This window comes from Rhodococcus koreensis (assembly GCF_017068375.1).
Taxonomy (GTDB): Bacteria; Actinomycetota; Actinomycetes; order Mycobacteriales; family Mycobacteriaceae; genus Rhodococcus_F; species Rhodococcus_F koreensis.
In genome coordinates this window covers 8,376,005-8,606,690 of sequence record NZ_CP070609.1, presented here as the reverse complement: position 1 = coordinate 8,606,690, position 230,686 = coordinate 8,376,005, and the positions used below count along the sequence as shown (strand labels likewise).

The 230,686-nt window shown below is 65.6% G+C and carries 206 protein-coding genes, 1 tRNA gene and 16 pseudogenes (2 of these 223 cut by a window edge); 95 read left to right on the top strand and 128 right to left on the bottom strand.

The features are described 5' to 3' along the window. The 4 genes and pseudogenes from JWS14_RS39190 to JWS14_RS39175 form a co-directional block, all read left to right on the top strand. Positions 1 to 332 carry the 3' portion of a ScbR family autoregulator-binding transcription factor gene (locus JWS14_RS39190; RefSeq protein ID WP_206015595.1) on the top strand. It extends 316 nt beyond the left edge of the window, so only the last 332 of its 648 coding nucleotides appear in the window; its start codon lies beyond the left edge, outside the window; its stop codon occupies positions 330 to 332. A gap of 1,486 nt (positions 333 to 1,818) precedes the next feature. Next, complete coding sequence (locus JWS14_RS39185; protein ID WP_206015594.1) at positions 1,819 to 3,288, top strand: nitrate/nitrite transporter; 1,470 nt, start codon at positions 1,819 to 1,821, stop codon at positions 3,286 to 3,288. Positions 3,289 to 3,538: 250 nt separating this feature from the next. Further along, positions 3,539 to 4,207 carry a DUF8020 domain-containing protein gene (locus JWS14_RS39180; protein WP_206015593.1) on the top strand — a complete coding sequence of 223 codons (669 nt, stop codon included), beginning with the start codon at positions 3,539 to 3,541 and terminating at the stop codon, positions 4,205 to 4,207. A 460-nt stretch (positions 4,208 to 4,667) separates the two neighbouring features. Beyond that, a pseudogene (locus tag JWS14_RS39175) lies at positions 4,668 to 5,113 on the top strand (acyltransferase family protein); the annotation flags it as partial. Positions 5,114 to 5,462: 349 nt separating this feature from the next. On the opposite strand, the gene JWS14_RS39170 reads toward JWS14_RS39175, so the two are convergent. Together JWS14_RS39170 and JWS14_RS39165 are read right to left on the bottom strand one after the other, a co-directional pair. Then, on the bottom strand, positions 5,463 to 5,669 hold the full coding sequence (locus tag JWS14_RS39170; RefSeq protein ID WP_206015592.1) for a hypothetical protein: 207 nt from the start codon (positions 5,667 to 5,669) through the stop codon (positions 5,463 to 5,465). After that, entirely contained in the window at positions 5,666 to 5,920 is a 255-nt protein-coding gene (locus JWS14_RS39165) for a hypothetical protein (protein WP_206015591.1), read from the bottom strand. Before JWS14_RS39165 ends, JWS14_RS39170 begins: the two co-directional genes overlap by 4 nt. Positions 5,921 to 6,275: 355 nt before the next feature. Between JWS14_RS39165 and JWS14_RS39160 the strand changes: the two genes are divergently transcribed. The 3 genes and pseudogenes from JWS14_RS39160 to JWS14_RS39150 all read left to right on the top strand — a co-directional run. After that, positions 6,276 to 7,757: a WS/DGAT/MGAT family O-acyltransferase gene (locus JWS14_RS39160; RefSeq protein WP_206015590.1), complete on the top strand. Its 1,482-nt coding sequence runs from the start codon at positions 6,276 to 6,278 to the stop codon at positions 7,755 to 7,757. 399 nt (positions 7,758 to 8,156) lie between these two features. Beyond that, complete coding sequence (locus JWS14_RS52250; RefSeq protein ID WP_476748562.1) at positions 8,157 to 9,044, top strand: Rv1733c family protein; 888 nt, start codon at positions 8,157 to 8,159, stop codon at positions 9,042 to 9,044. Then, a pseudogene (locus tag JWS14_RS39150) lies at positions 9,041 to 9,454 on the top strand (pyridoxamine 5'-phosphate oxidase family protein); the annotation flags it as partial. The gene JWS14_RS52250 and the pseudogene JWS14_RS39150, both read left to right, overlap by 4 nt. 256 nt (positions 9,455 to 9,710) lie before the next feature. Here the strand turns inward: JWS14_RS39150 and JWS14_RS39145 are convergent. After that, complete coding sequence (locus JWS14_RS39145; protein WP_206015587.1) at positions 9,711 to 9,902, bottom strand: hypothetical protein; 192 nt, start codon at positions 9,900 to 9,902, stop codon at positions 9,711 to 9,713. 460 nt (positions 9,903 to 10,362) lie between these two features. Then, complete coding sequence (locus JWS14_RS39140; RefSeq protein WP_206015586.1) at positions 10,363 to 12,717, bottom strand: helicase-associated domain-containing protein; 2,355 nt, start codon at positions 12,715 to 12,717, stop codon at positions 10,363 to 10,365. Between the two features lie 566 nt (positions 12,718 to 13,283). On the opposite strand from JWS14_RS39140, the gene JWS14_RS39135 reads away from it, so the two are divergent. After that, complete coding sequence (locus tag JWS14_RS39135) at positions 13,284 to 13,583, top strand: hypothetical protein (RefSeq protein WP_206015585.1); 300 nt, start codon at positions 13,284 to 13,286, stop codon at positions 13,581 to 13,583. Positions 13,584 to 14,347: 764 nt separating this feature from the next. Here JWS14_RS39135 and JWS14_RS39130 read toward each other — a convergent pair. The 3 genes and pseudogenes from JWS14_RS39130 to JWS14_RS39120 form a co-directional block, all read right to left on the bottom strand. Then, positions 14,348 to 14,842 carry an SRPBCC family protein gene (locus JWS14_RS39130; protein WP_206015584.1) on the bottom strand — a complete coding sequence of 165 codons (495 nt, stop codon included), beginning with the start codon at positions 14,840 to 14,842 and terminating at the stop codon, positions 14,348 to 14,350. A 566-nt stretch (positions 14,843 to 15,408) separates the two neighbouring features. Continuing rightward, positions 15,409 to 15,906 (bottom strand): NAD(P)H-binding protein, encoded by a 498-nt coding sequence (locus tag JWS14_RS50435; RefSeq protein WP_241031594.1) that lies wholly within the window; start codon positions 15,904 to 15,906, stop codon positions 15,409 to 15,411. 309 nt (positions 15,907 to 16,215) lie between these two features. After that, positions 16,216 to 16,506, bottom strand: a pseudogene (locus tag JWS14_RS39120) (DDE-type integrase/transposase/recombinase); the annotation flags it as partial. A gap of 372 nt (positions 16,507 to 16,878) precedes the next feature. Between JWS14_RS39120 and JWS14_RS39115 the strand changes: the two are divergent. Beyond that, positions 16,879 to 17,532, top strand: a complete 654-nt coding sequence (locus tag JWS14_RS39115; RefSeq protein ID WP_206015583.1) for a chymotrypsin family serine protease — start codon at positions 16,879 to 16,881, stop codon at positions 17,530 to 17,532. A gap of 367 nt (positions 17,533 to 17,899) precedes the next feature. After that, positions 17,900 to 18,307, top strand: a complete 408-nt coding sequence (locus JWS14_RS39110; protein ID WP_206015582.1) for a cupredoxin domain-containing protein — start codon at positions 17,900 to 17,902, stop codon at positions 18,305 to 18,307. A 101-nt stretch (positions 18,308 to 18,408) separates the two neighbouring features. Here JWS14_RS39110 and JWS14_RS39105 read toward each other — a convergent pair whose 3' ends face one another. After that, entirely contained in the window at positions 18,409 to 19,731 is a 1,323-nt protein-coding gene (locus JWS14_RS39105; RefSeq protein WP_206015581.1) for an ABC transporter substrate-binding protein, read from the bottom strand. Positions 19,732 to 20,331: 600 nt separating this feature from the next. Beyond that, positions 20,332 to 20,613: a hypothetical protein gene (locus tag JWS14_RS39100; RefSeq protein WP_206015580.1), complete on the bottom strand. Its 282-nt coding sequence runs from the start codon at positions 20,611 to 20,613 to the stop codon at positions 20,332 to 20,334. Positions 20,614 to 20,834: 221 nt separating this feature from the next. On the opposite strand from JWS14_RS39100, the gene JWS14_RS39095 reads away from it, so the two are divergent. Then, positions 20,835 to 22,313, top strand: a complete 1,479-nt coding sequence (locus JWS14_RS39095; protein ID WP_206015579.1) for a wax ester/triacylglycerol synthase family O-acyltransferase — start codon at positions 20,835 to 20,837, stop codon at positions 22,311 to 22,313. Between the two features lie 56 nt (positions 22,314 to 22,369). Here the strand turns inward: JWS14_RS39095 and JWS14_RS39090 are convergent, their stop codons facing one another. After that, on the bottom strand, positions 22,370 to 22,573 hold the full coding sequence (locus JWS14_RS39090; protein WP_206015578.1) for a hypothetical protein: 204 nt from the start codon (positions 22,571 to 22,573) through the stop codon (positions 22,370 to 22,372). A 511-nt stretch (positions 22,574 to 23,084) separates the two neighbouring features. Here JWS14_RS39090 and JWS14_RS39085 point away from each other — a divergent pair. The 4 genes and pseudogenes from JWS14_RS39085 to JWS14_RS50430 form a co-directional block, all read left to right on the top strand. Further along, positions 23,085 to 23,829 (top strand): annotated as a pseudogene (locus JWS14_RS39085) (DUF3109 family protein). A 293-nt stretch (positions 23,830 to 24,122) separates the two neighbouring features. Then, entirely contained in the window at positions 24,123 to 24,698 is a 576-nt protein-coding gene (locus JWS14_RS39080; RefSeq protein WP_206015577.1) for a hypothetical protein, read from the top strand. Continuing rightward, complete coding sequence (locus JWS14_RS39075; RefSeq protein WP_206015576.1) at positions 24,698 to 24,964, top strand: hypothetical protein; 267 nt, start codon at positions 24,698 to 24,700, stop codon at positions 24,962 to 24,964. Before JWS14_RS39080 ends, JWS14_RS39075 begins: the two co-directional genes overlap by 1 nt. A 312-nt stretch (positions 24,965 to 25,276) precedes the next feature. Beyond that, positions 25,277 to 25,493: pseudogene (locus JWS14_RS50430) on the top strand (hypothetical protein); the annotation flags it as partial. Positions 25,494 to 25,512: 19 nt separating this feature from the next. On the opposite strand, the gene JWS14_RS39070 reads toward JWS14_RS50430, so the two are convergent. Continuing rightward, positions 25,513 to 25,713 (bottom strand): GreA/GreB family elongation factor, encoded by a 201-nt coding sequence (locus JWS14_RS39070; RefSeq protein ID WP_206015575.1) that lies wholly within the window; start codon positions 25,711 to 25,713, stop codon positions 25,513 to 25,515. A gap of 4 nt (positions 25,714 to 25,717) precedes the next feature. Between JWS14_RS39070 and JWS14_RS39065 the strand changes: the two genes are divergently transcribed. Beyond that, positions 25,718 to 26,038: a hypothetical protein gene (locus JWS14_RS39065; protein WP_206015574.1), complete on the top strand. Its 321-nt coding sequence runs from the start codon at positions 25,718 to 25,720 to the stop codon at positions 26,036 to 26,038. A 133-nt stretch (positions 26,039 to 26,171) separates the two neighbouring features. Here the strand turns inward: JWS14_RS39065 and JWS14_RS51880 are convergent, their stop codons facing one another. The 6 genes from JWS14_RS51880 to JWS14_RS39035 all read right to left on the bottom strand — a co-directional run bounded on the left by JWS14_RS51880 (position 26,172) and on the right by JWS14_RS39035 (position 30,733). Beyond that, on the bottom strand, positions 26,172 to 26,585 hold the full coding sequence (locus tag JWS14_RS51880) for a hypothetical protein (protein WP_206015573.1): 414 nt from the start codon (positions 26,583 to 26,585) through the stop codon (positions 26,172 to 26,174). Between the two features lie 292 nt (positions 26,586 to 26,877). Then, positions 26,878 to 27,318, bottom strand: a complete 441-nt coding sequence (locus tag JWS14_RS39055) for a DDE-type integrase/transposase/recombinase (protein ID WP_206015572.1) — start codon at positions 27,316 to 27,318, stop codon at positions 26,878 to 26,880. Positions 27,319 to 27,364: 46 nt separating this feature from the next. Further along, positions 27,365 to 28,588, bottom strand: a complete 1,224-nt coding sequence (locus JWS14_RS39050; RefSeq protein ID WP_206015571.1) for an IS110 family RNA-guided transposase — start codon at positions 28,586 to 28,588, stop codon at positions 27,365 to 27,367. A gap of 284 nt (positions 28,589 to 28,872) precedes the next feature. Then, positions 28,873 to 29,328 (bottom strand): IS3 family transposase, encoded by a 456-nt coding sequence (locus JWS14_RS39045; RefSeq protein WP_206015570.1) that lies wholly within the window; start codon positions 29,326 to 29,328, stop codon positions 28,873 to 28,875. After that, positions 29,328 to 29,651 carry a transposase gene (locus JWS14_RS39040; protein ID WP_072951788.1) on the bottom strand — a complete coding sequence of 108 codons (324 nt, stop codon included), beginning with the start codon at positions 29,649 to 29,651 and terminating at the stop codon, positions 29,328 to 29,330. Before JWS14_RS39040 ends, JWS14_RS39045 begins: the two co-directional genes overlap by 1 nt. Before the next feature lie 776 nt (positions 29,652 to 30,427). Next, positions 30,428 to 30,733 (bottom strand): hypothetical protein, encoded by a 306-nt coding sequence (locus JWS14_RS39035; protein ID WP_206015569.1) that lies wholly within the window; start codon positions 30,731 to 30,733, stop codon positions 30,428 to 30,430. A 483-nt stretch (positions 30,734 to 31,216) separates the two neighbouring features. Here JWS14_RS39035 and JWS14_RS39030 point away from each other — a divergent pair, with 483 nt between their 5' ends. From JWS14_RS39030 to mihF, 3 genes are all read left to right on the top strand, one after another. Next, positions 31,217 to 31,363, top strand: a complete 147-nt coding sequence (locus tag JWS14_RS39030; protein ID WP_206015568.1) for a hypothetical protein — start codon at positions 31,217 to 31,219, stop codon at positions 31,361 to 31,363. Between the two features lie 583 nt (positions 31,364 to 31,946). After that, on the top strand, positions 31,947 to 32,459 hold the full coding sequence (locus JWS14_RS39025; RefSeq protein ID WP_206015567.1) for a helicase associated domain-containing protein: 513 nt from the start codon (positions 31,947 to 31,949) through the stop codon (positions 32,457 to 32,459). Positions 32,460 to 32,831: 372 nt separating this feature from the next. Beyond that, entirely contained in the window at positions 32,832 to 33,146 is a 315-nt protein-coding gene (gene mihF, locus JWS14_RS39020; RefSeq protein WP_206015566.1) for an integration host factor, actinobacterial type, read from the top strand. Between the two features lie 29 nt (positions 33,147 to 33,175). On the opposite strand, the gene JWS14_RS39015 is transcribed toward mihF, so the two are convergent. After that, positions 33,176 to 33,541 carry a histone-like nucleoid-structuring protein Lsr2 gene (locus JWS14_RS39015; RefSeq protein WP_206015565.1) on the bottom strand — a complete coding sequence of 122 codons (366 nt, stop codon included), beginning with the start codon at positions 33,539 to 33,541 and terminating at the stop codon, positions 33,176 to 33,178. Between the two features lie 2,374 nt (positions 33,542 to 35,915). Here JWS14_RS39015 and istA point away from each other — a divergent pair. The 4 genes from istA (at position 35,916) to JWS14_RS38995 (ending at position 39,951) form a co-directional block, all read left to right on the top strand. Continuing rightward, positions 35,916 to 37,652, top strand: a complete 1,737-nt coding sequence (gene istA, locus JWS14_RS39010; RefSeq protein WP_206015564.1) for an IS21 family transposase — start codon at positions 35,916 to 35,918, stop codon at positions 37,650 to 37,652. Then, entirely contained in the window at positions 37,649 to 38,464 is an 816-nt protein-coding gene (locus JWS14_RS39005) for an ATP-binding protein (RefSeq protein WP_206015563.1), read from the top strand. Before istA ends, JWS14_RS39005 begins: the two co-directional genes overlap by 4 nt. A gap of 464 nt (positions 38,465 to 38,928) precedes the next feature. Next, on the top strand, positions 38,929 to 39,351 hold the full coding sequence (locus JWS14_RS39000) for a hypothetical protein (RefSeq protein ID WP_206015562.1): 423 nt from the start codon (positions 38,929 to 38,931) through the stop codon (positions 39,349 to 39,351). Positions 39,352 to 39,660: 309 nt separating this feature from the next. Then, entirely contained in the window at positions 39,661 to 39,951 is a 291-nt protein-coding gene (locus tag JWS14_RS38995) for a DUF4193 domain-containing protein (RefSeq protein ID WP_206016276.1), read from the top strand. A 117-nt stretch (positions 39,952 to 40,068) separates the two neighbouring features. Here JWS14_RS38995 and JWS14_RS38990 read toward each other — a convergent pair whose 3' ends face one another. The 4 genes from JWS14_RS38990 to JWS14_RS38980 all read right to left on the bottom strand — a co-directional run bounded on the left by JWS14_RS38990 (position 40,069) and on the right by JWS14_RS38980 (position 43,322). Beyond that, positions 40,069 to 40,380 carry a hypothetical protein gene (locus JWS14_RS38990; protein ID WP_206015561.1) on the bottom strand — a complete coding sequence of 104 codons (312 nt, stop codon included), beginning with the start codon at positions 40,378 to 40,380 and terminating at the stop codon, positions 40,069 to 40,071. Positions 40,381 to 41,733: 1,353 nt separating this feature from the next. Further along, the gene (locus tag JWS14_RS50410) at positions 41,734 to 42,015 is read right to left on the bottom strand and encodes a hypothetical protein (protein ID WP_241031713.1); all 282 of its coding nucleotides are present in this window, start codon (positions 42,013 to 42,015) and stop codon (positions 41,734 to 41,736) included. Positions 42,016 to 42,182: 167 nt separating this feature from the next. After that, complete coding sequence (locus JWS14_RS38985) at positions 42,183 to 42,323, bottom strand: hypothetical protein (protein WP_179377708.1); 141 nt, start codon at positions 42,321 to 42,323, stop codon at positions 42,183 to 42,185. Between the two features lie 804 nt (positions 42,324 to 43,127). Beyond that, positions 43,128 to 43,322, bottom strand: a complete 195-nt coding sequence (locus JWS14_RS38980) for a hypothetical protein (protein WP_206015560.1) — start codon at positions 43,320 to 43,322, stop codon at positions 43,128 to 43,130. 675 nt (positions 43,323 to 43,997) lie between these two features. On the opposite strand from JWS14_RS38980, the gene JWS14_RS38975 reads away from it, so the two are divergent. After that, a complete protein-coding gene (locus JWS14_RS38975) occupies positions 43,998 to 47,288 on the top strand; it encodes a protein kinase domain-containing protein (protein WP_206015559.1) in 3,291 nt (1,096 codons plus the stop codon). A 121-nt stretch (positions 47,289 to 47,409) separates the two neighbouring features. Here JWS14_RS38975 and JWS14_RS50405 read toward each other — a convergent pair. The 30 genes and pseudogenes from JWS14_RS50405 to JWS14_RS38830 all read right to left on the bottom strand — a co-directional run. Then, positions 47,410 to 47,706, bottom strand: a pseudogene (locus JWS14_RS50405) (IS110 family transposase); the annotation flags it as partial. A 382-nt stretch (positions 47,707 to 48,088) separates the two neighbouring features. Further along, positions 48,089 to 49,468, bottom strand: coding sequence for an ammonium transporter (locus tag JWS14_RS38970; RefSeq protein WP_241031592.1), 1,380 nt, complete (start codon positions 49,466 to 49,468; stop codon positions 48,089 to 48,091). Between the two features lie 348 nt (positions 49,469 to 49,816). Beyond that, on the bottom strand, positions 49,817 to 51,229 hold the full coding sequence (locus JWS14_RS38965) for an aldehyde dehydrogenase family protein (RefSeq protein WP_259376112.1): 1,413 nt from the start codon (positions 51,227 to 51,229) through the stop codon (positions 49,817 to 49,819). Positions 51,230 to 51,434: 205 nt separating this feature from the next. Next, positions 51,435 to 52,928 (bottom strand): aldehyde dehydrogenase family protein, encoded by a 1,494-nt coding sequence (locus tag JWS14_RS38960; protein ID WP_206015557.1) that lies wholly within the window; start codon positions 52,926 to 52,928, stop codon positions 51,435 to 51,437. Positions 52,929 to 53,063: 135 nt separating this feature from the next. Continuing rightward, positions 53,064 to 54,143, bottom strand: coding sequence for an LLM class flavin-dependent oxidoreductase (locus JWS14_RS38955; protein WP_206015556.1), 1,080 nt, complete (start codon positions 54,141 to 54,143; stop codon positions 53,064 to 53,066). A 390-nt stretch (positions 54,144 to 54,533) separates the two neighbouring features. Beyond that, entirely contained in the window at positions 54,534 to 54,869 is a 336-nt protein-coding gene (locus JWS14_RS38950; protein ID WP_241031590.1) for a RidA family protein, read from the bottom strand. An 89-nt stretch (positions 54,870 to 54,958) separates the two neighbouring features. Further along, a complete protein-coding gene (locus JWS14_RS38945; protein WP_206015554.1) occupies positions 54,959 to 56,131 on the bottom strand; it encodes an LLM class flavin-dependent oxidoreductase in 1,173 nt (390 codons plus the stop codon). Positions 56,132 to 57,308: 1,177 nt separating this feature from the next. Further along, positions 57,309 to 59,666, bottom strand: coding sequence for an ATP-binding protein (locus JWS14_RS38940; protein WP_206015553.1), 2,358 nt, complete (start codon positions 59,664 to 59,666; stop codon positions 57,309 to 57,311). Between the two features lie 414 nt (positions 59,667 to 60,080). Then, positions 60,081 to 61,346: a bifunctional 3,4-dihydroxy-2-butanone-4-phosphate synthase/GTP cyclohydrolase II gene (locus tag JWS14_RS38935; RefSeq protein ID WP_206015552.1), complete on the bottom strand. Its 1,266-nt coding sequence runs from the start codon at positions 61,344 to 61,346 to the stop codon at positions 60,081 to 60,083. Between the two features lie 63 nt (positions 61,347 to 61,409). After that, on the bottom strand, positions 61,410 to 62,594 hold the full coding sequence (locus JWS14_RS38930; protein WP_206015551.1) for a thiolase family protein: 1,185 nt from the start codon (positions 62,592 to 62,594) through the stop codon (positions 61,410 to 61,412). Positions 62,595 to 62,625: 31 nt separating this feature from the next. After that, positions 62,626 to 64,038: an aldehyde dehydrogenase family protein gene (locus JWS14_RS38925; RefSeq protein WP_259376111.1), complete on the bottom strand. Its 1,413-nt coding sequence runs from the start codon at positions 64,036 to 64,038 to the stop codon at positions 62,626 to 62,628. Positions 64,039 to 64,185: 147 nt separating this feature from the next. Further along, entirely contained in the window at positions 64,186 to 65,307 is a 1,122-nt protein-coding gene (locus tag JWS14_RS38920) for an LLM class flavin-dependent oxidoreductase (RefSeq protein WP_206015550.1), read from the bottom strand. A gap of 129 nt (positions 65,308 to 65,436) precedes the next feature. Next, complete coding sequence (locus tag JWS14_RS38915; RefSeq protein WP_206015549.1) at positions 65,437 to 66,957, bottom strand: GMC family oxidoreductase; 1,521 nt, start codon at positions 66,955 to 66,957, stop codon at positions 65,437 to 65,439. 498 nt (positions 66,958 to 67,455) lie between these two features. Further along, positions 67,456 to 68,100 carry a TetR/AcrR family transcriptional regulator gene (locus tag JWS14_RS38910; RefSeq protein ID WP_241031588.1) on the bottom strand — a complete coding sequence of 215 codons (645 nt, stop codon included), beginning with the start codon at positions 68,098 to 68,100 and terminating at the stop codon, positions 67,456 to 67,458. Between the two features lie 188 nt (positions 68,101 to 68,288). After that, positions 68,289 to 69,314 (bottom strand): TniQ family protein, encoded by a 1,026-nt coding sequence (locus JWS14_RS38905; RefSeq protein ID WP_206015547.1) that lies wholly within the window; start codon positions 69,312 to 69,314, stop codon positions 68,289 to 68,291. Then, positions 69,311 to 70,312: a TniB family NTP-binding protein gene (locus JWS14_RS38900; protein ID WP_241031587.1), complete on the bottom strand. Its 1,002-nt coding sequence runs from the start codon at positions 70,310 to 70,312 to the stop codon at positions 69,311 to 69,313. Before JWS14_RS38900 ends, JWS14_RS38905 begins: the two co-directional genes overlap by 4 nt. A gap of 35 nt (positions 70,313 to 70,347) precedes the next feature. Then, a complete protein-coding gene (locus JWS14_RS38895; protein ID WP_206015545.1) occupies positions 70,348 to 72,447 on the bottom strand; it encodes a Mu transposase C-terminal domain-containing protein in 2,100 nt (699 codons plus the stop codon). Further along, on the bottom strand, positions 72,444 to 73,247 hold the full coding sequence (locus tag JWS14_RS38890; protein WP_241031586.1) for a TnsA-like heteromeric transposase endonuclease subunit: 804 nt from the start codon (positions 73,245 to 73,247) through the stop codon (positions 72,444 to 72,446). The genes JWS14_RS38895 and JWS14_RS38890 overlap by 4 nt, the downstream gene beginning before the upstream one ends. 172 nt (positions 73,248 to 73,419) lie before the next feature. Next, complete coding sequence (locus JWS14_RS38885; protein ID WP_206015544.1) at positions 73,420 to 73,749, bottom strand: carboxymuconolactone decarboxylase family protein; 330 nt, start codon at positions 73,747 to 73,749, stop codon at positions 73,420 to 73,422. After that, positions 73,638 to 74,339 carry an NADPH-dependent FMN reductase gene (locus JWS14_RS38880; RefSeq protein WP_241031585.1) on the bottom strand — a complete coding sequence of 234 codons (702 nt, stop codon included), beginning with the start codon at positions 74,337 to 74,339 and terminating at the stop codon, positions 73,638 to 73,640. The genes JWS14_RS38885 and JWS14_RS38880 overlap by 112 nt, the downstream gene beginning before the upstream one ends. A gap of 35 nt (positions 74,340 to 74,374) precedes the next feature. Next, positions 74,375 to 74,869 carry a flavin reductase family protein gene (locus JWS14_RS38875; RefSeq protein WP_009475734.1) on the bottom strand — a complete coding sequence of 165 codons (495 nt, stop codon included), beginning with the start codon at positions 74,867 to 74,869 and terminating at the stop codon, positions 74,375 to 74,377. A 12-nt stretch (positions 74,870 to 74,881) separates the two neighbouring features. Next, positions 74,882 to 75,664 carry an enoyl-CoA hydratase-related protein gene (locus JWS14_RS38870; protein ID WP_206015543.1) on the bottom strand — a complete coding sequence of 261 codons (783 nt, stop codon included), beginning with the start codon at positions 75,662 to 75,664 and terminating at the stop codon, positions 74,882 to 74,884. 71 nt (positions 75,665 to 75,735) lie between these two features. Beyond that, positions 75,736 to 76,131: a RidA family protein gene (locus JWS14_RS38865; RefSeq protein ID WP_206015542.1), complete on the bottom strand. Its 396-nt coding sequence runs from the start codon at positions 76,129 to 76,131 to the stop codon at positions 75,736 to 75,738. Between the two features lie 109 nt (positions 76,132 to 76,240). Beyond that, complete coding sequence (locus JWS14_RS38860; protein ID WP_206015541.1) at positions 76,241 to 77,587, bottom strand: MFS transporter; 1,347 nt, start codon at positions 77,585 to 77,587, stop codon at positions 76,241 to 76,243. A 65-nt stretch (positions 77,588 to 77,652) separates the two neighbouring features. Then, complete coding sequence (locus JWS14_RS38855; RefSeq protein WP_206015540.1) at positions 77,653 to 78,501, bottom strand: amidohydrolase family protein; 849 nt, start codon at positions 78,499 to 78,501, stop codon at positions 77,653 to 77,655. A gap of 5 nt (positions 78,502 to 78,506) precedes the next feature. After that, positions 78,507 to 78,902: a RidA family protein gene (locus tag JWS14_RS38850; RefSeq protein WP_206015539.1), complete on the bottom strand. Its 396-nt coding sequence runs from the start codon at positions 78,900 to 78,902 to the stop codon at positions 78,507 to 78,509. A gap of 24 nt (positions 78,903 to 78,926) precedes the next feature. After that, entirely contained in the window at positions 78,927 to 80,099 is a 1,173-nt protein-coding gene (locus JWS14_RS38845) for an LLM class flavin-dependent oxidoreductase (protein ID WP_206015538.1), read from the bottom strand. Between the two features lie 200 nt (positions 80,100 to 80,299). Next, positions 80,300 to 81,001 carry an SDR family oxidoreductase gene (locus JWS14_RS38840; RefSeq protein ID WP_206015537.1) on the bottom strand — a complete coding sequence of 234 codons (702 nt, stop codon included), beginning with the start codon at positions 80,999 to 81,001 and terminating at the stop codon, positions 80,300 to 80,302. Then, positions 80,998 to 81,447 carry a hypothetical protein gene (locus JWS14_RS38835; protein WP_206015536.1) on the bottom strand — a complete coding sequence of 150 codons (450 nt, stop codon included), beginning with the start codon at positions 81,445 to 81,447 and terminating at the stop codon, positions 80,998 to 81,000. The genes JWS14_RS38840 and JWS14_RS38835 overlap by 4 nt, the downstream gene beginning before the upstream one ends. Further along, on the bottom strand, positions 81,444 to 81,860 hold the full coding sequence (locus JWS14_RS38830; RefSeq protein WP_259376110.1) for a MaoC/PaaZ C-terminal domain-containing protein: 417 nt from the start codon (positions 81,858 to 81,860) through the stop codon (positions 81,444 to 81,446). The genes JWS14_RS38835 and JWS14_RS38830 overlap by 4 nt, the downstream gene beginning before the upstream one ends. A 354-nt stretch (positions 81,861 to 82,214) precedes the next feature. Here JWS14_RS38830 and JWS14_RS38825 point away from each other — a divergent pair, with 354 nt between their 5' ends. The 4 genes from JWS14_RS38825 (at position 82,215) to JWS14_RS38810 (ending at position 86,613) form a co-directional block, all read left to right on the top strand. Then, on the top strand, positions 82,215 to 83,366 hold the full coding sequence (locus tag JWS14_RS38825; RefSeq protein ID WP_206015535.1) for an acyl-CoA dehydrogenase family protein: 1,152 nt from the start codon (positions 82,215 to 82,217) through the stop codon (positions 83,364 to 83,366). Next, positions 83,366 to 84,391, top strand: coding sequence for an acyl-CoA dehydrogenase family protein (locus JWS14_RS38820; protein ID WP_206015534.1), 1,026 nt, complete (start codon positions 83,366 to 83,368; stop codon positions 84,389 to 84,391). The genes JWS14_RS38825 and JWS14_RS38820 overlap by 1 nt, the downstream gene beginning before the upstream one ends. A gap of 635 nt (positions 84,392 to 85,026) precedes the next feature. Then, positions 85,027 to 85,623: a helix-turn-helix domain-containing protein gene (locus tag JWS14_RS52245; RefSeq protein WP_206015533.1), complete on the top strand. Its 597-nt coding sequence runs from the start codon at positions 85,027 to 85,029 to the stop codon at positions 85,621 to 85,623. Between the two features lie 438 nt (positions 85,624 to 86,061). Beyond that, positions 86,062 to 86,613 (top strand): TIGR03086 family metal-binding protein, encoded by a 552-nt coding sequence (locus tag JWS14_RS38810; RefSeq protein WP_241031583.1) that lies wholly within the window; start codon positions 86,062 to 86,064, stop codon positions 86,611 to 86,613. Positions 86,614 to 87,081: 468 nt separating this feature from the next. On the opposite strand, the gene JWS14_RS50390 is transcribed toward JWS14_RS38810, so the two are convergent. Next, positions 87,082 to 87,405, bottom strand: a complete 324-nt coding sequence (locus tag JWS14_RS50390) for an aminopeptidase P family protein (protein WP_259376028.1) — start codon at positions 87,403 to 87,405, stop codon at positions 87,082 to 87,084. 333 nt (positions 87,406 to 87,738) lie between these two features. Here JWS14_RS50390 and JWS14_RS38800 point away from each other — a divergent pair, with 333 nt between their 5' ends. Continuing rightward, positions 87,739 to 88,389 (top strand): pyridoxamine 5'-phosphate oxidase family protein, encoded by a 651-nt coding sequence (locus JWS14_RS38800; RefSeq protein WP_206015532.1) that lies wholly within the window; start codon positions 87,739 to 87,741, stop codon positions 88,387 to 88,389. A 140-nt stretch (positions 88,390 to 88,529) separates the two neighbouring features. After that, a pseudogene (locus tag JWS14_RS38795) lies at positions 88,530 to 88,926 on the top strand (class I SAM-dependent methyltransferase); the annotation flags it as partial. Between the two features lie 87 nt (positions 88,927 to 89,013). Here the strand turns inward: JWS14_RS38795 and JWS14_RS38790 are convergent. The 6 genes from JWS14_RS38790 to JWS14_RS38765 all read right to left on the bottom strand — a co-directional run bounded on the left by JWS14_RS38790 (position 89,014) and on the right by JWS14_RS38765 (position 94,761). Further along, positions 89,014 to 89,796, bottom strand: a complete 783-nt coding sequence (locus JWS14_RS38790; RefSeq protein ID WP_206015531.1) for an IS630 family transposase — start codon at positions 89,794 to 89,796, stop codon at positions 89,014 to 89,016. After that, complete coding sequence (locus JWS14_RS38785) at positions 89,685 to 90,155, bottom strand: helix-turn-helix domain-containing protein (RefSeq protein WP_241031581.1); 471 nt, start codon at positions 90,153 to 90,155, stop codon at positions 89,685 to 89,687. Before JWS14_RS38785 ends, JWS14_RS38790 begins: the two co-directional genes overlap by 112 nt. A gap of 107 nt (positions 90,156 to 90,262) precedes the next feature. Then, positions 90,263 to 90,424 carry a hypothetical protein gene (locus JWS14_RS38780; protein ID WP_005569480.1) on the bottom strand — a complete coding sequence of 54 codons (162 nt, stop codon included), beginning with the start codon at positions 90,422 to 90,424 and terminating at the stop codon, positions 90,263 to 90,265. Continuing rightward, positions 90,421 to 91,554 carry an IS701-like element ISRhosp4 family transposase gene (locus JWS14_RS38775; RefSeq protein WP_206015530.1) on the bottom strand — a complete coding sequence of 378 codons (1,134 nt, stop codon included), beginning with the start codon at positions 91,552 to 91,554 and terminating at the stop codon, positions 90,421 to 90,423. The genes JWS14_RS38780 and JWS14_RS38775 overlap by 4 nt, the downstream gene beginning before the upstream one ends. A 121-nt stretch (positions 91,555 to 91,675) precedes the next feature. Further along, positions 91,676 to 93,292, bottom strand: coding sequence for a hypothetical protein (locus JWS14_RS38770; protein ID WP_206012473.1), 1,617 nt, complete (start codon positions 93,290 to 93,292; stop codon positions 91,676 to 91,678). A gap of 335 nt (positions 93,293 to 93,627) precedes the next feature. Further along, complete coding sequence (locus JWS14_RS38765) at positions 93,628 to 94,761, bottom strand: IS701 family transposase (protein WP_206015529.1); 1,134 nt, start codon at positions 94,759 to 94,761, stop codon at positions 93,628 to 93,630. Between the two features lie 94 nt (positions 94,762 to 94,855). Here JWS14_RS38765 and JWS14_RS38760 point away from each other — a divergent pair. The 7 genes from JWS14_RS38760 (at position 94,856) to JWS14_RS38735 (ending at position 99,139) form a co-directional block, all read left to right on the top strand. Then, a protein-coding gene (locus JWS14_RS38760) for an IS5 family transposase (protein ID WP_259376026.1) occupies positions 94,856 to 95,765 on the top strand; the annotation gives its coding sequence in 2 pieces (ribosomal slippage) (positions 94,856 to 95,206 and positions 95,208 to 95,765; 909 coding nt in all). Then, entirely contained in the window at positions 95,765 to 96,109 is a 345-nt protein-coding gene (locus tag JWS14_RS38755; protein WP_241031580.1) for a hypothetical protein, read from the top strand. Before JWS14_RS38760 ends, JWS14_RS38755 begins: the two co-directional genes overlap by 1 nt. Positions 96,110 to 96,314: 205 nt before the next feature. Continuing rightward, positions 96,315 to 96,623, top strand: coding sequence for a cupredoxin domain-containing protein (locus tag JWS14_RS38750; RefSeq protein ID WP_206015528.1), 309 nt, complete (start codon positions 96,315 to 96,317; stop codon positions 96,621 to 96,623). 63 nt (positions 96,624 to 96,686) lie between these two features. Further along, positions 96,687 to 97,010: a transposase gene (locus JWS14_RS38745; protein WP_072951788.1), complete on the top strand. Its 324-nt coding sequence runs from the start codon at positions 96,687 to 96,689 to the stop codon at positions 97,008 to 97,010. Then, positions 97,010 to 97,927, top strand: coding sequence for an IS3 family transposase (locus JWS14_RS50385; RefSeq protein WP_095860366.1), 918 nt, complete (start codon positions 97,010 to 97,012; stop codon positions 97,925 to 97,927). The genes JWS14_RS38745 and JWS14_RS50385 overlap by 1 nt, the downstream gene beginning before the upstream one ends. Then, entirely contained in the window at positions 97,815 to 98,069 is a 255-nt protein-coding gene (locus tag JWS14_RS51260) for a cupredoxin domain-containing protein (RefSeq protein ID WP_259376023.1), read from the top strand. Before JWS14_RS50385 ends, JWS14_RS51260 begins: the two co-directional genes overlap by 113 nt. A 275-nt stretch (positions 98,070 to 98,344) precedes the next feature. Next, a complete protein-coding gene (locus tag JWS14_RS38735) occupies positions 98,345 to 99,139 on the top strand; it encodes a class I SAM-dependent methyltransferase (RefSeq protein ID WP_241031579.1) in 795 nt (264 codons plus the stop codon). Positions 99,140 to 99,850: 711 nt separating this feature from the next. Here JWS14_RS38735 and JWS14_RS38730 read toward each other — a convergent pair. From JWS14_RS38730 to JWS14_RS38710, 5 genes and pseudogenes are all read right to left on the bottom strand, one after another. After that, positions 99,851 to 100,423 carry a PIN domain-containing protein gene (locus tag JWS14_RS38730; RefSeq protein ID WP_072949434.1) on the bottom strand — a complete coding sequence of 191 codons (573 nt, stop codon included), beginning with the start codon at positions 100,421 to 100,423 and terminating at the stop codon, positions 99,851 to 99,853. A gap of 9 nt (positions 100,424 to 100,432) precedes the next feature. Continuing rightward, positions 100,433 to 100,993 (bottom strand): helix-turn-helix domain-containing protein, encoded by a 561-nt coding sequence (locus JWS14_RS38725; RefSeq protein ID WP_072949467.1) that lies wholly within the window; start codon positions 100,991 to 100,993, stop codon positions 100,433 to 100,435. Between the two features lie 349 nt (positions 100,994 to 101,342). After that, positions 101,343 to 102,125, bottom strand: a complete 783-nt coding sequence (locus tag JWS14_RS38720; protein ID WP_206016270.1) for a DUF3109 family protein — start codon at positions 102,123 to 102,125, stop codon at positions 101,343 to 101,345. A gap of 228 nt (positions 102,126 to 102,353) precedes the next feature. Beyond that, a pseudogene (locus tag JWS14_RS38715) lies at positions 102,354 to 103,647 on the bottom strand (FtsK/SpoIIIE domain-containing protein); the annotation flags it as partial. Positions 103,648 to 103,963: 316 nt separating this feature from the next. Next, positions 103,964 to 105,417 (bottom strand): IS3 family transposase gene (locus JWS14_RS38710; protein ID WP_241031578.1). Its coding sequence is split into 2 segments (ribosomal slippage): positions 103,964 to 105,045 and positions 105,045 to 105,417, totalling 1,455 coding nucleotides; the frame shifts between segments, so codons are not numbered across the junction. Positions 105,418 to 106,451: 1,034 nt separating this feature from the next. On the opposite strand from JWS14_RS38710, the gene JWS14_RS38705 reads away from it, so the two are divergent. The 8 genes and pseudogenes from JWS14_RS38705 (at position 106,452) to JWS14_RS38670 (ending at position 113,990) form a co-directional block, all read left to right on the top strand. Beyond that, positions 106,452 to 106,769, top strand: a complete 318-nt coding sequence (locus JWS14_RS38705) for a hypothetical protein (protein WP_206015526.1) — start codon at positions 106,452 to 106,454, stop codon at positions 106,767 to 106,769. 40 nt (positions 106,770 to 106,809) lie between these two features. Next, positions 106,810 to 107,208 (top strand): hypothetical protein, encoded by a 399-nt coding sequence (locus JWS14_RS38700; protein WP_206015525.1) that lies wholly within the window; start codon positions 106,810 to 106,812, stop codon positions 107,206 to 107,208. Next, positions 107,205 to 108,536 (top strand): annotated as a pseudogene (locus JWS14_RS38695) (ATP-binding protein); the annotation flags it as partial. The gene JWS14_RS38700 and the pseudogene JWS14_RS38695, both read left to right, overlap by 4 nt. Positions 108,537 to 108,750: 214 nt before the next feature. Then, complete coding sequence (locus JWS14_RS38690) at positions 108,751 to 110,457, top strand: DEAD/DEAH box helicase (protein ID WP_206015524.1); 1,707 nt, start codon at positions 108,751 to 108,753, stop codon at positions 110,455 to 110,457. A 119-nt stretch (positions 110,458 to 110,576) separates the two neighbouring features. Beyond that, positions 110,577 to 110,647, top strand: a tRNA-Gly gene (locus tag JWS14_RS38685). Between the two features lie 527 nt (positions 110,648 to 111,174). Beyond that, complete coding sequence (locus JWS14_RS51875) at positions 111,175 to 111,606, top strand: tetratricopeptide repeat protein (protein ID WP_083395526.1); 432 nt, start codon at positions 111,175 to 111,177, stop codon at positions 111,604 to 111,606. Then, positions 111,564 to 112,013 (top strand): response regulator transcription factor, encoded by a 450-nt coding sequence (locus JWS14_RS38675; protein WP_074933704.1) that lies wholly within the window; start codon positions 111,564 to 111,566, stop codon positions 112,011 to 112,013. The genes JWS14_RS51875 and JWS14_RS38675 overlap by 43 nt, the downstream gene beginning before the upstream one ends. Positions 112,014 to 112,685: 672 nt before the next feature. Beyond that, the gene (locus tag JWS14_RS38670) at positions 112,686 to 113,990 is read left to right on the top strand and encodes an MFS transporter (protein WP_241031577.1); all 1,305 of its coding nucleotides are present in this window, start codon (positions 112,686 to 112,688) and stop codon (positions 113,988 to 113,990) included. A gap of 71 nt (positions 113,991 to 114,061) precedes the next feature. Here JWS14_RS38670 and JWS14_RS38665 read toward each other — a convergent pair whose 3' ends face one another. Then, a complete protein-coding gene (locus JWS14_RS38665) occupies positions 114,062 to 114,568 on the bottom strand; it encodes an FCD domain-containing protein (protein ID WP_259376022.1) in 507 nt (168 codons plus the stop codon). 17 nt (positions 114,569 to 114,585) lie between these two features. Here JWS14_RS38665 and JWS14_RS38660 point away from each other — a divergent pair, with 17 nt between their 5' ends. The 3 genes from JWS14_RS38660 (at position 114,586) to JWS14_RS38650 (ending at position 116,810) form a co-directional block, all read left to right on the top strand. Further along, entirely contained in the window at positions 114,586 to 114,909 is a 324-nt protein-coding gene (locus JWS14_RS38660) for a 2Fe-2S iron-sulfur cluster-binding protein (protein ID WP_206015522.1), read from the top strand. Further along, on the top strand, positions 114,906 to 116,129 hold the full coding sequence (locus JWS14_RS38655) for an NAD(P)/FAD-dependent oxidoreductase (protein WP_206015521.1): 1,224 nt from the start codon (positions 114,906 to 114,908) through the stop codon (positions 116,127 to 116,129). The genes JWS14_RS38660 and JWS14_RS38655 overlap by 4 nt, the downstream gene beginning before the upstream one ends. Before the next feature lie 69 nt (positions 116,130 to 116,198). Next, entirely contained in the window at positions 116,199 to 116,810 is a 612-nt protein-coding gene (locus JWS14_RS38650; protein ID WP_206015520.1) for a nuclear transport factor 2 family protein, read from the top strand. Between the two features lie 132 nt (positions 116,811 to 116,942). On the opposite strand, the gene hisC is transcribed toward JWS14_RS38650, so the two are convergent. From hisC to JWS14_RS38620, 6 genes are all read right to left on the bottom strand, one after another. Further along, positions 116,943 to 118,100 carry a histidinol-phosphate transaminase gene (gene hisC, locus JWS14_RS38645; protein ID WP_206015519.1) on the bottom strand — a complete coding sequence of 386 codons (1,158 nt, stop codon included), beginning with the start codon at positions 118,098 to 118,100 and terminating at the stop codon, positions 116,943 to 116,945. 125 nt (positions 118,101 to 118,225) lie between these two features. Further along, positions 118,226 to 118,510: a hypothetical protein gene (locus tag JWS14_RS38640; RefSeq protein WP_206015518.1), complete on the bottom strand. Its 285-nt coding sequence runs from the start codon at positions 118,508 to 118,510 to the stop codon at positions 118,226 to 118,228. 159 nt (positions 118,511 to 118,669) lie between these two features. Then, positions 118,670 to 119,938, bottom strand: a complete 1,269-nt coding sequence (locus JWS14_RS38635; protein WP_420855153.1) for an amidohydrolase — start codon at positions 119,936 to 119,938, stop codon at positions 118,670 to 118,672. 74 nt (positions 119,939 to 120,012) lie between these two features. After that, positions 120,013 to 121,359 carry an amidohydrolase gene (locus JWS14_RS38630; protein WP_206015517.1) on the bottom strand — a complete coding sequence of 449 codons (1,347 nt, stop codon included), beginning with the start codon at positions 121,357 to 121,359 and terminating at the stop codon, positions 120,013 to 120,015. A gap of 8 nt (positions 121,360 to 121,367) precedes the next feature. Continuing rightward, the gene (locus tag JWS14_RS38625) at positions 121,368 to 122,720 is read right to left on the bottom strand and encodes an MFS transporter (protein ID WP_083395529.1); all 1,353 of its coding nucleotides are present in this window, start codon (positions 122,718 to 122,720) and stop codon (positions 121,368 to 121,370) included. A 406-nt stretch (positions 122,721 to 123,126) separates the two neighbouring features. After that, positions 123,127 to 124,557 carry an IS1380 family transposase gene (locus JWS14_RS38620; RefSeq protein WP_206013571.1) on the bottom strand — a complete coding sequence of 477 codons (1,431 nt, stop codon included), beginning with the start codon at positions 124,555 to 124,557 and terminating at the stop codon, positions 123,127 to 123,129. Between the two features lie 186 nt (positions 124,558 to 124,743). Here JWS14_RS38620 and JWS14_RS38615 point away from each other — a divergent pair, with 186 nt between their 5' ends. Beyond that, the gene (locus tag JWS14_RS38615; protein WP_206015516.1) at positions 124,744 to 125,595 is read left to right on the top strand and encodes an Lrp/AsnC ligand binding domain-containing protein; all 852 of its coding nucleotides are present in this window, start codon (positions 124,744 to 124,746) and stop codon (positions 125,593 to 125,595) included. 608 nt (positions 125,596 to 126,203) lie between these two features. Here the strand turns inward: JWS14_RS38615 and JWS14_RS38610 are convergent. The 3 genes from JWS14_RS38610 to JWS14_RS38600 form a co-directional block, all read right to left on the bottom strand. After that, positions 126,204 to 126,416, bottom strand: a complete 213-nt coding sequence (locus JWS14_RS38610; RefSeq protein ID WP_241031575.1) for a hypothetical protein — start codon at positions 126,414 to 126,416, stop codon at positions 126,204 to 126,206. Positions 126,417 to 126,481: 65 nt separating this feature from the next. Next, a complete protein-coding gene (locus JWS14_RS38605; RefSeq protein WP_206015514.1) occupies positions 126,482 to 127,591 on the bottom strand; it encodes a 2-oxo acid dehydrogenase subunit E2 in 1,110 nt (369 codons plus the stop codon). Positions 127,592 to 127,607: 16 nt separating this feature from the next. After that, a complete protein-coding gene (locus JWS14_RS38600) occupies positions 127,608 to 129,944 on the bottom strand; it encodes a transketolase-like TK C-terminal-containing protein (RefSeq protein WP_206015513.1) in 2,337 nt (778 codons plus the stop codon). Between the two features lie 473 nt (positions 129,945 to 130,417). On the opposite strand from JWS14_RS38600, the gene JWS14_RS38595 reads away from it, so the two are divergent. Then, on the top strand, positions 130,418 to 130,900 hold the full coding sequence (locus JWS14_RS38595; RefSeq protein ID WP_206015512.1) for an Lrp/AsnC family transcriptional regulator: 483 nt from the start codon (positions 130,418 to 130,420) through the stop codon (positions 130,898 to 130,900). Positions 130,901 to 131,168: 268 nt separating this feature from the next. Continuing rightward, positions 131,169 to 133,016: an acetolactate synthase large subunit gene (locus tag JWS14_RS38590; RefSeq protein WP_420855129.1), complete on the top strand. Its 1,848-nt coding sequence runs from the start codon at positions 131,169 to 131,171 to the stop codon at positions 133,014 to 133,016. A 222-nt stretch (positions 133,017 to 133,238) separates the two neighbouring features. Here JWS14_RS38590 and JWS14_RS38585 read toward each other — a convergent pair whose 3' ends face one another. Next, on the bottom strand, positions 133,239 to 134,114 hold the full coding sequence (locus JWS14_RS38585; RefSeq protein WP_206015510.1) for a fumarylacetoacetate hydrolase family protein: 876 nt from the start codon (positions 134,112 to 134,114) through the stop codon (positions 133,239 to 133,241). Positions 134,115 to 134,354: 240 nt separating this feature from the next. On the opposite strand from JWS14_RS38585, the gene JWS14_RS38580 reads away from it, so the two are divergent. From JWS14_RS38580 to JWS14_RS38545, 8 genes are all read left to right on the top strand, one after another. Then, positions 134,355 to 135,377: an AraC family transcriptional regulator gene (locus tag JWS14_RS38580; RefSeq protein ID WP_206015509.1), complete on the top strand. Its 1,023-nt coding sequence runs from the start codon at positions 134,355 to 134,357 to the stop codon at positions 135,375 to 135,377. 285 nt (positions 135,378 to 135,662) lie between these two features. After that, a complete protein-coding gene (locus tag JWS14_RS38575) occupies positions 135,663 to 136,235 on the top strand; it encodes a VOC family protein (protein ID WP_206015508.1) in 573 nt (190 codons plus the stop codon). 36 nt (positions 136,236 to 136,271) lie between these two features. Next, positions 136,272 to 136,841 carry a flavin reductase family protein gene (locus JWS14_RS38570; RefSeq protein ID WP_206015507.1) on the top strand — a complete coding sequence of 190 codons (570 nt, stop codon included), beginning with the start codon at positions 136,272 to 136,274 and terminating at the stop codon, positions 136,839 to 136,841. Positions 136,842 to 136,904: 63 nt separating this feature from the next. Continuing rightward, positions 136,905 to 138,110, top strand: a complete 1,206-nt coding sequence (locus JWS14_RS38565; RefSeq protein ID WP_206015506.1) for an acyl-CoA dehydrogenase family protein — start codon at positions 136,905 to 136,907, stop codon at positions 138,108 to 138,110. Between the two features lie 71 nt (positions 138,111 to 138,181). Then, positions 138,182 to 139,096, top strand: a complete 915-nt coding sequence (locus tag JWS14_RS38560) for an alpha/beta hydrolase (protein ID WP_083395532.1) — start codon at positions 138,182 to 138,184, stop codon at positions 139,094 to 139,096. A gap of 27 nt (positions 139,097 to 139,123) precedes the next feature. Then, complete coding sequence (locus tag JWS14_RS38555; RefSeq protein ID WP_072951570.1) at positions 139,124 to 139,621, top strand: hypothetical protein; 498 nt, start codon at positions 139,124 to 139,126, stop codon at positions 139,619 to 139,621. Between the two features lie 5 nt (positions 139,622 to 139,626). Further along, on the top strand, positions 139,627 to 139,905 hold the full coding sequence (locus JWS14_RS38550; RefSeq protein WP_072951586.1) for a hypothetical protein: 279 nt from the start codon (positions 139,627 to 139,629) through the stop codon (positions 139,903 to 139,905). Then, positions 139,902 to 140,309: a nuclear transport factor 2 family protein gene (locus JWS14_RS38545; RefSeq protein WP_072951572.1), complete on the top strand. Its 408-nt coding sequence runs from the start codon at positions 139,902 to 139,904 to the stop codon at positions 140,307 to 140,309. The genes JWS14_RS38550 and JWS14_RS38545 overlap by 4 nt, the downstream gene beginning before the upstream one ends. 55 nt (positions 140,310 to 140,364) lie before the next feature. Here the strand turns inward: JWS14_RS38545 and JWS14_RS38540 are convergent, their stop codons facing one another. Then, positions 140,365 to 141,252: a LysR substrate-binding domain-containing protein gene (locus JWS14_RS38540; protein WP_206015505.1), complete on the bottom strand. Its 888-nt coding sequence runs from the start codon at positions 141,250 to 141,252 to the stop codon at positions 140,365 to 140,367. 139 nt (positions 141,253 to 141,391) lie between these two features. Between JWS14_RS38540 and JWS14_RS38535 the strand changes: the two genes are divergently transcribed. The 4 genes from JWS14_RS38535 to JWS14_RS38520 all read left to right on the top strand — a co-directional run bounded on the left by JWS14_RS38535 (position 141,392) and on the right by JWS14_RS38520 (position 144,607). Beyond that, positions 141,392 to 141,973: a nuclear transport factor 2 family protein gene (locus JWS14_RS38535; RefSeq protein WP_206015504.1), complete on the top strand. Its 582-nt coding sequence runs from the start codon at positions 141,392 to 141,394 to the stop codon at positions 141,971 to 141,973. Further along, positions 141,970 to 143,073 carry an amidohydrolase family protein gene (locus tag JWS14_RS38530; RefSeq protein WP_206015503.1) on the top strand — a complete coding sequence of 368 codons (1,104 nt, stop codon included), beginning with the start codon at positions 141,970 to 141,972 and terminating at the stop codon, positions 143,071 to 143,073. The genes JWS14_RS38535 and JWS14_RS38530 overlap by 4 nt, the downstream gene beginning before the upstream one ends. A 9-nt stretch (positions 143,074 to 143,082) precedes the next feature. Then, positions 143,083 to 144,075, top strand: a complete 993-nt coding sequence (locus JWS14_RS38525) for an amidohydrolase family protein (protein ID WP_206015502.1) — start codon at positions 143,083 to 143,085, stop codon at positions 144,073 to 144,075. Between the two features lie 88 nt (positions 144,076 to 144,163). Beyond that, positions 144,164 to 144,607, top strand: coding sequence for a DoxX family protein (locus tag JWS14_RS38520; protein WP_072951584.1), 444 nt, complete (start codon positions 144,164 to 144,166; stop codon positions 144,605 to 144,607). Between the two features lie 381 nt (positions 144,608 to 144,988). Here JWS14_RS38520 and JWS14_RS38515 read toward each other — a convergent pair whose 3' ends face one another. From JWS14_RS38515 to JWS14_RS38500, 4 genes are all read right to left on the bottom strand, one after another. Further along, positions 144,989 to 145,504: a hypothetical protein gene (locus tag JWS14_RS38515; RefSeq protein ID WP_206015501.1), complete on the bottom strand. Its 516-nt coding sequence runs from the start codon at positions 145,502 to 145,504 to the stop codon at positions 144,989 to 144,991. A gap of 346 nt (positions 145,505 to 145,850) precedes the next feature. After that, positions 145,851 to 146,996, bottom strand: coding sequence for an acyl-CoA dehydrogenase family protein (locus JWS14_RS38510; RefSeq protein ID WP_206015500.1), 1,146 nt, complete (start codon positions 146,994 to 146,996; stop codon positions 145,851 to 145,853). 158 nt (positions 146,997 to 147,154) lie between these two features. After that, the gene (locus JWS14_RS38505; protein ID WP_206015499.1) at positions 147,155 to 148,597 is read right to left on the bottom strand and encodes an APC family permease; all 1,443 of its coding nucleotides are present in this window, start codon (positions 148,595 to 148,597) and stop codon (positions 147,155 to 147,157) included. Between the two features lie 292 nt (positions 148,598 to 148,889). Then, on the bottom strand, positions 148,890 to 150,101 hold the full coding sequence (locus tag JWS14_RS38500; protein ID WP_206015498.1) for a cytochrome P450: 1,212 nt from the start codon (positions 150,099 to 150,101) through the stop codon (positions 148,890 to 148,892). A 77-nt stretch (positions 150,102 to 150,178) separates the two neighbouring features. On the opposite strand from JWS14_RS38500, the gene JWS14_RS38495 reads away from it, so the two are divergent. Continuing rightward, positions 150,179 to 150,967: a FadR/GntR family transcriptional regulator gene (locus JWS14_RS38495; RefSeq protein ID WP_072951238.1), complete on the top strand. Its 789-nt coding sequence runs from the start codon at positions 150,179 to 150,181 to the stop codon at positions 150,965 to 150,967. A 277-nt stretch (positions 150,968 to 151,244) separates the two neighbouring features. Here JWS14_RS38495 and JWS14_RS38490 read toward each other — a convergent pair whose 3' ends face one another. Genes JWS14_RS38490 through JWS14_RS38475 form a run of 4 tightly spaced genes read right to left on the bottom strand, consistent with a single transcriptional unit; the run spans position 151,245 to position 155,408 of the window. Continuing rightward, positions 151,245 to 152,219 (bottom strand): acyl-CoA dehydrogenase family protein, encoded by a 975-nt coding sequence (locus tag JWS14_RS38490; RefSeq protein WP_072951241.1) that lies wholly within the window; start codon positions 152,217 to 152,219, stop codon positions 151,245 to 151,247. Continuing rightward, entirely contained in the window at positions 152,216 to 153,295 is a 1,080-nt protein-coding gene (locus tag JWS14_RS38485) for an acyl-CoA dehydrogenase family protein (protein WP_206015497.1), read from the bottom strand. The genes JWS14_RS38490 and JWS14_RS38485 overlap by 4 nt, the downstream gene beginning before the upstream one ends. A 14-nt stretch (positions 153,296 to 153,309) precedes the next feature. Further along, the gene (locus tag JWS14_RS38480; protein WP_206015496.1) at positions 153,310 to 154,104 is read right to left on the bottom strand and encodes an enoyl-CoA hydratase/isomerase family protein; all 795 of its coding nucleotides are present in this window, start codon (positions 154,102 to 154,104) and stop codon (positions 153,310 to 153,312) included. Next, positions 154,101 to 155,408 (bottom strand): CaiB/BaiF CoA transferase family protein, encoded by a 1,308-nt coding sequence (locus JWS14_RS38475; RefSeq protein ID WP_259376020.1) that lies wholly within the window; start codon positions 155,406 to 155,408, stop codon positions 154,101 to 154,103. Before JWS14_RS38475 ends, JWS14_RS38480 begins: the two co-directional genes overlap by 4 nt. 70 nt (positions 155,409 to 155,478) lie before the next feature. Here JWS14_RS38475 and JWS14_RS38470 point away from each other — a divergent pair, with 70 nt between their 5' ends. Further along, positions 155,479 to 156,366 carry a LysR family transcriptional regulator gene (locus JWS14_RS38470; RefSeq protein WP_072951245.1) on the top strand — a complete coding sequence of 296 codons (888 nt, stop codon included), beginning with the start codon at positions 155,479 to 155,481 and terminating at the stop codon, positions 156,364 to 156,366. 30 nt (positions 156,367 to 156,396) lie between these two features. Here JWS14_RS38470 and JWS14_RS38465 read toward each other — a convergent pair whose 3' ends face one another. The 4 genes from JWS14_RS38465 to JWS14_RS51870 all read right to left on the bottom strand — a co-directional run bounded on the left by JWS14_RS38465 (position 156,397) and on the right by JWS14_RS51870 (position 159,702). Continuing rightward, positions 156,397 to 157,137 carry a DUF8020 domain-containing protein gene (locus JWS14_RS38465; protein WP_072951247.1) on the bottom strand — a complete coding sequence of 247 codons (741 nt, stop codon included), beginning with the start codon at positions 157,135 to 157,137 and terminating at the stop codon, positions 156,397 to 156,399. A gap of 145 nt (positions 157,138 to 157,282) precedes the next feature. Beyond that, entirely contained in the window at positions 157,283 to 157,702 is a 420-nt protein-coding gene (locus tag JWS14_RS38460) for an ester cyclase (RefSeq protein ID WP_206015495.1), read from the bottom strand. A gap of 103 nt (positions 157,703 to 157,805) precedes the next feature. After that, on the bottom strand, positions 157,806 to 159,110 hold the full coding sequence (locus JWS14_RS38455) for a flavin monoamine oxidase family protein (RefSeq protein ID WP_206015494.1): 1,305 nt from the start codon (positions 159,108 to 159,110) through the stop codon (positions 157,806 to 157,808). A 46-nt stretch (positions 159,111 to 159,156) separates the two neighbouring features. Further along, entirely contained in the window at positions 159,157 to 159,702 is a 546-nt protein-coding gene (locus JWS14_RS51870; protein ID WP_420855128.1) for a hypothetical protein, read from the bottom strand. 74 nt (positions 159,703 to 159,776) lie between these two features. On the opposite strand from JWS14_RS51870, the pseudogene tnpA reads away from it, so the two are divergent. Then, a pseudogene (gene tnpA, locus JWS14_RS38445) lies at positions 159,777 to 160,100 on the top strand (IS200/IS605 family transposase); the annotation flags it as partial. 1 nt (position 160,101) lies between these two features. Here tnpA and JWS14_RS38440 read toward each other — a convergent pair. The 6 genes and pseudogenes from JWS14_RS38440 to JWS14_RS38415 form a co-directional block, all read right to left on the bottom strand. Further along, a pseudogene (locus tag JWS14_RS38440) lies at positions 160,102 to 160,386 on the bottom strand (alanine dehydrogenase); the annotation flags it as partial. A gap of 100 nt (positions 160,387 to 160,486) precedes the next feature. Then, on the bottom strand, positions 160,487 to 161,734 hold the full coding sequence (locus JWS14_RS38435; RefSeq protein WP_206015493.1) for an NAD(P)/FAD-dependent oxidoreductase: 1,248 nt from the start codon (positions 161,732 to 161,734) through the stop codon (positions 160,487 to 160,489). Between the two features lie 3 nt (positions 161,735 to 161,737). Continuing rightward, positions 161,738 to 161,926 (bottom strand): ferredoxin, encoded by a 189-nt coding sequence (locus JWS14_RS38430; RefSeq protein ID WP_072948743.1) that lies wholly within the window; start codon positions 161,924 to 161,926, stop codon positions 161,738 to 161,740. 83 nt (positions 161,927 to 162,009) lie between these two features. Continuing rightward, positions 162,010 to 162,765, bottom strand: coding sequence for a gamma-glutamyl-gamma-aminobutyrate hydrolase family protein (locus JWS14_RS38425; protein WP_206015492.1), 756 nt, complete (start codon positions 162,763 to 162,765; stop codon positions 162,010 to 162,012). A 10-nt stretch (positions 162,766 to 162,775) separates the two neighbouring features. Next, on the bottom strand, positions 162,776 to 164,269 hold the full coding sequence (locus JWS14_RS38420) for an aldehyde dehydrogenase (RefSeq protein ID WP_206015491.1): 1,494 nt from the start codon (positions 164,267 to 164,269) through the stop codon (positions 162,776 to 162,778). Positions 164,270 to 164,284: 15 nt separating this feature from the next. Continuing rightward, entirely contained in the window at positions 164,285 to 165,667 is a 1,383-nt protein-coding gene (locus JWS14_RS38415) for an aspartate aminotransferase family protein (RefSeq protein ID WP_206015490.1), read from the bottom strand. 83 nt (positions 165,668 to 165,750) lie between these two features. Here JWS14_RS38415 and JWS14_RS38410 point away from each other — a divergent pair, with 83 nt between their 5' ends. From JWS14_RS38410 to JWS14_RS38400, 3 genes are all read left to right on the top strand, one after another. Further along, positions 165,751 to 167,181 (top strand): aldehyde dehydrogenase family protein, encoded by a 1,431-nt coding sequence (locus JWS14_RS38410; protein WP_206015489.1) that lies wholly within the window; start codon positions 165,751 to 165,753, stop codon positions 167,179 to 167,181. Positions 167,182 to 167,429: 248 nt separating this feature from the next. Further along, positions 167,430 to 168,845 carry a glutamine synthetase family protein gene (locus tag JWS14_RS38405; RefSeq protein WP_072948739.1) on the top strand — a complete coding sequence of 472 codons (1,416 nt, stop codon included), beginning with the start codon at positions 167,430 to 167,432 and terminating at the stop codon, positions 168,843 to 168,845. Between the two features lie 75 nt (positions 168,846 to 168,920). Then, the gene (locus JWS14_RS38400; RefSeq protein WP_206015488.1) at positions 168,921 to 169,631 is read left to right on the top strand and encodes a substrate-binding periplasmic protein; all 711 of its coding nucleotides are present in this window, start codon (positions 168,921 to 168,923) and stop codon (positions 169,629 to 169,631) included. A 1,353-nt stretch (positions 169,632 to 170,984) separates the two neighbouring features. On the opposite strand, the gene JWS14_RS38395 is transcribed toward JWS14_RS38400, so the two are convergent. Continuing rightward, on the bottom strand, positions 170,985 to 171,185 hold the full coding sequence (locus tag JWS14_RS38395; protein ID WP_143051384.1) for a hypothetical protein: 201 nt from the start codon (positions 171,183 to 171,185) through the stop codon (positions 170,985 to 170,987). A gap of 632 nt (positions 171,186 to 171,817) precedes the next feature. On the opposite strand from JWS14_RS38395, the gene JWS14_RS38390 reads away from it, so the two are divergent. Further along, the gene (locus JWS14_RS38390) at positions 171,818 to 172,603 is read left to right on the top strand and encodes an SDR family NAD(P)-dependent oxidoreductase (protein ID WP_206015487.1); all 786 of its coding nucleotides are present in this window, start codon (positions 171,818 to 171,820) and stop codon (positions 172,601 to 172,603) included. Positions 172,604 to 172,679: 76 nt separating this feature from the next. Here the strand turns inward: JWS14_RS38390 and JWS14_RS38385 are convergent, their stop codons facing one another. Further along, a complete protein-coding gene (locus tag JWS14_RS38385; RefSeq protein WP_072948734.1) occupies positions 172,680 to 173,096 on the bottom strand; it encodes a pyridoxamine 5'-phosphate oxidase family protein in 417 nt (138 codons plus the stop codon). 59 nt (positions 173,097 to 173,155) lie between these two features. Between JWS14_RS38385 and JWS14_RS38380 the strand changes: the two genes are divergently transcribed. From JWS14_RS38380 to JWS14_RS38345, 8 genes are all read left to right on the top strand, one after another. Beyond that, the gene (locus tag JWS14_RS38380; protein WP_083395535.1) at positions 173,156 to 173,428 is read left to right on the top strand and encodes a hypothetical protein; all 273 of its coding nucleotides are present in this window, start codon (positions 173,156 to 173,158) and stop codon (positions 173,426 to 173,428) included. Between the two features lie 155 nt (positions 173,429 to 173,583). Beyond that, on the top strand, positions 173,584 to 174,288 hold the full coding sequence (locus JWS14_RS38375; protein WP_241031573.1) for a FadR/GntR family transcriptional regulator: 705 nt from the start codon (positions 173,584 to 173,586) through the stop codon (positions 174,286 to 174,288). A gap of 212 nt (positions 174,289 to 174,500) precedes the next feature. Continuing rightward, positions 174,501 to 176,141, top strand: coding sequence for a GMC family oxidoreductase (locus JWS14_RS38370; RefSeq protein ID WP_072948733.1), 1,641 nt, complete (start codon positions 174,501 to 174,503; stop codon positions 176,139 to 176,141). After that, complete coding sequence (locus JWS14_RS38365) at positions 176,138 to 176,563, top strand: hypothetical protein (protein WP_072948731.1); 426 nt, start codon at positions 176,138 to 176,140, stop codon at positions 176,561 to 176,563. The genes JWS14_RS38370 and JWS14_RS38365 overlap by 4 nt, the downstream gene beginning before the upstream one ends. Positions 176,564 to 176,606: 43 nt before the next feature. Further along, entirely contained in the window at positions 176,607 to 178,088 is a 1,482-nt protein-coding gene (locus tag JWS14_RS38360; RefSeq protein WP_083395536.1) for an aldehyde dehydrogenase family protein, read from the top strand. Between the two features lie 59 nt (positions 178,089 to 178,147). Continuing rightward, complete coding sequence (locus tag JWS14_RS38355) at positions 178,148 to 179,644, top strand: gamma-aminobutyraldehyde dehydrogenase (protein WP_072948729.1); 1,497 nt, start codon at positions 178,148 to 178,150, stop codon at positions 179,642 to 179,644. A gap of 72 nt (positions 179,645 to 179,716) precedes the next feature. After that, entirely contained in the window at positions 179,717 to 180,763 is a 1,047-nt protein-coding gene (locus JWS14_RS38350; protein WP_206015486.1) for a proline racemase family protein, read from the top strand. 241 nt (positions 180,764 to 181,004) lie between these two features. Next, complete coding sequence (locus JWS14_RS38345; RefSeq protein ID WP_072948724.1) at positions 181,005 to 182,540, top strand: APC family permease; 1,536 nt, start codon at positions 181,005 to 181,007, stop codon at positions 182,538 to 182,540. Between the two features lie 467 nt (positions 182,541 to 183,007). Here the strand turns inward: JWS14_RS38345 and JWS14_RS38340 are convergent, their stop codons facing one another. After that, entirely contained in the window at positions 183,008 to 183,886 is an 879-nt protein-coding gene (locus tag JWS14_RS38340) for a dihydrodipicolinate synthase family protein (protein ID WP_206015485.1), read from the bottom strand. Between the two features lie 297 nt (positions 183,887 to 184,183). Here JWS14_RS38340 and JWS14_RS38335 point away from each other — a divergent pair, with 297 nt between their 5' ends. Further along, positions 184,184 to 184,879 (top strand): response regulator transcription factor, encoded by a 696-nt coding sequence (locus JWS14_RS38335; protein WP_241031572.1) that lies wholly within the window; start codon positions 184,184 to 184,186, stop codon positions 184,877 to 184,879. 13 nt (positions 184,880 to 184,892) lie between these two features. Here the strand turns inward: JWS14_RS38335 and JWS14_RS38330 are convergent, their stop codons facing one another. The 5 genes and pseudogenes from JWS14_RS38330 to JWS14_RS51865 form a co-directional block, all read right to left on the bottom strand. Then, on the bottom strand, positions 184,893 to 185,582 hold the full coding sequence (locus JWS14_RS38330; protein WP_206015484.1) for a GntR family transcriptional regulator: 690 nt from the start codon (positions 185,580 to 185,582) through the stop codon (positions 184,893 to 184,895). Positions 185,583 to 185,634: 52 nt separating this feature from the next. After that, positions 185,635 to 185,934, bottom strand: coding sequence for a WhiB family transcriptional regulator (locus JWS14_RS38325; protein ID WP_072948719.1), 300 nt, complete (start codon positions 185,932 to 185,934; stop codon positions 185,635 to 185,637). A 121-nt stretch (positions 185,935 to 186,055) separates the two neighbouring features. Further along, positions 186,056 to 186,250, bottom strand: coding sequence for a Rossmann-fold NAD(P)-binding domain-containing protein (locus tag JWS14_RS50370; protein ID WP_241031722.1), 195 nt, complete (start codon positions 186,248 to 186,250; stop codon positions 186,056 to 186,058). A 280-nt stretch (positions 186,251 to 186,530) separates the two neighbouring features. Then, positions 186,531 to 186,653: pseudogene (locus JWS14_RS50365) on the bottom strand (short chain dehydrogenase); the annotation flags it as partial. Positions 186,654 to 186,917: 264 nt separating this feature from the next. Then, a complete protein-coding gene (locus tag JWS14_RS51865; protein ID WP_143051385.1) occupies positions 186,918 to 187,490 on the bottom strand; it encodes a hypothetical protein in 573 nt (190 codons plus the stop codon). 207 nt (positions 187,491 to 187,697) lie between these two features. Between JWS14_RS51865 and JWS14_RS51860 the strand changes: the two are divergent. After that, a pseudogene (locus JWS14_RS51860) lies at positions 187,698 to 187,961 on the top strand (DUF202 domain-containing protein); the annotation flags it as partial. 205 nt (positions 187,962 to 188,166) lie between these two features. Here the strand turns inward: JWS14_RS51860 and JWS14_RS38305 are convergent. Both JWS14_RS38305 and JWS14_RS38300 read right to left on the bottom strand, forming a co-directional pair. After that, positions 188,167 to 191,454, bottom strand: coding sequence for a protein kinase domain-containing protein (locus JWS14_RS38305; protein ID WP_206015483.1), 3,288 nt, complete (start codon positions 191,452 to 191,454; stop codon positions 188,167 to 188,169). 216 nt (positions 191,455 to 191,670) lie between these two features. Then, a complete protein-coding gene (locus JWS14_RS38300; protein WP_206015482.1) occupies positions 191,671 to 192,249 on the bottom strand; it encodes a TetR/AcrR family transcriptional regulator in 579 nt (192 codons plus the stop codon). Positions 192,250 to 192,503: 254 nt separating this feature from the next. Here JWS14_RS38300 and JWS14_RS38295 point away from each other — a divergent pair, with 254 nt between their 5' ends. The 6 genes from JWS14_RS38295 to JWS14_RS51410 are packed head-to-tail and all read left to right on the top strand — an operon-like array spanning position 192,504 to position 197,287. Then, positions 192,504 to 193,016 carry a hotdog fold domain-containing protein gene (locus tag JWS14_RS38295; protein WP_241031571.1) on the top strand — a complete coding sequence of 171 codons (513 nt, stop codon included), beginning with the start codon at positions 192,504 to 192,506 and terminating at the stop codon, positions 193,014 to 193,016. 27 nt (positions 193,017 to 193,043) lie between these two features. Beyond that, on the top strand, positions 193,044 to 193,520 hold the full coding sequence (locus JWS14_RS38290; RefSeq protein WP_072948704.1) for a nitroreductase family deazaflavin-dependent oxidoreductase: 477 nt from the start codon (positions 193,044 to 193,046) through the stop codon (positions 193,518 to 193,520). Continuing rightward, positions 193,517 to 194,305 (top strand): crotonase/enoyl-CoA hydratase family protein, encoded by a 789-nt coding sequence (locus JWS14_RS38285; RefSeq protein ID WP_072948702.1) that lies wholly within the window; start codon positions 193,517 to 193,519, stop codon positions 194,303 to 194,305. Before JWS14_RS38290 ends, JWS14_RS38285 begins: the two co-directional genes overlap by 4 nt. Positions 194,306 to 194,347: 42 nt before the next feature. After that, positions 194,348 to 195,307: an alpha/beta fold hydrolase gene (locus JWS14_RS38280; RefSeq protein WP_241031570.1), complete on the top strand. Its 960-nt coding sequence runs from the start codon at positions 194,348 to 194,350 to the stop codon at positions 195,305 to 195,307. Further along, complete coding sequence (locus tag JWS14_RS38275) at positions 195,304 to 196,176, top strand: metal-dependent hydrolase (RefSeq protein WP_206015481.1); 873 nt, start codon at positions 195,304 to 195,306, stop codon at positions 196,174 to 196,176. Before JWS14_RS38280 ends, JWS14_RS38275 begins: the two co-directional genes overlap by 4 nt. 28 nt (positions 196,177 to 196,204) lie before the next feature. Continuing rightward, positions 196,205 to 197,287: a PDR/VanB family oxidoreductase gene (locus tag JWS14_RS51410; protein ID WP_206015480.1), complete on the top strand. Its 1,083-nt coding sequence runs from the start codon at positions 196,205 to 196,207 to the stop codon at positions 197,285 to 197,287. 326 nt (positions 197,288 to 197,613) lie between these two features. Here JWS14_RS51410 and JWS14_RS38265 read toward each other — a convergent pair. Together JWS14_RS38265 and nrdF are read right to left on the bottom strand one after the other, a co-directional pair. Continuing rightward, positions 197,614 to 198,312: pseudogene (locus JWS14_RS38265) on the bottom strand (MFS transporter); the annotation flags it as partial. A 321-nt stretch (positions 198,313 to 198,633) separates the two neighbouring features. Then, on the bottom strand, positions 198,634 to 199,614 hold the full coding sequence (nrdF, locus tag JWS14_RS38260) for a class 1b ribonucleoside-diphosphate reductase subunit beta (protein WP_206015479.1): 981 nt from the start codon (positions 199,612 to 199,614) through the stop codon (positions 198,634 to 198,636). Between the two features lie 74 nt (positions 199,615 to 199,688). Here nrdF and JWS14_RS38255 point away from each other — a divergent pair. Next, positions 199,689 to 199,841: pseudogene (locus tag JWS14_RS38255) on the top strand (ParA family protein); the annotation flags it as partial. A gap of 77 nt (positions 199,842 to 199,918) precedes the next feature. Here JWS14_RS38255 and dnaJ read toward each other — a convergent pair. From dnaJ to JWS14_RS50350, 4 genes and pseudogenes are all read right to left on the bottom strand, one after another. Next, positions 199,919 to 201,115, bottom strand: a complete 1,197-nt coding sequence (gene dnaJ, locus JWS14_RS38250) for a molecular chaperone DnaJ (protein ID WP_206015478.1) — start codon at positions 201,113 to 201,115, stop codon at positions 199,919 to 199,921. Positions 201,116 to 201,198: 83 nt separating this feature from the next. After that, positions 201,199 to 201,870, bottom strand: coding sequence for a nucleotide exchange factor GrpE (gene grpE / locus JWS14_RS38245; protein WP_072948693.1), 672 nt, complete (start codon positions 201,868 to 201,870; stop codon positions 201,199 to 201,201). Further along, entirely contained in the window at positions 201,867 to 203,714 is a 1,848-nt protein-coding gene (dnaK, locus tag JWS14_RS38240) for a molecular chaperone DnaK (RefSeq protein WP_206015477.1), read from the bottom strand. Before dnaK ends, grpE begins: the two co-directional genes overlap by 4 nt. 499 nt (positions 203,715 to 204,213) lie before the next feature. Continuing rightward, positions 204,214 to 204,366: pseudogene (locus JWS14_RS50350) on the bottom strand (serine protease); the annotation flags it as partial. Positions 204,367 to 204,581: 215 nt separating this feature from the next. Here JWS14_RS50350 and JWS14_RS38235 point away from each other — a divergent pair. Next, on the top strand, positions 204,582 to 204,905 hold the full coding sequence (locus tag JWS14_RS38235; protein ID WP_072948690.1) for a hypothetical protein: 324 nt from the start codon (positions 204,582 to 204,584) through the stop codon (positions 204,903 to 204,905). 229 nt (positions 204,906 to 205,134) lie between these two features. Here the strand turns inward: JWS14_RS38235 and JWS14_RS38230 are convergent, their stop codons facing one another. Beyond that, the gene (locus JWS14_RS38230; RefSeq protein ID WP_072948689.1) at positions 205,135 to 206,502 is read right to left on the bottom strand and encodes an MFS transporter; all 1,368 of its coding nucleotides are present in this window, start codon (positions 206,500 to 206,502) and stop codon (positions 205,135 to 205,137) included. A gap of 187 nt (positions 206,503 to 206,689) precedes the next feature. On the opposite strand from JWS14_RS38230, the gene JWS14_RS38225 reads away from it, so the two are divergent. Then, positions 206,690 to 207,166, top strand: coding sequence for a MarR family winged helix-turn-helix transcriptional regulator (locus JWS14_RS38225; protein ID WP_072948687.1), 477 nt, complete (start codon positions 206,690 to 206,692; stop codon positions 207,164 to 207,166). A gap of 33 nt (positions 207,167 to 207,199) precedes the next feature. After that, on the top strand, positions 207,200 to 207,895 hold the full coding sequence (locus JWS14_RS38220) for a type 1 glutamine amidotransferase domain-containing protein (protein WP_206015476.1): 696 nt from the start codon (positions 207,200 to 207,202) through the stop codon (positions 207,893 to 207,895). A 67-nt stretch (positions 207,896 to 207,962) separates the two neighbouring features. Here the strand turns inward: JWS14_RS38220 and JWS14_RS38215 are convergent, their stop codons facing one another. The 3 genes from JWS14_RS38215 to JWS14_RS38205 form a co-directional block, all read right to left on the bottom strand. Beyond that, on the bottom strand, positions 207,963 to 208,661 hold the full coding sequence (locus JWS14_RS38215) for a type 1 glutamine amidotransferase domain-containing protein (protein WP_072948683.1): 699 nt from the start codon (positions 208,659 to 208,661) through the stop codon (positions 207,963 to 207,965). Positions 208,662 to 208,727: 66 nt separating this feature from the next. After that, positions 208,728 to 209,294 carry a GMC oxidoreductase gene (locus JWS14_RS38210; protein WP_206015475.1) on the bottom strand — a complete coding sequence of 189 codons (567 nt, stop codon included), beginning with the start codon at positions 209,292 to 209,294 and terminating at the stop codon, positions 208,728 to 208,730. Positions 209,295 to 209,453: 159 nt separating this feature from the next. Then, on the bottom strand, positions 209,454 to 209,792 hold the full coding sequence (locus tag JWS14_RS38205) for a GMC family oxidoreductase N-terminal domain-containing protein (RefSeq protein WP_259376107.1): 339 nt from the start codon (positions 209,790 to 209,792) through the stop codon (positions 209,454 to 209,456). Between the two features lie 165 nt (positions 209,793 to 209,957). Between JWS14_RS38205 and JWS14_RS38200 the strand changes: the two genes are divergently transcribed. Then, complete coding sequence (locus JWS14_RS38200) at positions 209,958 to 210,773, top strand: IS5 family transposase (RefSeq protein WP_206016266.1); 816 nt, start codon at positions 209,958 to 209,960, stop codon at positions 210,771 to 210,773. A 15-nt stretch (positions 210,774 to 210,788) separates the two neighbouring features. Here the strand turns inward: JWS14_RS38200 and JWS14_RS38195 are convergent, their stop codons facing one another. Then, positions 210,789 to 211,565 (bottom strand): GMC family oxidoreductase N-terminal domain-containing protein, encoded by a 777-nt coding sequence (locus JWS14_RS38195; RefSeq protein ID WP_206015473.1) that lies wholly within the window; start codon positions 211,563 to 211,565, stop codon positions 210,789 to 210,791. 123 nt (positions 211,566 to 211,688) lie between these two features. Further along, entirely contained in the window at positions 211,689 to 211,985 is a 297-nt protein-coding gene (locus tag JWS14_RS38190) for an antibiotic biosynthesis monooxygenase family protein (RefSeq protein ID WP_072948680.1), read from the bottom strand. A 351-nt stretch (positions 211,986 to 212,336) separates the two neighbouring features. Between JWS14_RS38190 and JWS14_RS38185 the strand changes: the two genes are divergently transcribed. Then, positions 212,337 to 213,614, top strand: coding sequence for a PucR family transcriptional regulator (locus tag JWS14_RS38185; RefSeq protein ID WP_206015472.1), 1,278 nt, complete (start codon positions 212,337 to 212,339; stop codon positions 213,612 to 213,614). A gap of 111 nt (positions 213,615 to 213,725) precedes the next feature. Here JWS14_RS38185 and JWS14_RS38180 read toward each other — a convergent pair whose 3' ends face one another. Next, a complete protein-coding gene (locus JWS14_RS38180; protein WP_072948679.1) occupies positions 213,726 to 214,295 on the bottom strand; it encodes a TetR/AcrR family transcriptional regulator in 570 nt (189 codons plus the stop codon). A gap of 91 nt (positions 214,296 to 214,386) precedes the next feature. Between JWS14_RS38180 and JWS14_RS38175 the strand changes: the two genes are divergently transcribed. Together JWS14_RS38175 and JWS14_RS38170 are read left to right on the top strand one after the other, a co-directional pair. Then, positions 214,387 to 215,604: an MFS transporter gene (locus JWS14_RS38175; protein WP_206015471.1), complete on the top strand. Its 1,218-nt coding sequence runs from the start codon at positions 214,387 to 214,389 to the stop codon at positions 215,602 to 215,604. A gap of 616 nt (positions 215,605 to 216,220) precedes the next feature. Then, on the top strand, positions 216,221 to 216,724 hold the full coding sequence (locus JWS14_RS38170; RefSeq protein ID WP_072948677.1) for a DinB family protein: 504 nt from the start codon (positions 216,221 to 216,223) through the stop codon (positions 216,722 to 216,724). Positions 216,725 to 216,950: 226 nt separating this feature from the next. Here JWS14_RS38170 and JWS14_RS38165 read toward each other — a convergent pair whose 3' ends face one another. From JWS14_RS38165 to JWS14_RS38130, 8 genes are all read right to left on the bottom strand, one after another. Continuing rightward, positions 216,951 to 218,060 (bottom strand): tartrate dehydrogenase, encoded by a 1,110-nt coding sequence (locus JWS14_RS38165; protein ID WP_241031569.1) that lies wholly within the window; start codon positions 218,058 to 218,060, stop codon positions 216,951 to 216,953. Between the two features lie 73 nt (positions 218,061 to 218,133). After that, complete coding sequence (locus JWS14_RS38160; protein ID WP_206015470.1) at positions 218,134 to 219,003, bottom strand: enoyl-CoA hydratase; 870 nt, start codon at positions 219,001 to 219,003, stop codon at positions 218,134 to 218,136. Further along, on the bottom strand, positions 219,000 to 220,196 hold the full coding sequence (locus JWS14_RS38155) for a CaiB/BaiF CoA transferase family protein (protein WP_206015469.1): 1,197 nt from the start codon (positions 220,194 to 220,196) through the stop codon (positions 219,000 to 219,002). Before JWS14_RS38155 ends, JWS14_RS38160 begins: the two co-directional genes overlap by 4 nt. A 3-nt stretch (positions 220,197 to 220,199) precedes the next feature. Further along, complete coding sequence (locus JWS14_RS38150) at positions 220,200 to 220,922, bottom strand: enoyl-CoA hydratase/isomerase family protein (RefSeq protein ID WP_206015468.1); 723 nt, start codon at positions 220,920 to 220,922, stop codon at positions 220,200 to 220,202. After that, positions 220,915 to 221,961, bottom strand: coding sequence for an NADP-dependent oxidoreductase (locus JWS14_RS38145; RefSeq protein WP_072948669.1), 1,047 nt, complete (start codon positions 221,959 to 221,961; stop codon positions 220,915 to 220,917). The genes JWS14_RS38150 and JWS14_RS38145 overlap by 8 nt, the downstream gene beginning before the upstream one ends. A gap of 29 nt (positions 221,962 to 221,990) precedes the next feature. Then, positions 221,991 to 223,106 carry an NDMA-dependent alcohol dehydrogenase gene (locus tag JWS14_RS38140; protein WP_072948667.1) on the bottom strand — a complete coding sequence of 372 codons (1,116 nt, stop codon included), beginning with the start codon at positions 223,104 to 223,106 and terminating at the stop codon, positions 221,991 to 221,993. 19 nt (positions 223,107 to 223,125) lie between these two features. Beyond that, positions 223,126 to 224,622 (bottom strand): aldehyde dehydrogenase family protein, encoded by a 1,497-nt coding sequence (locus JWS14_RS38135; protein ID WP_241031708.1) that lies wholly within the window; start codon positions 224,620 to 224,622, stop codon positions 223,126 to 223,128. Positions 224,623 to 224,636: 14 nt separating this feature from the next. Beyond that, positions 224,637 to 226,553 carry an AMP-binding protein gene (locus tag JWS14_RS38130; RefSeq protein WP_206015467.1) on the bottom strand — a complete coding sequence of 639 codons (1,917 nt, stop codon included), beginning with the start codon at positions 226,551 to 226,553 and terminating at the stop codon, positions 224,637 to 224,639. 77 nt (positions 226,554 to 226,630) lie between these two features. On the opposite strand from JWS14_RS38130, the gene JWS14_RS38125 reads away from it, so the two are divergent. Continuing rightward, on the top strand, positions 226,631 to 227,323 hold the full coding sequence (locus JWS14_RS38125; protein WP_072948661.1) for a GntR family transcriptional regulator: 693 nt from the start codon (positions 226,631 to 226,633) through the stop codon (positions 227,321 to 227,323). A 34-nt stretch (positions 227,324 to 227,357) separates the two neighbouring features. Here the strand turns inward: JWS14_RS38125 and JWS14_RS38120 are convergent, their stop codons facing one another. The 3 genes from JWS14_RS38120 to JWS14_RS38110 all read right to left on the bottom strand — a co-directional run. Next, positions 227,358 to 229,010, bottom strand: coding sequence for a flavin-containing monooxygenase (locus tag JWS14_RS38120; protein ID WP_206015466.1), 1,653 nt, complete (start codon positions 229,008 to 229,010; stop codon positions 227,358 to 227,360). Beyond that, positions 229,007 to 229,969: an alpha/beta hydrolase gene (locus tag JWS14_RS38115; RefSeq protein WP_206015465.1), complete on the bottom strand. Its 963-nt coding sequence runs from the start codon at positions 229,967 to 229,969 to the stop codon at positions 229,007 to 229,009. The genes JWS14_RS38120 and JWS14_RS38115 overlap by 4 nt, the downstream gene beginning before the upstream one ends. An 82-nt stretch (positions 229,970 to 230,051) precedes the next feature. Next, positions 230,052 to 230,686, bottom strand: partial view of an MFS transporter gene (locus JWS14_RS38110; protein ID WP_083395542.1) — the 3' portion only. It continues 742 nt past the right edge of the window; the window shows 635 of its 1,377 coding nt (coding positions 743–1,377); its start codon lies beyond the right edge, outside the window; its stop codon occupies positions 230,052 to 230,054.

Sequence of the window (230,686 nt, the reverse complement as noted above, 5' to 3'; positions counted from 1 at the left end):
CGTTCCGCCTCATCACCGAAATGGGCGACTACCGCAGTCCGGAGACGGACACCTTCGCGACCTGGATATCCACCTACCAACTCCTGGCCCGCCGAGCAATCGACGAGGGTGACCTGCGCGAGGACACCGATCCGGACGCTGTCGGGCAGCTCCTGGTGGAACTCTTCGCCGGGGCACGCCTGCTGGCGACGGCCACCGACAACCCCGCCACCCTGCCGACGCGTACCGCGATGGCGTGGGAGCTGCTGCTCCCGGTGCTGGTGACCACACCGAAGATCGACTACTTCCGACAATTCGTCACCCGCAGGTTGCCCACGGTGCGGCTGCCGTGAAGGGTGCTGTGTCAGGAAGCTCCGTCTGGAGCGCGGCCGGACCGCCACCGAACGCAGCCACGGCAACCGCAGACCGGACTTCGCGCTGGGGTCCGCGCCAACCGACGCGGGGGTCAGCGGCCGCGTTCGCGTCGAACCCGATTTCCTCCCCTCCGCGGTCACCCGGATGCGCCTGTGGCACACCACCGTCTAACAACCCGGCGCCAACGTGCGAGGGCGTACGCGATGACCAGCGGCGGACCAGGAGTGGCCTCCACACCGGCGTGCACCCCTCCCCCCGCGTGGCTGCTGCGACATACCAAATGGAATGACTGCGGCTCCGACCAACCCGGTGGCCGCTTGCAGCGGCGTGAGGCGATCATCCAGGTGACTGACGACAACGCGTAAATCTTCCCGCCCGCGGTCGTGGACTCCGAGGCCATCGCCATTCCCCATACCCGCCGCGCGGTCGCCCCTCTCCTGTGCACCCGAATCGACCTGGATCATTCCGGTGCGGGACACCGAGAACATTCTCGCCGACCTCGGACACCCCAACCCACGGCCGGGAACCGACCACCAAATCGTCTCCCCCAGCCTGCGTGCCGCACTGCTCCGACTCGGGAACCTGTGACACCGGCGTCTCACTCGCGGTCAGTCCAGACCCAACGCGGGCCCGGCACCGGCAACGCCGTCCCGCCCGCAAGGCTGTCGGTCCTACATCTCCGCCGATCCGTTCCGCAACCCGCACGACGCCAACGACATTCATCTGAGAGTCCGGGGCGTTGACCACGACGGCGCACTCCGGCCGACAGGTGGCCAACCGCTCGCTTGGAGCCTGCACGACTGCCTCACACCGCACCCGCCACGTCGCGGCGAGTTGCGTGGCCGCGGTATGTGACGAATCATCCTCCACAGCTTGACATCACAGCTAACTTCGATGTCTGTCCGATGCGTTAGTCCACGTCCAATTGTCGGCCACCGGAACCGGTGTCGCACGCCGGCGCACATACTGTTGGGCACGGCCGAGAAGGTCGGACTGACCGTGGGACCGTAGAGCGCTGCCGATCCGTGGCGCAGGCCCTGACCAGGCATGATCGGCGACGTCCTGCCCTACCTTGCTATAACGCTCACCCTCAGTGGGGCATGCCTGGTCGACCTCGCCCCACTCCGGGCAATCCTGAAGCGTTCGGGCATATCGCCTCCGGTCCCGCACTGCCCCCATGATCACCACACCCGCCCCCGCCGACACCCACAAGAGGATCGCGACGATCGACACCGCCCGCGCTGCGACGGAAGACCGCATCGCCTCCGTCGGAGAACATGACCCCGACCAGGGCATATGCATGTGTAGAGCGTGTTGCCCGATGGTCACGGTGTCGTTTCGGGGTGCTGTCTTCGGTGCATGTGCCCGGGTGAGCGAAGTGTAAGCGCACCGACACCACACGCCATCGAGCGGACACATTCCGCCCCTATGGTTCTGCGAATCTTCAACCTCAGGAGCTAAGCCGTGACAACACTATCTCAGCGACCTTCGAACTCATCCCATTCCCCCGTATCGGTCCGGCATCGGATCGACAACTGGGACCCCGAGGACGTGGCCGCGTGGGAGGCGGGCGGAAAGAACATCGCCCGCCGCAACCTCGCCGGCTCCATCCTGGCCGAGCACATCGGGTTTTCGGTGTGGTCGGTGTGGTCGGTGATGGTGCTGTTCATGCCCGCCGCGGTCTACCACATCGACGCCGCCGGAAAGTTCTTCCTCGTCGCCGTACCCACCCTGGTCGGCGCGGTTCTCCGCCTGCCCTACACCTTCGCCACGGCCACGTTCGGTGGCCGCAACTGGACCATCATCAGTGCACTGGCCCTGGCGGTGCCGATGACCTTGACCTTGTACTTCATCTCGCGGCCCGAGACCTCCTACACCACGTTCATGATCGTCGCCGCGTTCGCCGGACTCGGCGGCGGGAACTTCGCGTCCTCGATGACCAACATCAACGCGTTCTACCCGCAACGACTCAAAGGCTGGGCCCTGGGGTTGAACGCGGGCGGCGGGAACATCGGCGTCCCGGCCATCCAGTTGATCGGCCTGCTCGTCATCGCCACCTGGGGCAACCGCAGCCCACAGATCGTCTGCGCGGTGTACCTGGTGCTCATCGGCATCGCCGCCGTCATCGCGGCCCTGCACATGGACAACCTCACCGACCAGAAGACCGGCGCACGATCGTTGCTCGAGGTGCTCGCCTTCCGCGACTCCTGGATCATCTCGTTCCTCTACATCGGCACCTTCGGATCCTTCATCGGATTCAGCTTCGCCTTCGGCCAGATCCTGCAACTCAACTTCCTCGCCGGACTGACCAACGGCGCTCCGGCGACCCCCGCCATGCAGGCCACCGCCGCCCTGCACGCCGCCCAGATCGCCTTCATCGGACCGCTCCTCGGGTCACTGTCCCGCCCACTCGGTGGACGCCTCGCCGACAAGATCGGTGGCGGCAAGATCACCCTCTACAGCTTCGTGGCGATGGTGGCAGCCGCCGGTATCCTCGTCGTCGCCGGCACCGTCGACGACGCCACCCCCGGGGCCGCGAACACGACCATCATGACCGCCTACGTCCTCGGATTCATCCTGCTGTTCGTCATCTCCGGCATCGGCAACGGGTCTGTCTACAAAATGATCCCGGCCATCTTCGCGGCGAAAGCCGAGGCGCTGCACCCCCTCGATCCGCACTCCGCCGCCGCGTGGTCACGCACCATGTCCGGGGCACTGATCGGAATCGCCGGCGCCGTCGGCGCACTCGGCGGAGTCGGCATCAACCTCGTCCTGCGCGCGTCCTACCTCGGGGTACACAAGTCGGCCACGACAGCATTCTGGGTGTTCGCCGCGTTCTACATCATCTGTGCGGTGATCACCTGGACGATGTACCTGCGGCGACCGACTGCATCGACACCCTCACCGGCCGGCACCCTCACCCCTGCCGCCTGAACAACAACCTACGAAACGTACGGAAACGTACGGAAACGTACGGGTCGCCGATCCCACCCGCGGAATCGATTTCAGCAGAGCACCATCCCCGCCTTGCTGCTGCACAGCCAGTGTGCGGCGTCAACACCCTCACGACAATGACTCAGCTCTTCGGCCGCGTCGACCGACGCTGCCGTCATCCGCCGGCTTCATCCAGCACAGCAGGGACCATTCGGTCCCCGACACAATATCGAGAAGGAAATCCACGAGCATGAGAATGTCCACACTGATGGCCGTCGCCGCCATGACCATCGCGTCGATGGGAATCGCCGCCGGCACCGCCCACGCGGAACCCACCCCCGCCCCCTCCGCTCCCGGGGTCGGGTGGAACCTCACCCGCACCGGTGACCAGGTCATCGTCAACACCACGGCCGGGTCACTGAGCAACGAGAACAACCACCTGATCGTCCGCGACGCCTCGGGTGCCACCGTCGAGTCGGTACCACTGGCGATCGCTATCGACGGCTTCGCGCACCCCGTCGCCGCACAGATCAACGGCCGCACCGCAACCCTGACCACCGACACCAACCCGGCCACCGCCACCCCCGTCACCCTGCCGTTGCGGCAGGTCGACCTGCCCGCCGCAACCGCCGGAGTCAAGGACAACATCACCCTCACCGCAGCCGTCGGCGGCTTCCTCGGCGCCGCAACCGGTCTGGTCGGCGGCTGCCTCCTCGGCGCCGTCGCCGGGGCCGTCATCTCCGCACCGGCCGCACTGCTGCTCGGCGCCGGCCCAGTGGCCGGATGCATCGGCGGCGCACTACTGGTCGGCGCCGGCGCCTCCCTCGCCGGCACCGCCATCGGCGGCCTCGGCGCCATGGCAGCCAACGCGCAGCCGTTCATCACGCTACTGAACGCACCCCCGGCCCCGAAGAAATAACACCGCCCGCAGCGCCATCGCTGGACTACGTCCCCCGGTGCGGCCCGCGCTGGCGGGCCGCACCGCGGACCCTCCCATCACAGTCCACGCAGCATGACCAGTTGGATGAACACCACTGGGGCAGGCGTCGCACACCGCGCGAGGCCGGCGCACTGATGAGCCGGCGCACTGATGAAAGGGGACAAGGTGTCGAAGTCGCCTCACTGGCTGACAATGGGGCCGGACGGAGAGGGACGAGGACGCGGGCTCCTTGGCGAAGGGGCTGACGACCGGGTCGAGAAACTGGGCAGGAGGACCAGCATCTACTCGGCGTCCAGTTCCCCCCGCAACACGTCGAGATGGCACCGGCCGTCTCACGTTGAGCGTCACGCCGATGTGTCCTTCTGATTCGTTCGGTTCGGTGGCTCTGGCGGCCCAGGAAAATGAGGGGCTGCTTCGTGCGGAGATCGCTGGTGGTCGAGTGAATATCGTTGCTGTTCCGGAGCGGCCGCGGCGATTTGGCCGCCGCCGCCTGGACTGCGCGGCGTGGGACGGGGACGCTGGTTCCGGCGGTGTGCGGCCGCGGCCGCCTGAATCCGGCTTTCGCGCGGACATCGAGGGTCTGCGCGTTGTCGCGTGCTGGCCGTGGTCCTCTTCCACGTCGGCGTGCCCGGGATCGACGGCGGCTTCGCCGGCGTCGACATCTTCTTCGTCGTCTCGGGGTTTCTCATCACCGGGCTGCTGTGGCGGGATGTGGCGTCCGCCGGCTCACCCGCTTCTATGGTGCGCGGGCCCGCCGACTGCTGCCCGCCGGGTGTGTCGTGCTGGTGGCCACCGCAATCGGTGCCGCGATCCTGTTACCCCGCACTCCAGGCCCGCCAGGTCCTCAGCGACGGGATCGCCAGCGCGCGGTGTGCCGGGCGTTGGACGACAGGGATGTCCACTGCTACCCGCATCACCCTGCGGTGGTGTGAGTTTTGACGGTGTCCCACAACGGCGCTCGGCTTCGCGAGCTCGAACCGGTCGCCGCGGAGCATGACGCAAGGCGCGGTAGCGCGCACGCATGGCGTTCTGAGGAGGATTCGGCATGACCGGACCCGATCAGCGGTGCGGTGCGCAAACATGTTCCGGCGACTGCGAATGGGATGCCACGTGCCACCGCGAAAGCGGGGTGCACCCGCGACGGATGGGGACAGGGACACCGCATCGGGGCCGATGAGGGCGGCGGGAATACCGCCGCCGCGGCGAGCACGGACCGGGGGTCGGTCCGGTTATCTCACATGCTGTCGAAGATGAGATGTTCGGGGACACCCACCGTCTCCGCCGCGGTGACAGCGTCGAGGAGGTCGTCGGCGAGCTGCCGGAACGTCGCGGATCGGACCCGTTCCCGGGGCGGATCACCCGGGTCGGTGTTCATGAAACTGTGCAGCACGGCGCAGGTGTCGCGCACCCGCTCCAGCGCCCGGCGCTGATCCTGGTTCATCGGCCGCCGGGCCGGCGCCTCACCGTCGACATCGGCCTCTCGCGCGGAGCCGAAGGCGGGCAGGCGTGACCGACTGCCAGTAGCAAGTCGCGGCGGAGCCGCTGATAGGTGATCAGCCACCGGTCGTCGACAGGTTCGTCGCGAAGATACGCGTTCAGGGCCGCACCGTTGCCACCGGTATCCAACCATCGGCGCAGATCGGTCGTGCGGTCCTGCACATGCTGCAACAACGTGTGCGACGAAACGGGCATCGGGTCTCCTACCTCTCGAATTTCCCTGCAGTGAGAATGGATTCGACATGTGTTGCGACTCGGGCCTTTTCGGTGGCCATTGTGAAGCATGCGGGGGCCTGGCGCGAGCGTTTCCCCGGGAATGCGTCCGCCGACCCATCACCGCAGGCGACTACAAGAGCGGTGGACAGGCGTCCAGTAGCCGCGGGCGCCGGAATGCGATACAACTCCACCGAGAGATATCGGTTTGTTATATAAACCACACCTCAACGTGACTTAAAGAACGTCATTACCTTTCCTAAACACCAGGCCCGGAAGGAGCGGGACCGGCGCGCTCCGCCGGTCCTCTCCCCCCGGAAAGAGAAGGGGATGTGCAGTGCTGCTGCCCATGGCGCCGACCGATTCACTGTTCCTGCTGGGAGAATCCCCCGGCCATCCGATGCACGTCGGCGGCTTGGCCCTGTTCACCCCACCCGAGGGGGCATCCGCGGCGGACATGCGGGCACTGTTCGAGACCGCCCTCACCGACCACCGGGTGGCGCCGCTGCTGCGCAGACGGGCCCGCCGCTCACTCACCTCACTCTGCCAATGGGGTTGGGACACCCTGCCGGAGCAGCACGTGGATCTGGAACATCACGTACGCCGCGACGCCCTGCCCACCCCGGGCGGAATGGACCAGCTGATGACCCTCGTCTCCCGGCTGCACGCCACCCTGCTCGACCGCAGCCGCCCGCTGTGGGAGATACACCTGATCGAGGGCCTCACCGGCGGCCGCTACGCCGTCTACACCAAGATCCACCACGCCCTCGCCGACGGCACGTCGGCGATGCGTCTGCTGCAGCAGACGCTGAGCGAGGACCCGCACCGCCGGCACATGCCCGCCCCCTGGCAACCGATACCCCGACTCACCCCGGTCCATTCGCACCAGGGGAGGCGGCCCTCGGCCACGCCCGGTGGTCCACCGACGGCGGCCGGTGGTCTGTCGACGGCGGCGGGTGGTCTGTCGACGGCGGCCGGTCTGACCGGAACAGCGTTCCGCGCCGGCCGCACCGTGGCCGGCGAGGTCGCCGGACTGGTCCCCGCGGCGATCGGCACCCTGGACCGCGCCGCCCACGGCCGCGGCGGGGCGATGTCACTGACCGCCCCACACACCCTGCTGAACGTGCCGATCGGCGGCGCCCGCCACGTCGCCGCCCGCACCTTCCCGCTCGAGCGGATCCGGCTGCTGGCCAAGCACGCCCAGGCCACCGTCAACGACATCGTCCTGACTCTGTGCTCCGGAACCCTGCGCGCCTACCTGTCCGCCCGCGGCGCCCTCCCCGACCAGCCGCTGATCGCGATGGTCCCGGTCTCGCTGCGCCCCACCGACACCGACACCACACCGGACTCCGGACCCGGGGGCAACCGGGTGGGGGTGCTGATGTGCAACCTGGCCACCCACCTCCCCGAACCGGCCTCCCGGCTCGACACCGTCCGCACCTGCATGCACGAGGGCAAGGCGGCGCTGCGGGCGATGAGCCCGGCACAGGCACTGGCCATGTCCGCGCTCGGTGCGGCACCGCTGGGAGTGGAGATGCTGATCGGACGCCGCGGCCCGTGGCGTCCCCCGTTCAACCTGGTCATCTCCAACCTCGCCGGGCCGCGAACGCCGTTGTTCTGGAACGGCGCCCGCCTCGACGCCCTGTACCCGGTGTCCATCCCCACCACCGGGCAGGCGTTGAACATCACCTGCATCAGCAGCGACGACCAGATCGTCGTCACGCTCACCGGCTGCCGCCGCGCCCTGCCCGACCTGAATCCCATGCTCGATTCCCTCGACAGCGAACTCGACCTCCTCGACACCGCCGTCGGCCTCTGACACAACACACGCCGCACGAGGCCGGGTCCGGCACACCGCACCACGTCGACGCCGGGGTCCTGTCCCTCGCCGAACCTGCGTCCCACCGTCATCACCACCCACCGAACCACGGTCAACGGCTCCGCGAACGCCTCCCCCAGCTCTCACGCTGACCACTGCGGCGATCACCGCCACCCGGTCCACCCCTCTTGTCTGAGGTCCTCCGAAGAACAGCGCGCGGGAATGCACCGCCTCCGATTCCGCCGCACAATCGAGGGAGACGAAGCGGAATCCTGCGGGAGGTGGGTGATGCGCCCCGACGAACCGGCACCGGCGCCCACACCGATCCGGTGGTGGCGACTCGGCCCCTGGAGCCGCAACCGCCTGATGCGCCGAAGCGACCGCTAGGAGGCCACACTTGTGCTGCTCACCGCGGTGCTGGTACTGCTGCTGATCCCGTTCGCCGCCGCATTCGGCACCGCGACCCATACCCGGCTGCAGCACCAAACCCAGGCAATGCGCGCCGGCGTCCACCAAATACCGGCAGTCCTTCTCGAGGACACCCACCCGGCACCCGAGACCACCGAATACTCGCCGCGCGCCACCGGCAACCGGGACAGTGCCCGAGTCCGCTGGTCGACACCCGACGGGCAGCGCACCGCGGCTGTACCCACCGACGCGCCGGCGAAGGCCGGCCAGGCGATCACCATCAGCGTCGGCGCCGACGGCAACCTCACCGGTCCCATCCCCAGCAACCGGGAGAACACAATCGTGGCCGCGACCACCGCGTGCGGGGCATGGGCACTCGCAGCCGGCGCACTCCTACTCCCACGGCACTCGCACACGCGATCCTCGACCGAAACCGCATGCGGCACTGGGCCCGCGAATGGAATCAATTCGACCTACCACTGCGACGACCCCCGCACCGGGTCCGCTGATCCCGTCCTGCCGGCGGCCCGGGCGCACCCGACCCCAGCAACCACCATCACTGCCCCGCGAAGGACGCTCCCCCCGCCGACAGTGAGTGGACGATCACCGGCGTGGGTGGTCATCGTGTCAGCGCGAGAGCCGAGGCCCGCGGCGGCACAGCACGACGTCGCAGTGCTCCGTCTGATGGGGCGGGTTCGACGTCACCCTCGTCGGCGAAGACCAGACGCCCCTCGCCGACCGCGGAACCCCCGGCGCACCCGGCCCCAGTCGGGACTCGGGGACTGGCGCGTCGGGGTGACCTTGTCGCCTGTTGCCACACCCGGGGGTGAGTTGATTGTTGTAGTGGTCGGACCCTTCGAGCGGAGGAGACCGTCATGACCACGACCGCCCCGGACGCGGTGCTCCCCGTGGCCGAATGCATACGCCTGCTGCGGTCGGTTCCGGTGCGGCGAATGGTCTTCACCGAGAACGCGGTCCCGGCGTTGCGTCCCGTGACTTTCGCCGCCGTCGGCGGCGAAGTCGTCATCCCCACCGATGCCGAGTGGTTCGAACGCTTCGACGGGGAGTTTCTCGCATTCGAAGCGGAGGGCATCGATCCGATCACCCGCATCGGATGGAGTGTCATTGCCATGGGCCACGCCACCCACGTGTCCTTCGCGGACGCCGCGGCCCGATTTCACGGTCGGCGCGCTGTCCCGTGGTCGATCAATCCCGGCGACTGCCACCTCGTCATCGACATGGAATACGGGACCGGCCGATACGTCACACTGACACGCCGCCACGGTGACGGATTGACTTCTATGAGAAGGCGATCCGCCGCATGTACCGACGGGCGAGAACCCGCCTATGGGCGGGTCCGGTCGGGCGCGCCGAACCCGTGGGGCCCCGCTGACGATCTCGACCGGTGGGTTCAGTCACGACGCACCGAGGCAGTGTCCACATGATCCTCTACGAGTACAGCCGTCGCGGTGTCGACATCGGCGGCCCCGAGCCGAACGACGCCGACGAGGCGCTGACCGAGCGAGCCTGGCAGTTCTGCCGACCTCACTCGATGAGGGTGACCGGTACCCCGGGGGTGATGAAGAGGTGGTGCCAGGAACCGTCGTGGGTGAGGGACATGGCCACGCCCATGGACTGTCCCTCGACGAGCTTCCGGAGCACGTCCCGGGTGGCCCCGAATCGGGTTTGGCTGACGTCATAGGTGACGCCGTTGAAGATGAGCCTGGGCACGAGCATTCTCCTGATAGTGGCGTGAACGCGGGCGAGCGGGCGGAGCCGAGTTCCCTCATCCGCGACGACATGCGGGCCATCGTGCGTGAGGCATCGCTCAGCTTCGGCTGGGCACCAGCTGCGGATGAGACTGGGGTTCGGCTCATTGCTGCCACGAATAGCGAGCGGAGTCGCCGGCGTAACGAGGAGGCGAATCGTCGAATTCTGGCTGACGAAGTTTGGTCTACTACCGCCACAACAACGGAAGAAAAATCGTGAGTGACGAGGCGAGCTATCGAGGCGCCGTGTACCCGCTCGCTGATGCCACCGCTACCAGTGCCCTCAAGGACGCCGTGAGCAGCGTCTTCTCCGATGGTGGACGCGGAGGATTTGTCGGCTTGTCGGCCGTGCGGCGTTCACCTCACCGCATCCGCGTGCCGCCGAGCAGTCGGATCGCGCTGCCTCGCTGTTTCCCGAACGCGTGATCTCAGAGCCCGGCCCCGGGTGGTCCGGAAATCGAGATCTGCGCCACCGGAAAGTCCTCGTACCGTTCGGTCGTGGCACTCCACGCGGTCAGAGTGTCCCCCCGCAACTTCGCACTGTGGACCAGTTGCGTGCGCCCCTCATGGGTGATGTGCGCGGGCCGGCCCGCCACCAGCTCCCAGATCGCCTCGGCCTCCCCACAGCCGCGCAGCGCGGCGAAGGAGGGAAACCGTCCGGCGGGGTCGAGCGGTGCGCGGTCCGCCGTGGCGGCGAGGTGGCGGGCATGTCGGTCGGGATCGGCGGCCGCGATCCCGATAGCGTCGAGCTCGCGGCCGCCGGCGGCGGACTCGGTGGTCGGCGGCGCCGAGATCAGCACGCTGCCGTCGACCTCGCGGACAACGGGCGCGTAGCCGGCCGCGCGCAGCGCGGACAGCATCGTGCCGGCGTCGCTACGCGAGGCCAGCACCGTCGGGGCCAGCGTGGCCAGTCCCAGCTTGCCGAGTTTCCGGTTGCCCACCAGCTCGCGCAGCAGCGTCGGGTCGTCGGCGACGACGGCGCAGCCGAGCTCCACCACGCCCACCTGCCCATGGGTGCGGGCCACATCGCCGATCAGGTACTCCAACGCCTGGGGTAGGCCCGCGGGTGCGATGGACGTCAGCTCACCGATCAGGTCCGAAGCGGTTGTTCCCCGATCGAACGCGGCCCGGATGCTGTCCGGCGTGAACCGCCAGGTCGTGGCCGCCCCGCGGGACTCCCGGGCGGCGACACCGTCCAGGAATCGCGACAGGTCGATGGCCGGCGGGCCGAGGACCACCGCGGTGAGATCGGCACCGATCACCGCGGACGTGTGGGCGCCGGAGGTCAGCTCCGCGGTCGCGGCCGCGAGGGTGCCGGTGTGCAGGGCCCGGCACAGCGCGGTAGCGGCGCCCAGCGCCAGTAGACCGAGCAGCTCGGCCTCGCGGACGGCCGCGGTGAGAACGTCCCCGACGATGTCCTCCCCGATCAGCGGGGCCCGCCAGCCCAGCAGACCGGCCAGTTCCGCGATGTCCGACACTCCCCGCCCGGGCCCCAAGGTGGCATACACGTCGACCAGTTCGTGACGCAGGTGCCGGTACACGGCGCTCTCGCCCAGCTCGGCGGCCACCGTCGAATCCATCAGCACCGACCGGTCCGACTGCCACCAGGTGTCGAGGAGGGCGCGTCCCCGCGTCGCGGCGTCGGCGGATCGCCACGCCGACACCGCGGGACCGGGGATCAGGCCGGGCGAGGGTTGCGGCGGCGGCCGCTTGCGCCCACGGCTCCTCGGGGACTCCGGTGGCGGTGCCGGCGCGAGCACCGCGGTGGCCAGGGCCAGCTCCACGGCGAGCCGCACCTCCTCCACCTCGACGGCCCAGTTCTTCGCGAACGTGCGCAGCGTCCGCAGTCCCACCGCGCCGGACTTGATGAGTGGAATCGGCTCGGTCGTCGCCGTATCCACCAGCGCGGTAACCCGCTCGATCATGCGCAGCAGGCGCGCCGCGGCCTCGGCGTCCACGTGCTCGGTCGGCACCGGGTGGTGCGCGAGAGGCGGCGGTTCGGGATGGAACGGGAGCCGCCACCGCTCCCCGCGCAGCGCCAGCGCCACCTCCAGCGGCAGGTCGGCCGCGCCGTCGTGGCTCGGCCACAGCACCCCGCGCGCCACAGCCCAGTCCCCGGGCTGCTCCCGCGCGGTCGCGGGGTAGGACCCGAAGTACGTCGGGAAGTATTCCAGCGCGGCCCCCTGCTCGGCGCACTGGAGGAGCAGATCACGCTCACGGGGCGGCGCGGCGTCGACGAGGGTGCGGACCGCATCGGGGTCGCAGAAATAGGTGGCGAGGCGATCGACCACGACTTTCTTGGAACCGTCGCCCCTGATCTTCAGTTTCGCGGCCAGCGCGCGCAGCCTCTCCAGCGTGGTGTCCGCGAGCAGCACGCGTACGGGCCGGCCCAGCCCCGCGCCGACCGCCGGGAACTGGGCGGGTGTCGTGAGCTCGCCGTCGGCGGTGACCAGGGTCAGGGCGCGCTCGTGCAGGTCGTCGAGGAACGCCTGGACCACCCCGGGGTCGCTGCCCAGCCACGTCGACACACCGGCGGCGGTGACCGGGAGCCCCAGCTGCTCGACAAGGGTGAGGGCGCCGAGCACCTCGGTGTGCGGCTGCGGCAGGCGCATGTAGGCGGTCACGATCGATTCCCGGCTGTGCAGTCGCTCGGCCAGATCGGCGACGTCCGCGGGCCACGGCAACGACAAGGCGTCCGGGCGCCGACGCAGGACCGTGGCAAGTCGATTCTCGTCGAGTGACCTCAAATGGGCGAGCAACGCGTCGACGTCATGAACGGGCACCGGCCCGAGACTAGTGGCTGCCGCCGTTCGTCGGCGGGTTGCCGGGCGGCGGCGTCGAGGGATGGTCGCCGATCCCATGCGGAACCCGCGGTCGGGCGGAGCGGTGCTGTACTTGCTCCGCATCCGCACCGACCTGCCCCTACTCCCCCCGGCCGACGCCGAGAAGGTACTCGCCGACCTCGGGCGCCGGCCACGGCTGCGGACCGATCGCTACGCCCGCTCCCCACCCTCCGGGCCGCACGGCTGGGGCAGTGGGACCTCTGACCACCTGCGGACATATCGGACCCCGCTCATAACGGACGTTCGGGTGCCTCCTCGGTTGTCCGGTGACCACCCGTCAGTCGGACACTGTGGAGGTGGCCTCGAATGATCGCCGGGAGCAGCACCAGCGCGCCCGGGCGTCGACGCTCCCCACCAGGGGCGAACCGGATTTCCTGGAATGGCCCGTCCAGTTTCGCCCCGCGAGCTGGCGGTCGATTCGCTTGCTGCTGTGGTGGGTAAGCCGGGAAGGAATCCACCCCGACAACACCCTGCCACGGGTGACGCGACCCCCAGGAACCGATCCGATGACCATGCAGACTTCACACCGGCACATCACCACAGATCATGACGAGATCCGCCGTTGGGTCGAGGCGCACCACGGCGCACCGGCGCGCATGGCGAACACGGCGACCGCCGGTGTCCTGCGCATCGACGTCCCCGGTCACGGCACCTCGGGACTCGAGCCTATTTCCTGGCATGAATGGTTCACCGTATTCGACGGGCAACGTCTGGCCCTGTGCTACCCGGATCCGCACATTCACGGCGGCACCAGTGCCTGGTTCGAACTCGTGCACCGCGATATCGGGGACGGAGTCTTCTCCTGACGTAGTGCCACTCCGGGAGGCGGTTCGCGGGGAACCACACGCACCGGAGCGCGCCGTCGATCCCGGCGAGCGCTACGCATCCGTTCCGAATCTGTGCAGCGGCCGGAATTCGGCATACGACCCGCCATAGGGCGCAGGAGTTCCACGCGCAGTCACGATACGTGTCGGGAAACGATCGTTATCCTTCCTCGACACGCTGCGTGTCGATGAGGTTCGGTGGCACGTCGATCCACGATCGGATGCCGACGGTGACATGCCCCCACGGCGAGAGTCCTGCTCGGTCACGCTGGGTGAACGTGCAGATCCCGGCTGTAGGCGACGGTGACTCGAGACCCTCCGATGCCGGGGTGTCCGGTTTACTGCCTCGAGATGCGAGGTCGATTCGATCATCCGCCGGATCGAGTGAGGCATGCGGCGTCGTCGCGGGGGCGGACCCGAGCTGGAGCCGGTTCGCCAGCGCCGGGAAGCGAGAGCATCCGCCGGCGGCGCACGCCGATCGTGCGGTGTGCGTGGGGAGGATCAACGTCGCCGCGGATGCGCGATTTCGGCGACCCGGGAGTCCTGCGCGGCGGGCGGGACGCAGCGGTACGCGTGGAGAAGTCGCTGGGGACCCGCCTCGATTCGCCGGGTACGCTTCAGCGCCCCCGTGGCGGTCGAGGCTGGCTCGCCGCCGCGGCGCGGGGACAGGTGTCGGGCGGGATGCTGGGGCCGCAGTTGATCAAGGTCGCGGGGGTGTTGTGTGCTGAAGTGCGTCGGCGGTGCGTTCATCCGGTCGCCGCGCTTCCCGGATCCCAGGGGTGGGTCGCACGGATGTCGGCATTGAAGTCCTCGATCCGGCGCCGCAGGTTCAATTCGGTGTAGCCGATGGCTTGGGCGGCGAAGGGTTCGAGGAGTCGACCGAGGGCCTTTCCGGTCAGTCCGCTGGGGAGTTGGTAGCTGAAGTCCACGGTCAGTTGGGTCTCGCCGACCCCGGTGGCGGTGAAGCGCCAGATCGAGGTGTTCCTGAAGCCGTCGATCGAGTCGAGGGCGATCAGTCGGTTTCTTTCCCAGGCGGTGATCGTGAGGATCGAATGGAGGGTTTTGAAGCCGACCTGCATGGCGGCGTCGAAGGTGGCGCCGAGGCCGTGGTCGAGGGTGCCCGTGGGATCGAATCGCGAGATGCCGAACACCCAGGTGGGGACGTTGCGGTAGTTGCCGATGAAGTCGAACGCGACGTCGATCGGCACGGTGGCGACCGCGCTGTGCTGTGTGTGCATCATCTTGTTCGCCTTTCGGTGTTGTTGCACCGAAACCGGGGCTTACAACGACCCGCGGATCGACTGTTCGATCGTGCGGCCGTCTCCTGAACACCTCGTCCGGGCACAGCACCACAAGGAGCGTGGTCTACCGGATCGGCACATCCAACGTCAGCGACCAGTTCGCCGCACAGTGTGGGCCCGCCCGAAACCGCGTCCCAGCTGTCGCTGGGCACGCCCCGCGCTCGCACATGGTCGGCCCACCCGTGGTCGGAGCCAGCCCCGACACCGTTCCGTCGGTGCGGCGAACTTGCCAACATCAAACATACTTGTGGTATGTTATTGGCGCAATACAGTACTTGAAGTTTCCCAATTCTCCAGACACAGATCTCTCGCTTCCGTTGACCGCGGCGCCGCGTTCGCCGGATTCGGTATCGAGTGGTCGTCACCTGTTGTGGTTGCCGCAGACGAGCTCTGGGTTGTCGTCCACCCGTGGCCTTCGAGCCAGGTAAGGATTGGTTGTGGCAGTTCGACGCTGGCCTCGTCGGTGCCGGTGACCAGGGGGCCGTCGCCACATCGGCTACAGCTGATCACCAGGACGTGGCCGTCGGGCTGGCAGCGGGCGCAGTGGTGTCGCTCGCGGACCCGGTGGCGGCCGTCGAGGTGCAGGCACCGCAACGTCTGGGTCTCCGGCAAGGCCGCTGTCGACCTCGAGGGCGACGGGGTGCAGTCCGCCTACATCTACCCGGGTACGTATTGGCTTGCCAGGGCAGACCGGACCAGTTCACGAGGTGCTCGGCGAGCCAGTGCAGTCGTTGGTGCCGGGACTCCTCGGTGCTCGTCGATGTCATCTGCGACACCGTCATCTGCGACATGTTCACCACCTCGAGATCGCCCCGCTCGTCGGCGATCTCGCAGACAACCGCGGCGGCCTCCAGGTAGTCCGCGGAGACACTCATATTGAAGAACACCCGCGTCACGCCGCGTAGCGCCGCAGCAACCTCGGCAGGGCGAGTCAGATCGCCCACCACGATGTCCGCTCCCCACTCCCGCAGGGCGTCGACACGGCCGTCGTCGCGATGAACCATCGCCCGCACGGGTGCGCCGCGACCCAGAAGCAGCTCGGCGACCAGCCAGCTGATACTGCTGTAGCCGCCCCCACCCCGGTCAACAGATACGGTGGCCGTTCATTCATGATTGACTCCCGTTATCTGCGTGACGCACTCAAACCCCGTCCCGCCTCGCTGATAACCGACGCAGTTGTGGGGATGAGCGTGCACACCGGCCAGTCCCGCTCCCCTACAACGCTACGACCGGACGACACGCGTTGACCACCGAAGCAGTCGCCTCTGCAGTTTCTCGCACACCGGTGTGCAGGCGCTGAGATCGTGGCAGCATTCCCGACCAGATTGATGGGAGTTCTCCGCCGGATTGTTCGAACATTTCGACTGCCGATGCTCCACCGACGACATCATGTTCCGGTGCTCGACCTGGTAGGAGCCGAGTTTGTCGGTGACTGGTACCCGCGGCCGACACCCTTGCTTCTTCAACAGTTTCCGGAAGAACCGAGTCGCAGCCCTACCGTCCCTGCGAGCCTGCACCAGGATATCGAGGACGGCCCCATGCGGGTCGACGGCCCTCCACAAGTACCGGCGTGCCCCGTTGATCGTCAGGAAAACCTCGTCCAGGCCCCTCCTACATATCCCAGTGCCGTACGGGTTCCATCGTCACCGTCCGCGCCGGTCTGGTGGGATCGATGCTGATCGGAGGACACTTACAGGGTGTGTTCCGGTCGACCCCGACCCCCTGTGTGCCGGCGAGCCCGTGGGTTGCTTCGGTGGGTGGCGGGCGGGTCGTCGATCCGGTATCCATCCCGAGCTTCCGGAACATGCACCCACACAAGCGAATGCGAATCGGGCCCAGCCCGGGAACGGTGGTCGGTGATGGATGTGGAGCACCCGCGGTGCGCGGGAATCGATCTCCGAGACCGGCCAGGTGTATGGGTCGATCCTGGTCGAGGCAGATGCGACCGTCGGGGTCGTACCGGGAGGGCTCGAGCAATGTTGACACGATTCGCGGCGGTGGTCGCGGCGACGATCGGCCTTCTGGGGACCGTGGCGGTGGGTGTCGCGACGGCGGCGCCGCCGGTGGTGATGGGCGGTGGGACGGGGATTATCGTCAACGACGAATTGGTTTGCTCGCTCACGACGATCGGTCACGACAATTCGGGCCGGCTGGTCGGGTTGACGGCGGGGCACTGCGGTGCCGTCGGTGCGTCCGTGGTGGCGGAGACCTCGCAGGACAGTGGTGTGGTCGGCCGTTTCGTGGTGTCGAATCCGGCTCTCGACTACGCGGTGATCCAGTTCGATCCCGGGAAGGTGACTCCCGTGAACCGGGTCGGCAGCGTCACCATCACGGGGATCGGTGCACCGGCCGGGTTCCCGCAGGTGGCGTGCAAGGAGGGCCGCACAACCGGCAACACCTGCGGCATCGTGTACGGGGACCTGCTCGGTACCGGGGAGACCTGGACGCAGGCGTGCGTCGTCGAAGGTGATTCGGGCGCACCGGTGGTCGTCGGCACCACGCTGGTGGCGATGGTCAACGCCTACCTCGTCGCGTCGTGCGTGGGCCCGGAGGTCGGCACCAACATCAGTTCGATCGTCGCCGACATGAACGCCACGGGCGGGTACGGCGCCGGCTACCGGCCCATTTGAGCCTGAATCCGTTGATGAGTGATCTCGGCAGCTCAGAAGGCCCCTGCCAGCAGCGACGAGGGGTTCAGGTCACCCGGTCCGGGTTCGTGGTGAAGAGCCGCGACAGCACCGGCGCAGCGGTACAAGGAGTCGGCTCGGGTGGCCTCGGCAGATCGGGGTGGCCGAGACCGAATGTGGCGGTGCTCTCCGGGTCCTATGCTCAACGGCGGAAGACTGTCCTGCCTTGTCGGGTTCACATTGTCCGGTTCATTTCGATTGTCTTGGGCGGCTCACCGTGACGGTGCACCGATCGCGTGGTCGACGGGTGCTGCATGCCAATGCGGCACCGGTAGCGTGCGCGCACGAGCGTCGGGGCGGATGCGGCGCGATGATGGTCTGCGCGCTCGCCGTCGGGTTGGCCGCGGCCTGCAGCTCATCGGCGAACCACACACCGGCCACGTCGGTGGCCACCGATTCCTCGACGCCGTCGGCAGCCGCCGAATCCGGCACCACACCGGGCCCCGACGCGGCGGCGGCGATCACCATCGAGGGCTACCGCTTCGCCACCCCCATAGGGGTCGGGCCCGGCGCGCAGGTCACCGTCAAGAACGAGGACACCGTCGAGCACAGCGTCACCGCCGACCGGGGCGACGCCTTCGGTCGGGACGTCGACGGCGGCGGCACCGCCGTGTTCACGGCCCCCACACGGTCGGGGGCCTACCCGTTCCACTGCACGTACCATCCTCACATGCAGGGTGTACTCGTGGTCGTGGCGTTACACCGTGGACAAAAGTGAGAGCACGACGGCCGGTCCTCGGGGTGGACCCGGTGCTGTTCGTGGCCGCGAACGAGCGTCGAGAGCACCACCCGGTCGCAGCCGTTGTGCGGGATGGGCGATCACCCGCCGACGACGATGTATCCCTCGGTGGTCAGCTTGTTGTCGGCGCCGAACTTCAGCTTGCCGTACGAACCGATGGACGGCTCACCCGCGGCGGTGAAGTCGAGCTTGCCGGTGATGCCGTTGTAGTCGATATCCGTGCCGGCCGCCGCGAGCGGCAGGCACTCCTGGTACGACGTGCACGCGGTGCCGCCCTCGGTGACGGCGTTGATGTTCGCGGCGATGTCGCGACCGGCCGTCGACTTGGCCTGCTCGGCGGCGAGCGCGGAAATGACGACGGCGTCGTACGCCTCGCCGGCGTAGTTGAAGTCGATCAACCCCGGGTTGATGGCCTTGAGGCGATCCTGGAAGGCCGGGCCGACGTCGGTGAGGGGCGTGGTGCCCTGCATCCCGTCGAGCAACGGCACGGCGACCGACTCGCCGAGTGCGTTACCCATGTTGCCGTCCACGCCGTAGACCTTCATGCCGTCGGACGGGCCGATGCCGACCTCGTGCATACGGGTGATGATCTTCGCCGACTCCTCGAACCCGACCACCGCAATGGCGTCCGGGGCAAAGTCCTTGACCTGATCGATCTCCGAGTTGAACGACTGCGCGTTGGGGTCGTAGATGATCTTCTGGATCTGGTCCTCGGGGATGCCCGCGTCGACGAGGTTCTTGACGATGTTGTCGGCGAGCCCGGTTCCGTACGGGTCGTTGAGGGCCAGGATGGACACGCGCTGGCCGCCGTCGTCCGAGATGAGTTGCGACACAGCCTGAGCCTGCAACACGTCGGTGGGGGCGGTGCGGAAGTACTGCCCCTTGTCCGGGTAGCAGACGAACTGGTCGGACGTGTTGGCCGGGGAGAACATCACGACGCCGGCGCTGGACACCTTGTCGATGACCTTCAGCGACACCGACGACGACGCCGCACCGATGATCACCTGGGTGCCCGCGGCCAGTTCCCGGTCCACCGTGGTGTTCGCCGTATCGGTGGTGGTGTCGCCGGAGTCGCCGGGAATCAGCTGGACCGGCTGGCCGAGGACCCCACCGGCGGCGTTGACGTCGTTGACGGCGAGCTGGGTGCCCGCCACCATCGGCGGTCCGAGGAAGGCGAGGCTTCCCGTGTCGGGGAGCAGGGTGCCGATCTTCAGCGGCGCCGTGGACGGGGCACCCGCTGCCGCCGCTTCTTCGGGGGTGCAGTCGGTGGAAACAGTGGTGGCCGAGGCAGAGCTGTCGCTCCCGTCCGCGGAGTCGTCGCCACTGTCCGAACTACAACCTGCCAGTGCGAGTGATGCCGCGCCGAGCACCGCGGCCGCCCGCACGAAGGTCCGTTTAGCCATCCAAACTCTCCTTCGATCACCTGAGTGCGGGCGCGACCCGAATCGGCGTTCGCTGTGGGTCTCAACACGCTACGCCGATTCCGGGCCTCGACTCCGGAGAGCGCCCCGGGGTTTGTGTTCGGTGCGACACCCGTCGGGACGTCGAAAATTGAATCGACCGCCCGGTGGGGCCGTCATTGCCGCGCGCGGCTCGAGTTCGACGTAGATGAGTGTTGCGTTGTACGTCGCGAAATGGGATCTGACCAGCCCAACCCGGCTCGGTCATCGAGCATGGTCGGGCCCCTGGGACACCGTCATCAGATCGCGGAGCCCCACACCGGCGCTGGACTTGCTCGTCATGACGACGGAGAACCTGTCCGCGTCGTTGCGTGCCCGGTATTTGCTACCGAGAACCCCTCGGTCCCGTCGAGGATGGATGCTGCCCAGTCCCGGGTGAACCGGTAGCCGACGGGGCCGCATTTCGTCCGCTGCCGTCGGTGTCGTTGCGGTGTCACCGCTCGGGCGATCGGTGATCCGACGTGCGGCGCCCTGGGCGTCTTGTGTGAGAGTGCCCGCGGCGCGGTCGAGTCCGATGCGTTCGGGGCGGGAGAGTCGGGTTGATCACCCGAGGACTGGGGCAGCTCCGTAGTTGCAACGGTCCGCGAGGGCGCTGCAGACGTGGTGTGTCCACCGCCGGCGGTCTGCGGCGCCGCTCTGATGGGTGATCGTGATCCGTCGCGGCCACAGGTCGGGCGCCTTGCGGGCGGTGTCGTCGATCGGCCCGAACTCGAGGGAGACGTGAAGATCGCGATCGGCCGTCGGGGTGACGATGATGCGGCCGGGTTCGCCGCCCATCTCGGTCCCCGCGCCCAGTATCACGTCGATGTAGTCCTGCCCGCACATCTCGGGTCCTCCGTCTCCTCGCGGACCGCGGGAGGTCTCCACCGCATCGCTGACGGCGGGGAAGCGCCGCACCGCGTGCCGTTCACCCCCACTGTCGGCTCATTGTGAGGATTGGGTTAACTCGTTGTTGGGAGGCACCGGAGGTCAGATCCGCGCGGTAGCGTGAGCTGTACGCCCTGTGAGCTGCGGGCGCCGTGGCTCACGCAATCCCGATACCGCTCATGCACCAGCTCAGTTCCCTCGATGCGCAGTTACTCGACGCCGAGACCTCGACGACCTTCACCCATGTCGGGGCCCTGAGTGTCCTCGGCCCCACGACGCCGGGCCGCGGGCTCGCGGCCCCGGATCTGCGGGCGCTGGTCGGTAGCCGATTGCACCTGGTGGGGCCGCTGCGGTGGCGGCTGCAGGAAGTACCCCTCGGCCTCGACCTGCCTTACTGGGTGGACTCGGAGTCCCTCGATCTCGGCTACCACGTCCGGGAGGCCACCCTGCCCGGCCCGGGCACCGACGAACAGCTCGCCGATCAGATCGCCCGTCTCGCAGCACGCCCCCTCAACCGCAACAAGCCCCTGTGGGAGTGCTGGCTGGTCCACGGTCTCACCGGCGGCCGGCAGGCGATCTACACCAAGGTGCACCCCGCGGTGATCGACGGTCTGACCGCGGCGCAGGCCCTCGCAGTGCTGATGGACACCAGCCCGCGACCCCACGTAGTGCCGCACCGCTTCAGCGACGAGCAGTACCAGGCTGCGGGCGTCCTGGGAATGGTCGGCAAGAGCGTATGGCACCTGGGAACCCTGCCCGCCCAGCTGCTGTGGTCCTCGCTCGAGATGGCCCCGCACCTGCCCGAACTCGCCGGCACCAGCACCGTTCCCGGCGCGGGCATGCTCACTCGAAGGTTGGCCCGGTTCGCGCAACGGTGGTTGCCCCCGGCGCCACCGCCCGCGTCGCCGACCCCGCCCGAGACCCCGTTCAACGGCCCGGTCACGGCCAACCGGCGTTTCGCGTTCACCTCACTGCCGCTCGGCGAGGTCGAGGCGGTGGGGGCCGCGTTGGGGTTCACCGCCGACGACGTGGTGACGGCGCTGTGCACCAGCGTGTTGCGCCGCTGGCTGATCGACCACGACGCCCTGCCCGGCACAGCGCTGGCCGCGGCCATGCCGGTCTCGGTGCGCACCGAGACCGGACCGTTCGCGACCGCCCGCACCCGGCTCTCCCTGGTCCCCGTCGCGCTGCCCACCGATGACGACGACCCGGCCCGGCGCCTGCAGAGGGTGCACACCTCGCTGACCGCGGCGCCCCGGCGTTTCCGCTCGGCACCCGCCACGCTCGTGCGTGACTTCGGCGCCCGGCTGCCGCAGGCGGTGCGCGGTCTGATCTCGCGCACACCGCTGCGGGCGCTGACCACGCCCACACCACCGGTCAACCTGGTCATCTCCCACGCCGTCGGCCCCACGCGGCCGGTGTACGCCGCGGGCGCCGAGGTGACCGGGAACTTTCCCATCTCCGCGGTCACCGACCACGCCGGCATCACCATCGCCGCGATGTCCTACGACCGGCACCTCGATGTCGGAATCCTCGCCTGCCGCGAACTGGTTCCCGACGTGTGGGACGTGACCGGGCACCTGCACGAGGCCCTCGCCGAACTGACCGCATGCACACGCAACGTCCGACACCTGCGCCCCCGCCGCCCCCCACCGTGACAGGCGGCGAGGTCGGCAGCGCGTCATCACACACCCATCCCGCACGGTGACACCCATCACTCGCTCCCACTCCCGCGATCCGCTGGGGCGATCAAATCGCGGGCGGCGCCCTGGGCGCCCAGCCGGCGGGCGGTGTGCTTGACATGGGTGCGTTTGGTCTCCCCCACCACACGAGCGCGGCAGTTGCGGTTCGCGCCGAGCGCCGCCTGCTGATCCGGGGTATACGTGGGCCGGGTGCGCTCGAGGTGGGCGAACACCACCCGCTGGGTTGATCAGATCCGCCACCCGCCGCAACGATGACTGTCCTTCACAACTTCCACCGGGTGTTCGCTGTGGCCCCACCAATGGACCAGCGCGTGTTGCCCCAACCACTCCCGACGTCCAGTTGTCAGGGTCATCCCGTCCGCCCGCCTCAGCACGGCCCGCCCGCATCGCGCTGTTCCCGAGGAAATGCCCAGGAAAGTGGAGACAGATCGCGGTGGTAATACCGTGAGACACATGAGAAACGCGCAGGTCGCAGCGTCTCAAAGTCACCGGCAGCGAGACCCTACCGCCCCGTTCAGGGGACACCCGCACGGTGACCTCGCCCCGGGCCGACGACCAGGCACGGTCAGCACCAGCCCATGGACGGTATTGCCTCCGACGTCGAGTAACCCCTAGTCGCACATGACTGGTACCGGGTCTACCGTCGGGACTTGTGACAGCACGTAAAGCAGGGCGTGCACACACGATCACGCCCAGCCCCGAGGTTCCGCTCGACTTCGCTCGGGAATGGTCGAGTTCCTCGATCCCGACAACTCCGAGCACCTCATCGCCGCGGACATGACGTGGCTGCTCTCGCACTGGACCTGCGTGTTCGGCACCCCGGCCTGCCGGGGCATCATCGCCGGCCGACCCGACGACGGCTGCTGCTCGCACGGCGCCTTCCTCTCCGACCAGGAGGACCTCGAGCGACTGAACGCATCGGTGAAGCTGCTCACACCCGAGGACTGGCAGTTCATGGACACGGGCCTCGGCGAGAAGGGCTACATCGAGGAGGACGACCTGGACGACGAGCCCGCGCTGCGCACCCGCCGCTACCAGGGCGCGTGCATCTTCCTCAACCGGCTTCGAGGGCGGCATCGGCTGCGCGCTGCACTCGATGGCGCTCAAACGCGGCATCGAACCCCTCGAGGTGAAGCCCGACGTGTGCTGGCAGCTCCCGATCCGGCGCACCCAGGAATGGGTCGAACGCCCCGACGGCGAACAGATCCTCAAGACCACTATCACCGAGTACGACCGCCGCGACTGGGGCGAAGGCGGCGCCGACCTGGATTGGTACTGCTCCGGCTCCCCCGACGCCCACGTCGGCAGCAAGGCCGTCTGGCAGTCATACGCGCCGGAGCTGACGGAACTGCTCGGCACGGCCGCGTACGCCGAACTGGCGAAGCTCTGCAAACGCCGGGCCGGGCTCGGTCTGATCGCCGTACACCCGGCCACCGCGGCCGCCGCGGCCGCCGAGCAGAAGCCCAGGTAACGGAGCGGACCCCGCGGTCGATCTCCCAGGCACCGCCTTCCTCGGTCCGGCCATGATGGGAGAGATCGACCGCAGCCGTCGCCTTCGCACCGCGAACCCGCCTGTGCCGGAACATTGCCGCTCATCGGCCGCCCCCTTCGGGATCGACCACCGGTAATCCGCCCCAGGTGAGGTGGGGCGTCGCCGTGTCGTGCCACCGGGCGTCCCGTCAGATCGTCGAGGTGGGGCGACGGCGGACCTCGGCAAGTTCCGCGCGGAGTTCCTCGCCCCGCTCCCGGACGGCCACTGCTTGGGTGCGCGAGGCAGCAAGATCGGCACGGGCGGTGCCGAGTTCGCCGCGGATCTCGTCGGTGCGGGTCCGCTCCGCCGAGTGGCGGCCCGGGCGTCGTCGAGGTGGGGCGACGGCGGACCTCGGCAAGTTCCGCGCGGAGTTCCTCGCCCCGCTCCCAGACGGCCACTGTTTGGGTGCGCGAGGCAGCGAAATCGGCACGGGCGGTGCCGAGTTCGCCCCGGATCTCGTCGGTGCGGGTCCGCTCGGCCCGACTGGCGGCCCGGGCGTCGTCGAGGTCCGACTCGAGCCGGTCGATCGTCGCGGCGGCGGCCGCGGAACCGCGGTCCGCCCCACCCCGGACCCGGGCGACCTCGTCGGCGAGTTCGGTGGCGCGGGTGCGCCGGGATTCGACGAGGTGACGCTGCTCGGCATCTCCTCGTCGGCCGCCGCCAGGGGCGCGCACCTGCTCGGCTTGCTCGGCGGTCAGGCGCTGTCCATCACCCTCACCAGCCGAGCCGGCCAGCTCGATGTCGATGTCGTCAGCGGCAGCATCTCCCGGTATGTGCGGGTGGTGCCGGCGAGGCCGATAATCCGATGATGACCAGCGGGCACGGCGCCGGTGCGGGCGAGCCACTCGATGTCGGCGACCGAGTGCTCGCGGCAGCAGATCTCGGCGGTTTCCTCCGCCCCCGCATCCGGCGCGGAACGCCGGGTGTGGTCATCGGGTGCGGGTTCGACGGATTACTGGCCGTGTATTTCGCCAACGGCCGCGTCCAGCACGCCAGCCCGGACGAACTCCAACTTGCCGCCACCCCACCACCGGCGTACCGCGAGGTCGATGATCCGCCCAGTGACCGCGGCTGACCACGATCGCCGTGAGCTCGGTCGGCACCGTCGGCGCCGCGGTGTCACACTTTTGGGGTCCGGCGGGTGCTCGGTGGCCTGAACGGGGGGCGGCACCTGTCGGCGAGGGGGTTCCGCCGGAGATCCTTCATATCCGCAGGTCAGGACCTTGTAGGGGTTGTCGAAGAGCGGGTACCGTGATGTGTGCGGATCAGGGAAACCGCGGGTCTCGGTGACCTTGTGAAGCAGAGATCCGGCCGAGAATGTGACAGCATTCCCGGCCGAACCCCTGTCCGGGACATGCCCCGTGACTGCCCCTCGGCCGGGTCCGCGCAAACCCCTGGACCCCGCCACGGCACCCAGATCACCGCGGCCCTGGTTGCTGGATCCGCTCGCGGGGTCGCGTTCCTGTCGTTCGTCGGAGTGCTGCGTGACCGGCTCGGCGGACTCGCGGGACCGGTTCTTCGCGACCGTGTTCCTGGGCAGCGGGCTGCTGTTTCTGGCCATGCCGTTCGTGTCGATGTCGATCGCCGGCGGGATCCTCACCGTCTAATAACGCGACATTGAGGTTAACGGTCCGCGGGACCCTCAGGGGTTCCAGCGGGCAGGGTCAGCGAGAGCAGCTGGACCCGTTGGGGTCCCCGCGGCGTGGTGTAGATGACGGTGTCGCCGGGCCGATGCCCGGCGAGGGCCAGGCCCAGCGGGCTGTCGGCGGTCACGGTGGTCTCGTCGCCGCCGGCAATCTCCTCGGTGATCGATACGATCCTCACCCCGGTGACCGTGGTGTCGGCGAACCGCAGGGACAACTCGGTTCCCCACAGGGAGCGTGTCCGCGGTGCCCGTCGTCGAGCGATCACCCTCGAGCCAGGCGCCCAGTTCCGCGATCCGATCGTCGACCTCCGCCAGTGCATCACCGCGCTCCAATGCGTCGGCGTCATCGGCGCTGTCACCAACCCGGTCACGCTCGGCGAGCTCGGCCGCCATCCGCTCCCGACGCGCGCGAAGCTCTTCCATCTGGTCGGCGACGCGGTCACGCGCCAGCGCCGGTTCGCCCTCATCGCGGCTGTTCAATCTTGCCCCTGCCGTCGGCCGTAATTGGCTGTGACCTTGTGGATGACATGTACTCCAGTCATTGGCTGTCCTCTGCCCCGAACCTACCGGGGTCAACGCGGTCGGATCAACGCTGCACGGCCTCGGTGGAGGGCAACGGCGACGTAGGCGCCGAGGATCAACGCCTCAACCGACCGGCTCGAGTGGCGGTTTCGATGGCACGCGAGAGCTCGAGTTGCAGCGCGATGCCGAGGTCGCTACCGGTCTCCGCGACGGCGGTATTGCACAGGCACGGTGTCCCGGTTCCGGACTCGTCGAGGAGGAACTCCTCCTCAACACCGACCGTCGGAAGGGCGTCCGCCGCGCTGCCGCAGGAAATACAGGAAATACCCGGGTTCGTCGACACCGTGGATGCCATCGTGCGCTCCGGCAGCGCCCGGCCCGGGTAGAAGCTGAACGGGCCGTACATCTCCCGTGGCGAAGGCGCATGCGGGAGCGAGCGATGAGCGGACAGCGGGTCACCGGTGGTGATCACCAACCGGCGGGTAACGATCCGTCCCCGCGAGGACGCCGGGCCAGGGTCCTCGATCACGCTATGGACCCGCCCGTATCGTTCGTGCCGACGGGTCATGCCGGCGAGGTGACTCGGCGGCATGGGTCGGGTCTTCGAAAGGGCGCACGGGCACTGACGGGGCGGGCGGGCGGGCGGGCGGGCGGAGTTGTTGCCCCGAGGGCGGGGCACCGGTCCCCCGGCCACGGCGCCTCCTGATAACTCGGATCCTTCGAGCGGCGGGGCACCCACACGGAAGAAGTGGGCAGCCCGGATCCAGCTCGCGGTGCTCGCTGAGGTTCCCCCCGAACGGTGGACAAGGGGGTTGCGTGCCTCAGGCGACTCCCACCTGAAGCAACTTCTCGTAGCTGTCGGGACTGTGCATCCCCACCGTAGAGTTCCGTCGAACAGTGTTGTAGAAGACAATCCAGTTGTCAACGCCAGCAACGAGATCAGCCTTCGTTGCATAGACGTGCCGATAGTATTCTTCATGCTTGAAGATCGACCAAAACGATTCGGATGGACTGTTGTCCCAACAAATCCCGGTCGCACCCATCGACCGACGCAACCCGTGCTGCACACACGACGCCGCGGTCAGGTGGGCAGTGTATTCCCCACCCCGGTCCGAATGCAGGATCGTCTCGCGACACCGCCCACCGCGCGTGGCCACGGCTCGATCGATGGCGGTGGTGACCATCTCGGCGCTGATGTGATTAGCAATGCTGTATCCCAACACCTTCCGTGAATGACCGTCCCGGATCGCACACAAGAACATGTCCCCCTCACCGCACGTGAGGTAGACATCCCACGCGGGTCAGGTGTCAAGCAGCCGCCGGCTTCGGCCCAGAATTGAGGTCGGGCCAGGCGGCGTGGTCGTCCCAGGGTTCGTTGTGTTGCAGGCACCACCACATGCGCCCGAGGAGCTTGTTGGCGAGGTTGCGCAGCGCGGCGTTGTGATGGTCGCCGGCGGCTCGTCGCTTGTCGTAGTGGGCACGTGCACCCGCTGATTTGGTGAGGGTGACGAACGCCCACCAGTGGCAGGCGTCCCCGAGTCGCTTGTTGCGGACCTTGCGCGCCTTGACGTAGTGCGATCGGCCCGAGGCTCGGGTGATCGGCGCGGTACCGGCGAACGCGCGCAACCCGTTTGCCGTCGCGAACCGTTCAGGATCGTCGCCGATCTCGGCCAGGACCCGGGCGGCGAGAATCGGACCAAGTCCCGGAGCCGACCGCAGGATCGGCGCGAGGGGGTGGCTGTCGAATTCGCGACCCAGCGCGTCCTCGAGGCTGTCCACGGACTGCTGCATCGAGGCGATGACGGCGAGCAGACCGGTGACCGCGTGACCGAGTGCCTCCTCGACCTGCGGCGGCTGCCCGAGCGCGGGCGTCTTCAGCTCCTGCAGGATCCGCTCGACCAGGTTCGGGTCGTTGCGCCGGCCACAGCGTTGCAGCACCGTCACAACTTTGCGGCGGGTCAGGGCGCGACCCGATGCCGGGGTGGGCGCCGCGGAGAGCGTCGCGACCGCGGCGCGGTGCTTCAAATTCGGAAATGCTTGCAGTGCAGCAGGATAAAACTCCAGCAACACAGAGCGTAGTCGGCTGATGGTCTGATGCAGCGCCCAGATCGCCTCCTGGTGCTGACGTGCGAGGGCCTTGATCGCCCGGCCGTGTTCGCTGATCGCCGGCATCGGACGGTGCATCGCTCGGTCGGTGCGCAGAATGTTCGCCAGGATCGCGGCGTCACCCGGATCGGACTTGCCGCCGGCCTGTCCGTGGCGTTCGCGGTAGCGGGCCACCGCACGGGGGTTGATCGGGTAGACGGTGAATCCTGCTTCCATCAGCGCCACGACGAGCAGATTCTTGTCGGTCTCGATCGCGATAGGGGTGGTGCCCGGTGCGCCTCCGCTCTCGGCGATTACCTCCAGCAGTGCGGTCAATCCCGCTGTGCCGGTGTCGATGCGTTTCCGGGCGATGACGGTGCCGTTCTCGTCGACCAGGGCGACATCGTGATGCACTTCGGCCCAATCGATCCCGCAGTTGATGCTCATGTGCGACCTCCTGTCCAGCGGCGTATTCTGTTGTGAGCTCCGGGGGTTGTGCGGCGACCTAATGGAAAGCGCTCTTTGGCGCGGCATCTCACAAGCCGATCACGTGCCCCCAGCGACTGGCAGGGTCACCGTCTACCTTGAGACCTCTCACACAGTCGGATGCCCTCACAGCAGTGATCACCTCCCAGCGGCTCACTGCTCAGACTGCGCCCGGATCGGTAATATCTCAGGGACCTCCCGCCAGTCGCCTTGTGCGTGTCGGATCGTTTGGTCCGACTCACCCATTAGGTGATGTCGGTAAACCAGACCGCATCGAGCCGGCCCCGATCGAAGTGTCGCTCGATCAGATCCGGCGGGAACGACGCCTGCGGATCGACCACCGTGGTCTTGACCTTGAACGTGCGCGGGCTGATGCCCTCCACACCGAGCGAGGCCATGATCTTGGCCACGGTCTTGGCGTTCACCACCTCACCACGCGCCCGCAACTCGGCCGTGACCCGCGGCGACCCGTAGGTACCCTTCGATTCCCGGTGGATCTCGACGATCTTGACTTCGAGGTCGGCGCGACGCTGTTGCCTCGGCGTCAACACCGTGGCGACTCTGCGCTTGACGTACTGGTAGTAGCCCGATGTGGACACCTCCAGCAGTCTCGCCATCCGCAGGATCGAGAACCGTTCACCTTCCGGCGCGGCGGTGCCGGCGGTCTCTTCGATGTTGTCGGGGCCGGCGTACTTGGCCATCAGATCGAACCGGGTCGGTTCTTCTGCATCGCGGCAAAGTACGCCGAAGCTTTTACCAGGAAAGCGTTGTCCTTCTCGAGTTCGCTTACCTGCCTTCGCAATCGGAGTAGCTCGGCGTGTTCGGCCGCGTCCAAAGGCTTCTCTCCGTGGGACTCTGCGGCGGCGATTCTGCGCCGCTCAAGTTTGACCCATTCACCCAACAGACTCTCGTTGAGGCCGAGTTCTCGGGCGACCTCTGCGATGGTGCGACCGGAGTCGATCACCCGGTGGGCAGCCTCGACCTTGTACTCGGTCGTGAACGACCGACGCTTGCGAGGGGGCATACGGACATCCTTCCAGCGGGACCGGTGTCCCGCCAAGTCGGTGTCCACTTTCCGGGGGGAACCTCACGCGGGCACGTTCATCGCGCTGAAGGTGGTCGCGTACTGGTAGGACGGATGGAAGGTGAGTGATACGCAGGCATGCCGACCGGTGAACAGCCCAGCCTTGGTATTCCCAGCTCAGCTGTCCATCGTTGACGGCCGGGGTCCGTCGATCGTCGAACACGCGCCGGTGTGCAGGCTGTTCGCCAGATCGGTGAGCATCACACTCAGACAGGACCATCGAGGACCGGCCTCGCCGGCACCGACCTTGTCGAACTCGGTGGCGCAGCCGTGCAGCAGGCCGGGTCGGGTCTCGACGCACTGCCGGTGCGGCCGGCGACGGGCAGAAAATCCGGCAGAAACTGCCCGCCGGGTCCCCCGCAGCCCCGACGGTGGCCGGTTCGGCGCCCATCTCCTCACCGATCTCACCCCAGACGTCGATGTCCGTCTGCCGTTCCTCAACGACCCGGTCCAGGTCGAACAACTCGCGCACCACGGCAACAGTTGCACCCCGTTGACGACGCCGAACCCGCCGACCAGCCAACAGTGCGGTCAGCTTCCAGTGCTGCTCGGTGGCGGTGACCGCGACGGCGATCGGCTCCTCACAGGTGGGGTGATCTGCGCGGACGGGATGTGGGTTTCCAGCCAGTGCGCGACGCGTTCCCACCGATCGGCCACCGATCCGGGCGCGGTCAGGTACCTCGTCGGGTCGGTGGGCCGGTACGGACCGGGGCCGACTACTCGATCGACGTTTGTTGCTGCACGGTGCGGGCGTGTTCCTTCGTCGCGGCGATCGCCGCCTCGATACGGCTCCGCAGCACTTCATCGCTCAGGCTGGGACTATCGAACCCGCCCACCACGGCCAGATCGTCCCCGACGCGGAGGTGGGCGACCTCGTTGACCACCGACCCGTCCTCGCGGCGCGCCAACTCGCCTCCGGCGGAGACGATCTGCGTCAGTGCGTCGCCGCGGTCGGGCGCCTCCCCCGCCCGCACCGACGTTCGCTGGGTCTCCCGATCCCAGAACGATACGAACCACTCCATAACCGCTCCCTCAATTCACATCTCGCCAAGCGAACTGTATGGGTCACCGCTGTCCACGCGGGCAGACGGTCGGTGCGATCACACAGGGACATCGATTCCACACGAACGTTACGACGGCCACTGCCGCGAGAACATTCGCTGGAATCTACTGCAACGCGGACCCCTACCTTGCGAACAGGGCTCGACAAGTGCGGTGGCCCAGTCGTTCTTCGCCCTCGCCTTCAATGCTGCCTCCGCGGCGGCGGTGCGGCCGTCGAAACTCACCGATCGCCTTGACCTCGATGTCGCGGGTCAGGACGAAGCCTGCTCGACGGTGGCGTCCGGAGTGCCGTACGTGCGGGCCGGGCGAATGAGCAACTCGAGTGCCGCAAGCGCGAGTAGCGCACCACACGATCCGCAACACGACCAGCCTTGTCGCGTAGCGCCAGAACATCAGCAACAGAAAGCGACACCAATGATGCTGCACCAAAGATGAACTCGCAGATGATCGGCCTAAAGTTCCACAAGTCTTGCCCGGCGAAGGCGAAGGTCAGCCTCGTCGCGGCCAAGGACAAACTCGCCCAAGTCGACACACGATCCCGCAACACCGCGACCGATCTCGGACCTCCGTCCGTCCCGACCGGCTCCTGACCGCCAACAACGGATCGGCGAGCACCCGAATCGAGTGCACAGAATGCGGCGTCCCGGTGGCGATCTGTCCACCCCGGTCCGGGAACCGCGCAGGAGTGGTGGATGGCTAATCACACTGCTGCCCAGTACTGGTGGCGCGCCCTGTCCGACGATCTCACCGCAAAACGAGCCCAGCAGGAGTTGGATGAGTTCTCTCGTGTGCGGGGCGACACCCGGCTGCCACCCCACCGCAGAGGGAAGGGCGTCGGCGGCGACGGTGGCCGCGTGAGACCAGTTGACGACGCCGCAGCGCACCAGGATCCGAGCACGCGGAGGTGGTATCGCCGATCCGACACCCCATGGTGCACCTCCTCCTCAACCTCCGATTTCCGGCTCAGTCCGGTTGCGGGAGCGAACGACTCCTAACTCACTTCCACGGCAGGTCTACGGAATAGTTTCCGGCGCGGTCGTGGTGCACACCACGTCGCGAGGAATGTCTGTCCTCCGGGGCAGGCACTGCATCGTGATTGCGAGGGCGGGGTGCTGTTATATATGCGATGTGGTGGACATACTTGAATGCACGACGATTGGACAACCGGACCTGATGATGGACGCGGAAGGATCGATGTCGATGCGACCAGCGCTCGCCCGAGATTCACTGTCGCCGCTGCGGATGTACGCAGCGTTCTGTCGCACGCACCCGCACTCTCCGGTCCCGGACGACCACGTCACCGAGAACGGATACCGTCTCGGGCGGTGGCAGACCCGTCAGCGTGTCGCCCGGATGCTCGGAACACTGCCGGCCAGCCGGATCAGCGAGCTCGACGCGATCGGTTTCGTGTGGGCCGAGAACGGGCAGCCCCTCCCGGCGGTCGCGAGGACGGATTCGAAGCGTCGGCGCATGTTGACGGCGATCGCCGCCTACCGCGAGGAGCACGGTGACGCCCTGGTGCCCGTCAACTACCTCACCGACGATGGCGAGCAGGTGGGGCAGTGGCTGTATCGGGCGGTGAAGAAATGGCGCGCGCACACCCTGCCGGACGAGGAACGTGCACCGCTCGCAGTGCTAGGGGTGTCACCGGCGGCCCGGCCGCGGGGTCCTCGCACGGCGGCATAGCTTCCCGGGTGGTGCCGGTCCGGTGCCGATCACAACGGTCGCAGTCACCCGCACGGGGTGAGAACCTACCGGGTGTCGCGGTGTCGCGGTGTCGATCTCGGCGATGGTGCCGCGCGGTGGCTTTCGCCCGATCGGCTGCCCTCCCCCAATCCCGATCCCGATCCCGGATATCGACTCACTCGTGCCATATCCCACGGTGATCGAAACCCAAATTTGGTCGGGCGACAGTTTCCGATTTCGGTGCGATCCGCTGTAGTGCGTTTCCGTGGATTGTTACGATCGATGCAGCAATGGGCGTTGCTGATGCCGTTACTGCACACGCAATCCCATCCGGCAGCAGCAATTTTGTCGCGGATACTCGGAGGAGTTCTCATGGCATTGCCCACTTTGACACCGGAACAGCGAGCGGCAGCCTTGGCGAAGGCAACTCGGGCACGGAAGCTGCGCAGCGAACTTCTCTCGGCTGTGAAGTCGGGTGACCTCACCGTGAGCGCGGTGTTCGAAAAGGCCGAATCCGACGACATCGTGAAGCAAACGAAGGTGTCCGCCCTCGTCAAGTCACTCCCCGGCGTGGGTCCGATCAAGGCCGCTCAACTGCTCGAGGAGCTGTCGATCTCCGATACGCGCCGGATCGGTGGTCTGGGGCCGAATCAGCGGAAGGCACTCGTCGACGCCGCCGCGAGGTGACCGGTGCGCTGCACGGACATCGCAGCGGGTCAGTGAGCCGCGTTGTACGCCTCCACGATATCGGTGGGCATCCGCCCCCGGACCCCCACCTCGTAGCCCTGCTCGCGCGCCCATTCACGGACCGCTCGCACGTGCTCGCGGTCTCGCCGGGCCGGCGTCGCCGGGCCACCGCCGGAGTGGATGGTGCCTGCGGTCCGGTGCCTGCGGCCACCCACCCTTGTCGCATGCTCAATGTAGTAATCGAGCGTCTTGCGGAACTCTGCCGCATTCTTCGCCGACAGATCAATCTCGTAATCGATGCCGTCGACGGAGAAGGCGATCGTCTCACCTTTTCCGGCGTCGATGGAAGTTCCGTCGATATCGTCGACGTGTTCGACCACTATTCGGCGCGCCATGCCCACTCCCTCATTTTCTTTACCGGTCGACTGTACTGCCCACGCGAGAGGACGGCATCCTCGCGATATCCGCCCGACCGACCGACGAAATTGAACGCGGCAATTGAGACAGCACAATTCTCGATTAATGTCTCTCACATCGGCGTCCACGACCCGAACAGCGCGCCCCGCACAAACGACCAGCGCCACCGCCACCGCCACCGCCGGGCACCCTCCCCCAGTGTGACGCATTCGTGCCTCCGACCCCGACGAAACCCTTGCGGTGCCACCGCGGGCGTGGTGATCTGTTCTCGCCTCCCCAGCCGGCGGTTTCGCAATCGGTGACCGACAAGGGGGACGCTCCCTGGCACCGGGGAGCACGGCTCCGCCAGTCTGATCACGATTCGCGTCGCCGCCTGGGCGAGGCTTTGCACTCTCACGGCACGCTGGATTTGTTTCGCTCCTCACTGAGTGAGCATCGAAGGACGGGTGAACGATGGCGTTCAGGTATCGGGCGACGAGTTTCGCGTGCGGCCTGTTGGTTTTCTCCTCCTTCGGAGTCTTCTCCTGCGTGATCGAGGATTCTCTTGACGGTGCGGTGTTCTACTCCGTCACGCTCATTCCACCGGGCGACCTTCTCCTACGGCGGCTACGCGAAATGCACCGCATGCGGAGGCAGGTGCCAAGTGCGGACCATAGACCCACACCGGAGGGACTCCCGCACATGCACACAGACGCGGCACTGCTCAAAAAGTAGCTGGTACGACCGCCTATACCTTCTCCCGCGCCGGATGGTGGCGGCGAGCCTCGACGATCCCGCGCAGGGCGCTGGCGACCAGGTTCCCCGCCGGCTGTCGAGGTGTGACTTCGCCACCAGCCGAGGACGCCGCCGACGCCACACCGGAACCACAAACCGAACGTCCCCGAGGGCCAATTCGTGACGAATGACGTTCCGCGTGTCGCCCGGGCCTGACGCCCTCGCCGATGTCAGGGCGATGCAGCACCGACGTTCGCGGACTCCGGCCCATTCCGATCCCCCGCACCAGGAAACCCTGGCGTACCTGCGCACCCGGATCGACCCAGACCCCAGCTGCAGGAGTATGCCGAACAGCCGGCCGCCGCCAACCACACCGAGCGCAGGATTGATCGTGAGCGAGGTGGTTTCACCGTCACGGTCTGTGCCCGGCCTCCGGGTCGTCGATGCACCGGGCGAACACCACCCGACCAGATCCCTTGCGTCCCGCCGGGGACGCGCCGGCAGAAATATGCGTGTGGCGTAGCTCACATTTCTGCGATACGCGGTCGGGTGGGCCTACCATTTCCCTCGCACCGGTACACACTGAGTGCAGGTTGCCGATGCCGTCTCCGCCAGTCAAACCCCCAGTGACTGGCGGAGATTCGGCACACACTCGGTGCACCGGCATCTGCCGAGCCAGTTGAGGATTGCATACGCAATCAACGCCTAAGGAGACGCTGGAGGGGCAACCACCCAATCCCCCGACGCAGAACCACCGCACCGGTCGCGGAGCCAAGGAGTTCCTGATTAGCGCCTCGGGGCGTCGATCCGAAGAAGCGGCAATGCTGCATCATTGCCGGAAAGTACCGGCAGCTGATCGAATTCTCGGATAGGTCGTGGCTCCTGTATTGCGACCGCCCTCACCGTCACCACAGCCGCACTCAACGGCCCGCACCCGGCCGCGGTCGGACAAGACCTCTGGCTCACCAAATGCGAAGCCCGGCAATTTTGTACACCACCCGCCGGTGGGCCCACGCCATCCGCGCCGCCGACCCCGACCTCGACCTCGACGGACTCGCCTGCCGGCCCCGGCGCAACGACGACACCCTCGCCTTGGGTCCTCACCACCGACCCCGCGATCACACCCCACCCCGACCTGACCGTCCACCCCACCACCACACCCCGGCCCCTCGACCACGGCCCCGGCCGCGACCTCGTCGCCCGCATCATCGCCGACCACAGCGCCATCCTCTCCCCCACCCGAACCGCACCAACGTCAACGCCCTCCGACACACGGCACCGACATCAATGCGTACCGACCTCGACGAGCGGCTGTCGCCCTTGTCTCTGTGAATGATCCGTCGGTGCGAGCGACCACCCGGAAAGTGCGTGCGCACAAACCACGAAGGATGGTTCACCCACCTGACCCCAGGGATGTCGCGCACACTGCTCACCGGTCTTCCGGAGGAGCAAAGTCAAAGCGGAAATGCTCACTGTCGCCTGCCATGAGCATGGGACCGGTCTGACCTGATTTCTGCCACCCTCATGGGACCACTCGGATTGCCAGTCATGGGACCACCCGGCGCGTCGCGCCGAAGTCCCGCCGGATGACTCGTTTGATCGTCGTGTCGGTATCCCCGGTCACGAAGGCGGACGGGCATGGCTTTTCGGGAGGTCAACGTGAACGAAGTCAAGGAAGTGCTCCGGGTCTGGCTCGGGGTGCCCGGGTCCCGGCCACCGGGGCTGCGCACGATCGCCGCGCACTGCGGGGTGGACCGCAAGACCGCGCGGCGGTACATCGAGGCCGCGCAGGCCGCGGGCCTGCAGCGCAGCGACGGCGCCTGGGCCCTCGACGACGGGCTGATCGGGACGGTGATCGAGGCGGTGCGCCCGGCCCGCCCGAGCGGACACGGGCCCGCATGGGACCGGCTGCTGGGGTTCGAGGACCAGATCACCGCGTGGGTCGCCGGCGACGGGAACCATCCACCGCTGACGATCACCAAGATCGAAACGCTGCTGGCCCGCCAGGGCTGCGTGGTGCCGTATCGGACGTTGCACCGATTCGCCACCGAGCGGTGCGGTTTCGGCCGCAGGGACACCACCGTCCGGATCGTCGACGGCGATCCCGGCAGCGAATGCCAGATCGACTTCGGCTACCTGGGCTATCTGACCGACCCGGAGACCGGGCGGCGCCGCAAGGTGCACGCACTGATCTTCACCGCCGTGTACTCGCGGCACATGTTCGTGTGGCTGACCTACTCGCAGACCCTGGCGGCGGTGATCGCCGGCTGCGAGGCGGCGTGGACCTTCTTCGGCGGTGTCTTCAAGGTCCTCATCCCGGACAACCTCAAGCCGGTGGTGACCGAGGCGGACGCGGTCAATCCGCGGCTGTCGCAGGGCTGGCTGGACTACGCCCAGCACGCCGGGTTCGTCACGGACCCGGCCCGGATCCGGTCCCCGAAGGACAAACCTAGGGTCGAGCGCGCAGTTCAATATGTGCGCGGGAACTACTGGGCCGGTGAGGAATTCGCGGATCTAGCGGAGGCGCAACGCCACGCCGAGGCGTGGTGCCGTGACACCGCCGGGATGCGGACGCACGGCACCACCGCCGCCCGCCCGCTCGAGGTGTTCGACGAGGACGAGGCGCCGATGGTGCTGCCGGTTCCGCCGGTTTACGACGTGCCGATCTTCAAACAGGTCAAGGTGCACCGCGACTTTCATGCCGAGGTGGCCAAGGCGTTGTATTCGATACCGGGACAGTGGATCGGGTCCACCCTCGAGGTGCGGGCGGACAGTGCGCTGGTGAAGTTCTACGCCCGCGGAACCCTGGTGAAGGTGCACCCGCGCCAGCCCGCCGGTGGGCGCAGCACCGACCCGGAGGATCTGCCCACCGAGAAGGTCGGATACGCGATGCGGGATCTGGACCGGCTGATCGGCACCTGCGCCGGGCACGGCCGCTGCGTCGGCATCTACGCCGAACGACTGCTCGACGATCCGCTGCCCTGGATCCGGATGCGGGCGGTCTACCGGCTGCTCGGGTTGGTCCGCCGCTACGGGCCCGGCCCGGTCGAAGCGGCGTGCAGCACGGCACTGGATCTGGATGTGGTGTCGGTGAGCAAGATCGCCTCGATGCTCGAACGCGCCACCGAGACCACCGCACCGCTGCTGCCGGCCGCCGGGTCGGCGGCCCCGTCCCGCTTCACCCGCGACCCCGCCGAGTTCGCCACCTCTGGGACCACCCCTTCCACCTCTGGGACCACCCCTGCCACCTCTGGGACCACCTCCGCCACCGAGAGGACCACCCCTGCCACTGCCGGGACCGGCGTCGCCACCGAGAGGACCGGGCATCTGACGGTGATCGCCGGCGGCAACACCGACACGAAGGAGCCACGATGACCACCCCGCCCGCACCCATTTCCGGCCCGGTCGATCCGATCGGCGCCGACCTGATCGCCCTTCTCAAAACACTCAAACTCGGCGCCCTCAAGGACACCCTGCCCGAGCGACTCGCCCTGGCCCGCCAGCACCAGCTCAGCCACGTCGCATTCCTGGAGCTGCTCCTCGCCGACGAGGTATCCCGGCGGGAATCACGCTCGGCCACTTTGCGGTCGGCGAAGGCCGGTCTGGATCAGTCGATGCGGATCGACACCTGGAACGCCCTCGACGACCTCCGCTACGACCGATCCCTGCTCTCGGATCTGGTCTCACTGCGGTTCGCCGAGGCCGGCCACTCGGTCCTGGTTCTGGGACCGGTCGGGGTCGGCAAGACGCACCTGGCGACCGCCCTCGGGCACGTCGCGATCCGGCGCCGGATGACGGTGCTCTGCGCCCGCGCCGACAAACTGTTCGCCCGGCTGCGCGCCGCCCGGCTCGACAACTCGGTCGAGGCGGAGATGCGGCGCATCGCCACCGTCGATCTGCTGGTCCTCGATGATTTTGCGTTGCGGCCCCTGGACGCGACCGAGACCAACGACTTCTACGAGTTGGTCGTGGAGCGCCACCGCCGCAAGCCGACGATCGTCTCCTCGAACAGGGCCCCTGATGAGTGGCTGTCGATGACCACCGATGCCCTGCTCGCGCAGTCGGCGATCGACCGGCTCACCTCCTCGGCACACACCCTCGTCATCGAGGGCCCGTCCTACCGGCAACGCACCCGTCTGGGGCATGGCGTGGTTGACAGTTCAGAAGGCGAGGTCGATGCTCGATGACACCTTCGGGTGGTCCCATGCTCGTGGCAACGAGGTGGTCCCATCACCCTGGCAAGCGACACTCACCGACCGACTACGGACGATAGCGAATAGCTCTACTTCACAACAAATCTCAGCGACTACGACCCGATACTCACGCAGGAGCTGCGCGTTGAACTCGAGCACATCGTTCACGGGCGCGACTGGAAGGCAACCGGCGGATCCCCGGACCACACTCAGCGCCGCGACAACGACGCCCAAATCCCGACAGACCCGCGGCGGTGCCAGCGGACCCGAGTGGGCACCTACCGAGCCGATCCCCCGACCTGCGCGCGGGCACCAAAACAGGCACCCCACCCCGCCGGATGGCCGGTCCGGATCCGTGGGTGATCGCGAACTATGAAAGAACCCGATCAGTTCTTCACCCGCCAGAGGCATCCATGCTCGAAAACCCCGCCCCACCGCCGAGGACGTCACCGGCAACCTTGACGCCATCCGCTGCAGAAGCCGGCGTCCCGTGCCGGGCTCACCCCGAGCGCACCCGGATCGGCAACCGCGGCGCCCGTCGGCGGCGCGCCGCCCGCATCGGCGTTCCCACCGGCTCTCCCGAGCTCGACTGGCTACGGCAATCCCTGCGTGTCTGCGACCTACTCGCCAGCGTGCACTCCATCAGCCCCGCGGACCGGGCGCTCGTTGCCTTCGCCATCGAATGGGCACCCTACGGCGGAGCCGACGCCGAGGACTTATTCGTCACATTCGGCGTACAACGCAACAGGTTCCTCCACCTACTCCAAACCGCGATGACCCCGCGACCATCGGACCTGGGGCACCTACGCAACGTCAAGGCAACCCTCTGCACCGACCTCCTCCGCGCATGGCACGACACCCCACCACACAATCGGAAGTAGTGCCACAGGTTATCGGCACACGAGTATCCGAGGGCAACACAGAATCGTGGGCGACCGCGAACTGAGCCGACAGCCCTCCGGGGGATTCGGTGACCGGACCAACTTCCCTGGTCGGTGGACACGACTTTTCTGTCGACGCCGATCCGAAGGACAGCTCCTGCCGATCGCCTCGTCGCACCGGCGAGACCGGTGAAGCGGCCTGATCGGTGACGGCGAGCGGCCATGGCACCCGTAACCCCGGATGTGTGTCGCGGCGCCGGACCCTCTAACCTGGCGGATCCGAACACCCAGAGCATGAGGTACACAGTCATGGCCACCGACTACGACGCACCGCGAGTCACCGAATCCGACGAGACGGACACGTCCCTCGAACAGCTGACCGCCAGCCGAAAAGACACCCAGTCACCCGTCGTGGACGTCGAGGACACCGACACCGCCGAGTCCTTCGAACTGCCCGGCGCCGACCTGTCCGGTGAAGAATTCACCGTCCGCATCATCCCCAAGCAGTCGGACGAATTCACCTGCACCAGTTGCTTTTTGGTCCACCACCGCAGCCGCCTCGCCGACGCTCAGCAGTTGATCTGCCGGGACTGCGCCTAAAGACCATCGATACATCCGAGCGCCTCGGGTGCCTCCGGACTCCGCACTGCACGGGACGCCCGCATCCCGAAATTCTGAGACCGGGCCGCGTCCGCGGCCGGCGCGGTCCGCCGCCGATCACTCTCCCCGGTGTCGGCCGGGTGTGCGCACCACCGAATTCGGGTCCGGGGCCGGGGCGGAGCGGTAAGAGCCCGGATCGATGGTCAGGTCTTCGGTGTCGGCAAAGACCAGCCGACCGTCGTCGAGCGCGACCGCCCACCGATGCACCGGCGCCCACTCGTGCCCACCACCGCCCGGGTCGGTCACCGCCGCATAATCCTCGACCACCTCACCGGTGAGATCGGCCCCGGCGCTCCTGCGGACCAGCACCCGGACACCGACCGTCAACTCCGGACCATCGACCGGCCCGTTGCCGCTGCTTCGCGCCATGCTGATGCACCCCTTCGCTCGGCGAAACTCCCGGGATCGAGCATAAGCACCGCCCGGCCCAGTACGCGACCCGACCTGCACGAACACCATCCACGATCGGGAACACCACCACCGCCGAAGCAGTCGGCGGTGGTGTTGTCGGCGGCCGCTACCTGTGCCCCAGTTCCCACTTCGACGCGACGACCGCGAAGGTGCCGCCACCAATCGCAGTCCGAGCACGACATGGCTCCTCGGATGGACTCGGCCACCGTCATGCACGGCAACGACGCCGTGCGGCGGGCCGAGACCTGCACGAGAGGGCTGGCGCCGGCCGTCCGTCCTGCCGCAGGAGCCGGGCGTCAGTGGCGCCACCCAAACGGCAAATCCGACTTCCACTGCCGCTGGCCGCTGGCCGCTGAGCAACAAGCTCGACGAGCTCACGCAGCGCCAGCACCGCAAGCCCCGCGAACTCATGCACGAGCCAGTCGAGGAGGACAGCCAGAGCACTCCGGCTGAAACACCTCGGGTGAACATGTCCCGACGCTCACGAAGCAACGTGCGGAAACACCGCCTCGGACTCCGTCGCACAATCGAAGGAAGTGATCCTGCGGAAGGTGACCATGCGTCGGGAGGAACCGCCACCAGCACCGGTGACTGCACCGATTCGGTGGTGGCGGCTGCGCCCGTGGAGCCGCAACCACCTGATGCGCGCCAGCGACCGCGTCGAGGCCACCCTCATGCTGCTGACCGCGGCCGCGGTTCTGCTGCTGATCCCCGTCGCCGCCGCGTTCGGCACCGCGACGCACACCCGGCTCGAGCGACAAGCCCAGACACTGGCCGCCGGCGTGCACTACGTACCCGCAGTGCTGCTCGAGGACACCTACCTCGCCGCCGACACCCCCCGACTATGCGATTCGACTCGTCGGCACCGAGAACACCGCCCGCGCCCGCTGGACCACACCCCACGGGGATCACGTCGCCGCCGTGCCCACCGACACGCCCGCGAAGGGGGGTCAGACCATCACCATCAGCGTCGACGCCGCCGGCAACCTCACCTGCCCCATCCCGAGCGGCCGGGAAAACACCGTGGTCGCGGTGACCGCCGCCTGCGGGGTCTGGGCACTCACCGTCGGCGCCGTCCTGCTGTATGTCCCGGCGAGGTCCGGCCGGAGCCGACAACGCTCCGACCGGGCCGCTTCGGCTCACCTGGGCGTCCACCGCAGTTCTGGCGGCCTTCGGCATGTATGCCATTGGAGACTCTATGGTTTCAGATTCCGGGGATACTCCCTAGGCGGGCGCGATGTCGATGGTTCAGCCCGACCCGCCGACAGGTGCAACCGCCAAATTGCGCACTTTCGGCACATGCCGTCACCGTCACCCGACACAGATCAGTACACCCACGACCGCTACTGCGACCAGCGAGGCGCCGCCGCAGATCAGCCACGCTCGGGTTGCCAACTGCCGCCATCGATCACACCGCACATTTACATCCGCAACAGCGACCGCGCCCACCGGATTCGGATACGATGCCCGGGACTCCGCAGGGCGGCGGACCTTCGCGTCCGCTCGTGCCGCCACACCAAACGAGACGGGCACCACCAGAAGCGCCACCACCAGCAGACCAACCATGAGAGCTACGCCCGTCCCGAACAACATCGTCCCTTCCACAGCATCAGGGCCCGTCACGGGTATCGCGCGCTGATTTGCCGGCCACGCTGAGCCACGGGCAGAACCACGCCCCTGTCAGCTCTATCGCCGAACTGCCACCACGTGTTTCACTCTGCAACGCCAGGCGCCGGCGCAGGACCACAGACGCCGCGGGCCTACACGCCGGGCATCGGGAACTTCCACACCGCCACCACAACCACGCCCATGATCAGACCGGCGTACAGAACAGTGCCAACCACACCGACCCGCAACGTATTCAGCACACTTGCACCCATGCTCTCGGTATTTCGTGCCATGACAACTCTTCTCTCACGTGCAGATATTCTCGGCTGCCACGTCGACGGCGGCGTACCAGCTACCTTGGACCGACGTCGACACCTGCACATCGGCCGAACTACCTACACCCATACCCGAAATCGGGTCCGAAGGATTGGGTCTGGACACAGCACAAGACCACTCGAGATCACACTCACTGGTCGGCTATTGAGTGATGCGAAAATAGTGCAATGGCGTGAATCACACTCCCTGGACTTCCAGGCTCCGGCTCACGAAGATCAGTGATGCGCTGCTCGTTACGACGTGCAGGTTGTCCTGATGTGCATCGTTGGCGAGGGCTGCGCTTGGCCGCTAAACCACACATCAACCGGTGCCGCCGCCCCTGTGGGCACCTTCGACGCGGCGACCCTCGGCTGACGTGTCACCCGCGAAGCGAGTCACTCCTCACCCCATCTCCTTCGTCCACTATGCATGCCCATTCTCGGCGCCGCCTCTTTCGCCGCCCGGACATGACACAGACAATCGCTACCCGAACCGGGCAGGGGCTTCCGACTCGTGCACGAACACCATTGTTCACCAGTCAAAGTCGTTCGCTTCGGACCGTTACGCCGCAGATCCAACTCGAACGGGATCTGTCGGTCGTTCTCACCGTGGGTGATCGATATCGGAACGCTGATCTTCTCGATCACACCGTCGAGGTTCACCCCGTCGGGGTAGGCGAGAAATTCGCCGAGGTCGTCGTGCCCCCACACCCACATGACATGCTTCCAGTAGTGCGGCACAGGGCGCTCGCCTTCGTTCCGGACGCGGCGTTGGACTTTGCCTCAGTCGCGGTTGGCGCCCCACGCGACGCACGCCGCCGCCCACTGTTCGGTCTCGATCTGGGCGGTCAGCCCTGCGTGCAGCGCTTCGCCGCTGCAGGGGGCAGTCGACCATGCGGGTCGCGATGCCGCGGTCGGAGAGATCGTGGCAGAACCGGACAGGTACTGGTGTTCTTTGGTGCTGTCGGCCCGTTCCACATGATCATGCAGGGAACCGGGCCGTCGACGTGGTCGGGTCGGGTGAAGTGCGCGGGCAAGGTCGTCTCGCGGAATGGGAGGGTGATCTTCCGGGTCAGCGGGTCGGCCAGGGCGAAGGAGCGTTCCATCAGTTCGAGGACGCGCCGGTAGGGTTGTACCAACGTGCCGTGGTTGTGCCCAGACAAACGCCGTCGACAGGCACCCGCTCACCAGGATCTCGCCGACATCCGAGAGGGCTGTGACCGGACTGTCGGTGGCGAAGGCCAGCCCGTAGAAGCCTCGGCTGCGCAAGGCCTCGAAGTGTGACTGCGGGATCTTGCCGTCGAGGTCGACGCTTGCTGCGGCCGGTCGCAGCACCTCCTCGAAGAGAGCGTGCGCTTGCGGTCCCGACATTTGGTCTGTTCTTCACCGATGGCGGGTTCCACGGAGGGCGTACAGCGCGGGCGAGCGGCCACGGCGGCAGGTCGCCGCAGGTGGCCGCGGATGACCCGTTGTCGGTTTGCCCCGACGATCACCGCGAGCTGCGTTCCACCGAACGCTCCGGTCAGGTACGCCGGTGATTGTTCGCTCAAAGGCTTCCGATCATGCGCGATATCCTTGGAGGACTCGACAGAGGTGATTGAGGTGGCAGGTACGTTCCGGTGTTACGTGATGGATAAGCCGACGGAGTGAGCCATGCCGCCGGCTGAGTACGATCCCTTATCGACCCAACGCGACGAAGTACACGCCGTCGCTACGGAACTTCGAGACGCCGGATTCGACGACCCTCGAGAGATCGGCCGCGGCGGGTTCGGTGTCGTGTTCCGGTGCCGCCAACGTTCCCTCGATCGCACGATTGCCGTGAAGGTCATGACCTCGGAGCTCGACGACGAGAACCGCGCCCGGTTTTTCCGGGAACAGCGGGCGATGGGGCGACTCACCGGCAACCCCAACATCGTGAACGTGCTGCAGGTGGGCACCACGGGAAGTGGGCGGCCGTACCTGGTGATGCAATTCCATGCCCAGGGCTCACTGCAAGCATGGATTGGCCGTCAGGGTTCACTTCCACTGGACGAGGCTCTCCGGATCGGGATACGTATCGCCGGAGCATTGGAGAGCGCCCACCACCTCGGGATCATTCACCGTGACGTCAAACCTGCGAACATTCTGCTCACCGACTATGCCGAGCCTGCCTTGACTGATTTCGGAATCGCACATATACCTGGCGGATTCACCACCACCAAGCGAGTAATCACCGGATCGCCCGCCTTCACCGCACCTGAAGTGTTGCGAGGGGACGAGCCGAGCGCGGCGTCCGACATCTACGGTCTCGGCGCCACAGTATTCTGCGCCCTCACTGGTCATGCCGCGTTCGAACGTCGCAGCGGAGAGAACATGATCGCGCAGTTTCTGCGGGTCACGACCGACCCGGTCCCCGACCCACGGATCGCCGGAATCCCCGATGACGTCAGCACCGTTATCGAACGTGCAATGGCTGCCGAGCCACACCAGCGCCAGCCCACTGCTGCTGCGTTCGGTGACGAACTTCGGGGCATCCAGGCACGCTACGGATTTCCAATGGATGTGATGGCGGTCCGCGTCGAACCGGGAGGCGGGCCCGCCGGGTCGCACGCCGGCACGAGAGAGCATCGATCGCACTCCATGCCCCGTGCTGGCAAGTCCGCGCAGGGTGATCTTCCTCTTGAGTTGACCAGCTTCGTCGGTCGTCGTCACGAACTCGCTCAGGCACGACGACTGCTCGGGGTTTCGCGGCTTGTCACCCTCACCGGTATCGGTGGGGTCGGCAAGACTCGGCTGGCGCTGCGTGTGGCGGCGAAGGTACAGGCAGCGTTCACTGACGGTGTGCGGATAGTCAAGCTCGGCGCCGTCGAGGACGACTCGCTCGTCGTGGTCGTCGTCGCATCCGAACTCGGGCTACGCAATCAGACGGCGCGACCGCTCATCGACATTCTGCAAGAGTTCCTAGGCTCGCAGAAGCTTCTTTTGGTGCTCGATAATTGCGAGCAAGTGCTGGAGAAAACAGCAGAAGTCGTCGACCAACTTCTGCACTTCTGCCCCAACCTCTACATCCTCGCCACCAGCCGCGAACCACTGGGAATCAGCGGGGAAGCCGTTCTGCGCGTTCCACCACTCAGCGTCCCCACCGACAGCCACCCGACGACACCGGGAGGCCTTCCCCAGTTCGACGCCGTAAGACTGTTCGCCGACCGGGCCGCTGCTGCCGTCCCCACCTTCGCTCTCACCGAAGACAACACGAGCACGGTCGCGCAGATCTGCCGGCAGCTAGACGGTCTGCCCCTGCCGATCGAGTTGGCGGCCGCACGATTGCGGGCGATGTCCCCCGAGCAGATTCGGGATCGGCTGAAGGATCGCTACGAAGTGTTGTCCCGCGGGCACTGGGCCGGACCGCCGAGACAGAGAACGATGCGATTGTGTATCGACTGGAGCTACGAGCTGTGCTCACCGCAGGAACGAATCGTGTGGTCCCGGTTGTCGGTGTTCGCGGGTCACTTCGAACTCACCGCGGCAGAGACTATCTGCGGCCGCGACATCTCGTCCGACGAGTTCCTGGACACGCTTACCTCTCTGGTGGACAAGTCGATCCTGATGCGGGAAGAGGTCGGCCGGGATGTGCGATTCCGGATGCTCGAGATCCTACGCGTCTACGGCAAAGAGAAGGCGCAGGCGTCGGGCGAACTTCAGCAACTGCGCCATGAGCATCGAGAATGGTGTCGGCAGCTGTCCGCTGGCGCGGCAGCCGATTGGATCAGCCCCCGCCAACTCGAGTGGATCACGCAACTGACCCGTGAGCAGTCGAACCTACGTGAGGCAATGGAGTTTTCCGTGGGCGACGCCCCCGAAAAGGGTCTCGATATCGCTGCATCTTTATTCGCGTTCTGGTTCTCCCACAGCCTGTTCAACGAGGGCAGATACTGGCTCGACCGCCTACTGGCGTGCGAGACAGGGCAGCATCCCGCCACCAGGATCAAAGCGCTCTACGCTGCGAGCTCGCTTGCCGCGGTACAGCGAGACTTCGACACTGCGTCGACCCTAATGGAGGAGGCACGCACGCTGACCGAGGACGCAACAAACCCCGTTGTCCGCATTTTTCTCTCCCGTGCCGAGGGCGTGGTCGGAGTCTACAAGGGCGACCTCACTCCCGCGTGCGCCGAACTCGAAAAGGCGCGCGCCGCCTTGCCCATCGATCACGATCTCACACAACATGTTTGGATACTCGTGATGCTAGGTGTGGGTTACGATCTGCTCGGAGAGTCGAATCAGGCGATCACGTGTTTCAACGATGCCCTTTCCATTACGGAAGCTCACGACGAGATCATGTACCGGTCGTACACCCTGTGGGCGATGGGCGTGGCCATCATGCGCCGAGGCGAGTTGGAACGGGCGAGCAGGCTTCTGAAAGAAGCGTTGGTACTGATTCGACGTGTGGACGACCGCTTGGCCGCGGCGGTGTGCCTCGAGGCGCTCGCGTGGACAGCGGGCGAGAAGCGACAGTTTCAACGATCCGCCACACTTTTGGGCGCCGCGGCGAACTTCGCGCATTCCGTCGGGAGTAGCCCACTGCTGTTCACCGCCCTCAACGAGCAACACGATCGATGTGTGACCGACGCCTCTCGCGAACTCGGCACCAGCACCTTCAGCGCGGCTCGTAGCAAGGGCAGCCAGTTCGGCACGGACGACGCAATCACCTACGCGCTCGAGGGGGAGGCTGTGGAATCCTCGCAACGACCGCACTCGTCACAATCCGGCCAGCCGTCTGTCCGGTTGACCAAACGTGAACGCGAAGTCGCTGCGCTGGTCGCCGAAGGGCTAACCAATCGTCAGATCGCGACCAGACTGACCATATCGCCGCGGACCGCACAGGGTCATGTGGAACACCTCCTCACCAAACTCGGATTCAACTCCCGAGCCCAGATTGCGGCATGGTTCGTAACCGAGAACGCGTGACCGTGTAGTAACGGGGAAGGTTCGGTCTCCGTCCTCGAGGTCGCGCCCGTGACGACGAGGCTGGCACCGGAAGCGTTCCTCGTCGCAGCATCACGCGGATGGTGCACGAACTGGATCCAAGTCTCACCAGCGCGTCGTCGACCACGAAGGCGGCCATCGCGTGACTCTTCGAGAGACCGTCTCGAGTCACTCGACGAGGGACCGCGAGGGGGTTGACCGCGTACACCTGGTACCCGGCCGCCGTCAGCGCCTGCACCCACAGGTCGCGGTCGCTTTCGATGCCGACCACGACCTGCCCTGGCTCTTCGGCGTGGGCGGCTACCAGTTCGTGCAGTTCACGGATGCCGGCCGCCGGCCGGTTTCACCATCAGGTCCACGTCGTGATGGTCTTCGCCCAGTTGTCTCCGATGAGGATCATCGATCGCCCCTTTCGGTTCTCTTCTTCTGGGTGAACCCTGTTCGAGCCCAATGGCACCCGGCGACAACCTGATGGATCAGTGCTCGCACGGCACGACACCCCATCAGCGCTACAGGCGACCTCACCGGCCAGGGCACGGTCTCACCCTAGGATTCGACGCTTACTGCGGGCGCGAACAGTGCTCACCGGCCGGCGGCTCAGTAATCAGCTTCCCCCGGACGATCCGCGACCTGTCGAAGGCTCGCTGATCGACTCCCATCAGGCGCGCAACAGTACCGGAGCCGGGATGAACGCGTCGTGCTGGCGATCTGTTGGCGATCCCAACTCGCATTCTGGTGACGCGTTCATTCTGCTCAGGCGAACGAATAGTTCTCGCGTGCCGTCAAGGCACTAAGCTGACCTCGGCAGCCGGTTGGTCGGATACGTCCTCTTGTTGTAGCCCTGCAGGTGTCCGGTCAGGATATGCGACCTCGCCAAGGACTGCGCGATCCAGTTTCGCCTCCAGGCCTTCATCGACTCGCCCGTCACGCAGCCCGATCGTCTTCTCGACCACGAAGACCACGACAAGTGCCGACGCGAGACCGAGCGCCAGGAAAACGATAACTCCGTACAATTGGTGCCCGATGTTGATCGAGGCGTGCTGGAAGGCATACTCACCCTGCGCAATTCCAAAGTATCCACCCTGCTTGACGCCACCTGCCAACACCGCGGCCATCAAAGCGCTGTAGATTCCCGGGCCCAGCGTAAGTGGTACAACTTTGACGTCGTCCAGCCGGAGCCTGATCATCAGCTTGTAACCGCCGAGCAGGATAAAGGGCGCAAACACGGCGGTCAGACCTGCCTGCCAGGGCTTGACGACGTCGATCAGCCCCGACACCGAGATCCAGCCGGCCACCGGTGACACCAAGAAGAAGTACGGGTGTTTCCCTACCTTCCAGACCAGCAGGCCGCCGATCGCCGAGGCCGCGAAGGCCATCATAAGATTCGTGACAATCAGCCCCATGCCGCTCTCGTTGAGGGTGATCCCGAAGTATCCGGATCCGGGTACCAGATAACCGTTGGTAAGCGCGTAGCCGCAGATTCCGGCAAGGAAGAGGACCATTCCGACCACTACATACAACATGTTGTGCGGGATGGCAGGCTCGGTCGCGGTGCCGTCGAAAACACCCACCCTTGGCTTGGCTCGCCACACCAATACGAGCGCCCAACACCCAAGCAAGATATAGAAGAATGCACCGCCGAAGTCGTGGGTGCCGGCGTTGGACAGCGGCCCGACAGAGCCGTAGACCAGGTACCCAGCGACCGGGATGACTACGGCCCCGAAGAGTAATGCGATCAACGCCAAGGAACTCGTTTTGACCCGTTCGATCACAGACCCGGCCAACAGCGCCGCGAAGAAGGCGGCGAAGAGAATGAAGAGCGCGTAAAAGGCCTGGAAGGAGTCAGCATTCGGCACGGCCGCTGGATCGAGATCCTGGGGTAGGGTGTTGATGCCCGTTCCTCCGAGCCACCACGACTTGATCGCCTGGCCGAGCGGATTAGCAACACCGAAAGCCTGGTTGAACTGCGTGACCCAGATGGCGAATCCGATCAGTGACATGCCCGCCGCAGCAACGAATGCGGCGACAAGCTTTTGCGTCAACGTGTGCATCACGTTTCCTGCGCGACTGAGGCCGGCGTCGAATAAAAGTATCCCGGCTATGGCCAGCAAGATGGCGATCAGCCCGATAATGTAGACCACCGTCGGAAACTGCGCCGCCATAGAAACTTGATCAAGGTACATGGCATCCTTCTATCTGAGAGTGGAGTGGTAAGACGCGGTTGCCTCTTGATTCCATAAGAGGTTCCTTGTCAAAAGGAACCATCTATACGAATCAGGCCAGCCGCTGTATGGCGTGCCGCCGTCAAATTTCTCACGATGTGTGAGACGTTTCTGAGTCTGGTCCCCCACCGGATGCGCGGCGACCTTAACTGCAAAGATTGCCGCGCAACTTCGTTTGATCCTGGATAGAGCGATTTTTCGAGTGAGTCTCGTCGTCGATCCTAGAGATCTGTTTCGATGACGACCGCGGAGTTCATGTCGCGCTCCCACCGGTGCGCCGCATGGTGCTCACCATCGGGTAACGACCAACTTCTGATCGGTGAAGAAATCCAACGGCGCCGCACCACACACATGCAGGTCACCGTAGAACGAGGCACCGTACCCTCCCATCGTCACATTCGCCGGCGGCGCCGGAAACGCATTGATCCCGACATTGCCGGCCCGGACACCACGCTCGAACTCCGCCGCCACCGCACCCGACCGGGTGAACACCGCTGCAGCGTTACCGAACTCGGTGTCATTCGACAACGCGATCGCCTCCGCGAGCGTGTCCACCCGATGCACATTGATCACCGGACCGAACAACTCCCGACCCTCCACCCCGTGCCGCGGATCCAAATCGGCAACGATGGTCGGCCCGATGAAATAGCCGTTCTCCGACCCCGCCCCACCCACCGGCTTCACGTTCCGACCATCGAGAACGAACGTCGCACCCAGATCCTGCGCCTCCCCCAACGCCGCCAGAATCCGCTCCTTGCTCTCGGCGCTGACGACCGGGCCCATCGTCACACCCTCGTCCATACCGTCGCCGACCACCAACTGATCGGCCAACGCCACCACACGGTCCATCAGATCGCCGTAGACGTCACCGACCACCACCACCCGACTCCCCGCCAGGCAACGCTGACCCGCCATCCCATAGGACGAGGACACGATCCCGGCCGCCGCCTTGTCGAGATCCGCATCCGGGGCCACCACGATCGGATTCTTCGCACCACCGTTGGCCTGCACCCGCTTCCCGGCCGCTGCCGCCGCCCCGTAGATCGCCCGCGCCGTCGGCGATGACGTGATGCACGACACCGCCGCCACCGACGGGTGGGCGATCAGGTGCTTGACCACATCCGCCCGGCCGTGCACCAAGTTCAGCACCCCATCCGGCAGACCCGCCTGCTGCAGCAACCGAATCGCCGCGGTGGACGCGAGCGGATCCTGCTCGGACGCCTTGATGATCAACGCATTACCGGTGACCAGAGCCCACGCCGAGAACTGCACCGTGTTCATCACCGGGAAGTTCGACGGCGTCACCGCCACACACACCCCCAACGGCTCCCGCACCCGCCGCGCATCCACACCAGTGGTGACGTTCACCGCGTCGCTGTGATACAGCATCGGAGCGGCAATCGCCGTCTCCAAGAAATCAACAGCCCGCCCCACCTCACCGCGCGCCTCATCCAACGTCTTACCCTGATCGATCGTGATCGTGCGCGCCAACGACTCGACATTGTCCTCGAGGATCACCTTCATCCGATACAAGAACCGCACCCGCTCCGACAACGGCCGCGAACCCCACTCGGCGAACGCGCGAGACGCAGCCACCACGGCCGCCTCCGCATCCTCGATCGTCGCCGGCACCAACTCCGTAATCACCTGCCCCGTCGCAGGATTGAACACATCGATGGCATCCGTCCCCGACCCCGGCACCCACCGACCACCAATCAAACACGCAGCCGTCAAATCCACATCGGTGATTGTCACTATTCAAACCCTCACTACTCGAAAATCGTTGGTAGGTGCCGCCGACGACCGCGACCGGTAAGACGACACCTGAAGGTCCTCGGTCAGACGTGACCGGCTACGCCCCCGCACCGGCGCCACCGACCACCATGGAGCCATATGTGCCCGTGGTCTACGACAGATCGACGACGACTGTCTTGAGCTCGAGATACTCGTCGAGACTCTCCTTGCAGGTCTCCCGACCCAACCCCGACTGCTTATGCCCACCGAAAGGCAACGCCGCATCCACCGTCTGATAGCAGTTCACCCAAACCTGACCCGCTTCGATTCCCGCGGCCACGCGGTGCGCGCGGCCGAGGTCCCGGGTCCACACCCCCGCACCGAGTCCGTAGTGCGAATCGTTCGCCAGCGCGAGCACCTCGTCCTCGGTGTCGAATGGCACAATCGTCAGAACCGGACCGAAGATTTCCTCCCGCAGGACTTTCGAGTCCGAGCCGACGTTCGCCAAGACGGTCGGCTCGACGAAATAGCCTTCGCTCCCCCACGCAGAGCCGCCGGTGACGATCTCGGCTCCTTCGCTGCGGGCGAGTTCGATGAAACCGAGCACCCGGTTCCGGTGCTCCGCCGAAATCAGCGGACCCATCTGCGACGCCGCATCCAAGCCGCGGCCCAACCGGATGCTGTCAGCCGCCTCGACCAGCCCGTTGACCACATCCTGGAACACCGAGCGGTGCGCGTACAGACGCGACCCGGCGACACAACTCTCACCCTGGCAGGCGAAGATCGCCAGCGCGGCCGATGGAATCGCCTTCCCCAGATCGGCGTCGCCGAAGATGATATTCGGTGACTTCCCGCCCAACTCGAGGGAGACGCGCTTGAGGTTTCCTGTGGCCGCCTTGATGATCGCCTTCCCCGTCGGACCCGAGCCGGTGAAACTGATCTTGTTCACGTCTGGATGCTCGACCAGGGCGGCCCCCACCGTCTCCCCGTATCCGGTGACGTAGTTGAAGACACCCTCGGGGAAACCGGCCTCCAGCACCAACTCCCCCAATAGTGCGATCGACAGCGGAGTCTGCTCGGCCGGCTTGACAACCACCGTATTTCCCGTCGCGAGCGCCGGCGCAATCTTTTTGACCGCCATCATCAAAGGGAGATTCCACGGCACGATGCACCCCACCACGCCGAGGGGCTCGCGCAGCGTGTACGCGTGATAGGGCCCGCCGAAGTTCGTCGGAAACGACACCGGGATCGTGTCCCCGGTGATCTTGGTCGGCCATCCCGCGTAATACCGCAACACATCGACCGAGAACGCCACATCGACGTATCTGGCCTCGCCGATGGTCATCCCCACATCGAGCGACTCCAACTCTGCGAACTCCGGCGCACGGTCCTCGATCAGATCCGCCAGCTTCCATAGCAGTTGGCCACGTTCCTGCGGAGTCAGCCGGCGCCAGGGGCCGCGGAATGCTGCGCACGCAGCCGAGACCGCGCGGTCGACATCCTGGGCGTTACCGGCCGGGACATGGGCAACGACCTCGCCGGTCGCGGGATCCTCCACCGCGATCGTTTCGGCAGTGGATGCGTCGACCCACTCGAAGCCGATCAGCATCCTCTCGGCCTTCTTGATGTTCGTCCTCAGTTCTTCACTGAGCAGCGTTGTGGGCATGGTTCCATCCTCATCTTCATCGCATTAATCAGGTTCTCGGCACTCTCACGAGGGAAGGTGCCGTCCTAAGCCGCCACACAGCCTGGCCAGTGCATGTGGCGGCCCGTATTTGGGAGCTCGAGGCGCGGGTAAGGCTCAGGCGTTCTGCAGCGCCTGCACCGCCGTAAAGTTCTTCATCAGCGGGAACACCTCACGACCCATCCGCTTGATGTCCTCCACGTAGTCCGGGAAGATCAGCATGTATCCAGCGACGTCGAGTTCGGCCCACTCGTCGAGCTGGCGCGCGATGCTCTCCGGGGAGCCGGTGATGAAATCTGTCGAAAACTGTACGAATCCCTTGGCGTCCACCCCGGCGAGGATCTCTGAGGTGCCGCCCTTGGCGGAATCGGTGGATGCCTGCCCGATCATGTACTCCATCACACCCCGATCCGGGCTGTCGATGTAGCTCTGCAGTTTTGCTTCCGCTTCCTCGTCGGTGTCAGCGAGGACAACACCCAATGCCACAAACGGCCGGATGGTCCGCCCCGCGTTCTCCATCTGCTCGTTGAACCTGCCCACGACCTCCTCGAGGGCGTCTACGCCTCCCCAGGCCAGGCGGAACGAGTAGTCGGCGTACTTCGTGGTGAATGCGATGGCGTCGTCCGAGGCGCCGGCGCACACGATGTTCACGTGATTGTCTGGCTTCGGGCCCATCCGCAGATCGTCATACTGGAAGTGCTTGCCCTTGAAGTTTGAGACGCCGTTCTCCCAGAGCTCGCGCACCACCTGGCAGTACTCACCCGCGTACTCCCAGCGGTAGTTGTTGTACTCATAGCCGGGCCACACTTTCATGACCTCGAGCTCGCGGGGGTGCCAGCCGCCGGGAACGATGTTGAGTGAGAAACGTCCCTCGCTGATCTGGTCGATCGTCACCGCCATCCGCGCCGCGATCGCCGGATGGATCGCCAGAATATTCACAGAGCCAATCAGCTTCATCGTCGTCGTGTCCCGGGCAAGGGCAGCCATCTGTGTCATCGACTCCAGTGCGTCGTCCCAAAACCCCGTCGTACCCCCGTGCCCGCGCAGCGCCGACAACGACAGGGCAAACGAGAACCCGTTTTCCTCACCCGCCTGGATGATCTCCCTCATGTGCGAGTACGTCGGCGAATACTGTGGAGCAGCCTCAGAAATGATGTAGCCATTCCGAGCACTGGGAATGAAAATACCGAACTCCATCGCAGGTGTTCCTCTCTTTGGCGACCCGCCTTCTCACGGATCGGTCGAATAATGCGCGGAGCCTCTGATTCGAGGGCAATCCGACTAGGACAAGACTTCGGATTCGGGCGTCCTGGGCAGGACGGTGTTAGTGGGGACGGGGAGCTGTTGTCGCCGTCATGTCGCGCCGTGGTCGTCGCAGAACCCTGCAGGAAGCATGTACAGCTTCAGCGTGCAGTTTGGGCACCGTGCTGACTTCGGCGGCGGCTCTCTTTCGGCGCGGGCTCTTCCTGTGCTTGTGCAGATTTTGTCTGTTCCGGTCGAGCGGTCTCACCGATGACTTCACGGTCGAGTCGTGCGTCGGGTCGACGACGTGTCGGTCGCACAGCCCGACATTTTCTTCGCGCGGTTCTACCGCTGGTTCCGTGAACGGATCGCGACGGCGTCGATCTCGACGCGGCAGTCGCCGGCGATACCGACGACGAGCGTCGTGCGCGCCGGGTACGGGCCTTCCCCGAAGACCTCGGTGTACGCGGTCCAGAACTCCTTGCGGTACGAATCGTCGGCCAGGTAACAGGTCGTCTTCACCACGTCCCGCAGCGTGCAGCCGCCAGTCTCGAGGATCCCCTGGATCTCTTCCAGCGCGATCTTCGTCTCGTTCGCGATGGTGTCGGCCTCCGGCTTACGGCGCAGCGTCTCCAGATCCAGTGCCATGCCGCCGCAGAACACGTAGTCCTTGGTCGCCACACCCGGATTCATTCCGAACCGAGGGTAAGAAAGGTCTCCGGGGTTGAGGTATTCCGTCATTGTTGTTCCTTCCGTGAGGGCTTCGTCGATCACTGCGCAGTCGCGAGCGTGGAGTCGAGCTTGCGCACCTCAGGCATGACGTCGGCCGCGAACAACTCTAGGGAACGATCAACCTCGTCATGTGCCACACCGGGAAAGCCCATCTGCAGCAACCAATTCTGAATTCCATGCGACCTGGTCAGCCGGGTCATCTTCTCGGTCACACTCGCCGCGGACCCGATCATCAGGTGATCGCGCTCCATCAGCAGATCGAACGGATCCATCTCTTTGAACCGCGGATCCTCCGGATCTTCGTCGGCGTCGAGCCACACCCCGATGCCACGGACCCGGCACACGAACTCGAAGAACTCCACCACACTCGCCTCGGTGACCCGGCGCGCCTGCTCATCGGTCTCGGCGACGTAGCACAGTCGCAGCACCCCGACATCCTCCCCCAGGTCCGGCGTCGTGCCCGTGACCGCCGCCTTCTCGTCCCGATAGAGGTCGAGCAGATTGCGCAGCACCTGACCGGTCGGATACCAGGTAATCGGCTTGAGACCCTTCTGCGCCGCACCACGGAACCCCTCCACCGACTCGGTCACGGCGAACAGCGGCGGCATCGGCTGTTGGAACGGCTGCGGCGTCATCCCGAACGCCTTCAGGTAGCCCTGCTCGTCGACCCAGCCCTCCGGCATCGGCGCCCCTGGCGAGTGAATGAACTTCGTCCGCGGCTCCGGGAACGTGTACCGCTCTCCCGACCAACTGAACAGATCCTCCGTCCAGATCCTGCGGACGATCTCCAGGTTCTCCTCGAAGATCGCCCGGCTGTTGTCCGAACCATTCCACCGACTCGCCGCAGGATTGAGGTTCATCACCTCGATCGGCAGAATTCCCCGACCGAACGCCACATCCAACCGGCCCTCGCTGAAGTGATCGAGCAGCGCAAGATCCTCCGCCACCCTCAGCGGATGCCACAACGTCAGCGACACCGCAGCCATCCCGAACCGGATCCGGTTCGTCCGAGCGGCCAGATCAGTCGCCAGCATGATCGGATTCGGGCTCGCATCCGTTCCATCGGTGTCGAAATGATGCTCGCCCAACCAAATCCGGTCGAACCCCAACTCGTCCGCCATCACGGCATGACGCCGCGTCGCCTCCAGCACCTCATGCCAGGACAACTCGCCCGAACGGTTTGTCAACGCATACAGCAGATCGATTTTCATTTCACTCCAAGTTCATTGGCTCTCGCCGATATTTCAGGCAAGGACCGTGTTGCATTTCCAAGCCCGTACCCGAAGGCTGACCTCGGGGCCCAACCATTCAGGTGATGCCCATCACATGAGAATCGCTGCAGCCACGCCTTGGTGCCAGCGGGAAATTACCTATCCGCTACCTATTGGCCGTACCCACGTACTACGTAGGTGGAGATGGTGAGGGTGGGTGCCCTGGTATGCCCAGGTCGCCGGCTGGTCGGCAGCGGCCACCCGCCCATGTCAGTTCTATGGTCCCCTTCCTGGGACGCGGGCGCATGCGGGAAGATCGGGTGCGGTCTCTCACCGAGGTCGATCATTCTTGGCGCCGGTGAGCCCGAATATCGGTTTGATCCGGGGAGCCGATGGTGGGGCCGCGTTGTTGCCATGACCACGAGGGTCCACCTATTGTCTGTACCTGTTCGGTTCCTGCGGGCGGCCGCGTTCATGCAATCGGTTTTGTGGGAACGATTTTCGTCATCGATGGGTCGCCGATGTCGAACTGTTCGTGGAACGGGTCGCGGCGCTGGATCTCGGCAAGGCCGTTCTCGAGGCGTGTGTGCGGGTGCCGCACCCACAAGCGGCCCGGTAGGCGAATGCCGGAGCTGCGCGGTTACCGCACGGCCACCGCACGTTGTTGGTGATGGTGGCCTGGTTGCGGCACTGGCACGTGCGGCGGGTGGTGATGGAATCCACCTGCACCTACTGGAAGGGCGTGTACTAACTTGCCGAAGCCGAGTGCTTTGACTGCTGGCTGGTCAACGACAGTCGACGGCAAGCCCGGACGGACCCTCGGGGCGACTCTCACGTCCTGCGCGGCCGGCTGGCACCCCGCACACCGGCACTTCGGACCAGCCACTTCCCTCGGACCAGCCACGGGCCACTTTGCCGCCGGACATGCGCCCTCACTTGACCAGAGAGACGCCGTCTAGATCGCGGGCCTCTGGATCTGGACAGCCATTCGAGTAGGTGCACGAAAGCCGGCGACCGGCACGCGGACAGTTTCCTATGTCCACGAGTGACCTCTGTGGTCGCACAGGGTGCGGACATGGTGCCGCTGTCAGCGCGTCAATTGGGATCACCAAAGACGCGCACTCGCCGTGCGGACGGTCCGTTCTCGGATCAGCCCCAGCTCGGACGAGAACGTGGCTCAGCGGCCGGGTTTCTGTTCGTGGACCCACGCGGCAAGTTGCGTACGCGAGGTGAAGCCGAGTTTGACGAGAGAGTGCTCGACGTGACCTTCGACGGTGCGTTGGGAAATTACAAGCCGGTCGGCAATTGCCCTGTTACTCAGTCCTTCGGCGACCAGCTCAGCCACTTGTTGCTCGCGTCGGGTGAGGCTGAGGGCCTCGCCACTCGTCGCGGGCACCTCGGTCCGCGTTTCTTCACCCAAGGCGTAGGCAACCGCCGCGTCCGCGCTCAGCGCTGCGCCTCGCTTCATTGCGGCCTCAAATGCTCTTTCACCGAGAGAGGTTCGAGCGTGCTGCCGAGACTTCTCGTGCAAAGTGGCAGTGTTTGTCAGAGCGGGTGCGCGACCACCGGTAGCGCTGAACAGCACGTCCGCAGCGCCCAGCAGCACCGTGGACCGTTCCGGCCTCTGTTCGACGTCGGTCCACGCAAATTGCTCGAGCGCCCAGGCGTAGCTCAGCTGACTTCCCACCATCCGGGACAGCCGCAGACCGTCCTCGAGGAGCGCGGTTCCACGCTCACGTTCTCCGTGCTGCCACATCGCGAAACCATAGTCACACAGCGCCATTGCTCGCCATATTCTTTCTTCCCGCGACTCGGTGAGCGCGATGAGCTCCTCGTAGCTCTCTGTAGCTCGCTGGATGTCGCCGGTCATCTCGAAGGCGAGCGCCAGCCAGACCAGTGCCGGCACCAGCTGGTTGAGATCGTCTTCGGGACGGAAGACGTTGATCGCGTTCTCGAGGCTGGCGATACCTGTCCGAAGCTCTCCGTTGGAGACGGCGAGGCACCCCTCCGCGAAGGCGACCAACGCATCGAGGTCGGCATCCCCGACCCGGGCAGCCAGCAGTCGTGCCTGGTCCGTCGATACGGTGCCGGCGGCAACGTCGCCCTGCAACGCGGCCAGCATGCTGCTGGTGCACAAAGCCTCGATCCGGTCGAAGGGTTGCTGATCTTCCTGACTCGTGAGTGCACGATCGAGCCAGTGACGGCCTTCGCTGAACAACCCTCGCACGAACCAGAATTGATACATCGCGGTGACGATGCGCATGCCCGCTTCTGCCTCGCCGTCCTCGCTGAGGCAGAACTCTATCGCGTCGCGCAGATTCGGCTGCTCACGCTCCAGTCTGGCGATCCACTCCACCTGCAGTGGACCGATCCATTCGGTCTTCGCGCGGAGCACGAGTTGCTCGTACCAATCTCTATGCCTTTTTCGAAGCTCCCAGTATCCGCCGGCTTCGTGTAGTTTCTCTCGTCCGTATTCACGAATCGTGTCCAGCAGTCGATACCGCACCACCGAGCCGACCTCGTCGCGGATCAAGACCGACTTATCGATCAGAGACGTGAGCAGATCGAGTAACTCTCCGTCAGGCGGGTCCGCGGCGAGGACCCCCTCGGCAGCGTCGAGCTCAAAACCACCGGCGAACACCGCCAGCCGAGCCCATAACCACTGTTCCTGCGACGAGCACAGGTCATAGCTCCAGTCGATGCACAACCTCAAGGTCTGCTGCCTCGTCGGTGTTCCTCTGCCGCCTAGAGTGAGAAGTCGGAGTCTGTCGCCGAGGCGCTCCCTTATCTGCTCGACCGACATCGCCCGCAATCGTGCCGCCGCCAGTTCGATCGGCAAGGGCAGGCCTTCCAGACGCCGGCAGATTTCAGCCACCGTGCCCATGTTGTCCTCGGTGAGCCTGAAACCCGGCACTGCGGCACCCGCACGCTGCTCGAACAGGGTCACCGCGTCATATCGGGAAATCTCGCGTAGCGTCGCCGTCGATCGCGTCAGCTCCGGCAGCGACAGCGGGGGTACTCGAACCACCACTTCCCCACGAATGTCGAGAGACGCACGGCTCGTGGCGAGGATTTGGACACCCGGGCACGTCCGCAGTACGACCTGTGCAACACCTGCAACTGCCTCGACTAGATGCTCGCAATTGTCCAGGACTAACAGGATCCTTTTTTCCGCCAGCTGTTCGGTGAGCACAGTCATGGGCGGCCGGACGGAGTGATCCTGTAAACCCAGCGCACCCGACACAGCCTGTCCGAGCAGGTCCCCGTCGTGTAGTTCACCCAGTTCGACGAACCAGACACCGTCGTCGTATGTCCTGCGCGAGACGTCGCCGATCCGCAGGGCGAGCCGGGTCTTGCCCACGCCGCCGGCGCCGATGAGAGTTACCAGCCGCGATCCGGACAGCAGTTGGCGGGTGTCTGCCAGCTCATGCCGACGGCCGACGAAGCTGGTCAGGTCCAGTGGAAGATTTCCGGATTTGCCTCGCCTCGACTTGGCATGCACTCCGATGTGCGCGGGGGGCTCATTTTCGGGCATGGCCGCATCCATTATCGAACCGGCACATTACGGAGGAGGCTGAATTGACGGGCGCGTCCGATGCGCCGAGCCGATCAGCCAATCCGAAAGAAGTCGGCCGTACAGTCATGCGCCACCTCTTGACAAATCGTGCCCGCTATACGATGTACGTTCTACAGCCTGGTGACGGCGAGTTCAACTCCACTGGCCCGCTCGACTGCGGGCGTCACCGCGGTGATGGCCAGTCCCGCGAGATTCACGCGTCGCCCCGGTCGTCGGATGCAGCGAGGGAGTTCCCTCGTGAACGGACTATCCGTTCCGATTCCAACGGTCGGCTAGCAGTCCGATTTCACGGCGGGCGTTCCGACCCGATCGAGCAAGCACGCAGCGCACCCGGCCGACGTTTTCCTTTGCTGTGACGAGCCGGGCTATTGCTCAGCCGAAGGCGGTGATGCTGTGCTCCCACGCAGGTGTCGCCGGCGGGCACAGGTCGGGGAGGTCGTGCCCCATCCGGTCCCGTTTGGTCTGCAGGTAGCCCAGATTGTGGCCGTTCGGCCGCGGCATCAGCGGTACACGTGCGACCACCTCGATGCCCGCATCCTGCAGACACGTCACCTTCTGCGGATTGTTCGTCAGCAATCGCACAGACCCGATACCCAGGTCCCGCACGATCTGCGCAGCCGTACCGTAGTGCCGGGCGTCGACGGGCAGACCGAGATCCAGATTTGCATCGACGGTGTCCCGGCCGAAGTCCTGCAGACTGTAGGCCTGCAGCTTCGCCGCCAACCCGATGCCGCGCCCCTCGTGCCCGCGCAGATAGATCACCACACCGCGGCCCTCGCACCGGATCCGCTCCATCGCCTCGGTCAGTTGCGGCCCACAATCGCAGCGACACGATCCGAAGACGTCACCGGTCAGGCACTCCGAATGCACTCTTGTCAGCACCGGGCCGGCATCGGAGATGTCGCCGTGCACCAGCGCGATGTGCTCGGTGCCGTCGGTTTCCACGCGATATCCGAAGGCAGTGAAGTCGCCGTGCCGTGTCGGCAGCCGGGTCGCGGCGACTCTCTCCACGAGTAACTCGTGCCGGCGCCGGTATCCCACCAGGCTGTCGATGGAGATCATCGCCAGACCGTGGGTGTCGGCGAAGTCCCGTAGGTCAGGAGCCCGTTTCATGGTGCCGTCGTCGTTGACGACTTCCACCAGCACACCGGCCGGGGCCAACCCCGCCATCGTGGCCAGATCCACTGCGGCCTCGGTATGGCCGCGCCGCACCAACACCCCGCCCTCGCGGTAGCGGAGCGGGAATACGTGACCGGGCCGCGTCAGGTCCGAGGGCACCGAGCCCGCATCGGAAAGGACCCGAGCCGTCCGTGCCCGATCGGCCGCAGAGATCCCCGTGCTCACACCGTCGGCCGCGTCCACTGACACCGTGTACGCCGTGCGCATTCGGTCCTGGTTGTGCGGTGTCATCAACGGAATGTCCAGCCGGTCGAGCATCTGAGGCGCCATCGGCACACAGATCACCCCACTGGAATACCGAATGGTGAACGCCATCAGCTCCGGTGTGGCCTTCTCCGCGGCGAAGATGATGTCACCCTCGTTCTCCCGGTCCTCGTCGTCGACGACCACGACCGCCTTACCGGCCGCGATGTCGGCGATCGCCCGCTCCACACTGTCCAGACGGACTCTGTCGCTCATGGGAGTGCTCCTGCCTTCTCAATGGGAGGGGCGGGACGCTCTAAGAAGGGCGTCCCGCACCCGTCAATCTCTTTCCAGAATGAGTGCGTTTGCCATGCCGCCCGCCTCGCATACCGTCTGCAACCCGCGTCGCTGGTCGGCGTCCTCCATCGCGTGCAACATCGTTGTCAGCAACCGGCAACCAGTCGCTCCGAGCGGATGACCGAGCGCGATCGCTCCCCCTCGCGGATTCAGGCGGTCGATGTCGACCTCGAGATCCGACTGCCACGCCAGCGGCACCGAGGCGAAGGCCTCGTTGACCTCGAAGTGATCGATCTGATCGATGCCCAGACCGGTCCGGGCCAGAATCTCCCGTGTCGCCGCGATCGGCGCCGTCAGCATCATCAACGGATCGTCACCGCAGGCGTAGAAGGACCGGAGTCGGGCTCGGGGATGCCAGCCCATTCGTCTGGCTGCCCGTTCGCTGGCGATCAGCACCGCGCTGGCACCGTCGGTCAATTGGGACGAGTTCGCCGGTGTGACGTGCCATCGCAATTCCGGGAACCGGTCGGCGTGCGCCTCGGTGCGGAAGGATGGTGTCAGCGCCCCGATCGAGTCGAGGGTGGTACCGGGACGAATGGTCTCGTCCCGGTTCACCGTCTCATCCGTGGCCGGCACGCGAATGGGCACGATCTCGCGCACGAAAGCACCTGAGGAGTCCGCCCGTGTTGCGAGTTGATGTGAACGCGCGGCGAACTCGTCGAGTTGTTTCCGGTCGAGATTCCACCGGTGCGCGATGAGTTCGGCTGCGACACCCTGGGGTAGCAGTCCCGGAGCGTACCGCTCGTTCACCGAGGGACCGTAGATGTCAGCACCCTGACGATTCGATCCCATCGGCACACGGCTCATCGACTCGACGCCGGCCGCGATCACGATGTCGTAGGACCCCGCCATCACGCCTTGCGCCGCGAACTGCAACGCCTGCTGACCGGAGCCGCACTTGCGCTCGATGGTCACGGACGGCACCTGTTCCGGCAGCCCCGCCGCCAGCCACGCCATCCGCCCGATGTTGCCGGACTGCTCGGACGACTGCGTGACACACCCGACCAGAAGATCGTCGACCTCGCCGGGATCCACCGCCGTTCGCTCCACCAGCGCGGAAACCACCTGCGCCAGCAACTCGACCGGATGAACACCGGCCAGTGCGCCAGCCGGGCGGGCTCGGCCCATCGGCGACCGGACCGCGTCGATGACGACCGCGGAGTTCATGTCGCGCTCCCACCGGTGCGCCGCATGGTGCTCACCATCGGGTAACGACCAACTTCTGATCGGTGAAGAAATCCAACGGCGCCGCACCACACACATGCAGGTCACCGTAGAACGAGGCACCGTACCCTCCCATCGTCACATTCGCCGGCGGCGCCGGAAACGCATTGATCCCGACATTGCCGGCCCGGACACCACGCTCGAACTCCGCCGCCACCGCACCAGAGCTGGTGAACACCGCTGCAGCGTTACCGAACTCGGTGTCATTCGACAACGCGATCGCCTCCGCGAGCGTGTCCACCCGATGCACATTGATCACCGGACCGAACAACTCCCGACCCTCCACCCCGTGCCGCGGATCCAAATCGGCAACGATGGTCGGCCCGATGAAATAGCCGTTCTCCGACCCCGCCCCACCCACCGGCTTCACGTTCCGACCATCGAGAACGAACGTCGCACCCAGATCCTGCGCCTCCCCCAACGCCGCCAGAATCCGCTCCTTGCTCTCGGCGCTGACGACCGGGCCCATCGTCACACCCTCGTCCATACCGTCGCCGACCACCAACTGATCGGCCAACGCCACCACACGGTCCATCAGATCGCCGTAGACGTCACCGACCACCACCACCCGACTCCCCGCCAGGCAACGCTGACCCGCCATCCCATAGGACGAGGACACGATCCCGGCCGCCGCCTTGTCGAGATCCGCATCCGGGGCCACCACGATCGGATTCTTCGCACCACCGTTGGCCTGCACCCGCTTCCCGGCCGCTGCCGCCGCCCCGTAGATCGCCCGCGCCGTCGGCGATGACGTGATGCACGACACCGCCGCCACCGACGGGTGGGCGATCAGGTGCTTGACCACATCCGCCCGGCCGTGCACCAAGTTCAGCACCCCATCCGGCAGACCCGCCTGCTGCAGCAACCGAATCGCCGCGGTGGACGCGAGCGGATCCTGCTCGGACGCCTTGATGATCAACGCATTACCGGTGACCAGAGCCCACGCCGAGAACTGCACCGTGTTCATCACCGGGAAGTTCGACGGCGTCACCGCCACACACACCCCCAACGGCTCCCGCACCCGCCGCGCATCCACACCAGTGGTGACGTTCACCGCGTCGCTGTGATACAGCATCGGAGCGGCAATCGCCGTCTCCAAGAAATCAACAGCCCGCCCCACCTCACCGCGCGCCTCATCCAACGTCTTACCCTGATCGATCGTGATCGTGCGCGCCAACGACTCGACATTGTCCTCGAGGATCACCTTCATCCGATACAAGAACCGCACCCGCTCCGACAACGGCCGCGAACCCCACTCGGCGAACGCGCGAGACGCAGCCACCACGGCCGCCTCCGCATCCTCGATCGTCGCCGGCACCAACTCCGTAATCACCTGCCCCGTCGCAGGATTGAACACATCGATGGCATCCGTCCCCGACCCCGGCACCCACCGACCACCAATCAAACACGCAGCCGTCAAATCCACATCGGTGATTGTCACTATTCAAACCCTCACTACTCGAAAATCGTTGGTAGGTGCCGCCGACTCGACGAACACGTATGGACGGTTCGGCCCCGAGAAGCCGATGAGTTGCTATGACGTCGGCGTCAGTGTTCGGTCGACACCGTAGGTAACACCGAGTTCGCCGCCCACATCGTGGGCTTTGAGGCGCGGAAGCACCTCGGAGGCGAGCAGTTCGAAGTTTCGGGATGACACTTCGGGCGCCATGCCGCCGAAGGACGGTGCGATCAGGACCCCGCCCGCGTCCAGTCGATCGACATACTCGAGAATCCGGTCGACGACCTGATCCGGCGTTCCCCACACCTGGAGATCGGCGAGGAAGTCACAGAAGCCGTCGACTCCGTGCTTCTCGATGTTGCGGCTCAGCCCGGCGTAGTACTCGTAACCCTCAATTTTCGCGAAGCCGACGTTGTCGAATTCGTAGTGCTCGACGGTCGACTCGGCGTATCGCCGGAGGTAGACATCTCGCATCTGCCGGGCCTCGGCTTCTGTCTCTCCTACTCCGACGAAGACGCAGATAATCGGCTTGGCCGGCTCCTCGCCGTTGATCTCGAGGTAGCGGGCGCGGTAGTCGCGCATCTCGGCTTCGGCTTTGTGCCAGGGCTTCTGTGCGATGACCATGAGTCCGACCTGCAGACTTGCCATGAGGTCGATTGATTGCGGAGACACCGCCGATGCGAAGGTGCGACCGCGGAACGACGCGTACGGCGCGGGGCGCAGGTCCATGGCCGGCTGTTTGTACAGTTCGCCGTCGGCCTCGATGACTCCGGACTCGAGACCGTTCAGGATCGCTTCGGCATACTCCGCGAAGAGCCTGCGAGACTTGCCCATCTCCACCCGGAAGCCGTCGAACTCCACCCGGCCGAGACCTCGGCCTATGCCGAGCATCGAGCGGCCGCCCGAGAGATGGTCGAGCAGGATGAAGTTCTCAGCGGTTCGAACCGGGTCTTGCCAGGGAAGAACGGACACCATCGTCCCCAGCTTGACCGTCGACGTCTTGGCCGCGAGCCACGAGAGGAACTGCGGGACATCGGGCGTCATGCCGTAAGCAGTGAAGTGATGTTCCGGCGTCCATACCGAATCGAATCCGGCGGACTCTGCCCGCACCGCGAGATCCAGCTCGTTGCGGTAGGTCTCCGCGTCCGAGACGTTTCCGTCGATGTTCTGAAATACGAGAGTGATGCCGGTGTGCATCTCTCCTCCTTCGTCGAGTAGTGCGATCGGTCCTACCGACCGGTTGGTACGTAGTGTAGCGACCGAAACCTCGGGGCGCCAGAGGCAAATCACCGTCGAATCAGCTGATTCGTGGGACCGCGCCCGGAATCACCCCGCGGGTCTGCCGCACAGCAGATCGGCGGCCTTCTCACCGATCATCACGGTCGCAGCATTCGTGTTGCACGAGACGATGCTCGGCATGACCGACGCATCTGCGACGCGCAACCCGTCGACGCCGCGCACCCGAAGGTGCGGATCGACCACCGCCGTCGCGTCAGTGCCCATGCGACAGGTTCCCGAAAGGTGAAAGAAGCTGCTGATACTGTCGTGTATCGCCTTCTCCAACTCCGGGCGGTCGAGGCGAAGTAGTGCGGGGGCGTCGGAAGTGCCACCCCATTCGTCGAATGCGCTCGTCTCGGCGAGTGTGTTCACCACCTCGATTCCGGCGATGAGCTGTTCGATGTCGTACGGGTCGCTGAGGTATTTCGGATCGATCAGCAGCGGCGCCTCCGGGTCGGACGACGCCAGGCGAATGCTTCCGCGGCTTCGCGGGCGCATGTGCCCGATCCCGAAGGTGAAACTGTTCGCGGCTGGCCGTTGCCACGGCGTGTGGTAATCGACCTGGATCTGCACGATTTGCAGCTCCGGCCGGGTCTGAGACGGGTTCGTCTTCGCGAACAGCGTCGACTCGGCGTAGTTGCCACTCGGTGGGGGCAGCTGTCGATCCGCGCGCATCCGGACTCCCGCCAGCAGGATGTGGTCCTGCAGGTTCAGGCCGACCTCCGGCGAATCGATCACCGGTTGCACGCCGACCGACTCGAGGTCTCGGACCGGTCCGACGCCCGAATGCAGCAGCAGCCGCACGGAATCGACTGCACCGGCGCACAAGACAACCTCGCCCGCCGCCGCGGGCCGGATCGAGTGACCGTCCCAGGCGTACTCCACCCCGCGACAGCGATCGCCCACGATGACGAGGCGTCGACAGATCGCCCCAGTGCGAACTGTCAGATTTGTCCGGCCGAGCGCCGGCCTGAGGTAGGCGCTCGCGGTGCTCTGTCGCCGGTTCCCACTGATCAGCAGCTCATGGCACGCTGCCCCGAGTAACTCGCCACTGTTGAGGTCTGCTGCGACGGCGTGCTGCGCCTGCCGCGCGGCCTCGACGTGGGCGAGTGACAACGGGTGGGGCGAGTCGATCGGCCGCGGCGCCAGTGGTCCGCCCCGACCCCGGAATCGGGGGTCGCCATCGGGGACGTCCTCGGAGCGCATGAAGTAGGGCAACACCGAGTCGTAGTCCCAACCCTCAGCGCCCTCCGCAGCCCACGAGTCGTAGTCGACTCGGTGTCCCCGCAGGTGCGCCATGACGTTGATCGAGCCCGAGCCGCCCAGGACCTTGCCGCGGGTCGCGGGGACCGTCCGCCCGAGAGCCTTCTGCGGAACCGTCGCGTAGTTCCAATCCAGCTCGCTGCCAGCCAAACTCGGCCAGGCACCTGGGTTCTCGATGTCTGGTCGTCGCTCGGAGCCGCCGGCCTCCAGGAGCAGGACCCGGACCTCGGGATCCTCGGTGAGTCGCGCAGCAATGATGCACCCGGCGGTTCCGCCGCCGACGACGATGTAGTCGTAGGTGTCCATGATGCTCTACCGCCCGACCCCGACCGGCTGCACCGCGCCCGCCATCACGGTATTCGCGTTCGGAACTTCACCGAGTAGTGTTGCTGGCATGATCCAATCCTCAATGTCGTACGGATAGAAAGGTTCTCATCGTTCTCAAGAACGGAGCACCGATCTCGGATATCTCGCGGAACGACCGCCTGAAGTCACTGATTCAGGCTGGAGCGCGTCCGGTGCGTGAGGCTTCTCGACAACAGTGGAACGCCTTCCAGCCAGGAAGCGTGCCGCCGGCTCAACAGATAAACGAAGTTCATCTGCGCTTACATACTAACCGGGCGGTACGTAACGTTGTGAGATGACGTTACCGCACTACGCGTCAGGGGGTCAAGAGATCGTGACCGTATTACTGGGACCGCGGTTCACCCGGATACCGCGAACCCGCCGCATCACGGTAGGCGCTAACGAGTACGGCCTCCACGAAGGGACAATCGTGGAGGCCGGGTGGTCGAAGAGTGCAGCTCAGGCGTCCGCTGGTCGCTCGATCAGTCCGTCGATGAGGATGTCGGCGTAGATGGTGCCGATTTCGCGGGGGGTTACCGAGCCCTTCAGGTCCAGCCAGACGTGTGTCCACGCCCCCATGCCGATGATCCCGAATGCCACCAGTCGTGCCGGGCCCTTTTTTCGGAACACACCCTCCTGCATCCCGCGCTCGATCACGTCGACGAAGAAGCGCTCGAACTCGTCACGCTTCTGCTGGATCTCGGCGAAGACGTCAGTGGGCAGGAACTTCCGTTCCTGCATGAACACCGTGATCTCCGCCTTGTAGATCGACATCGGTTCGAGTAACGCCTCGGTGATCAGTCGTCGCAGGATCTGATCCGGACTCTGTTCCTTGTCCGCCATGACACTGCGCGCACGCCCGAGCTGATAATTGATGAACTCGTCGTGCACCCGGTATAGCAGGTCTTCTTTGCTCTCGAAATGGTGATAGAAGGCGCCCTTGGTCAGCTCCGCTGCATCGACGATGCTCTGGACAGACGTTGCCGCGTATCCGTTCCGCTCGAAAAGTTCGACCGCGTTCTCGAGCAGGGCACGCCGAGCTCCCTCGGGGTCGCGGACCCTACGGCCGCTCGTCTTGCCACTCGAAACCTTCGGCCTCGCCATGAAACTTCCTCCCTGGCTGTTCAGCCCGCCGTCCATCGCCGAGTGCGCCTTCCATCTCGAACACTCTGCGCGGAGCGGGTAGGCGCGATGCTACGGCACGTGTCCCTTCTCGTTTGTTCTGGCGAGGTTGATGTCGGTTGACCTGGGGTTCGCCAGTTGGGGGTGGTGTCGTCATTGGTCATCGTTTCTCACTTGAAGTGGCGAATTGATGGGTAGATGGCTTGGTTCATGTATGGGTTGAAGGGGTAGTGGGTGCGGACCCGTCTCCAGAACTCATCGCGGGTCTTCTGGTGGTTGCGCCGGTGTTGGATGACCCAGCTCTTGAGCGGATCGATGTAGACCGTCCAGGCGATCCGGTCGCCGAAGTTCGGTGACTGTCCGAGTTGGCGGCCGACTCGGCTGTAGAACCGGGCGAGTTCGGTGTTCGTGTCGACCATCGCGACGTGGCGACGCCATTCGAGGTCGCAGAGCACTTCGGCGAGCGCGACGGCCTCCGGCAGCACGAGCAGGCCCGTCTCCGGTCCGGAGACGGATTGCATCGCCGTCTCCCGCTGGTCCCACCGCGCGTGCAGGTGTTTGTGGACATGGTTTGGGCGGCTCCTGGACCATTCCCGAACGATGTAGTCGGCGTGCTGAAGCTGCCCCTGTGTCCAGTCGCCGTCACCGGTTCTCGAGCACAGCCGGTCGAAACGGCGATGCGCCCTGATGATTCCGGCCGTATTGGACAGGTCGACCTGGTGGGGCCGGTGTGGGGTCGTGTTCACCCATCGGCGGTGCCGTCGGCATATCTGTGGTGCGACCTTGGCGCGGACTCTGATGCGCGGGTGTCCGGGTAGTCGTGCGATGCACTCGTCACAGTGCTCACGCAGCTGGACCGACCGGTGGCCCCGGATCATCGGCTTTCCTCTGCCGGGGTCGGCCCGGATTGTGGTGTGCGCCAGGGTGGGCAGTACCTTGCGCAGTCGTGGGGCGGGGATGCCGGTGAAGGTTTCCAGTCTGTGCAGCGCGGCCGGGTTGAGCGTGATGTCATGTTTGTCGATCCATGATCGGGTCGGGGGCGCGCCGGCCGGTTCTCCCAGGGCCCGCAGCAGTGTGGTGGGGTGGGTGAGCGCGTTCGCGTCGGCGAGCCGAAAGGCGAAGGACACCACGGTCTCGCCGGCGACCGGGCGGACGCGGACGGGAAGGATCTGGGCGGGCTGTTCCCACATCCTCATCTGCCCCTCCTGCGGCCGCGGGGCGGCTCGAACTGGGCCATCGCGGCGCCGTCGAGCAGTACCGCGTCCAGGTGGGTTTTGGTGATCTTCTCGGTGCCGTCGCTGATGGCGTCGTTGGCGGCTTCGTAGATGAGCTGGTCGAGGCTGCCGATCATGCCGCCGGTGCGGGCATGCAGATAGGGTGCCTGCTCGATCAGGGTTCCCGGTTTGTGCCGGTGCAGCCGCAGCGTCTGTTCCATCGCGGCGACGAGCTTGGCCCAGTCCCGTTGGTCTTCGGCGCTGCGGTGGGTGAACGGCCCGGTCGTGACCGGGATGAACCGGCCGAGGATCTGACGGCCCCGGACCCCGGAGAACAGGCTGCTTTCCTCGAGGTCGAGTCCGGCGTATACGAAAGTGGCCGAGATGGTATCGAAGAAGTATTTGAGCTGGTCGGAGGCGTCCTTGCCCTTGCGGGTGGTCAGATCCAGTCGGTGGATCTCGTCGACCAGGACCATGCCGGTGCCGACCCGGCGCATCACCTCGACGACACTGTGGGCGACCGACTGCGGGCTGTCGTGGTGGCCGACCGGCAGGCCGAGGAAGCCTGCCATCTCGGTGGCCAGCGCTTTCGGACCCGCATCGGGCGGGACCACGATGTAGACGACGGGGATGCGGTCGGTGATTCCCGGGCTTCGCCGCTGCAGGTCGATCTGGAACTTCTTGCCCAGCTGCGTGATCGAGGTGGACTTGCCGGTGCCGCTGGCACCGGACACGAGCAACCCTCGGCGGCCCAGCTGTTTGCCGCGGTTGTTGATCACCAGCTTCGTTCCGGTGTGGATGATCGTGCGGATGTCCGGGGTGGCGACCAGCAGCAGCGCCGAGTGGTAGTCCTGGCGGGCCTCGTCGTAGAGCTCACGCTCCAACGGGTCCAACCGCTTCCAGTCCTCGCCGGGCAGCAGCCGCGGCGGCTCGGGGGTGGTTTGGGCGGCGAACGACGCCCAGCCCTGCTTGGTCGCCAACGAGTGGCGAACCTCCAGATCCGTCGACGTCAAGGTCACCGGCGGGCCCCCAGGTCGTCGGCGAACGGATCGAACATCCCGAACGGCACCACCTCACCGACCACCACCTCCACCGCGCCGGACTCCTCACCGGCGCTCTCCTCACCGGTTCCCGCCCCGGCGGGCAACGCCGGGACGGTGGCCGCCGCCGGCGGAGCGGTCAGTTCGGTGGGCAGGTGGTTGGTCATCTCGCGGGCAGTTCGGGTGCGCGCCAACACCCGATCGGCACCGGGGCCGGTTTCTGCGCGACGCAGCAGCGCGGCGAGGATCACCGCGACGGCCATCTCGTTGGTGTCGTCGACGCCGCGCTGCGCGGCGATGTTGCGGGAGGCCCGCCAGGTGAAGTCGGCGAACGGCTGGCCCACCACCGTGTGATGGGTCCACGGCGCGGTGATCCAGCCGTGGCCGTGGTGGTTGCGCACCCAGACCCGTGACACGTCGTAGGGGTCGTAGTGAACTTCCCACCGGCCGCCCTTGGCGGTCACCCCGGAGCTCTGGTGCGCGTGGACACGCAGTTCCGGGCTGTTGTAGGTGCGGTACTCGATCTGGATGCCCGTGTCGGTGATCGCCCGCCAGTCCGCGGGCAACAACTCGATGTAGTCCTCGCCGGTCAGCGCGACCGGGACGTAGCCGGCGGCCGCGACCAGCGCGGCATAGGCATCGTTGGGCGAGGTCGCCTGATCGGGGTTGAACGGGTGTCGCAGCCCCTCATGGGGACGGGTCTGCCACCCGCAGATGACCCACTCGTCGAACAGCTCCTGAAGCTCGGGCAGCGACCAGACGGCGCGCTCGGCGACATCGGCGCCCCGGCGGGTGACGTCACGGCCGGTGTAGCCGGCGACGTGCTGACAGAACAGGGTGTTGATCGAGGCGAAGGTGCGCTCGACGATCGACTTGTCGGTGGCCGTCTGCTGGTGGGCCGGCTGCACCGAAATGCCCAGGGTGTCCGCCGCCCGCAGGAACACCTCCGAGAGGAACACCTTGCCGTGGTCGATGACCACGGTGTCGGGCACGATCACCGGCTTGGCGGCCGCCATCGCCATCCGCGCGTCCAACGCGACCAAACGTTGGTGCGGGATCCGCGACGCCGCCATCGCCAAGGCCTGGTCCCACCCCGGTCGCATCGGCTCCGGGACCGTCGCCCGCGCCAGCAGCAGCGCCGCGTCGACCGCCTTCGCCCCGACCGGCCGCAGCACCCCCGAACAGATCGTGCGGGTCGCGATGTCGATCGACAGCACGAGCTCCGCGCGTCCGATCACCCCGTCGTCCATCACCGCCATCACGTCCAGCGGAGTGGCATCGAGCTGCACCTGCTCGCCCGGCCGCGCCGCCGTCGTCGCGGTGTAGGGCCGGGGCGGCTTGTTCGCGGTCTGGCGACGCGTCACCGCCGACCCGAACGTGTGCCGCCCCTTCGACAACACCTCGAGCAGCCGGTAACACGTCGCCTGCGACGGCAGCTCCACCACACCCGGACCGTGCTCGTCGTCGAGCAATTCACGGATCTGACGGATCGCCCGCGACCTGGTGCCCGTCGAGGTGCCGGTCTGTGACCCGATCACCCTGACCGCCGCCGCGACCACCCGCTCGTCGACATGCCCGGTCGGCTTCGCGGCCCGGGCCGAGCGGGTGTCGACCAACCCCCACAGCCCCTGGTCGCGGTAGCGGGCGCGCATCCGCTGCACGGTGCGGACGCCGGTCCTGGACCCCGCCGCGGTCAACTCGGCGGCCTTGGCCTTATCCCTCGCCGCCATCGTCTGGGTCATCGGGTCGTATTCCGGGCGTGGCCGCGCATCCGCCGCCGCGCCCGGCGGCAACCCGGTCTCGATCTCGACCAGATGCCGTTCCCACTCCCGCGCGGCCGCCACCACATGCTCGGGCATCGCCTCGAGCAGCCTGACCGACTCCACCCTCGGCGCCGGGGCCGCGCCGATCAGCTCGAAATCCTCGGCCGCCAGCAGATACGACAACGCGACCACCGTGGTAGCGCCCGCATCCGACAACAACCGGATCGTCGTGCCCGAGAACGCGACCACCGTGTGGGCTTGCCCGGCAAAGATCACCCGGTCCTCGACCCGCAGAGCGCTCGGCCGGATCATGCCCTGCCCCCCGCCGCCGCCAACTCGTCCGCCAGATTCGCCACTCTCGCCAGATTCGCCACCTGCGGCGCACAGCGCACGACGGTGCGGTGCGACAGCACCAGCGACAGATCCGCGACCAGCAGCTGCCTCCACATCAGGTGGTACAGCACCGGCAACGTGCCCAGCGGGTCGCCCACGATCTCGGCGCCCTCCACCAACGGCCGCGGCCGCTCGAACACCTCCAGCAGCTTCGCCGCCACCGGCTCGTCGAAACACCGCGGATGCCGGTATCCCGCCAACCACCGCTGGTTGTTCACCACCACGCCGTCCAGCCGGTCCCACACCGCGTACCGCCAGTCCAGCGCCGCGCACGCCCGGCCGGTCGCCTCGAACGCCTCGCGGTCGGTCTCACCGATCAGCTCCCACGGACGCGAGTCCAGCACCAGCACACTCCCATCGGCCGAGGACACCAGAAAGTCGGGAGCGTGTCGCCGCTGCTTGCCGCCGTGCGGCCACAGCAGCCAGAACGGCTGGGACACGATCCTCACCACCGAGGCGTCGAAATCCAACGCCACCAGGTGATCTCGCTCCACCCACGACTCGAACCCGATCCGGCGGGCCATCGTGCTCGCCCAATACCAGCCCGGAAAATTCCGCTGACCTCGATACGACGGGAACGACCGCGCCGGCCGTCCCAGCTCAGCCACCACCTCAGGCAGCCACTCCCACGGCACCCGCCGCTCTTCGCCGCCCTCGGTGAGGAACACCGCCTCGAAGTCCCCGGCAGACCCCGCCTGTCCTATCTGTCCATCCAGCACCGGGACATCATCCTCGCCACATTCGATGAGAACTCGCCACCACGCCGACAGATCGCCTGATAACTCGCCATATCGGCTGAGAACCGACAGCACGTCCAGTACACCCACGGCTTGTCGGCGTACCGATCAATTATACATTCGTACCAGTCGGCATACTATGCGCCCGGCCGACCTATCGAGAGGCTTCGGGGCCGGGGAGGTCCCGAAGGATCTGGACTGCCGTCATCGCGGTGGGCCAGCCGGAGTAGAACGCGAGGTGAGTGGCGACTTCCACGAGTTCGTCGACGGTGAGGCCGTTGTCCAGTGCCGTCCGCAGATGGAAGGGCAGCTGCTCGGAGCGGTAGAGAGCAACCAAGGCAGCGACGGTGATGAGGCTTCGGTCTCGAGGTGTCAGTTCACGACGTTTCCAGATGTCGCCGAACAAGGTGTCGTCGGTGAGTTCGGCCAGCTTCGGAGCGAACGAACCGAGTGCCCGTCGGGCGGGGCCGGGCATATCGGGCATGATTGTTCCTTCGAGGTACTTGGGGCCGCGGCGTCGCCGGGTGTCCCGCGTTCATTTACGCCGGCGCAGTGCGCAGTGCGCGGTGCGTTCGTCAGCGAGGCACCTTCCCTGGACAGCCAGGTGCTGACCGTGTCCGTGAGGTGGTCGAGTTCGGAGTCCACGACGTAGAGACTCCGAGTGGGCACGACGGCACCCAGTTCGACCAGCAGCGGACGGAGGTGGACCTCGCCGGCCATGGCATGGTGTGGGGCACCGCCCACCATCACAGGCACCGCTACGACGCCGTCGAGTGAGACGGAGCCGAAACGGTCGAAGAAGGATTTGAGCAGGCCCGTGTAGGTCGCCTTGTAGGTCGGCGACGCGACGACGAGAGTGTCGACTCCGCTGACGAGCTCCATGTCCCGTTGCACCGTCGCGGAGTCGGGGTCCAGAACGTCCCCGCCGTGCATCGCCAGATCGACGACAGGGCCGACCCTGCCTCCGACCGCATCGGCAACTTGACGGCCCACCTCCAGTGCGACGGTTGCCGTCCGCGATGCCGGCCGCGGGTTTCCGACCAGAACGCCGACTGTGATGTCGCTGTGCGACATGGACTCTCCTCGATTGATCGTCAACGAGTATCGGTTCATACCTGCGATCCGACGGCCGTGAAGAATTCCCGGCGCGCATAGGCCAAGGCATGGCAATCCTCGCGCACTCCCCCGTCGACCACGGCACCGACCACGATCGTGTGATCGCCGGCCTCGACCATCTGCTCGACCCGGCACACTGCGAACGCCGCGGTGTTCTCCGCGAGCACCGGCCCGCCCAGTCCTCCGTCCGGGGCCGACCATGCATGTCCGTCGAACTTCGAGTCCGACTTGACCGCGAAGGCCAGCGCGACGCTCTCGTGGCCGTCGGCGATGTAGTTGACGGTGAAGGATCCCGACGAACGCACCGCCTGCAGGGTGTTCGACCCGTGGTCGAGGCATGCGAGGACGAGCGGGGGATCCAGCGAGACGGAGCACACCGCGGACATCGTCAGACCCTGGTGCCTGCCGTCGTCACCGGTGGCAGTGACGACTGTGGCGGGGCCTGGTGCATACGCCATGATGTCTTTGAACTTGCCCAGGTCGATCATTGTTCGTTTCTCCTAGCTGGATCGGGATGACGTGGTGCGGCCCGCGGCGCGAATCGCGTCCTGGACACCGGGGTTGTACGCACTGGCTGCCTGAGCCCAGGACTCGAATCCCAGCGTCACGTCGAAGGAATTCTCGGCGGCGAGATTCACGGCTTGTTTCATGTCGCGAGCGAGCGACGGCTGCAGATCCGCGACCGAATGTGCGAGAGTCAACGCTTCTCCGAGCGGGTCCTCGGCGTAGACGTCTGCGAGTCCCTCGTCATGGGCTTGCACGCCGTCGAGTGTGCGGCCGAGGAGAACCGTGCGCAGTGCACGTCCCCGCCCCAGCTTCTGCGTCAGGAAATAGGTGCATCCGCCTCCCTGATGCAAGCCCAATTTAGCAAAGGTGGCGCCGAATCTGGCGTTCGGCCCCGCGATGGTGATGTCGCAGGCCAACGCGAGATTCAACCCGGCACCGATCGCATGACCGTTGACGGCGGAAACCGTGGGGTATGGAAGCTCCCGCAGCCACAGGAAGCTCTTGTAGTACGACAGTTGACGGGCCCGCATGCTCGACGGGGTCGCGCCGTTCACGCCGAAGATCGCCATGAGATCCGCCCCGGCACAGAAGGAGGTCCCGGATCCGGTCACCACCAGGCACCGCGTTTCAGTGTCGGTCGACAGCTGGTCCGCTGCGTCGAGTAGCTCGAGGCGCATGGCGGGGCCGATGGCGTTCCGCTTCTCCGGGTCGTCGAGTACGAGAACCCGGACGCCGTCGTCGTGGCGCTCGATGCGAATTTTATCGAATTCTGTCATTTCTCAGTCCTTCTGCGAGGTTCCGGTCGACACCGATGAACGTGGTCCGACCGTCGGCGTTCGTTACCGACTCAGCCTGCGTCGGGACGTACCGCGACGGCCTCGATCTGAACACGCAGGTTCGAGGCGATACCGAGGACGAACGTCGACCGTGCCGGGTACGGTCCCTCACCGAAAGCGCCCTTGTATGCATCGAGGAACTCGAAGCGATATGCCTCGTCCTGCAGGTAGCAGGTGGTCTTGACGACGTCTCGCAGTGTGAGGCCTGCGTCCGCCAAGATCCTGGAGACGTTCTCGAGGCAGATCCGGGTCTCGTCGGCGATCGATTCCGCCTCCTTACGCCTCGCCATCGTCTCGGGGTCGATCGCCAGACCCGCGGCATAGACGAACACGTCGGTCGCGGTACCGGACGACAGGCCCTGCGGGCTGAAATCTCCCAGGTCGGCTGGATTCAAGTAGTCGATCATTTCGACCTCGTCTTTCGTTTGTACGATCTGGTTGGGATCTGTCTTTCTCGGGTTCAGCCCTGTCTTTGGCCGTCCCAGTCGCGAGGACCGCCTGTTTCCTTTGCGGCGCTCACGCCGTGCGTAGGTCGACGGTCCGGGTCTCACCGAGTGCGCTGACGGACAGCGCAGCCACGATGCACAGCGCGGAGATCATCACGGAAACCGCGATGCTGCCCGGGCCTCCCGGCGCGATGAAGGTTGCAGCGAGGAGCGGGCCGAGGCCGCCACCGATCATGCCGGCAAATTGGTAGCACAGGGATACGCCCGTGTAGCGGGACGCCGTCGGGAACAGCTCCGCGAGCAGTGCAGGGACCGGGCCGTTCGCCGCCGCGTTGAGCACGGTCATGCTGATGACATACGAGAGCAGGATCAGTGGGAAGCTTCCCGACGTCACCAATGGGAACATCGCGAACGCGTGGATCGCCGTGAGCAGGGCTGCGGTGACGTAGACCGGTCGCCGGCCGTATCGGTCGGAGAGCCACGCGAACAACGGGACAGTGAGAAGCATGCCAGCCGTACCGATCATCATCGCGTTGAGCAGCGTCTGGCGCGGGATCCCGAAGTCCTTGTGCGCGTATGTCACCAGCAGTGACGTCGCCACTGCGTACGCCATGAACGGTCCGGCGTAGACGCCGATTCCGAGTAGCACGCGACCCCGGCGTTCCCGAAGTAGCGCGAACAGCGGCGCGCGGCGCGGCTCCTCTTCGTTACGCTCCTTCTTCTCGGCCAGCAGGACGGGACTCTCGCGTACGCCGACCCGGATGTACATGCCGATTCCGACGAGGACGACCGTCACGAGGAAGGGTAGACGCCAACCCCAGGACAGGAACTGGTCCTCGGAGAGCCCGCCGAGCGCCGCGAAGGCCGCGAAGGACAGTAGGAGTCCGGCCGAGGCTCCCATCTGGGTTGCGCTGCCGTAGAATCCGCGGGACTTCGTGTTCGCATGTTCGACAGCCATCAAGACGGCGCCGCCCCATTCACCGCCGACGGCGATTCCCTGTATGAGACGGAGCGCCACGAGCAGGATCGGGGCGAGCACGCCGATCTTGTCGGGTGTCGGCAGCAATCCGATCGATACGGTTGCCACCCCCATGATGCTCAGGGTCCAGATGAGCGAGGATTTCCTGCCGAACCGGTCGCCGAAGTGGCCGAAGATGATTCCACCGAGCGGGCGGGCGAGGTATCCGACGGCGAGCGTGCCGAACGAGGCGATGAGCGCCACGGCGGGCGATGATCCCGCGAAGAACACCGGGGCGAACACCAGGCTCGCCGCGGTCGCATAGATGAGGAAGTCGTAGTACTCGATCGTGCTGCCGATCGCGCTGGCGATATAGACGCGGCGCCGTTGGCGAACAAGATCGTCGTTGGGCCTGTCCGTAGTTGCCCTTGGGGAGGAAGTGCCGTCGAGAGTACTCATTGCGGTCTCCGGATTCGGGGCGGGGGTGGATCGCTGGTGATCACAGCGGCCCGCTGAGTGGGGGGCTATTTCGGGAGGATGAGGTCGAGTGGCCGGTTGTAGAGGATATCCTCGACCACGTCGTGTGGGATCGGGAGTGGCATGTCGAGTTCCGAGATCGCCAGGAACTGATCGGCGGACTCTTCCGGGCAGAATGACGGGAAGTCGGAGCCGAACACCAGGCGGTCGGTGACATGGCCCTCGATGGCGAGTCGGAGCCCGTTGTAGAGCTGCCAGGTCTTCACCGGTAGCGTCGACACGTCGGCGAAGACGTTGCGGTTCTTCATCATCAGTTCGACCGTCTCGTTCATCCACGGCTTCCCGAAGTGGGCAACGAGGATGTTCGTGTCCCGGAACTCGCGGGCGACCTTGTCGAGGAACATGGGGTACGCGTATTCGTTGCACCCGTCGGGCGCGAACACGCTCGCCTGGTGGAACATGAGGAAGATACCGAGATCAGCGGCAGCACGATAGACCTCGTAGGCCTCGTCGCAGTGCGGATGGAAACCCTGATACGGCGGTGAGAGTTTCACCCCGTGAAGGCCGTATTCGCGCACGGCGCGGCGGAGTTCGTCCGCCGCGCCGGGCTGGGTCGGGTCGACGCTGCCGACCCCGATCGCCCGTTCCCGGTTGGCGTCGAGGTACTCGCCGACATAGTCGTTCGGCACCTTCATCCCGATCCGGGCCACCTGCAGGCCCAAAACCAGGAACCTCTCGACACCGGACTCCGCCATCACCCGGGTGTGCTCGGCGAGGTCCGCGCGGCCGAAGCCTGGCCGCCCGACGAGCTCGGTTCCTCGGTCGGTCCATACCGGGCCCAGATGTTCGGGCAGATAGATGTGCGTGTGCCAGTCGGTGAACGGGCGGTCGGGCATCGCGGCTATCCCTTTCTCTTCGGCCGGAGCGCGACGGCGTCGATCTCGACGCGGCAGTCGCCGGCAATGCCCACGACGAGCGTGGTGCGCGCCGGGTACGGGCCTTCCCCGAAGACCTCGGTGTACGCGGTCCAGAACTCCTTGCGATACGAATCGTCGGCCAGGTAACACGTCGTCTTCACCACGTCCCGCAGCGTGCAGCCGACAGTCTCGAGGATCCCCTGGATCTCCTCCAGCGCAATCTTCGTCTCGTTCGCGATGGTGTCGGCCTCCGGCCTACGCGCCAGCGTCTCCAGATCCAGCGCCATGCCGCCGCAGAACACGTAGTCCTTGGTCGCCACACCCGGATTCATTCCGAACCAAGGGTAGGAAAGGTCTCCGGGGTTGAGGTATTCCGTCATGAGTATTCCTTCGGATCCGGTGGATCAGTTCGCGGCGACAGCCGTGGAATCGAGTGTGCGGAGTTCCGGCATGCACTCGCTGGCGAAGAGTTTCAGGGATCTGTCGATGTCGTCGTGTGCGATGCCCGGCACGCCCATCTGCAACAGCCAGTTCTGAATGCCGTGCGACTTCGTCATCCGCGTCATCTTCTCGAGCACGGTGTCCGGCGAACCGATGAAGAGGTGATCACGATCGAACATGAGATCCCAGGGGGCCATCGCCTTGTACTTGGGATCGCTCGGGTCCTCGTCGGCGTCGAGGAAGACCCCGATACCGCGAACCCGGCAGATAAGCTCGAAGAACTCCACCACCGCCGGCTCGGCGATGCGACGCGCCTCCTCGTCCGTATCCGCGACGTACGCCATGCGCAGCACACCCACATCCTCGCCGAGTGCCGGGGTGACGCCGCTGACCTTGGCCCGCTCGTCGCGGTAGAGCTCGCAGAGGTTGTGGAGAACCTGACCGGTGGGGTACCAGGTGATCGGCTTCATACCCTTCTGAGCGGCGCGCCGGAAGCCCTCGACAGTCTCGGTGACCGCGAACAACGGCGGCATCGGCTGCTGGTACGGCTGCGGAGTGATCCCGAACGCTTGAAGCAGGCCATCCTCGCCGACCCAGCCTTCCGGATCGGGCGCACCGGGCGAGTGGATGAACTTCGTCCCCGGCTCCGGGAATGTGTAGCGCGGCCCCTTCCAACTGAACTGGCGGTCGGTCCAGATCCCCTTCACGATCGCCAGGTTTTCGTCGAAGATCCCGTAACTGTTCTCGCTGCCGTTCCAGCGGTTCGCCTCGGGATTGAGGTTCATCACCTCGATCGGCAGAATTCCCCGACCGAACGCCACATCGAGGCGGCCGTCACTGAAGTGGTCCAGGATGGCAAGATCCTCCGCCACCCTCAGCGGATGCCACAGGGTCAGCGATACCGCCGCCATCCCGAACCGGATGCGGCTCGTCCGAGCGGCCAGATCCGTCGCCAGCATGATCGGATTCGGGCTCGCATCGGTCCCGTCGACATCGAAGTGATGCTCCCCCAACCAAATACGGTCATATCCGAGCTCGTCCGCCATTACGGCATGTCGCCGCGTCGCCTCCAGCACCTCATGCCAGGACAACTCGCCCGAACGATTCGTCAACGCATACAGCAAATCCAGTTTCATACTTCACTCCAAGTCTCTGTGGCCGACCGCCGCTTCCCGACGAGAACGACCGTCGTTTCTTCAACCGGTTTTCGAGGGCTGACATCACACCGCACCCTTTCGTGACGACCATCACACGAGGGTCCCTGCGGACCAGCCCCGATGCCAGCGGGAAACTACCTATCCACTACCTGTGCACTACGTATCTGCCATGACCGCCTTCAGCCATGACTGCGACCTCCGCAGCACGGCAATACCTGTCCCGTGACATATGCCGCCTGGTCGGAGCCCAACCAAGCGACGGCTTCGGCGATATCGATGGGTTTGCCCGGGCGTTGCAGCGGAATGCGCGAGATGATGCGGTCACGCACCCTCGCGGGTACCGCATCGGTCATGTCGGTGGCGATGAAGCCCGGTGCCACGGCGTTGACGCGCAAGCGCGGCGCGTGGCTCAACGCCAGTGACCGGGTCAGACCGACTACGCCGCCCTTGGAGATGGCGTAGTTGAACTGGCCGACGTTGCCGAGGTATGCGCGTGAGCTGATATTGACCACCGCGCCACCATCGACGATCTCGTCGGCCAGTTCGGACGTCAACTCGAAGGTCGCGCCCAGGTTGATTCGATTGACGAGTCGGAAGTTCGGTTCGGTCATGTCGCCGATCAGAGCATCGCGCGTGATACCGGCGTTGTTCACCAACAAGGTCGGCTGCCCCTCTTCGGACCGTATTGCGGAGCGAATCTGCGCACGGCCCTCCGGATCGGCGATGTCGGCCTTCACTGGCGTGGCATCGATCGATGCTGCGCTGTCCCCGACCCTCGGATCCACGTCTACCAGGACCAGGCGATAGCCGTCCTTCGTCAGACGCCGGGCAATTTCGAAGCCGATACCCCGGGCCGCGCCTGTGACCACTGCAATCTTCATGGCAGAGCTGCTCCTAAATGTTCCTCGCCGAGTACGAAGGCTTGACCGTTGGCCCCGCGAGTGGCAACGAGGAGATCCACCGCGTCGGCAACCGACTTCGGTTCCACATCGTCGGCCACGGCGACGACCGTCGAGTAGCCGTTGTGTTTTCGGCGCTCGAGCGCGAGTGCGCGTGCGCCGCTGAGTAGGCCGGCTGCGACAGCCGCGTCCAGCGGTTCGGTTCGTCCCAGCAGTGCGGCCGAGCGCACGACGTAGACCACTGCACCACCGGCCGCGACTGCCTCCCGGGTCATGTCGAACGCCTGAGCCAGTTCGTCCTCGGTCTCCGCCCATTCACGAAGACCAGTCCGTGCGACGAATACGAGACCGTCACGGGGGTCTTTTCCCGCAGTCCCCGCGCCGGTCAACACCTCATTGAGTTGCGGATCGTCCGCGCGGACCCTCATACCTTCGCCTCCCGCTTCACCAATGCCACCATCTCTCCTTCTTGTACGACGACATCGTGCTGGTTGAGTACCTGCACGTGCTGGACCATGACGCCACGGTCGGGCTTCGACGTAGGAGTCAGCTCCACGACCTCGTTGGCCGCGCGAATCGTGTCGCCGATGAGCACCGGACGCACGAAGCGCCAGCGACGAATCTCGGCGAACGCCACCAGGGTGTCGTCGAAGATTCCGAGCCGGCCCCGAAGGCCTGTCACGATCGACAGAACGAGCGCTCCGTGAGCGATCCGTTCGCCGAACTGACTCTCGCGCATAGTCTGCGCATCAGTGTGCAGCGTATGAAAATCACCGGACACTCCGGCGAAGTTGACCACGTCCGCCTCCGTCACAGTGCGACGCGGAGTCTCGAACGTCATTCCGATTTCCACGTCGTCGAACCACAGTCCGGCCATGGGACACCTTTCGAGAATTCATTGCGGAACTCCGACTCGAAGCAATTTGCCGATCGGCTACCGTTCACGGAACCTTAGTACCGCCCGGTCGGTACGTCAAGCAAAAGGATGCACTCACGTGGCAGATCTCGGTACCTGCGCCGAATTAGCCACCAGCATTGCGTATATCGCCCACTTTTGCCATAGTGCGTAATCAAGACACGCGGCGTTCAACATCGACCAACATTCCAACCGGTTTGCAGACGGACATGCAGGCGCCGGGACCCAACGTGACGCAACACCCGAAACCGACTCAGCCACAACCGAAGGGATTCTCCAATGAGAGATCCGCGACTGGTTCCGCCCATAGCGTCGGACCCCCACGACATGGACGACTTACGCGCCGAAGTCCGGCAATTCGTCGACGCTCAGTTCGCTGATGGGCGCATCACTCCGCGGATCGACAGCTGGCTCACCGGCTGGCACGAGGACTTCTCGCGCGCACTCGCCGACCGGGGATGGGTCGGCATGACGATCCCAATCGAGTACGGTGGCCGCGGTCGCAGCCACCTCGAACGTTTCGTCGTCACCGAGGAACTCCTCGCTGCAGGCGCCCCGGTCGCCGCGCACTGGATCGCCGACCGCCAGATTGCACCGTCACTCCTTCTGTACGGCACCGAATTTCAAAAACAGAAGTACCTACCCGAGATCGCCCATGGCGAGTGCTACTTCGCCATCGGCATGAGTGAACCCGACACCGGATCCGACCTCGCCAGCGTCCGCACCAAAGCCACCCGCGTCGACGACGGCTGGGTCCTCAGCGGCACCAAGGTCTGGACGTCCGGCGCCCACCATGCCCATGCATTCATCTGCCTCGCCCGCACGACCCCCGTCGACCCCGCACATCGGCACGACGGACTGAGCCAGTTCATCGTCGACCTGCGCTCCCCCCGCGTCGACATCCGGCCCATCGTCTCGATGCACGGTGGGCACCATTTCAACGAAGTCATCCTCAACGACGTCTTCGTCGCCGACGACATGGTCTTCGGCACCATCGGCAGCGGCTGGCAGCAGGTCACCTCGGAACTGAGCTTCGAACGCAGCGGACCCGAACGCTTCCTGTCCACATTCCCCCTCCTCGCCGACACCGCCGAACAGATGCGGACAGGGGCAGTACCCCGACACCCCGACCTAGGCCGGTATCTCGCCCGAACAATGGGGCTGCACCAGATGTCCACCGCGGTCGCCGGAGCCCTCGGACGCCACGAATCCGCCGACGTCGCCGCGGCCGTCGTCAAAGTCCTCGGAACCACCACCGAAGGCGACATCGCCGATTTTGCCGACGTCATCACCGGTGACACCGGTCCGACCCCCCGCCGCTACCGGGCAATGATCGAGGACGCCGCCGCCCAACGCCCCGGATTCACCCTTCGCGGCGGCACCAACGAAGTTCTGCGCGGCGTGATCGCGCGGGGATTGGGAATGCGCTGATGACGACACCGACCACTGTCGACCCCGATCTTGTGGAAATGATGTCTGCGGTCTTCGCCGCTTACCGCGACCAGAATGAACCTGACGCCGGTACCGCCACGTGGGACCCAATCCTCTGGTCCCACCTCACCGATCTCGGCCTAACCCGCCTCACCGGACCAGAGGAATCCGGCGGCAGCGGAGCCGGATGGCTCGAAGCCGCGGAACTGCTCCGCGCCGCCGCAGCCAACGGCGTCCGAATCCCGCTGGCCGAACACGACCTGCTCGCCGGCTGGCTGCTCGATACCGCCGGGCTTCCCGCAGACGACGCCCGCCGCACCGTCTGCCTGCTCGATCACGCCGGAACTGCCCACCGGGTGCCCTGGGCCGCCCAATCCGACAAGATCGTCACGGTCTGGCGCGACACCCACACGTACGTTGTCGCCGACATCGAGACGAACATGCTCACCATCACGCCGGAGGCCAACATCGCCGGCGAACCCAGGGACACCGTCACCATCGACAGCGCCCACTCGGGCACTCCGGTAGCTGACGCGGTCGTCGACCAACTACTCCTGCGCGGCGCACTGATCCGATCCGTGCAGACGAGCGCCGCCCTCGATCGCATCCTCGACCTGTCAATCACGCACGCCACCGAACGCACCCAGTTCGGGCGACCGCTCGCGAAGTTTCAGGCCATACAAAACCTCGTCGCCGATATCGCCGCCGAAGCCGCACTCACCCGGGCCGCCACCGAAGCCGCCCTGAACGAAGCCGTCCGCACCGACTGGTCCGCACCGAACCTCGACGTCCTTGTCGCTGTTGCCCGTTCCTGCGCCGGGCACGCCGCCTCCATCGTCGTCCGTAATGCCCACCAGGTGCACGGAGCGATCGGCACCACCCGCGAGCACCGCCTGCACGAGTTCACCCAACCTGCCCTCGCGTGGCGCTCCGAATTCGGCTCCCTCCTCCACTGGGACGACATGCTCACCACCGCATCCATCACGGCAGGCCGACAGAACCTGTGGTGCCTCGTCACCGCATAATCGTCCGGCCGCCAATGACCAATGAATTGAGTAGTGCCGAATGACATTCGCTCTTGCACAGAGAATTACGGAATCCTTTCGCGTTCTCGCGCACACTCGTGTGGCCGCGCGAGAGTTCGAGTTCTGGACTGCCATGACCAGCCCGGCTTCCACACCTGATCCGAGAAGACCGGTCGACGCCTTTGGCGGCCTCGACACGAGCGACAGCGACGGCTCCAGGGAAGACGCCCGATGAGTGACTGCCAGGACTTACCCCGCGAAGCACGCGAACTCATCACCCTCGCTCGGCAATGGATTCCTTACGGCGGGGTTCCCGCAGAGCTTGTCTTCCAGACATTCGGAATCACCGAGCACCAGTTCATCGACAGGCTATGGACAGTAGTGCAGGATACTCGCTGCGATCCGCATCTCGTCCGTGCGCTTTCCTCCACCTATCCGTGCCGGCGGTCGCACTGGGGAGTATCCACGACGCGAGGACGCTCACCCGACTGACCAGCCGACCGCGCCGGCGAAACCACGCGTGCGGCAGTTGTTCGGACGCCACCGTGAACCCACTCGTTAGTTAGTTAAAGATGTTTCGGTAATAGGGTGTGTCGTTGCGCGTGATTCGCACCGTGCTGCTTGATCATTGATGAATGGCAGGGAAGGAAACCGGTTCCGGCGTTGGGTCCGACGCCCGGAAAGTCAAGCGGCGCGGCGGTCGCCGTGACCTCGGGGCGTTGCGTGACCGGCGGATGCAGGCCGCGGAGATGTTCGCCGCAGGGCGGCGGCAGGTGGATGTCGCGGTCGAGTTGGAGGTCTCCCAGCAGACCGCCTCACGCTGGCATCGACAGTGGATCGAAGGAGGCAACGAGGCATTGGAAGGTGCCGGTCGCGCGGGACGTCGGCCCCGGCCGAACCCCGAGGTGCTCGACTCCCGCGACGGCCAGCCACCCTGCACAGGCCTCTTCGGCACCCTCGGGCGACTTGTGGCAGGCGAACATCGCACCCCCGACCTCCACCTCGCGACCGGGACCACCGGACGTGGCGGCGAGCGCGTCAAACCTCTCGCGGCCGAACCTTCCGGGCGCCACGTCGCGCCGCCACGGGCACCGTCAGCGTCGGTGGTTTTTCGTCCGTCGACCGCCATGAGCGCGAGTTCAGTGCATCCGTGCCGGCACTCGTCATGCAGCCCCGGCGCGACGATCGTGTGGGCCAGAATGTCGGTCGCGGTTCGGCGGGTCTGCGCGTAGTCCCACCCACGTGCACACCGTCAGCGAGGCGTCCCGGCCGAGCCTGATGATGTTCGCCGGCCACCCCCAGGACCTCCACCTCGACATCCTCGTCGAGCAACCAGTTCCGTCAACGACTTGTCGGCCCACGGTCGCGTGCGGATGATCCGGTCCGGTGCGATGTCCTGGCCGCGCAGTATTCCCCTCGGCAACCACGGCGCCGACGGACAGACCGAGATACACCGCGGTCAGCCCCCCTCATCGCAGCTGTTCCCTTCAGCGCTGACAGGTCTCGGGGCCCATCGTCACGGCTCGGCATCGGGCCCCGGAGCCCCCGTGTCGGGGGCGGAAGATCTCCCGGTTCAGGCTGAGCGGCGGCCGGTGTGGGCCGCTGCGTGCGCAAAAACTGCCCTCTACCAGCACAGATTCGGTGAGGCGCGGTTGACGTACGGTGTGGGGATGGGATCGCCCATCACCAGTCTGTACGCGCGCGTGGCGCAGGACTTCACCGATCGTCTCCTGGGCTGCCCGCAGGACCGCTGGAACTCGGCCTCCCCCTGCCCGGGCTGGACCGCCTGGGACGTCGCCGCCCATGTGGTGGGTAACCACCGACGGGCCTGCGCAGGGCTCAGGGGACACGACTACCGGGTGCCGACCGCCGGGGAGGACGTGGTGGCCGCATGGCTGGATGCGACGGCCGGGGTACAGGCCGCCCTCAAGTCGGAGGCGACCGCCCAGCAGGTACTGGGTGCCGAGTTCGGCAACCTGCCTTTCGAGCAATTCGTCCGGCGGATGGCGTGCGCCGACACGCTGATTCATACCTGGGATTTCGCGCACGCCACCGGGCAGGACGAACACCTCGATCCCGAGGCAGTCGAGCTGGCCCGAACCTTTCTGATCGCAGAAGACGACCAGATCCGGCTCCCCCACGCCTTCGGGGCCAAGGTGGCGCCCACAGACAACGCCGACGCCCAGACCCAGCTGTTGAACTTCCTGGGCCGCACCACCTAACAGAACGAACTACGTGACGCACAGAGTCCGCCGCACGGCCCTATTCCCGGTGACCAGAATCCGGCAGCCGTCGCACCATCCTCTCCGCGCGGCGAGATCGGCTGTGCTGACGGAGAACACCGCACCCTCAATCCACGACCAGGAACCGGCGGACGAGGGGAACGGATGCCGATCACCGCCGCTGCGGACGATCACCACCGGATCGGTGATCACAACCTCCCCAAGCCGGCACCCGGCGATCTTTACCGTCCCCGGCAGCCCACTCCCGCCCAAACATCGCCACCTGCACCTCCCGCACACGCAGGGTGCCGTACGAGAACAACTGTCCCCGGCGACCTTCTCGTGCGGGAACTCCCCGACCAGATGACCAGCAATCGGAGATCGGAGAACCGAACTCGAACCCCGCCTCACCAGCCAGTTCGACCATCAGCGCCACACAATTGCGCACCCGTGATGTCCGGATGCGCATCAAAACAATCGCGACCCCGCTGCCACACCGGCTCCACAGCGTCGCGCAGCGCGATCTTCGCCCAGCACATAGGCGCGTCCGAAACCGGCCTCCCACCCCCCGAAGATCGGCCCGAAATCGAGGAAGACGACGTCATCGTCAGCGATCCTCAGATCCGGCGGGTTCGACCGGTACGGCTCGAGCGTGTTGACCCCGGAACGGACGATCCGCTTGTGCCAGAACCGGCGCGTGCCGAACATCTCGTCCGCCAGGTCCCGAACCCCGTCCCTGACCTGAGATTCGGAAGCGCCAGGGGCGATAGACCCCGCACGAGGCGTGCACAAACCGTCGGCATCAGAACTGGGAGACGGTCATCGTCACATGTGGGACGACCGCGACAGTGTGCGGTACGTCGTCGCCGAACGATGCCGCGTTCTTTGCAGCATTCGACGGCGTCACCGAGATCGGCGGACTCGACCTCTCTGGGGATGTACTGGCCGTGCCGGACGGAGGTCGAGGGGACTGGACGGCGGTCGAGGACATCGCCCGGGGCGAACTTTTCACACCTTGGTGAGGCGTTTTCACCCCTGGGGTGGCTGTTCGCGCCGGGCGCCCGGCGCGATGCTGATACGGCTGTTACACAGCAACACGTTTCTCGACAGATCAGGGAGACGCAGATGTCCGGCGCCGATCACACCGTGCTCGAGGGCGCCGAGGTCGACACCCCGGCGCGAGGAACCCGTGGCGAACAGGTCATGCAAGCGGAGCTGGGAACCGAGTGCCGCGCGGAGCGGTTCTACGCCCACCAAATGTGCCGGGTTCTGCATCCGGCGATGATCGAGTTCATCGACAGGATGGAACTGCTCTTCATCGGGACTGCGGCAGCAGACGGTTCGTGTGACGTCTCGCTGCGGGCGGGACCGCCCGGCTTCATCCATGTCTTCTCCCCCGACCTGCTCGGATACCCCGAATACCGGGGCAACGGGGTGATGGCCAGCCTGGGCAATATCGTCGAGAACCCGCACATCGGATTGTTCATGGCCGACTTCGCCGACGACCTGATCGGCCTGCACGTCAACGGAACAGCACGCATCGTCGCCGACGACGAACTGTGCCGCACACAGCCGGACCTGCCGCTCGAGCGGGTGCGCGATCGCGCCGCCGAGCGGTGGGTCCTGGTGCAGGTCGACGAGGCATATATCCATTGCCGCAAGCACATACCGCAGATGGTGCCCGTCCCCCGCGACCGCGATTGGGGCACCGACGACCAACGACGCAAGGGCGGTGACTATTTCGGGGTCGCCGCCGACCGCACGGGTCATCCATAGTCAGGGTCGACGAGTTCGTCGCTGTCACTCGCCTTGCCGGTCGTGGGGCAAGACGTGAGCTTCATGCAGGCGCGGGTGCGCGGCGTTCGACGGTGAGTCGGCCGACGAGTTTTCCCGACGGGTTGAGGTCAGGAGCTGGAATGTCGCAATTCAAGCCCTTCTTCACCCAGGTGCAGTCCCACTACGACCTGTCCGACGACTTCTTTCGGCTGTTCCTCGATCCGAGCATGACCTACAGCTGCGCCTACTTCCCGCGCGAGGACATGACGCTCCAACAAGCGCAACGGGCCAAGATCGACCTCTCGCTCGGCAAATGCGACCTGCAGCCGGGCATGACGCTGCTCGACATCGGCTGCGGCTGGGGTTCGACCATGCTCCGCGCCCACGAAAAATACGATGTCAACGTCATCGGCCTCACCCTCAGCGACAACCAATACCAGACGCGTCACCGAACTCCTGTCAGGTCTGCCGGGGACGCGGACCGCCCAGGTCCGCCTGCAGGGCTGGGAGGAGTTCGACGAGCCGGTGGACCGGCTCCAGCGTCACCGACCGGACCTGGCTGGACCGTATCCTCCGCGGACGGCCGGTGTTGATGATCGCCGAGGGACTAGTAGACTGTCGCGGCTAAGTGTTGGGATATAGGTGGCGGAGTTTGATGCGGGCGTCGTCGGTGGTGAAGTGCCACTGGACCTGGCGTTGATCGGCGTTGGTCTGTCGTTGCCAGGCGGCGAGTTCGGCGCCCAGGGTCTCGAGGTCCTCGATGCGCCGGTCCAGACACTGGCGGGTCAGCACAGAGAGCTCGATCTCGGCGACGTTGAGCCACGAGCCGTGTTTGGGGGTGTGGTGGATCTCGAGTCGCTGCGCGAGCGCGAACGCCTCGGCCGGCTCGAAGGCCTCGTAGAGCGATCCGATGCCGTGAGTATTGAGGTTGTCCATCACCAGCACCACCGTCTCCGCGTCCGGGTAGTCCACGCACAGAAGCTCTTTGACCTGCCGAGCCCAGTCGATCTTGGTGCGCCGGGGCTGGGCATCGACACGCCGCCAGCCGGCCAGAGGCTCGACCCAGCAGAAGATCGAACAGGTCCCGTGCCGCACATACTCGGAGTCCTCCTTCAGATCGCGTCCCGGGCCTGCAGGGAGCGGGTCACGCACGTGAGCGAGGAGCTGGTAGGGCTTTTCGTCCATGCACACCACCGGGCGAGAGGGGTTGTGGGGGCGGGCGTAGACCGACAGGACATCTTCCATCCGGGCTGCGAACTCCGCGTTCGCCTTTGGTGGGATGGTCCAGCACTTCTTCAGGTGAGGACGAAGTTTCGTTCTTTTAAAATCCGGCCGATGGTCGAGTGGTCCAGGTCGGGGATGTCGTCGATCAGGGCGACGTGCTTCTCCAGCAGTCGCAGCGACCACCGGGCATGTCCCGCCGGGGGCTGTGTGCACGCCAACGCAATCAACCTGGCCTCGATCTCGCCGGTGATCTGCGACGGCACCGGTGGCAGGTCGCGCTGCTTGCGCCCGATCGTGGCCTCCACGTCCTGACTGGTCTCAGCGAACCGCTTGGCCACCAGTCGCACCGTCTCACCCGAGACCCCCAACCGTGCCGCGATCACCTTCTTCTCATCGACCGCCCCGACCGAGGTGTCCAGCGCCAGCAACACCCGGGCCCGCCGGATCATCGAAGCCGGATGCACCCCGGTCGTGGTCAACCGTTCCAAGAACTCACGATCAGCCGAGCTCAACGTCACCGGACGCTTCTTCTGCGAAGGCATTGACAACGGTCCTGACCGGCAGAGGGGAAGGGGAAGTCTGCCGCCTCCAACTTAAACGAAACAAGGCAGAACTAAGCAGCGACACGCTACTAGTACTGCAACGGCACTTATGGGAGGTGTCCGCGACGTCGGTAGTGGGAGGTGCGGGCCTGGTGTTGTCGGCGCCGTCGCCAGTTCGACCAGGACCAGATGTGCTCGTCCGGGTGGGCGTGTCGCAGGATCAGTTGCACGAGCAGGCGGCGGATCTCGGGTAGCGTGTACGCGATCATGCCCTGATCTTCGATCCCGATTCCCCCTTTACCGCTTCGGTTTTCGTTCCGGCGAGCCAGGCGAGGGCGAGCATCGACAAGGTGATGTGGGCGTACCAGGCCCGGTAGGTGCGTACCTGGTACTGGTCGAGGCCGGCCTCGTTCTTGGCCTGTTGGAAGCATTCCTCGACCCGCCACCGGGAGCCGGCGATGGTGGCGAGTTCGGTGAGCGTGGTGCGGCGGGGTCCGGCGCAGATGTAGTACGCGATCTCGGTCGGATCGGAGAGGGATCGGCGGGCGAGCAGCCAGTGCCCTCGCCCGGGTGCCCAGGCGATCCGGATCGGGATCCGCACCCAGGAATACTCCCGCGGCCCGTGTGCGCCGTCGCCGACGGAGATCCGGCGCCACTGCTTCGCCGGGACCGCGGCGATCATCTCGTCGGCGCGGCCGGAGCGGCCGTGCGGGGTGAACACATCGTCGTTGCACCGGGTAGCCAACACATACGAAACATCGCGTTCCTCGAGCCAGACCCGCAGGTACTTCACCTGCCCGTAGGCCTCGTCGGCGGTGACCCAGGAGAACGGGACCCGGGCGTCGAGGGCGCGTTCGATCATGTGTTGCGCCAGTCTCGGTTTGGTCGCGAACTCCACCTCGTCACCGATCCCGGCGGCGCGGCACCGGTCCCGGTCGGAGGTCCACGACTCGGGCAGGTACAGCTCCCGGTCGATGAGCGCGTGCCCGGCCGTGCTCGCGTAGGCGAGGAACACCCCGATCTGACAATTTTCCACCCGCCCGGCGGTGCCCGAGTACTGGCGTTGCACCCCGGCCGAGCGGGTGCCCTTCTTCAAGAATCCGGTGTCATCGACGATCAACACACCGGCCGGATCGCCGAGGCGTTCGACCACGTAGTCACGGACGTCGTCGCGGACCCCGTCGACGTCCCAGTCCGCCCGCCGCAGCAGCCGTTGCATCCCGTCCGGGCTCATTTCGCCGGCCCGCTCGGCGAGGGTCCACCCGTTCTTGCGTTCCAGACCCGCAACCAAACCCGTCACATATTCACGGACCCGGGACCGCGGCTCCGACCGGGCGAACCGACCGGAAATCCGCTCATGCAACGCTTCCAACTCGGCAGCAACCAGATCGAGGACCACACAACCAGTATCGTCTACCTGTCAAGCAAGTGCCGTTGCAGTACTAGGTAGCTAGAAGCGGCGTAGCCGGGTTTTGGGGTCAAGTTTGTGGTGTGTGGGTCACGTTCGACTGCTTGATATTTCAGGCTGCGAGTTGCGCTGTGGCGGTGAGGGTATCGACGGCGGTGCGGTAGGCGGTGGCAGCTGATCGCAGGCGGCCGGGAGTGGTTGTCGGAGCGGCGAGTTCGGCCAGGCCGGTGCGCAGGACCCGATCGTGGATACAGGTGAGGAACTTCGCGGTGTCGAGTCCGAGGTCGGTGACCTGATACCGGTGGGTGCCCTCGATCCGGACGATGAGGCTGCGGGTTTTCAGCCGGCGCAGGTCGTAGGTCATCTGCCCGGCGGACACTTCGTCCGGGTCGAGTCCACGCAGCTCGCCGGTGAGGGTGCGCAGGTCCTTGTTGGTGAAGCCGTTCGGGTGCAGCCGGAAGACCAGCAGTGCGGAGAGCAGGGCGTGGCTGCGCTGATCGGCGAACCGTAGTCCCGGGACACGGGTGCCGGTGGTGGTGATGACGGGGGCGGTGATGGCGGCGAGGGCGTCGGCGCCGATGATCGGGTCGTGGCTGAGTCGTTGGACGCGCAGTAGGCGGCGGTTGGCGTGGAAGCCGATCTCCCGCAGGGCGGGCAGATGTGTCAGTCGTTTCCCGAGGTGGAAATCGCGGGTGTCGTTGATGGTGGTTTCGGTGCGCAGGGCGCGTCCCTCCTTGTGGTACTGCTTGATGGTGGTGTGTTTGTAATCGACGTGCAGGCTGGGGGTGACGCCCTCGGTGATCACCCGGGTGCGGAATCGCCCGGGGGTGGCACGGGGGCCGCGGCGCATCAACCGCCGGTCGAAGACCAACGTGACCTGGTCGGGGCGGCCGAGATCGAGATTGTCGCGGATGACCTGTTCGAAGAAGACCCGACCGGAAACCGGGGCGTCGAGCATCTGGGTCAGGGAGAACTCCGCCTGCAACACCGACAGGTCGTAGCGGTAGCCGGCGTCCCGATCGGCGTCGGTGAACGGATCCGGCAGAATCGCCAGCCATTTCCGGAGGAGGGCGTCGATCCGTGGACCGGTCAGCCGATCGCAGATCGCCTGCAACGCGTCGGGGTCATCGACGGCGGCGAAGGCGTTGTCGAGCGCGGTGAACCCGAGCCCGGCCCTCGCGGCCTGACGCTGGGCCCAGTGGTGGCCGTTGATACAGAGTTTGGCGTTGTAGGGGAAGTACGAGCAGAACTTGAGGAAGAACGGGCCGAAGTCGGCGTCGACGCAGTAGAAGTAGTAATGGTTGACCACGCCGGTGGACTTGACGATCCACGGATAACTCTTGCCGTCGGCGTCGCGTCGTTTCTCCGTGCGGAACAGTGGTGTCCTCTCCTGCGCCCGGCCAATGAACACCACCCCCTCGGGTGCGGTGAACTGCTCGAGGTACTCGTGCATCACGTCGTCCTTGCGCTGGCCCTTCGCGAAGTCCACCCACGGGATGTGCCCGGTGTCGGCGAAGCGGTGCACCGCCGCAGCGAAGCGGTCGGTGATCCTGGCCAGCGGTGCGGTGGAGGCGACCGGCAATCCCAGCTGCCGATGCACGTAGGCGACCAGGCCGGGAGCGTACTGCAGGCCGGGAACGTAGACGTTGAGGTACATCCGGTCGATGCACTCGACGTCGAAGAGCGTGTGCGTGGTGAGCACGTCGGCGACGCTGCGCGGTATGGTCATGATGAGCTCCGGACGATCGGGCGGCCGGCAGGCCAACCAACCGCTACGACGGTTCATACACCCGATCGACGTCGTCGACCAGGGTCATCACCCCGACCGGCCGGGGCCCCCGGAGCGCAGCCGCCACCACACGACTCGTCGGGCTGGGGCGCAGCCCCGGTAGTACTGCAACGGCACTTATGGCAGGTGGCCGCGGGTTCGGTAATGACAGACGCGGGCCTGGTGTTGTCGGCGTCTCCGCCAGTGTGACCAGGACCAGAAGTGCTCGTCGGGGTGGGCGTGTCGCAGGATCAGATACACGAGTAGACGGCGGATCTCGGGTACCGTGTAGCCGATCATGCCCTGATCATTGGTTCCGATTCCCCCTTTACCGCTTCGGTTTTCGCCCCGGCGAGCCAGGCGAGCGCGAGCATCGACAAGGTGATGTGGGCGTACCAGGCCCGGTAGGTGCGCACCTGATACTGGTCGAGGCCGGCCTCGTTCTTGGCCTGCTGGAAGCATTCCTCGACCCGCCACCGCGAGCCGGCGACGGCGGCGAGTTCGGTAAGCGTGGTACGACGGGGTCCGGCGCAGATGTAGTACGCGATCTCGGTCGGATCCGACAGGGATCGGCGGGCGAGCAGCCAGTGCCCACGCCCGGGTGCCCAGGCGATCCGGATCGGGATCCGCACCCAGGAGTATTCGCGCCGGCCGTGCGCGCCGTCGCCGACGGAGATCCGGCGCCACTGCTTCGCCGGGACCGCGGCGATCATCTCGTCGGCGCGACCGGCGCGACCGTGCGGAGTGAACACATCGTCGTTGCAACGGGTGGCCAACACATACGAGACATCGCGTTCCTCGAGCCAGACCCGCAGGTACTTCACCTGCCCGTACGCCTCGTCGGCGGTGGCCCAGGAGAACGGGACCTGTGCGTCGAGGGCGCGTTCGATCATGCGTTGCGCCAGTCTCGGTTTGGTCGCGAACTCCACCTCGTCACCGATCCCGGCGGCGCGGCACCGGTCCCGGTCGGAGGTCCACGACTCGGGCAGGTACAACTCCCGGTCGATGAGCGCGTGCCCCGCCGCGCTCGCATAGGCGAGGAACACCCCGATCTGGCAGTTTTCCACCCGCCCGGCGGTGCCCGAATACTGGCGTTGCACCCCGGCCGAGCGGGTGCCCTTCTTCAGGAATCCGGTGTCATCGACGATCAACACCCCGGCCGGGTCACCGAGGCGTTCGACCACGTAGTCACGCACATCGTCGCGGACCCCGTCGACGTCCCAGTCCGCCCGCCGCAGCAACCGCTGCATCCCGTCCGGGCTCACCTCGCCGGCCCGCTCGGCGAGGGTCCACCCGTTCTTGCGTTCCAGACCCGCAACCAAACCCGTCACATATTCACGGACCCGGGAACGCGGTTCCGACCGGGCGAACCGACCGGAGATCCGCTCATGCAACGCTTCCAACTCGGCGACAACCAGATCAAGGACCACCCAACCAGTATCGTCTACCTGTCAAGCAAGTGCCGTTGCAGTACTAGGGCGTGTCTCCCAATGATTTGGGGTGTTGTGCTGCAGACTCTTCGCTGTGGCAGACGTTGTTAATCGGTTTGAGGTGTTGACGGACAAGCAGTGGGAGTTGCTTGCGCTGCTGTTGCCCAGTTCGGATGGGCTGCGGGGGCGGAAGTTCCAGAACAGCCGACTCGTGGTGGAGGGGATGCTCTACCGGCTGCGTACCGGGCTCCCGTGGCGGGATCTACCTGCGCATTTCGGCCCCTGGAAGACGGTGTGGAAACGGCATCGACGCTACGCCGGGGATGGAACGTGGGATCGGGTACTCATAGCCCTGGCCGCGATGGCCGATGCCGGTGGCGACCTGGATTGGGCGGTGTCGGTGGATTCCACCGTGGTGCGGGTGCACCAGCACGGCGCCAACGCCGCGCGTGACACAGGGGGATCTACCGAATTACACGAATCTGCTTGACGAACCGGTCGATCACGGCATCGGCCGGTCCCGCGGCGGGCTGACCTGCAAAGTCCACCTGGCGTGCGATGGCGACGGACGTCCCTTGTCGGTGCTGGTGGGTCCTGGCCAGGCCGGCGACAGCCCGATGTTCGGCCCGCTCCTGGAGGGCATCTGCGTGCCGCGCATCGGTGGCGGCGCACCCCGTACGCGCCCGGACGAGGTCCGTGCCGACAAGGCGTACACATCCAAGGCCAATCGAGAACTGCTACGCAGCAAGGGCATCAAGGCGGTCATTCCCGAGAAGTCCGATCAGGTGGCCAACCGCAAGAACAAGGGCAGCGCGGGCGGTCGGCCACCGAACTTCGATGCCGAGTCGTACAAGGGCCGCAACGTGGTGGAAAGGGCCTTCAACAAGGCAAAACAGTGGCGAGCGGTGGCAACCCGGTATGACAAGCTTGCCCTGACTTACCGGGCTGGATTCCTCCTCGCCGGCATCGTCGAATGGCTCAAACTATTGGGAGACACGCCCTAGTGCCCTATCTGACCGAGGCCGACCTCCGGCGGCTACTGACCAGCATCGTCGACGCCTTCCCCACCGGACGACTACAGTTCGACACGGTGGCGGTCTGGGTGTGGCGCACCTCGAAATGGGACCCGATGCTGCGCAAATACGACACCCAGTTCCACTGCGGCTTCAACGATCCGGCCGCGCTGGCCGATTGGCACCCGCGGCTCGAGTACGTCGACGAGGCACCGATGAACGACTCACCGGTGCTGATGGCCAAGGTGCCCGCGAACGTACGCCGCATGTTCCGCCTCTTGAACCTGCTGCCGGGCATGAAACGATCCACCCGCATTGTGCGGTTCCGGTTCTAGGTGAGCAGTTGTCGAACAGGCACTGAGACAGGGAAACACCGGAGGTGGCCGGGCAGGCCGGCAGGCGGATCACCCGCCGAAAGACGAACGTCCGGTCGCCCTCTGGATACCAACCCGAACGACAGTCCAACAGGTTCACCGGGGCGAGCGAATTTCTCTCGCGTGTTCGGTGAACGGAATGGGTCGATGATTCGTGGTATCGGGTATGAAGCTCTCCGCAGCTCTGCCGGCGGCTGCCGTCGTCGCGGCGTGTGCGCTCACCGCCTGCAGCGATGACGGCGGCAGCACCGTCGACTACGCACCCACCCCGACGGTCACCGACACGATGGCGATGCCGTCCTCCGACGGGGCGGTGGCGGCGGGAGCGAACGAGATCGTCATCTCGGGATTCGCGTACACGGTGCCCGCCACGGTGGCACCCGGCGCGCAGGTCACCATTCGCAACACCGACACGGCCGAACACACGGTGACCGCAGACACCGGCGGCACGTTCGACATCGAGATCGAGGGCTGAGGTTCCCCCCGGAAAGTGGACACCGACTTGGCGGGACACCGGTCCCGCTGGAAGGATGTCCGTATGCCCCCTCGCAAGCGTCGGTCGTTCACGACCGAGTACAAGGTCGAGGCTGCCCACCGGGTGATCGACTCCGGTCGCACCATCGCAGAGGTCGCCCGAGAACTCGGCCTCAACGAGAGTCTGTTGGGTGAATGGGTCAAACTCGAGCGGCGCAGAATCGCCGCCGCAGAGTCCCACGGAGAGAAGCCTTTGGACGCGGCCGAACACGCCGAGCTACTCCGATTGCGAAGGCAGGTAAGCGAACTCGAGAAGGACAACGCTTTCCTGGTAAAAGCTTCGGCGTACTTTGCCGCGATGCAGAAGAACCGACCCGGTTCGATCTGATGGCCAAGTACGCCGGCCCCGACAACATCGAAGAGACCGCCGGCACCGCCGCGCCGGAAGGTGAACGGTTCTCGATCCTGCGGATGGCGAGACTGCTGGAGGTGTCCACATCGGGCTACTACCAGTACGTCAAGCGCAGAGTCGCCACGGTGTTGACGCCGAGGCAACAGCGTCGCGCCGACCTCGAAGTCAAGATCGTCGAGATCCACCGGGAATCGAAGGGTACCTACGGGTCGCCGCGGGTCACGGCCGAGTTGCGGGCGCGTGGTGAGGTGGTGAACGCCAAGACCGTGGCCAAGATCATGGCCTCGCTCGGTGTGGAGGGCATCAGCCCGCGCACGTTCAAGGTCAAGACCACGGTGGTCGATCCGCAGGCGTCGTTCCCGCCGGATCTGATCGAGCGGCACTTCGATCGGGGCCGGCTCGATGCGGTCTGGTTTACCGACATCACCTACCTCACGTGCGGTGAGGGGGACATGTTCTTGTGTGCGATCCGGGACGGTCATTCACGGAAGGTGTTGGGATACAGCATTGCTAATCACATCAGCGCCGAGATGGTCACCACCGCCATCGATCGAGCCGTGGCCACGCGCGGTGGGCGGTGTCGCGAGACGATCCTGCATTCGGACCGGGGTGGGGAATACACTGCCCACCTGACCGCGGCGTCGTGTGTGCAGCACGGGTTGCGTCGGTCGATGGGTGCGACCGGGATTTGTTGGGACAACAGTCCATCCGAATCGTTTTGGTCGATCTTCAAGCATGAAGAATACTATCGGCACGTCTATGCAACGAAGGCTGATCTCGTTGCTGGCGTTGACAACTGGATTGTCTTCTACAACACTGTTCGACGGAACTCTACGGTGGGGATGCACAGTCCCGACAGCTACGAGAAGTTGCTTCAGGTGGGAGTCGCCTGAGGCACGCAACCCCCTTGTCCACCGTTCGGGGGGAACCTCAGACGGCGAAACCGCGACATTGACGGTGCCACCGGCACCCGGTACCTACCCGTTCCATTGCACATATCACTCGAACATGCACGGCGACTTGACCGTCGGGTGACGAGGTCATCGCCGATCCAGGTTCCACCCGATGGGAATGCGCAGCTACCTGCCCGCGCCGCGCACGGTGGATGAGGCGCTCGCGGGCACGCTCGACATCTCCGGTCTCGTGATCATGGCTGCAGTGAACTCGACGCGATGGTTCTGCTCATCGACGACGGCGTCGATCGCGCGCAGTCGGACGGTTCCTGCACGTTGGACAAGGCTACCCGGAATATCCGTGAACCCTCGGGGGTCCGCGTGAACCCTCGGGGGTCCGGTTTCGTGAAATAGGTTATGACCGCTCAACAATCCGGGGCGGCCCCGGAGTACGACGGGATGTGGTCGACGGCGCTGGTCCGCGGGCTGATCCGCGAGGACGCGCTGCGCTCGTCGAGCTACTCGGACACCGGCTATATCGACCTGCTCGAATCGGGTCCACCGGCCCGGCGCGCTCTCGCGCAGCGTGCGATGACCAACAACCGGGTTGCCGCCGTCTACGAGCGGCTGTGGCGGCCGATCGTCGTCGCGGCGCTGAGCCTGCACGGACTCTCCGTGGTTGACGAGCGCGCAAGGGCCGCCGCGGCCCTGCATCTCGACGGCGAGCAACGAGTGCTCGACGTGGCGTGCGGTCCGGGAAACTTCACCGGTTTCTTCGCCGACAGGCTCGCCGGCGACGGATTCGTCGTCGGATTGGACACCTCACTGCCAATGCTCGAACGCGCAGTCCACGACAACCCCCGCCCGCGCGCGGTCTACCTTCACGCCGACGCGCTCGAGCTTCCCTTCGACGACCGGACATTCGACGCCGTGTGCTGTTTCGCGGCACTGTACCTCGTGGCGGAGCCGTGTGCCGTGCTCCGCGAGATGGTGCGGGTGTTGGCGCCAGGTGGGCGGATCGCGGTGATGACCAGCTACGGTCGCGAATCCTTCCTCGTGCGGAAGGGACTCGAGCTGGGCGCAACGCTGTGTGGGGTACGGGTCTTCGACCGCACCACCGTCCCGGCCTTCCTCGCCGCCGCTGGACTGCTCGACGTCGACCAGCAGCTGCGCGGCATCTCCCAGTTCGTCACCGCCCGCCAGCACGGGTGACCGGTTCATGGCGAGGAGGACGCGACCGGCTGTGCCTGGCCCTCGATGCCACCGTCCGATACGAGTTGTTCTCGGTGTTCGAGGTCACTCCTGGGGTTCTCGGCCCGGCCCGGCCCGGACCGGTCCGCGGCTAGTGCAGCACGCTCAGGTCTTCCTCGACGGGCCCGCGGACACGGGCGTGGTGCTCCGCGAGTTGTACGACGCGGGTGGTGATTTCGTACCGATGGCCAGTGCCATCGCCACCGCGAACGGCAGTTCGTCGCCAGCGGCGGCGAGTGCAGGGCGAAGCTGGTGTGCGACCCAGTCGGATGCGGCCAGGACTCGAAATCTCCTGTGGCGCTGCGATCGACCCCAAGTGGCTCAACTACCGGCAGCGGCTTTTCGTCCCGACCTGGCGTGCCATGGAACCGGCGGAATTCCGGCACCACTTCACGGTCTACCGCCCCGTCACCGGAGCGTCGGTGTTCCCCTTCGACCTCGCCTCCACAGTGCTGCTGACCATCACCACCTACTCCGCCGTCAAGACGGCGGGACGCGGGTGTGACCAGGCTGCCCGACCGCACGGGAATAGACCCCGCGGCGCCCAGGCCAGCCACAGATACCGGTGCCACGGAAACGTCGAACGGATGCGGGGGCGCGGAAGGACGGACTACGAACCAGAAGTCACCACGCCACAATACGATTAATCTCGTGCAAGTCCGGCGCGAGACATCATTCGCGATCGCGCAGCAGTGCAACGGCATCGTCCATCCCGTACCGGGTCACCAACTGATCGAGGACCTCATCGGCGGTCATCGGTGGCCGCGCCAGGCGGGCCGCGAGCATATCCACCGCGCGCGCCGCCGCGGCCGGGGACACCGACACCGTGTCGCCTGCGAACTCCGCCGGCGAGATCACCCGGATGTTCCCCGGAACTCGTTCACGAGGAAAGTCCTTCCGATTCAGCGTGACGATCACCCCGGCCCCGCCGACCACGGCGGCCGCAACGACATGCTCATCGTCGGGATCGGGCAGCGAAAACGCACCCTCGAGTGGCTCCCAGCCGGTCACCAGGGCGTCGTCGAAGTGCTCGCGCATCGTTCCCACCAGCCGCGCACCAGCGGCTTGGGCTGCCGCCGCACTGTGCCCGCGTCGTTCCAGTTTCGCGGCCTCGTGGAATTCGAGTTCGTCGAGGATTACCTCCGACCACAACGGCCGGTACAAGCCCTCAACGGCCATCGACAGCAGGAAATCCCGCTGCAGGCTCGGCCAGAGAACACACGTATCGAGAACTGCTGCGAACACCCCGGCTGCCTATCGACCACCCGCCGCGGCTGACCGGCCCGCGCTGCGGGAGCGTCGGCGCTCCGCGACCGCCTTCCGCGCGGCCTTCAGCTGCTCCGCGACCGCCGCTGGATCGTCCTCGTCGTCGATCTCGACAGCGGTCTGCGCGAGTGCCTCGTATTGGCGGGCACGACGCTGCTGCTGGTACTCGAGTACATCGCGCAACAACAGCCGATGTCGAGTGCCGACCTTCTCCGCCGGCAACTCCCCCACGTCGATCCATCGGCGCACCGTCGGTCGGCTCACCCCCAGCAGATCCGCGGCCTGCTGCGTCGTCAACATCGTCGCCTGGGGTGCCACCGTCACCGCACGTCCGGCCTGCAAGGCGGCCACAACCTGCTTGAGCGCGGCATGCACCTCTGCCGGCAACTCCACCTGATCGTGCTCACCGGCACCCACCAGGAGATACCGCGGCTCCACCCGGTCGCCACGGCGCCGCTCGTGCGCATCGAGGAAGCCAACGACCTCCGCCAACCCCACACCCGCCGCCTGCGGCAGATACGTGTGCTGATCCAACGCCTGCGCACCCATCACGAACTCCTTCCGTTCGAAAGAATCGTAACACCTTTCGAATCTTTCGAATAGGTACGTGGAGGAGACGTTCACCTGCCCAGCCGCGGTACACGGCAGCACCGACGGCGCACCGACCCCTAACCATCGTCCCAGGTCAGCAAAGGTCCCGCGACCATGTGTCGAACCGTCCATCTCAGTGATCACCGAGCTCGACGTCTCAGAGGTCCTCCGCCTGCCCGGCCGAAAATGAGGCCACTCAAGCCGGAGCCTGGGAGCTCATTACCCGGAATCGACTGGTACGTCGACCCTGTGGTAGATGCACACAACGGGGTGACCGGGGTCGCCGTCCTCAGGGTTCGCCGCTCCGTTACCGGGAATTCTTCGCGGCGACCGCGGTCGCCGGGTGCACGGCGATCAGGCCGAGTCCTTCGCGTCGCTTGCACAGTCGCGCCAGTTCCCGATACGCGGCCTCACCGAGCAACTCGGTGAGCTCGGGCGCATACGACTCCCACACCGCCTTGGCGCCGACATGCGCATCCGGCGAGCCGGAGCAGTACCAGTCCAGATCCGCGCCGCCCTCACCCCAACCGCGGCGGTCGTACTCGGTGATCGTCGTCTTCAGGACCTGCTCACCGTCGGGTCGCTCCACCCATTCGTGGGTCCGCCGGATCGGCAGCTGCCAGCACACGTCCGGCTTCACCTCGAGCGGCTCGATCCCACGCCGCAGTGCCATCGAATGCAACGCGCACCCGATCCCACCCTCGAAGCCGGGACGGTTGAGGAAGATGCACGCGCCCTTGTAGCGGCGGGTACGCAGCGCCGGCTTGTCCTCGAGCTCATCCTCCTCGATGTACCCCTGCTTCCCGAGACCCTCCTTCCTGAACTGCCAATCCTCAGGTCTGAGCAGCTTCACCGACTCGTGCAACCTCTCGACATCTTCCTCGTCGGTCAAGAACGCGCCGTGCGAGCAGCAGCCGTCGTCGGGTCGGCCCGCGATGATGCCCTGGCAGGCCGGGGTGCCGAACACACAGGTCCAGTGCGAGAGCAGCCACGTCATGTCCGCGGCGATGAGATGCTCGGCGTCGTCGGGATCGAGGAACTCGACCCATTCCCGAGCGAAGTCGAGCGCAACCTCGGGGCTGGGCGCCATCTTGTGCGCACGCCCCGCACTACCTGCTGTCACAAACCCCCACGCTAGCCAACCCACATAACAGCCAAGGACTGATCAGATCCCCGTCCGGGATCAAACAATGCCCGCCACGAATCGCGCCGATACACCAGGGAGACCACCGCTGCGATAGACGACCGATCAACCCCAGCACCATTGCCGCACAACGGACAACCGTTGACGGGCACAGCCCACAACGTCTGGAACCGGCAGCAAGCGGATGCCGGCCGAGCGGGCCAGGACCGCGAGGTCGGCCCACGCTCCCAGCGGGTCGAGTTGCTTGATCTGGGCGCGGATCTCCTCGTCCTCGTCCTTGGCCAGTCGCTGCCATTTGCCGGAGAGGATGAAGAACTCGTCGAGGACGGCGATCAGCAACGGCAGTTGCGAGGGTTCGATCTTTTTCACGTGCACGTAGTGGTTGCGGGCCATCATTTCCGCGTGCAGGGCGCGCACGAGGATCGCGGAGCGGACGGCGTCGTAGACGATGGCCGCGCATCCGGGGTAGCCCTCGAGACCGTCGAGTTCGATCATCTTCGGGTCGACCCCGAGGAAGGGGATTCCGCGGCGTGAGGCCTCGGTGAGCAGGGTGCGGATGACTGAGGTCTTGCCGCCGCCGGTGGGGCCGACGATCAGGCAGTGCGGTTTGTTCGATTTGGTCGAGACATCCCAGTACAGGCTGAGGTTCGCTGCGCCGGTGGCGTAGGGCAGGTGGCGGAGGTTCTCGTCGACCAAGGCGGGGGGTGGTCTACGCGGGTGGGCAGCGGCGCCCGCAGGTACATCACCAGGTATCCCTCGGAGGGGGTGAACGTGATCTTGTAGCCGATCTCGATTCCGTCGTCGTCGCAGGCGTCGACCGTGACGGCGGGTTCTTTGAAGATGGTGCCGGCGGACAACGCGGTTTGTCGGGCCTTGTGGCGGGGCGATCGGGTGTCGGGTTCGATGGGTGTGCGGGTGATCAGGATCAGGTCGCGGTGCGCGTGGTGGCGGACGGTGTAGGTGTGCGTGCCGGTGCGGCCGGCTGCTCCTCGGACGGCGGTGGTGAATTCGTCCATCTCCTTGGGGCGGATGATCGCACCCCGCGGAAGTCCGATCTTTGCGCTGCGCAGTGCACCGATTCCGGGTGGGAACGCGACGGTCACCTTGACCGGCAGGTGCCGCGTCGTCTGCCGTAACTGCGCTTCGAGCGCCAGGCCCTGTCGGTGGCCGCGCCACCGGAGAATGTCGACCGCGATCCACGCGGCGGCGAGGACGGCGAGCGGCCAGCGATAGCTGTGGAGCGTGGTGATGAGCTGGCCGGCCTGGTCGACCGCGTCTGTGAGCGCGGTGTCGGCGAGTTGGGGTGCGTAGAACGCGAGGGCCGCGGAGGCGACCGCGACCGGGGCGAGGGTTCGGTACGCGCCGACGGCGGGCTCGGGTGCCGACTGACTGCTCGGCCGATTGCGGGCGCCGGGGGCGGGCCGAACAGTTCGATCAGGAGGTCCTTGAGCGGATCCCGCTGCGCCATCGCTTCTCCCCTTTCCTGCTCGATTGATGCCCGCGTCGGAATGCGGTCGGGTGTGATGGATGCGCACACTGGCAGATTCGGGTGATCTCACTCAACGTGATCTGTGGATAACTTCGCTCAGAGGCTGCTCACGACCTGTACGTGACACTGCGCCGATAGGGCGCGGCGTCACGGCCGGATGGTGCAGGTGCGCATGCTCACACCCACCGGATCGCGTGTGCCACCGGTGCGGCAAGGACTGCGCTCGGTCGACTTCCACAACGAATACCGACGTGGACGAGGCGGAACTTGTCAAGGGAGTTGAGTCCACCGGGTGTTAAGCGGCTGACGTTTCGGCCTCCGCAGAATCGTCGGCGGGGCGGTTGATCCAGACGGTGTCGGGCAGGTCGAGGATCTTCGGCGCTGTCGTAGTGCCGAAGCGGTACGGATGCCTGGCCCGTGCCGCCTCGAGTACCTGCCGACGTTCGGCGGCCTTCGCCGACGCCAAACCGAAGTGGACGTCGGCGGCAGTGTGTAGCCCGATGCCGGTGTGGCGATGCTCGTGGTTGTACCACTCGGTGAACTGCATCATGAATTCCCTTGCCTCACCCAGCGATCCGAACCGTTCGGGGAACTCCGGTCCATACTTGAGGGTCTTGAACACCGCCTCCGAATACGGGTTGTCGTTCGAGACCCGCGGCCGCGAATGCGAGCGGGTAACGTCGAGATCCGACAGCAGTGACGCGACAGACTTGCTGGTCATCGACGTGCCACGGTCGGCGTGCACGACCTGCGGAATGCCGTGCACCGCGAAGATCTGCTCCATCAACTCCCGTGCCAGCACACCCGATTCGTGTGCGTGGACGTGCACACCGACGATGTACCGCGAGTAGATGTCGATCATCACGTAGGCGTCGTAGTAGCGGCCCTTGTCCGGCCCGGCGAGCTTGGTGATGTCCCACGAGTACACCTGCCGCGGGGCGGTCGCGACCAGCTCCGGGCAGGTTCTCGCCGGGTGCCGGGCGAGCCTGCGGCGTTCGCTGACCTGCGCGTTCTCCCGCAGGACGCGGTACATCGTCGACACCGAACACAGGTAGACACCCTCGTCGAGGAGTTGCGCGTACACCTCGAGCGGCGCCTGATCGACGAACCGGTCACTGTTGAGTGTGTCGAGGATGCGGCGGCGTTCGATCGGGGTGAGCTTGTTCGCCGGCGGATGCGTAGGTCGGGCTGGAACGGAAGGTGTCGGTGCGGCGGCTGCGGCGCGACGCCGGACCGCGGTCGACCGGACTACACCGGTCACTGCGCTTGCTGTTCTCGTCGACATCCCGACGTCGGTCAGTTCGGTCCATGCTGCGGTCAGCGCTTGGTTGGCTTGTCGTCCAAATCCGCTCTCTCGGAGAGCGATTCCAAGAGAGCATGCGCTTTTCCCATGATGTCCAGGGCGGCTTCGGTGGTGGCCAGTCGCTTGTTCGTGCGGTCGAGTTCCCGCTTGAGGCGAGCGATCTCGGCCTGCTCGGCGGTGAGTTTGCCGACCTTCGCGACGGCGGGTTTGCCGTCGAGGACGCCGGCGTCGCGTTGCTTGCGCCACTCAGTGATGAGAGAGGAGTAGAGGCCCTCTCGGCGCAGGTAGGCGCCGCCTTCGTTCGTCTGGCAGGCCTGCTCGTAGGCGGCCAGGTGCGCGAGCTTGTCCGCCGGGGCGAATGAGCGTCGGCGTGGTCCGTCGGAACGTGGGTGGGAAGACTCCATGTGACCATTGTCCCCGGCTACGGCCAGGCTGGAAATTGTCATTGTCGGGTTGATCCGTATCTCGCCCTGCAGGCGGGGTTGCTGTGAACCGTTGGACTCAACTCAGCCTGACACGCAGGGAGGCGGGCGCACAGTGCCCTTCGTCAGCCTCGGCTACCCCTAGTCCACATGCGATTGTGAGAGTCGCGTTCAGACGGCTGCGCGAGTCGGTAGTCGACCAACCTCACAATGGCTTCGCGGGCGCTTGAGGGACGTGCCGAGGCGCGCGTGCACGTGCGCGACAGAGCGATCCCGACACCGGGTGATCCGGCGGACATCACACGCGGTTTCACCCGCTCCTCGGGAGCGGTCGGCGATCGCCCTCGGGCGTGTCACTGCGGCGATCCGCGGAGCGGTCCGGCGAGCGCTCGCCATAGCGCGTGAACAGCATGCTGTGACATTGGTTGGCGCGGAGCATTTTTCCCAGGTACACTCCCCTAGGCCCGAAGGTCCGGGGAGTGACCCCGAAGGGGACGGCGTTTTCACCCGCCCTTCGAGGCGCGCCGACGCATCGCCGAAATCCGCCCTCTCCACCATTGCCCCGCGCACGCGGGCGGTGGCACGGTGTGAATGCTCCGCCGTTTCGGGCGAATCCTGACTCCTCTCTCGCGCCCGGTTCGCGATGCTCAACTGCGTCTGCTGTGCGACACGGTGAAGGGTGTGATGGTCGATCGGTCGTGGTGCCGTGCCCGAACACGGACTGCCCGGCACTCGTCCGGGCCCAGCCGACTCCCAGCCCGATTGCAGGGTGATCCGTTGCTTTTTGTGCCGGTTTCGTAGCACATGATGCGCGGACGCCACGTGCGCGATTCCGAGCGGCGAGCAGCACCGGGCGGCACACACGCAGCGGCCCAACCTCTTTCCGGTCACCGCCCTGCTCTCATCGTGCCCGGCCACCGAATCACCCGGCACCTGCCCGACACGCGTCTGAGTGAAAAGTTATCCACAGGTCACGTTGATTCTCACGGTGCGCCTCTTCTACGGTCCCGCACAACCACGTTCACCCATGTCAGCTACGCACCTGTTGGAGAGGCACAATGTCCGCACTCGCTTCCACCGCCGTCGACCTCGCGAACGCGACTTACCCCGCACCCGATGTCACCACCGTTGCCCAGCAAACGGAAGTCAGCACCGGAGGTCTCAGGACGTGGATCGAGGACAACATCGTCTTCACCATCCTGATCGTCATTGCCTGCGTCCTCCTGACCGGTGGCCTGCGCGGGAACCTGTCGAAAGTGGTCACCGTCGGCGGGTTGACGTTGGTGGGTCTTGCATACCTCGGTATCGCCACCTCCGCATCCGCAGCCAACGGCCTCGGAAACTGGGCCCTCGGCCTCTTCGGCATCAACGTCTGACCCCGTGATCGTTCCTGCACGACGAAAGGGGGAGCGTTAGGTGATCAACAACGACGACCTGCTCTACCGGGTGGACCGGCACTATCTCGGACCGACCGGATACACGTTCCCGGTGCGGATCCGCTACACCGCATTGGCGGTCGGCGTCCTGGTCTTCATCGCGGTGTTCCTGATCGCCCGTGCCATCCTGCACCTGCCGCTCGGGTTCCGGCCGCTGATGCTGATGCTCCTGGTGACCGTGTTCGTCACCCACCACATCGCCAAGTACGTCACCCCGGACCGACCCCTGCGATCGGTGCTTCGGGCGGCCTTCAACGATCTCAACGCCCCACGGCCTCCGAAGGCAGGAGAGACGGTGTTCGTCACTCTCCCCGACCGGCTGACCGCTGGCACCCGACCCGACACGGTCCGCATCGACGGTGAGGACGCACACCGATGACCACGGACGACAACGACAACGACATCGCATCACTGTTCGACCCTCAGCTCGAAGATCCGGTGCCGGTGATCCCACCGGGAGCGCTGCCGCCGTCATGGGCAGCGGGGCGGCAGCGCCCGGCCCCGCAGCCGGGTCCGCGCGCATGGTCGGAAGTGGAACTCCCCCCGCACCCGGTCACCGAGGCGCCCGAGGTCGACGCCCGCGCCTCGGACCCCACCACCCTCGCGGAAGACACCCGCACGCGGGAGCGGCAGCGCAAGACCTCCCAGCGCCGCGGGAAGTCGCCTGCCGATCGCGAAAACGCGGCGGCGATCGACTACCTGCTCCGGCGGTCGGCGACCATCGGTCTGCCGCTCGCGGCGGGGGGTGCAGTGGCCGGCGGCGGCGACTGGGAAGAGGGTGATGTCGCCGCCCTCGAAGACCTCACCGACCTGTCCCTGACACCCGGGGATGGCTACACCACCGTCTCCGGCGTGGTCGACGGCCGGCGTTACACCGGTGCCGTCATCATCCTGACGGTCGGGCGCATGGCCCCGCTGCCGATTCCGGAGCGGATGCTGCCCTGGCAGGTCATCGGCGACCCCTCCGGGGAGCCGCTGGAATGGTCGGATCGGATCGAACTGCACGACAAGGCGAAAACCATCCGCACCATGCGCTCGCTGACGGGAAGGATCGAGCACCAGTTCGACCACTACACCGTCGAACACGATCAGGTACCGCCGAAGGAACTGGCCGAGCAGCACGCCCGCGTCCAGGACGTCATCTCCGACGTCGAGGAAGACCACTCCGGGCTCTCCACCCGCACCTCCGGCTGGTACCGGGTCGCCGTCGTCGGCACGACCCCGGACGAGGCCCGCAAGAAGGTCGCCGGTCTGCGGAAGATGTACAAGCCGCACATCGCCCTCGAGCACGAGCACGGACAGTTCCTGCTACTGCGCGAATTCATCCCCGGCCAGCCGCTCGCCAGCAAGCGGCACATGGATGTCGAAGCAGTTGCCGCGGGCATGGCCACCGCCGGTGACCGAATCGGTGACCGCCGCGGAGTGGTGCTCGGGGAGACCTCGTCGATCGCGCCGCGCCCGGTGATTTGGGACCTGTTCGCCGCGCACGAGATCAAGCACAAGTCCGGTCTGACCCTCATCGTCGCGGTGCCCGGGTCCGGTAAGACGTTCCTCGCCGGGATGATCGTCTACCAGGCGGTCCGCGCCGGCGCCTACGGAGTCGTCCTCGACCCCTCCGGACCACTGAAGGAACCCGCGAACCTGCCCGAATTCCGGGACATCGCCCGGGTCTACGCACTCACCGGCCGCGACTCACGCCCCGGGGCCGCCAGACTTCGTGGCTGCGCCGCCAACCAATATAGTGTCGACAGCGTTGTAACCGTCGGCCGAACCTGTGGTTGTGGAGACTATCGACGTAGATGATCGACCTGCCGTTGCATCGGCCCCCGCGCCCGCGATTCCTCGGCGCCAGCCGCCGCGACGGGCCGCCACATCCACCGCAGTCGACCCTGGCGACTCGCCCTGGGAATAGCCTGCACTCATGTCCGCACGGAAGACCACCCAGCGACGCTCCAAGCCCAGACGAGCCAGCGCCGCCCCGCTGATACCCACCCCGGGGAACGGGGAGCGCATCTGGATCCTCGACGTCCCATACCGGGCGCCCGCACCCGGTGCCAAGTACTACAAGGCGCTCAAAGCGTATGCCTACATCGGCGCTCAATTGCCCGACGAACTCGCCGTCTACGCGTCGAAACCGTACTCGTACGCTCGCTGGGTCGAAGAGGACATCAACGGCGTGCGGCAACCGGGCGCTACTGGTTTCCACAAGATACCGCGGCCAGAACAGGTGGACGCCGCGAAGGCGATCGCGATGGCCTTTCGCCACGGCAAGCGCGGATTTCTGTTGGCCGACGAGCCCGGTGTAGGCAAGACCGGCAGCGCGATCATCGGCGCGAAGGCTGCGCTGAAATTGGGGGGCGGCGACACCGTACTCATCGCCGTGGACCGGCCAGCCCAGATCACCATCGCCGCGTGGCGCGACGCCCTCGCTGCGTTCGGCGACGGAGGCTATCGGTGGCTGATCATCTCCCCGGACCAGCTCAAGAAGTTGCTCGGACGCAACGGCCAACCGAAGTACTCCTTCTCCGTCATCATCAACGACGAGGCACAGCAATTCAGGAACCTCACCGCCCAGCGCACCCAGTACCAGCGGCGCGTCAACCGCCTCTCCGCGACGCCGGAGAAGGCGCCGTTCGTGATCACCGTGACGGCGACGCCGGGTCATCACCCAGGCGAATACACCTACTTGTCTTCGCTTTTCGCGCAACTGCACGATGACCCGCCGGGCGAGTGGGCCGATCTTGGCAAGAAGCTGGTCGAGCATGGACTTCCCCTGGCTCCCGGGTGGGACAAGGGCAAATGGGACTGGAACGACCAAGCAAAAGGTTCTCAGCGGCTGCAGCATCACGCCCTCACCCGCGTCCGGAAATGGATGACCGACTGCGACCCGCCCGTCATGGTGCATCGCGACGCGCCCTGGGGGCCGCCACCCATCGACGGCCTGCCACTCGACTTCACCGCCACCCAATGGGCTGCGTACCACCAGGACTGGAGTGAGTTCCGGAGCGCGATGAGGATCGCCCGCCAGGGGAACGACACCGCCCGCGGCCGTGCCGCTCTGATGCGGTTCCGGCAGAAGGCAGGCATGCTGAGAGCCCCGCAGACCGCCGAGTTGGTAGCCGCACACGTCGAACGCGGCTACCAGGTACTCGTCGCCGTCGAATTGGTCACCACGGCCGCCGACCCGGTAGCCAACCTCGTGGAGGAGCACGGCATCGGCGTCTCACGCATCTTCGGCGGCGGCGATCTCGAGACGGAACGCATCAGATTTCAGCGCGGCCACAACCCGGTCGTAGTGTTTAACACCGCATCTGCGATCAACCTGCAGGCGTCCGAATTGATGGTCGACGGTTCCCGAGCCTCATCGGCACGCCGCATCGGGTTCTTCCACCAGCCTCGCTACTCCGGAATTGCCGCACGCCAAACCATGGGCCGTGCGCATCGCGACGGGCAGGTCTGCTCATGGTCACTCCTGTTCGCCACCGAAACGGTGGAGGAGCAGGCGGCTCGGATCATGATCAATCGGCTCATGGTGACATCAGCCAGTGTCGACGGTGATCTCGAGGCGTTCGGGAAGCTCGCGCGGCTGTTCGACGCAGACTGGCTTCCCGAAAGCATGTTCGAGTAGGAATGACGCCCGGACCAGGGACTTCCGCAATCGAAAGTGAGCGGATGTACATATCCCCCGCAAGTGTGCTCACAGTTGGGTGTCCAACTGTGTGCTTACGGGCGCCCAATATCGTGCGCGCCGATGTCGTTCAATGGCAGAACATCAGCTTCCCAAGCTGAATACGCGGGTTCGATTCCCGTCGTCGGCTCCGTCCGTCCGTCCGTCCGCCCATAGCTGATCTCGACGTGCGCGGGCAGTCCCACCTCCCGGCGCTGCGAGTACGACCATCCCGCACGACCTCGGCGACCTTCATCAGGTGCATCGGCAACCCCAGCATCGGTGTCAGCAGGTACGCGGCGAGGAACGCATCAGCGGTGACGACCCGGTGCGCGCCGCGATGGTAGTCGAACACGTCCCGTACGAACTCCCTCGCCGCACAGTGCTCGATCACCGCGACCACCCGCGTGAACTTCCAGGGTTCGATCCGATGGACGGCGGCGGACTTCCATATTCAAACTACGGCTGGTCGACGGGCCCCCGACCGAAGTCGTGCGTCGCTCCTCTTCTTTCGGTCATTTCGATCCAGCCGGTTGACTGGGACAAAGGATCTGCTGGATCGCCGGGGCGAGGACCGCGACGCCGACAGCATCCTCGCCGAATTACAGGGCGACCTCGAGACCGCGACGGCTCTGGTGGAGCAGGTCGGAGTACTTGCGGAGCGAATGACCGATCCGGATGCCCAGGCAATCGCGGCCCACGCCGAGGGCCTATTGGCTTTGTTTGGTGGTGATTTCGCACGCGCGCGCACGCCTCGAATGTGCCCTCGGGCTGTTCGAGCGCCGACGGGATGCCCCGCCGATCAGCGTTTTGCATTTTCTCGGTGTGGCGTACGAGCAGTTGGGTGAGACCGAACGGACTATCGCGCAATATCAGCAGTTGCTCGCGGTCACGACAGCGTGTGGCGAATCGGTGTATCGGTCGTACACGCTGAGAGCCATGGCCATTGTGACCTGGCGGCAGGGCAAGCCGGCGCGGGCGAGCGAGCTGATCGAACAGGCTCTGCGGCTGAGCAGACAAGTGAATAATCCTCGGACAACCGCACGTGCCTCGAGGCCCTTGCCTGGATGGTCGCCGACGGACAGAACGCCTCGCGTGCCGTGGTCCTGATGGGCGCCGCCGAAGAGTTGGCGTCGTCGGTGGGCACCTTCTCGGTGTGGTTCCCGAGCTTGATCAGATACCACACCGAATGTATTCAGGCTGCGTGTAGGGCCCTCGATAAGCGTTTATACGAGGCAGCGTATCGACGGGGCCGGAATCTGGGCTTGGACGAGGCGGTCGCGTACGCGCTCGGCGAGTCGAAACCGGAATCTCAGCCGGCCGTGATGGCTCCGACGGTGACGTTGACCAAACGTGAGCGGCAGGTTGCCGAGTTGGTTGCCCAAGGACTGACCAATAGTGCGATCGCGTCCCGGTTGGTGATCTCTCCGCGAACGGCCCAAGGGCACGTCGAGCACATTCTCCCCAAACTCGGATTCCCCTCTCGTGCGCAGATCGCGGGGTGGTTCGATGTGTGAGACATGCGCATCTGATCGCTCCCCCGGCGCAGCCCGCGGTCGCCGCGCAGCGAGACCTTTTTCGTCGGCTCCGCCATCCGTGCGATGTGCTTGTCAAGAATTCGCGAAGTGGACGATCGAGGGCGCAATGCGGCTATTCGTCGAGTTCTGTCATCTCTAGCGTGAGTCCCATTCAACTAGTGAGTCAAGTAACTCCAGGCCATCGAGTGTTATATGAAACACGAACGAGGAGGATGACATGGGACGGATCTCGCGGCGCCGACAATCGGGGAACCAGTCATGAGACAGCCCGCGAATAACGTTGCAGTGCAACTGCTATAAACCTGCGAGTCGTATGCAACTTCGCTACACCTTCGTCCACATCGGTGGCCTCTACGAGCTGCACCTACCGCTTCGGGGGAAGTGGCATCGCGCACGGGGCACCACCTCGTTGTGCTACCGGGACCCGGGCGGCGCCTTCGATGAGATACACATCGACAAACATTCGCCGGCGTCCCGCGGACGCACACGCCCCACATGAGCTGGTTATTCCGTGGGGTCAACCTTCGAAATCCCGACGCGCTCACAGCCCGCGGCGCCATCAGCACTCGGCGCTGCCGTTACCACGAAATCGATTCGTCAATCAGAAGGGCCGCATCCATGTCCATCCGAGAATCCATAGATCAAGCTCCCATGAGCAAATACCAGGTCATGGTCGTGGGGATCTGCCTCGTGATCGTCCTGTCGGAAGGCTATGACCTTCTGTTGATGGCGTTCGCTGCCTCCGGTGTCGCACAGGAGTACGCGCTCAACGGCTCCCAGACCGGATTGCTGCTCAGCAGTGCCCTGGTCGGTATGGCGTTGGGATCGGCGTTCATCGCACCACTGGCCGACCGCACCGGCCGGAGACCGCTGACCCTGGCATGTCTACTCCTGGTGACCGTAACCATGGCATTGGCGTCGATCACAACGAGCTTCGCGCAACTCGGAGTGTGCCGGCTGCTGACCGGGCTCGGCATCGGCGGCCTGGTGGCGAGCCTGCCGGTCCTGACCGCCGAGTTCTCTCCCCGCCGCCGCCGGGGAACCATGATCGCCCTGTACACCACCGGGTTGCCGCTGGGCGGAGTGATCGGGGGCTTGGTGGCCGCGCTGCTCACCTCCACCTTCAGCTGGCGCGCCAGCTTCGTCGCCGGCGCCGTCTTGACCCTTCTGCTGCTCGTTCTCGTCTACGCACGGATGCCCGAGTCGATCGACTATCTGCTGGTGCGCCGTCCCGCGGGCGCGCTCGAGGCGATCAATACCACCTTGCCGAAAATGGGACTTGCCCCGATCGAGGCACTGCCGGAACCGGAACCGCAGGCCGAACAGGGCATGAAGGCGGCGATCTTCAGCGGGCGCAACGGAATCCGATCGCTGCTCCTCGGGTCTGCCTTCTTCATCATGATGGCGGCGTTCTATTTCGCCGCGAGCTGGACTCCCAAGCTCCTGCAGCAGAGCGGCCTGTCCGCCCAGCAGGGCATCAGCGGCGGAATGCTGCTCAATTTCGGCGGGGCGGCGGCTACTTTGACATTCAGCGTCCTTGCGATCGTGGTGACCAGCCGAACTTTGACCATCGCGGCACTCGTCGGCGCGAGCGTGTCCTTCCTCGCGATGAGCACGGCGTTGGGCAGCCTCACCACCGCGCTCCTCGCGGCCGTCGCGGTCGGTGTCTTCGTCAATGCCAGCGCCACCGGTCTTTACGCACTCGCGCCGGACTGCTACCCGGCGTCCGTCCGCGCCACCGCCGTCGGCTGGGCGTCGGCAGTCGGCCGACTCGGGGCCATCATCTCGCCGATCCTGGCCGGCGTCCTGATCGACCGATCCTGGACACCGTCGTCACTGTTCACCCTCTTCGCGATCCCGCTCCTGATTGGCGCTGCACTTGTTGCAGCGATCAAAATTCCCGCACCGCAACAGGTATCCATCATGAGTACGAGCCCCGAAGGAGTCCAGGCCTGAACGCCGTCGCGCGGCAACCCTCGCGCAGGACCTACTCTGAGTAGTTGGCACTCGCTCCTCACCCGAAGACTTCAGGCCGGTTCGTGCTGGGTGAACCATGCCGAGGTGCTGGGAGGCGCGATGGATTCCATCAGCTTCAAGGTGGTGGCGAGGTTCTTCTCCAGATGCTCGTGAAGCCGATCGCGGATCTGTTCGGGGTCTCTGCTCTGCGCGGCGATCAACAGCGTGTTGTGGATGCGTTCTCGTTGCTCCACTGTCACGTGGGCGGCCTCGAACGGCTCGAATACGATCCGGATGTAGCGTTCGGCAGCGTCCCACAAGGGCTCGAGTACTCGCAGGTCCCATTCGTTGGCTGCGGGACTGATCAATGCGGTGTGGAATTGCCGATGCAATTCCCAATGGGTGTCTTCCGACTTGGCGGAGAAGGTCTCCCGAACGAGCTCGCCGAGCTCATCAAGATCGCTGTCGGACCGCCGCGTCGCGGAGAGCGCGGCGAGTTCGGGCTCGAGTCGCAATCGGATACGGAAGATGTTTCGGAGATCGTCGGGATTTTGCCATCGACGTCCAGCATCATCCATCCGAAGGTAGAACAGTCATGCCGAAAGTAACGTTCATCCACAACGACGGCATCGACGATGTCGTCGACGCCTCCCCCGGGACCACCCTGATGCAGACCGCCATGTTGGGTGACGTGGTCGGCATCGTCGCCGAATGTGGTGGGTCGATGATGTGCGCCACCTGCCACGTCTACGTCCACGAAGACTGGATGGAGAAAGTCGGCGAGCGTGGCGAGATGGAGGAGGAAATGCTCGAATCCACCTCGGAGCCATCTCGGCCGACCAGTCGGCTGTCCTGCCAGATCACCGTGTCCGAAGAGCTGGACGGCCTGATCGTCGAGACACCGCGGACCCAGCTGTGAACACACCGCGCATCGTCATCGCGGGCGCCGGCACGGCAGGGCACCACCTCGCGGCCGCCCTGCGGGAGTCCGGATTCGACGGGGCCGTGTCCCTGATCGGTGACGAACCCCATCTGCCGTATCACCGCCCACCACTGTCCAAGGACTATCTCGCGGGCACAGCGCATCCGGACAGTCTGAGCCTGCGCGCGCCGGCGTTCTACACCGAGCACAAGGTCGCCACCCACCTCGGTATCCCGGTCAGGCAGATCGATCGGACCACCCACCGAGTCGTCCTCGCTGACGACCGTCCCCTCGCCTACGACCATCTCGTCCTGGCGCTTGGTGCATCCCCGCGGCCCTTCGACATACCGGGGCGGGACCTCGGAGGTGTGGTGGAGCTGCGCACCCGCGCCGACGCCGAATCGCTCCGCGAACACCTACGCGAGGGCTGCCGGGTGGTAGTGGTCGGCGGTGGATTCATCGGACTCGAGGTTGCGGCCGCCGCCCGCAAGCGCGGCGCCGATGCCACCGTGCTCGAGGCGATGCCCACTTTGATGAGTCGGGCCCTGTCCGCCACCGCCGCAGCCCATCTCGCCGAGTTGCATACTGCGCAGGGCGTTCGGGTGATCTGCTCCACTGCGGTGTCCGCACTGGAAGGCAGCGCAGGGCGCGTTCACGCCGTCACCACCTCGAACGGGCAGCGCCTCGCCGCCGATGTCGTCGTCCTCGGTATCGGTGTCGTGCCGAACGTCGCGCCTGCGGCGGCGGCCGGCCTCGATGTCGCCAACGGCGTCGTCGTCGACGAATACCTGACCACCAGCGACCCGAGGATTTCCGCGGTCGGGGACTGCGCAAACTTCCCTGTGCCCTGCGGTGACCGAATCCGCCTCGAATCAATACAGAACGCGGTCGATCAGGCACGCTACGTGGCCCGACGGATCAACGGGCACACCGGGACGTACAGTGCGGTGCCCTACTTCTGGAGCGATCAGTTCGGCATGAAACTGCAAATCGTGGGCCATGCTGCACGCTCTGATCGCACCGTCATCCGGGGCACCGATACCAAGTTCTCCATCTTCCGCTTTCACGGCAACGAGCTTGCCGCCGTCGAATCGATCAATGACCCTGTGACGCACCTGACCGTACGCAAGATTCTCGGCGCGGGTGGCACCCTCACCCCCGACCAGGCAGACGAGACCGTTGATTTACGTGCACTGGCACGCAACCTCGCGGGCTAACCGTCCCGCGCCACCCCAACCGGGGCGCAATCACTTGCTACCACTTCATCTTGCCGAAGGAGTCCAGCCATGAACGACAACAGCGATGACGTCACACAGGTCACCCAGATCGTCCTCCGGGAACGGCAGGCGCGTGATCGCGGGTGGTGGGACCGAATGCGCGAGTGCATACACCCCGAGGCGCACATCCGGCTCAGTTGGTTCCGGGGCACCGGCGCTCAATTCGTCGCCGAATCGCAGAAGATGAGCAGCCGAGGCCAGAAGGCCACGCACCGGCTGTCCCCGCCGGTCGTCGCCGTGCACGGGGATCGGGCAGTTGTCGAGATCTCGGCCGGGATCGAATTCCGGGACGTCATCGGAGGAGTCGAGGCAGACCTCACCTCGTTCACCCGACTGATCTACCGACTCGAAAAGACGGCCGGAACCTGGCAGATCGTGTCCCTGGATCCGATCTACGAACGCGACAGCCTTGTTCCGACCGTGCCCGGGGAAATTCCACAGATCGACCGGGCCGCGCTCGCGGCCGTCCGCGCGCCCTATCGGTTCCTCGGCTACTACCTCGTCCAGAGTGGTTACGACATCACTGGAGACCTGTACGCTGACGACCGGTCGGACGAGGTCGAGGACCTCTACCGCACCAGCTTCGCCTGGGCTGCGGAGACTCCGGCCATCACGACGTAACCACTCGGTTAGCCGCGACGATCGACGGGCCGCTCTCCGAGGCTCTGCTCGGGAACGGCCCGTCGACGTCACCGCACCTGGTCCGCGCCGCGTTGGAGAGAAATGGGGCGCTACCCAATGCGCTGAACGCGATCAGCGCGGCGCAAAGTCCTGTGCAACCCGAAGCAGGGCGTCGGTCCCGCCGAGCTCGCCGATACTGATCCGGACACCCTCACCGGCGAAGGGCCGCACCATTACCCCAGCCGCCTCGCACGCGGCGGCGAACGTATCGCTGCGTTCGCCGAGGCGAAGCCAGAGATAGTTCGCGTGACTGTCCGGCACGCTCCAGCCCTGTGCCAGCAATGCCTCACGCATCCGAGATCGCTCGGCGACAAGCCGCGACACCCTCTCGAGAAGTTCGTCCTCGCGCTGCAGTGAGGCGAGAGCGGCGCTTTGAGCGATCGTGGACACCCCGAATGACACCGCGGTCTTGCGAAGCGCCGCGGCCACCGGCTCATGCGCGACCGCATAGCCGATGCGCAACCCGGCCAAACCGTATGCCTTGGAAAAGGTGCGGAGGGCAACCACGTTCGGCCGGGTCCGATACATGTCCAGCGCGTTCACAGCGTCGGGATCGCGGACGAACTCGACGTACGCCTCGTCGATCACCACCAGCACCTGCTCCGGTATCCGGTCCAGAAATCGAACCACGTCCGTCCGGTGCAGCACTCGACCGGTCGGGTTGTTCGGGGTGCACAGAAAGATCAGCCGCGTGCGGTCGGTGACCGCGTCGGCCATTGCGTCGAGGTCGTGCGCCTCGTCCTCGGTGAGTGGCACCTGGATCGAGCGGGCGCCACTGATCTCGGCGACTATCGGGTATGACTCGAACGAACGCCAGGCGTAGATGATCTCGTCCCCCGACTCGGCACTGATCTGCACCAGTTGCTGGATCAGGCCGATCGAACCAGTTCCGAAGGCGATGTGGTCCATCGGTACGTCCCAGTGCTCGGCGAGAGCACGAGTCAGAGCGGCGCAGGTCAGATCCGGGTACCGGTTGAGCTGCCCTGCGGCGGCAACTGCAGCATCCAACACACCGGGCAGGGGCGGATAGGGATTCTCATTCGAGGACAGCTTCCAGCCCGGTCGTTCGCCCACCGGGGCGGGCCTGCCGGGCTCGTAGGTGGGGATCCCCGCAAGCACGGAGCGCAGCCGGGGACCGACGCCCTCGGCAATGAGGGCGGGGGTCCATCCGGCCGTCCGCCGCGGGCCTTGGGCGTCGGCGGATCCATCGACGCTCGACTGTCCGTTCATCTCTTCTCTCTCGATGGGGTCGGCAGCACCCGGGTGTACCAGGTGCGCTCATGCGCACACTGGAAGACGAGTCCGTTGCTGCGGCAACGCGGTACAACCTTCGAGATTGCGATCCCGTTATCAAGTCAAATTACGCAGGAATACCCCTCCATCATCGCCATGGTGGGGAGGGCCACTTTTCCGTCAGGTTCACCAAGTCGAGTGCCCGGCTCGATCACCTGTTGAGCGTTGCGCGCCGATGAATTTCGTTCTAGCCGCCACCGCCGCATCAACGTCACGATCGAGGCACGACACCTGTCCGTCCTGGCATCGGCATTGGCATTGGCATTGGCATTGACATGCGGATCGGTGGACGAGGTCGTCGTGGTCATGGTCACTTCCTGGATGAAGCTGAGGGTGTGCGTTTTCATTCTGTGTGGGTTTCGGCAACTCTTGGTCCTCACATGCACATCCTGGTGTGGTGATAGCCTCGGCCACGCTGAAGACCAACGGTAGAAGCCGGTGCCGTGCGGCGACTAGCCGGTCTGCGAGATAAACTGTCCGTTAGGCGAACTGCGTGGCGCCGGTGATCAGTCAACGCCCCTATTCTGTTGGTCGCGACCACCGAGCCACGCCAGCGCCGCCACAACCAATGCCTGGGTGCCGGTGTCGCATGTGGGTTGGATCACGGGCGCGAAGTTGGGGGCGTGCGGCGCCGGGATGTCTTGCGCGATTCGTCCGGCGTCAGCAGCTTTGCGGTAGGTGTCCGGGTCGATGCAACCGATGCCCCAATATGTATACGGAGTACCGAATGCGTTGGGGATGTCGCTGAAGTCTTCGCTCGCGGGCACCTGATTGATCGATTGCGCTCTGTCACCGAAGAAGCTGGTGAAGGCGTCCGCCACCCGCGATGTGGTGGCCTCGTCATTGTCCGTAAGGGGGAACTGATCGAACAGGATGAACTCGGGGTCTCGCGGGCAGGCTGATGCTTGGCACTCTGCCGCGACGATCCGGTAGATGGCGTCCAGTAGTGTTTTTCGCGTGTGGTCGCTGTAGCTTCGAATGTTGAGTTCCAAGACGGCGCGATCGGGGATGACGTTGCTCTTGTTCCCGGCCCGGATGCTACCTACGGTCAGCACCGCCGTTTCCGAGGGTGGCACTTCGCGTGACACCACGGTGTGGAGTCGCACAACGATCATCGCAGCGAGAGCCACCGGATCGATGGTGGTGTGGGGCATCGAACCCGGGCCGCCGCGCCCGTGCACGGTGATCCGCATGTTGTCTGCTATCGCGAGAGCCGGCCCCGGTCGGGTGCCTACCAGCCCGGCGGGTAACTGGTAGTTATGTTGCGCCAGAGCGACGTCTGGTCGAGGAATGATCGCGGCGAGGTTGTCGTCGATCATGCGGCGGGCACCGTCACCGACCTCTTCCGCAGGCTGGAAGAGTGCTACCAGGGTGCCGTTCCAGTGCTCGCGGCTGTCCGCGAGCAACTGGGCGGCGCCGAGAAGGCATGTGGTGTGCATGTCGTGCCCACAAACGTGTGCTACCGGAACTTCGTTTCCATGGGAATCGGTGTCGGTGACGGTGCTCGAGTAGGGCAGTCCGGTCGCTTCGAGGACCGGCAGTGCATCCATTTCGGCACGGAGCAGTACAACGGGGCCGTCGCCGTTGCGGAGAATGCCGACTACTCCGGTGCCACCTATGCCTTCGTGGACGTGATAGCCGAAGCTGTCCAGACGCCCAGCCACCTTCGCGGTCTTGTACTCGCGGTGCGACAGCTCAGGGTGTGCGTGGACGTCGCGGTAGAAGTCCTCCTGCCATCCGCGGACGTCCGGCAAAGCTTCCAAGACAGCCTGCACAGCGTGTGCGGCTGCCGCGCCGGGCACGGGCACGGTCGTTATTGTCACGGTGTCCACTGGTGTCCTTGCTCTCGTCACCCGAAGGTCTTCTTGGTTTCCATGCTCCGGCGAATGGTCAAGTACTCGTCGCGGGTGAGCTTGGGTCCACTCCGATCGATGACCGAGGCAGCGTTCGCGGCCCCGTCGCAGAGCAGGTCGATGACGCTACTCGCGAGCAGTTTCGCGTTGTTGACCGCCGTGAGGACGTGATCGTCGATCTGATAGTCCTTGGAGTGGATTAGGCCGTCGCAACCGCTGCGCACGATGGGAAGCACCATCGGCATGAGCATCTGCAAGTCACCGGAATCCGTCGACGCACCATGCGCACCAGCATGACTGTCGATCTCGCTGTCACCGAAGAGGGTGCGGGCATTGGCGTCAACGACTTCTACCAGTGGCTCGTCCTGTGCGAAGGGGAAACAGCCCACTACGGTGTCGATTTCGACGCGTGCGCCGACGGCGATGGCGCCGGCGTGCATGCTGCGATCGATTTTCGCCGATGCGTCCTGCATCGCCTCTACTGAGCGTCCTCGGATCATGACTTCCAGATCGGTTGTTCCGGGGATAGTGCTGACCATGTCGCCGGAGTTGACGACGAGTTGACTCACCCGTATCGAGTCTTCGTCCCGGTAGGTCTCCTGCTGGCTGTCGATGGCTGTCATGGCGAGGGTGAGCGCCTTGAGGGCGTTGATCCCCTCGTGCGGGTTCTCGCCGGCGTGGGCGGTGAGCCCATGGAAGCGGACCTTTTTCAAGATAGCGCCGAGCCAGCTATGGTCCATTTCGAACAGCGATTCCTGGCCGCTGGTGCCGGGATGCGTGATCATTCCGAGGTCGATGTCGTCGAACTCGCCGAGGCGGATGAGTTCAGGTTTTCCGCAGACGAACTCGAGCTCTCCCGCGTCGCGTAGTGACAGTCGCCAGTCCACGTCGATGAGTTCCTCAGCGGGCACGCCGAAGAGTACGACGTCGCCGTCGAGGTGTTCCATGACCGCTTGGAGACCGATTGCGGCGCCGATCATGGCTGCGATCTCGATGTGATGGCCACACGCGTGTGCGGCACCGGTATCCGGGTCGGCAAGCGGGTGATCGGGTGTGATGACGGAATCCAGTTCGCCGAGGATCGCCACAGTGAAACGATCCGATCGGCCACGCATGCGCGCCTTCACACCAGTGCGGGCCAGACCGGTGCGATAATCGAGCCCCATGTGCTCCAGTTGTTCGACGAGCCGCTGTGCCGTTCCATGTTCACGGAACCCGACCTCGGGGTTTCGCTGGATCTCGCGGCTGAGTTCAACGATTCTGTTGGTCTGCTCGTCGATTGTGGCGATCGCCATTGCCTTGAGCTCTGTGTGGGTCGCGTTCGTAGTCAGTGTCTTCTGCATGAGGTGTCCTAGTCGTCGAGTGAGATTGCGCGGGTCTCGGGCATAAACCACACCGTGATGGCCGAGACAGCCATCAGGCCCATCACGTACAGGTTGAAGGCTGCGGGCATGTGCAGTTGGTCGAACAGGGAGAGCAGGTACGGGGCAGTTCCGCCAAAGATCGCGGTGGCGATGGAGTACGGGACGGCGGCGCCTGTCGTACGAATTCTCGTGGGGAACATCTCCGCGATTACGGCTGGCGTGATCGAGGCCAAACCTGCGATGAAGATCAGTGCGATGCCCATCGCGAGAAGCAATTGCCAGGCACTTCCTTGGATCAACCAGTTCAGCGGAAACATCAAGGCGATGAGTGATAGGAAGGAAGTCAATAGGACTGGACGTCGACCGATTCTGTCGGACAGTGCCCCCCAGAGCGGAAGTGCGATCATGAACAGCACCATCGCAATCGAGGCCATCCACAGTGCCGATGTCGGGTTGATCCCCCGTTCGGCGATGGCGAACGCGGGTGTCGCCACGGCCCACACGTAGTAGATGACCGTTCCCCCGACGCAGAAGCAGACGACTCGTACCTGCAACTTCGGGCGCCGACGGATCTCTTTCCAGATCGAATCGCTCGCCTGGTGTGAGTCGTCCGACTGGGTGCTCTCGAAGGCTTCCGTCTCGGGGAGGGCGGAACGAAGAATCAAGATGACGAGCCCGAGCGCACCTCCGATCAGGAACGGGATTCGCCAACCGAACGCGAACATCTGGTCCTTCGTTAGCAGTTCGCTCAGTAATGCTCCGAGTAGCGTGCCGAAGAGCACGGCAACTGAAATGGAGATGTACATCGAGCTCGACCACAGGCCCCGTGTTCGCGGTGGTGCGGCCTCGGCGAGATAGGTTTGCGCCGTCGGCACTTCGCCGCCGGTTCCCAGACCTTGGAGCAGCCGGGCGGAGACCAGGACGATCGGTGCCAGGACGCCGATCGACGCCGCCGTGGGTGTGAGGCCGATGAGCAGGCTGCCGGCCGCGGCGAGGCTGATCGACCACATCATCGCGAACTTCCGGCCCCGCCGATCCGACAGCCAGCCCAACACGAAACCCCCGATCGGTCGGGCGATGAAGCCCGCGGCGAAAACGGCGAGAGTCTTCAGCAGAGCCGCGCTGCCAGTCCCCGAGAAGAACTGGGCAGCAAAGAACACCGAGAACGTGGCGTAGACGCTCCAGTCGTACCATTCGATTGCAACGCCTGCTCCCAGGCTCACCAGTGTCCTGGCGGATCTAGGCCGGCGTTGCGCTTCGGCGGGTGCGGCATGATCGTTCGTCTCGGCGCTCGGTGAGCGGCCGGGTTCCAGAATCACGGTCTCGTCATGTGGGTCCATGGGGACGCCTCCAAGGTTCGGAAGTTCGGAGTCAGGCAGTGTGGGTTCGCGACGGTGCGAATGGCGATTGCGTCATACTGCATCGCGAGGCCGCACTGAGCCCGAGAATCGATAGATATGCTCATTCGACAGCGGAAGGATGGCGAGATCGTGCAAAGTGCCCTCTCGGAGGAGGACCTGGCGCTCATCCATGCCCTCCAGATTTGGCCTCGTGCGAGTTGGAGCGCACTCGCTCCGATCCTGGCCGCCTCCCCGATTACCCTAAATCCACCGATCGACTGATGTGTCCGTGCTGAGTTTCGTTGTGCGGCAGCGAGTTGGTTACGGACGTGGGTGATCGTCCGACCTGCGTGTCGGGTTGTTCCACTGGCTCTTTCGCGTCGAGGGCGGGCAGGTGTCGCGGACGTTAGACGATGATCGGGTGATTGCGGCCGAACGTTCTGTCGAACAGTGTGTTCCATGGTGTTTCCCACGGCCAGTCGGTCGGTAGGTGCAGCGTCAGCCGTCGGGCGGAGGAGGCGATGCGGGCGGGGACCGAGACGAGGGTGCGCCGGATGGTGCCGGTGGTCGCTTTCGTCAGCTTCGGGTCAGCCGTGAGGGTGCCGGCGGCACGGGTCAGATTGAACGCCATCACCGCGCAGACCAGCCAGGCGGCGTTCGCGGCGAACCGGCCCGAGGGCAGATGCGCGAGGGCGGAGTTCTTCAGGTCCGCGTGCACCTGCTCGATGACGGCGTGTTGGCGGTGGGTCTTGTCGGCGTCGACGGTGTCGAGGTCGTCGGGGTCGGTGGTGGTGAAGAAGGCGTGGAACCGCCAGATGTCGAACAACGTGCCCTGGCCCTGGTCCTTGGGCGGTCGCAGGTCGGGGATGCGGCGCACCACCAGCCGTCCGGGGATCTGGTGGGCCTTCTTCTGCGAGGCGAACGCGGTGAACGGTATCTCGGCGACCTCCGCCCGCGAGATCCAGGTGTCGGTGTCCTCGTCGTAGAGGGCGTCGGTGTATTCGATGGGTGTCCACGCGGACTCGTCGTCGATGGATGCGATCGCACGTTTGATGGTGGAGGTCAGGCGCACGGTGACCGACACATCGGCGCCGGCGCGAATCGCGGCACTGATGGTGGGATGGCCGTAGAAGGCGGAGTCGCCACGGACCAGGGGCTTCGACGCGCCGTGGCCGTCCGCCCCGCCGGCCTGGGAACGCAGCCGGTCGACGGTGGCCAGCGAATCGGCGACCATCCGGGCGGCGCCGCGTGCGGAGCCGCAGGCTCCTCGGCGTAGGCGTTGACCGATGATCACCGGCGCGCAGGTGTCGGTGGTGACGGTGGCGAGCAGGGCGTTGAGCCCGCGGACGCCGGAGTAGCCGTATCCGGAGCCCTGTTTGCCGTGGCCGTGGACCTCGATGATCGTGTCGTCGATATCGACCATGATTCGCCCGGTGTCGATGCCGCTGACCAGCGGGGTCTTCTCGGCGAGAGCGCCCAGGAACCGTGAGGCGACGGCGTCGAGTTGCCGCACGTGCCCGAAGGTGAACTCGCGGAGGAACGATCCCAGCGTCGACGGTGCATAGGGGCGGTCGAAGACGGTCCCCATTGCCCCGTGCCGCAGGATCGCCAGGTCGGCGATGCTGTCGGCGCCGGCGACCATCCCGCCGATCAGGGACCCGATCTTGCGGCCCGGGTTGGCGCCTTTGTCGGTGGGCACGCTCAGGTGCTGATCGGCGAGCGTGAGCAGGCCGCTGGCCTGCGCCAACGCCATCACCGGGACCAGTCCCGCGGTCGCCACCAAATTCGGATCGTCGAACCTCGCCGCCGAGACGGGTCGGGTGTGAGATAGTTGCATCCGCGAGATGTCCTTCCGCGTGGCTGAATCTGACCCTCGAGAAGTCTCATTCTTCCACTACGACAGGGCATTTCGCTTTTATGACACTCTCACGCGCTCATACCAATCGGTGCTTCCAGGATTACCCTGGCGAACCGCTGGAGCCGGCTCCGCGACGCCGGATTGGCGTGGGTCACCACAGTCCCGGTGCGCGGCCTGTACAGCGGTTACACGTCGGTGGCGCTCGTCGAAGTGGACTGCGCAAGAGATCTGTTCGACGATGTCGTTGCCCGCTTGGAGCGAATGGAACACGTGGTGGCGATCGAGCATGCCGCGCGCGGCCGGGACCTGCTATTGACCGTGAGCGCCACGTCATTCGATACCCTCGCCGCGTTCCTCGTCGACGAGTTGAATCGAATTCCCGGTGTGACATCCTCGCGGACACACCTGGCCGTCCGCGTGCATATGGAGGGAAGCCAGTGGCGTCTGGACGCACTGGATCCCAGCCAATGCGACGCGGTGACGACCTTGCTGCGCGAGTCGAAGGCGGTTGGGGAACCCGCGAATGTTCGATCGGCGATCTCATCCCGGATCGCCACTCTGGAGGAGCAACTCGCCTACGATGGCCGTTTCACTGCTGCGGAATTGGCGGAACGGCTGAGCCGTCCGCCGTCGACAATTCGTCGCCAGCTCACCACCGTGCTGGCGTCACGACACCTGGCTATCCGCTGTGAAGTTGCGCAATTGCACACTCGGTGGCCTATCACAGTGACGTGGTGGTGCCGCCTTCCCGGTGTACAGCTGCAGGAGACGATCGCTCACTTACGCAATGACGGCAGCGTCCGAATGTGCATGTCGCTCACCGGTCCGTCGAACTTCGCCGTCCAGGCGTGGGTCAGCGATATGGCTGATCTGATGGCCACTCAGGCACGCCTGGAGCAGATACTCCATCCCGGCGAGATCGCCGACAGCTCGGTGACACTTCGCACCCGCAAGAGAAATGGATGGCTCCTGCATCCTGACGGCCGATCCCGTGGCGAGCACACCCGACTCACGTAGATACTCAGACCGAGCGGCCGCCATCGTTGGTTGGGATTGTGCGGGCGAACTCGATGCAGGAGGTTGGTTTTTGATCATGCGGATGATCGAATATCGTTATATTGTCATCGGTTACGCAGGTTCGGCGTCGTCGATCGGTGGGTGCCAGTGTTCTTTCCGTCGATCGATATCATGATTTCGAGGACGCGGCGATTCTCCGATCACGAAACGCACCGCTTCGTCGACATTGGTCGCGTGAGCACCTCGTAGTCGCATCCCGGAGTGGAACGTGTCCACAGGAAGAATCTTCTTGTCATGCTCGCGACGACTTTCTGTTGATGCAGACAAGCTCGAGACGGCCGAGGTCTCGAAGAGGCTGCATGCACGGGCGCCCCATCGCTGGTCGTCCGCACGGTCGAGGCTGGCGATGGGCTCCTCGAGACGCTGATCAGTCGGATCGAGGCGTCGGCGAAATCCGCACCGCCTTCGTTCCGACCAGGGCCCACACCACATAACCCGTTCGGGTGTAATACGCATTCGTGACCGGCCGAGCCCCCCACCGGTTGGAGCCGGCACACGCCGATCTCTCAACCTGTGCGCGCGTAACACGGGCACAGGATGAGAGTTGTTCACCACAAAGGTCGGGATTTGGCTAGCGTGAGTTTCTGCTGGCAGAGCTCGACGATGCGCTGCCGATCCACGGGGTCGAGCGGCGGGCTGGGCGGAGTCTGCAAGATCGTGAGAACCCGCCGGTAGTAGGTCGTGGGGTCGATTCCGAACTCGGGGAGGATGTACTCATCACCCCCGTCGAACGACATCCACTGCGCTGCGAAGTCAACCATGCGAACGGCGTCAGACCAGACCGGTCGCCCGTCCAGCGCCGCGCTGGTCCGCGAACTCAGCGTGCTCACTGCAGTTCCGAGGGGTCGAACCCGGCTTCCAGACGCTGCCGGACGGCGCTCAGGTAGCGGGCGGCGTCGGCGCCGTCGACGATGCGGTGGTCGTAGGACAGCGACAGGTACGCCATCGACCGGACTTCGATCTGCAGTGCTCCGCCCTCGCCGCGGGTGGGGACGAGGCGTTCGACGACGGTCCCGATGCCGAGGATGGCGGACTGGGGTTGGTTGATGATCGGAGTGTCGAACAAGGCCCCGCGGCTGCCGGTGTTGGTGATGGTGAACGTGCCGCCGGACAGGTCGTCGGGGCGGATCGTTCCCGACCGCACGCTGTCCGCGGAATCGGCAATCCGCCGGGCGAGTTCCGGGATGCGTAGCGCACCTGCATCGCCGATGACGGGCACCATCAAACCCTTGTCGCTGTCGACGGCCATCCCGAGGTGCACCGCCGAGTGGTAGGTCACCTCGGTGCAGTCGGCATCGAGCGAGGAGTTGATCACCGGGTGCTCGTCGAGCGCCTCGACGGCGGCGGCGACGAAGAACGGCAGGAACGACAATTTCACCCCGGTCCGGCGGTGGAATTCCGCCTTCTCCCGGCCGCGCAGCCGGGCGATTCCGGTGACGTCGACCTCGACCACGGTGGTCAATTGCGCTGATGTCTGCAGGGATTCGACCATCCGCCTGGCGATGGTGCGGCGAATCCGGGGAAGCTTCTCCACCCGATCGCCACCGACTGCCGGCGCAACGGTCGATGCCGGTGCCGGTGCCGGCGTCGGGGCGGGTTGCGGGATGGGGTCCGTTGCCGGTGCCGGGGTCGGCGTGGCCACGGGGGCCGGAGCCGGAGCCGGTGTGGCCGCGGCGGCGCCTTCCTCCGCGCCGAGCACCGCGACCACCGCACCAACCTCGACCAGCGCGTCTTCCTGCGCGACGATCTCGAGAAGAATGCCGGCTGCGGGGGACGGAATTTCGGTGTCGACCTTGTCGGTGGCCACCTCGAGCAACGGTTCATCGTGCTCGATGCGGTCACCGGGGGATTTGAGCCAGCGGGTGATGGTCGCCTCGGTGACATTCTCGCCGAGTGACGGCAATACCATCGCGGTGCCGTTGTGGGTTGTGGTCATGTCACGTCTTTCGGGGTCAGTCGACGAGGTTGAGGGCGGCACGGAGGATGCTGTCGGTGTCGATGCCGTGGTAGCGGTAGACGTCGTCGAGGGATCCGACCTGCCCGAACCGGCTGACACCAAGCGCGGCACCGGGAACGTGGTTGATGCCGGCCAGGAACGCCAGGGTGTGCGGGTGCCCGTCGAGGACGGTCACCATCGGCGCCGCCCGATCGACCGGGAACACCTGGTCGAGGATCCACGACGGCCCGTCGGCGAGCCCTCGACGGGCCTGCACCGCCTCGAACAGCAGCCCGGGACTGGTGACACACACGACATCCGCGGCGATGCCCTGCTCGGCCAACCGGTCTGCGGCTGTGAGGGTTTCGGTGATCATCGCACCCATCCCGACCAGCGTCACGGCCGGATTGTCGGTGTGCCGCAGCGTGTACGCGCCGGCGACCACCTGACGGCGTCGGCGTTCCCGAGCGGCGGGATCCGACGGCACGGCGGCGAGGGTCTGATCGACCGGTCGGGTCGACAGGCGCAGATACGACGAGGAACCGTCCGGGCGGCCCAACCGGGAGATGCTGTCGAGCAACGTCCATTCGACATCGATCGCGAACGCCGGCTCGTAACTCACACACCCGGGTTGCTCGAGGCCGATCGACGGGGTCTTGATCGACTGGTGTGCCCCACCTTCCGCCGCGAGGGTGACCCCGGACGGGGTGCCGACCAGGATCGACTGCCCACCCGCATAGATCCCGTACGACCAGGGTTCGAGGGCGCGTTCGACGAACGGGTCGTACATCACCCCGATCGGGAACAGCGGCTGCCCCCACCGACTCCAGGTGGCACCGAGCTCCCCCATCAACCCGACCAGGTTGGTTTCCGCGATGCCGAGTTCCATGTGCTGCCCGGTGGGCTTCTCCCGCCAGTGCATGATCGTCTCGGCGTCGTCGTCGAACCAGTTGCGCCGCTCGTTCGGCGACCACACCCCCACCTTGTTCAGCCACCCCGCCAGATTGGTGGTGGAGGAGACATCGGGGCTGACCGTGACCACCCGCTTCGCCGCCTCCGGGGCCTCCCGGGACAGGTCCAGCAGCGCGCGACCCAGGGCGGCCTGGGTGGTGGACGTCCCGGACGGGGTGCGGCCGATGTCCGCCGGCACCGAAGGCGGGGTTGCCGGTTCGACGGGCTCGCGGGTGAGCCATTCGGCGGAGGCGGCGCAGACGCGGCCCGCGGTGCTGTCCGTGTCGAACCGGGCCCACGGATCGTTCGGGTCCATCCCGAGTTCGGCGGCGAGCTGTTCGTACTGTTCGACGGTCAGCAGCGAGGAGTGATTCTGCGGATGCCCCTGCGTGGGCAGGCCGCGGCCCTTGATGGTGTAGGCGATGATCACCGTGGGGCGGGTGTCGTCGATCTGCCCGTACGCCGCGCGGAGGGCGTCGAGGTCGTGGCCGCCGAGGTTCCGGATAGCCGCGAGGAGGGTGTCGTCGTCGAGTTCACTGATCAACTCGGTGATAGCCTTCGCGTCCCCATCAGCACCAGGAAGCCTCAGCCGCAACTCCTCGGCGTCACAGCGCAGCAGCCGCTGGTATTCGGGGTTGGGCATGTCCAGGATCCGGGAACGCAGCGCCGGGCCACCCGGCCGGGTGAACAGCGACTCCAGCAGGGTTCCGAACTTCACGGTGAGCACCTGCCACCCGGCGGCGGCGAACATCGATTCGAGCCGGCCCGCGGCGATGTTCGGCACCACCCGGTCCAGAGACTGCCGGTTCAGGTCGACGATCCACACGATCTCACCGAGTTCGGCGACGGAGGTGTCGAGGATCGCCTCCCAGACCGCACCCTCGTCCAGTTCGGCGTCGCCGACGAGGGAGTACTGCCGGCCCGTCCCGGCGCCGCCGATGGTGGTGTCGACGTAGCGGCGGGCGATGGCACCCCAGATCGGGGCGGTCGCGCCGATGCCGACCGAACCGGTCGAATAGTCCACCGGATCAGGATCTTTCGACCGGCTGGGGTACGACTGGAGGCCACCGAACTCCCGCAGCGTCGTCAGATACTTCTCGTCCAGCTCGCCGAGCAGGTAGTTGATGCCGTGCAGCACCGGGGAGGCGTGGGGTTTGACCGACACCCGATCCCCCGGCCGGAGCTGCTCGAACCACAGCGAGGTCATGATGGTCGCGATCGACGCGCACGACGCCTGATGCCCACCCACCTTCAGGCCCGTCGGGTTCGGGCGAACCCGGTTGGCGTGGTGGATCATTGCGGTCGAGAGCCACAACACGCGCTGCTCGATGTCACGCAGCGTTTCCAAGTTGTCACCGGCGATCGGGGCGTGCGTGTCGGCGGACGAGGTCGTCGCGGTCATGGGTCACTTCCTGGCTGTAGCGCAGCGGGGCTGCGGGTGTGTTTTCGATATCTCTTGGTCGGTAGAAGGCCTCACCGTGGTGCGGTCTACGACGGGTTGTTACCTAGGTCACGCTCGAGTCTTACGCTAGGGCCGGTCCACGGTCGCAACTAGCCGGTTTGCGCGATGAGCCGTCCACTAGACGAACTGTGTCCACCGTTGCGATCGTTGCCTCGGTGTTACGTCGAGAACCACAAGAGGCCGGTACTTCCGCGGCGCCCAGGTCATGAGCGAGGCGGAGAGGTGGTGACGGGTAGTCGGACCTGTGGGCACCGAACCGACCTGCGGGCGGCATGGCACCGTCCGTGTGTTGCGATCTCATGTGCAGATCTCCCGCTACAGTCGACCACCGGCATACACTTCCGCAATACCGACCGCAGAATTTCAGCATTCTGCGAACCATCCACTCATGGACCCTGCTGGAGGTTGGCAGAATGCCCACCACGACCACCGTCGATTCGATCGACGCGAAGATCCTCGCTGCCCTGACAGAGGAACCCCGGGCCACGGTGATCGCCCTTGCCGACAAGACCGGCTTGTCCCGCAACACGGTCCAGGCGCGCCTCGGCAAACTCGAGAAGCAGGGTGTGCTGCAGTCATTCGAGCGCCGCATCGACCCCGGTGCGCTGGGATACCCGCTGACCGCGTTCATTCTGACCAGCGTCACCCAGCGCAAACTGACCCGAATCGCCGACGCCCTCGACGACGTTCCCGAAGTGGTCGAGGTGCACGGGCTCAGTGGCGCCACAGACCTTCTCGTACATGTCGTCGCCCGCGACGCCGACGACCTCTACCGCATCGCCGGCCGCATACTCGACATCGACGGCGTCGAGCAGACCACCACTTCTCTCGTAATGCGCAAGCTAGTCGACTACCGCGTGACGCAGCTGCTGACCTCACTCGCCAATCCGTCCTGATCTCAACTCGCGTTGGGCATTCTGCCCACGGTCACGCGCCTCGACGCGGAGGTTTCGCGCAGATTGCTGAAACTCGTTGGAGCCGATTGCCGTCGAACGAAGTTCGTGTTTCACTCGGCACTCGTGCTCACCCATCCGCGAGCACTGCACCCTTCTTGCGCACCATCCTCCGATCCCGAGGATGTCCGGCAGGCCGCGAAGCCAGAAATCTGCTCCTTCGCCCGGCTGTGCCGATTCGACAGCCGAACCAGATTCAGAGGACATCCCCGTGAGTGCACCCACCCGACTCCGTGAGGAACAGCAAACCCACGCCGAGATCCGACACCTACCCGAACGCGTCACCGGAGCGCAGGCCGTCGTGCGGTCCCTCGAAGAACTCGACGTCGACTGCGTGTTCGGGATTCCGGGCGGAGCGATCCTGCCCGTCTACGACCCACTGCTGGAATCGACCCGGGTGCGGCATGTGCTGGTCCGCCACGAGCAAGGCGCCGGGCACGCCGCCACCGGCTACGCCCAGGCCACCGGCAAGGTCGGGGTCTGCATGGCCACCTCAGGCCCCGGCGCAACCAACCTCGTGACCCCACTCGCCGACGCGCAGATGGACTCCGTCCCCGTCGTCGCGATCACCGGACAGGTCGGCCGCGGGCTCATCGGCACCGACGCCTTCCAGGAAGCCGACATCTGCGGCATCACCATGCCGATCACCAAACACAACTTCCTGGTCACCGACCCCGCGGACATTCCCCGAACCATCGCCGAGGCCTTCCACATCGCGTCGAGCGGTCGGCCCGGCGCGGTGCTCGTCGACATACCGAAGGACGTCCTGCAAGCGACGACCACGTTCTCGTGGCCGCCGGAGCGGTGTCTGCCCGGCTACCGCCCGACCACCACACCGCACTCCAAGCAGATCCGCGCGGCAGCCGCGTTGATCAACTCCGCCGCCGCCCCGGTGCTCTACGTCGGCGGCGGCGTGATCAAGGCCGGTGCCGCAACCGAATTGCGTGAACTCGCGGAACTGACCGGCATTCCCGTCGTCACCACACTGATGGCGCTCGGCGCGTTCCCCGACAGCCATCGGTTGCACTACGGCATGCCGGGCATGCACGGCACCGTGGCCGCCGTGGCCGCTATGCAGCGCAGTGACCTGCTGATCACCCTCGGCGCACGGTTCGACGACCGCGTCACCGGTCACGCCGCATCCTTCGCCTCCTACGCGAAGGTGATCCACGCCGACATCGACCCCGCCGAGATCGGCAAGAACCGAAGGGTGGATGTCCCCATCGTCGGTGACTGCAAGAAGATCGTCCGCGCACTCATTGACGCCCTCCGCCTCGAAACCGACGCCGCCCAGGATCGCGAAGGGTGGCGGGCCTCGCTGGACGAGGTGCGACACACCTACCCGGTGAGCTACGACCGGCCGGCCGACGGGACGCTCTCACCGCAACTGGTCATCGAGGCGGTCGGGAAGGCGGCCGGCCCCGACGCGATCTACGTTTCCGGTGTCGGCCAGCACCAGATGTGGGCGGCCCACTTCATCGGGTTCGAGAAACCTCGGACATGGCTGAACTCCGGCGGCCTCGGCACGATGGGATATGCGGTCCCGGCCGCGCTCGGCGCGAAAATTGCTGCGCCCGAACGCGAAGTGTGGGCGATCGACGGCGACGGCTGCTTCCAGATGACCAACCAGGAACTCGCCACAGCCGCGATCGAAGGTGTTCCGATCAAGGTGGCCGTCATCAACAACGGCAACCTCGGCATGGTCAAGCAACTCCAGGCCATCCACTACGACGGACGCTACTCCAGCATCGACCTCGCCACCCACTCGCGTCGGATACCCGACTTCGTCAAACTGGCCGACGCACTCGGCTGCGTCGCCCTGCGCTGTGAGCGGGAGGACGATGTCGAATCCGTCATCGCACAAGCGCGAGCGATTAACGACCGGCCGGTGGTGATCGACTTCGTCGTCAGCGACGATGCCCTCGTGTGGCCGATGATCGCCGCCGGCGCGAGCAACGACCAGATCATGGCCGCCAAAGACATCCGCCCCCTCTTCGACGACGACGAAGATGCAGCGGAATACGGACCGCTGCAGACACCGTCCGCAACGGAGGAGTGAAATCGCCCGACCGTGGTGAGCATCGCTTGGAACCTCGCGCACCACCACAGTCTGGAGGCGGACGTTCCGCAGTGCCCGACGACGATACGGTCTCACCGGCTTCGCCAATGATGCTGCCGCAGAGGGTCCTCTGCCGGTAGACACCCGGCAGTTCCTGGGCTCGATGACCGAACATAGGTTCGCCCTGGACCAAGCGTCCGGGGCGAACCTATTGGCTGCCAGTTAACTTCGATCGGCGACGAACCGCTGGTGCAGCTCGCCGATTCCGTCGATCCAGCTGGTCAGCTGCTCACCCGGCTGCAGGAACCGCGGCGGCTTCTGCCCGATACCCACTCCGGCGGGAGTGCCGGTGAAGATAACGTCTCCCGGGTAAAGGGTCACAGTTTCCGACAGGGCGGCGATCACCGACGACACCGGGAAGATCAGGTCGCTGGTGCGACTCTTCTGGACCTCCTCGCCGTCGATGGCGCAGCCCAACTCCAGGTCGTCGGGGTTTGCGAACTCGTCGGGTGTGACCAGCCACGGCCCCTGCGGGGAGAAACCGGCAAAGGACTTGCCCAGGCCGAACTGGGCTGCCGGGCCACGCAGCTGCGAGATGCGTTCGGAGATATCCTGCCCCACCGTCAGACCCGCCACGTGCGACCAGGCGTCGGCGACGGCGACGCGGCTCGTCTCGCGGCCGACGACGACGACCAACTCCACCTCCCAATCGACATTACCGCCGACCGGGATGCTCACCGCGCTGTCCGGTCCGGAGAAGCTGGAGACATACTTGGTGAACACCGGCGGCAGCGCAGTGGGTGAGTCGAATCCGGATTCGGCCGCGTGATCGTGGTAATTCAGGCCGATAGCGAACACCTGCCGCGGGGCCGGGGACGGGGCCCCGAGCCGGCTCCGGTCGATCGCGACCGCGTCCCGGGCGAGGGCGGGAAGGTCCTCGCCCTCCACCCACGCGATGACCTCGTCCCACACCGGGTAGACGTCGGCCAGTGCGGGACCGAATCGGCCCCGCGACGCGGTGGCCAGATCCACCGCCCGCTCGGCTCCGACCTCGCCTGCCACCAGAGCGGCACGATCGTCGATATTGGCTAAACGCATGAAATCCTCAATTTCGTCGTGGTACTGCCAGAGGCGGGATGACAACGTCCCGCACAGTGGGCTATAAAGTGTGACCCAGGTCATGGCCGACTCGAACCTAAGCGGAGACCCGCCCCCGCGGCTATCCGATACGCGCACCGGAACGTCCGACCCGCGAAGTATTACCGGTGGGACTGTGGGCTCCGTCACAACCGGGCCTCGTATCATGGGACCGAGAACACCAGAAAGCAAGGATCAACCATGGTTGATGTGCCGGCGTCAGCATTCACCGACGAGACCGCTCGGTCTCGGCGCGGGATCTTCTGCGCCACCGATGACTTCGACGTCTATCGGGCCAACATCAACGAGGCCTTTTACCCGGCGCGGCTCGAGATCGTCGGTGGGACTCAGCAGCTGTCGGATGCGCGGATGCTGGCGGTACGCCTGACCCATATGACCGTCGGCATCGTCCGATTCGGCGCCGATGTCCTGATCGACCCGGGCGCCGTCGGCGGCTATCACATCGACCTACCGCTCACGGGTTCGCTGGAAACCAGCTGCGGCCCGCAGAATGTGGTGGCGACCCCGCAGCGGGCGGCGGTGTACACCCCCGGCGAGCACACCTTCCTGTCGCGATGGGCCGCCGACAACACCCAGGTCAGCATCAAGATCGATCGGGCCGCGCTCGAACAGGAACTCGGTCGGATCCTCGGCAGACCGGTGAACGGGCGAGTGCGCTTCGACATCGGTTTCGACCTGACCACCACCGCCGGCCGGCGGTGGGCGTCGACGCTGCAGATCCTGCTCGACACGATCGCCGACCCCGGGCCGATTCCTGATCCTGCCCTGATCGCGCAGATCGGCCACCTGGAACGTGCCCTGATCAGCGGGTTGCTGGCCAATCAGGGGCACTCGATGAGCGAAGCGATCCTCAGGAGCGGCGAGGACTCCGACAATCCGGCAGCGGTGCGCAAAGTCCTCGACCTACTTCAGGCGGCACCGGGGGCCCAGCACACTGTCCCCGATCTCGCCGAGGCCGCCGGGGTCGGCGTGCGACAACTGCAAAAACTGTTCCTCGATCGGTTCGAGATGAGCCCGTCGGAGTATGTGCGCAATCTGCGCCTCGACGGGGTGCGGGCAGATCTGCTCGAACGCGACCCCGACTGCACGGTGAGTGAGGTCGCGTTCCGGTGGGGGTTCAACCACCTCGGCCGGTTCGCGCAGTATTACGAGCAGAAATTCGGCGAAACTCCTTCGCGGACACTCGGCACCCGCCAGAGCTGACGACGGCGCCGTTGCCCTGTCAGCGACGCTCTCTGCGCCGGTTCGCCTACTGGACGAACAGTAGCGCAAACCGGATATTCAGACCCCTGCGCCGGCTCTAACGTGAATCTCAACCGGAAGTGAGCTAGGTAACAGGAAACGAAGAGGCCGTCTCAGGTCACCGATCGCCCCGAAGGGGTCCCGGCCCTGGGATGCACGCGCGAACCCGTTGCCGGACAAGCTCACCCGTCTCACCAACGTAGCCAGCGGTGCTTTGCGCACCCCTCCACAGGAGAGTGAACCGTCATGTCGGCAACCCCGAAATTCGCGCACGTTGTCTTCCAGACCGCCCAGCCCACCGAAATGCGGGACTTCTACTGCGCCGTCCTCGACGGTCACGTCGTCTACCAGGACAAGGCATTGTGCTTCATCACCTTCGACGAGGAGCACCACCGCGTCGCCCTGCTGACCCCGCCGATGCCCCTCGAACGCAAGAGCCCGATCACCGCGGCCGCACATCACGTCGCCTACACCTTCGACCACCTCGACGACCTCCTCGACCGATACGAGCTGCTCCGCGGCAAAGGGGTTCTGCCCGCCGTCTCCATCGCACACGGGGTGACCACCTCGCTGTACTACCAGGACCCGGACGACAACTTCGTCGAGATGCAGATCGACAACTTCGCCGAACCCGAGCAGGCCACCGAGTACATGCACGGTCCCGAATACGCCGGCGACTCCGTCGGGCCCGCGTTCGACCCCGAGGCGATGCTGGTTTCCCGCCGCAGCGGTGCATCCGTCGACGAGCTCACCAACCGCGCCTGGGCGCTGAAGGCCGATCTGCCCGACCCGATGACCGTCCTCGTCGGCGCCCACTGACCTGACCCACCCACCCACGACCCGGGGAGGCCCATCATGACCACCACCTCCGACATCGCGCCCACCACCGAGTCCGGCATCGATCCGAAGCGTTTCCGGGATCTGATGGCCCGGGTCTGCGCACCGGTGACGATCGTGACCACCACCGACGGCGACGGCCCGCACGGGGCGACGGCGAGCTCGTTCGCGGCCCTGTCCCAGGATCCGCCGCTGATCACCGTGGCCTTCGACCGCCGGTCGGCACTGCTGGCCAGGATCGTGGCCGCGGGCCGGTTCGGGGTCAACCTGCTCCACCACGGGCAAGAGGACCTCGCGATGCGTTTCGCCAGCCGTGGAACCGGCGGCGAACGATTCACCGGAACCTCCTGGCACACCGACACCCGACTTCCCCGCCTCGACGATGCCGCCGGCTGGGTGACCTGCGAGCTGTGCGACACCGTCGAGGGCGGCGACCACCTGCTCCTGATCGGTCTGGTCACCAAGGCCTGCAACGTCGAACGGCCGCCACTGGTCTACGCCAACCGCACCTTCGGCACCCACTCCCGGTTCACCGAACGTCCCCGCCGACCGATCATCGACCACATCACCGCCTGCACCCCGGACTGACGCCCCCGTTCGGTCCGGTCAGGCCGCCCTCCCCCCGTCCGAAGAACTTCGAAGGAATTCCCGATGACTACCGTCACCGATACCCCGCACACCACCGTCCCCAGTGCCGACGAGATCGTCGGCCGCGTCCGCGATCTGCAACCGCTGTTGGCGAAGAACTCCGCCCAAGGGGAAGCGGACCGCCGCGTCGTCGAGGAGTCGATCACCGCCCTCACCGACGCCGGCGCCTTCAAGATCGCCCAGCCCCGCCGCTACGGCGGCTACGAGACCTCGATGCGCATCATGCTCGACGTGTCCGCGGCAGTAGGCGAGGCCGACGGCGGCACCGCCTGGGTGGTCACCCTCTGCAACGTCTGCGCCTGGCTGACCGGCCTGTTCCCCGAAGAGGCACAGGACGACGTCTGGGCCGACACGCCTGATGCGAAGGTGTCCGGAGTGCTCTCCCCGACCTCGGAGGCAGTCAAGGTTGATGGCGGCTTCAAGGTGACCGGCCGCTGGTACTACAACTCCGGCTCCTGGCACGCGAGCTGGGCGGTCCTGGGCATCCCGATCACCAACGCGGACGGCGAGGTGATCGACCAGGGACTCGCGCTGATCCCCCGCACGGATCTCGGTTTCGAGGAAACCTGGTTCGTCGCCGGCATGAAATCCTCCGGGTCGAACTGCCTGATCGCCACCGACGTATTCGTCCCCGAGCACCGCATCCTGCCCGTCCCCGCCGCGATCGGCGGCGACTACGCCACCGAGCACACCGACGAGATCCTGTACCGGTCGGCGTTCGTTCCGCTGCTCTCGCTCGTGCTTGCCGGCCCGCAGCTCGGCATGGGACGCAAGGCCCTCGAACTGGTCACCGCCAAAGCCGACACGAAGGCCATTTCCTACACCTTCTACACCGCCCAGTCCGACTCGGTGGCCTTCCAGCTCCAGATCGCCGAGGCCGCGATGCTCATCGACACCGCCCACCTGCACGCCTACCGGGCCGCCGACGACATCGACACCGCCGCGGCGAGCGGCGTCTACCCCGACGTGATCGCCCGTACCCGTGTCCGCGCCGACACCGGCTGGGTCCTCGACCACATCACCAAGGCCATCAACATCCTCGTCTCCGCACACGGCGCCGGCAGCTTCGGGGAAAACAACCCGCTGCAACGCATCTGGCGTGACTCGAATGTCGCTGCACGCCATGCGGTCACCTTGCCGGCAGTCAACTACGAGGTCTACGGCAAGGCCCTCCTCGGCCGCGACGACCAGATCACTCCTCTCATCTGACCATCCAACCCGCGGGTGAGGCGGCCGACGGCGCTCACACGCATCCGCCTCACTCGAACGGAGACGACCTCATGCGTACACTCAGCACTGTGGTACAGAGCCACCGCCTTGCGGCGCACCTGTATCCCTCGGAGCACCGGAACCCGCAAGTGCCGCTGCTCGTTGCCCTGCACGGTGGTCTCTACACCGGGCGGTACTTCGATGTGCCGGGCTCGGCTGCCGGATCGTTCGCGGAAATCGCCAACCGCAATGGATTCGACCTGATCACCATCGACCGCCCCGGATACGGCGACAGTGACCCTCTTCTCGCGGAAGAGAACACGTTCGCCCGGCAAGCCGAACTACTCGACAACGGCATCGAAGAACTACTCGCCTCGGACGACAACGCTGCCGGTGTCGTACTCGTGGGGCATTCCATCGGCGGGATGATTGGCCTCGAGATCGCCGCCCGGCGTCCTTCCTGGTGTCTGTTCGGGATCTCGGCCACGGGGATGGGCGCACGCATTCCCTCTCACGGCGCGGCCGAAGAACTCGGCGCCCTGCCCCTGCACGGGATCGTGGACGTCCCGATACCCGAGCGGGAAAAGCTGTGGTACGGACCGGAGGGCAGCTACACCGCGGCGGCAGTCGAGGCCGCACGGCACTCCTATGCCCCGGCGCCCATGGTAGAACTGGCCGCTGCACCGAGGTGGGCGGCCACACGGCTCGACCCTGTCGCCGCCGACATCGACGTCCCGGTACACCACGCCCTCGCCGAATTCGATGCACTCTGGGACTCTTCCAGCGACGCCCGCGAACTCTTCATTTCGAAGTTCCCCGGCGAGCTCCGCGTCACGTCCGAGATCGTCCCAGGTGTGGGCCATTGCCTCGACCACCACCTCACCGGCGCTGCCCTGCATCTGCGGCAGCTTGCCTTCGCCCTCGACTGTGCCTTGGCTTCCCACTCCACGCGCCCACGCCGGGGCGTCTCTGCTCCTGCACGCTGACTCACCGAATCGAAGGTAAGAAAAGCCATGTCCGACAACACCACCCATCCCGACTGCCTGATGTGCGTCCAAGAGAAGTCCGGTCAAGACGCGGCCGTCTTCCGCGACAACCTGTGGGCCGGGGAAATCGTTACCGGCATGGAGGTGCCCGGCTGGTTCGTGCTGCGAGCCCGCCGGCACGCCGAACGCATCACCGGCCTCGACGACACCGAACTGGACACCCTCGGCCGCCGGGCGCGCGATCTGACCGCAGCAGTCACCGAGGTCACCGGCGCCCCCGCGACCTATTTGATGGTCTTCGGGGAAAACCACAAGCACTTCCATGCCCTCATCGCCGCCCGAGGGGACGACGTTCCCGCCGACCGGCGCAGCGGCAACATCCTCAAACTCGTCACCGAACGGGCAGATCCCGTGGCCGCCGCCGGGCTGCTTCCCGCGGTACGGGAAGCGTATGCCCGCCATGCGTCGGCGACCATTTCTGCCGACGGTTCCGCGCCGGTCCATCACGCGACACACCAGAGGTGAACACCATGGCGACGATCTTGCAGCCAGAACAGCATTCACACTCCTCCAGCGGAGGGACACGCGAGATCGTCGGATTCGCCCTGCGCTGGGCGCCGTTCGACAGCGGTGACGAATACATCCTTCCCCAGTTCGGGATCACGCCTGCGACGTTCTATCGACGGCTTGCGGAGATCCTCCGCGACGGCCACACCCGTCTCGATCACGGTGTCCGCGAGATTCTCACCGGATTGTGCCGCAACAGACTGCCCGACGCTCCGTTCAGCGATCAGGTGCCGACCCGGTGACCGGACACCTGACCGAATTCTGCGACACCGGCTACCGGACAGATGTTCTCGACGCCGACAGCGCCCGGCTCGTGGCGATGACCGATGGCGACCTGGACACCCTGGATGCGCTGATCGCCGACGGCGCGCGCTACATTCACTCCTCGGGCGAGATCGACACCAAGCGCGAGTACCTGACGAAGCTGGCCACCGGCCAATTCAGGTATGCGGCGGTCACCGCGGAGAATCCTCACGTAACCGCTCTGGGATCAACCATCGCGCTCACCTACCGCATGCACGCGCAGCTGATCTTCCCCACCGGTCCACGCCAGATCCATGCCCGCGCCACCGCGGTCTGGCGGCGATACGACGACAGAATCCGTCTCGAGCTGTTCCAGTCCACCCCGATGCCGGCCGAGTCCTGATCGCCGTGTCGTCCACCCCGCCCTACCCGCCCGGACCATCCGTGGTGGGACCCGGCTACGCGGTCGCCGAGCGCGCGATCTCCAGCAGCGCTCGCGCCGCCCCGCTGGTCTCCTCACGCCTGCTCAGGACCAGCAACTCCGCGACGATGCCCGATTCTTCCAGGGGACGAAATGTCAGACTCGGGATCGCGATGTGCGCGGTCTGCGCCGGAACCAGCGCCACCCCGAGCCCGGCGGAAGCCATGGCAAGCACGCTCAGAGTGCTCGACAGGTGCCGAACGCGGTCGGGGGGATGTCCACCGAGTTGCGCCTTCAGGTCGTCAACCGTCGAATCATCCTCGCCGCCCTCCGAATACACGAGCAGCAGCTCCGCCCCCAGGTCCCGGAACGGGACAGTGCTTCGGTCAGCAAGCCGGTGCCGATCCGACATCGCCACAACCAGCGGCGAGGTCCCGATTCGGTCGGCGCGCAGGTCCGGATGCACCACCGCACCGAATCCCGGGCTGTACCCGACGTCCAGTTCACCGGACAGGATCGCCTCCCCCTGCGCCCGCGGCACCAGCTCCCGCAACTCGATCCGAGCCTGCGGGTACCGCCCGTGGAACACCTCCAGGTCCCGCCCGAGCTTGCCGATCAGCACCGCCACCCCCGCGAAACCGACACGCACGGAGCCGATCTCACCGCGCAGGGAGCGCTGCGCCGTCGTCTTCGCCCACTCCGCCTGGGCCAGCGCGCGCCGAGCCTCGACCAGGAAGGCGGTGCCGGCCTCGGTCAACTCGACGCGGCGGCTGGTCCGCACGAACAACGGCCCACCCAGTTCCTTCTCGAGCGCCCGAACCTGCATGCTCAGCGTCGGCTGCACCACATGCAGCCGCTCCGCGGCGCGGCCGAAGTGCCGCTCTTCGGCGACCGCCACGAAGTACCGCAGATGACGCAATTCCACCGCTCACCACCACTCATCATTTCAAATGATCAATCAGTCAGATCTTTCTCATTGTAGTGATGACGGGTGGGGAGCACGCTGAAAGAGGACCGCCCGACACCTCGGGCCCGACACCCTACGCCACGAAAGCGAAGAACGAATGGATTCCTACCTCGCCGACCGACGAGCGATCGACGACCTCATGACCGGCTGGATGCGCCGCGACCTCGCCCAGTGGGATTCGATGCGGGAACTCTTCCACCCGGACGGAGTCATCGAAATCACCTGGTTCCGAGGACTGTTCACCGACTTCGTCGACGCATCCGCTCGTATGGGTGCCTCCGACCTGAGAACCAAGCACGTGATCACCGCGCCAGTCGTGACGTTCCACGGGGACCGAGCGGTCGCCGAGACCAACGCGATCGTGGTCGCTGAGAACGGGAAACTGAGACTCGGCTGCCAGAGCCACAACCGCTTCTACGACCGCATCGAAAAACGCGACGGCACCTGGAAGATCATCGACCGGCGCAGCATCTACGACATGGGCTCATTTACCTTCCCCTGCGGCATCGTCGACATCGACGCCGACACCGTCGCGAAGTACCCGCCCGAGTACGCCGCCCTGGCTTACCTGCTCGACAAGAGCGGCTTCCCCGTCACCGGCGCTTTCGCCACCAAGGGCAGCGACCTCGAAACCACCATCAAACAATCAGCACAGCTGTGGTTGGAGGACAAGCAATGACCACCCGTATCACCGACGTCCGTGTGTTCGACGGCGAACAGCTACTCCCCGACCGCAAGGATGTCACCTTCGACGCCACCGGGATTCTCGCCATCGACCCCGCAGGCACCAACCATGGACGCGAAACCGTCACCGACATCGACGGTTCCGGCGCCACCCTGCTGCCCGGGCTTATAGACGCACACATTCATTTACACAGCAGCGACACTCTCCAGCAGCTCGCGGGCTTCGGCGTGACCACCGGCCTCGACATGGCCACCTGGCCGGCCGGGAAACTCGCCTCACTCCGCGACATCGCCGGACGCGAGGGTCTCGCCGACCTCCGCAGCCCCGGCCTGCCTGCGATCGGTCCTGCCGGCAACCATGCCCGCTTCGTTCCCGAAGAGGCTGTGGTCACCAACCCCGACCAGGCAGCGCGATTCGTCGACGCACGCAACGCCGAGGGCGCCGACTACATCAAGATCGTGGCCGAGGCACCCGGCGATGGCGGACCGGATCAGCCCACCCTGACCGCACTCGTGGACGCTGCGCACAAACACGGGAAGAAAGTCATTGCGCACGCCGCCACTCCCGGTGCCTTCGCAATGGCACTCGACGCCGGGGCCGACATTTTCACCCACATTCCGCTGGGGTCGCCCCTGGACGCCGACACCGTAAAACGCATGGCCGACAACGACGCGGTTGCCGTCCCCACCTTGACCTTGATGGAAGGGATCGCATCGTCACACGGGAACGCGCAGGCGTTCGCCGGATCGCTGAGCAGCGTGACCGCACTGCAGCAGGAAGGCGTCACGGTGCTGGCGGGCACGGACGCCAACACCGAACCCGGTGCCCCCACTCAGGTCGCACACGGGACGAGCTTGCACCACGAACTCGAACTGCTCGTCGACGCCGGCTCCACTCCCATCGAGGCGTTGCGCGCGGCGACCAGCCGCACCACCGACGTGTTCGACCTACCCGACCGCGGCCGCATCCGTCCCGGTCTGCGTTCGGACCTGCTGCTCGTCGACGGCGATCCCACCGCCTCGATCGCAGCGACCGGCAACATCCGCGCCGTCTACATCGCCGGAGTACCCGTTCTCCGATCCGCCACCGAATAGGGAGCACCCATGAAGATCATCACCCTCGAAGAGCACTACCTCGACCCCGCGATCGCCGCCGCCAGCGCCCCCCTCGCCCGAGAGCTGAGCCCCGATTTCGCGGCCGCCTACGATCCCGCCAGCGGACTCAGCTACACCCCCACGGCACAGGTACTGCAGGATCTCGGCGAAGGCCGGATCGCCGACATGGACACCCACGGCATCAGCATGCAGGTCCTGTCGTGCCTGACCACCCAGCAGGTCCCGGCGGACGTGGCACCGGAACTGGTCCGCGCCGCCAACGACACCGCCGCGGCCGCCGTCCGCGCTCACCCGGACCGCTTCGCCGCGTTCGCCGCCCTGCCGACCACCGCCCCCGACGCGGCCGCCACCGAACTCGCCCGCTGCATCGACGACCTCGGATTCGTCGGCACCATGATCAACGGCCGCACCGACGGACAGTTCCTCGACGCACCCCGCTTCGACCCGATCCTGGCCACCGCCGCCGCCCGCAATGTGCCGATCTACCTACACCCGGCGGTGCCGCCCCGCGAAACCTCCGACTCCAACTACGCGGGGCTGGCGCCGCTGGTCACCGCGCGGCTGCAGACCAGCGCCTGGGGCTGGCATCAGGAAACCGCCGTCCACTTTCTGCACCTGGTGCTCTCCGGAGTCCTCGACCGCTACCCGAACCTGCAGTTCATCCTGGGGCATTGGGGCGAGATGATCCCCTTCTACCTCGACCGGCTCGACGAAGCCCTGCCGCAGTCACTGACCAATCTCGACCGCGCCATCTCAGACTACGTCCGAGGCAACGTCTACATCACCCCGTCGGGGATGTTCAGCCAGGCGCAACTGCAGTTCTGCGTGGAAACCCTCGGCGTCGACCGGATCCTTTACTCCGTCGACTATCCCTTCCTCGGCAACGATGGTGCGGTCGCCTTCCTCGAAGAAGCAAACCTACCCGACGAGGCGAAACACCAGATCGCCCACCAGAACACCGAAAAGCTCCTCGGCGTCTGACACACCACCACGGGCCGACGCGCCAATCATCTCGGCACAGAGCCGCAACTCCATGCGCATCGACCCAACAAGAAAGGTTCACCCCCAAATGAAGACCGCCACACTGCTCCGCGTCGGAGCACGGATAGCCACCGGATCCACCTACGCTGTGCTCGGCTGGGACGCCCTCCGCACCCCCGGCGCACGTGTGCAGATGGCCACCGGCGCTCTCGACGCGATCCGGAAGATCCTGCCGTTGCCACAGAACGACGAACTGATCGTCCGCGGCAACGCTTCGGTACAAGCAGTCGGAGGGTCACTCCTCGCGGTCGGCGTCTACCCCCGAGCCTCCGCACTGGCCTTGGTTCTTTCCCTCATTCCCACGACCATCGCCGGACACAACTTCTGGGCAATCGACGATCCCGCCGCGCGCAAGCTGCAACGGACCCAATTCCACAAGAACGTCGCCATGTTCGGCGGACTGCTCTTCGCAATGGTCGACTCCACCAACTACCGCCGCGCACCGGCACCGAAGACTCAATTGGCGTCGTGACGTCCTAACCACCGACACTCCCGGCACGCCGACCAGCGCCAGTACCCATGGTGTACGTCTATCAGTCAACTCACATCCGCCGTGAGCAAACGCTTCCCACAGGTCTGATACCACCTGCTGCGCCTATTTCACCCTGACGGTGGCGCTCCCAGTGGGTCGCACAGGTGCTGCAGCAAGACTTGGGCCGCGCGCCCCAACGCTACGCAGCGAAACAGGTGTGATTGGCAGCCCCTCTTACGCGTGATTGCCGCACCATCAGTTCGGGGAGATACCAAGGCATGCACCATCGCTCGCCACAGGTGAAGATCCCTCCATCCCTCGGGTGTTCACCCAATAGGCCATGTTGGGTTCACCTATTAGGCCCGGGATCGGACTCGGACCCTACTTTCTGCGCATTCGACGCTGTGACGCCCGCTTCTTCGGTCGGTGTGCGAGACGTTCGACTCTGTGGTGCGGTGAATCTGGCGAACCCGTGCCCGATAATGGGTCATTTTCGACGGACAGGCGAGGTCGGCCACCGGGATCCGTGGATTCCGTTGCCGGGGCGGGGTAGCTATCTGCCCGGTCCCCTGGCAGCCAGAGATGCTGCGTGGCGAGTGACGGAGAGTGGGTGCTGCGACGCCGCCGTCGGGGTCGGCGTTCGGGTTCCGGCTCGCCGATGAACCGCCCCCAGGAATCGAGAACCTCGCGCCGGGTGGCCCAGTCGTGGAGATTGAGGATGTTCAGGGCGGCGAGGGTGAATCCGGCGAGCAGGGTATAGCGGCGGAGTCCGCAGCCTCGGAAGTACCCGCGGTGCACACCGAGCCGGTTCTTCTTCAGGTCGGCGAACACCCTCTCGATACCGACCCTGCGGTGATAGGGCGCCTCCCAGGCCAGGGTGCCGTGCTGGAACGGCATCCGCAGGTCCGGGTAGTCCGTGTCGGACAGGGTGATCGTGCACCCGCAGCCGAAGGGTGTACCCGGGCAGGATGGACGGCGGGCCCGCGGTAACGGCGTGCCCCGTCGGGTTGGCGGGCGTCGTGCGTGACGAAGACGTAGGCCTGGCGGGCCTGGTGCCGGCGGTCGAGCCGCCCGCGCACGCCGACGTCCATCTTGGTGTCGATCGGCTCGATGTCGTGCAGCCCCGCAGGAAGACTCACCAAACTCGGATTCACCTCGCTTCCCCTCGTGGGACCGCTGGGTACACGCGAGCCCGAGGGCTGGCGGCCAGCTCTTGGTCGAGAACCGCCGCGGACCCTAGCCGCTACAGCGACTTCGCGATGATTCCCTTCATCACCTCGTTGGCGCCCGCGTAGATCTTCTGGACGCGGGCGTCCTCGTACATCCGGGCGATCAGGTACTCACGCATGTACCCGTAACCACCGTGCAACTGCACGCACCGGTCGATCACCGCACACTGCTGCTCGGTGAGCCAGTACTTGACCATCGCCGCCTCGGACGGATCCAGTTCCCCGCGCAGGTGCGCCTCGATGCAATGGTCCAGGAACACCGCACACGTGCGGGCGATGGTCTGACACTCGGCCAACTCGAACGCCGTGTTCTGGAACTCGAACAGACTGTGCCCGAACGCCTGCCGCGACTTCGTGTACGCCACGGTGTCCTCCACCGCACGAGTCATCGCCCCGGACGCCTGCGCGCCGATGATCAACCGCTCCTGCACCAACTGCGCCATCAACTGCCCGAAACCCTGCCCCTCCGCCCCGAGCAGATTCGACACCGGCACCCGCACATCGGTGAACGACAACTCCGACGTGTCGGCGCCGTGCTGACCGACCTTGTCCAACACCCGCCCGACGGCGAACCCGGGGCAGTCCCGCAGATCCACGATCAGCAGCGCCACCCCCTTCGCGCCGACCTTCGGGTCGGTCTTGACCGCCAGCACGATCATGTCCGCGGACGCGCCGTTGGTGATGAACGTCTTCGACCCGTTGACGATGTACTCGTCGCCGTCCCGGATCGCGGTGGTCTTGATCGCCTTGAGATCCGACCCGGCGCCGGGCTCGGTCATGCCGATGGCACCGAGGATCTCCCCGGTCGCCATCCCCGGCAGCCACGCCGTCTTCTGCTCCTCGGTGCCGTACTCGAGGAGGTAGTGCGCCACGATCCCCGAATGCACCGAGATGCCGAGCGCGAGGTCGCCGGCATAGCCCTGGGCCTCGAACACGGCGAGGTCGTGGGCGAACGTGCCGCCACCGCCGCCGTACTCCTCCGGGATCGAGCACAGCAGCAAGCCCAGTTTGCCTGCGGCGAGCCATACCTCGCGGTCGATGCGATGCTGAGCGTCCCACTTCTGGTGGTGCGCGACCACCTCGCGTTCGAAGAACCCGACCGCGAGTTCGGACAGAGCCCTCACCTCGTCGTCGTGCCAGGAGGGTGTGTGCTTGTTCATGATGTTTCTTTCTCGGATGGTGTCGTTGCGCGGGGCTCCGCAGTCGGGAGCCGCGCGCGGGGCGTTGGTCTTGGCCTCTGCGTTTACCGGTGGGGCACGGTGAGGTGGCTGGAAGGATGTGTCCTTCCAGCCACCACGGTTTCTCAGATTCGAACTCGTCAGACTTCTTCGACCGCAGCGGGTTGCGGTGCGACTTCTACCGCGGCGCTCGGTGCTCTGCGCTTGGTGATCGCGAAGACGGCGAGGAGGACGACGAGGACGATCAGCACGACCCAAGACATGGCGTTCGCCGGCGAGGGCGGTGGATTGATCACCCCGTTGATGTACATCCACGCGGTCGCCACGGCTCCGAAGACGGACGTACCGATCAGGAAAGGCCGGTACTCGTGCGCGCGGACGGTGAGCACGATGGCGCCGATGGTGATCAGGACGTACGGAAGCACCCACAGGTACACGACCAGTGGTGCGACCGTGTAGTACGCCGACACCACATCTCCCGCGGTGAAGACGAGGGCGGCGACGAGGACGAATCCGGCGATGGACATGACCGCGATGCTGACGAAGGGGCTGTGGTGGCGAGGATGGATCTTGCCCAGCGGAGCGGGCAGGATTCCGTCGCCGGCGAGGGTCATGGCGAATCGCGCACCGTAGTTGATGAAGCCGATGAGTGCGGCGAAGGTGGCGACCGCGAGGACCAGATCGCTGGCGGTGGCGACGCCGGAGCCGAGTCCGGCATGCAGCGCCAGCGCCGCGGGTGCCGACATTCCGGCCTCCAGTTCGGCGGATGCGGCCTGCAGTCCCGGGACCTGGAGAATGGTGACCAGGGGAAAGAGGCCGCCGAGGAGGACTGGGACGGACATGACCGCGAGAGGAACGTTGCGGCGAGGATTGCGAGTCTCCGCGGCGAGTGCGGTGCAGGATTCGAAGCCGACCAGGAAGGCCGCACCGACTGCCATGCCCTGGAGCGTTCCGCTGAGGCTGAACTCGCTGAGGCTGAACTGGTCCGCGAGATCGAGTCCAGTCTTGGCGGCGCTGGCGATGGTGATGACCAGGACGAGGGGGAACGACAGCACGGCGAGGGTCACTGCGATCCACACCGAGGTGTCGAGGCCTCGGTAGGCGATCGCGGCGGCGAGCGCGAGAGCGATGAGGAAGATTGCCAGTTGCGGCCCGAAGGACAGGGCGCTATCGACCCCGTGGGAGAGCAAGAAGCTACCGGCGAAGATCCCGACGACGGCGGCGAGTGCTCCGATCGCGGCGATGAACCCGGCGAGTAGAGCGGCCGCGGTCAGGTATCGGGCCCAGGGGCCGAACACCTCTCCGATGTAGGAGTAGAGCGATCCGGTGGCGACGTATCGCCGGGCGAAGGCGGTGACTGCTCGCCCGACGCAGACGACGGCGATCGTGGAGAGAAGTGACGCCTGCCATGCGTTGGTGCCGGCGGTGCTGAACACGAGCAGGGGCACCAAGGCGATGCCGACTGCTGGGAAGAAGGAGGCCAGGGACAACGAGACGAGTGAGGCCCTGCCCAAACGTCCCGTTTCGAGATGCGCCTCCGTGGTGGGGTCGCCGCCTGGTGTGGGGGTGGAGGGGTTCGTCATGTCAGGCCGCCTTCGACGCTGTGGCGATGCACGCCGGGTGCTTTCGGTGTGATCCGGTTCTGTCGACGGTGGATTCCTGCTCGGTCATGTGAGCTCCTTCGGTGAGGGTGACTTGACCGGGGTGTGACGACGCGCACTCCGATCGATGAGCGAGAACGCTACTGCCGTGATACCGCTAACACAAGAGGTTTTATGTTAAAAGTATCAGCGGGTGGGTTTCCCGCCCCCACCCTCTCGCCGGGGACGACCGCGCCCTCCGCCCGGCGAGACGGCGTGCCGGTCACCATTGCCGTCAGTTCGGGCGTGCTGGAACGAATCTCACGGGGAGCTCGATCGGGCCGGTGTTCCCGGTCGGTGGCCGATGGCTGGGCGGGGCGGAGAATCGCGGCTGGGTGACGCGCTGCGAAAGGGCTTGCAGCGCTTCGCGGATGTCGAGGCGGGCGACGAAGTGCCCGAGGCAGTGATGTCGCCCTCCCCCGAAACCGAAGTGGGGGGCGCGCTTGGCCGTGATGTCGAAGCTCGCCTCTCCGACGGCGAGGGGGTCGGTGCCGGCGGAGTAGGACATGAGGTGGAGCACCGTCCCCTCCGAGATGTCGACGCCCTGGAAGGAGAAGTCCTCGATGGCCAGTCGAGTGGTCCAGTGGATCGTCGGATTGAAGCGAATGACTTCCTCGACGGCCTGGGCGGCGAGTTCCGGCCGGTCGGCGAGCAGCGCCCATTGATCGGGGTGATCGACGAAGGCCTGCATCATCAAACCGAGTTGGCTGCGGGTGGTGTCCATGCCGCCGAAGATCAGGCTGGTGATCAGCTCCCGAAGTTCCTGATCGCTCAGCCGGTCCCCGTTCTCGTCCGTTGCGATAACCAGTTGCGAGACGAAGTCCTCGGTGGGCTGGATGCGGCGCTGGGCGACGAGTTCGTCGGCGCGGGCGTAGAGGGCGAGGATTGCGGCTTCGATCGTGGCACGCTGCTCGGCGATCTCGGGGCCGAAGGCCAGCCCCATGTCGGCCGAGAGCTGCGTGAGCTCGCGCCAATCCTCTTCGGGTAGGGCGAGCAGCCGGCACAGGGCGCGAGACGAGTACGGTTCGGCGAAGTCCGTCATGAACTCGCACGCGCCGGAGTCGGCGAACTGCTCGATGACATCGTGGGCGAGTTCGCGGAAACTCTCGGTCATCGTCGCGATGACCGAGTGCGAGAACGCGGGGTTGACCAGCTTGCGGATGCGGGCATGGTCCTCACCCTCCATGCCGACCAGGGAGCTCTTCCACCAGTCCGAGAGCACACCGTCGGTGATGCCGTTCTGCGCGGGCCAGGACCAGCTTCCCTGCCGGAGGCGGCGATCCTTGAGCAGGGCACCCACCTCACCGTGACGTAGGACCGCGATACCGTAATTAGTTCGGGCATACCAGTTTCGCTTCCTGGCAGCACGGATCTCCTCGCCCATCGCGGAGAAACCCGGGTCGGTGATCTTCAGCAGATTGCCGTCGGTGGCAGATGTGATACTCATGTTTTAACTCTAACATTAGATGTTAGAGTTGCAAGTACTCGACTTTGCATTCTCGAGACCTATATGCTGTGAAGATAATGGATACAAATGACTCGGCGTCCGACTCCCGGACCCCCTCACCGGCGTCCCTGCTCGTTCGCAGTGTCATCCTGTCCCCGATCGGCGGTGAGGGGCTGGTCGCGCAGACCGTTCGCCGGCTCGGCGATGCCATCGGCCTGGGCATCTTCGACGTCGGAGCACGACTCCCCTCCGAGTCGGAACTGGCCGACCAGCTGGGGATCTCCGCGATGACCTTGCGCGAAGCACTCGCGGTGATGCGCGAAGCCGGCTACGTCGAGACCCGACGCGGGCGCCAGGGCGGCACCTACGTCAAACAGCTGGCACTTACGGTTCCCGAACGCGAGGCGCAGAAGCGGATCGCGACGATCACCGACGAGTACATCACCGACCTCACCGATTACCGCGTCGCCATCGGCGGTGAGAGCGCGGCGCTGGCCGCCGAACGCGCGACGCCCGAGGACCTCGACGGGATGCGGGAACTGATCGAACGTATGGACGCCGCAGAGGCATTCGAGGAATTTCGCAAGTGTGACGCAACCTTTCACGTCACCATCGCCTCGTGCACGCGGTCGCAAAGGCTGGCCCGGGCAGAGACGGAGCTGCAGGCCGAGTTGTCCCCACTGATGGGGGCGTTCCGAGTGGGCCCGCAAGCCCGGCGCACCTCCAATGACCAGCACCGCAAGATCTTCGCGGCGATCGAAGCCGGAGACGGCGAGCGAGCGCGCCGCCTGATGGCCGAGCACATGACGAGCAGCGCGGAAGCAATTCTGGGATTTACCCGCGCCGCAGCAAGCGCCGGCAGTTAACCCGACCTCAGTCGGTCGCGCGCGAGAGTGTGCCCGGCGCGCCACTGTGTTTCAGGGGTCTGTCGACCCTTTGCCGGTTGCCGGATCCCCGAAGCCCAGGCGCGCGAATAAGCGAAACACGCACGCCTGGGCCCGGGATCGACGGAGTGCGCCACCCTTCTGATCGCCGGCGCACTACCTCCTCCACGCCTGTTCGAGAGCCCGCGGGGATCCCGGGTGCCGCTCGCTCGGCATGCCTGACCGACATAGGGTCGGGGCGGAAGGGCGTGACGGCCATCTAGAGCCGGTGGGCGTGCTCCGGCTCGCTCAGCGACCACAGGTCGACCTCGCGGGTCGGGAGGGTGTGCCCGCCCCAGCTGCGTTGGTGCAGCCCCTCGTCCCGGTCGGCCCACAGCAGCAGGGTGCGGTGCCGGAGCGTGGCGTCCGCGGTCAATCCGAGGGCACCGTGCAGTTGGTGTGCCTGGGTGGCGACGTCAGAGGCGACATCGCCCGCGAGCGCTCGGGCCGCGGTGGCAGCGAAGCGAATCCGCTCGGGGTCTGCGGTGTGCAGTCGGCGAGCGAACTCGGCGATCGCCTCGTCGAGTTGGAGCTGCGCGATTGTCAGTCGGCCCAGCTCCTGTGCCACGGCGGGAAGCTTGATCAGGGGCCGGCCGAACTGGACCCGGCTGGAGACGTAGGCGCGGGCCTGCTCGATCGCGCCGGAAGCCGCGCCCGCGATTTCGTGGACGAGCAGGAACTGGGCCAGCACACCGTCGGGTCGATCCCCGAGGTCCTCCGGGGGGTCGGTTCGGTGCAGCGGGCGGCCCGCGACGTCACGGTCCACCGAACCCGGCACCGCCCGGGCTTCGGTGGTGCCGTCGGCGCCGACGACGACGGTCGCGATCGGATCCCAGACCCCGAACGAGTGCGCGCTGACAACGATTTGCCCGGGGGCTGTCGGCTGGACGGCGAGGGCGCGCGCAACCAGGGTCTGGCGGACGGGGAGGGCGGCGCCTGCGTGGGCGAGGGCGCGGGTGGCGGCGGCAGCGGCGTCGATGAGTTCGGCCGACCCGGCCAGCGCCTCGAAGCTGGTGCAATCGACGTCGTCGAGAATCGTGGTCCATCCCAATTCTTCGGCAACCTTCCACTGTTCGTGGAAGTGTTCGGCCTCCGAGACGAGACCGCCGGCAACCGGGAGTTCCCAGGTAGTCACCACATCGGCGACGATTTCCGCCAGTTGCGCGGCTTCGTCGGTGAGAATTGTCGTGCTCATTGCATTTCCTTCGTGACGATGGACAGCATGACCGGGGCGGCGCCGCCGCGCAGGCCCGACTTCGGGGAGGCGATCACGGCGGCGTCGAACAATGCGCGCACTCGCTCATCGCACCGGCCCAGCAGGGGCCGGACGAAGTCGAGCGTGGCCAACTCGAGTCGGTTTCCGAGGTACTTGCTGGTGGCGGCCTCGGCGACCGGGCTGCGTCCGGCGTCCAAGGCGGCCGCGATGTCCCGCGCGAGTGAGCGCAGAACCGTCAATTGTGCGGTCAGCACGCGCAGTGCGGCGCGGTCGGTGTCGTCGAGCACTTCGGCGTCGAGGACTGCGCCCAGGACCGGATACATCGACAGGAACCGTTCGGGGCCACCGCGTTCGAAGGCGAGCTGCGAGATGACCTGCTGCCAGCCGTGCCCCTCGGTGCCGATCAGCCACCGGTGGGGCACGTGCACGTCGTCGAAGACGACTTCGTTGAAGTGATGTCCGCCGTCCATGCCGATGATCGGTTGCACGTGCACCCCGGGCGCGGAGGTGTCGACCACGAACTCACTCAGGCCTGCGTGCCGGTACCCATCTGTGGAGGTGCGGGCGAGGACGTAGAGGTAGTCGGCGAAGTGGGCGCCGCTCGTCCAGACCTTGCGGCCGTTGATGACCCAGCCCTCGTCGGTGCGGGTGGCGGTGGTGCGGACGGCGGCCAGGTCGGAGCCGGCGTCCGGTTCGCTCATCCCGAGCGCGAAGCTGATCTCGGCCCGGGCCAGTCGCGGACAGAATTCGTCCTGGAGCGTCCGGCTGCCGTGACGGATCAGGGTCGGGCCGATCTGCCGTTCGCCCGCCCAGTGGTAGGAAACCGGGGCGCCGGCCCGGAGCAGTTCCTCGGTGACCGCAAGGCGGGAGAGGTTCGATTCCGCGGCGCCGCCAAGGTCCTTCGGCCAGGTCAGCGCGAGGAGTCCGCGCCGCCCGAGTTCCCGGCTGAACTCGGGGTCGGCGTCGCCGCCCCAGGCATCGCATCGGGGTTCGTAGTCCCACTCGGCGCACAATTCGCGCACCGCCGCACGCAGCGTTTGTTCTCGTGTAGTCATCGTGTCCTGGCTTGTCATCGGCCCTCGAAGGTCGGGGTACGTCGGGTGGTGTAGGCGTCGAGCGCCTCGATCGAATCGGATGTGGTCATCGCCACCGCCTGGTGTGAGGCGATGAGATCGAGCGCCGACCGCAGATCGCCGGTATCGGATTGGCGTACCGCGTTCTTGATCATCTGGACGGCCACGGGTGGCTGCCGGGCGATCTGGGTGGCGAAGGCGTCGAGTCGGGTGTCGAATTCGTCGGCGGCGCAGACTTCGTCGACGAGGTTCCAGCCGAGGGCCTGTTCGGCGGCGATGAACTCTCCGGTCCACAGCAGACGCAGCGCGCGGGGTCTGCCAATCAGCCGCGGGAGGTAGAAGCAGCCGCCGTCACCGGGTACCAGGCCGACGCGGATGTACCCCTCGGAGAACCGGGCCGCCGCCGAGGCGATCCGGTAGTCACACATCAGGGCCATGTCCATCCCGGCGCCGACGGCGGGCCCGCTCACCCCGGCAATCAGTGGTTTGGTCAGGTCGTCGACCGCGCGGGCGACCTGGTGGACCGTGTCGGTCATCAGTTTCCGGTTGGTCAGCGGTGTGCGATCGATCTCGCCGATGTCGGCGAGATCGGCGCCGGCGCAGAAGGCCTCACCCGTGCCGCGGACCACGATCACCCGCACCCGCTCGTCCCGCTGGAACTCGCGCAGCGCCCGCGCCCAGTCCTCGAGCATGTCCACGGTGAAGGAATTCTTCTTCTCGGGCCGGTTGAGGGTGATGCGCCCGATGTGGTTGTCGATGGTGACGACGAGGTCACCTCCGGAGGAAGTCATGACAGTGCGTCTCCATTCACGGTGATATGCCCGGTGGGGGTCGGGGGCCGACCAACAGTGGTCATGCCCGGGCTCCGCTGCGATGGTCGGTCCAGGACCGACTCGGTGTGCTGCCCCTGCGCCGGGCAGTGCCGGCGCAGTTGGGCCGGTGTCTCGGAGTACCGGACCGGGTGCCCGATCAGCTGGTACGGCCCCTCGGTGGGGTGTTCGGCGAAGGTCAGCAGCCCGCCGTCCTGCGCGTAGCGGCTGGTCGCACTCTCGGCGAGGCTGTAGACCGGATGCGCCGGGATGCTTGCGTCGTCGCACAGGCGCTGCCACTCGGCGGTGCTGAACTGTGCTGTCAGGGAGCGCATTCTGGCGTACAGAGCATCGGAATTCGCGATGCGGCCGGCCATGGTAGTGAACCGGGGATCGGTTGCCGCTTCGGGGTCGCCGGCGAACTCGAAGAAGTCCCGCCAGTTCGCGTCGTTGTAGGGCAGAATGCACATCCACCCGTCCGAGGTTCGGCAGGCTTTGCGTTCGCGGCTGAGCACCCGCCGGTAACCGAAATCGCTCTCGTGGGACGGATCGAGTGTTGCTCCGGCGAGATGCTCGACGAGGTTGAAGGCGATCATGGTGTCCGCCATCGGGATTTCGACGTGCTGTCCGCGTCCGGTGCGGTCCCGGTAGTGCAGGGCGGCGAGTACCGATTGCACCATCATCAGCCCGCACACCTTGTCGGCGACCACCGAGGGGATGTAGTTCGGCTGTCCGGAGACTTGCTCGTTGAGCCACACCAGCCCGGTGGCCGCCTGGATGATGTCGTCGTAGGCGGCATTGTCCCGCATCGCCGAGTCGGAACGAAATCCTTGTGCGGTGGCGTACACCAGACGTGGATTGACTGCGGCCACGTCCGCCCATCCCAGTGACAGTCGCGCGAGGGCGCCGGGGCGAACATTGGTGATGAAGGCATCCGCGGTCTCGAGCAACGCGAGTAGCGAATCTCGATCGGATGCATCCTTGAGATCGAGTGTGACACTTCGCTTGTTGCGGTTGAGATTGAGGGTGGGGCCGCCCATCCCCGGATGGCGTTTCGGTTCGAACTGCCGGGTCGGATCCCCGCCGGGAGCCTCGACCTTGATCACATCCGCGCCGAGGTCGCCGAATTGCTGACCGGCGTAGGGGCCCATGATGACCGTGGCCAGTTCGATCACGCGAAGTCCTTGCAGGGGACCGCCCTTCGCAACGGGATGGGTGGATGGTTCCCGCGGGCCGGGGGGAATGGATGTGCTCGATGCGATCGAACCGGTGTTGTCGTGCTTCACCCCATAATGAAAGCCCCGATGACGATCTATATCCAATACTAATTATGGCACCATTAATATTATGGACGATATGGATTTTTCGCGGCGGCTGCTCGAGCAGTTCGTCGTGGTCGCCGAAGAGCGGCACTTCACCCGCGCTGCCGAGCGACTGTCCATGAGTCAGCCGCCCCTCACTCAGGCGATCAAACGCCTAGAGAAGGCCATCGGGGTGCCGCTGCTGGAACGAAGCACCCGCCAGGTGCAACTCACCCCCGCCGGGAAGGCGTTCGCTCTCGATGCACGGCACCTCCTGGACGCGCAGAGTTCCGCGGCCGAACGTGCCAGACGGATCGCGCAAGGTGCGGAGGGAACGTTACGCCTCGGATTCGTCAGCGGCGCCTCCTACGTCTCGGTCCCCCGTCTGATCGGCATGGTGCACGACAACCTGCCGGGACTGCGCATCCACCTCTATCAACGCACCTCCGCCGAACTCGCCGACATGGTGCGCAGCCGGCGGTTGGACGTCGCCATGGTGCGAGCTCCACTGGCCGACCCGGACCACCTCGATATCCGTCTCCTGCACGACGAACCCCTGGTGTGCGCTCTGCCCGCCGGGCACGATCTCGCCTCTCGGGACGACATCGTCCTGGCCGACTTGCGGCACCAGCATTTCGCGCTGCCATCCGCGACCGCGTTGCCCGGGCTCAGTCAGTTGATTTACGCGGGGTGCCGCGCCGGGGGTTTCGAACCCCGGGACGGCGGGCGAGCGGACAGCCTGATGGGGATGCTCGGTTTGGTCGCGTCCGCCGACTGCGTGTGTCTGGTCCCACGGGAGATCCGTGACGGGACCGTTCCGGGGGTCGCCTACCGGCCTCTTGCCGCCGACGCCCCCCGCCTGCAGACACTGGTCATCTCCAATGCGGCGCGCGATGACGCCCTGGTCGACCGCGTGATGGCGCTCGTCGGGCGCTCCGCGTAGGTGGTGTCGATGGCCCTGGAGGGTGCGTCGTCAGCCTGCCAAGGGTTCGGCGGCGGGGGCGTTGATCGCGTCATAGAACTGCAGTGCGCTCGCAACGGCGACGGGCCCACCCACGATGACGGTTCCGGCGACCGCTCCGATCGCCCCTGCCGCGGCTCCGGTGACCAGGCATCCGCCGAGGAAACCGGGGACCGCGAGTATGCCGATTGTCGGGACGGCGACCGCGGATCCGACGAGGGCTCCTCCGGCAATGCATCCGACCCCGGCACCGATCGCCGTGCCGATCAGGCTGCCCATCCCGACGCCGAGCGCAACTTCGGTGCCGAAGTTGATGATGGCAGCGCTGAATTCCGGTGACCGCACGTCCAATGCGGTGGGCTGCAGTGGGAGTGCTGCATCCTTCAGCGTTGTGGCAGTAGAGGATTCAGTGCTGGGGGCGAGGGTGGCGCTCCTGCCGTCGATCTTGGCGGCGATCGGCCATTCTTTCCCGTCCCGGGCGTAGGTCAGCGGGAAGCCGGCTACCAGATTCCCGGCGGCATCGAGTACCTGGAACTGGTTGCCCTGGGTGGTCAGAGAGCCGGCGTCGGTGGTCAGGACGACGGACTTGTCGACGATGCTCGCGGTGTAGTGGATACCGGGAAGGATCTCCGTTTCCAGGGCTGACGCATGGTGGGGGTCGGCCTGTTCCGGGGCGGCACTGGCGGTGCTGGTGGTGGCGACCGCTGCCGTAACGGCGAAGGCGGTCACCGCAATGAGGCGGGTGATCATCATTGGGTCTCCATAGTGAAGGGGTGGGAGTGGGCGTTCGGGGTGTGAGCTGCAGGGGGGTGCTGCCGCCGCGAACGTGGGGGCGCGGCGGCGCGCACAGCAACGGCGCCCTGAGGGGTCCCCGGGCGCCGCTGTGTTTGCGTTTTGATCAGTTGTCGAAGACTCCGAGCTGACGGAGCAGCGTCCCGGAGTCCCAGTACGAGCGCTCTTCGAGCAACTGTCCGGCGGGGTTGCATTTGAGCAGGTTGACGCCGCGCACCTCGATGCGGTTGCCGGTCGGTGCGATTCCGTCGAGGTGCCCGGTATGGACCCCGGTCACGGTCCATTCGACGGTGGCCGTCTCACCGTCGTCGGCGACGACGGAACTGTGGAACTCCATCGAGGAGAAGGCGTTCGTGAAGGCGCTCATCGCTTCGGCGATCGCAGCTCGGCCGGTGGCCGGGCCGGGTGAGGTCATGTCGTGCAGGACACCGTCTTCCGCGAAATGGGCGGCGATAGCCTCGTGGGGCTGCTCGGCCGCCCATGCCTTGTCCATGTCCTTGACGAAGTTGTGCAAGCCGGTGCGCACGGGGATTCCCTTCTGTGCCCCCCGGGTGGGCCGTGTTCACGCACAGCACACCCGGGGAAAATGGTGGTCGAGTGTGGGGTTTCTGGAGGTTCGGGTCGGGCTCTCAGGCCCGCTGGGCGGCCTTCTGATCGCGGACCACGTTCCGGGCGGCGAGGGCGCCGCTTTCGAGAGCACCCTCGATCCACCCGACGAACGAGGGTGCGATGTCGCTGCCGGCGAAGTAGACGTGGCCGTGCGGCTTCTGGATGTCCGGGACTGCCGATGACAGCTGTCCGGGACGCATCATCATCCAGGTTCCCTGCGAGAATTCGTCGTCTGCCCAGTCGTGCCCGTCGGTGTCCACGACCTCGAGGTCGGGCACGTATGCGCGCAACGCGTCCTGGACTGCGTCCTTGTCATCGGGGTCGATCGCTGTGGCGTCGGGACAGAAGCACACGATCAAGGTGTCGCCGTCGAGACGGTATTCCGTCATGGCGATGGTGATGGGGTTGGCCCCGAGCGGGGCGTAGGCGGTGAACGCTTCGATCTCGCCCTTGGCGCGGACCCACATCTTGCGGTTGAGCATCGGATGGCCCTCGTCGGCGAGGCGTTGGGTGCCCTCGCTCAACGCGGGCGAGAACTCGATCGTGTTGAGGGCGTTGACCGGGACGGTCACGATGACGGATTTGGCGCGGATCGTCTCCCCCGCCCGGGTGGTGACAAGCACTCCGTCGCCGTCGTTCGCGATGGCCGACACCGGAGTCGACAGCCGGATATCGGCGGAGGATTCGGCGGCAATCGCTTCGATCAGGCTTTTGGTTCCGGTCGCGATGCGCCAGTAGGCACCCGATTCCCAGAGCGCGCGCCAGTCTCCGAAATACAGTGCGGCCCAACGGAGAACTTGCGATACCGCCTGCTGGTCGGGTGCGGCCACCGTGTAGGAGAGGATGCCGTCGAGCATGTCGCGGTCGGCCGGGTCGAGATCGAGTCGCTTCATCCGGTCGGTGAAGGTCTCCAGATCGATCTCCCCGATGTCCGTGGTGTGGACGTCGTGGGGATACGGGAAATGCTCGCGGGCGTCCTCGACGAACCGCTCCATGCCCGGGCCGGCGAGGGCGTCGAATTCCGCCTCGGTGCCCGAGTGCAGGGCGCCGTCGGCCAGCCAGTGGACGCGGTCGATCGGCACGGGTGTCGACAGTTCGAGACCGTGACGCTGCATCTCTCGCCACAGGTTCGGCTGTGTCCAGTGCACGTAGGCGCCGCCGAGTTCCACCGCCCGCCCGATCTTGTCATCGGTGTAGGTGCGGCCCCCGATGCGATCGCGTCCCTCGAGAACGACGACCGACTTTCCCTCCGCGGTCAGATCCCGGGCGGCGGTGATGCCGGCGAATCCGGCCCCCACGACAACTACGTCAAATACTTCGTTCATCGACACTCTCTCCTTCATCAACTATGAGCGCGATCACAATCTAACATCACATAACCTCATATACTAGAGGTTGTAGTGTTAATTCTTTGAGGTCGTGCTTTCTGCGCTCCGGTGGGTTTCGGAGGTAGCGCGCCGGTGTTCCGCGGCATCGCACACCTGCTCCCGGTCGGGCCGGCGCGCTGGCGTAGTCGTCATCGTCGACGAAGTCTTTGTGCCGATGGATATTTCGCGTCGGCGTCATGCGTTGCACCCCGCGTTTCTGTAGTGAAGATGCCGAAAGGGCCACCGAACGCGCCCGTTCCCCGCGCCCCTCGTTTGACAGGGGTGGGCGCGGGGAAGAGACCGTTCGGCGGCCCGTGGCCAGCCTTCGGATGTGGGAGAGGTGCGGATTGGTCAGACGGTGACGAGGTGAGCCGACTCGAGTCCGTGCGCGTGCGCGACGGGGGGCGTAGGTCACCTGCCCGGCGTGGGTGTTCAGGCCCCGGGCCAGCGACTGATCGTCGTTCAGAGCCTGCTCCCAGCCCTTGTTCGCCAGGGCGAGGGCGTAGGGCAGCGTGACGTTGGTCAGGGCGTAGGTGGAGGTATGGGGCACGGCGCCGGGCGTTCGCCACGCAGTAGAGGATCGCTGGCCACCGCCGCATAGGAATTGGTGTCCACATTTCGGGGGGAAGCCCCGACCACGTCCACCTATTGATCCACTACCCACCTACCGTGCAACTCTCCACCCTGGTCAATAGCCTCAAGGGTGTCTCCGCTCGATACCTGCGCCAAGAGTTCCCCGACCACATCCAGAAATACCTGTGGGGCAATCACTTCTGGTCACCGTCCTACTTCGCCGCCTCCGCAGGCGGAGCCCCACTCGCCATCGTCGCCGAGTACATCACCAACCAAAAACGACCCGAACCCACGAAAGAAAGCGACCCCGCTACGCGCGATCGCGCAGTACAGAATCAGCTTCCTCCCGGCCCTGAAGGGCTAGGCTTCCTCTGATTAATCCGGTGAACAGGACCTGTCCCTCGCGCATCCGGTGATACTCGGGTGCGATAGGTTCTTTGACCTTCAGGATCAGGTCACCGCTGGCCCACACATCGTCGGCCGAGGAGAGGATCTTCGCGCCGGCGGCGAGGTAGTCCTCGTCCGGGATCGACGATCCGACCCCGGCCGACTCCTCGACGAACACCTCGTGCCCGTGTGACACGAGTTCATGCACACCTGCCGGAGTGATAGCGACTCGGTACTCGTGGTTCTTGATTTCCTTGGGAATGCTGATCTTCACAAGACCCTCACTTCGATCTTTTGTTGGTTTGTCGAGACGGGTGGGGTTTCTCCGACCGTGGCCCACACGGTGTGGGGACCGCGTGGCGGCGGGCGAGGGCTCAGCCCACGGCCTCGAGAAGAGCTTTGTGCCGCAACCGTTGCGCGGGCGTGCCGCCGGCGATGACGACCCCGGTCATCGTGGACTCTCGAAAGTAGCCCACCACGACACCGTCCGATGCCCACCCGGGGGCGAAGCCGCCCTCCAGGACCTCGATACGGTCTGCGTGGTCGGTGCGCCCGAAACCCTGGATCCTGACGTCGAATTGGTCGCTCCAGAAGGCCGGCAGCGGCGCAAACGGTGCCGGAGCCTCGGCGCCGCTGTCGGCGGGGCTCAGCCCGCGGAGCAAGGTGGTGGCGGCGCGCTGCGCGGTGTCGGCGGGAACGCACCAGTGTTCGACGCGACGCGGGGTGCTGTCGAATCTCGGATTCGGGAATCGAGCCACATCTCCGACCGCCACCACCTCGCCGCGCCCTTCGACGCGCATCAGGTTGTCGCAGAGGACGCCATCGGACAGGTCCAGGCCGTTCCCGTCCAGCCATTCGACGTTGGGCCGTGACCCGACTGCCTCGACCAGCACGTCGGCCTCGAGCTCGGTCCCGTCGTCGAGGATGACCGTACCCAGCGTCTCGAGATCCGATGGCCGTCCGATCAGGGCCGATACCGACCTGCCCAGCTCGAAGACCACGCCCTGCTCTTCGTGGAAGGTTTGCAGGGTGCGGGCGAGTTCGGAACCGAGCGGGCGCAGCATCGGTGCGACGAACGGCTCGACGACACTGACGCGGCATCCGGCGCGGCGGGCACTGGCGGCGACCTCGCAGCCGATGAAACCGCCGCCGACGACCACCACGGAGGCTCCCGTGGTCAGCTGCTCACGCAGTGCGATCGCATCGTCGAGGGTGCGTAGTACGTGCCGCTGCGAGCCGAAACCATCGATCGGCAGTCGGCGGGGCCGCAGACCGGTGGCGACGACCAGACCGTCATAGGCGAGCGTGCGCCCGTCGGCGGTGTGCACGACTCGGTCCGCCAGCACGGCCCCGGTTACCTCGGTGCCTGTCACCCAGGACACGTCCTCGACGTGCGCGCGCCGGCGCAGGGCCACCCCCGGATAGTTGACCAGTTCGGTGGCGCTGAGTGCACTGGCGTCGGGGGCGACCAGGACGTTCTTCGACAGCGGTGGACGGTTGTAGGGCAAATGAGCCTCGGCGCCGACCACCGTGAGCTCACCCGACCAGCCGTGCACGCGTAGTTGCTCAGCGGCGCGCAGTCCGCCGAGGGAGCCGCCGACGATGACAATCCGTGGTGTCATCGGTTAATCGTCCACACGGATCGCCTGGACGGGGCACACGTCCGCGGCCTCTTCGACGGACGCGCGAAGGGATTCGTCGGGCGCCGGCTCCCAGACCAGCCTCCCGTCGTCGTCGAACTGAAATACCTTCGGTGCGCTGAAGATGCACTGTCCGTGGTCGGCGCACACTCCGGTGTCTACGGTGACTTTCATGTTGGGGCCTCTCTTCCCTGAGTGGTCGGTGGCTGTACCGCGATGGGTACGGTCGTTGTCTTCTGCCGGGTGTTCTGGGGTGGTCAGGAGCCGGTGCGCTGGTGGCGTGCCCGGCTGTCGATGTGGTCGAGGAACGCCCGGAACAGGGGGGTCGTCGGGTCCTGTTCGGGATGCCACAGCACACCGAGCGCGAACGCGTGCGCAGGGGACTCGATGGCCTCGATCACCCCGTCCGGCACCGAGCGCGCACTGACCGTCAGCCCGGCGCCGAGCCGGCCGACGCCCTGGTGGTGTGCGGAGTACACGGTCGCGGTGTCGGACTGGTAGGCGCCCGCGGCGACCGTGTCCGGGACGAGGGTGACCTCGTGCATGCCGAACACACCGTCGTGGGCGGCGTGATCGTCGTGGGCCAGCGAGTCGGGCACGTGCTGGTCGAGTGTTCCGCCGAAGGCGACGTTGAGCAGCTGCATTCCGCGGCAGATGCCGAGGATGGGGATGTCGAGCTCGAGGGCGCGGCGGGCCACGGCGAGCTCGGCGAGGTCGCGCGCGGTGTCGGGTTCGGCCGTGGCGGCGTGGGCGGAGTGGCCGTAGGTCGCCGGGCCGATGTCACGTCCCCCGGCCAGGATGACCGCGTCGACGAGATCGAGTACCTGGTCTGGGTTTTCGGCTACGTCGCCGTCGGCCGGGAACAGCAGCGCAGTCCCCCCGGCGCGCCGGACGGCCTCGACGTAGGTGGTCGGCAGCATCGCGGTGGGGATGTTCTTCCACATACCGAAGTCCCCGTGTTCGACGCCGACGACGATGCCTACCTTCACGCGCCCGGAATTGGCGGAGTCCATGGTGGTCACCTCAGCCGATCGTGAAGGGGTCGCGGGTGGCGCCGGTCAGTTCGACCCAGACCGCCTTGGTTTCGGTGTATTCGAGGACCGCCTCGGGCCCGTTTTCTCGGCCCCATCCGCTGCTCTTGAAACCGCCGAACGGTACGCCCGGTCCGACCACGCGGTAGGCGTTGATCCACACGGTGCCGGCGGTGACCGCGGCTGCGACGCGGTGTGCGCGCTGCAGGTCACGGGTCCACACTCCGGCGGCCAGGCCGTACTGGGTGCCGTTGGCCAATTCGAGTGCTTCGTCCTCGGTCGAGAAGCGTGTCACAGCGAGTACCGGGCCGAAGACCTCTTCCTGCGCGACGGGCATGTCCGGCCGGACGTCGGTGAGCACGGTGGGTTCGACGAACAGTCCGCCGCGGCTATGTGATTGGCCACCGCCGGTGGCGACGGTGGCGCCGTCGGCGACCGCCTTGTCGATCATTCCGAGTACCGAGGCGAGCTGCGTGTCGTTCGCCACCGGTCCCATCTCGGTGGCCGGATCCGTCGGGTCGCCCAGCACGATGGTCTGTGCGCGGCGCACGATCAGCTCGACCAGCTCGTCGTGGATGGATTCGTGGACCAGCAGGCGTGAGCCGGCCAGGCAGGTCTGCCCGGTGGCGGCGAATACTCCGGCGATGACACCGTTGGCGGCGGCTTCCAGATCCGCGTCGGGGAACACCAATTGGGCGGACTTGCCGCCGAGTTCGAGCAGCACCCGGGTCATGTTCTGGAGAGCCGCGCGGCCGACCTGGACCCCGACCGTGGTGGAACCGGTGAAGGCGATTTTGTCGATGCCGGGGTGGCCGGCGAGGGCCTTGCCGACCTCCGATCCGATGCCGGTCACGACGTTGAAGACACCCGCAGGGAAGCCCGCCTCGTCCATGCGCTCGGCGAATTCGAGGGTCGAGGCGGGGGTGTAGTCGGAGGGTTTGACGACGAGGGTGCAGCCGGCCGCGAGCGCGGGCGCGAGCTTCCACGCCAGCAGCATCAGGGGTGAGTTCCAGGGCAGGATGGCGCCGACGACACCGACCGGCTCGCGTCGGGTGTAGATGAAGAAGTTCGGGCGATCCGACGGCAGTGTGTCGCCGCCGAGTGTCTCGGCGATTCCGGCGTAGTACCGGTACCACTGGGGCAGATAGGCCATCTGGGCGGCCATTTCGCGTAACAGTTTGCCGTTGTCCGTGGTCTCGATAGCGCCGAGTGCGGCGGCATCGCGCTCGAGTAGATCCGCGAGGGTGCGCATCAACCGTGCGCGCTCGGCGCCGGTGGTGGTCGACCACGGCCCGGTGGTCAGGGCGGCGCGGGCGGCGGTGACGGCGCGGTCGACGTCGGCGGCGCCGCCGTCGGGGGCCGTCGACCACGGCTCCTGGGTGTAGGGGTTGGTGGTGGCGTAGCGGGCTCCGGTCCCGGCGGGGACCCAGTGCCCGTCGATGTACATCTGGTATTCGGGCAGACCTGTGGTGTCGATCGTGCTCATCGGTTTTCTCCTGGGTCAGTCGGTCGGCAACGAGAGCGCCGCGGCGTCGACGAGTGTCGATCGCAGGATGGTTTCGATCTCGGCGAAGTGTGGGGGGCCGGCGATGAGCGGCGGCGCCAGTTGGACCACGAGGTCTCCGCGCATGTCCGCGCGGCAGATCAGTCCCCGCCGATAGAGTTCGGGGGCCAGGAACGCCAGCAGCGCTTTGCCCTCGGCCGGCGAGAAGCGTTGCCTCGTCGCGGGGTCTTTGACCAGTTCGATCGCCCAGAAGTAGCCCGCCCCGCGCACGTCACCGACCAGGGGAATGTCGCGCAGCGACTCGAGCATTCCGCGCAACACTGGTTCGTTGGCGCGCACGTTTTCGAGCATCTTCTCGCTCTCCATCAGCTCGATGTTCGCCAGCGCGACCGCCGAGGCGACCGGGTGCCCACCGAAGGTGACACCGTGGGCGAACACGTTGTTGTCGGTGAGGAACGGCTCGATGACGCGGTCGGAGGCGATGACCGCCCCCATCGGTGCATAGGCGGAGGTGAGGCCCTTGGCTGTGGTGATGATGTCGGGCACGTAGTCGAACCGTTGGGCGCCGAACCACTCGCCCAGTCGTCCGAAGGCGCAGATGACCTCGTCGGAGATCAGCAGGACGTCGTACTGGTCGCAGATCTGCCGCACGCGCTGGAAGTAGCCCTCCGGCGGGACGAAACAGCCTCCCGAATTCTGGACCGGTTCGAGGATCACCGCCGCGACGGTGTCCGGTCCCTCGAACTCGATTCTTTCCCGGATCGCCTCGGCGAGCGTATCGACCGCCTGCGGGTCCAGCCGGTAGACGTTGGTGTTTGTCACGTGGCTTCCGCCGATGGGCAGCGGCTCGAAAGGGGCCCTTGCCGGCGACAACGCGGTCGCCGCCAGTGCGCCCAAGGTGGTGCCGTGGTAGGCGGTGTTGCGGGAGATCACCTTGTACTTGCCGGCCTTGCCGCGAATCTTGTGGTACTGCCGGGCGAGCTTGAAGGCGGAGTCCACGGCTTCGCCGCCACCGCCGACGAAGAACACGCGGTTGAGATCCGCAGGCGCCAGGTCGGCGATCTTGGTCGCGAGCTCGATCGCGCGGGGATGAGCGAAGGACCACGTCGGGAAGAAGGCCAACTCGGTAGCCTGCTTGGCCGCAGCCTCGGCCAGCTCGGTGCGGCCGTGGCCGACGTTCACGCAGTAGAGCGAACTCAGGCCGTCGAGGTATCGGTTCCCGTGCTGGTCCCACACGTAGCAACCCTCTCCGCGGACGATGACCGGGACTTCGACCCCCTGCGCATACGCACCCATGTTGCTGAAATGCATCCACAGATGCCTGCTCGGGTCGGAATCGACGGTCTGCACGGGATTCGTACTCAACTCGACTACCTCCACTCTGACTCAGTCTCGGGGAATCTTGCCTTCTAACCTCTGACATTATAGGTTAGATATATGAATGTCAACGAAGGAGCGACCTCATGAAGCAGATACGCAGCCGGAACTTCATCGGCGGACAGTGGGTCGACCCCGCCGACGGCGCACGAGCGCCGATCACGAATCCGGCAACGGGCACGGTCCTCGGCGAGGTGGCAGCGAGTTCCCGCGTCGACGTCGACCACGCGGTCGAGGCCGCCGAAACCGGCTGGCAGACCTGGCGGGAGACGACCCCGCGGGAGCGCTCGGAGTACCTCTTCGCCCTCGCCGACGCGATGGCCGCACACAGGAGCGAGTTGGCCGATCTCGAATCGGCGAATGTAGGCAAGCCCATCCTGAATGCCCGCGGCGAGGTCGACGAGGCGATCGACGGCCTGCGCTTCTTCGCAGGTGCGATACGCAGCTCAGAAGGACTGGCGTCCAATGAATTCCGCCGGGGTGCCACCTCGATTGTGCGCCGGGAACCCGTCGGGGTGGTAGGCCTGATCACGGCGTGGAACTTCCCACTGATGGGTGCGATCTGGAAGACCGGTGCCGCACTCGCCGCGGGTAACGTGTGCGTGCTCAAACCCGCCGAGCAGACCCCGTTGACGGCACTGGCCCTCGCCGACCTGGCGGCCCCGATCCTGCCGCCCGGAGTCCTCAACGTCATTACCGGACAGGGCGATCCGGTCGGCTCCGCGCTCTCCCAGCATCCCAAGATTCGCATGGTGTCGGTCACCGGCGCCGTCGCCACCGGAAAGGCGGTGGCCGCCGCGGCGGCCCACACCCTCAAAAGGGTGCATCTCGAGTTGGGGGGGAACTGTCCCGCCATCGTGTTCGGTGACGCCGATCTCGATGCGGTGGTCGCCGGCATTCGTCATGCCGCCACGGTCAATTCCGGCCAGGTCTGCCTGTCCGCGTCGCGGCTTCTGGTGGCGAAGTCCTGCTACGACGATTTTCTCGATCGCCTCGTGCCCGCGTTCGAGTCGGTCCAAGTTGGCGCACCCGAGGAGGGCGAGCACATCGAGATGGGGCCGCTCGCCTATCGCGGGCACCGCGACCGGGTTGTCGACTACATCCACAGCGCCCAGAACGCGAAGATCCTGACCGGGCACCTCGACCCGGACACCGACAGCAATTTCGTTACCCCGACAGTGATCACCGGCGTCGAGCAGGGTGACACGATCGTTCAGGAGGAGATCTTCGGGCCGGTCGTGACCGTGCAACCGTTCGACACCGACGCCCAGGCGGTCGAATGGGCGAACGGCACCCCCTTCGGGCTGGCCGCGTCGCTGTGGACCCGCGACCTGAACCGGGCGATGAACACCGCCCCGCGCCTCGAGTGCGGCACCGTCTGGATGAACGACCACCTGTCGATGCTTCCCGAGATGCCGCACGGCGGGCTCAAGGACTCCGGCTACGGCATCGAAGGCTCGAGCTACGGCATCGACGAGTTCACCCAGGTCAAACACCTGTGGATCAAGCACGGTTGAGCCCTGAGACCCGATGTCCCGGCGCAGCACTCGCGGCGCCGGAACATTCGTACAGACCGGTCTCGATGCCGAATGCACGGGCACTCGGGGCTTGCGAAACAGGAAACAAAAGCCTAACATCTAATGTCAGATGTTAAATTAACCACCCAGGGTTCGACCCTGGGTTCCCGTGCCGCACGCACCATCGACCGAATCCTCTTGATGGGGTGCGGCGCAGCACACTATCTTTGAGACCCGGAGGCCAAAGTATGCCCACCCCCCGCGAACACACGACCCCACTCGAGCTGGCGCTCAGCGATCCCGCCCGCGAATCCGAACTGGATCGGTGTCGGCAGCTGTTCGACGAACGCGGTGTCACGCACGTGCATTGCCAGTACGTGAGTGTGCAGGGCCGCGTCCTCGGAAAGGTGATGCCGGCCAAATACTTCCTCGACACTGCGGCCCGCAAGGGCGTGCCGTTCGGCTACGCCGCCGCCGGCGGCCTGCAGGCGAGCCTGGCCGGTGAGCTGCTCGGACCAGGTGGTATCAGCACCCGGGAGGGCTTGCTGGTGCCCGACCTGGGCACGGCGCAGATCCTGCCGTGGGACCGGAGCGTGGCACGAGTGTTCTGCGACCACTACCGCTCGCTGCGTGAGGAGGTCGGGCCTGGAGAGCCGGAGGAGGCCGACGCTCGCGGCAACCTCAAGCGCGTCATCGCCGCCTTCCGGGAAGAGACGGGGCTCGAACTCCGGACCGGGTGCGAACCGGAGATGAGCTGGTTCAGCGGTCCGGACGCCATCGACCGCTCCGCCTCCTTCTTCCCCGAGTGGGTGGGCCCGTCCTACCACCTCGAGCACATCGCGGAAATGATGCCGATCCTCAAGCGCATCACGCAGTACGCTCAGGAACTGGGCTTCGAGATGATCCAGTCCGACTACGAAGACCCTGGTCAGCTCGAGTGCAATTTCCTCTACGACAACGCCCTCGCGACGGCCGACCGACTGATCACCTACCGGCAAATCTGCATGGCGGTGGCCAAGGAGTTCGGTGTTCTGGCCACCTTCATGCCCAAGCCGGTCCCCGGAATCATGGCCAACGGCTGCCACCACCATGCGAGCCTGTGGCGGGGCGAGGAAAACGTGTTCGCGGACGACGACGATCTCACCGAACTGGGACGCCACGCGCTCGGCGGCCTGCTCGAGCACACCCGCGGAATGACCGCGGTGTTCGCGTCGACGACCAACTCCTATGCCCGCTTCTGGGACGTTGGACTGTTCGCCCCGGCGGTCACCAACTGGGGATACGACAACCGCACGACCAACTATCGCGTGCTGCCCGGACGCGTCGAAGTCCGGTCCCCCGACGCAGCCGTCAATCCCTATCTGTCCCACGCCGCGCTGATCGGCGCGATGGCCGATGGCATCCGTCGCAACGTCGACCCCGGCAAACCCGAACTCGGCAACGCCTACGCACCCTCCGGCGACGATGCTCCCTCAACCTTCGCGCCGCCGCCGCTGACGTTGTCCGAAGCCCTCGACGCCCTCGAGGAAGACAAGGCGGTCCGCTCCGTTCTGCCCGGGTCGCTCTACGACACCTTCACCTCTTGCAAGCGTGACGAATGCAACCGGCGCTCGGGCGCGATCACCGACTGGGACTTCAACACCTACCTGCGTTACACCCCGTAACTCATCATGTCGGACCCCGCCCCAGGGCGGGGTCCGATCCTCCATGCCGGTATCACCTTCAGAAGGATCCTTACCGTGAGCGATCTCGAACTCATTCAATCCGGAACTCTCGTCCTGTGCTCGACGGACATCGCCGCTCCCCCAATGACATCGGTCGTCGATGGCGTGCGAGTCGGCTACGAACCCGACCTCGGCCGTGCGCTGGCCGACTACCTGGGCCTCGACCTGCAGTGGGTCGACGTACGTCGGTGGTCCGATTTCGTGCCGACCCTGACCGAACGGCGGTGCGATGCAATCTTGTGTAACCAGGCCATCACTGCCGACCGCGAGAAGATTGTCGACTTCACCATCCCCTACGGACGGTTCGACGAGGGAGTGGTCGTCCGGAGCGACAGCCCCGTCTGCTCGGCCGCCGACCTCGTCGGCCGCAAGGTCGGAGCCATCACGGGCACCACCAACATTGCACTGGCAGCATCATTCGCCGGCGCCGAGGTCGTCCAATTCGGTTCCGGTGACGATGCATTCCACGAAATGGCCGACGCCGCCATCGACGGCACCATCGATGCGTTCGTCGACGACGAAATCGTCCTACCGGCACTCGAAGCCACCGGCAAGCTGCGGGTCGCATTCATCGCACCCACAGGAAACCCGTACGGCATTGCGGTGCGCAAGGATTCAGATGCTTTGCGCAACAGTCTGAACGGGGCGATCCAGCATCTGATCGCAGACGGCACGCTCGCCGAAATCTGGAACAACACCTTCCCCAACAAAGCATTCCCCTTGTGAAGCTGCCGTCGCCCTCCCGGCACGGTATCAACCGCCCGTGAAGGCGGGCGGCGGACGCCGACATCTGCACCGGGGCGGCGGCCGCCGCCCCGACCGGCCACAAGCTGACCGCCGCCCGACTGTAGCGACCGGCGCCGGCCGATCCCGCGCACTTCGAATGAACACACTCCCGAGACAGCTGGTTTCCCATGCCTGAACCGCCCACCAAGACCCGCAACTTCCGTCCCGACCCCAAATCCAGCAGAAGCCATCTCGCCGACACAACCGCCGCCGACGACGAGCACCCCGCAGCGTACCGACTCCCCCGCAGACAACGTCTGCGCGACAAACTCCGCACGGAAAAACACTCCCGCATACCGCGAGAGGCCGACCAGCTGATTCGCCTTGCATTGACCTGGCTCCCGTACGGAGGCCCGCCGGCGGATGAAATCATGGTTCAGTTCGGGATGACCGCAGCCCGCTTCTCCGAAGCCCTCCGACAGGCGACATACCTGTCAGACTGCGATCCCAGTATCGCCTGCCGAATACACACTGCCTACTTCGCACGCCCAACGATCCGATAAGCACATGCCACGCAACGCAGCAAGCAAGGACCCTGCCACCCCCGTGCGTGAGTCTCAGACGAGTCGCTACGGCGGGCGCTGCGGTGACCGTAGTAGACGCGATCTCGACATCTAACAATGGTATCCCACATCCTAATTCGACATCATCCACATGTCACCGATCATCTCGAGCCGGTTTCGAGAGATGATCCTCGATCGATGCCGGCCTGGCACCGAATGAGATGCGCTTCCGCCGGCGACTGGGATGGAGCGAACTGGGCTGAGCCGCCTCTTGCTCGACCGACTGACGCAAGTATCTTCCAAGTCACGTCAGGAAGGTGCATCTGATGCGCAACGTCGGCGTGACGGCCTCTTGGCGAAGCGTGGCCCGTATCGACGGTAGCGGCAGCAGGCTCGAGCGCGCGCCTCTCATCCAATTTTGGCCCGGGATCGGATTCGGACCCCTATTTCTGCGCATTCGACGCTGTGATGCCCGTTTCGAGCGGATCTTCGGTCGGTGTGCCCGATGTTCGGCGCTGTGGGGCGGTGAATCTGGCGAACCCGTGCCTGATAACCGGTCATTTTCGGTGGGTGGTCGAGGTCGGCTACCGGGATCCGTGCATTCCGGCGGCGGGGCGGAGCAGTCATCTGCCCGGTCCCGTGGCGGCCAGAGATGCTGCGTAGCGCGTGGCGGAGTGGGTGCTGCGCCGCCGCCGTCGAGGTCGGCGTTCGGGTTCGGGTTCGTCGAGGAACCGACCCCAGGAATCGAGAACCTCCCGCCGGGTGACCCAGTCGTGAAGATTGAGGATGTTCAGCCAGTATCCGCGGTGAGGCGGTTGCGTTTGAGGTCGGCGAACAGGCTCTCGATCCCGACCCTGCGGTGATACGACGCCTCCCATACGAGGGTGCCGCGCTGGAACGGCATCCGCAGGTCCGGGTAGTCCGCGTCGGACAATGTGATGGTGCACCCGCAGCCGCACGGGGTGCCCGGTGTGCGGGATGTCGTCGGCATGCTGTGCGAGTCGCGCACGCACGCCGACGTCCATCGTGGTGTCGCTACTCCCGGGGCCGGGGTGTGTGCCGCGAGCGCTGGAGCGGTGCAGGTCGTAGATGGTGGTGTAGCCGAGCTCCCAGACGGGCAGGGCGAACGTGTCGTTGGTGACGTAGTTGTAGGCGCGGTCGGCGATGAGATGGCGCGGCTTGCCGATGGTGTCGCCGAGCGCCTGAACGGCGAGCAGGCCACTGATGCCCTTGTGTGCCCAACGTGGTGACGATCGTTCTGAAATGACGCAGACGCGCTTTTCACGGTCACACAGCACAACTCATCACTGACGCGGAGATGGTCACGTCAGCGTCGAATCTTCGCAGGATCAAGTGTGGGCACTTCTGTAACGGGAGATAAGCGGGACATAAATAGGTTGCGCAAACCTGGGCCATCGGCCGCTTGCCACGGTAGGTTTTCGGGCAACAACCATTCTTCCCATCCCAGTCAGCGAATCCCGAACCGAGTCATTCGCGGAACCCGACGAGTGCCCGGTGTCGATGACCCTGGGTTTGGTCGCCGTGTCTCGCAGTCACGCGCCCGGAGCGGGATATCTCGCAATGGGCCCGTCAGTCGCGATCTCGCCCTAGTTGAGGAGCCACATGCTCTCTTGCACAGCTAAATCCGGACTCGTCACCGGCGCTTCCGGTGGTCTCGGCCGGGCAACAGTGCTGGCGCTGGCCGCCCACGGCGCCAATGTCATCGCCCTGAGCCGCAACGCCGACACCTTGCAGGAAACCGCGCGAATGGCCCGGGGTCTGCAAGGGACCGTCGTCGCCTTACAGGCCGATGTCACGGACGAACCGAGCGTGGTCGACGCCCTCACACAGGTCGAGACCAGCTTCGGAACGCTCGACTTCGTGGTCAACAATGCCGGACGTCAGATCGAACGGAACTTTCTGGAGACCACAAACGAGGACTGGGACGCCATCGATCTGACGAACGTGCGCGGCCCCTTCTGGGTGTGCAAACATGCCGCAGCCGCGATGCTGCGACACGGACGCGGAGGAAGCATCGTCAACATCGCCTCCGTCCTGTCGGTGAGCGCAGACCCGATGCTGACCGCATATACCGCCAGCAAGCATGCGGTTCTCGGACTCACTCGCAGTATCGCCGTCACGCGCCAACTGGCGCGCGCCGGAATCCGCGCCAACGCAGTGCTTCCCGGTGACATGAACACCCCGATGGTCCAGCAGTACTTTGCTGCCCATGCCGACCCTGAGCTGGCACGGCAGGAAATTGCCTCCGCCTATCCAGTGGAGCGGATCGCCGAACCCGCGGAAGTCGCCAATGTGGTGCGGTTCCTCGTCTCGGACGACGCGTCGTTCGTCAACGGTGCGGCCATCGTCGTCGACGGCGGACTCGGCGCGGCGCTGTACACGAACTGACCCCGCGGCATATAGGGAGCTGTTCTACCGTGGAGCTGTTTCTACGTTTGTGAGTGCGGATCCCGCTCCGGCCCCGTCAAGAGGTGGGCTTGCTGTAGTCGGCGGTGTGCCAGGTAATCGGGCTCATTCGGAGCAGTACGGCCTTGTCGTTGTACGACTCTGCAAGGTAGGCCTCGGCCTCGTCGGGCCCGAGATACCGGTGCGCGATCGGGCGGACATCCTCGCGTGTCGTTGCGTCGACGATCGTGGCCGGTCCCTCGGCGCTGACGTATCGATACGGCGGCTTTTCGTCCTGGACGACCAGGCTGAGGCGACCGCTTGCGCGGACCAGTCGTTCCTTGACGGTTCCGCGTTCTGTCCACACCAGGAGGTCCCCCGACTCGTCGAGTCGGTACCAGACTGGCACCGCCAGGGTCGCCGCGCCGTCTCGGGCGACAGCAATCACCGCCACGTGCTTCTCGCTGAGGAACCGACGCCGTTCCTCGGCATCCATCCAAAGTTAGACATCGCTCTCCCATTCCATTAAAGGATAGTTTCATTTACCTTACACATATGATGGTGGAACAACCGCAGCGCATGGGCACCTCACTGCTCCCCGTTGTCGCGATGGTGTTCGGCATGCTGTCCGTCGTGACGTTCTGGATGCCGGGAGTCGGCGTCGTCCTGGGGGTCGGTGGACTCGCCGCCGGCCTTCTGGGCACCGCAGCCCACTCCGCAAATGATGACGAGTCCGCGTCGCTGTGGGCCCTCCTCGGCATCCTCGTCGCAACCCTCGGTCTCACCACCAGCGCGATCGCGGTGCTGGCGGGGGCGTCACCCCCGTAGCGGGACCGCAACCGATCCACATCTTCAGCGGACACAATGACTGGCCATATTTGGCAGATGTCTTACCATGTAATGGAGCGGGCACGGCAACGCACGAGGAGGCAATGGTGAGGGACTTCAGGCCGGTACGGAGCCGAAGCGCGGGCGGTGACGTCATGCACCAGATCATCGACCGCATCAAGTCCGGTGAGCTGCGCGAAGGCGATGTCCTCCCCGGGGAGCGGGTGCTCGCCGCACAGATGGACGTCTCGCGTCCGACGGTCAGCAGCGCGATCTCCAAGCTCGTCGAGGCGGGCATCCTCCGCAGCCGCCCGGGCCGGCACGGCAACCCCGAGGTGATCTCGATCTGGATTCCCGAGGGCCTCGAGAATTTGCCGGAGGCCAACCCTCTCCAGGCGGACGAGATCTTCCGCATCCTGGAGGCGCGCAAGACCCTCGAGCCGCGCGTGGCGCAACTGGCCGCCGTGCGCGCTACGGACGAGCACTACCAGCTGATGCAGCACTCGATTGATCTACTGCGCGCCCACAAGGACAACCTCAGCCGGGCAGCTCAGGCCGAACTGCTGTTCCACCGGACCATCTGGCGCGCCGCGGGCAACCCGTCCCTCGAGGCGATGATGAAGGGACTCGAAAAGGAGCTCGCCCCCGTCCACGACATGATGCTGCGCACCCCGGAAGACTACGAATGCGGGGTGGAGTTGCACGAAGCGACGCTGGCAGCGCTCAAGCGGGGCGACCCAGTGGAGATCGAGCAGGAGATGTACCGGCATCTCGGCCATTTCGAGAGCATCGTCGCGGACGTCCTCCAGCGCACCCCGCACCGGCAGCTGCCGGCCTTCCTCACCGCCGGCGTCCACTGACCCACTCCCCCTTTTTCCCTTTCCTGAGGCGGATGATCTGACGATCATCCGCCTCAGTTGCATCTATCTTGCCAAAAATGGCCAAGTTAATTATCCTCTTAGGTGTGATCGGCGTCTCGGCGCCGCGTGAGTGAACTGACGAGCGAATGCGCGACCTGCGGTTGCCGCTCCGGTACGACCCAAGGCCCGCGTGGCCGGGAGGAGATATCCCGATGACAATCGGCGATGGGACACCTACACCTTCGGATCGGGCGGATGTCCTGATCATCGGCGCCGGCCCATCCGGCGGTGTCGTGGCCGAGCACATGGCCCGGCACGGGTTCACGGTGGTCTGCCTGGAGCAGGGCCGCTGGGTCAATAGCGGCGAGTTTCCTGCCGTCAAGCCGGAATGGGAGTTGCTGGCGCAGAAGCAGTGGTACCCCGAACCGAACGTGCGCGGCAACGCCGAGGACTATCCGACGAACGTGTCCGAGTCGGACGTCTCTCCGGTGATGTTCGCGGGCGTCGGTGGCAGCACGCTGATCTACAGCGCGCACTGGATGCGCCTGCTGCCCTCCGACTTTCGGGTCAAGACCCTCAACGGTGTCGCCGACGACTGGCCGATCACCTACGAGGACCTCGCCCCGTACTACGACCGGATGGACGCCGCCGTCGGCCTCGCCGGACTCGAGGGCGACCCGATGTACCCCGACGGGATGGTGCCGCCGCTGCCGCCGCATCCGATCGGCAAGATCGGGCGGATCGCGGCTCGCGGGATGAACAAGCTGGGCTGGCACTGGTGGCCCTCCCCCAACGCGATTGCCTCCCAGAAGCATGGTGAGTTCGCGCGCTGCGCCCGGTGGGGCACCTGTGAGACCGGTTGTCCGGAGGGGGCGAAGTCGTCCTTCGATCTCACCCACTGGCCGACCGCCATCCGGCACGGCGCCCGGCTGATCACCGGCGCCCGGGTCTCCACCATCACCGTCGACGCCGAGGGGCGCGCGGACGGCGCCGTCTACGTCGACGCCGCCGGCCGCGAACACCGGCAGAAGGCCCGACTTGTCGTCGTCGCCGCGAACGGTATCGGCACCCCACGACTGTTGCTGCTCTCCGCGCACGGCGGCGCCCCGAACGGGCTGGCGAACTCGTCCGGTCTAGTCGGCAAGCGGCTGATGCTGCATCCCAACGCAGAGGTCACCGGCATCTATGACGAGCCGCTCGACAGCTGGCTGGGACCGGCCGGGCAGGCCATTCACTCGCTCGAGTTCTACGAGACCGACGCATCCCGCGGCTTCGTCGGCGGCGCGAAGTGGCAGGTCATGCCCATCGGCGGGCCGCTGCGCGCACTGTCGCTGCACGACCGGCGTCCGTTCGCCGAGAAATGGGGGCCGGCGGTGCACGACCGTATGGACGAAACGCTCGGCCGGGGCCTGCAGTGGGGCATCAACTCGCAGGACATGCCGGAGGAGAGCAACCACGTCGATCTCGACCCAACGCTCACCGACTCGAACGGCATCCCGGCTCCCCGTGTGCGCTACCGGTTGTCGGAGAACACCAAGAAGCTTCTGCAGTTCAATCTCGAACGCGCCGTCGAGGCGCATGAGGCCGCCGGAGCGGTCCGCACGGTGGCGACCGACCTGTGGCCGGAGCAGCCCGGACATCTGCTGGGCACGGCCACGATGGGCACCGATCCCGCCACGTCGGTGGTCAACGAGTGGAACATCGCGCACGACGTGCCGAACCTGGCGATCGTCGACGGCAGCGTGATGCCCACCTCGGGTGCGGTCAACCCGACCGCGACCATCACGGCACTAGCGCTGCGTGCCGCCGAACACCTCACGAACAACGCACGCTGGCAGGAGATTTCCGAATGACACACCTGAGCGAGCAGGAACGGCAGACGCTCTGGCGCGTCGCCGACGTCCTCATCCCCGCCACGGCGACCCGGCCCGGCCTCCGCGACGCCGACCCCGACGGGATCTGGCTCGAGCGGGCCCTGACCGCACGCGCGGACCTGGTCGGTGCGCTGCAGACGGAGCTGACACAACTGGAGACGGTCCCCGACCTCGAACCGGCAGTCATCGACCTGCACGAGAGCGACCGGGCGCGGTTCGAGGTGCTGGCGACCGCGGTCAGTGGCGCCTACTACCTCGTGCCCGCGGTCCGAGAGCTGATCGGCTACCCCGGTCAGCACCGCAACCCGCCGCGCCTGGAGGACGCCGCCGAGGAACTCTCCGACGAGGTCTTCGAGGCAGCGATGAACTACCCCGGCTCCTACCGACCGACACCTCGATAGCCCCGTCACCCCAGACCTGCCTGAAAAGAAAAGGACCTCACCCATGACCCTCTCCACGATCGGATCCGATCAGCGTTCGGTGCTGCGCACGCTCGCCGGACGAGTGACCGGCAACTTCATCGACGGTCGCTGGACCCCGTCGAGCTCGCCCGACACCATCACGGTGCTCGACCCGTCCACCGGCCGCGAAATCGGCACGGTCCCGGCCTCGTCCGCTGCCGACATCGACGCTGCGGTGGCCGCCGCCCGCACCGCGCAGCCCGGGTGGGCGGCCCTCACCCCCGCGGCCCGCTCGAAGTTCCTGCTCGACATCGCCACCCTGACCGAGGAACTGCTCGAGGAAATCTCGATCATCGAGGCAGTCGATGCAGGCAAGCCGATCACCGCGGTCCGGGACGAGGAACTGCCCGGGGTGATCGACGCGATGCGGTTCTTCGCAGGCGCCGCCCGCACCCTGCCGGCCCCCTCCAGTGGTGACTACCTCGAGGGTGTCTCCTCGATCATGCGCCGCGAACCGGTCGGCGTCGCCGCCGGCATCACACCGTGGAACTACCCGCTGCTGCAGGCGGTCGCCAAGGTGTTCCCGGCCCTCGCCACCGGCAACACGTACGTCCTCAAGCCCGCCGAGACCACTCCGTACTCGACCGCGTGGCTCGCCGAGATCGTCGCCCGCGTTCTCCCGGACGGGGTGTTCAACGTGGTCTTCGGCACCGGCGCCGTCGCCGGTGACGCCCTCGCCCGGCACCCGAAGGTCGACGTGGTCTCGTTCACCGGTTCCATCGAGACGGGCCGCAAGGTCGGAATCGCGGCCGCCGACGGCGTCAAGAAGGCCATCATGGAGCTCGGCGGCAACTCCCCGGTCATCGTGTTCGGCGACGCCGACCTCGAATCCGCGCTCGACGCGATCGCGATCGGCGGGCTGTACAACACCGGCCAGGAGTGCATGTCCGCAAGCCGGGTCATCGTGCACGCGTCCCTGCTGGATGCATTCGTCGACGGACTGAAGGCGCGGTGCAGCCGCGAAAAGCTCGGCGACGTCCTCGACCCCACCACCACCATCGGGCCCCTGAACTCCGCCCAGCAGCGCGACCGGGTACTCGCCAAGATCGAGGCCCGCACCTCCGGCGCCCGCGTGGTCGCGGGCGGCGAGAACTGCGAGGGTGACGGGTTCTTCTTCCCCCCGACGATCGTCGTCGGAGTCGCCGATGACGAAGAACTGGTCCAGGAGGAAATCTTCGGCCCGGTGTTCACCGTGCAGACCTTCGAGACCGAAGAGCAGGCGATCGCGCTGGCCAACGGCACCCGGTACGGACTGGCGTCGTCGGTGTTCACCAGCAACGTCGGCACCGCCACCCGCGTCCAGAACGCCCTGAACTTCGGCACCGTGTGGGTCAACAACCACCTGGTCTTCGCCGCGGACCTGCCCGTCAGCGGATTCGGGGCCTCGGGCATCGGCACCGAGAACGCCGAGGCCGGACTGCTCGAGTACACCCGCCTCAAGCACGTCATGGTGGACAACCGCTGACCGGCCCACCGCGACCCCGACCCCACCCCTCCCCTGTCCGGAAGAACGAAGGAATCACTGTGGCGCAACATATCTGGGACCGCCCCGCGCAGTACATCGGTGGCCGCTACCGTGACGGCAAGTCCGCCGACACGTTCGACGTACTCGACCCGTCCACCGGTCGGACCGTCGTCACCGGCCCCCTCGCGTCGACCGAGGACGTCGACGACGCCGTCACCGCCGCCGCCGGCGCCCTACCGGACTGGGCCGGCGCCACCCCGGCCCACCGCTCCGAGGTGATGACCCGGTGGGCCCGCGAACTCGAGACGATCGCCGATCAGCTCGCGACCGTCGAGTCGGCGCAGGCCGGTAAACCGATCAAGCTGACCACCGAGTTCGACGTGCCGGGCAGCATCGACAACGTCACCTTCTTCGCCGGCGCGGCACGCAACCTCGAGGGCAAAGCCTCGGGCGAGTACTCGGGCGATCACACCTCGAGCATCCGCCGCGAACCGATCGGCGTCGTCGGATCGATCGCCCCGTGGAACTACCCGCTGCAGATGGCCGCGTGGAAGATCCTGCCCGCGGTGGCCGCCGGAAACACCATCGTCCTCAAACCCGCCGAGATCACCCCGCTGACCTCGTTGCTGTTCGCCGAGGCCGCCACCCGCGCCGGGATTCCGGACGGCGTGATCAACGTGATCACCGGCAAGGGCACCACCGCCGGCAGCGCCCTGGTGACCCACCGCAATGTCAGCATGGTCTCGTTCACCGGCTCCACCCCGGTCGGACACAGCATCGCCGCCGCCGCGGCCGGCAAGCGACTGCACCTGGAACTGGGCGGCAAGGCCCCGTTCGTCGTCTTCGACGACGCCGACCTCGAGGCCGCCATTCAGGGGGCGGTGGCCGCGTCGCTGATCAACACCGGCCAGGACTGCACCGCCGCGACCCGCGCGTACGTGCAGCGTCCGCTGTTCGACCGGTTCGTCGACGGTGTCGCTGCCGTGATGGACACCGTCCGGCTGGGGCCGACCTCCGATCCGGCCACCGATCAGGGGCCGCTGGTCTCGCGCCGCCAGCAGGAGCACGTCGCAGGGTTTGTCGACCGCGCCCGCGCCGGCGGTGCCACGATCGTACGGGGCGGAACAATCCCGGGTGGCGACCTCGCCGACGGCTTCTACTACGAGCCCACCCTGGTCGTCGGCGCCGCGCAGGACAGCGAGATCGTGCAGCAGGAGATCTTCGGCCCGGTCCTGGTCGTGCTCCCCTTCGATCACGACGACGAGGGCATCGCGCTGGCCAACGACACCCCGTTCGGTCTGGCCGCGTCGGCGTGGACCCGGGACCTGTACCGGGCGCAACGCGCCACCCGCGATATCGCCGCCGGGTGCGTGTGGGTCAACGACCACATCCCGATCATCAGCGAGATGCCGCACGGCGGATACAAGCAGTCCGGCTACGGCAAGGACATGTCGACCTACTCGCTCGACGAGTACACCAACATCAAGCATGTGATGTCGGATATCACCGGCGTCGCCCGCAAGGACTGGCACCGGACGATCTTCGGTGACCGGTAAGTCCGTCTGCCCACCGGACACCGAAAGACAACATCAGCGCGCGTCGGTAGCGCCGAAAGAAGAGAGCGAACAATGCGATTCAGCCGCGTACTCAATGTGGTCAACTGCCACGCGGAAGGCGAGGTCGGCAACGTCATCGTCGGGGGCATCGGCGACGTTCCCGGCCAGACGATGTTCGACAAGCGCGTCTACCTTGAGGAGAACCTCGATCAGATCCGCCAGCTGATCCTGTTCGAGCCCCGCGGTGCGGCGGTGCAGAACGCCAACATCATCCTGCCGTCCAACCACCCCGACGCCCCCCTCGGCTACGTCATCCTCGAGTCGACGGAGTACCCGGCGATGTCCGGGTCGAACACCATGTGCGTGGCAACCGTGCTGCTCGAGACGGGGATGCTGCCGATGACCGAGCCGGTCACCGAGGTGGTCCTCGAGTCCCCGGCCGGCCTGATCAAGGTGCAGTGCGAATGTAAGGACGGCAAGGTCGAAAACGTTCGGCTCACCAACCAGCCGGCCTTCGTCTACCACACCCAGGTGCCCCTCGAAGTCCCCGATCTGGGCAAGCTCACCGTCGACATCGCCTACGGCGGAATGACTTACGTCGTCGTCGACGCCGCCGAAGCAGGTTTCGACCTGGTGCCCTCCGAGGCCCGCGCCCTGTGCGAACTCGGCCAGCGCATCAAGAAGGCCGGCGCCGAACAGTACGAGGTCAAGCACCCCGAAAACCCGGAGATCCCCGGCATCACCCAGACGGTCTTCACCGGGCAGCTGTCCCGACAGACCGACGAGAGCGGCGAGTATCTGACGTCGAAGAACGCCGTCGTCGTCTCCCCCGGCCGGATCGACCGGTCCCCGTGCGGCACCGGCACCTCGGCACGAGTGGCGGTCCTGCACGCCCGCGGCGACCTCGCCGTCGGCGAGCGGTTCGTCCACGAATCGCTGATCGGCACCAAGTTCGACTCCCGCGTGGAGTCCGTGACCACCATCGGCGGGTACGACGCGGTCATCCCCAGCGTCGCCGGACGGGCCTGGATCACCGGCACCACCCAGCTCGGACTCGACCCCAGCGATCCCTTCCCGAACGGATACACCCTGGGCGACACCTGGCTCACTGCGCTCTGAACAAACGAACACAGAACACCGAACGAGACTGCACGCCCCCACATTTGGGAGCGTGCAGTCTCGCTCTCTCGCAGCCCCACCCCTGTCACACAATGTTTACCGCAACGTATTGCCAAAAATGGCCAGTTGAATTAACCTTAATGGCACAGTGACATGCATCACTGAGAGGTCGAGTTGAAGTCGATCCGCACACTGCGTCGATCTTCGATTCACTCGGTCGGTCCCCATCCCCGGAGGAAACATGCTAGAGACGCGCGATACGGGTAACAGCCGCGAAGTCGCCCCCCATGGAGATGACGAGCATCTCCGCGCCCTCGGTTACGAACCGAAGTTCGAGCGCAAGATGAACCTGTGGGCGAACTTCGCCCTCGGCTTCATCTACCTGTCCCCGATGGTCGGCGTGGTCTCGATCTTCGCGCTGGGAATCTCCACTGCCGGACCGCCGGCGGTGTTCTGGATCTTCATCGTCGGCTTCGGACAGCTGCTGGTCGCACTGGTCTTCGGTGAGGTCGTCTCCCAGTTCCCGCTCGCGGGCGGCCTGTATCAATGGGCGCGCCGGCTCTGGAACGGCCAGTACGCCTGGCTGATGTCGTGGGTCTACATCTGCGCCATCACCATCGGCATCACCACCACCGCCATGTTCAGCTCCGACTTCATCGCAAGTTTGCTATTCGGCACCGCGGACGAGCCGTCGGTCTCGGCCACGGGACTGCAGAAACTGATCATCACCCTGTCGGTGCTGACCGTCTGCCTGCTGTTCAACCTGACCGGCACCAAGACCCTCGCCCGGATCTCCGTCGTCGGCCTGACCGCCGAACTCATCGGCGTCGTCGCGATCGGCCTGTACCTGCTCATCTTCCAGCGCAAGCAGCCCTTCTCGGTCTTCTTCGACACCATGGGCGCCGGTGGCGGGCAGAGCTACATCTACGCCTTCATCGGGGCATCACTGGTGGGCCTGTACATGTTCTACGGCTTCGAGGCCTGCGGCGAGGTCGCCGAGGAGACCCCCAACCCGGCCCGCGCCATACCCCGCGCGATGGCGTTGACGGTTCTCGTCGGCGGCGGTGCCGCCCTGCTCGCCTTCTCCGGATTCGTCCTCGCCTGCCCGGATCTGGCAGCCGTCGTGGCCGGGGAGGACGCCAACCCCATCCCGACGATCCTGCAGGGCAGCCTCGGCACGGTCGGTTCCAAGGCGTTCCTCGTCATCGCACTGACCTCCTTCCTCGCCGGTGTCATGGGCCAGCAGACTGCCGTCAGCCGCCTGGTGTACTCATTCGCCCGCGACGACATGTTCCCCGGCAGCCACTTCTTCGCCCGCACTTCGTCGAGCCACATCCCGGTCAACGCCCTGCTGGGCATCAACGTTGCACCGGTGCTGCTCACCGTCTTCGTGTACTTCTTCCCCGACTCCCTGTTCCGGATCGCCGCATTCCAGGTCATCGCCGCCTACTTCGCCTTCCAGATGGTGGTCCTCGCCGCGCTGCGGATGCGATTCAAGGGCTGGAAGCCCGGCGGTCCGTGGACCCTCGGCAAACTCGGCGTCGCCGTCAACATCGCCGCCCTGGTCTACGGCATCATCGCCATGATCATCCTGGCCCGGCCCAGCGGCGACGAGAGCCTCCCGTTCGTCGACCGCTGGATCGCGCTGATCGGGTTCTCCATCATCACCGTCGCCGGGTTCCTCTACCTGGTGATCGCAAAGCCGGGCGCAGACTCCACCGCACCCGAAGGTGATGCCATCGAGGTCGCCGAACGGCTCCGCGCCGGCCGCGCGTGAGACCGGACCGCGACGGCCACTAATCCGAAATCCCGACGGCGGGGGACGAAGTCACGACTTCGTCCCCCGCCGTTCTGCCGTGCATCAGTGCACACCTCTTGACGCACATCCCGGGGGGAGCTGTCGCGAGGCCGCCGCGTCGAGCACCTGCGGCGCGGGCTCGCTCGACGCACATGGCGCACGACCGGTCCCGAGGCAATCGGTGGACGCACCTCGTCATCGACAGCCCCGCCCCGCGCCCGATGATGGAAAAACGCACTCGGTTCCAGTCGGTATGGCAAGTGCGAGACCTGATCGCCGACAGCGTGATCCAGCTACGACGCGGCCCAGAAGGACGCCCTGCATCTGCCGGTCTCGGCGTGGCCGATGCGACCTCCCGAGTCGAAAAAAGCCCGCCCACAACGATGATCGCCGGCCCCGAGACGGGGCCGGCGATCATCGTTGTGGGCGGGACGGTGCGTCCCCGTTTACAGTGCCGCGAGGGCCTTTTCGAGCTCGCGGAGGCGCGGGCCGGCCAGGGCGGCACCGGGCGCCCGCTGCGGGCCGGCGGGGTGTCCGACCAGCTCCATCCCGGCCTTGACGGCCGCGGTGTATCCACCGCTGACGAGGGTGCTCATCACCGGGAACAGCTTGGCCCACAGCTTGCGAGCCAGCTCGAGGTCACTCGCCGCGATGGCGTCGTACACATCGACCAGCTGACGCGGCACCACGTTCGCCGCGCCGATGACCGAACCGGCGGCACCCTCGAGCAGGGCGGCGTAGAAGAGGGTGTCCCAGCCGACGAACACCGAGACCTTGTCACCGAACTCGTGGATGAGCTGCGCCGCGGCGGTGAAGTCACCGCTGGTGTCCTTGACGTACTTGACGTTGGGAACCTCGTCGATCAGGTCACCGAGGATCTGCGGGGTCAGGTTCACGCCGGTCGCGGCCGGCAGGTTGTAGGCCATCACGGGGATCGACACCGATCCGGCGACGTCCTTGTAGTAGCTCTTGACCTCGTCGATGCTGAACGGCTCGTAGTACGGCGCCACCAGCATCAGCGCGGTCGCGCCCGCCTTCTCCGCGTGCTGGGACAGCGCGATCGCCTCGGCGGTGCTGGTAGCCCCGGTGTGCGGTACCACCGGCACCCGTCCTGCGGTCTGCTCGAGCACCACCTCCAGGGCGCATTCGCGTTCGCCGCGGCTCAGGGCGAAGAACTCACCCGTCGACCCCAGCGGAACGAGCCCGTGAATCCCGGATTCGATGGTGCGGTCGACCAACCGGCGCAGACCGGCCTCGTCGATCTGCTGATCCTGGGTGAAGGGAGTGGCGACCGCCGAGTAGACGCCCTTGAGAACTTTTGACATGGATACCTCCTGGGGAGCAAGTGACCCATTAATGGTAAGTGAAACTTGCCAAAAACGGCAAGCATGGGATGTAATCGGGGTAACGATGAAGCCGGGAAGTGTCGCCGACGGACTGGCACGTCCCCAGGGCGCCACAGGGCCCCCGATCAATCCGGAGTTCGTAGATGAATGTGACCGCAGGTGGACCTTTCTCACCTTCCTGGGCGGTGCTGTGCCGAGACCTTCTTCGCGAGATGTGTTGCAGCATGCCGCTGCAGATGTCATCGCCGTTGGTGCTTCCCGAAGAGGATCGGATCCGTGACCTGCCTCGCGTCAGATGAGCTCACACAACCCTCGGTACTGCTGGTAGGCCTCGGATCGCCGACCCTGCTGAGCAAGCTCGGCACCCACGGTCTTCGCGTTTCCACCACCGACCAAGGCGACCTGACACCGAGCAGGCTCAACGCACTGCGCCCCGATTTGATCGCCTATTTCCAACGCGAAGGGGCAAAGATCGCGTCCACGGTTCAACGGCAGCGACTCGACGGAGTCGGTGCGGGAATTTGTGTCATCAGCAGCACGGCGTCGAGCGCCGACCGCATCGCCATCCTCGATGCCGGCGCTGACGACCACGTGGTGATGCCCTGCACCGTGCCCGAACTCGCAGCACGGTTCCGCGCCGTCCTTCGTCGTGCGCGCTGGACACCGATCGAGGACCTCGTCTTCCCCGCGATGACCATTAGCCTGACCGGGAGAACGGTGTACTCCCACGGCCAATGGGTCGAGGTGAGCCGACAGGAATTCGATGTCCTGGTCGTCCTCGCCAAGGAGGCCGGGCGCGTCGTTTCCCGCGAAGATCTCCTCCGCACCGTCTGGGCGGTGCCGGTGTCGATGGCAGCACGGTCGAACGTGCTGAACGTGTGTCTCAGTTCGCTACGCGGCAAACTCGAGGCCACCGGAGCCGGACGACTGATCCACACCGTCCGGGGGATCGGTTACGTCTTTCGGGCGTGAGACGGAGCCATCGTCAGGTCGCGGCGCGACGCGCGGCCAGCAGAGCGACCAGCTCTCGCGCACTGCCGATCGTGTGCACCGTGAAGGCGGCACGAATCTGCTCCAGGTCACAGGTCTCGAAAGCCTCGATCAACGCGGCATGCACCGCGTGGGCGCGCGCGGGATCGGCGCGCGTGTACTGGTCGTGCAGCAGCGCAATGGTGATATGCGCTTCCGTGACCGGCCACAGCCGCATCAGCAGGTAGTTTTCCGACGCCGCCCAGATACTTCGATGAAACGCCAGGTGGGCTTCGTGATAGACGAGCGGATCGGGATCGAATGCGCGGGCGTCGAAGTCGCGCCAGGCCTGCAGGACGAGTTCCATCCGATGCCCGGACGCATCGGCCAAGATCGCCGACACCGCCTGCATGTCGAGCGCCATCCGCGTTTCCGCGATATCGAGCAGTGCCGCATCGTCGAGCGACGCCACCCGCAACCCGCGATAGGGCTCCTGGACGAGCAGGCCCTCCTGCGCCAGCTGACCCAGCGCCTCCCGGACGGTCGGACGACTCACGTTCAATTCGGAGGAGAGTCGCGCCTCGGTGAGCTTCTCCCCGGGCTGCAGCGAACCGAGCACGATGGCGCGTTTGATCTGCGCGATCACACCATCGCGACGTGTGGTCGAGGCCACCGGCAGGAGAGCAGCCTCACGGTGTTCCGGCATACAACCTCCTTGCTACCGATGTCCCGGATACAACAATGCCCCGACCGGCCGATCAGAGCGAGACCGGCCGAGAATTCCGCGCCACCGCGAAACGCGCGCGCCGTTCATGGTTGCGTCGTTCCTGAGCGGTCATGCCACCCCAGATACCGTGCCGCTCCTTGCTCATCAACGCGTAATCCGCGCAATGACGCGCCACCGGGCAGGCGTCACACAGCTGCTTCGCGGTTCGTTCACGCCTCAGCCGAACATGCTGCGCTTCACCGTCTCGAGGGTAGAACAACTCGGTATTCGAACCGCGGCACGCCGAGAACTGCTGCCACTCGGCGTTGCCCTGATCCGCTTCGCCGGACACCGGGACCGGCGGGTGTCGGTCGATCGATTGCCCACCGGCTCGCACCGTCCCGCCATGCCCCGCACCCACACTCGAACCGTCCGACCTTTGGCGATACGACGCGACGCGCCGGGTCCGCAGCTCAGTCGAGTTCATAGATGCGCCCCGTATGAACACCTTCCACCGACTTCACGAACGCCCGGGCAACATCTGCGGCCGGCACCGGCGCGAATCCGGGAAAGAAATCGCCGTACACGTCGAGGGCTTCTGTGACCACCGTCGGGCTGACCGCGTTGATGCGGATGCCCCGCGGCAGTTCCGTCGCTGCCGCGCGCACAAAGGACTCGAGCCCTCCGTTGACAGTCGATGCTACGGCTCCGGAACGGATGGGCTCGCTGGGCGAGAATGCCCGATACCAGCGTGAACGATCCGCCGTCGGCGACGAACGGACGACCGCGCAGCACCAGGTCGATCTGTCCGAGCAACTTGTTCGCGATACCGGCCCGGAAGTGGTCCGTCGTCAGGTCCGTGAACTGCGGAAACGGCGTCGATCCCAACACACTGACCACCGCGTCGACGGTGCCGACCTGACCGAACAGGCGATCAATCGATGCTCCGTCACCGACGTCCACCCGATACTCACTCGTCCGAGAGGCCACCAGCACCTCGTGCTTGCCCCTCAGCGCTTCGACGACGGCCGCGCCGACCTTGCCGGTACCGCCCGCAACGAGAATCCGCATTCCATCTCCCGAATCGAAGTTCATTTCGCCATTAATGGTACTTCAACATGTCCTTTTAGTCTCCGGGTTCCACACGCTCTCTGCGCGCGGAGAAGTCGCCTGGACAAGCGTTCGCGACAACGCGACAGGCCGCGGGCCTCCCTTGCGCCTCGCCACGACTGATCCTGCCTTCACCTGCACGAGATTCTCGGCGGACGTGCTCCTACAGCGAGTATCTTTTGCAGCAGTCACCCCGACAGACCGGCAGAGCCATCCGGCGAATTCTCATCGACGGCTCATGAGAGTCAAGGATGATCTGCGGGGAGCCGGGGCGGGCCCGCCGGTGGCGGGCGACCTCGACCGGGCCGCACCGATGTCGCAGAAGGCGCGTTCGGCGTGCTCGCGGGCAGGGAAATGCTGTGCTCGCGTCGTACATCCGACCGGTTTGCAGGCAGCAATGAAGTTGACCGAGCATGCGGTTGAACAGTGCAGCCGCGTGGCGATCACCACGGTCACGCCGGGCAAGGTAGTGCGCGCGGGCCGGCATTCCCGGCCGGCGGCGACGAATGCCAGACGAACCTGAGAACGGCGAACCGGTTGTTCTTCACGTGGCGGCGAGTGACTGCGATGCTGCGCCCCGATGCACGAGCGACCGGTGCCGACCCGGCATACGCCTTCAGCCCACGTGCGCCGGGCGGAGCGGCCGCGGTCGTCGCCGATCTCGGCCAGCACCCGGGCACCGGTAACATCGGCGAGCCCTGAAAAACTGGTGATGATCGCATGGTCAGGATGCCGCCACAATATTTCGGCCGCAACATCTTTGAGTATCTGCGCGTTTGCACACTCGGCGTCCAGCATCGCGACGAGAGAAAAACGAAACCGGACTATCGGGTCATGACGATGGAGCGGACGGTTCTCGCGTCAATCCGCTCCACAGACACCCCGACCGGGTATTCTGTGTCGCCACTTGATCAGAGAGGCTTGCTCGTGACGCAACTCCAGAAGCGCTGGCCCAAATGGGTATACGTCCAATCCGCCAAAGAGCCCGAATAACGCTTTAGCTTCGCGAACGAACCTACCTTCCTCGCCTGGCAACGCACTGCCCTCGCCATCGCCGCCGGAGGTGCCAGCCTCGATCGACTGACTTTCGGCCGCCTCGGGTTCCTCGCCTTCGCCATCCTCGCTCTCGCCATCACACTCAGTCTCTGCGCATTCTGCGAGTCTCAGGGCCGCTCCCGACGGCCCCGTCGCGGCCGAGCGACACTGGCATTATCGTCTGCCACGGCACTTCTCGCCGCCGTCGAGGCACTAGCCCTCGCCGCTCACTGAAGAGCGCATGCCTCCAAGCCTTCGGTAAACGTGAAGCGGCACTGACAGTCACAGCAGACCTTGCGCCCCACCCCACACACGTCGAGGGTGATCCTCTCGTCTCGGAGTGGACCGCCCGCGGTCCTCCTGGACAGCAATCCCGTGAAGGCGACCTTGGATCGACTGCCTTCAAGTGTCATCGCTAACCCGGATACGTCGGCTGCGCTCATCGTTGGAGTTGCTCGACGACCCAGGCGGCGACCTGTGCGCGGGAGGTGAACCCGAGTTTGGTCAGGATGTGCTCGACGTGGCCCTGCGCGGTGCGTTCGGAGATCACCAGCTTCGCCGCGATGGCCTTGTTGGTCATGCCTTCGGCGACGAGTTCGGCGACTTGTTCCTCACGCTTGGTCAGTTTCACCGCCGAACCGGCAGCGGGATCGGTTGTGTGCGGGGCACGCTCGTCGAGGGCGTAGGCGACGGCTGCGTCGAAATCCAGGTGGCGTCCTTCGCGACCAGCCGCCTCGAATGCCTTGTCGCCGAGGTCCCGACGTGCCTTCTCCGCGCAGGCGTCGTGATAGACGAGCAGGGTGGGGTAGATGACCGCGACGCTGCCGACGGAGCGCCCCAATTCCTCTGCCGCTCCCATCAGGACTGCCGCCCGCCTCGCGTCGCGGTGCTCCCCGGCGATCCAGGCCAGTGCCTCGAGACAGGATGCGGCGACGCGGGGAAAGTTCGCGCGGGTCAGCTGCAACGCCTGTTCGACGAGCCGCTCCGCACGCGTGGCGTCACCCTGCTGCCACGCGACCACGCCCAGCGCCCACAGCGAGTACGCCCTGTGCAGGGCTTCGCCGCACGCCTCCGTGATCGTGAGCACGCGCTCGTGGCACTCGATTGCCCGCTCCGTCTGGCCGCGCAATTCGTAGGCCATCCCCAGCATGCTCAGAGCACCGGTCTCGAGGGTGCGATCCTCTCGGGTGCCGAATACTGCGAGGGCACGTTCGAAATACGAACACGCGCGAGCGAGGTCACCGCCGAGCAGGGCCAATGTGCCCTCGGCGTAATCGATAAACGCGTGCGTCATCGGGTCGCTCGTGTGCGCGGCGATCGCGCGTCCCTGCGCCATCAGCGCGGCGCCGGCGGGGAGGTCGCCCAGCATCCCAGCCAGCACGCTCGCCGCATACAGCGATTTGATGTGTTCGACGCTCGACGGGCCGGCCCAGGTGGCCAGGAAGCGGTCGAGCCAGCGCCGGCCCTCGCTGTAGAGACCCTGAGAAAGCCAGAACGGGAACAGTGCGGCGGCGACGTGGAGGCCGGCGGCGGGATCGTCGGTGACGCAGAATTCCAGCGCCTCTCGGATGTTCGGTTGCTCCCGTCGCAGGCGTGAAGTCAGCTCGAGCTGGCGTGCGCTGATCCAGTCCACCTCCGCGTCGACCGCCAGTGCCTGGTACCAGTCCCGGTGCCGGCGGCGCAGAGTCACGTTTTCACCGGTCTGTTCGAGTTTCTCGCGGCCGTATTCGCGGACGGTCTCGAGTAGCCGGAACCGCACCACTGTGCCGGCTTCCTGGCGGATCAGGATCGACTTGTCCACCAGCGAGGTCACCGCGTCAAGCAGGTCGGCCGAAGTCAGACCCGCGCCGCAGACCTGTTCTGCCGCATCGAGTTCGAAGCTTCCCGCGAATACCGATACCCGCCCCCACACCAGTTGCTCCCGAACGGTGCACAGCTCGAAGCTCCAGTCGATCGACAACCGCAAGGTCTGCTGCCGCGACGGCGCGCCCCTACTTCCGCGGGTCAGCAGGGCATAGCGGTCGGTGAGGCGCTCGAGGATTTGCTCGGGCGACATCGCCCGCAGCCGGGCCGCCGCCAGCTCGATGGGCAACGGCAACCCGTCCAGCCGGTGGCAGATCCGCGCCACGGCGACCATGTTGTCCTCGGTGATTTCGAAACCCGGGACAGCGGCGGCGGCGCGTTCGGCGAACAGGGTCACCGCGTCATACCGGGGCAGTCCCCGCAGCGAGGGTTCCCGATGACCATCCGGGACCGTCAGCGGGGGCACCCGCAGCACCGCCTCCCCTCCGATGCCGAGGGGTTCGCGGCTGGTGGCGAGGATTCGCAGCCCGGGGCACGCCAGTAGCAGAGCCACGGCCAGCACGGCGACCGCGTCGATGACGTGCTCGCAGTTGTCGAGAACCAGCAGCAGCTCCCGCGCGGCCAGGTACTCCACCAGCACCTCGAGTAGCGGCCGCGCCTGATGATCCCGCAACCCCAGCGCGCCGGCCACCGCATCCACCAGCAGCGACGGGGTACCGAGCTCACCGAGCTCGACCAGCCACACCCCGCCGCCGTAGTCACGTCGTACGTTCGCGGCCACTTGCAGCGCCAGCCGGGTCTTCCCGACACCGCCGATCCCGGTCAACGTCAGCAGCCGGGATCCGGTCAACAGGTTCTTCGCCTCGGTGAGTTCGTGCCGGCGACCGACGAAACTCGTCAACCCCAACGACAAATTCCCCTTCGACGCTCGGGCCGGCACTGGGTGCGCAATCTGAGGACGAAACGTCGCGGATCGTGTCCGCGCCGGTGGCGGCTCCTGGCCTGACGAGGCTGCGCCCGCTTCGGCGTGCAGCGCCATCTCGTCGACCGCAAGCCCGTGATCGTGTTGGATCCGGCGCAGTTGCTCACCGAAATCTGCGGCAGTGGCCGGCCGCTCGCCGGGAGTGCCGGACATCGCGCAGGCGATCGCCGCAGATACGTCTTCAGGGACGCCGTGCTCACGCAGGTCGGGCGCCGGTTGGGTGGTGATCCGCAGGAACTGCGCGACAATCTGTTCACCGCTGTGGCGTTCGAACGCCGCATGACCGGTGAGTGCACTGAACATGGTGGCGCCGAGGCCGTAGATGTCCGACGCCGTGGTCGGCGGGTCACCAGTGAGGACCTCCGGCGCGGTGTAGGCCGGGGACCCGGTGACGGTGCCGGTGGCGGTCTCGAAGCCGCCGGCGACGTGCGCGATACCGAAGTCCGTCAGCGCGGGTTCACCGTAGTCGGTGAGCAGGATGTTCGCGGGCTTGATGTCACGGTGCAGGATACCGAGCCGGTGCGCGGTCTCCACCGCGCCGGCGATCTTCACCCCCAACCGCAGCGCGTCACCGAGCGGCAGCGGACCGTCGCGGTGGATACGGGTGTCGAGGGAGTCCTGCCGGTGGTACTGCATCACGAGGTAGGGCAGCCCGTTGTCGGTGGCGCCGACCTGCAACACATTGACGATGTTCGGATGCCCGGTCAGCCGTCCCATCGCCCGCTGCTCCCGGAAGAACCGCTCCCGGTTCTCCTCGTCGAGTTCGACGGTGAGCACCTTCACCGCCACCGTGCGGTCCAGGGCGGCCTGCGTGCAGCGGTAGACCACCCCGAAACCACCGCGCCCGATCTCGTGGGCGTCGTCGAACCCGGCCGCGCTCAGCTCCGCGGCGACCGGGGGATCCGTGGACCGCTGGGTGGCGAGCGGGTCACTGTCGTCCATCGAAACGGCCTACCACGCTGTCGTCTCGCAGTACGTGTGCCCCGAAATACGGGAAACCCCGCTGCACGTGAGTCATGGGAAGGCGATCGTCGAAATACCACATGCGAAACCTCCCGACACTTCCCCTCAGCATATCGCCGCATGTGGTTGTGTCCGATACCGACGGCCCTGTGACTGATGATGCTTGCGCGGTAGTTGATCTCGCCCGGGCCGCGTCTATGGGCGACTGTCGCCCAGATGAAGGGACACGAGCTCGGCGAGGTGGACGCCGACCTGGTCGAGTGGGCGCACCGACCGCGAGGAGATGGCGAGGATGGCGGCGCCCTCGATTGCGCACACTGCGGTGGTCGCGAGCGACCGGGCGGCAGCCTCATCAACCCCTGTGCGCTCGAGTTGCTCGGCGAGCAGACTCGCCCAGTTATCGAATACCTCGGCGGCAACCGCGGGCGCCAACGGTGCCTCCGGGCCGCCGAGGGCGGCGGCGACGATCGGGCATCCGGCGGTGAAGTCACTGGCCTCCAGCGTGTCCTTCCACATCCGAATGAACGCAATGAGGCTGTCGGCGGGGCTGTCGGACGCGGCGAACTCGGCAATGATCGCACTCATCAGCTGGCCGGCCACCCGGGTGGATTCCTCGATGAGTTCTGCCTTCCCGCGGGGGAAGTTCTGGTAGACGGACCGCCGCGCGGTGTCGCTACGCGCCAGCAGTTCGGTGATTCCGGTGCCGGCGACGCCGCGCTCCCGCACGAGCGCGATCGTGCCGGCGATGAGCCGATCGCGGGGACTCGGTGTCATCGGCATCCCTCCTTGCGTTGAGCGAACAATCCTTGCGGTAGCACGATCATTCTACTATGGTTGCGTGAAACACGTAACTTGGGTTCACACCTACTTCATCGAAGGGTGCACCCGACCACCCCGGCGCCCTGTCGTGCGGCGTCACCAGATGGCCCGGCAGCTCCGACTTCGCGGATCTCGACCCCAGCTCGTCCACGGGTCCAGCCACGACATGCCCGACTCGGAACACCGAACAGAGAGAACAGGTTGTCTCAGTGAATAACCCAACGGTGCAGGAATATTCGACTGGTTCGACGAAGAGCACGAGTCTCAGACTATGGAATACGCTGCGGCAGCTGCCCCTGGGCAAACAACTCTTCACCACGGGTGTCTGCTTCAAGGCCCCCTACTTCGGGACCATTCATCCCGAAATCACGATCCTCGAGCCGGCGCGCTGCGAAGTGCGGGCCCCGAACCGCCGCGGCTCACGCAACCATCTCGGAACATTCCATGCCATCGCTTCGTGCAACATGGCCGAACTGGCGGCGGGCATGATGACCGACGTCACCGTTCCGGTCACGCACCGATGGATCCCCGTGGGCATGACCGTCGAGTACCTCGCGAAAGCGGCCACCGACATGCGCGCCGTCGCGGCGATAGATGCGATTCCCGCATTCGGTGACGATCCGGTCGACCTGGAAGTCCCGGTCGAGGTACTCACGACCGACGGCACGGTCGCCGTACGCGCCCGCATCACCATGCGCGTCGCCCGCAAGAAACACGACTGACTCCCGAAACGTCGAGAGGAAGACTCGATGACGCAGACCCCAGAGAAGCGGTCCCGCCGCAAGTTCCGTATCGAGCGCCTGATGGGACGCTACGTCGCCAATCCCACCGTGCGAGCGCTCAATCGCATCGGGATCGGCACCACACTCGCCACGGAACTTGAAACGATCGGACGCAAGACCGGCCGATACCGTCGTGTGCCGGTCGCCGCAACCTTCGACGACACCGGGGCCTGGTTGATCTCGCAACACGGCACGCGATCCGGATGGACGGCGAACATCACCGCCGACCCACGGGTGCGGATCCGGCACGGCGCCCACTGGCGCACCGGAACCGCGCGATTGGAACCCGGCGACGATGTCGACGCCCGCACACGCACCTTCACATCCCATCCCGACTTCGCCGCGATGACCGCCGCTACCTTCCGCGCACTACAGAGTGCACCGATTTCCGTCCGAATCACGTTCACCCGCAACCTCGCCGACCCACCACAAGGATCCCGATGACCGACACCGCTCAACCCGACACGATCACGCTCGAACGCGACGGACACGTCCTGCTGATCGGCTTGAACCGACCCCACAAACGCAACGCGTTCAACCTCGCTATGCTCGGCGATCTGTCCCGTGCGTATGCCCTGCTCGAATCCGACCCCGAACTGCGCTGCGGCGTCCTGTTCGCCCACGGCGAGCACTTCACCGGCGGACTCGACCTCGTCGACGTCGCCCCAGCGATCGCGGCCGGTGAAACTCCGTACCCCGCCGATGGGCGCGACCCCTGGCGACTGGACGGCGACTGGACGACACCGCTCGTCGCCGCAGCCCACGGCTGGGTCATGACGCTGGGCATCGAACTGCTGCTCGCCGCCGACATCCGCGTCGCTGCGGCCGGCACCCGGTTCAGCCAACTCGAGGTCCGCCGCGGCATCTACCCGTTCGGCGGCGCCACGCTGCGCTTCCCCCGGGAAACCGGCTGGGGCAACGCCATGCGCTGGATGCTCACCGGCGACGAATTCGACGCCACCGAAGCCCACCGCATCGGCCTCGTCCAGGAGATCGCCGACAACCCCGTCGAACGGGCACGCCACATCGCGCACACCATCGCCGACAAGGCCGCGCCTCTCGGAGTGGACGCCGTCCTCGCCAGCGCGCACCGCGCCCGCCGGCTCGGCGACGACGCCGCAATCTCCCAACTCGGATCCGACGTCGCCCGCCTGTTCGGTTCCGCCGACGGCGCCGAGGGCATCCAATCGTTGATCGAGCGACGCGACGCCGTCTTCACCGGACGCTGACCATACGGGGTCACCCGCCGACACATCCACGAAGGACTTCGCATGACACCAAGGAATCGATCGACGCATCGCACCGTGAACCCCGACGGTATTGGCGAGGGCGTCGTGACGACGCGGCTCGTTCACGCCTCGGACGGGGTGCCGCTGGCGGTACACGAACGCGGGAACCCCCACGCGCCGACGGTGATGTGTGTGCACGGGTTTCCCGATGATCACCGGGTCTGGGACGAGGTGGCGGACGAACTCGCGTCAACGGTGCGTGTGGTGACATTCGACGTACGGGGGTCGGGAGCGTCGGGGCACCCGAGACGAATCCGGGACTACCGCCTCGACCAGCTGGCAGACGACATCGGCCGGGTCATCGACGCGGTCTCGCCGGGGCGGCCGGTGCATCTCGTCGGGCACGACTGGGGCTCGGTGCAGGCGTGGCATGCCGCCACCGATCCGGCGCAACCGCATCGCATCGCGTCGCTGACCTCGATCTCCGGGCCGTGTCTCGATCACGTGCCCTACTGGATCCGGTCCCGGCTTGCCGCGGGCCCCCGAGGATGGAAAGACCTTCTGGGGCAGTGGAAGTCGCCGCTGTACATGGGGTTCTTCCAGATCCCCTGGGTCGCCCCGCTGGCGTGCCGGCTGGGACTGGTCGACGCCGCGATCGCGCTGGCCGGACACTTCGAAACCGGGGCCCGCCCCGCAGGCCTGCCGGCGCACCGCGCCCGCGACAACCGCGGCGCGCTGAGGATCTACACCGCGAACCTGCTCCCGCGCCTGCTCCGCCCGCAGCAACGCACCACCGAGGTGCCCGTTCAGGTGCTCGCTCCGCGCCGGGACATCTTCATCACTCCCGCGAGCCAGGTCGACATCGGTCGCTGGGCAATCAATTCACGGGTCCATTCCGTCGACGGCGGGCACTGGATACCCCTGTTCAACCCGACTGCGGTCGCCGACCACGTGCGGTCCTTCGTCTCAGAAGACGCCAACTCGATCGGAGAAGCACGATGACCACCCAACCCGAGGCCGACAAGGTCGCCCTCACCGCCCGGAACGTGTCCTGGGACTGGACCGGGCTGCCGATGCACTACTTCGACGCCAACCCGTTCGCAACGCATTTGGCGAACGGGATGAACATGCTCCTGCCCGAGGGAGAAGTGTTCTTCGTCGAGGTCTTCCAGAAAGCGCTGCCGCTGATCAAGGACGACGCCGTCCGTGCGGACGTGATCGGGTTCATCGGCCAGGAGGCCACCCACTCGTCGTCGCACCAATCACTGCTCGAGCATCTGAAGGCGCAAGGACTCGACACCGATCCGTACGTCGCGCAGATCCAATGGATGTTCCGCCGTCTGCTCGGCGACCGCGAATTGACCGGCCGCAAAGCCCATTCCTGGCTGCTCGAGCGGGTCGCCGTCGTGGCCGCCCTCGAACACTTCACCTCCTATCTCGGGGACTGGGGGCTCAACGCGCGCGCCTGGGACGATGCCCTCGACCCGCAGGTGCTCGACCTGTTCCGCTGGCACCTGGCCGAGGAGGTCGAACACCGGCACGTGGCGTTCGACCTGTTCACCCACCTCGACGGCCGCTACCCGCGCAGGGTGCGCGCGTGGCTGATCGCCGCACCGTTTCTGGTGGTCTTGTGGGCCCGCGGTATCCGCTATCTGATGTCCGTCGACCCCGAACTCGACGAGGCCGACCGGCGCATCCGGTTTCGTGCTGCTCGGCGGACCTGGCGGAAAGGTCTGTTTCCGAGCCCGTGGAGCCTGGCACGAATGTTCGTCGAGTACTTCCGACCCCGCTACCACCCCTCCCGGTACGGCTCGACCAGCCAGGCAGTCGCCTATCTCGCCTCCTCACCTGCGGCTCGTGCCGCCGACTGAGCACCATCGTCCGATCTGGAGTCCGCTCATGACCCGATTCAGTCCCCCACCCGTCCCCCCATCGCTGCGCCGGCCGAACAAACCCGACCGGCTGATGTCCGGCCTACAGTTGGTGGTCCGTGGATACGGCGCCGTGACCAGCCGGGTGCGGATCATCGAACCCACACCTATCGATCGGATGCTGCGCCTCGTCGTGGCCGACACGCGCCTCGAGGCCGACGGGGTGCTCAGCCTGCGACTGGAATCCGCGGATCACTCCGTCCTGCCGCAGTGGCACCCGGGCGCCCACATCGACCTGACACTGCCCTCAGGGAAGGTCCGTCAGTACTCACTGTGCGGCGATCCCACCGATCGGCGAAGCTATCGGATCGCGATCCGGCGCATCCCCGACGGCGGCGGCACATCGATCGAGATCCACGACCGACTGCCCGTCGGCAGTCGGGTCACCGCGGCTGGTCCCCGTAACGCCTTCCCCTTCGCCTATCCGCACCTGGCACGGGCCGACCTCTCCCGGGCCGTGTTCGTCGCCGCAGGAATCGGGATCACCGCGATCCTGCCCATGGTGCGCGCGGCGGCCGCGGCGGGTGTCGATTGGCACCTGACCTACCTCGGCCGTGACACCGCGACCATGGCATTTCTCGACGAGATCGGCGAACTCGATTCCGATCGGGTCCGGATCCTCACCGGTCCGCGCCGCACTACCGCCGAGCTGCTGGCACACGCCGGTTCCCGCACCTCGGTCTATTTCTGCGGACCGCCCGGACTCCTTGCCGACATTCACACCGCATTCGACCACACCGGTGCCGCCGGACTGCATTTCGAAAGATTCAGCCCCGAACCGGTCGTCGGTGGTCGGTCGTTCGAGATTCTCCTGGCCCGCGCCACGGAATTCGTCCACGTCCCCGCGGATACATCGGCCCTCGCCGCCGTGCAAGAGGTACAGCCCGACGTGCCGTACTCGTGCCGGCAAGGATTCTGCGGCACATGCCGAGTGCGGGTCGTCTCCGGTGACGTCGACCGCCGCGGACGATCGGCGTTCCTCGATGAACCAGACACCATGCTGCTCTGCACCGACCGCGCGAACTCCACCCCACTCACCATCGACCTGTGACCGTTCACTTTCCAGCACACCAGAAGGGTCATCCGTGGCCGCTACCGATTCCGGAGTGAACCCGACCCGGAGCACCGCGACACCCTGATGACGGCTCCTCACGGCACACAGCATTTCAGCCAAGGCAGCGCCGACCCCGACCATGGGATCGAGTGTCTCGGTCATGATCTCGCCCTCCCCGCCAAGCGGAGTTCGGCAGGGAAACGCCAGACTCAGATCAACCGATTCTCGGTTGATCTGAGCCTCGGGGGCCACATACCCCTACGTCCGCAAGTGCGAGCGGCGGTAGGGGTCTCGGCACCTGTCCGTTCGGGCGCTCTTTCCGGTCAGGCTATGCGCGCGTGAGGATCGGGTACGCCGCGATCAGCACTAGCGCGCGGCGCGTGCGAGTGCCTTGCTCGATCTGGATTCGCCAAGAGAATCGCGAGCAAGGCACAAACCGCGGCGATTACACCGAGGACTTGAAAGGACGTCGCGTAACCGGCTGCCGGTGTGCTCGCGGCGTCGACGATGAGTCCGGTGCCATAGGGGGCGATGAGTCCACCGATCGCCATGAGCGCCAAAAACACTCCTAGAGTTCCTGCGGTTTGGTGCGATGGGCAGATTTCCGCGATCGCAGCGTTGAGCATGGTGAACACCGGCGATGCGAAGCCGTAGCCGAGCGAGACTACAAGGACTGCCAGGGCCGGGGAAGTGATGGCTGGCAGGACGAGAAGAAAGGCACCACAGACCAACACACCGATGGCGGGGAGCACGATCCGAATCCTGCGACTCGACACTCCTCGAGTTATCAGACGGTCGCCGATCGTCGACGTCAGCAGCATGAGGATCAACCCCGTGATGCTGGGGAAAGCGAACATGGATCCAGCCTGCAGACGACTGTAACCGAGGCCGACCTCGAAGTAGGACGGCAACCAAGCGAGGATGACGGACGACATGGCGTACACACTCATCACCAGGAATACGCCGGTGACGAAGGTACGGGTGGTGAAGATCCGAATCCACGGGATAGTCGGCTCAGTAGCCGAAGATCGAACCACCGTCCGGGGACTACTCCACCCCTTTTTCTCGCAGTGGCAGGGCCCCCACATCACCCATGGACGGCGTCGACAGGATCCGAGCGAGCTCCGGATCGGCGTACACCTCCGCCGTATGGCGCCACGCCTCGATCGTGGGGCGCGCCCTTCTTCTCCGAACCGGTGTCGCCGACGATCAACGCCCCAGCGCGGTCACCGAGACAGTCGACCACGTAATCGCGGACATCGTCACGGATCGGCCGAGCCGCTTCTCCTCGGGATTGGTCCCATCCCAAGCGATCTCCGACCGTGACGAGGCAACCACACGGGTCAGAAGTCCCAGTCTGCGTCCTCGGTGTGCTGGTGCTTGCCAATCACGTACGAGCTGCCGGCACCGGAGAAGAACTCGTGCGTCTCCCCGCCGCCGGGGTCCAGGGCAGCGAGGATCGCTGGATTCACCTGGCACTCGTCGTCCCGGAACGCGGGGTGGTAGCCGAGGTTCGCCAGCGCCCTGTTCGCATTGAACCGCATGAACGGCAGCACGTCCTCGGTCCAGCCGACCTCATCGTACAGATCCCGCGCATACCCGACCTCGTTTTCGTACAGGGCGTGCAGCAGCTCGTGGGTGTAGTTGTGGTGGGCGGCCCGCAGGCCGACGGGCATCCGCTCGAGCACGCGCCGACACTTGTAGCCAATGTAGAACCCGTGCACCGCCTCGTCGCGGATGATCAGTCGGATCAGGTCGGCGGTGTTGGTGAGCTTGCCCCGTGAGGACCAGTACAGAGGCAGGTAGAACCCCGAGTAGAACAGGAACGATTCGAGCATCACCGAGGCCGCCTTGCGTGCGAGCGCGTCGTCGCCGCGGTAGTAGTCGAGGACGATCTGGGCCTTGCGTTGCATGTGAGCGTTCTCCTCCGACCAGGTGAACGCCTCGTCGATCTGCCGTGTCGAGCACAGGGTGGAGAAGATCGAACTGTAGCTCTTGGCGTGCACCGACTCCATGAAGGCCATGTTGGTCAGCACCGACCGCTCGTGCGGGGTGACGGCGTCGGCGATCATGGCGACTGCCCCCACGGTGGCCTGGGCAGTGTCGAGCAGCGTCAGCCCTGTAAACACCCGGACGGTCATCTGCCGCTCGGCCGGGGTCAACGTCTGCCAGGAGCGAAGATCGTTGGACAGCGGCACTTTCTCCGGGAGCCAGAAGTTGCGGGTCAGCCGATCCCACACGGCGGCGTCCGTCGCATCGGGCACCCGGTTCCAGTCGATCGCGTGGACGCGGTCGAGGCGCCGACCTTCGTTTCGTGATGTCACTGCGGATGCGCCTCCTCGACGGGCGCGTGGTCGTGACGACACTTCATTGTCCCACCGCAGAATTGTCCACCGCACACGTCACCGTGCCGATGGAAACCGAACCGCTCGCGCTCGACCCGACCGCCCACACGATCCGAAAGGTGCTCGAGCCTGCGGCATTCCGTAACACCGTGGTGATCGACAACTGGGATCCGCGGGACGGCAAGCTCGACCTCAGGGAGACCAGGACTTCGTAGTCCCCTATCCCGAAGAACGGCTCCGACGGGACTGCCCGAGGCGATCACGCCGACCTCTTTTCTCGGCATTATCTTTTTCCGGCCCATCCGGCGCGGGGGTCGAATCCGCTTGTTTCCTCTGCCCGGGCGTACGCACGCAGCGCCTCGGCAGCCTCGTGGTCAAGTTCGGGCGGGACCGCGACCTCTACGGTTACCAGCAGATCGCCGACCGCGGCGCCGCGGTGGGCCACCCCGCGTCCGCGCAGCCGGAACGTTTTCCCGGACTGGGCGCCTGGCGGGATCTTCACACTGATCTGGCCATCGAGGGTGGGCACGGACAGCACTGTCCCCAAGGCAAGTTCGGCGAAGGACACGGGAACGGTGACGGTGAGATCATCGCCGCTGCGGGCGAACACCGGGTCCGGGTCCACCCGCACGGTGACATACAGGTCCCCCGACGGTGCCCCGGCGAGACCGGGTTCACCCTGCGCGGGTAGCCGGACGCGTTGCCCGTCGCTCACTCCGGGCGGGACATGGACGGAGATGGTGCGGGTGCGGTCCCCGATCCCGGCGCCCTGGCAGTCCGGGCAGGGGGTGTCGACGATCGATCCCGTGCCCCGGCAATCGTCGCAGGGTTCGCCGAACCCGAGGCCGCCCTGATTCCGGTTGCGCGTCCCGACGCCGTGGCAGTGTGGGCAGGTCCGTTGCCGGGTTCCCGGTCGTGCGCCGGAGCCGTGACAGCTGGTGCACACCATCGGCCCACTCACCCTCAGCGGCAACACCATCCCGGCGACCGCCTCCCGGAAGGACAGCCGGGTCTCGGTCTCGACGTCCCTGCCCCGCCTCGGCCGGGCCGACGCCGCTCGGGTTCCGGCGCGCCGGAACAGGTCTCCGAGCACATCACCCACCCCGCCCAGAGGATCGCCCACGGTGAAGGGTGAATGGCTCCCGAACAGGTCCCCGAAGTCGAAGCCGCCCGACCCGGCGCGCGCGGCGGTGGTGGTGGTGCCAGCTTCAGGACGAAAACCCGTCCTCGCGAACGCCCCGGATCGGAACAGCCGGCGCGTGCGATCGTAGTCCTTGCGTTTGGCAGGGTCAGATAGCACCGCGTACGCCTCGCTGACGGCCTTGAACCGTTCCCCTACCTGGGTGTTGTGCGGGTTTGCGTCCGGATGCAGCTCCCGAGCCAATGTGCGGTATGCCTTCTTGATTTCCTCGGCCGACGCCGTTGAAGGGACACCCAGAGCGGCGTAGAAGTCGCGGTCGAGCCATTCCCGCTGCGTCACCGAGAATCCTCCTTTCCCTCTGGCCGGTAGCTGGAAAAGGGCTACGCGCCAAGAACGGCGTTGACGGGTTCGTGGGCGGCGTCTCAGGAATCGTCGCCCGATGTTGTGCCCGTGACGTCCCCTGGCCGAGCGGGTCCCTCGACCACGGTGACTGTCGCGGTCCGCAGCACCTTGCCGCCACCGAATGTGTAGCCGCGTCGCAGCACCCTGCCCACGACGGGATCGCCCCCAGCGCCTTCGTGCTGGACTGCTTCGTGCAGGGTGGGATCGAAGCGGTCGCCCTCTTCACCGAATGCGGCCACCCCCAGGCCGCTCAGGATCGCACCGAGTTCGGCCGCGATCGCAGCCAGTGGTCCGGATTCGAGGTCGCCGTGCTCGCGGGCTCGGTCGAGATCGTCGAGGATCCCGAGAAACTTCGCCGCCACCGATGCCATCGCGGCCGCGACCGCCAGGTGCCGGTCGCGTTCTATTCGGCGCCGGTAGTTGGTGTACTCGGCTTGCACCCGCTGCAGATCGGCGGTCAACTCCGCCACTCGATCAGGGTGTTCGCCCGCCTCCCGATCAGTCCGGTACCCAGGGTGCATCTCGGCGTCCGGCGTGGTCGGGTCGGGTTCCCGTTGTGGGGTCGGGGTGACGGGCTCGCTCGGGGTGTGCTCGCGTACCCGGCCGGTGTCCGGATCGCCACGGCGTTTGTCGGTGATCGCGATCGGTTCCCGCGGCGGCTTGTCGCCGTTGCGCCGCTCGCTGCTGGTCATCGGGTGTCCTCCCGTCCAGGTTCGTCCACCACCTCAGCGTCGAAGACTTCACCGGCCCCTTCCGAGGCGCCGTTCCCTCCGCCGGCGGCGGCCGAGTCCTTCGCCTGTGCGTCGTAGATCGCCTGGCCCAGGGATTGCGAGTCGGTGGTCAGTTTTTCGATGGCCTCTTTGATGGCCGCGACGTCGCTGCCTTTCAACTTCTCTTGGGCATTGGTGATCGACGCCTCGACCTTTTCCTTGACGTCGGCGGGCACCTTGTCCTCGTTGTCCTTGATGAACTTCTCGGTCTGATACACCAGCGACTCGGCCTGGTTGCGGACCTCCGCCTCCTCTCTGCGTTGAGCGTCCTCCGCGGCATGTGCCTCGGCGTCCTTGATCATCCGGTCGATCTCCTCCTTGGACAGGCCCGAGCCCTCCTGGATCTTGATCGTGTTCTCCTTACCGGTGCCCTTGTCCTTCGCGGTCACATGCACGATGCCGTTGGCGTCGATGTCGAAGGTGACCTCGATCTGCGGCACGCCACGCGGTGCCGGCGGAATCCCCGCCAGCTCGAACGAGCCGAGCAGCTTGTTGTGCGAGGCGATCTCTCGCTCACCCTGGAACACCTGGATCTGCACCGAGGGCTGGTTGTCGTCAGCCGTGGTGAAGGTCTCGGACCGCTTGGTCGGGATGGTGGTATTGCGCTCGATGAGCTTGGTCATCACGCCACCCTTGGTCTCGATGCCGAGGGACAGCGGGGTGACATCGAGGAGCAGCACGTCCTTGACCTCGCCCTTGAGCACGCCGGCCTGCAGGGCGGCGCCGACGGCGACGACCTCGTCCGGGTTGACGCCCTTGTTCGGTTCCTTCCCGCCGGTCAACTCGCGCACCAGATTCGTCACAGCGGGCATGCGGGTGGAACCGCCGACGAGCACGACGTGGTCGATGTCCTTGACCAAGATCTTCGCGTCCTTGATCACCGATTGGAACGGAGCCCGGGTACGGTCGAGGAGATCGGACGTAATCTTCTCGAACTCGCTGCGCGAGAGTTGCTCGTCGAGGAACAGCGGGTTCTTGTCCGCATCGACGGTGATGTAGGGCAGGTTGATCGACGTGCTCTGCGACGAGCTCAGTTCGATCTTGGCCTTCTCCGCGGCCTCTCGCAGCCGCTGCATCGCCATCTTGTCCTTCGTCAAATCGAACCCGTTGTGCGATTTGAATTTCTCGGCCAGCCACTTCACGATCCTGTCGTCCCAGTCGTCACCACCGAGGTGGTTGTCGCCGGACGTGGCCCGGACCTCGACGACGCCCTCGCCGATCTCGAGCAGCGAGACGTCGAAGGTGCCGCCACCGAGGTCGAAGACCAGGATGGTCTGTTCCTTGTCGCCCTTGTCGAGGCCGTAGGCCAGTGCGGCCGCGGTGGGCTCGTTGACGATGCGCAGGACGTTGAGGCCGGCGATCTGGCCGGCTTCCTTGGTGGCCTGACGCTGGGCGTCCTCGAAGTACGCGGGGACGGTGATCACGGCGTCGGTGATGTCCTCACCCAGATACGATTCCGCGTCCCTCTTCAGTTTCATCAGCACTCGGGCGCTGATCTCCTGAGCGCTGTATTTCTTGTCGTCGATTGCCACATGCCAGTCGGTGCCGATCTCCCGTTTTACCGACCGCACCGTCCGGTCCACGTTGGTGACGGCCTGGTTCTTGGCGGGCTGGCCGACCAGCACCTCACCGTTCTTCGCGAACGCCACGACCGACGGTGTCGTGCGCGAACCCTCCGAGTTGGCGACCACCACCGGGTCGCCACCCTCGAGTACACACACCACCGAGTTTGTGGTCCCCAAATCGATTCCCACCGCGCGAGCCATGACCGCCTCCAGCACCACACCTGGCGGGCGTGGTCCTTCGCGGAACCGCTAGACCTCACACCCACCGAACCTGAGTGTTATCGACTCAATTTTCCCTCGGACCTAAAATGAGGTCAAGAAGAATTGAGCGTTAGACGCTCAACATTGGAGTGTTCGTCGGATGCCGCGGCACCACCGCGTCCCACCTCATCGAAGGAGGGAACAACACGACCCGTGCGCGGGCTGGAGGACCGGGGCACCCCGTCGAACCATGGGGGTCGAATCTCGCCCGACACGACCCACCAGGAGGCGATGGTGCCAGGGCATCTGATCGAACCACTCGATCGACGGAACACCGCAATATTCAGGTGGTCGAAACTGGCCACGATCAACACCCGATTCCACGGCAACTTCGCCTTCACCGACGGGGTGCTGACCGGCGGGACAGTGATGCGGTTGGATGCGCCTGTGCAACGACGGATCCGCCAGTCGGTCGGGAGCTTATGTATCCGCCTACTGAGATGGGCCGGTAGCCGGCGCCGTACCCGCCCGTTGCATTCATGTCGGCGACAATCGAATTGATGTTGGTGCCGATCTCCGGGCCGATACACGGGGCGACGGGGTTGGCGTTGACCATCGCCACCAGCGTGGAGCCGACGACCACCGGTGGGCCGCCGGGCACGGACATTGCCGCGAGCCGCGCGGCGACCCTGCCAGCGCAGCGGGCTCCTCGGATAGCTCACGCAGACCGTGCCGTCCGCTCGAGGGCGGCCCCGCGAGTTGTGTGATCGCACCCTTGAATGGGCCGGGACGGCTACACCATGACGTTGGGTCAGGCATTGTGTGGATCGGTGCTGCGGTAGCTGCGGAATCATGGGAAGGTGAACGATGAGCAGCTGGCCCTACTGGTTTGAGATCGCCGTGATCTGCGGGATCACCGCAGTAGGCACCATCGTGTGGGGACATTGGGAGGAGCACACCCCGAAATGGCGGCGGATCGGGAAGATGGTCGTGTTTTGTGGCCTGTCGGTCCTGGTCTCCAGCACAGCGGGGCGATTCTGGTTCTTCGTGCTGCTCGGCGCCTTGGTCATGATCGTCCTGCTGGTCCACGCCTGGTGGCTTCCACGGAAAGGCATCAATGGTTGGACCGGTGAGCCCCGCGAGAAGTACTACGCCCTCCGCGGCTGGAAGTGGCCGCCGGAGGGACGGTGAAAATCGTTGGCTGATAATCCTTCAGCTATCGGAGAGGTGCGGCAGCCCGTCTGTCACCTGCGGAGACCAGTACACGGGTGGGCCTGTTCGACCGGTGTGGCGTCGAGTTCTATGAGCACACCTCAATCACGAGCCACAACACGAGGGTCAAGAGAGCGACGCATACACACGAACTCCCCTTGCTTGCAGCGTCAAGGCGTGTCGCTCCTCTCCGACGTCGATCAATACTTCACCAAGTTTCGGCGGTGCTGCGAGAGGTGGGGGCAATCCCCTTGCTGGTGGCGCCGTGCGTGTTGTTGTGTCCGCGATGGATTAGTCCGACGCTGACGAGCGCCACCAACGCGAGGAGTACGACGTATGCGGCGAATCTCCACGCGTTGCCGAGTTCTCCGTCGATCAAGGCCACCATGACGATTGGTGTGAGGCCTCCGACGACCGTGGCGATCTGGTATCCCAACGATGCACCTGAGTACCGCACGTGCGGGGGAAACATCTCCGCGAAGAGCGCGGCTTGTGGGCCGTAACAGATGCTGATCAAGGCCGACGCGACGACGACGGCCACCCAGATCGGCACAGTGTTCTGCGGGGTCGCTTGGCTGAAAATCAACCACATCGGTACGGACCACAGTCCGATCGCCACGACTCCGATCGCGTAGACACGTAGTCTGCCGAAGATGTCCGAGGCGAGCGCAGCCACCGGCATGAGAACTACCTGCACACCCGCGCCGACGAGGATTGGTAGCAGGACCTGGGGTGTCGCAATCTTCAGCACCACGTTCGCGTACTGCAACGACGAGATGATAGTGGCGTAGAAGATGGCGTTCACGACGATGAACGTGCCTGCCGCTTGCAGAATCGTCGCGAAGTTGTTCCGTACAACTTCGAGCACGGGTGAGGTGGATTTCGCCGCGGAAGCAAGGGACGTCTCGGCGGCACGGAATGCCGGGGTTTCCTCGAGGTACCGGTGAATGTAGAGCCCGACTCCGAGCATCACGATGCTGATCCAGAACGGTATCCGCCACGCCCACGCCAGGAAGGCGGGTTCACCGACAGTCCCGTTCAACACAAGGAAGACCAGATTTCCCGTGAGCACGCCGATCGGCACACCGATCTGCGCGAAGCTCCCGTAGAAGCCGCGCCGATTTTCCGGGGCGTACTCGGTGGCAAGGAGCATCGCTCCTCCCCATTGGGCGCCGAGAGACAGTCCTTGCGTAACTCTGAGGATGATCAGGAATGTCGGTGCAAGCCAGATCAGTTGGGTGTCCGGGGTAAATCCGATGAGAAACGTCGCGACGGCCATCAGGACTATCGCGGTGATCAACACCGGCTTGCGGCCGACCTTGTCGCCGAAGTGCCCGGCAATCACACCACCGAATGGCCGGGCAGCGAACGCGACGGCGAATGTTGCGAAAGAATTGACTGCGGACACTACCGGGTCCCCGGTATCGAAGAAGGTCTTGTTGAAGACGAGCGCGGCAGCGGTGCCGTAGATGAAGAAGTCGTACCACTCGAGCGACGAGGCGAGCGCAGCAGCGACCGAGGCCTTCCGGGCTTGGGCGCGGAGGCTGGGCGGGGCGGCAGTGGCGGTGTAAGTCATTGCCATACTGTGACCGCCCTCTCACCTGGCGGCGAGATGCGGCGGCGAAGATTGTGAGCATCCACGGGACGATTTGGGTCTGCGTCACAGTCCCGGGGGCGCAGTCCCTCTCACTTGTGTGGGCGCACAGATGAGTTTGTCACCAATCCACTGGTGACGCAGAACGCCGATTCCTACAGTTCGTTCCATGGTCAATTCATCGGGGGAACCGCCGAGTCTGCCGGGGAGTGCCGCGGACGTCGACTGCGACCTGGGTTGGTCGGTCAGCACACTTCAGCGCCACTTCAGTGATCTCGTGGCGCCGGCTGTTGCCGATCTCCCCCATGGCACGCGGGGCTACCAATTGCTGCACACCGTGCTGCGCAAGGAATTGCCGACCCAGATCGGACTTGCCGATTACCTCGGAATCGATCGCACCGTCATCACCTACGTGATCGATGCCCTGGTAGAAGCTGGTCTCGTCGAGCGAGTACAGGATCCGGCGGACCGTCGTGCCCGCAAGATCGTCCCGACGGACCGCGGAACCGCTCACCATGCCGCCCTCGAACACGATGTGCGCATCGCCGAAGAGTCCGTCCTCCGCGTGCTCGCCGCGGACGAGCGAGTTGTATTCCGTTCGCTACTCGGCAGAGTTGCACGTGGTTCCCGCGACGACCTGACCTGACAACACTCAACTCACGACACGAAAGAACAGCACATGACAACTCGTTCGAAGGTTCTCGTCATCGTCACCAGCATCGGCGAGTACGAAAAGGTGGGTTACCGCACCGGTCTGTGGCTCGGGGAACTCACGCACTTCTGGGATGTGGCCGAAGAGGCCGGACTGGAACTGACGATCGCCAGCATTGCGGGCGGACGCGTTCCCATCGACCCCGAGAGCCTGTCCCACGATTTCCTCGGCGATCTCGGAACCGGAAACCGGTATGCGGATCGCGATTTCATGAATCTTCTCGACAAGACCATGTCTGTGGCCGAGGTGGATGCGGCGGACTTCGACGCGATCTACCTGGCCGGCGGACATGGAGTGATGTTCGACTTCCCGCAGAGCCGGACACTCGCTGAACTGATCGCACAGTTCTACGAGGCCGGGAAGATCGTGTCCGCGGTGTGCCACGGTCCGACGGGTTTGCTCAATGTCAAAGTCGGCGACGACGAATACCTCGTGAAAGACCGCTCGGTGACAGGATTCACGTGGAAGGAGGAGGAACTTGCACAGCGAGGCGACGCGGTACCGTTCAGTCTGGAAGACGAACTGCGCAGCCGCGGAGCTCGGTTCACCCTCGCACCGAATCCCTTCGACCCGTTCGTCGTCGAGGACGGCCACCTGATCACCGGGCAGAATCCAAACAGTGCCCGCAAGGTCGGCGAGGCCGTCATCCGCCAGCTCGGCTGAGTGTGGCCGTCGGCCAGGAGTCCGTCGCGACTCCTGGCCGGTGGGCCGCTTGATGCGTGGCCGGATTTCAGGTTGACTGAAGCGCCTTCACGACCGCTTCAGCGACTGCGCGGGCACTCCCGGGGTTCTGCCCGGTGATCAGGCGACCGTCTTCGACGACGTAGGTCTCGAAGGGTTTGTCGGCCATGCTGTAGTTGGCACCCAATTTCTTCAGCTCGTCCTGCAATCGGAAGGGGACAGCATCGGCTCGCTGCGCCGCCTCTTCTTCCGGCCATGAAAATCCGGTGACATTCTTTCCCTTGACCAGCGGATCCCCATTCCCGAGCGGCACATTGAGCAGACCGGCCGGGCCGTGACAGACGGCGGACACGACGCGGCCGGTGTCGTAGAACTTGGCCGTCACGGCACCCAATGCGTCACCCCGGAAGTCGAACATGACACCGTGCCCACCGGTGAAGTAGATGGCGGCGTAGTCCCCTACATCGACGTCGGTAACCTTCATCGTATCGTCGAGCAGAGTCATGAACTCGCGATCGCGGTACCGCTTGCCTGTTCCGAGTTCGTCGAGGACGTCGTGGGCGAGGCTTTCCGGATCGATGGGGACGAATCCTCCTACCGGGCTGGCAATGTCCACCTGACAGCCGTGATCGGTGACGTAATCGTAGAAATGCGTCAGTTCTCCCAGCCATAACCCCGTGCGGTAGCCGACCTTCTCGTATTGCCCTGCGTTGGTCACGATGACCAGGATTCGAGTCGATTCCGACATGTTGTACGCCTTCTCTCGCGGAAAACAAAATTCACAGTGGTGGGCGTGGAGCGCGATGCAACGCGGCTATCCGGAGTACTCGGCGAGGATGGTGTCGGATGCCTTCTCCGACACCATCCATACCGCCGCGGCGATGAAGAAGCCAGGGATGCGGGGAAATACCGATGCATCGACAACGCGGAGTCCCTCGACTCCGCGCACCCGAAACCGTCCGTCCAGAACAGCCATCGGGTCGTCGTCGGCCCCGATCTTGCACGAGCAGGACGCGTGATGGCCCCACGCCTGTTGCCGAATGTAGTTACCTATCTCCTCCCTCGTGCGGACGCTGGGACCGGGTAGAACCTCGTGTGCGACGAATCCGCGCAGTCGGGCACTCAAGGCGCGTGCGAATTCGACACCGTCGACCACCGCGGCCAGGTCGTCGCCGCCGTCGTCGCTTCCTTCGGCGAAATAGTTGAAACAGATGTCCGGGGTGTCGAAGGGGTCAGGGGACCGCAATTGGACGCTGCCGGCGGTGTTGTTCGTGTGTGCTTTGAGAACGACCCACGAAATGCTGTTGTGACTCTTCGTGAAATCGCTCGAGTAACCCGGGTAGTAGCCGCGGAAGAACACCGGTAGCGAGAAGACGAACAAGTCGGGGTCGTCGTGGGCACTGCTCGACCGTTTGACGTATGCGGCGAGAGTGCCATTGGTCGTGTAGGGCCCGGTGAGTTTGTCGCGCCACTCGGTGAAGAGGCCATCAGGGTGCTCTCCACGTTTGGGCGCATCCAGGGTCGAACCCTCGAAAATGGGCTAGTTGTGGGCTGTTTCGTCGACAACGGTGATCTCGTATCGATCCTGGAGGTTCTCCCCGACTCCGGGCAGGTCGACTACCACGTCGATTCCGAACGATTCGAGTTCGGCGCGTGGTCCGATCCCTGAGAGTTTGAGGAGCTGGGGAGTATTGAACGCGCCCGCGCAGATGATCACTTCGGCGGTGGCGGTCGCAATCCGGCGCGGTGCGATAGAGGTTCCGTCCGTCTGTCTCGCTCGGGGGTCGGCGCGGTACACGTGCCGCCCACGTATGTATTCGACGCCGACGGCTCTCGTTCCGTCGAACACGATCTTGGTGGCGAGTGCCGAATATTCGATGTGTAAGAGCGCATCTGAAAACTCGGGATGATCGGCGTGTGACTGGTGAGGAATGGGTGAACTCCTGGTAGGTCAGTAGGTGCTTACGCCACGACCCGACCAGGAGTTCACTTGCCATCATCGCTCATCGCACTGTGTCCGTCATGCCCTACCCCGGATCCGGGGATCGGGCATCGGTGCGCGGTGTACTCTTCATCCTCGGTGACCGACGCTCAATGGGCGATTCTCGAACCACTGCTGCCTCCACCCGGCAACACCACCGGCAGCGGTGGCCGACCCGAAAAACACTGCCGCCGTCTCGTACTCGATGCAATCTTCTATGTCGTTCGAGGTGGGATCGCCTGGCGGCAGTTGCCGTCGGAGTTCCCGCCCGCGACCACGGTGTACGCGATCTTCGCCCGCTGGGTCCGCGCGGGAGTATGGCAGCGGATCCACGACGCGTTACGTGATCGGGCGCGGGTCCACGGCGGCCGGAAACCGCTGCCGTCCGCGGCGATCATCGACTCCCAGTCGGTGCAGGGCGCCGACACCGTTGCCCGGTCGAGCCGGGGATACGACGCGGGCAAGAAGATCAACGGCCGCAAACGTCATATCGCGGTCGACACCAACGGGTTGCTACTGGCGGTCGTGGTAACCATGGCCGGGATTCAAGACCGCGACGGTGCCATCCGACTGCTGGCCGCGTTGCGTGCCCGATTCTCGACGATCAGCCTGGTGTGGGCGGACGGCGGCTATGCCGGTCGGCTGATCGAATGGTCGAAACGGGTTGTGTCCCTGACAGTTCAGGTCGTCAAGCGAACCGACGGTGTCAAAGGGTTCAAGGTTCTTCCCCGGCGTTGGGTAGTCGAGCGAACCTTCGCCTGGATCTGCAAACACCGACGCTGTGTCCGTGACTACGAGACGCGGCCCGACCATCACGAAGCGATGGTCTACATCGCCATGATCGCGACCATGTCACGCCGACTCGCCCGCACAGCGTGACACGAACGGGAGTTCTCAGACGCTCTCTAAGTTCTGCGGATGGTCGCGTTGCGCGCCGAGGATTCGCTCGCGGCTCCCGTTGCGGACGCCGTCGGTGACGGCGACCGGGATGAATATCATCCCGGTTCCTCCGGACTTGACGACCCGCCAGTCGTTGGGATCCTGCGGGGGTTCCCGCCAGTCTTCGTCGGGCGGTTCGTGCTCGCGGGATGCCTGGTCCATGGTGTCGATGATGTCGAGGAAGTAGGGTTCACGGCCGCCGGCCTCAGGGTCGGCACGCGTGGTTCCCAGCCACCCGCTGTAGCCGTGACGTGCGGGATTGTTCTCCGGAGGGTCCGCTCCGGGTGTCGTCGGGTCCCGCCACCGCTCGATTCGTTCGAACAGAGGCCGCATCCGTTCGGCACGCCACGAGTCGTCGCCGACGGTGGTCGCTATCCGGTCCCAGTCGCTGTTGTGGGGACAGACGGTGATCATGGCGCTGATTGCGGTACTCCCGCCGAGCGTCCCGCCTCGCGGGTACAGAACGCCGTCGCGGTCGGGCGTATGTTTCGGATCTTCGGCCTGCGCGTGGTCGTCTCGATAGTGACGGACGAAGTAGTCCCAGCGCATGTCTTCGTCCTCCGATGCCTGGGCATGGAAGATCGGCGCCTGGTAGTAGACGCAGGAGTGGTCGTCACCAGCCTCGAGCAGGAGCACTCGATGTCCCGCGGCGGCGAGGTTGGCCGCGAGTGGGCCTCCACCGGCACCCGACCCGACGATCACGAACTCGTATTCCGACTCGGTAAGACTCATGGATGCTCCCGTCGAACGATTCCACGGCGCGTGCCTCCTGCCACATTATTCGCCGCTCGGATCGCCCTGTCGTCGATTCATGTCGCAGATCTGCCTGCGCAGGATGAGGCTCCAGCAGGACTTTCAGAATCCGAGCACGACCTGGTCGAGGTGTTCGACGACCGGACTCGCGGCGAAGAACTCCCCGACCAGGACACGCCAGTGCCCGAACGTGGGAGAGTTCCGGAATTCGGTGTGCTGGTCGATCGTGCCCCACTCCACGACCAACCAATATCGGTTCGGGACCTCGACAGACCGGTATAAGCGAATGCCCGTACACCCTGCGGTGGCGTCGAACAGTGCAACGGCTCTTCCGACCGCCGCTTCGAACGAGTCGGCCGTTCCGGCGTCGACATCGATTTGTGCGAGTTCGCGAACCATGACACCCCTCGGGAATCGACAAGCACCCATGTGCAGTGGCCCGATGGACGCACCACCGACACGATAGGCAGACTGATCCGGTCGGACACAGTGCCCGAATCACAGACTGCCCTGTGAACGATCGACAACGGCCGGGCATCGATGTGGGCCACTATCCACGCCCGACACCCTGGGCGCCGGCAGTGATCCCGGCGCGGGTACGTTGACCGGCACCAAGGCCTTATGCGACCGGACGCCGCAGCACCGGGCTAGCGTGTGAGGTATCCACAATTCCGAACGGCACCCAGGTATGGCGTGTGGTGTCGTACCGGGACGCACGTCGTCTTCGGCACTTCGATAGGGGTGACGCCCGTGGTCGACCGACCGCACTCCGACGCACAGAACCTCACGTGCGAACTCGCACAGCACGTCGAGGACACCGTGCACGAGGTAGCCGCACTCGCCGCGACACGGATCTGCGAGCAGGTGCCGAGTTATCGGGACAATGCCGATCCCGGTTTGCGGGAGGACGTCGCAGCTCACTGCCGCGATGTCTTCGACACCTTCGCGCACAGTCTGGCGCAGGACCGATTCCCGTCGCGCGACGATTTCCGGATCACCGGAAACCACGCCCTGCGCCGGGTGACACAGTCGATTCCGCTCGCCGACTTCCTCCAGGCGTTCCGGATCAGCCAGTCGACCCTCTGGGAGAGCGTCCTCGAAATCGCCCGGCAACACCCCGACCTTCAGGCCGCGGCGACCGACTCCGTCAAATTCATCATGGGCGTGATCGAAGCGGGCAGCACGATCGCCGCAGAAGGGTACCTGGAGGCGCAGCAGTTCCTACTCGCGGACGCGGCCAGGGCGGCGCGGGACCTCGTCGACGACCTGCTCGCCGGCAAGACTCCCACCGTGGGTTCCCGGCAGGCGACGCTGCGGACCGCGGGACTCGAACTCGGCTCGGCGATCGTTGTCGCTTCCGGTCTCGCGGCCTCGGACGGGGGAAGCCGACAGGCAATCGTCCGTGCGTTGGGCGTCACGGGCGCAGACCACACCCGTACCCGCGGCCTGATCGCCTTCCGGCACGGGGAATTCATCGGGATCTTCCCGGCGGATGACGGCAGCAGCGACACGGTCACCCAGAGCCTGTCTCATGCCTTCGACACCTTGCGCGCACAGCGCATCGAACTCACGATCGGCATCAGCACGGTGCACCGCGGTCTCGGTGCAGTGCCTCGGGCCTACGGCGAAGCCGTCACCGCCCGCGAAGCGTTGTCCGACAGCCCGGGCGTCAAGCCGCTGAACGATCTGACAAGTTTCGAATACCTCATCACCAAACGCGACGACACCGCGCGCCGTCTCATCGATCCCGCAGTCCGGCGTTTCGTGGAAGACGACCTTGCCGCCGATCGCGTGTACATCGACACCCTGGAGGCCTATGCCAAGGCCAACCTCAATGCGAAGGCGGCAGCCGAGACACTGTATGTCCACGGCAACACCGCCTACTACCGGCTGGACCGTATCGCGGAGCGGACCGGAAAGGACCTTCGGCGCTTCGACGACGTCCTGGATCTCCTCGTCGCCGTCAAGTTGCTCACCCCGCACGCGCGCCAGGACACCCCGCGTGGTCCGTCCGGTCGCGAGTCCTGAGCTCTCGGAGGTAGAGCGGCTGCCGGTGCTTCACCATCGTGTGTTCGGTTTGTTGTCCGGGTACCAATTCGGTTGGTACTGCACCACGAAATCGCCCGCGGACCGTTCGCATCACCCCGTTTCTGTGATCCGATCCAGTTCGGCGACGAGTGTTTCCGGAAATCCGGCGTCGACGGTGTCGGGTTCGAAGGTGATGCGATAGATGATGGGGGCAACGAGGTGGTCCATGATCTGCCGCACACTGGGAGTGAACTGACCGTGCGCGTGCGCACGCTCGACGAGTCGCTCCGCTTCGTCTCGGCGCGATGCCAGGCAGTTGGTCTCGCCGTCGTCGGCGAGCACGGCGGAGGCCCGCAACAGTGACGCCTTCGTCGGGCGAGCGAGGTGTCCGTACAACTCCCGTGCCCACGCCCGCAGGTCGTCGCCGATGTTCCCGGTATCGGGGAGCGGCCGATCGGGGTCCAAGCGCAGTGTTGCAACCTCGGCCACGAGACTTCCGACGTCCCCCCATCGTCGGTAGATGCTCGAGGGGCTCACGCCCGCACGAGCAGCGACAGCCGGCACGGTGACCTTGTCCGCGCCGCTCTCGGCGATCAGATCCTCGACGGCGTCGCGTACCGCCGCGATGACCAGTGCGCTTCGGCCGCCGGTGCGGCGGGTGGGAACAGAATCGGACGACATGAGGCTACTTTAACGCACAGTAGTTTGCTTTAAGGGTTCGATGCGATCTAGGGTCATCCTTAATGCACATATCTTCGCCTTAAGGAGAGGGATGTCCACCTCCATCCACACGCGCGAGCGCACCGCACGAACTTCCGGAGTCCTCGCCCTGCCGCTGTTGAGCGTGGAACTGCTCGCGTTCTTCTTCGCAGCGAGCGCTCCCTCGCCGCTGTTCGTCGTCTTCCAGAACCGCTGGTCCCTGGGCGCGTCCACCCTCACCATCATCTTCGCCGTGTACGCGATCGCGTTGCTGGTCGCACTGTTGACGGCCGGTGCCGTGTCCGACCACATCGGACGAAAACCAGTCGTCGTCACCGGCATTCTCGTACAGGTCGGCGCCATGGCCATGTTCGTCGCGGCCGATGACGTCCACTGGATCATCGCCGCACGAATCGTGCAGGGACTCGCGACGGGCATCGTCACCGGCGCCCTGACCGCGGCGATCGTCGAGGCAGCCCCACCGGACAAGAAGCACATCGGAGCCATGCTGGGCAGCGTCTCGCCACTTGCCGGCCTCGCGCTCGGCGCGCTCAGTTCCGGGTTGATCCTTCAGTTCTCCGACACGCCGGTGCTGTCGACCTTCATCCCACTCGCCGTGTTCTTCGCCGTCGCCAGCGTGCTGACCTTCTTCATCCCCGAATCGGCTACACCGCGCCCGGGCGCCCTCACCTCGCTCATCCCCCGAGTGTCGATTCCACCCGCGGCCCGCACGGTCTTTCTCGCCAGCGTCCCGGCCATCATCAGCGTGTGGATGCTCGGAGGTCTCTACCTCTCCCTGATCCCGTCGACGATGACCGAGATTCTGCACATCCACGCAGGACTCGCCAGCGGGGTTGCCATCGCCGTTCTCAACGGAGTGGGCGCACTGGCCCCCATCATTCTGCGCAAACGTGACAGCCGAACCACCACGCTCATCGGTGCAGGTGCGCTGGCGGCGGGAGTGACAATCGCAATGTCCGGCGTCGTCTTCGGCTCCGGCCCCGTGTTCTTCATCGGCACCGCAGTGGCCGGCGTCGGCTTCGGGTCCGCCTTCTCCGGCAGCATTCAATGCCTCAGCCCACTCGTGCAACCCCACCAGCGTGCCGAGTTGTTTGCGGCGCTGTATGTCGTCAGCTATCTATCATTCAGCATTCCAGCCATCATCGCCGGCCGCATGGTCGCACCGTTCGGCTTACTGCAGACCGAACTCGTCTACGGCGCGGTCCTCGTCACGATGGCGCTTGCCGCCCTGATCACCGGTCTCGTCCCTGGACCTGCCCGGCGACAGTAACTTTCGGTCCGCACGGCTCGGTACAGGAATGCACGCCGGATCATGCCGAGAACGATCGAGATCACCCGATGTACGACCGTTCCATCGAAACTCGTAGCGCAAACGAGCACAGCGAGCCAGCGCAGGTCAAACGATCAAGCACGTAATTCAATAGCGACTGCGGAGTGTCCCCTTCCACAACGCCCCGACCGGCGAGACCGGACCCGTCACCCACCACGTGCGCCCGCACACTTGCACTTCGTGCGCTGCTTCACGCCAACCTCCACCACCCCCGTATCCCTCGACACTCCGCTGCTCCACGCACCAGACATAGGACGGATCAAGCGGAATACCCTGCCCACGAGAGACAGGCGCTGCGATATGCTCGGCCCAGACGGCAACGGATCCTGACGGACCTGGGCGACAGTGTTGACGCCGACCCGCCTGCCGCTTCCCAACCGCGCCTCGTGCGGCGAGCGGATCGAATTCCCTTCTTCCTCTCCGGGTCGTTCCCGGCGCCGGACATTTCGTCCCTCATCCGAGATCGATCGCCGCACCGCGCCTGCTGTCATTCAGCCCGACCGACCCAAAATCGCACGAGCCGGGCATCAAACACACAACAGAATGGAGTGAAAGCATGAGCACCCACGGAATCACCAACGGTACCGAGCGCGCGATCATCGAGAACATGCTCGACCGCAATCGTGAAGCACTTATCGAGACCACACGCGGCCTATCCGATGCCGATGCCCGCCGTCGACTCGTCGCGTCGTTGACGACACCGATCTCATTGATCAAGCATGCCGCTGCCGCGGAACGGATCTGGTTTCAACGATTCTGGGCGGGCCTCGACGAATCCGAATGCGATGGATACTCGCGCCGCGATGAACGTACCTTCGCCGTCGCCGACGACGAATCGCTTACCGACGTCATCGCCGAGTTCGAGCGGGCAAGCGAACGATCACGAGTGATCGCGTCCGGCTTCGATCTCGACGCCACCAAGGACAATCCCCGCGAGGGAACCGTCAGCATGCGATGGACATTGCTCGCCATGATCCAAGAGTTCGCCAGACACGCAGGTCATGGAGACATCCTCCGCGAACAAATTTCCACCCCCTCACTACTGCAGCAGAGTTCGTGACACTTCGGCGCTACCAAGAGGATGCTGTCCGCATACTGCCGCCCATCTGCGCGCCATCGTCCATTGGGTAAACACTCGAGGTCGATCACCTCGACCTCGAGTGTTTGTCAATCTCCCTTGTCACAGCACCGACCTCCGCTACCACGTGCGACGCACGGCGGTGCCGGGGCGGGACCACATGAGACATCCTGCGCTGCAATGCAATGAACAGCGGTTCGTGCATTCCCTAGGCGAATGGGCCGGCCTCGTCGGCGTGGTTCACAAACGCCGGCCGCTTGCTCCGCAATGCATCCAGCACGGCTCTTGTGAACTCAGCAGTGCTGGCCGATCCGCCAAGGTCCTGCGTACGGATATCGCTGTCCGCAAGAACATCCTCGAGCGCCGCTACCACGGCGGCACCGGCTTCAGGATGCCCGAGGTGTTCGAGCATCAATGCTCCGGTCCAAATTTGGCCGATGGGATTCGCTACACCGAGATTCGCGATGTCAGGCGCGGAACCGTGCACTGGTTCGAACATCGAGGGGTACGTGCGGTCGGGGTTCACGTTCGCGGAGGGGGCCAAGCCGATTCCTCCGACGATCGCCGCTCCCAAATCGCTCAGGATATCGCCGAAAAGATTGGACGCGACCACAACATCGAGTGTCTCAGGCCGCTGCACGAAGTACGCGGCGAGGGCGTCGATGTGGTAGCTGTCGACCGTGATGCGAGGGCGCTCGGAACCAATTTCGCCACAGATCTGATCCCACAGCGGCATCGTGTGAATGATGCCGTTCGATTTCGTCGCCGAAACGAGCCGCCCCGTTCTCTCCTCGGCTCGATCGAACGCATAGCGCATGATGCGTTCGATGCCGCGGCGGGTAAACACCGATTCCTGGATCGCGGTTTCCATCGACGTGCCGGCGAAGAGTCGACCGCCGGCTTCGGAGTACTCCCCCTCGCTGTTCTCGCGCACGACAAGGAGGTCGACGGCACCGCCGAGGCTCTCGAGGGGACTGTCGATACCTCGGAGCAGGCGCAGGGGCCGCAAGTTCACGTATTGATCGAACGCTCGCCGGATCGGGATGAGCAGTCCCCACAGCGAGACGTCGTCGGCGACGGAGGGATCGCCGACGGCGCCCAGGAAGATGGCGTCGCTTTCGGCAAGTCGATCGAGCCCGTCACCGGGCATCATGTGCCCGTGCTCGGTGTAGTACGCGCAGCTCCACGGGTATGTGGTCCAAGCCAAGCTGAAGTCCCACTGCCGAGCTGCTTGCTCGAGTACTTCCATTGCCGGCTCGATGACTTCGCGGCCGATACCGTCACCCGGTATCACCGCGATCTGGTGCAAGGTGGTCACGGCGTAGGTCGTCCTGTCATGAGTGCAATCTTCCGGTGATGTGATCGATTCTGGATGTACCGCGTACCTGTCGTCACGATGCGGTCCCCGCGGTCTCGCCCGCAAGAGCTCGTTTGACGATCTGGGGGGAGCCGCCACCGTTGAAATCTCCGCTGGTCTCGGCATTGTGCGCATGGGCGAGTTGGTGCAGTCCGAAGACCGAGTCGGTTCCGCTGCGGTAGCCCATCAGGTCTTCACACTGGTTGACCGCTTGCTTCGCGAGCGCGAGGCCGAGGCGGGGTCGCTGCGCAATCCGGTGCGCCAAGGTCATAGCGGTATCCATCAAGTCGTCTCGTTCGACGACACGACTGACCATACCGAGTTTGTGGGCCTCGACCGCGGTCAATCGCTCGGCGGTGAAGAGAAATTCCTTCGCCCGCCGGGGACCGAGCTCCCACGGATGTCCGAACATCTCCACACCGGGAATTCCGAAGTCGACGGCAGCGTCGGCGAAATACGCGTCGCTGCTGGCGACGATCAAGTCGCACGACCACGCCACCATCAGCCCGCCCATGATGCAAGCGCCTTGAACGGCAGCGATCGTCGGCTTGGGCAGTTCTCGCCAGCGACGGCACAGTCCCACATACAGTTCCGACTCCCGTGCGAATCGATTCTCTACTCCTGCCTGTCCGACGTGATCCCACCACAGGGTGCGCCTGTCGAAACTCGTATCACGGTCGCCGGTCGGTCCGAGGTCGTGGCCGGAGGAAAAGTGCGGTCCGTTGCCGGCCAGGATCGCGACGGCGGCCTCGTCGTCATAGGCGAATCGCTGGAATGCCTCATCCAGTGCGTAGAGGAGTTTTCCGTTCTGTGCGTTGCGTACTTCGGGCCGATTGAGCGTGATGGTCACGACCTTGCCCGCTCGTTCATAGTGGACGAGGTCAGTGTGATCGATGTGTGTCATCCGATTGCCTCTTCAGTTGTGGACGTGGTGGCACCGAGTACGTCAGCGGTGTGCTCCCCGAGACGAGGGGGTGCCCGGAAGATGCCCGCGGCACCTGTCTTGATGGGGTTGCCGACCATTCTGGCGGTGGATCCATCGGCGAGGTCGACCTCGACAACCATGTCCCGCCGCCTCACAGTTGGGAAGTCGAAGGCTTCTGCGATCGACTGCACCAGCGCGACCGGCACACCCTGACTGTGGAATTCAGTCACCCAATGCTCGGACGTTTCGGAGAGGAACTTCTTACCGAGAATCTCCTCGAGTTGTTTCCTGTTTGTCTGGCGGGAAGCGAGATCCGCGAATCGTGGGTCTGTTTCGAGCCACGGTTCCCCGATCGCTCGGCAATAGCCGGTCCACCATCGTGGGATGGCGCTGGGGGTGGCGTATACGTAGCGGCCGTCGCCGCACTCGAATGCCTGGCTCGGCGGCAAGGTCGCGTGCCGGGTCCCCATTCTTTCGTAGACGATGTCGTGGGTGAGGTAGTCCTGCGCTTGCCACACGAGCAGGCTCAGTTGGGCATCGAGCAGGGAGATCTCGACGTGGCGGCCCTGCCCATCGATGCGTCGTCCGTGGACTCCGGCGAGGATCGCGACGGCCGCGAACAGACCTCCGGCGGTGTCGCCGATTTGATATCCGACCCGCGCCGGCGGGCCGTCGGCCTCGCCGGTCAGGGCCATGACCCCGCTGAGTGCTTGTACCAAGCTGTCCACCGCTGGGTAGTCCGCGAACCGCCCCTCGTTGTCGAATCCGTAGATCGAACACAACACAATGGCCGGGTTTCGGGCGTGCAGCGATGTGAAGTCGATACCGAGTCGTTCGAGGACGCCCGGCCGGAAGTTGTGACATACGACGTCCGCCGATTCGACGAGACCGAGAAACGCTTCTCTGCCCTCCGGTGCTTTCAAATCGAGGACGACGCTCTGCTTGTTGCGGTTGACGCTGAAGAAGAAGGTGCTGGCGCCGTCGATCTCGTGAGGAGGGATGCCCCGAACGGGATCGCCTGTCGGGGGCTCGATTTTGATGATCTCGGCACCGAGGTCGCCGAGCAGCATCGTCGCGTATGGTCCCGCGAGGAAATGCGACAGGTCCAAGACTTTCAAGCCGGTCAACGGTAGCTGCTGCGACGCCGCATGGGCGGGGTCATGGATTGCCATCGCTCACAGTCCCTTCAGCTCGGCGAGCGACAGTCCGCCGCCCATCAACCGTTGGTTGCCGGGCAACTGCGCGGCCAGCCACCGAGCATGCTCCCCGTGTTCGCCGGCTCCTCTCGGCACCGTGGCGAGAACTCCCTCCTTGATGAACCGCACCGCGTCCGCATCTGCTGCTGCGATCTCCCCTGCCCACCCCAGTGCAACGTCGAGGACCTCACCCGGGCCGACGACCTTGTTTACCAACCCTGCCCGAAACAGGGTGTCGGGTCCGAGTACATGCCCGAGAAGGAGAATCTCCATCGCCAGCTTGTGCGGGATCTTCGTGGCCAACCCAGCGGCCAGACCGCGGGACAGACCCAGTCGCGCTTCGGGATACCTGAACTTCGCGTTCGTCGTTGCCACACTCAGATCGGCCTGCTGAAGCAAGATCATTCCTGCGCCGACACACCAACCATCGATCGCCGCGATGATCGGCTTGTTCGTTGACGGACCCAGGTGCGGCGCCCACGCCGATGTGGTCGGCGGGTCGGTGACATCGACGCCGACCGTGAAGTTGCCCTCCGAACCGGTCAGGACAGCGACGCGGTCCTCACTCCGGTCGAAACGCAGCCACGCGTCCTCCAGCCCGACCGCGGCCACGCTGTTCACGGCGTTCTTCTTGCCCGGCCGATTGATCGTGATGATTGCGATGTTGTCGACCGACTCGTAGGAGACAGTGTCCTCAACCATTTTCGGTTCCGTTCTTGTTGTCGAGAGTGACGAGCATCTTCCCGGTGTTCCTGCCGCGCAGCATGTCCAGGAAGGCGACAGGTGCGTTCGTGATGCCGTGGACAACGGTCTCGTCGTAGCGCAGTCGCCCTTCCCGGACCCACTTGCCGACCTCGCGGTGGAAGTCGGGACGGCGGTCGAGGCTGTCACTGACGATGAATCCCCGCATGATGAGGCGCTTGGTGACCACCTGGAACAGGTTGCTCGGTCCCGTTACCGGCCCCTCGGAGTTGTACTGAGCGACGGCTCCGCATGCCGCGATGCGTCCACCGACGTTGAGGACCGCGATCGCGGCTTCGAGGTGTTCTGCGCCCACGTTGTCGAAATAGACATCGATGCCATGCGGTGCAGCGTCTCGCAGTTGCTCGAGCACCGACCCGTCCTTGTAGTTGAATGCTGCGTCGAATCCGAGGTCGTCGATGAGGTAGCGAACCTTTTCCGCTGAGCCGGCGCTGCCGATGACCCGCGGAGCGCCACGCAACTTCGCCATCTGACCAACCAGTGAGCCGACGGCACCTGCCGCACCTGAGACGAACACGGTGTCTCGCGGCGTGAACGACGCCTTGTCGAAGAGCCCGACGTAGGCACTCAATCCCGTCATTCCCAGCACCCCGAGGTGGGTGCTGATCGGTACCTCGGTGTCGCGGATGATCGTAGCCGCAGCGTGGTCGAGCACGGCGTACTCGCGCCAACCCAACCGGTGCTGGACTGTCGTGCCTACGGGGATCCCCTGCGCGCGGCTGGCGACGACTTCTCCGACGACGGCACCGTCGAGTGCCCGCCCGATCTCGTATGGGGGTACGTAGGACTTCGTGTCGTTCATCCGACCCCGCATGTAGGGGTCGACGCTCATGATCTGGTTGCGGACCAGGATCTGGCCGTCGGACGGCTGCACGATCGGCGTTTCGACGATGTCGAAGTTCTCCGGCAGCGGCCACCCCGCCGGGCGTGAGGCGAGTCGAACCTCGAGGCTGCTGTCCGGTATGTGTTGATCTTCCATGTGTTCCTCGTTCCGTGAAACCAGTGCAGTCATGACCCGTGAGGCAGGACAATTCCTCGAATGTTCTTCCCTTCCAGCAGGTCGTGATATCCCTGATTGATCTGCTCGAGGGTGTAACGCGTGGTGATGAGCTCGTCCAGCTTGAGGTCGCCGGACTGGTAGAGGCCCAGTAGGCGGGGGATGTCGTACTGGGGATTGGCCGAACCGAACATGGTGCCCTTGATGGTCTTCTCCAGGACCACCATCATGGCGCCGGGAATCTTGACGTTGAGGTCCTCGCGACCCGACAGGCCGACGAGGACGACCGTGCCTCCCTTGCCGATCGCGTCGAAGGCATGCGCAACCGTGTCCTCGTCCACCACACCGACGGCGACCAATGCCTGATCTGCTCCCTGCCCCCAGGTCATGTCGATGACCGCGGCGTGTGCCTGGTCGGCAGCTTCGAAGACGTGAGTAGCGCCGAGCTTGAGTGCGGTGTTCCGTTTGAACGACACCGGATCGACCACGACGATGTTCTTGGCACCAGTGAGGGCGGCGCCTTGGACGGCGTTGATGCCGATTCCGCCGGCTCCATACACAACGACGGTGTCGCCCGGGCGGACGTTCCCGGCGTAGACCGCCGCTCCCCATCCGGTCGGTACACCGCAGCTGACGAGCACGGCACTGTCGAGTGGGAGGTACTCATCGATCTTGACGACGGAGTTCTCGCGTACTACTCCGTATTCGGCGAAGGTGCCCAGGGCGCACATCGCGCCGACGTCCGTTCCCGAGCGGTGGAGGCGGAAGGTGCCATCGGGCATACAGCCCTCGGTTGCGCGTGCCCCGGAATCGCAGAGATTCTGGTGCCCGGTCGCGCAGTAGCGACAACGGCCGCAACTCGGGGTGAAGCTGCACACGACGTGGTCCCCGGGACGCACCCGTGTGACTCCTGGTCCGATGTCCTCGACCACGCCGGCACCTTCGTGTCCGGGAACGATCGGAAATCGGGTGCCGATGGTGCCGTCGGTCAGGTGCAGATCCGAGTGGCACATTCCCGATGCCTCGTATCGGATGAGCACCTCACCCTCTCGTGGCCCGTCCAGGTCGAGTTCCATGATCTCGAATGGTGTGTTCAATGCCGTGAGGACGGCTGCTTTGGTCTTCATCTCGTCGTCTCGATTCGGTTCACAATGCGATGTTGACGGCCTTGACCTGGGTGTAGAGGGCTATGCCGTCTGCTCCCAGCTCCCGGCCCCAACCTGACTGCTTGTAGCCCCCGAAGGGCAGCGCCAGGTCGCTGGCGTTGTATTGGTTGACCCAGACCGATCCAGCCTTGATGCGCTTGGCGACACGATGCGCGTTGGATAGATCGGTCGTCCAGACACCCGCCGCGAGCCCGTAGATCGTGTCGTTGGCGTGTGCAATGACTTCGTCCACGCCATCGGCCGCAGAGAAGGGCATAGCTGCGACGACCGGGCCGAAGATTTCCTCACGCACCACGCTGAAGTCGGGATGCACGTCGACGAGGACTGTGGGTTCGACGAAGTACCCTTCGGTGCCCCAACGCTTCCCACCGGTGAGGACGCGGGCGCCATCCGCGATTCCCTGGTCGATGTACCCCGTGACCCGGTCCAACTGTTCCTGCGAGACGAGCGGGCCCATCTGTGTGTCCGGGTCGAGCCCAGGCCCGATCTTCGTCCTCGCGACGTGCTCGGCAACCGCTCGGGTGAACTCGTCGAAAATGGAGTCCTCGACGAACAGCCGGGTGCCGGCGACACATGCCTGGCCCTGGTTGCTGAGCCACGCGTTGACCGATCCGGGCACCGCTTTGTCGAGATCAGCGTCCGCGAACACAATATTGGGACTCTTGCCGCCGAGTTCGAGGGAGACCTTTTTCAGGTTGCCCTTGGCCGCGTCGACGATCTTCCTTCCAACCTCGGTAGAACCTGTGAAGGCAATCTTGTCGACATCGTCGTGGGCGGCCAGTGCCGCACCCGCATCACCGAACCCGGTGATGATGTTGACCACGCCGGGTGGCAGACCGGCGTCGAGGAACACCTCCCCGAGCAGCAGCGCCGTCAGGGGGGTCTGCTCAGCAGGCTTGAGCACTACGGTATTACCGGCGGCGAGGGCAGGCGCCAGTTTGAACGCGGCCATCAGCATGGGGAAATTCCAGGGAATGATCTGTCCGCAGACACCGATCGCCTCGCGCAGCGTGTATGCGTGGAACTCGCCATCCGGGACTCTGGTCATCGACACATTGACGGTGCTGCCCTCGAGTTTCGTGGCCCATCCCGCGTAATAGCGGAACAGATCCGCGGTGCGAGCGACGTCCGAGACCTTGGCGATCGAGGCCGGTTTGCCGTTATCGAGGGATTCGATCTGGGCGAACTCGTCGGCACGGGCGGTGATTGCGTCGGCAATGCGCCACAGCAGACGTTCGCGCTCGTTCGGGCGCATCGTCGTCCACGGTCCGGTCTCGAATGCCACTCGTGCCGCGTGCACGGCGCGGTCGATGTCGATCGCACGTCCACGAGGTACCTGACACAGCACACCGCCAGTCGCGGGGTCGACAGTGGGGAACGTTTCTCCGGCGGCGGGATCTACCCAGTCCCCTCCGATCAGTAGCCTTTTCGGCTGGCCCAGAAAGTTGCGGACGGAAGGAAGAAGCTGATTGTCGATGGCAACGGTTGAGGTCACGGTCGTACTACTCCTTGGTCAGGGCATGCGGATTCGTGTGGAGATCGGTCGGCGAGGATCGTGCCGAGTTCGTCGAGGACGCCGGCATCTTCGATGGTCGACGGAATGGAGGCCGACTCCCCATCGACGAGTTGCCGCAGTGTGCGGCGCAGGATTTTTCCGGACCGTGTTTTCGGCAGGCCGCCGACCACATCGACCCGTGACAGCGACGCGATCGCACCCACCCTGGTGCGGACAAGGTGCAAAATTTCCTCCGACAGCCCGGTGGTGTCGTGGCCGACCTTCGTCACCACCAACGCCCGTGGCACTTGTCCTTTGAGCGGATCGCGCTCGCCGATGACGGCGCATTCGGCAACTGCCGGATGGGAGGCGATCGCGGCTTCGATCTGCCCCGAGGAGAGTCGATGACCGGCAACGTTCATCACGTCGTCGGTGCGGCCGAGCACGAACAGGTAACCGTCGCGATCGAGGTAACCCCCGTCGCCGGTGAGGTAGTAGCCCGGAAACCGGTTGAGGTAGCCATCGATGTATCGGGCCTCGTCACCCCAAATGCCGGTCAGCGTTCCCGGGGGCAACGGCAAACGCAAGCAGATCGCTCCCTCGTGGTCAGCACCGAGCCTGTCACCGCTGTCATCGAGTATGTGCACTGCATAGCCGGGTAGCGGCACAGCGGCCGACCCGGGTTTGCTCGGGAGGGACTCGAGCCCGCGAGGATTGGCAGCGATCGGCCACCCGGTCTCGGTCTGCCACCAATGGTCGGTCACGTCGACATCGAATATTGTTGTCGCCCAGTTGTACGTGTCGGGATCGAGCCGTTCGCCAGCGAGGAACAGGTTATTCAGGCTGGAGGTGTCGTACCTCTGAAAATACTCACCGCTCGGGTCGGTCCGCTTCAGTGCCCTGATCGCGGTGGGGGCGGTGAACACAGCCCGGACGCGATGTTCCTCGACGACCCGCCAGAACGCCCCCGCGTCCGGTGTTCCAACCGGTTTCCCCTCGTACAGAATCGTTGTCGCACCGACCAGCAAGGGCCCATACACAATGTAGGAGTGTCCGACTATCCACCCGACGTCACTCGCCGTGAGCATCACATCTCCGGGCCCGATGTCGTACACATTCGCCATCGACCAGGCGAGGGCGACGGCATGGCCCCCGTTGTCGCGGACGACGCCCTTGGGTTTTCCCGTGGTGCCCGACGTGTAGAGGATGTACAACGGATCGGTCGCTGCGACGGGGACACACGCCGCAGGCTCGATCTGCGAGTTCATCAACTCGGTGTAGTCGACGTCACGATCACTCATCCGCGCCTCGCACAGCGGGCGCTGCACCACCACACTCCGTGCAGGCGCGTGCCCGGCCAGGTCGAGGGCGGCATCGAGCAGTGGCTTGTATTCGACAATCCGATTGGGCTCGATGCCGCACGACGCCGTCACGATCACATGTGGTTCCGCGTCGTCGATCCGCGCCGCAAGCTCGGGGGCGGCGAATCCGCCGAAGACGACCGAGTGCACTGCACCGATACGCGCGCAAGCCAGCATCGCCACGACAGTCTCAGGGATCATCGGCATGTACAGCAGAACGCGATCGCCCTGGCCCACACCCAGGTGCCGAAGGACTCCCGCAAACTTCGCGGTCAGGGTCGTCAGCTCTGCATAGGTGAACGACCTCTTCGATCCGGTGACCGGCGAGTCGTAGATCAGGGCATCTCGTGGGCCATACCCAGCACGCACGTGCCGATCGAGAGCGTTGAAACAGGTGTTGAGCACACCGTCCGGGAACCAGCGATAGAGCGGAGCGGTGCGGTCGTCGAGTGTCACTGCGGGCGGGCGGGCCCACTCGATCGCACGGGCAGCTCCCGACCAGAATGCGATGGGGTCGGTGGTGCTGAGTTCGTATTCACTTCTGTAGGTCATGCGTGGCTCCGAAGAATGTTCCGAAATGCATCGACCTGCCCGGACAGAATGCATCCTGCGGTCTGTAGCATCGGGCTATGTCTTTCGCCCCACCCCCGACACGTGCCGCCGCAGTCCTCGACCAGCTGCGAGCCGAAATCGTCGGTGGCGTACTCGCCCCCGGGGAGATACTCAAAGACGCCGAACTGGCCACCCGCCTGGGCGTGAGCATCACCCCGGTACGGGAGGCGATCGCAGAACTCGCCAGAGAAGGACTCGTCGAGGTCTCGCCCAACCGATGGCGGCGAGTTGCGGAGATGACCCTCGAACAGGCCGTCGCCACGATCGACATTCAATTCATCCTCTTCGGCGGCGCCGTCGAACGTGCGGTCCCCCAGTTCACCGACGAAGACGTCGTACAACTCGAAGCGAACGTGGCCGAGATGCGCCGCGCAATTGCTGACGGCGAACCCGCCAGCACCGCGAAGGCGGTCGCCCAGTTCTTCGAACTCACCATCGCCCGCGCCGGAAACGCCGAACTGTCGGGCGTGTGGAATCTCGTCTTCGGCCGGGGCCGGCGCTTCATGGGACTGACCGCGACGAGCAACCTGTGGCAGCTCTGGCTCGACGGATTCACCGAAGTCTTCGCCGCCGTCCAGAAGCGTGACGCGGACCTGGCCGGACGACGGGTGCGTGAAATGGCCACCACGATCCGGGAGACGACGCTGGGGCCCGAAGCCCACGGGTACATCCTGGGTGCACCCAGCTCCAACTCCCCGGCAAACCCTTGACGCTGCTACGACCGGGGTCCGGCCAGTCGCTCGTTCAGTGCGCAACGGACTGCCTCACACGGCTGAACCCGCGGTACCCCTCGGTAGCCACCGAGTCGCACAATTCGCGGTAGGTACCGACGCCGCCCACGTACGGCAGAAAGACGCGCGGTTTGCCCGGAATGTTCGCGCCCATGTACCACGACGCCGCCATGGGGAACAGGGTGTCGTCTGCAAGTTCGCGCAGATGGTCGACCCAGCCGTCCTGAGCCTCTCGGGTGGGCTCGATCATTCCCACACCGTCCGCAATCGAGCGCTCGACCAGGTCGGATATCCACTCCACGTGCTGCTCGATCGACGTCATCATGTTGCTCATGACCGACGGACTACCGGCGGTCGCGATGGTGAACATGTTCGGGAACCCCGCGCACGCGACACCGAGGTAGCTTCGCGGGCCCGCCGCCCACGTCTGACGCAAGACCTCACCACCTCGCCCGACGACGCCGATGTTGTTGATCGCTCCGGTCATCGCGTCGAAACCGGTGGCGAAGACGATCGCATCGACCTCGAACTCAGTGGTGGCGGTACGCACCCCACGCTCGGTGATGGTGTCGATGGGATCGGTTCGAATGTCCACGAGTTCGACGTCATCGCGGTTGAACGTTGCGTAATACCCGGTGTCCACACACGGCCGCTTCGTCGCGAAAGGGTAGCTTGTGGGCGTCAGGGCCGCAGCGACGGCCGAGTCCGACACGATCGCACGGATCTTCTCGCGGATGAAATCTGCTGCTGTCTCGTTCGACTCGAGGTTCGTCTTCAAGTCCGAGTAGGCGTTGGCGAAGTTCAGACCGCCCTCCTCCCACAGTAGTTCGTACCGCGCGCGTCGACGATCCCCGGGGACGTCGATCGCGTTCTCTGTGTTGTCGATCCGGAATACCCCGCCGGAGTTGTAGCGGGCGACACGTCGGCGATCTGGGTAGTTCGCCTTCACGTCGCGCACGAAGTCGTCGTCGAGCAGTCGGTTGCGCGCCGGGAGGCTGAAGTTCGGAGTTCGCTGAAAGACAGTGGTTCGGGAGGCCTGTTCCGCTATGAGAGGGATGGACTGAATACCGGACGATCCCGTGCCGATGACCGCCACATGCTGCCCGGTGAAATCGACCCCGCCGTGCGGCCAGGCCCCGGTGTGGTACGTCGGCCCCGAGAAGGCGTCGATCCCGGGGATTGCCGGGACGTTCCCGACCGACAGGCATCCTGTCGCGAGAACAAAATATGTCGCCGTCACTTCCTCCTCGGAATCGGTGGTGATCCTCCATGTTTCGTCGTGTTCGTCGAAGACGGCCGACAGCACCTGCGTGTCGAATTCGACATCGGTACGCAAACCAAATCGGTCCGCGACGTGGTTGGCGTATCGAAGGATCTCCGGCTGAGTTGCGAAGCGCTCGGACCACCGCCACTCCTGCTCCAACTCGGTCGAGAAAGAGTAGGAATAGTCGACGCTCTCGATGTCGCACCGCGCGCCCGGGTACCGGTTCCAATACCAGGTGCCGCCCACGTCCGCACCGCGTTCGTACACGCGCACAGTCAAGCCCATTCCACGCAGCCGATGCAGCATGTACATGCCGGAGAACCCGGCACCCACAATCACTGCATCGAACGCTTTCGGGGCGTAATGGTTCGTGGGTGACGTCGAAGTGTCGAGGAGAGTCATCGGGAGATCTCTTTCGCGGTAGTGGTGAGGAAGTGAGCTATTTCGTCTGCAACGAATTCGAGCGCGATCCTGCTGGCGGGGAGAGCCCCGAAAAGGGTGAAGAAGCCGTGCATCTGGTCCTCGAAATGTCGAGATACCACCGGCACACCTGCCCTCCTCAGTCGGTCGGCATACTCGATCGCCTCGTCGCGGAGCGGATCGTGTTCGGCGGTGACCACGATCGCGGGTGGAAGCTCGGCGAGATTCGGCTCATGCAGGGGGACGGCCTCGGTGTCGGACCGGGCCGATTGGGTTGGGTCGTAGTTATTCCAGAACCACATCAGGGTTTCGCGGGTGACGAGAAGTTGGTTCTCGCTCTTCAGGTACGAATCCCGGTCGAAGTCGGAATCGGTTGCAGGGTAGACCAATATTTGAAGAGCTATGCGTGGGAATCCTGCGTTCCGGGCACGATGTGTGACGACGGCAGCGAGGGTCCCGCCGGCGCTGTCGCCACCCACTATCAGGGGCACAGACGATCCCGCGAACTGTTCGATGTGCTCGTGCACCCACAGTAGCGCCGCCCACGCATCGTTTACCGCGGTCGGGAAGCGGTGCTCGGGAGCAAGCCGGTAGTCGACGAGCGCGACAACACAACCGGTCGTATCCGCCAGGAAGCGGCCGAGAAGCTCCGACTGTTCAATTCCTCCGAGCACCCAGCCGCCGCCGTGGTAGTACACCACCACGGCGCGAACCACCCCGCGCGGAACCAGCATTCGCACACGCACGCCGCCGCCCGGCACCACGATCATGTGGTCGGATACCGACGACATTTGCCGCCGATCAGCAGGCAAGGTGCCCTTTCCACGGGCCAGGCGGGTCGGAAACGCACGTGCCTCGTCGAGGGTCATGCAGTGCAGTGGCTTCTCTCCGAGAGCTGCGATTGTCGCGAGCAACTTCTGCGTCGCCGTATCGAGTGCCATCTCACCTCCTATAATGCAGGATGCATTCTGTGCTTGGAAATTGAGGCCCTGCCGACAAATGCCGCAACAGAGCCGATGCCGCTCACTCAGCTGCGTACTCGACCCGACCCGTCGGCCGAAACTCGAGATCCTTCGTCTCCGGACCCCACAGCGCCCCGATGACAATGAGAGCCCCTCCGACGACAATCAGCGGAATCGCCGTCACCGTTTCGGGCAGGAATGTAGCCAACCCCAACAGATAGAAGCTGTAAAAACTCGGAATCAACAGGGAAAGACTGTATCCCATCGCGAAACCCGACGAGCGAACACTGGTACCGAACCGCTCGTTGACATACACGGTCGCAACACCGAACACCGAACTGATCACAACCTGAACCACGATGGAAGCAGCGATGATACCGAGCGTTCCTTCGATCAAGTCCGACATGAAGATGTAGTACGCCGCACTTCCGACAACGGCGATAACGAACCCCATCACGGTGAGAAACTTGCGTCGACCGACCCGCTGGCTCGTCACGCCTGCCGCCACGAATCCTGCGTACAACACAACATTCGTGACCAGCAGCGCCCACGTCACCGTCGTCGCATCGATCTTGTGAAAGTTCTTCAGCTTGTCGGGCACCACGGAGGCCACCATCGACGACGTCAGCCACAGTCCTGTCATCAGCACGAACACCTGCCAAAACGAGCGCTTCTCCGACCCGAACATCACCTGCC

Bases quoted from the DNA above. Each gene is read 5' to 3' on its own strand.
- JWS14_RS38560 (WP_083395532.1), top strand. From the start codon at position 138,182: ATGCGTACACTCAGCACTGTGGTACAGAGCCACCGCCTTGCGGCGCAC.
- JWS14_RS39075 (WP_206015576.1), top strand. From the start codon at position 24,698: ATGACCAGCGGGCACGGCGCCGGTGCGGGCGAGCCACTCGATGTCGGC.
- JWS14_RS38640 (WP_206015518.1), bottom strand. From the start codon at position 118,510: ATGAAAACGCACACCCTCAGCTTCATCCAGGAAGTGACCATGACCACG.
- JWS14_RS38145 (WP_072948669.1), bottom strand. From the start codon at position 221,961: ATGGAAGATCAACACATACCGGACAGCAGCCTCGAGGTTCGACTCGCC.
- JWS14_RS38190 (WP_072948680.1), bottom strand. From the start codon at position 211,985: ATGGTTCGCGAACTCGCACAAATCGATGTCGACGCCGGAACGGCCGAC.
- JWS14_RS38650 (WP_206015520.1), top strand. From the start codon at position 116,199: ATGAACGACAACAGCGATGACGTCACACAGGTCACCCAGATCGTCCTC.
- JWS14_RS51410 (WP_206015480.1), top strand. From the start codon at position 196,205: ATGACCCGATTCAGTCCCCCACCCGTCCCCCCATCGCTGCGCCGGCCG.
- JWS14_RS38375 (WP_241031573.1), top strand. From the start codon at position 173,584: ATGCACCAGATCATCGACCGCATCAAGTCCGGTGAGCTGCGCGAAGGC.
- JWS14_RS39100 (WP_206015580.1), bottom strand. From the start codon at position 20,613: ATGTGCGGGCAGGACTACATCGACGTGATACTGGGCGCGGGGACCGAG.
- JWS14_RS38880 (WP_241031585.1), bottom strand. From the start codon at position 74,339: ATGTCGCACAGCGACATCACAGTCGGCGTTCTGGTCGGAAACCCGCGG.
- JWS14_RS38745 (WP_072951788.1), top strand. From the start codon at position 96,687: ATGCCCCCTCGCAAGCGTCGGTCGTTCACGACCGAGTACAAGGTCGAG.
- JWS14_RS38855 (WP_206015540.1), bottom strand. From the start codon at position 78,501: ATGCCCGACCGCCCGTTCACCGACTGGCACACGCACATCTATCTGCCC.
- JWS14_RS38360 (WP_083395536.1), top strand. From the start codon at position 176,607: ATGACCCTCTCCACGATCGGATCCGATCAGCGTTCGGTGCTGCGCACG.
- JWS14_RS38380 (WP_083395535.1), top strand. From the start codon at position 173,156: ATGATGGTGGAACAACCGCAGCGCATGGGCACCTCACTGCTCCCCGTT.
- JWS14_RS38430 (WP_072948743.1), bottom strand. From the start codon at position 161,926: ATGAAAGTCACCGTAGACACCGGAGTGTGCGCCGACCACGGACAGTGC.
- JWS14_RS38180 (WP_072948679.1), bottom strand. From the start codon at position 214,295: ATGTCGTCCGATTCTGTTCCCACCCGCCGCACCGGCGGCCGAAGCGCA.
- JWS14_RS38340 (WP_206015485.1), bottom strand. From the start codon at position 183,886: ATGTCAAAAGTTCTCAAGGGCGTCTACTCGGCGGTCGCCACTCCCTTC.
- JWS14_RS38470 (WP_072951245.1), top strand. From the start codon at position 155,479: ATGGATTTTTCGCGGCGGCTGCTCGAGCAGTTCGTCGTGGTCGCCGAA.
- JWS14_RS38580 (WP_206015509.1), top strand. From the start codon at position 134,355: ATGGTTGATGTGCCGGCGTCAGCATTCACCGACGAGACCGCTCGGTCT.
- hisC (WP_206015519.1), bottom strand. From the start codon at position 118,100: ATGAACGGACAGTCGAGCGTCGATGGATCCGCCGACGCCCAAGGCCCG.
- JWS14_RS38735 (WP_241031579.1), top strand. From the start codon at position 98,345: ATGACCGCTCAACAATCCGGGGCGGCCCCGGAGTACGACGGGATGTGG.
- JWS14_RS38800 (WP_206015532.1), top strand. From the start codon at position 87,739: ATGTCCGGCGCCGATCACACCGTGCTCGAGGGCGCCGAGGTCGACACC.
- JWS14_RS38585 (WP_206015510.1), bottom strand. From the start codon at position 134,114: ATGCGTTTAGCCAATATCGACGATCGTGCCGCTCTGGTGGCAGGCGAG.
- JWS14_RS50410 (WP_241031713.1), bottom strand. From the start codon at position 42,015: ATGTTGTTCGGGACGGGCGTAGCTCTCATGGTTGGTCTGCTGGTGGTG.
- JWS14_RS38530 (WP_206015503.1), top strand. From the start codon at position 141,970: ATGACCACCCGTATCACCGACGTCCGTGTGTTCGACGGCGAACAGCTA.
- JWS14_RS38495 (WP_072951238.1), top strand. From the start codon at position 150,179: ATGGATACAAATGACTCGGCGTCCGACTCCCGGACCCCCTCACCGGCG.
- JWS14_RS38490 (WP_072951241.1), bottom strand. From the start codon at position 152,219: ATGAGCACGACAATTCTCACCGACGAAGCCGCGCAACTGGCGGAAATC.
- JWS14_RS38620 (WP_206013571.1), bottom strand. From the start codon at position 124,557: ATGCAACTATCTCACACCCGACCCGTCTCGGCGGCGAGGTTCGACGAT.
- JWS14_RS38830 (WP_259376110.1), bottom strand. From the start codon at position 81,860: ATGACGTTCGAGACTCCGCGTCGCACTGTGACGGAGGCGGACGTGGTC.
- JWS14_RS38995 (WP_206016276.1), top strand. From the start codon at position 39,661: ATGGCCACCGACTACGACGCACCGCGAGTCACCGAATCCGACGAGACG.
- JWS14_RS38485 (WP_206015497.1), bottom strand. From the start codon at position 153,295: ATGACTACACGAGAACAAACGCTGCGTGCGGCGGTGCGCGAATTGTGC.
- JWS14_RS38670 (WP_241031577.1), top strand. From the start codon at position 112,686: ATGAGCAAATACCAGGTCATGGTCGTGGGGATCTGCCTCGTGATCGTC.
- mihF (WP_206015566.1), top strand. From the start codon at position 32,832: ATGGCATTGCCCACTTTGACACCGGAACAGCGAGCGGCAGCCTTGGCG.
- JWS14_RS39035 (WP_206015569.1), bottom strand. From the start codon at position 30,733: ATGGAGTGGTTCGTATCGTTCTGGGATCGGGAGACCCAGCGAACGTCG.
- JWS14_RS38330 (WP_206015484.1), bottom strand. From the start codon at position 185,582: ATGCCGGAACACCGTGAGGCTGCTCTCCTGCCGGTGGCCTCGACCACA.
- JWS14_RS39130 (WP_206015584.1), bottom strand. From the start codon at position 14,842: ATGATGCACACACAGCACAGCGCGGTCGCCACCGTGCCGATCGACGTC.
- JWS14_RS38705 (WP_206015526.1), top strand. From the start codon at position 106,452: ATGTCCGCACTCGCTTCCACCGCCGTCGACCTCGCGAACGCGACTTAC.
- JWS14_RS38970 (WP_241031592.1), bottom strand. From the start codon at position 49,468: ATGGCGGCGCAGTTTCCGACGGTGGTCTACATTATCGGGCTGATCGCC.
- istA (WP_206015564.1), top strand. From the start codon at position 35,916: ATGGCTTTTCGGGAGGTCAACGTGAACGAAGTCAAGGAAGTGCTCCGG.
- JWS14_RS39105 (WP_206015581.1), bottom strand. From the start codon at position 19,731: ATGGCTAAACGGACCTTCGTGCGGGCGGCCGCGGTGCTCGGCGCGGCA.
- JWS14_RS38780 (WP_005569480.1), bottom strand. From the start codon at position 90,424: ATGATCGCGTACACGCTACCCGAGATCCGCCGCCTGCTCGTGCAACTG.
- JWS14_RS38820 (WP_206015534.1), top strand. From the start codon at position 83,366: ATGACGACACCGACCACTGTCGACCCCGATCTTGTGGAAATGATGTCT.
- JWS14_RS38115 (WP_206015465.1), bottom strand. From the start codon at position 229,969: ATGGCACTCGATACGGCGACGCAGAAGTTGCTCGCGACAATCGCAGCT.
- JWS14_RS38155 (WP_206015469.1), bottom strand. From the start codon at position 220,196: ATGGCAATCCATGACCCCGCCCATGCGGCGTCGCAGCAGCTACCGTTG.
- JWS14_RS38690 (WP_206015524.1), top strand. From the start codon at position 108,751: ATGTCCGCACGGAAGACCACCCAGCGACGCTCCAAGCCCAGACGAGCC.
- JWS14_RS38975 (WP_206015559.1), top strand. From the start codon at position 43,998: ATGCCGCCGGCTGAGTACGATCCCTTATCGACCCAACGCGACGAAGTA.
- JWS14_RS38845 (WP_206015538.1), bottom strand. From the start codon at position 80,099: ATGAAACTGGATTTGCTGTATGCGTTGACGAATCGTTCGGGCGAGTTG.
- JWS14_RS38675 (WP_074933704.1), top strand. From the start codon at position 111,564: ATGGTCGCCGACGGACAGAACGCCTCGCGTGCCGTGGTCCTGATGGGC.
- JWS14_RS38350 (WP_206015486.1), top strand. From the start codon at position 179,717: ATGCGATTCAGCCGCGTACTCAATGTGGTCAACTGCCACGCGGAAGGC.
- JWS14_RS38455 (WP_206015494.1), bottom strand. From the start codon at position 159,110: ATGAACGAAGTATTTGACGTAGTTGTCGTGGGGGCCGGATTCGCCGGC.
- JWS14_RS38905 (WP_206015547.1), bottom strand. From the start codon at position 69,314: ATGAGGATGTGGGAACAGCCCGCCCAGATCCTTCCCGTCCGCGTCCGC.
- JWS14_RS38275 (WP_206015481.1), top strand. From the start codon at position 195,304: ATGACCACCCAACCCGAGGCCGACAAGGTCGCCCTCACCGCCCGGAAC.
- JWS14_RS38465 (WP_072951247.1), bottom strand. From the start codon at position 157,137: ATGATGATCACCCGCCTCATTGCGGTGACCGCCTTCGCCGTTACGGCA.
- JWS14_RS38865 (WP_206015542.1), bottom strand. From the start codon at position 76,131: ATGATCGACTACTTGAATCCAGCCGACCTGGGAGATTTCAGCCCGCAG.
- dnaK (WP_206015477.1), bottom strand. From the start codon at position 203,714: ATGGCTCGCGCGGTGGGAATCGATTTGGGGACCACAAACTCGGTGGTG.
- JWS14_RS38610 (WP_241031575.1), bottom strand. From the start codon at position 126,416: ATGGTTGACTTCGCAGCGCAGTGGATGTCGTTCGACGGGGGTGATGAG.
- JWS14_RS38895 (WP_206015545.1), bottom strand. From the start codon at position 72,447: ATGATCCGGCCGAGCGCTCTGCGGGTCGAGGACCGGGTGATCTTTGCC.
- JWS14_RS38875 (WP_009475734.1), bottom strand. From the start codon at position 74,869: ATGATCGACCTGGGCAAGTTCAAAGACATCATGGCGTATGCACCAGGC.
- JWS14_RS39135 (WP_206015585.1), top strand. From the start codon at position 13,284: ATGACCATGCAGACTTCACACCGGCACATCACCACAGATCATGACGAG.
- JWS14_RS38565 (WP_206015506.1), top strand. From the start codon at position 136,905: ATGACTACCGTCACCGATACCCCGCACACCACCGTCCCCAGTGCCGAC.
- JWS14_RS39165 (WP_206015591.1), bottom strand. From the start codon at position 5,920: ATGCCCGTTTCGTCGCACACGTTGTTGCAGCATGTGCAGGACCGCACG.
- JWS14_RS38300 (WP_206015482.1), bottom strand. From the start codon at position 192,249: ATGACACCGAGTCCCCGCGATCGGCTCATCGCCGGCACGATCGCGCTC.
- JWS14_RS38170 (WP_072948677.1), top strand. From the start codon at position 216,221: ATGAGCACCCACGGAATCACCAACGGTACCGAGCGCGCGATCATCGAG.
- JWS14_RS38885 (WP_206015544.1), bottom strand. From the start codon at position 73,749: ATGCCCGATATGCCCGGCCCCGCCCGACGGGCACTCGGTTCGTTCGCT.
- JWS14_RS38605 (WP_206015514.1), bottom strand. From the start codon at position 127,591: ATGACCACAACCCACAACGGCACCGCGATGGTATTGCCGTCACTCGGC.
- JWS14_RS38595 (WP_206015512.1), top strand. From the start codon at position 130,418: ATGCCCACCACGACCACCGTCGATTCGATCGACGCGAAGATCCTCGCT.
- JWS14_RS39040 (WP_072951788.1), bottom strand. From the start codon at position 29,651: ATGCCCCCTCGCAAGCGTCGGTCGTTCACGACCGAGTACAAGGTCGAG.
- JWS14_RS38280 (WP_241031570.1), top strand. From the start codon at position 194,348: ATGACACCAAGGAATCGATCGACGCATCGCACCGTGAACCCCGACGGT.
- JWS14_RS38285 (WP_072948702.1), top strand. From the start codon at position 193,517: ATGACCGACACCGCTCAACCCGACACGATCACGCTCGAACGCGACGGA.
- JWS14_RS38345 (WP_072948724.1), top strand. From the start codon at position 181,005: ATGCTAGAGACGCGCGATACGGGTAACAGCCGCGAAGTCGCCCCCCAT.
- JWS14_RS38500 (WP_206015498.1), bottom strand. From the start codon at position 150,101: ATGAGTATCACATCTGCCACCGACGGCAATCTGCTGAAGATCACCGAC.
- JWS14_RS38570 (WP_206015507.1), top strand. From the start codon at position 136,272: ATGACCACCACCTCCGACATCGCGCCCACCACCGAGTCCGGCATCGAT.
- JWS14_RS39145 (WP_206015587.1), bottom strand. From the start codon at position 9,902: ATGCTCGTGCCCAGGCTCATCTTCAACGGCGTCACCTATGACGTCAGC.
- JWS14_RS38825 (WP_206015535.1), top strand. From the start codon at position 82,215: ATGAGAGATCCGCGACTGGTTCCGCCCATAGCGTCGGACCCCCACGAC.
- JWS14_RS38410 (WP_206015489.1), top strand. From the start codon at position 165,751: ATGAAGCAGATACGCAGCCGGAACTTCATCGGCGGACAGTGGGTCGAC.
- JWS14_RS38600 (WP_206015513.1), bottom strand. From the start codon at position 129,944: ATGACCGCGACGACCTCGTCCGCCGACACGCACGCCCCGATCGCCGGT.
- JWS14_RS38505 (WP_206015499.1), bottom strand. From the start codon at position 148,597: ATGACGAACCCCTCCACCCCCACACCAGGCGGCGACCCCACCACGGAG.
- JWS14_RS38660 (WP_206015522.1), top strand. From the start codon at position 114,586: ATGCCGAAAGTAACGTTCATCCACAACGACGGCATCGACGATGTCGTC.
- JWS14_RS38630 (WP_206015517.1), bottom strand. From the start codon at position 121,359: ATGCAGAAGACACTGACTACGAACGCGACCCACACAGAGCTCAAGGCA.
- JWS14_RS38915 (WP_206015549.1), bottom strand. From the start codon at position 66,957: ATGGACACCTACGACTACATCGTCGTCGGCGGCGGAACCGCCGGGTGC.
- JWS14_RS38235 (WP_072948690.1), top strand. From the start codon at position 204,582: ATGAGCAGCTGGCCCTACTGGTTTGAGATCGCCGTGATCTGCGGGATC.
- JWS14_RS38120 (WP_206015466.1), bottom strand. From the start codon at position 229,010: ATGACTCTCCTCGACACTTCGACGTCACCCACGAACCATTACGCCCCG.
- JWS14_RS50385 (WP_095860366.1), top strand. From the start codon at position 97,010: ATGGCCAAGTACGCCGGCCCCGACAACATCGAAGAGACCGCCGGCACC.
- JWS14_RS38525 (WP_206015502.1), top strand. From the start codon at position 143,083: ATGAAGATCATCACCCTCGAAGAGCACTACCTCGACCCCGCGATCGCC.
- JWS14_RS38665 (WP_259376022.1), bottom strand. From the start codon at position 114,568: ATGGATGATGCTGGACGTCGATGGCAAAATCCCGACGATCTCCGAAAC.
- JWS14_RS38935 (WP_206015552.1), bottom strand. From the start codon at position 61,346: ATGAGCGACAGAGTCCGTCTGGACAGTGTGGAGCGGGCGATCGCCGAC.
- JWS14_RS38390 (WP_206015487.1), top strand. From the start codon at position 171,818: ATGCTCTCTTGCACAGCTAAATCCGGACTCGTCACCGGCGCTTCCGGT.
- JWS14_RS38955 (WP_206015556.1), bottom strand. From the start codon at position 54,143: ATGGAGTTCGGTATTTTCATTCCCAGTGCTCGGAATGGCTACATCATT.
- JWS14_RS39015 (WP_206015565.1), bottom strand. From the start codon at position 33,541: ATGGCGCGCCGAATAGTGGTCGAACACGTCGACGATATCGACGGAACT.
- JWS14_RS38625 (WP_083395529.1), bottom strand. From the start codon at position 122,720: ATGGACCCACATGACGAGACCGTGATTCTGGAACCCGGCCGCTCACCG.
- JWS14_RS38515 (WP_206015501.1), bottom strand. From the start codon at position 145,504: ATGCCGTTCCAGCACGGCACCCTGGCCTGGGAGGCGCCCTATCACCGC.
- JWS14_RS38225 (WP_072948687.1), top strand. From the start codon at position 206,690: ATGGTCAATTCATCGGGGGAACCGCCGAGTCTGCCGGGGAGTGCCGCG.
- JWS14_RS38750 (WP_206015528.1), top strand. From the start codon at position 96,315: ATGAAGCTCTCCGCAGCTCTGCCGGCGGCTGCCGTCGTCGCGGCGTGT.
- JWS14_RS38305 (WP_206015483.1), bottom strand. From the start codon at position 191,454: ATGGACGACAGTGACCCGCTCGCCACCCAGCGGTCCACGGATCCCCCG.
- JWS14_RS38535 (WP_206015504.1), top strand. From the start codon at position 141,392: ATGGATTCCTACCTCGCCGACCGACGAGCGATCGACGACCTCATGACC.
- JWS14_RS38130 (WP_206015467.1), bottom strand. From the start codon at position 226,553: ATGACCTACAGAAGTGAATACGAACTCAGCACCACCGACCCCATCGCA.
- JWS14_RS38215 (WP_072948683.1), bottom strand. From the start codon at position 208,661: ATGTCGGAATCGACTCGAATCCTGGTCATCGTGACCAACGCAGGGCAA.
- JWS14_RS39025 (WP_206015567.1), top strand. From the start codon at position 31,947: ATGATGGACGCGGAAGGATCGATGTCGATGCGACCAGCGCTCGCCCGA.
- JWS14_RS50435 (WP_241031594.1), bottom strand. From the start codon at position 15,906: ATGGTTCATCGCGACGACGGCCGTGTCGACGCCCTGCGGGAGTGGGGA.
- JWS14_RS38420 (WP_206015491.1), bottom strand. From the start codon at position 164,269: ATGAGCACGATCGACACCACAGGTCTGCCCGAATACCAGATGTACATC.
- JWS14_RS39055 (WP_206015572.1), bottom strand. From the start codon at position 27,318: ATGTTCTTGTGTGCGATCCGGGACGGTCATTCACGGAAGGTGTTGGGA.
- JWS14_RS38290 (WP_072948704.1), top strand. From the start codon at position 193,044: ATGACGCAGACCCCAGAGAAGCGGTCCCGCCGCAAGTTCCGTATCGAG.
- JWS14_RS39050 (WP_206015571.1), bottom strand. From the start codon at position 28,588: ATGAGCATCAACTGCGGGATCGATTGGGCCGAAGTGCATCACGATGTC.
- JWS14_RS38160 (WP_206015470.1), bottom strand. From the start codon at position 219,003: ATGACACACATCGATCACACTGACCTCGTCCACTATGAACGAGCGGGC.
- JWS14_RS38785 (WP_241031581.1), bottom strand. From the start codon at position 90,155: ATGCCTTCGCAGAAGAAGCGTCCGGTGACGTTGAGCTCGGCTGATCGT.
- JWS14_RS52245 (WP_206015533.1), top strand. From the start codon at position 85,027: ATGGCAGGGAAGGAAACCGGTTCCGGCGTTGGGTCCGACGCCCGGAAA.
- JWS14_RS39005 (WP_206015563.1), top strand. From the start codon at position 37,649: ATGACCACCCCGCCCGCACCCATTTCCGGCCCGGTCGATCCGATCGGC.
- JWS14_RS38195 (WP_206015473.1), bottom strand. From the start codon at position 211,565: ATGAGTCTTACCGAGTCGGAATACGAGTTCGTGATCGTCGGGTCGGGT.
- JWS14_RS38550 (WP_072951586.1), top strand. From the start codon at position 139,627: ATGGCGACGATCTTGCAGCCAGAACAGCATTCACACTCCTCCAGCGGA.
- JWS14_RS38835 (WP_206015536.1), bottom strand. From the start codon at position 81,447: ATGAGGGTCCGCGCGGACGATCCGCAACTCAATGAGGTGTTGACCGGC.
- JWS14_RS38425 (WP_206015492.1), bottom strand. From the start codon at position 162,765: ATGGACTCCGCCAATTCCGGGCGCGTGAAGGTAGGCATCGTCGTCGGC.
- JWS14_RS38435 (WP_206015493.1), bottom strand. From the start codon at position 161,734: ATGACACCACGGATTGTCATCGTCGGCGGCTCCCTCGGCGGACTGCGC.
- JWS14_RS39115 (WP_206015583.1), top strand. From the start codon at position 16,879: ATGTTGACACGATTCGCGGCGGTGGTCGCGGCGACGATCGGCCTTCTG.
- JWS14_RS38990 (WP_206015561.1), bottom strand. From the start codon at position 40,380: ATGGCGCGAAGCAGCGGCAACGGGCCGGTCGATGGTCCGGAGTTGACG.
- JWS14_RS38220 (WP_206015476.1), top strand. From the start codon at position 207,200: ATGACAACTCGTTCGAAGGTTCTCGTCATCGTCACCAGCATCGGCGAG.
- JWS14_RS39095 (WP_206015579.1), top strand. From the start codon at position 20,835: ATGCACCAGCTCAGTTCCCTCGATGCGCAGTTACTCGACGCCGAGACC.
- JWS14_RS38720 (WP_206016270.1), bottom strand. From the start codon at position 102,125: ATGGCGCCCAGCCCCGAGGTTGCGCTCGACTTCGCTCGGGAATGGGTC.
- JWS14_RS38510 (WP_206015500.1), bottom strand. From the start codon at position 146,996: ATGAACAAGCACACACCCTCCTGGCACGACGACGAGGTGAGGGCTCTG.
- JWS14_RS38985 (WP_179377708.1), bottom strand. From the start codon at position 42,323: ATGGCACGAAATACCGAGAGCATGGGTGCAAGTGTGCTGAATACGTTG.
- JWS14_RS39030 (WP_206015568.1), top strand. From the start codon at position 31,217: ATGATCGGCCTAAAGTTCCACAAGTCTTGCCCGGCGAAGGCGAAGGTC.
- JWS14_RS38370 (WP_072948733.1), top strand. From the start codon at position 174,501: ATGACAATCGGCGATGGGACACCTACACCTTCGGATCGGGCGGATGTC.
- JWS14_RS38405 (WP_072948739.1), top strand. From the start codon at position 167,430: ATGCCCACCCCCCGCGAACACACGACCCCACTCGAGCTGGCGCTCAGC.
- JWS14_RS38920 (WP_206015550.1), bottom strand. From the start codon at position 65,307: ATGCACACCGGCATCACTCTCGTATTTCAGAACATCGACGGAAACGTC.
- JWS14_RS38175 (WP_206015471.1), top strand. From the start codon at position 214,387: ATGTCCACCTCCATCCACACGCGCGAGCGCACCGCACGAACTTCCGGA.
- JWS14_RS39170 (WP_206015592.1), bottom strand. From the start codon at position 5,669: ATGAACCAGGATCAGCGCCGGGCGCTGGAGCGGGTGCGCGACACCTGC.
- JWS14_RS38770 (WP_206012473.1), bottom strand. From the start codon at position 93,292: ATGACCATACCGCGCAGCGTCGCCGACGTGCTCACCACGCACACGCTC.
- JWS14_RS38930 (WP_206015551.1), bottom strand. From the start codon at position 62,594: ATGAACTCCGCGGTCGTCATCGACGCGGTCCGGTCGCCGATGGGCCGA.
- JWS14_RS38480 (WP_206015496.1), bottom strand. From the start codon at position 154,104: ATGACTTCCTCCGGAGGTGACCTCGTCGTCACCATCGACAACCACATC.
- JWS14_RS38960 (WP_206015557.1), bottom strand. From the start codon at position 52,928: ATGCCCACAACGCTGCTCAGTGAAGAACTGAGGACGAACATCAAGAAG.
- JWS14_RS38150 (WP_206015468.1), bottom strand. From the start codon at position 220,922: ATGGTTGAGGACACTGTCTCCTACGAGTCGGTCGACAACATCGCAATC.
- JWS14_RS38840 (WP_206015537.1), bottom strand. From the start codon at position 81,001: ATGAAGATTGCAGTGGTCACAGGCGCGGCCCGGGGTATCGGCTTCGAA.
- JWS14_RS38395 (WP_143051384.1), bottom strand. From the start codon at position 171,185: ATGCCGACGACATCCCGCACACCGGGCACCCCGTGCGGCTGCGGGTGC.
- JWS14_RS38365 (WP_072948731.1), top strand. From the start codon at position 176,138: ATGACACACCTGAGCGAGCAGGAACGGCAGACGCTCTGGCGCGTCGCC.
- JWS14_RS39110 (WP_206015582.1), top strand. From the start codon at position 17,900: ATGATGGTCTGCGCGCTCGCCGTCGGGTTGGCCGCGGCCTGCAGCTCA.
- JWS14_RS38575 (WP_206015508.1), top strand. From the start codon at position 135,663: ATGTCGGCAACCCCGAAATTCGCGCACGTTGTCTTCCAGACCGCCCAG.
- JWS14_RS38520 (WP_072951584.1), top strand. From the start codon at position 144,164: ATGAAGACCGCCACACTGCTCCGCGTCGGAGCACGGATAGCCACCGGA.
- JWS14_RS38810 (WP_241031583.1), top strand. From the start codon at position 86,062: ATGGGATCGCCCATCACCAGTCTGTACGCGCGCGTGGCGCAGGACTTC.
- JWS14_RS38385 (WP_072948734.1), bottom strand. From the start codon at position 173,096: ATGGATGCCGAGGAACGGCGTCGGTTCCTCAGCGAGAAGCACGTGGCG.
- JWS14_RS38125 (WP_072948661.1), top strand. From the start codon at position 226,631: ATGTCTTTCGCCCCACCCCCGACACGTGCCGCCGCAGTCCTCGACCAG.
- JWS14_RS38555 (WP_072951570.1), top strand. From the start codon at position 139,124: ATGTCCGACAACACCACCCATCCCGACTGCCTGATGTGCGTCCAAGAG.
- grpE (WP_072948693.1), bottom strand. From the start codon at position 201,870: ATGACCAGCAGCGAGCGGCGCAACGGCGACAAGCCGCCGCGGGAACCG.
- JWS14_RS51865 (WP_143051385.1), bottom strand. From the start codon at position 187,490: ATGCTGGACGCCGAGTGTGCAAACGCGCAGATACTCAAAGATGTTGCG.
- JWS14_RS39180 (WP_206015593.1), top strand. From the start codon at position 3,539: ATGAGAATGTCCACACTGATGGCCGTCGCCGCCATGACCATCGCGTCG.
- JWS14_RS38910 (WP_241031588.1), bottom strand. From the start codon at position 68,100: ATGGCGAGGCCGAAGGTTTCGAGTGGCAAGACGAGCGGCCGTAGGGTC.
- JWS14_RS38140 (WP_072948667.1), bottom strand. From the start codon at position 223,106: ATGAAGACCAAAGCAGCCGTCCTCACGGCATTGAACACACCATTCGAG.
- JWS14_RS38860 (WP_206015541.1), bottom strand. From the start codon at position 77,587: ATGAGTACTCTCGACGGCACTTCCTCCCCAAGGGCAACTACGGACAGG.
- JWS14_RS38870 (WP_206015543.1), bottom strand. From the start codon at position 75,664: ATGACAGAATTCGATAAAATTCGCATCGAGCGCCACGACGACGGCGTC.
- JWS14_RS38725 (WP_072949467.1), bottom strand. From the start codon at position 100,993: ATGGGTGCGCAGGCGTTGGATCAGCACACGTATCTGCCGCAGGCGGCG.
- JWS14_RS39045 (WP_206015570.1), bottom strand. From the start codon at position 29,328: ATGGCCAAGTACGCCGGCCCCGACAACATCGAAGAGACCGCCGGCACC.
- JWS14_RS51875 (WP_083395526.1), top strand. From the start codon at position 111,175: ATGCCCAGGCAATCGCGGCCCACGCCGAGGGCCTATTGGCTTTGTTTG.
- JWS14_RS38940 (WP_206015553.1), bottom strand. From the start codon at position 59,666: ATGCCCGAAAATGAGCCCCCCGCGCACATCGGAGTGCATGCCAAGTCG.
- JWS14_RS38850 (WP_206015539.1), bottom strand. From the start codon at position 78,902: ATGACGGAATACCTCAACCCCGGAGACCTTTCCTACCCTTGGTTCGGA.
- JWS14_RS38230 (WP_072948689.1), bottom strand. From the start codon at position 206,502: ATGACTTACACCGCCACTGCCGCCCCGCCCAGCCTCCGCGCCCAAGCC.
- JWS14_RS38945 (WP_206015554.1), bottom strand. From the start codon at position 56,131: ATGAAAATCGATCTGCTGTATGCGTTGACAAACCGTTCGGGCGAGTTG.